Source organism: Hyalangium versicolor (assembly GCF_020103695.1).
GTDB lineage: Bacteria > Myxococcota > Myxococcia > Myxococcales > Myxococcaceae > Hyalangium > Hyalangium versicolor.
The window spans coordinates 1-230,686 of sequence record NZ_JAHXBF010000021.1 but is presented as its reverse complement, the minus strand read 5'-3'; the positions used below and the strand labels follow the sequence as shown (position 1 = coordinate 230,686).

Genomic DNA, 230,686 nt, shown 5'->3' with positions numbered 1-230,686 from the left:
ACGTCCGGGATGAACTCGAAGTCGGACGAGAGCTCTCCGCGTGCGGAGCGCTCCGCCTTGTCCGAGTAGAAGTGCGCCATCGTCGCGCCGATGAGCGGCATGTAGCGGTACGAGCCGGCCTCCGAACCGGTCAGCTCCTGCACCGGGCCGGGGATGGGCGTGGCCGCCACCCTGTTGCTGGCGCCCCTGCCGCGCTTGCCGCCACTGGGCTTGCTCACTGAAGGCCGCGCACCCGGCAGCGTCGCCGAGCGCAGCCCGAGTTGCTGAAGCGCTTCCGCCGCGCGCTCGGCGCCAACGAAGCGCAGCGCCGTGGAGCGCTGAAGCTGCCGCTCACCCCGCGTCGTCCCCCTCACCCCCACGCGCGCCTGGGTCTCGATGCTCTCCTTGGGAACCAAAAGATAGGACTTCATGGGAATTTCACTCCTTACTGGGGACTGCGACTGCACGGGACTGCTGACTGCGTGGGTACTGCCACGGGAGGGTCGGGGGAGGTCCCTCCCAGAAGTTTCATGGAAGCTCCAATCGGGCCCGGAGCCTCTCGGACACGAGTGGAGCAATCGAGGCTTGAGCAGCCTGCTGCACTCCGGCGGTGTGCGTGGCCCAGAGCAATTCAATCTGGTCCGCGTCCACCTGGGAACCGGAGGGGGCGACGGGAAGTCCGACACCGAGCAGCTTCAGCAGCGACCAGCTCACATCATCTCGAGGCTGGGGCTGCAGACCGCGAACGGGTTTGATGCGCAGGGTGGCCTCCACGTTCAGCCGACCGTCTCCGAAGTACTCGTTGTGCGTCCGAGACGGCTCTTCCGGTCGAGGATGATACGGGTAAGGTCCCACGTCGTCGGCGCCCTGCAACAGCGCGCGACGGCAGGCCTCCACCCGCTCGATGGGCGAGAAATCCTCGAGCGCCTGGCGATGAAATGACAGCCAGAGCGCGGCGGCCCCAGCCACCTGGGGCGTTGCGGTGGAAGTGCCTCGTCCCGGACGGTAGCCCTCCGGAGGCGAGGCCCACAGCACATCGGGCGTGGGCGCGCACAGATCCACCTCCGGCCCGTCGTTGCCCGACATGCGATCGTTGAAGCGGTAACGCTTCATGTCGTGGGTGATGCCCGACACGGCCAACACGCGGTGGAAGCGCGCCGGGTACACGACACTGGTAGGAGTGCGCAGCGAGCCGCGCAACGGAAAGTGGTTGCCGGCCGCCGCGCAGATCACCACGCCCCGCTCATAGGCGTGGTTCACCGCGTCCGCCCACAGCCGACTGGGCAACCCACCCATGCTGATGGTGATGACCTGCGCGCCCTCGCTGACGCAGTGGAGGATTCCCAGCGCCAGCGAGTGCGTAGCCACCTGCACCACCGAGGGCGAGACGCGCACCGGCAGCACCGAGGCGTACGAGGCGATGCCCTGGTACTCCTCGTGATTGGCCGCCAGCAGGCACAGCGTCGCCGTGCCGTGCCCGGGTGAGAGCCCCATGCCCGCCTCCAGCGGATCCCTCGCGTCCGGCCTGTCCCGGTCCCATAGGTCCACGCCGGGCAGGAGCCGATCGGGACCCGGCACCGCGGGGTGATTCGTCCAGCCCGTGTCCAGGTGGCCGATGAGGACACCCTCGCCGGGCAGACGCCCCGCCTTCTCGAGCAGCCGCCGCGCCTGCGACATGCGGATGGCCCGCAGGTGCCAGTCCTTCGGGAGGTTCTTCCCCTGGGGCTCCGGCAGCTCGACGATGGGGTGCACCATCACCGCGTCGGGCTCGGCGTACTCCACCTCGGGCTGCTCCATCAACGCGTGCACCGCGCTCCAGATGTCGTCCGCGGACGGACCCGAGGGCACCGCCGGAGCCGCGCCGCCGCGCATCGCCATGGCCACACCCTGAGGACCTCTCGGAGACTTCGCGCCCTTCGACTTCTTCGAGCCGCCGCCTCCGGGGAGCCGCACCGTGTGCCAGCGCGCCAGCTCTCCTCCCGGCTGCACGAGCGGCATGTCCGCCGAGAGCAGGGTTCCATGAGATGTGGGGGCAGGCAGGCCATCCACCACCAAGCCCACCGCGCGGACTCCCGCCGAGCGGGCAATGGCCGTGAGCGTGCGCCGCCTCGGAGCGCGCGCCATTGCCAGGCGCGCCACCGGGGCCGTCTCTCGCAGCTTCACATGGATCTCGCCGGTGAAATGCACACCCGGCGTCGTCACGGCCTTCATTTTTCATCCCCCACTTGGGACTTCAGCGGCCCACGGTGGAATCAGACCGAGGGCCCCTGACAAATAATTACGGATTTCCCTTAGTAGACGCCAATCCATGACGTACAGGTCCTTCGGCGCATTCCTGGAACGTCGGGAATTGGGAACCATTTCGCGGATGGTGCGCGAAAGTGACCGATCACGTACAGAAGCGGTGTCGGCCAAAGAACCCTGGTGTATGCAAGGCACTCCCCCCCCGGCCTGCCAGCAGCCCGGCGGTGGGGCTGGATGATTCGGCGCCACGATTTGTTCCTCTGGTTCGTGGCATCCGGGTAAGGGGAGATTCCCCGCCCGTTGGAGAGCTCTCTTGATTCCTTATGTCGACCCGCACTCGCTGAAGATCGGCCCCATCGAGCCCTTCGGCGTCTTCGTCGCGCTGGGCATCTTCCTAGCGGCGCGCATCGTGGTGAATCAGTCGGCCCGCCAGGGGCTCGATCCCAATCCGATCCATGACTACTCCCCGTGGGGAGTGGGCGCGGGCGTCGTCTCGGGACACCTCGTCCACCTGCTCTTCTACCACCCCGAGGAGCTCAACAAGAGCCCGTTCCAGATCCTCCGGGTGTGGGACGGCCTGTCATCCTTCGGAGGCCTGCTCGGCGGCATCATCGCCGCCGTCATCTACTTCCGACTCCGCAAGGTCAGCTTCTCCAAGTACGCGGATGCCTTCGCGCTCGGCGTGGCTCCCGGCTGGGGCGTGGCGCGCATCGGCTGCTTCGTCGCCCATGATCACCCCGGCCTGCGGACCGACTTCTTCCTCGCCGTGAACTACCCCGTCGTCCCCTACGGTGGCCCCCGGCACGACCTGGGCCTCTACGACGCCATCCTCCTGTTCGCCATCACCGGGCTCCTGTTCGCCCTGCGCAAGTCCGGCAAGCTCCAGAACCGCCTGCTGAACGTGCTCGCGATCATCTACGCCTTCGGCCGCTTCTTCTTCGACACCATGCGCGCGACCGACCTCAACTACGTCGACGCCCGCTACTTCGGCCTCACGCCCGCCCAGTACGGGTGCATCCTCCTGGTCGTCTATGGCATCTGGGGACTCGCGACCAAGCGCGCGACCCAGCCCGGTGCCACGGCTCCCTCCGGTGGATCAGTAGGCACCGCGCGGTAGCCGGGCGGTAACCGGTAAGGTCCTACCAGTAGGCAACGGACTTCAGGTCGAAGACGTCCGTGTAGCCGCTGCGCATCAACAGGCCCGCAGCCATCGCGCTGCGGCCTCCGCTGGCGCAGTACACCACCACCTTCGTTCCCGGCGGCCCCACCTCGGCCACCCGATATGGCAGCTCCTGCACGGGGATGTTGCGCGCGGGCTCGGGGTGCCCCTGATGGAACTCCTCCGGCGTGCGCACATCCAGCAGCACAGCACCCTCGGCGACGAGCTGCCGGGCCTTCTCTGAGAGTTCTTTCGGTGTCATGGCGCCGCCACTGTAGACCAGAACCCGCCGCGCTCCCGACCCGTTTGCAGGTCGACACTCCCGGCCGACGCGTGTAAGCCCGTCTGAGCCCGAGATGGTCTGATCTGCACATCGCCGCGCGGATCCGTGTTGGAGCTTCAACGATCGACCGTCGGGCAATAGCCCTGAGCGTCCCCGGCGCGCGTCAATTCGCCTGAATGGCACCCTTCTCCCATTCGGGCCCCGCCAGCGCGCCTGCCCCACCAACGCCGCTGGTCCTCACCTGGCCCGCGGCGCTCATCGGCCTCCTCTTCGGAGTGCTGATGACCTATGTGCCATACGAGTTCCGGGTCGCCTCCTTCCGCCCCCTGTACCCGTACGTCAGAGAGATGGGCATCACCTACCTCGCCAGCAGCCTGGCGATGCTGGGCTCCCTGCTCTACCCCCGCGCCCCTCGGTGGCTGGATGTGTTGGGACGCGTGGGCTTCATCATCACCACCACCGCGTACTGGTGGGTGCTCAATGTCCTCAGCGGCAGCTTCACCGGCACCATCCTCTATCCGTTGCTCTTCATCGGGCTCGCCCTGGAGGCCCTACCCTCCTTCCGCCGCCGGCCGCTGTTCCGCGGTTTCGTCGGCATCATCGGCCTGTGCTTCGGCCCGCCGATGATCGTCGCGCCCGAGCGCTTTCCTCCCGCCATCTACGCCTACCTGTCTCCCGTCATGGCCATGACGGGCGTGCTCTTCATGGCCGCGGGCCTGGCGCTCCTGCTGCCCCTCCGCCGGTGGCGCCCGTGGCTGCCTCGCGCGGTGATGGGAGCCATGGCCCTGCCCTATGGCCTGCTGTCCTGGGCGCTCGGCCGTGGCCAGTTCTGGATGGGCATGTCCGTGTACGTCATCATCACCCTGGGCTGCGTGGCCGAGGCGGTGGCCTGGCGTCCCCGCGCTCCGCGCACCGTCGGCTGGAAGTTGCTGCGCGGCCTGGCCTTCGCCGGGCTCGTGCCGCTGCTCGCCCTGGGGGCCGTCGCCTCGTTCCTCGCCCAACGCGCCATCGAAGAGCAGGTGCGCGAGGATACGGTGCGCACCGCCACGGGCGAGGCCGACTTCGTGCGGCGCTACATCGAGGAAGCTCGCGAGGACCTGCGGCTGCTGCTGGACACTCCCGGCTTCCGTGCGGCCTTCGCGGACGGAGATGCAAGCCGCCTCGAGCCCTATCTGCTCAACGTCGCCACGCGCCCGCGCCCCTTTGGGACCGTCATCGCCATGGACGCGAAGGGTGCGGTGCTCGCCTCCTCCGCGAACATCCAGGGGCTTGGCCCCCTGCCGACGTTCACCGAGATCGTCTCCGAGCCCTTCATCCATCGAGGCCCCCGTCCCTATGTGGCCCTGGCCCTGCCCTTCGAGGAGCGTGGACACCGCCGGGGCGCGCTGGTCGGACTGTTGTCGCTCAAGCAGCTCGCGGCGGCCTCCACCCCCGCCGCCCGGCGCTTCCACGTCCAGGTGCTGGACCGGAGCAGCCTCCAGGTGATTCGGGACACCGCTCCCAGCGCTCCCATGCTCAGCCCCGCCCGCCTGCCCGAGGCCCTCCGCAAGGCGGTGACGAGCTCGGGGCAGTTGGTCATCGAGACCTTCGACGCCGTGGACCGCCGCATCCTCGGAGCCCAGGCCGCCGTGCCCGGCACGCAGTGGAGCGTGGTGGTGACGCAGGAGTTGGGCGTGGCCTACGCGGCCATCACCCGGATGAGCGCGGCAGTGGTGGGAATGCTCGTGTTCGGCGTCCTGCTGGCGCTGGCGCTCTCCCAGTTCGTCGCCCGGGATGTCATCCGACGGCTGACGGCCCTGCGCGAGGCCACCGCCGCCCTGGCCGCGGGAGACCTGGACCGGCGCGTCGACGTGGAGGAGGACGACGAGCTGGGCGAGCTGGCTCGCGGCTTCAACGACATGGCCATCCGCACCGGCGCCACCCAGGTGGAGCTGCGCGACGCGGTGAAGGTTCGCGAGGAGTTCCTCAGCGTGGCCAGCCACGAGCTGCGCACCCCGCTCACTCCGCTCAAGGGCTTCGCCAGCCTCACCCTCCAGCGCCTGGAGCAGAGCCCGGAGAGCCCGGAGCGCGAGTGGCTCCTCAAGGCCCTGCGCTCCATGTCCCGGCAGACCGACCGGCTGGCGCGCCTCGTGGATGATCTGCTGGACACCGCTCGCATCCAGTCCGGACGCCTCGAGCTGATCTGCAAGCCGGTGGACCTGCTCCCCGTCGTGAACGAGGTGCTCGAGCGCTTCGAGCTGCGCGGCGCCGAGGGCCTGCACTTCGAGCTGGAGCCCCCTCCTGGTCCGCTCGAGGGCGTCTGGGACGCGACGCGGCTGGATCAGGTCATCACCAACCTGCTCAGCAACGCCGTGCGCTACTCGCCGCAGGGAGGAACGGTGCGCATCTCGTTCGGCGTGACGGCCTCGTACGTGGAGCTGCGGGTCCGGGACCAGGGCATCGGCATCCCTCCCGAGAGCCTGCAGCGCCTGTTCCAGCCGTTCTCTCGCGCCTCCAACGCCACCTCACGCCACTTCGGCGGGCTGGGCCTGGGCCTGTTCATCTGCCGAGAGATCGTCGAGCGCCACGGCGGCGTCATCTGGGCCGAGAGCGAGGGCTCTCAGCAGGGCAGCAGCTTCCACGTCCAACTGCCTCGGGCTCCCATCCAGGCCGTTCCCCAGCCAGACCCAGCTCCCATCGCGGGCAAGCCCTCCACGGGCCTCCCGGGTGAAGCGTCTCTCAGCCGATGGACGGGATGATGGGCAGCTGGCCGCGAGGGAGCTCCAGCGTGAACGTGGAGCCGTTGCCCGGGCTGCTCGTCACTCGCACCGTGCCGCCAAACGCCTCGACGATCTGCCGGGTGATGTAGAGCCCCAGCCCCAGACCGCCGTAGTGCCGATCGCTCACCGCGCGCTCGAAGCGCTCGAAGATGCGCCCCAGGTCCTCCTCCGCGATGCCGATGCCCTGGTCCTCCACCGTCAGCCGCGCCCGCTCGCCGTCCTCCTCCACCCGCACCACCACCGGCCGGCCCGCTCCATACTTCAGCGCGTTCGACAGCAGGTTCGTCACCACCTGCTCCACCCGCAGCCGATCCCACCGGCCGAACACCGGCTCCGGCGCGTGCAGCTCCAGTGCGCAGCCCAGCTTCTCCGCCGATGGCGCAAACCGCGAGAGCAGCTCCGCCGCCACCGACGAGAGGTCGACCTCCTCCAGCTCCAGCCGAAGCCGACCCGCGCTGATCCGCGACACGTCCAGCAGGTTGTCCACCAGGTCCGTCAGCTTGCGCACCTGCCTCAGCGCCACCTCCAGCGCGTCCGAGACCTTCTCGGGGGGCATCGGCGTGCCGCCCAGCATCGCCTCGCTGGCCTGACGCTGCATCGCCTGCAGCTTCAGCCGCAGCGGCGTCAGCGGCGTCTTCAGCTCGTGGCTCGCGATGCCCAGGAACTCGTCCCTCAGGCGCACCGCCTCCTGCGCCTCGTGGTAGAGCCGGGCGTTGTCCACCGCCGCCACCACCCGGCGGGACAGCTCCTCCACCATCTCCAGATCTTCCGGACCGTAGCGCCGGCCCGCATCACACGAGGCGAAGGTGAACAGCCCCACCGCCTGCCCTCGCGAGCGCATGGGGATCAGCATCATCGACAGCGCCCCCAGCCGCTCCAACTGCTGGAGCTCCTCCGGCGTGCGCGTCATCTGTTCCATGTGCTCCGGCAGGAAGTCCGGGTAGAGGCGGGATTCGCCTCGCGCCAGCGCCTGGAAAAGCGCACTGCCCGTCTCCTGGCTGGCCGAATACCTCGGCGCCTCGCGCAGCAGCACCTCGCGCGTCGGATCCCGGTGCGCCGCCGCCACCCGACGGAACGTCCCGTCCTCCTCCAGCATGTCCACCAGACACCACGAGGCCACCGAGCTCGCCGCCAGGTGCGCCACGCCCGCCAGGATGGCGTCCGGCTCGGCCCTCACCTCGGCCAGCTCCCGGCTGGCGTCCGAGAGGAACCGCAGCGCCTCCTCCGCCCGCCGACGCGGCGTCAGATCCTGCACCAGCACCAGCGTGCGCTCCGGCCCCTCCAACCCCAGCGCCGCCAACACCACCGGCACCCGCGTGCCGTCCGCCCGCACATACTCCGTCTCCAGCGGGCCCGCCGTCCCCAGCCGACGCAGCGCGTCCACCGCCTGCGCTCCCGCCGAGGGCGTCTCCGGCGCCGCCAGCGCGTCCCAACGCACCTGCCCCGCCTCCACCGCCTCGCGCGTCAGCCCCGTCAGCCTCAAGAAGGTGTCATTCGCATCCAGCAGCCGCCCCTCGGGATCGGTAATCAGCAGCGCCGGCAGCGGCACCCGCAACAGCCGCCGCATCAGGTTCCCGTCCTGCGTGCGGCTCCGCCTGGCGCGCGGTAAAGGCGCCTCTGGCTCGACTGCTGTCTCGGGCGCTTCGGCCTCTACCGCCGCGGCCAGCGGAGCTCGATCCAATGCCATTCCGATGATCCCCCCAAGGGGCACTCCATCTTGCTCGACCTGCCGGAGTTTCCGGAAGACACCCCCCGCGTGCCCGCCATGCAGGCCTGGCTCCTACCCGGGACGACATGGAAGAAAGAGCGCGACCGACTTCTCGTGGAGCAAGCTGACGGGTGCCTCGTGACCCAACTTGTCGTACATCGGATTTTCAGGGACCTTCATCCCCGTCGACCCCCGTCACCGTTCAACCACCGGCATCAGCCCCCGCAGCCGTGAGATACTGGGGGTCTGACCTCCGAGGCTTCTTGAGCCATGTCTCCGGCCCCCCTAGCTTCCAGCCCCAGCGAGCACCTCTACCGGCAGATCATCGACGGCCTCGAGGAAGTGGTGTTCCAGACGGATCCGAAAGGGCACTGGACCTTCCTCAACCCCGCCTGGACGGCGCTGACCGGCTTCACGCCCGAGGAGACCCTGGGCCGTGACGCGACGGAGTTCCTCCGACAGGAGGATCGGCCGCGCACCCAGGAGCTGTTCCAGTCGGTGCTCGCGCGGAAGGTGGAACACGCCCGCCACGAGGTGGCCTACCGCAAGCGTGACGGCAGCCTGGCCTGGGTCGAGGTGTTCGTCCGGCCCTTGCAAGGCGAGGACGGCACCGTGCAGGGCCTGTGCGGCACGCTCACCGATATCGGCGAGCGGCGGCGCACCCGTGACGCGCTGGTCCGGCGCGAGCGCTACCTGAACGCGCTGGTGGAGATGCAGCAGCGGCTGCTCGCCGCGCAGCAGGAGGGCAGCCCCAACAAGGAAGTGCTGGAGCCCATCGGCCGGGCCTCGGGCGCGGGCCGCGTCTACCTCTTCGAGGTGCTCCGCGGCGACACCGGGCAGCACATCATGCACCTGCGCGCCGAGTGGTGCGCGCCCGACGTCAAGCCGGTGGTCGGCGCCGAGTCGCCCCAGGGCGTGCCCATGGAGCGGGACTTCAAGCGCTGGGAGGAGCTGCTCTCGCGCGGCGACGTCGTCTCCGGCAAGGTGAAGGACTTCCCCGCCTCCGAGCGGGCCATCCTCGAGCCCCAGAGCATCCTGTCCCTGCTGATCCTTCCCCTGCGCGTCAACGGCACGTGGGCGGGTTTCATCGGCTTCGATAACTGTTCCGAGGCGCGCGAGTGGGACCGGCTGGAGGTGGATCTGCTGTCGGCCGCGGCCGGCGCCATCTCGCTGGAGTTGGAGCACCGGCAGTCCGAGAGCGCCCTGCGCGAGCGCGAGACGCGCTACCGGCAGCTGGCCGAGAACGCCTCGGACATCCAGTACCGCTACCAGCTGGAGCCCCCGCGCTCCTTCCTCTACGTGAGCCGCGTGGTGACGGACCGCCTGGGCTACAGCCCCGAGGAGCACTACGCGAACCCCGAGCTGTGGAAGCAGCTCGTGCACCCGGGAGACCTGCCCTCGCTCACCCAGCTGCTGGAGACGCCACAGCAGGTGGGCTCCAAGCCGATGGTGCTGCGCTTCACCGCGAAGAACGGGCGGACCCGGTGGCTGGAGCACACCGTGGCTCCCGTGATGGACGGCACCGGGCGCCCAGTGCTGGTGGAGGGCATCGCCCGCGACATCACCGATCGCCGCGAGGTGGAGGAGGCCCTCAAGCTCTCCGAGGCCAGCTTCCGCATCCTCCTCGAGGGCGTGCCGGACGCGGCGGCCATCCAGCGCGATGGGCGCATCGTCTACGCCAACATGGCGCTCGTGTCCGCGCTCGGGTTCGATCGGCCGGATCAGCTCGTCGGCCGCGTGCTGGCGCAGTTCGTCGAAGACGACGAGGAGCAGGTGCCCGGCCCGCCGCCCGACCCCAGCGGAATCAAGGGCATGGTCACCGGTGAGCGCCGGCTGGTGCGGCGTGACGGCAAGACGCGCGTGGCGGAGATCGTCTCGCTGCCCCTGCTCTTCGACGGAGCCCCCGCGGTGGTCTCCATCGCTCGCGACGTCACCGAGCAGCGCCACCTCCGGGACCGCCTGACGCTGGCGGACCGACTGGCCTCGGTGGGCACGCTGGCTGCGGGCATCGCGCACGAGATCAACAACCCGCTGGCCTTCGTCATCTCCAATCTGAGCTTCCTCTCCGAGGAGATGCGGCGCAGCCAGCTCTCGCTGGAGGCCAGTGGCGCCGGCAGCACGAACCACCCCACGGGCACTCCGCGGCTGCGCACCCGCGCGGAGATGGATCTGGTGGAGTGGCAGGAGGTGCTCGGCGAGGCGTACGAGGGCGCCGAGCGCGTGCGGCAGATCGTCCGCCAGCTCAAGACATTCTCGCGGCCGGACGAGGAGCGCCTATCCCCGGTGGACGTGCACCAGGTGCTGGACTCGGTGGTGATGATGGCGGCCAACGAGATCCGCCACCGCGCGCAGCTGCACAAGGACTTCGGTCCGGTGCCCAGCGTCATGGCCAACGAGAGCCGCCTGTCCCAGGTGTTCCTCAACCTGGTGGTGAACGCCGCGCAGGCCATCCCCGAGGGCCAGGCCCACCACAACGCCATCCGGCTCGTCACCCGGCGGTTGGACCCCGGCCGCGTGCTCATCGAGGTGCAGGACTCCGGCTCGGGAATCCCGCGCGAGGCGCTGGGCCGCATCTTCGATCCGTTCTTCACCACCAAGCCGGTGGGCGTGGGCACGGGCCTGGGCCTGTCCATCTGCCACGGCATCATCACCAACCTGGGCGGTGAGATTTCCGTCGAGAGCGAACTGGGCAAGGGCACCACCTTCCGCGTCATCCTGCCGTCCCTGGAGCCGCGCACGCGCTCGAGGCCCACCAACCAGCCGACGCCGGTGCACGTCCCCCAGCGCCGCGGGCGCGTGCTGGTGGTGGACGACGAGCCCGGCGTGGGCAAGGTGCTGCGGCGTATCCTCAAGGATCACGAGGTCGAAGTCGCCGCCGGTGGGCGCCAGGCCCTGGAGCGGCTGCAGCGCGAGCCGGACCACTTCGACGCGGTGCTGTGCGACGTGATGATGCCGGACCTCGGAGGCAAGGACCTCTACGAGGCGGTGCGCCGCTCGCACTCGGGGCTGGAGCGGCGCTTCATCTTCGTGTCGGGCGGTGCCTTCACCGCCAACGCGCGCGAGTTCCTGGAGGCCATTCCCAACCCGAAGCTGGAGAAGCCCTTCAACGAGCCCGCGCTGCGGCAGATCGTCCAGGAATTGGTGAGCCGAGGCCCCTCCTCCACGCGGTGAGCGTGGCGGCGGGGTGACAGCGCGGTCCTCCCGATGACCGATGCGGCAAGGTGGGTGGAACCGTCGCCCTCCTCCCGCTGTCCGATGGCGCGGGGCGGGAAAGCCCCTAACCTGCGCTCCACCCCGCCTTCCGAGGTGTGCCCCCATGAACCGCACCACCCTGCTGCTCTCCGCCACCGGACTGCTCGCGCTCGCCGCCCTGGCGCTGGGCCTGCCCAAGCCTCCGCCCGCCACCGACACCACCCACACGATGGCGCAGCCCGGCGAGCAGGAGCCCACGCTGACGCTTCCGTTGGTCACCTCGGGAGACGGCGCATTGACGCTGGAGGGCAAGCTCTCCGGAGCCTTCGTGCAGGCCGGGCCCAGCGAGGCCTTCGCCGTGCTGGAGGTGAAGGCCCACGCTCCGAAGGAGAACCACCGGGTGCCCGTCAGCCTGGCGCTCGTCATCGATCGCTCCGGCTCCATGCGCGGGCAGAAGCTGGATGACGCCAAGCGCGCGGCCCGTGAGTTCGTCCAGCGGCTGACGGAGGTGGATCGACTGGCGGTGGTGCACTACGGCTCGAACGTCACCACGTTCCCCAGCACGCTGGTGACGGAGGAGGCCCGGGCGCGGATGCTGAGCTTCGTGGACGCCATCGAGGATGACGGCTCCACCAACATGAGCGGCGGCCTGGAGGCGGCGGCCCAGGAGCTGCGTCCCTTCGTGAGCCAGTTCCGGGTGAGCCGCGCCATCCTCCTGAGCGACGGACAGCCCACCGCCGGCATCGTGCGCGAGGATGAGCTGAACGCCCTGGCCCGCCAGCTGCGCTCCATGGGTGTGGCGGTGAGCGCCCTGGGCGTGGGCGGGGACTTCAACGAGAACCTGATGCAGGGCATCGCCGAGCAGGGCGGCGGCTTCTCCGGCTTCCTCAACTCCAACCAGCTGGCCGAGGTCTTCTCCCGCGAGCTGGAGCAGGCCACCGGCACCGTCGCGCGCGGGGTGGAGCTGCGCCTGGAGCTGTCTGGCTCCGTGACGAGCGCGGAGGTGATGGGCTCGAATACCTTCATCGAGGGCCGCACCGTGCGCGTGCCGCTGTACGACATGGCGGGCGGCCAGTCCGCGCGGATGGTGGTGAAGCTGGCGCTCAACACCACTCCGTCCGAGCAGCCGCTCGAGCTGCTGTTCGCGAAGCTCTCCTATATGGATGTGGAGAGGGATGGGCCTGCCGAGGCCCGTGTGGCGCTGAGCGCTCGCTCCACCGAGGACGCCTCCGTGGTGCGCGCCAACCTGGACAAGGACGTGCGGGTGCACGCGGTGCGGGCGCTGGGCACGCAGCAGCTGCGCGCGGCGGCCGAGGAGATGAAGAAAGGCAACCGCACCTCCGCGCTGGGGCTGCTGGACAACGCGCGTCGCATGTTCGGCACTTCCGCCTCGGCGCTCTCGGGGGAGCTTGCGGATGTGGACCGGACCCGGGCAGCCTATGAGAGCGCTCAGGACGCGGAGAGCCAGCGGAATGAGGCGCGGCAGCTCCAGAAGAAGGCGATGAAGAACTTCGGCTACAACAACTCTTACTGACGTAGGACGTGAACGCCATGGCCTTCTCCCTGCAACTGCTCCACCGCGAGGACTTCGAGCGACGCACGCTGCGGGCGCTGGCGGGAGGAGGTGCCGTGGGAGTTCTGGCGGCCCTGGCCCAGCGCTTCCACATCCCCCTGGATCCCGGCTTCGCGGTGGTGGCGGCGGGGCTGGCCGGGGCGCAGCCGGTGCTGGGGTACACGGCGGCGCTGCGGCTGGCATTGGCGGTGCTGCCGGCGCTGCCCTACTTCTTCGAGGCCACGGATCCGGTGCCCCAAGCGTTCTCGGGAGCCATCGCCGCGGCGCTGGTGGCCTGGGCGGGCCAGGGCAACGAGCGGTTCGGCAAGCCCTCCGAGGTGGCGGCGGGCGCGGTGGCGGCGGGCGCGCTGGTGCCGCTGGGGATGTACGTGCAGCAGGTGCTCGATGCCCGCTTCTTCTCCCATGGCGGGCTGCTGGGAGCGCTGGTGGGCTTTGGCGCCGTGGCGCTCTTCTGGAGCGTGGGCACGCTGGCCTCGCATCTGACGGTGCACCTCGATCCGGTGGAGTCTCGCGGCCGGACGCTGGCGAGCACCCTGGCTGGCGAGGCGAAGAATCTGGTGGAGCGCACGGTGACGCTGTACCAGCAGTGCCGCGCGGTAGCGCTGAAGATGGCGGCCGGGCCGGGGCGCAACGAGCTGGTGGAGGTGCTGAGGAAGATGGCTCGCGAGGCCTTCACCCTGGCCGAGTCCCACGCCGGCCTGGAGGCGCAGCTGATGTCCGTGGCGCAGGGGGATGTGGATACGCAGGTGAAGGATCTGCGGGCTCGTGCGGCGGCCACGGAGGATGCGGTGGCGCGGCGGCAACTGGAGCTGGCGGCCTCCTCGCTCGGAGAAGAACTCAACCGGCTGGATACGCTGTCGCGGAAGCGGGACCGGCTGTTGGCGCAACTCCACGCGCAGGTGGCGCTGATGGAGCGCGCGCGCGTGTCGCTGGTGGGCGCGGCGGGCACCGAGGCCAGCGCGAAGGGAGCGCAGGCGGCCCAGTTGGCCCGGCGGCTCGCTTCTCTGGGCGAGGAGACGCCTCCCGCGCCCGAGGCGGATGGCGTGGCACCGCCTGCTCCGTCGCGCGTGTCGAGCTGAAGCGGGCTCGGGCTCGGCGGGAGGAGACAAGAGGGCCAGGTCCCTTCGGATTCCGCTGTGGAGGAGGAGCCTCCGGGCGCGACCGGCGCGAACCTGTATGCTTGTCGGACAGGTTCGGTCCTCTGATCCACCAGCTGAAGACAGCTGACATCGTGCGTGCTCAGTGCCGCGCCCTCCGTCAGAGCAGCTCGCGAGACAAACCAGGCCTGCCACAGCGAATCACCGCAGCCCCTTCATGACGATTCCCTGCATGTTCTCGCCTCCGACGCATTCGAGGATTCCTGACTCAAACTGAGCTCACGGAAATTCTCTGCGGCTCCGAGCTGGCATACCTGTCAGAGCGGAATGACGGCGACCTACTCATTGGGTAGTCTGCGCGCCCGGCGGAGTTGACCGCCCTGTGCACCGTGAGGCATGCGATGACGGACGCGCCAACCCCCGACTCGCTCAGACCTGGGAGCCTGGTCGGCCCGTGGCGGGTGGAGACCTATGCCGGCGGTGGCACCTACGGGGTCGTCTACCGGGCTCGGCGTGCGGGACACCCGGGCTCCGTGCCGGTGGCGCTGAAGGTGGCGCGCTTCCCCCATGATCCGCGCTTCTTTCGTGAGGTGGAGCTGCTCATGCGCTCGCGGCACCCGGGCATCCCGGAGCTGTTGGACCGGGGGTGGTGGCTTTCGAGTGAAGGCATCACCTACCCCTATCTGGTCATGGAGTGGATCCACGGGGCGCCTCTGTACGAGTGGGCGCGGGTGCACAAGCCCTCTTCGCGCAAAGTGCTCCAGGTGCTGGCGCAGGTGGCCTGGGGGCTGGAGGTCGTGCACCAGACTGGCGGCCTGCACCGGGACGTAAAGGGAGACAACATCCTGGTGGAGCCCGAGGGCCGGGCGTTCCTCACGGACTTCGGCTCGGGTACGTGGGCGGGCGCATCTCCGCTGACGGAGAGCCTCATGCCCCCGGGGACTCGCGAGTACCGCGGGCCTGAAGCGCTGCGCTACCAGTGGCACCACCTGCGTCAGCGCGGTGCGCACTACGCGGCGCGCTCCTATGACGATTTGTATGCGCTGGGAGTCACGGCCTACAGGTTGGTGACGGGGAGGTATCCACCGCCGGGGACGGATCCGGAGGCGAAGATGGATCCGATCCGGTCCCCACCTCCACCGCGCGAGCCGTCTCGGGCGCTCAACCCGAGGGTGATTCCGGAACTGTCGGAGCTGATTGAGCGGATGCTCTCGGCGGAGCCAGAAACGCGAGGACTGGCTCGAGAGATCGCCGAAGCCGCGGAGGCTGTGGCGGAACACGCAGGGCCCGAGGCGGATGTGCCACTCGAGGACTCAGTGCCAGCTCCAGCCAGCTCAGGGGCTCGGCTCGTGAGCGTGCGGTGGGAGCCAATGGTTCAGAAGGTTGTATCGGAGCAGGTACCTGCAGAGGAGATCAGGGTCCCAGTCATTGAGCCTACCAAGCCCCACGTAGAGACAAGACTTCAGCTGCGCGGACTCGTCTCGGTTGCCATGGTACTGCTGACGATGGCCTGCATCTTGTGGATGGGGCACGGTTCTCATCCGAGAATCATCGTCGACGCATCGGGTGAAGTACCGGACATCGAAGCGCTGAAAGACGATGACGCCGCGTCACTCGCCGATGCCTCGGTAACGACGCGCGTGACTTCTCAGAGCACGGCCGTGGCGTCAGCATCCATCTCGCTGGATATGCCCACGGATCCTCTTCCAGGCCAACTGCGTGCGCCCTGTCGCCGTCGCGGAGCTGTCGAGATCAATGGAGGGTGCTGGATACGGTGGGCCGATCTCTCGCCTCCCTGCGGTGAGGATGCCTACGAATGGAAGGGCATCTGCTACTGGCCCATCTACGATCGCACGCGGCCCCCCACTACCAAGAAGCCACACGAGCCCAAGGATCAGTGATGGACGCTGACCATCGAGTTCAGTTGAAGGCCTATGGCCGGACGGTGTGTAAAGCCGCAGTAGCTCCACGAGCACACCGTCCCTGAGCACCCTGCATCCGAGGTGACATCCTCTCGCTTGCAGGTCCACCCCTGTCTCCTGCAGCTTGGGTGTTGTAGGGTCAGGATCATGCACTCACGCAGGACATTCGCGCCGGTGGCTTTCCTCCGGCTGCGCCGCTGGACGGCAGCGAGCTGACCTTCGCCGGTCATCGCGTCGTCCTCCGGTGATGACGGCCCTCATGGGCCGTCTGGCTCGCTGCTACCCCCGTGCCCGCTTTCCGCGTCGCGGAAGGCCCGGGCGCGGGGTGTCATGCCCTCGTTCCTGAACCGAGTGCCGCCGCGAGCCGTGCGCCGCGCGTGACGTGTCCTTCGTTACGCCCGTTGCCTCACGTCCCGATGCAGGCCCCCGGCGTCACGTCGACGTCATGACGCCCTGCGCAGCCGACCTCTCCGCGACTCGTTCCCTGGCCACGTGCCGCCACGAGCTTCCGGAGACGTTCCCGCATGTCTGCGCAGACCCAACCCTCCTCGCATTACCTCTCGTCCGCCGTCCGATTCCTCTGCTGCCCCGTGTGCACTGCTGATCTGGAGCTACGGGCCACCACACTGCGCTGCTCTCGGGGCCATGCCTTCGACGTGGCTCGGCAAGGCTATGTGAACCTGTTTGTAGGCCGTGGGCATCCCGGACGTGGAGACACCGCCAGAATGGTCGAAGCGCGCGAGCGATTCCTTTCTTCCGGCCACTACGCGCCTCTGGCTCAACTCCTGGCGGAGCTCGCCGCAGCATCGGTGGGGCCCGCAGCGGAGGACTCCTGCATCCTGGAAGTCGGAGCGGGCACCGGGTACTACCTCGCTCGCGTGCTCGACCGGTGCCCGGGCGCACGGGGCCTGGCTGTCGACATCTCCAAGTTCGCTGCCCGGCGCGCTGCCCGAGCCCATGCCCGCATCGGCGCAATCGTGGCTGACGGAGAGAACTCGTTCCCGCTTCGTAGTGGCACCGTCACGTTGGCACTCAGCGTCTTCGCCCCTCGCAACGCGGACGAGCTTCACCGCGTCTTGAAGCCGCGAGGTGCATTGCTGGTCGCCACCCCGACCTCTCGACATCTTCAGGAGCTGACCGAGCCGCTCGGGCTGCTGCATGTGGATGAATGCAAGGCGGAGCGGCTGAGCTCACGGCTCGCGCCATACTTCCACCCAAGCGGCCAGCACGCGCTCGAATTGAAGCTGCTACTCAGCAGGATGGAGATCACCCTTCTCGTCTCCATGGGCCCAAACGCCTTTCACATCGACCCTGTGGAACTACAGCGCAGGATTGCTCACGTGGCTGAACCTATCGAAGTCACAGCCTCGTTCACCCTCTCCGTTCATCGACCCAAGTGAAACCGTACGAGTCGAACATCTGCGGCAGCCAACCGTTCGCTTCACAGTGGCTGTGCTGAGGACCCGGCTGCCGCTCGGATTCGTTCCGAACTGGTATGGCCAGCCTACCAGTTGGTACTGGTCTCGCCCGGCAGGGCTCCTCCTGGGCGAGAGTGAGTTCCACGAGCTGGCCCCTGACTCAGGCGCGCGCGGCCTGGTAACGCAAGGTGCCCAGGACTCGTGGACTCGCCTGGGTCCCCGAGCGCGGTTCTCGTGTCAGCGTCCCGATGATGTCCACGCGTTCCGTGACTTCCTCGGCCGGGTAGGTTCGGAACTCCACGCCCAATCCGAAGGTAGGCACCGGCAGCCCTCGCCAGCGCACGCGCCGCCCTCGGATGGAGACGCCTCCTCGATCGAGCGCTCGCACCTCCATCTCCACCTCCAGACCCTGCTCGACGAAGACCTCGTACAACGTCCCGCCCCTCACCACGAAGTCCGAGTCGAACACGCGCAGCGCCCCATCGCAGTACAGCTCCCGGACGAAATGCATCGAGCCATCCGCGCGGCGGAAGGTTCGGAAGCATGCAGGGAAGGCTCGCTCCCCGGATGCCGTCACCCCCTGCCCGAGCAGCCGCGTCGCCAGCCATGCAACCGCTCGCGCGCCCCAGTTGCGCAACTCCACCGAAGCTCGTACCGCGTAGGCTCCAGGGTTCGAATAGAAGCGCACCACTCGCGCGTCGACCTCGGCCACGCCCCCACCCAATGCCCCCGCCAGCAGCGGCCAGCTGTCCGTGGGTCCTGTCTGCTGCCCCCGGCGTAGGCTCCGAACCCCTCGCCGGTAGACTCGAGCTGCCGCCCATGCCGTCATGAAGCTCGACAGCAGCAGCAGCGCCACCCGCCGATCTCCGAGCAGGTCCCCGCGCCTCGTCCCTCTCGGGAACAGCAGCGCGCGAGCCGTGGCCAGCGCGTAGTGGCGCAGCAGACTCCACCCCGCGTGGAGCAGTCTCCCCACCGCGAGCGCCATCCCGTGCGCGATCGCCGCCTCCCCCGGAACCGCTCCTGCCAGCGCCGGCTGATCAAACAGCCTCGATCCCAACGTCATCTCCAGGTGCTGCACCAGCAAACGCCACAGAGGCTCCTCCGCATGCGCTCGCGCCTCGGCCAGAAAGGCGGCCTCCAGCCCTGCTTCGCGCGCCGCAGCCGCATCCTGCATGTGGGCGTCGATCCACCGCTCATCGCAGACCTCGATGGGGAGCCCCTCCTCACAGGCTCGCGCATAGGCCTCCCAGCTCCGCGTGCGCGGTCGGCCATGGATGTCTACGGGCATCACCGCCTCGCCCAGCCGGGCGAAGGGCGCGGACACTCCCCAGAAGCGCCCGAGCGTCACCGCACTCGCGACAAGCAGGTGCACTCGCGCCATGCGGCAAGGGTGAGCGCGATAGAAGGACTCCAGCTTTCCCAGCCACCGACGGCTGGCCCGGTGCCGACTCACGAACGCGACGAGCTCCTCTCGCGAGGCTCGCGGCAGATGGGCACGCGCCTCGGCAAGCTCCTCCGGTTCCACCTCCTCGTTCTCCTCGAGGGAGCTGAGACAACTCCATGCGTCCCGAGCGATCGCGCTCACGACGCCACCTCCACCAGAGAGCGTGCCTCGGACGGTGCCTGTGCCGATTCCCGGCCCGACCCCAGCCAGCTCCTCGCGGCTCCCGGCGCGGGCGCCCCTCCCAGCGTTCGGGCAATAAAGAAGAGCACGAACCGCCAGCGAGACCGGCGGCGCTCCACCGCGCCCTCGTCCCCCGCGCACCACTGCCGCAGCGTCTCGAAGCTCCACTCGGTGGCCAGCTGCATCATCGGCCGGAAGAGGTAGAAGTCCAGCAGCCCACCCGCCGCCCCGTGTCGCGTCTGGTAGTCGAACACCGTCTTGAAGAAGGTCCCCTCCGGCCGCCGCTCGTAGAGCCACACCCCTCGCCCGTGGGTGATGAGACTCTTCGGATCCTCCGAGCCAAATTCGAACGTGGAGCGCTCCAGCGGCGCGTTGCTCAGGTACCGGCCCCAGCCCGCCACCTCCAGCCCGAAGCCCAGCCGCGTCAGGTACTCCATGAGATGAAACCCTCGCGCGTCCTGCTCCGGCAGATAGCGGATGGAGGAGAAGCGCAGATCCCACCCCGTGTGCTGATCCGGCTCCTGCGAGCGCTCCCACACGCGCTCGACCGGCGCGGGAATCAGCGCCTCCACCACCACCCGGCGCGAGAGCACCTCCGGCGTCCCCACCTCCCCTGCCGCCCGCCGCGAGAACCACCGGTACAGGTCATGCGCAAACGCCCCGAGCGCCACCACCCCCATCACCGTCATCAACGCTCTCAACGCCACGGGCACCGCGGGCGGCGCCACCTGGATCGCCGTGGGAAGCAGCCGATCCGGCCACACCGCCTGGAACGTGCTCATCAGGTACAGCCCCACCAGCACGCTCAGCACCACGTGCATCAGGTACTCGCCCCGAGGCAGCCCTCCTTGAGAGGCGCGGCTCTCCTTCTCCTCCCAGACGTCCGCCCAGGCGATGAAGACATCCGCCGCGTACAGCACCCCGAGCCCCACCAGCGCCGCTCCATGGAAGCGCAGGTGCGCCACCCACAGGAACTGCAGCGCGTACACGAGGTGACGCGCCGTGTGCCACAGCACCTCCCGCCGGCACTCGGGCCTCAGGTGCAACTGGCACCGGTAGATGTGGAAGTAGATGACATCCCAGGCCCCAAGCAGGCCGATCGCGAGCAGCAGATAGAAGGAGGCACTCATGCACCGGCCCCACTGCAACCCCATGGCCAGCGCGCAAGTGCCTGATCTTCCTTCTCCGCTGCCCGGCTCAGGCCCCTCGGCTGTCAACGCCGTGGACAGCGCCGACAAGCCTCATCACCGCGCCGAACGTCCTACCCCGGCTCAGGCCTTCTCGCGGCGACGGCGCCCACCCCTGGCCGGCGCAGCCGCTTGCGGCGCGGGCTTGTTGTGCCACTGCGTCTCGATGCGCGCTTCGATCTCCGCGCGGATCCGCTGCCCATCCGCCAGCGCCGAGTCGATCTCCTCGCGCACCCGCGCGGCCTGCTCCTGCGCCGCCGCCGTGTACCCCGCCGTGTCCCGACGCACCTGGATGCGCCCCGTGCTCCGCTTCGAGCCTCGCGCCCCGCGCTTCCCCGCTGCCTGCTTCTCCGTCTTGTCGGTGGTCGTCTCCGCCATCGGCGCCTCCAGAGTCTGATGCTCTCCGGAAGGTGGATCACCCCTCCTCCCTCGGGAACCCCCACCTCGGGTACCAAGCCACCCGTGCCTGGTGGACAACCAGGCTCAAAGGCTCCCCTGCCCACCCGTCGATACACCTCGCCCCGCCCCATCTACGAAGACCTTCGTTGACATCTACGAACCCCTTCGTATATTCATCCGGGTAACGATGGACGCCGAGGGAGTCATGAGCGAATCGAAGCTACCGAGACCCACCGATGCGGAGCTGGCCATTCTCCGCGCGCTGTGGGAGCGCGGGCCGAGCACCGTGCGAGAAGTGCACGAGGCCCTCCAGGACGGAAGCGGCTACACCACCGTCCTCAAGCTGATGCAGATCATGACCGAGAAGGGACTCGTGGTGAGAGATGAGTCCCAGCGAGCCCACGTCTACAGCTCGCGCGTGACGCAGCAGAAGACGCAGCGCCAGCTCGTGGTGGATCTGGTGGACCGCGCCTTCGGCGGCTCGCCGGCCCAGCTCGCCATGCAGGCACTGTCCTCGAAGAAGACTTCCCCCGAGGAGCTGGCCGAATTGCGCCGCCTCCTCGATTCCCTGGAGCAGGAGGTGGAGCCATGAGCGGTTTCGTCCTGGAGTCCCTGGGCTGGGCGCTGCTGCATCTGCTGTGGCAGGGCACGCTCGTCGCGGCGGTGTTGGCGCTGGCGCTGCGCGTGCTCGGCCGCCGTGCCGCCACCGCCCGCTATGGTCTGGCTTGTGGCGCGCTGGTGATGATGCTCGCGCTCCCTGTCGCCACAGGCTGGCGCCACTACAGCACCGCGTCGGAGCGGACCGCGGCGCCCTCCTTCACTGCGGCCAGGATCGAAGTGTCGAACCCGGCCAGTCCCATGGCTCCGCGAGCCCTGGCGCCTCGCAAGTCCTCCTCAGTCACGGCGCCCGTGGTGGCATCCGCGTCCGAATCCGAGCCCCTGATGGAACGGGCCCTCTCACTCGTCGGACAGAACCTGCCCTGGCTCGTGCTCGCATGGGGCGTGGGCGTGGCCCTGTGCTCGCTGCGGCTGCTCGCGAGCTGGATGCGCCTGCGCCGGTTGGTTCACGCGTCGGCTCCCGCTCCCGTCGAGTGGCAGGAACGGCTGGAGGCGCTCTCCCACCGCCTGGGGCTGAAACGCGCGGTGCGCCTGCTCCAGTCCGCGACGCTGGAGGTGCCCTCGGCCGTGGGCTGGCTGCGCCCCGTGGTGCTGCTGCCCGCCTCCGCCCTCACCGGCCTGCCCGCGCGGCAGCTCGAGATGATCCTCGCCCACGAGCTGGCCCACATCCGCCGCTACGACTTCGCGGTGAACCTGGCGCAGACGCTCGTGGAGACGCTGCTCTTCTACCACCCGGCCGTCTGGTGGGTGTCCCACGTCATCCGCGTGGAGCGCGAGCACTGCTGCGATGACATCGCCGCCGGCGCCAGTGGCAACTCCCTCTCCTACGCCCGAGCCCTCACCGCGCTGGAGGGGCTTCGTGTGATGCCCTCCCTCGCACCGAGCCCCGCCATGTCCGCGCTGGGCGGCTCGCTGCCGGAGCGCGTGCGCCGGCTGGTGCTCTCTCCCGCCTCGCGATGCTCCTCGCGCTGGGTGGCGGGCGCCTCCGTCCTCACGCTGGTGAGCAGTCTGGCGGTGGCAGCTCCCGTCACCGTCCTGATGATCCCGGCCCGCGAGGCTGGCACCGTGCTCGCCGCGAGCCCGGCCTCCTCATCCTCATCCTCATCCTCAGCCTCGTCTCTCATCGAGAAGCTGACCGCTCCATCCGTCATCGCGCCCCTGGCCGATCCCGTCCCGGAGCCGGTGACAGTTCCCCCTGCCGCTGCGGCTCCCGCCCAGGTTCCCGTACGTGAGATGGCCGCGGCCCCACAGCCCCAGCTCAACCCGCAGGTCCATGTGAACCCGCAGGTCCATGTGAACCCGAACCCCAATCCCCAGCCGCACCCCGATTGGAAGGACGACGAGGACGACGTGGATGAGGAGACGATCGTGGGCAAGGGCCCGCTCTCGGTGAATCAGCTCGTCGCGCTGAAGGTGGCGGGCGTCTCTCCGGAGACTGTCGAGACGGTGAAGGGCATGGGCTATGAACCCACCGTGGGCAACCTGATGCAGTTCGGCCACGCGGGCATCACCCCCGAGTACGTGAAGGAGATGAACGCCCGCTTCGGCCAGAAGGTCCCCGCCGACGAGCTGGTGGCCATGAAGCACCTGAACGTCACCCCGGCCTGGATCGACCAGATGAAGGCCCTGGGCTTCACGAAGCTCGACGCGGACCAGCTCACCGCCGCTCGCGCCGTGGGCGTGGACGAGGCCTACCTGCGCGGGCTGAAGGCCGCCGGCTACACGGGCCTGGATCTGGAGCAGCTGACCCAGATGCGCGCCGTGGGCGTCAAGCCGGAGACCATCGCCGAGCTGTCCAAGGTGGGCTACTCGAAGCTCGACGCGGACACGCTCGTGCAGTTCCAGGCCGTGGGCGTCACCCCGAGCTACATCGGCATGCTGCGTGACGCCGGCCTGAAGGATGTCTCCGCCGAAGAGCTCGTCGAGCTGCGCGCCATCGGCGTGGACACGGGCTTCATCCAGCAGATGCGCGACGCCGGCCTGACGAACCTCTCCGTGGATGCGCTGGTCCGCCTGCGCACCAGCGGCATCGACGCGGACTTCATCCGCCGCATGCAGCAGAAGAAGTAGTCCCCCTCTCCCCTCCCACCCACGCCCGTGCCCACGGCCGCGCTCTCCCGAGCGCGCGCCGCAGGGCCGTGCCTTGCTCGAAGGAGCCCAAGTCATGAAATCGCAGCAGCCTTTCCTCCCCCTCCTCGCCGCGCTGCTCCTGGTGGCCGCGCCCGCGCTCGCCGCTCCCACGCACAACGGCACCTGGTCGGCCAGCGTGGAGGAGAACCAGCTCGAGCTCTCGCTCCGCACCACCCAGGGCGAGCACCGCGGACAGATGAGCACGCAGATCCCCCTCGCGGCCTTCCAGGGCCTGTCCACCAGCGAGGGCAGCACGGCCCCCTTCCAGCTGCGGCGCGAGGCGGGCACCTTCCAGTTCCAGGGCAGCTTCGCCAACGGACAGGGCGCGGGCCACTACCAGTTCGAGCCCAGCGAGTCCTACGCCAAGGCCATGGCCTCCCTGGGCTACCCGAAGCTCACCCCGGACGAGCACTACACGCTCGCCCTCTTCGACATCACCACCGCGCGGGTGAAGGAGCTGGCGGCGCTCGGGTACAAGGACATACCCCTCAAGGAGCTGATCGAGGTGGGCATCTTCAACGTGACGCCCGAGTTCATCCGGACACTCGGCTCGCTCGGCTACACGAAGCTGTCCCTCCAGCAGCTCGTCCAATGCCGCATCCACGGCGTGACGCCCGAGCGCATCCGCGAGCTGGCCGCCGAGGGCTACAAGAACCTGGACATCGAGGACCTGAAAGCCATGAGCATCCACGGCGTGACGCCCCAGTTCATCCGGGAGATGCGCGCGCTCGGGTTCAAGGATTTGTCGCCGGACGGCCTCACCGCCCTGCGCATCCACGGCGTGACACCCCAGTTCGTCCAGGAGATCCGTGGAATGGGCTTTTCCTCCATCTCCCAGGACGACCTGATGGCCTTCCGCATCCACGGCGTGACACCCCAGTTCATCCAGGAAATCCGCGGCATGGGTTATCCAGATGTCACATCGAAAGAGCTGATCAGCCTGCGTATTCACGGAATCGACTCGGAATTCATGCGCTCCCTGTCTGGCCGCAAGGGTGGGAGTGACACACGAAAGAAACCGTGAAATGGATGGTACTCTCGTACGTTCTGCGTGCCGCACCCGGGAAGCTCACGAGTCGTCACGGACCATCTGTGCGCGAGATCAGGGGGATTGACATGCTGCGCCAGGGGCTGGGGCTCGCGATGCTGCTGTCCGCCATGGCAGCCCACGCGGCGGTGGAAGGGCCCGGCCGCAATCAGTTCATCCCGTCGGCTCCCAAGCACGGCTCCATCCACATCGACGGGAAGCTGGACGAGGACTGCTGGGCGAACGCCCCCCTCTTCGATGCCTTCGTCCAGCGCTTCCCCACCGCCGGCGGCACTCCCAGCGAGCGCACCGAGCTGCGCATCCTCTACGACTCGGACTACGTCTACTTCGGTGTCATTGCCCGGGACTCGAAGCCGCAACTCATCGATAGGCGTTTGGGCCGGCGGGACACCACGCTCACCACGGACCAGGTGCAGCTCATCATCGACTCCACGCATGATCACCGCACCGCGTACGCCTTCACGTTGACGGCGGGCGGCGTGCACGGGGACGGGCTCTTCTTCGACGATCGCAATTACACCGCGGACTGGGACGGCGTGTGGGACGGCGCCACGAGCGCCCTGCCGGATGGGTGGGCCGCCGAGTTCGCCATCCCCCTGTCCGTGCTGCGCTTCCCCGATGCCGAGGTGCAGACGTGGGGCTTCTCCGTGCGCCGGCAGATCGCCCGGCTCAACGAGGAGATCGAATCCGTGGACAACCCGCGCACCAGCAATGCGAACGTGTCGCGGCTGGGGCACCTCACGGGCATGCAGGGCGTCAAGCCCCGGCGCGCGCTGGAGCTGGTGCCGTACCTGGCCACGCGCAGCGCCCTGAGGCCCCAGTTCTCGGACGAGTCCCTGCCCCACCCGCGCATGTGGGATCCGACGCTGGATGTGGGGTTGGACTTGAAGGCCTCACTCAGCAGCGACCTGGCGCTCAACGCCACCTTCAACCCGGACTTCGGGCAGGTGGAGGCCGATCAGCTCATCCTCAACCTGTCCACCTTCGAGGCCTTCTTCCCGGAGAAGCGCACCTTCTTCACGCAGGGCCTGGAGCTCTTCCAGGCCGTGGGCTACGAGACGGGCACCGTCTCCCAGTCCCTCTTCTACTCGCGGCGCATCGGCCTGGAGACGCCCATCCTCGGCGCGGCGAAGCTCACCGGCACCGTCACCCGAGGGGTGGAGATCGGCGTGCTGGATGCGCTCGTCACCGGCCCCTGGCGGGAGCAGGACGAGGATCACCCGGATCGGCGCTGGCGCCTGCACTCGGCCCGGCCGCTGCACATGGGCCCCGACAGCGCGCTGCCCACCAACCCGCTGCCTCCCACCAACTTCCTGGCTGCTGTGGCCCGAGGCGCGGTGGGGAGCAACTCGCGCATCGGCGGCACCTTCGCCTCGGCCACCCCGCTGGTCCGGGGCTGCACGGCCGAGGAGGCCGCGCTGGACGAGGAGGATCAACCCGCGGAGTGTCTGGCCCGCGGAGGCATTGCGGCCGCGGCGGACTTCGATGTGAAGACCGCCAACAGCGAGTACAGCGTGCTGGGACAGATGAGCGCCAGCCGCACGGTGGGCGGGCTGCCCGAGCGCCTCCTGCCGGACGGCACGGTGCTGCGTCCGGGCTCCGCGGGCTACGGCGGCTACCTGCGCGCGGGGAAGATGGGCGGCGAGGGCTTCCGCTGGGACGTGGGCTACGACTTCGCCACGCCCACGCTGGACTTGAACGCCACCGGCTACCAGCGGACCCAGAACCAGCACGCGCCCCGCTTCGGGCTGCGCTACCAGCGGCCCAACGGCATCGGCCCGCTCAAGGAGCTCTTCGTCAACCTCAATGGCGGCTCGGGCTGGACCACGGACGGGCGCGCCGTGAATCGGGGCAGCTGGGTGAACTTCAACTCCGGGATCATGCTGCCCAGCTTCGATCTGATCGGTGTGGAGTGCGGCGCGAACATGGGCGGCTACGACATCCGCGAGCTGGATGACACGGGCGTGCCGCTGCAACAGGAGCTCAGCACCTTCGCCGACATCTTCTGGGAGACCAATGGCAATCGGCCGCTCTCGGCCAACGGCTACGTCGTCGTGGGCCACCACGAGCGAGGCCCCTCCCCCGGCGCCTGGGGCTGGGGCGGAGAGCTGGCCCTCTCGATGCGGCCCCACCCGGCGCTGGAGACGCGCCTGGAGCTGGAGGTGGATCGCACCGAGTTCTCCCCCCGCTTCGTGGACCGGGTGGGGGAGTTCGGCTTCCTTCTGGGAGACCTCCAGTCCAACTTCCTCTCCGTCACCCTGCGCCAGCAGTGGGTGCTGAGCCCGAACCTCACGCTGCAGGGCTATGCCCAGCTCTTCAGCGACTATGGCGTGTACGGCCCCTTCTTCCAGGCCGAGTCCGACGCGAGCCGCCGCACCATCCGCTTCTCGGACATGAAGCCCACCGAGGGCCAGGCGGACAACTTCTATGACGTGGCGCTCAACCTCAACCTGGTGCTGCGCTGGGAGTACCGGCTGGGCTCCACCCTCTTCTTCGTCTACACGCGCTCGCAGCTGGGGCTGCCCACTCCCGACGGAGACGTGCCGCCCGCCACTCTGCGGCCCCGGCGCCTGTTCGCCGGCCCCGCTACGGATGCGGTGATGCTCAAGTGGAGCTACTACTGGACCGCCTGAGCGCCCGGCCCTTCAATGGATTCCAGCCCTGGCGAGCCCGCTCGCTGAGCATCCCTGCTACCCCTCCTTACCCCGAGAACCTTGAACTCTTTCGCATCCCCTCACGTCAGGGGCTGTAGGAGTTACCAAAGGTGGTTAGGTTCCGGCCCCGACAGGTCACCCGAGCCGCGCCGGAGGCTGCGGGTCTGGTTGTAGGAGGAGGTAGCAAGCGATGGAGGCTCAGAAGAAGAGGCGCTGGCCCTATGTGCTCGGGGGCATTGTCGTCGTGCTGGTGGCCGTGGTGGCCATCGTGCTGTGGCGGCTGGATGCCATCCTGCTGACGCAAGCGCGCGCGCAGGCGGCCACGCTCTCACAGCAGTTGGGGCGCCCGGTGGAGATTGGAGACATCTCCACGAAGCTATTCCCTCACGTGGGCGTGGACGTGGATGACGTCACCGTGGGCCCCGCCGAGGGCGAGGAGCTGCCGCTGACGCAGCTGAAGAACCTGGACGTGCGCGTGGCGGCCATGCCGCTGCTGCGCTCGAAGGGCAAGGACATCCAGGTGCTCAACGCCGAGGTGACAGGGCTCACCGTCAACGTCATTCGCCTGGCGGACGGCACCACCAACGTGCAGCGGCTGATGGACAAGCTGGCCCAGCAGCAGAAGCCGGAGGAGGAGAAGCCCGAGGAGGAGAAGCCGCCCACGGACCTGTCCGGCGTCCGCGTGGAGCGGGCCGCGCTCACCGACGGCACCATCCGCTTCGTGGATCGCTCCGGGAGCAAGGCGCAGGAGTTGGCCATCTCGGACCTGGACATCGAGGTGAAGGACCTGCGCGTGGGCGAGCCGCTGGAGGTGACGCTGGCGGCGGCGGTGCTGGCGCAGAAGCAGAATTTCTTCGTGACGCTGGGGGCCTCGCCGCTGCCTCCCACGCTGATTCCCACGCCGGAGCGCGTCACGCTGAAGGCCGAGAGCATCGACCTGGCGCCGCTCGGCCCGTACCTGCCGCCGAGCGTGGGCTTCCAAGCGGGTACGCTGACGGCGGATTGGAAGGCGGAGCTGGGCGGCGCGGTGCCCGGAGGCAAGGGCGCCACGCGGCTGGATGGCGTCATCAAGGCGCTGGGGCTGAAGTTCGCGGGCGCCGAGGGCGGCAAGGCGCTGGACGTGGTGTTGGACACGGATGTGAAGGCGGACCTGGCGGCTGGAGACCTGGCGCTGGATCGGTTCAAGCTGGACTTCGGGCCCGCGGGGATCAGCGGCAAGGGCAAGGTGAAGGGGATGCTGGGAGGCTCGCCCGCGGTAGAGGGCTTCGAGCTGACGAGCCATGACCTGGATCCGGCGGTGCTCACGGAGTACTACCCGCCGCTGAAGAAGCAGCTCAACGGGATGATCGCCGGGCCGGTGGGGCTCTCGGTGAAGGGCAGCGGCACGCAGGAGGCGCAGGCGCTGAACCTGGAGGTGGACCTGACGCCGGTGCGGCTGCGCGTGCCCGAGCAGCTCTCCAAGGAGGCGGGGGCGGCGATGCAGCTCACGGCGAGCATCGCCGGTGCGGCGGCCAGCGGCGGGGCGCTGCGCTTCAACGCGAAGGCGAACCTGGACGGCGCGGACCTGCGCCCGGGCCTGCTGCTGAACAAGGGGCCGGGGCAGCGGCTCGGCGTGACGGCGGCGGGTACGTACCAGCCCACGAAGGATGGGATGAAGGTGGACGTCAGCCAGCTCACGGCGAACGTGCTGGAGGACACGCTGAGCGGCACGGCCTCGGTGGCGCTGGCGGGCACGGGCAAGAAGCAGACGACGGGCTTCGCCCTGGACATGAAGGCGCAGCGGCTGAACGCGGACGCGCTGCTGATGAAGGACGAAGAGGTGATGGCGCGCAACAACGGCGTGCTGCCGGCGCCCTCGGCCGATGCGACGCGCTTCAACGGGTACCGCGGGGACATGAAGTTCCAGGTGGCCTCGCTGCGCTACAGCGAGATGGACATGTCCAACATGGTGGCCCACATCACCATGGTGGATGACCTGATCAAGATCGAGAAGTTCTCCACGGTGGCCTACGGCGGCACGGTGGTGGCGGACGGCACGCAGGTGAACCTGGGGCCTCTGCCAGAGAAGCGCCCGTTCACGGCGAAGGTGCAGATGCAGAAGGTGGACGTTGGCCAAGTGCTGGCCTCGCGCACGCCGAAGAAGGTGATGACGGGCAAGTTCAACGGGAACGTGGACCTGCAGGGTGTGGGCTACACGCCGGACAAGCTCAAGGAGACGCTGCTGGGCGCCATCAACGGCAACCTGGAGGACAGCTCGTTCCTGGGTGTGGACGTGCTCTCCAAGGTCTCCGAGCCCCTGGCCAAGGCGCTGCCCTTCACGGCCAAGGCGCTCCAGAGCGGGGACCTGACGTCACTGGGCGAGAACCTGCCATTCGGCGTGGAGATCAAGAACGGCGTGGCGCAGTTGGAGAAGCCCATCACCTGGACGCGGCCGGAGGCGGCCATGAAGTTCGAGGGCGGCATCCGGCTGGATGGCGTGCTGGATCTGAACGGCACGGTGGACCTGACGCCGCAGACCATCAACAAGCTCACGCTGGGGAAGGTGACTCCAGGCGAGGCCATCCCCGTGACGCTGAAGGTGACGGGTCCGGCGTGGAGCCCGGAGGTGACGGGGCTGGACGTGAAGCCGGCGGTGACGGCCATCGCGAAGCAGGCGGCGGCGGGGCTGGCCGGGCAGCTGCTGGGCGAGAAGGGCAAGCAGGTGCAGCAGGTCATCACCGGTGGAGAGCAGGCCGCGCGCGAGGAGGCTGAGAAGAAGAAGAAGGAGCTGGAGGCGAAGGCCGCCGAGGAGAAGGCGAAGCTGGAGGCGGCAGCCAAGGCCGAGCAGGAGAAGGCGAAGAAGAAGGCCGAGGAAGAGACCAAGAAGCGCCTGCGCGGCATCCTCGGGAAATGAGGGCTTCTGGCCTGCAACGGTCGGGAGCCGTCGAACCGAGAGAAAATCCCCTCGCCTCTTGGCGAGGGGTAAGGTGAGCACGATCGATGCCCACGCTGGACCAAATTGAAATCGAGGGCTTCAAGTCCATCCAGTGGATGAAGCTGGAGCTGGGACGCGTGAACGTGCTCATCGGCGCCAACGGGGCGGGGAAGAGCAACTTCATCTCCGTCTTTGCCCTTCTCCAGAGAATGATCGCGGGACAACTGCAGCGCCACGTGCTCGAAGCAGGCGGCGCTGATTCATTGCTGCACTTCGGTGCCAAACGAACAACCGCGTTATCGCTGCGTCTTCACTTCTCTCCTGGAGACTTCTCGTACAGGGCGGCACTGGCTCCATCAGCCAGCGATCTGCTGTTCTTCGCGGGAGAAGAATGGAGGCGCACCCCCAAGGACTGGAGTATCATGCTCCCCCCCTTCACGGGTGAGCCGCAGAAGGAATCCTCTCTCCTGGGAGATGTCCCAAGCTTCAACGCCGGTGCCAGCGAACCGGCAAGTGCTGACGAGTACTCCTTGAGGCGGGAGATCCTGGACCTGCTCCGGGGAGTGCGCGTGTATCACTTCCACGACACCAGTTCCGCCGCCAAGGTGAAGCTCACAGGCGACATCGGGGACAACGAAGCACTTCGCCCCGATGCCTCGAATCTCGCTGCATTCCTGTATCTGCTCAAGTCGAAGCATCCAGACAACTACCGGCGCATCGTTTCCACCGTGCGTCTGGCCGCGCCCTTCTTTGATGACTTCCGGCTAAGGCCCAGCCCGTTCAACGAGCAGAAGATTCAGCTCGAGTGGTCCGAGAAGAACTCCGACTCCTACTTCAACGCCCATGCGCTCTCTGACGGCACGCTGCGCTTCATCTGCCTGGCCACGCTGTTACTCCAACCTGATCTGCCGTCGCTCATCATCGTCGATGAACCCGAACTGGGCCTGCATCCATACGCCATCCAACTCCTCGCCGGACTTGTCCGCAGCGCGTCCCACGAAGCCCAGGTCATCCTCTCCACACAGTCCGTGACGCTCGTGAACCAGTTCACCCCAGAGCAACTCATCGTGGTGGACCGCAAGGATGGCGCCTCGGAGTTCCGGCGTCTCTCCTCTGAAGCGTTGGAGTCCTGGCTGGAGAGCTACAGCCTGGGCGAGCTCTGGGAGAAGAATGTTCTCGGCGGGAGACCTGGCTGAGCCATGAAGCGCATCCTCATCCTGGTAGAGGGACAGACAGAGGAAACCTTCGTCCGAGAAGTCCTAGCGCCCCATCTGGTTTCACTTGGGCTGGCGCTTCAACCCGTGATCGTCGTCACGAGCCGCCTGGAGACAGGCGAGAAGAACAAGGGCGGCATCATCCGCTTTGGGCCGGTGAAGCAGAATCTGCTGATGCTTCTGGGGGATAGCAACGCGGTGAAGGTGACCACGCTCTTCGACTTCTATGGCTTGCCGCGTGACTTCCCAGGAATGGCCCCCTCCTGGCGGGGAACTGCTACGAGCGCGTCGCTCATGCAGAGCGTGCTCTCGGCTCCGCAGTGAATCATCCTCGCTTCCTGCCGCATTTCATGCTGCACGAATTCGAGGCATTCATCTTCACGGATCCCACCCGGTGCACGTGGGTCTTCTCGGATGCGCCCGATGCGATCGCGGCACTTGAACAGCATCGGGCCGGTGTCAGCTCTCCCGAGGAGATCAACGAAGATCCCACGACAGCCCCCTCCAAGCGAATCCTCCAGGCCTACCCGCGCTATCAGAAGACTTTTCATGGCCCTCTCGCGGTCCTTGAGATCGGGCTCCCAGCCATTCGCGCGTCGTGCCCCCACTTCCATCAGTGGCTCAGCAATCTCGAAGCGCTGGCATAGAGAGCCTCTACTCCGTCAGGGAGCCTCCACTCCCGAGGCCTGGACCCGTTCGCGGACCTCCTGGGCCCGGGGATGATCCGGGCAGAGCGTGAGGAAGCTCATGTACGCCTGCGCCGCCTCGTCCTGCTTGTCCATCTGGGCATACGCCGAGCCCAACATGAGCCGAGCCATCGCGGATCTCGGCTCCTGCTCCAGCACGTGCCGGAAGGAGTCTGCCGCCCGAGCGTACTTGCCCGCATTCAACAACCGGACTCCCTCGTCGTAGGCACCGCGCACCTCCTGGGGGAGCTGGCTCTCGTCACACAGGGCCTCGCCCTCCTCCTCGGCGAACAGGCTCTGGGCGAGCTCGTCCACCTCGGACGCGGCGAAAGCCTGGGCCCCCTTCGTATGGTGGTACGCGTCGAGCAGCTTCCGGACCGTGGCCACCCTTGCGTGCTTGGGGCAGGCCTGGAGGAAGTCCTCGAATTGTCTCGCGGCATGCCCCACCTCCCCCACCCGGGCCAACGCCGCCGCCATCGCCAGGTGCAGCGCGCCCGCATCGGGCTGCAGCCTCAACGCGTCGCTGAGCAGCTTCATCGCCGGGAAGTAGCGCCGATTCTCGAGCGCCTCTCCCGCCTGGCTGGCCAGCTGTCCGGCCTTCCCGTTCGTCAGCGGCCGGCACCTGTCCACCGCATCAGTCTCCGGGGTGCGCTGCTGCGGAGGGGGAGCCGGCGGGCGCTCCCTGGCCGAGGCCTTGGCCTCCTTTCGCGCAGGAGCCGGAGGTTCCTGGGCCGGAGGCGCGGCGCCCTCCTTCACGGGCTTCTCCTTCTGCGGGCCCACGGAGAACTCTCCCTGTCCCCAGGCCGCCGGAGCGAGCCCCAGGATCAGGCCCCACGCCAGCAACCCTCCACGGTGTGACGAGCGCATGCGCAACCCCCTTCGTCGTGGGGGGGTAGTCTACACGCGGAACTCGGAGACGATCTTCCGCAACTGGGACACCGTGGCGTTGATCTGCCCCACGGCCTCCTCGGCCGTCGTCGTCGCCAGCACCACGTCGCCCATCATGCCCGACAGCTGCGTCATCACATCCGTCATCTGCGAGATGCCGGCGTTCTGCTGCGTCACCGAGGCGACGATCTGCCGCGCCGCGTTGCTGCTCTGCTGCATCACGCTGGTGATCTCCTTGAGCTGGTTGGCCGAGGAGAGCACCTGGTCGATGCCCGCTTCCATCTGCTTGCTGTCGTCCTCGGCGGAGGCGACCGCCTGCCGGATGGCCGTGTTGATGTCGAGGAGGATCCTCCCGATGCGCTCGGTGCGCTGCAGCGACTGGCCGCTCAGGGCCCGCATCTCGCGCGCCACCACCGAGAACCCGCGCCCGCCCTCGCCCGCGCGCGAGGCCTCGATGGCCGCGTTCAGCGCCAGCACGTTGCTCTGGTCCGCCAGGTCCTTCACGCTGCCAATGATTTCGCGCGCGTGCACGGCCTGCTCGGACAACTGGCCGATGCTGCCCACCATCGCGCTCACGCGTTGGCGGATCTGCTCCAGCCCTTGCGCGCTCAGTTCGATGGTCCGCTGGCTGGCGGCGGTGAAGCTGTCGGCCCGCTCGGCCTCGTTGAGCACCGTCTCCGCGCGGCTGGAGGCCATGCTGGACGTCTGGGCGATCTCCGCCATCGTCGTGCCGGCCTCGGACAGGCTGCGCGCCTGCTCGGTGAGGAAGTTGATCTGCTCCTGGCTCACCTTCGTCAGCCGCTCGGAGGCCATGGTCAGCTCGCCCACCAGCCCCTGCAGCGCCACCGGCACCGAGCGCAGCCGGTTCACCAACGCCTCCAGGCTCATGGCCAGACTGCCCACCTCGTCCCGGGCGTTCACGTCGATGTTGAGCGTCAGGTCCCCTTCGAAGGCAATGCGCGCGGCCGTCTTCGACAGCCGCTCCAGCGGCTCGGCCACCTCGCGCACCATCCACCATGCCGAGCCCGCCAGCAGCAGGATGCACAGCGCCACCAGCACGCCGATCAGGATCCGGCTCCGGTAGCCCGCCAGCCGCGCCCGGTAGAAGGCGTCCTCCAGCCCCCGGCGGTGCTCATCCACCATGAGCTGGAGCGCGCGCTGCAGGGACTCGAAGCGCGTGTTCACCCGCGTGAGCGAGGCCTCGGCCTGCGCATCCCCCCGGGCGTGCAGCTCCACCGCCTGCTCCAGCTCCTGCTGGTACAGCCCGAAGTCCTGCTGCAACACCGCGAGGTGCTGCGTGCTCAGCACCGGGTTGCGGTGCGCGCTCTCCAGGCTCGCGGCGAGCTTGCGCCCCAGGGCCCGCATCGGCTCGAGCCGGCGCGTCTCCTTCATCACCACCGCGTCTTGCAGCTCGTGGTGCAGCGTCTGCAGCTGCGCCATCATCTCCTGGCTCTGCGCGAGCGCTGGCGCATAGCCCTGCTCGATGCGCGCATGGGCCGCGGTCGTCTTGAAGCCGATCACGACGGAGATGACCAGGATGGCCAGCAGGAACACCGCCGCCAGGCCCGGAAGCAACATCATCTTTTGCTTGAACGTCAGCGTCATCGACTCTCACCCAGCGCCCGCCGCGGCTCACACAGCGCAGGGACACCCTACCCCGCAGGATAGCCGTCTGATCCCCCCACCACTCAAGGACTCCCCACCGCGCGTGCCCCGCATCCAACCTTCGACAACACATCTCCTTACAGCGGTCGGGGAAGGGAGCGGCAGCTCCAACCCCTCGGGTCGCCCGCACGGCCGAGGGGCAGCCGGGCGGCGCTTCACTCCAGAGTGTCCAGCCGCTGACATCCCGGGAGCGAGGTGACGAAGTCGGCTCCGAAGGCGCGGGCCGGGGTGAGCGCGCCTTGGGGCCTGCGGGCCAGCACCTCCTCCACCGCGCGCACCGAGGCCACGGCGGTGAAGGTGTAGCCGTCCGGGAGCACCAGCCAGGCCTGGGCCCTGCGGCCATCCGCGGCGCGGGCCTCGGCCCAGAGTTGGGCCTGGCCCTCGTTGCGCGCCGCCTCGTCCGGTCCATGCACCCGCGCTTCGATGAGGCGCTCGGCGCCGTGGCGGACGGCTCCCACGGAGAGGACTCGCTTGAGCAGCGGGTAGGTGAGGCGGATGGCGTGGACGGCACCGCGCGGCAGGGCCATGAAGGTGGTGATGTTGGGGATGCCCGTGGTGTGCCAGGCCGTGACGAGGTCTCCCCAGGGGATGGGAGCCACGGTGCGCTCGGCGTCGACGAAGCGCACGCGGCGCAGGCCCTTCCCCATCGGCCACGGTTGGAGGGCACCGCCGCGTCGGACCCGGCCGCCCGCGGGCAATTGCTCCAGCGCGGAGCGGGCGGTGCCGGCGCTCGTCTGGCCCGAGGTGGAGATGGCCAGGTCCAGCTCGTGCGCGCCGGGCACCTTCTCGGCCACGTAGCGCGCCAGGCAGTCGGTGGGCACCACATCGAAGCCCACGCCGGACATGAGGGTGATGCCGCGCGCGCGCGCCTCCGTGTCGTGCTGGAAGGTGCTCTCGAAGACAGGAATCTCCCCGGTGATGTCCAGGTAGTGCGCACCCGCGCTCAGGCAGGCCTGCACCATGGGCTGGCTGGTGCGGATGAAGGGGCCGGCCGCGTGGAGGACCAAGGGCAGGCCCTCCAGCGTGGACACCAGGGTGCGTACATCCTCCAGGCCCACGACGGCCACCTCGAGCCCCAGCTTCTCGGCCAGGGGGGCCAGCTTCTCCCGGGAGCGGCCGGCGAGCACGGGCATGTGGCCGCGGCGCACGGCCTCCTCGGCGATGAGCTGGCCGGTGTAGCCCGAGGCGCCATACAGCAGCCAACGAGGAGGAGAGGACGGAGGAGCGCTCACGTGGGGCAACGCTACCACCGCGCGTGGCTAAGGGCTGTCACACCGAAGTGGCGGAGCGGCTCAGGGCGTCGCGCCCTGGAGCGAGGGTGCCAGCTCCGTGCGGCACGCTTCGTCACACTGGGGGAAGGCCAGGAGGAACTCGGCGCGTTGGCGGCAGCGGCTGGCGGGCTCGGCGGGTCCTTCGCCTCCCGCGAGACAGTGCCTGCGCTGATCGGCCCACGCCTCCTTATAGAAGGCCTCGCGCTGGGCGGGGGACATGGCGCGGACGGCACCCTCGGTGGAGCTGTGCACCCAGACCCATATGATGAGGGAGCCCACCGCGACGACACCGAGCACGAGGGCACGGCGCCACCAGGGCGAGCGGGGCGGCTGAGCCTTGGCTCTCGAGAAGAGTCCCTCATCCGAGGTGTCCGTGCCGTCCGTCATTCCAGGCTCCCGCGCATGCTTCCTCATGCCGCAGGGAACCGGAGGTTGCCAGGACTCTCGCGACCGGATGCATGAATCCGAGCACCCCCTCCGCACCTCTGGACGAACCTCAGGCGGGCGTCCGCCCGTGCGCTCCGGCGGCGACGAACTCAGGTAAGTCCCCGTGAGAGAAGGGTTCACCCGTGGGGACCAGAAGGAGGCTCCCCTCCGGGCGCGCTCGGAGCCAACCTGTATGCTTGTCAGACAGGTTTGGCCGCACTCCGCCCCGAGGGGCTGCCGCTTCCGGAGGGGCTGTCCCTCCTGGGTGGGCATAGGATGGGCCCATGGAATCGCGGCCTGAATCCGAGCCCGTGGCCGCCAGCCCCATGCGGGTGCTGGTGGTGGACGACGAGCGCAACATCCGCAACACCCTGCGCATCTGCCTGGAGGGTTTCGGCTGCACGGTGCGCGAGGCCACCACGCCCGAGGCGGCGCTGGCGGCGCTTGCCCAGGGGCCGGTGGATCTGGCCTTCGTGGACCTGAGGCTGGGTACCGCGAGTGGACTGGAGCTGGTGCCTCGGCTGCTGGCCGAGTCTCCGAACCTGGACATCGTCCTCATCACCGCCTACGCGACGTTCGACACGGCGGTGGAGGCGGTGAAGCGCGGGGCGCGCGACTACCTGCCCAAGCCCTTCACTCCGGCGCAGATCCGCCACGTGGTGGACCGGGCGCGGGCGCACCGGGAGCTGAGCTCGCGGCTGGGAGACCTGGAGGGGCAGCTGGCGCAGACGGCGCCGGAGGCCACGCTGGAGACGGCCTCGCCAGCGATGCACGCGGCCATCGGGCTCATCGAGCGAGCAGCGGCCTCGGACGCGGCGGTGCTGCTGCGCGGCGAGAGCGGCACGGGCAAGGGAGTGCTGGCGCGGGCGCTGCACTCGATGAGCCCCCGGAAGCGGAGGCCGTTCGTCACGGTGAACTGCCCCACGCTGTCCGAGCAGCTGCTGGCCAGCGAGCTGTTCGGCCACGTGCGAGGCGCCTTCACGGGAGCGGTGAGAGACCAGCCCGGCCGGGTGGAGCAGGCGGAGGGAGGCACGCTCTTCCTGGACGAGGTGTCGGAGATGAGCACGGCGCTGCAGGCGCAGCTGCTGCGCTTCCTCCAGGAGAAGCAGTTCGAGCGGCTGGGCGAGGGGCGCACGAGGCGAGCGGACGTGCGGGTGGTAGCGGCGACCAACCGGAACCTGGAGAAGGAGGTGGCCGCGGGCCACTTCCGTGAGGATCTGCTCTACCGGCTGAACGTGGTGGAGGTGAAGCTGCCGGCGCTGCGGGAGCGGCGTGAGGACATCCTCCCGCTGGCGAGGCGATTCCTGGCCTTCTTCGCGCGAGCGGCGAAGCGGCCGGTGCCGGAGCTGTCCGCCGCCACGGAGCAGATGCTTCAGGCGTACGGGTGGCCGGGAAACGTGCGCGAGCTGCGCAACGCCATCGAACGGGCGCTCATCGTCTGGTCAGCGAACGTGCTGGAGCCGCAGGCCTTCCCGGAGCGCATCGCGGCGGCGACGGGCTCGGGGATGACGCTGGGCGGGCCGCACACCGTGGAGGAAATCGAGCGCGAGCACATCCTCCGGGTGCTGGCGAGCGCGCCGACGCTGGAGGAGGCAGCGCACATCCTGGGCATCGACGCCTCCACGCTGTGGCGCAAGCGGAAGAAGTACGAGTCCGCGCCGACGGAGTGAGCCTCCCGAGTCCTTCAGCCATGAGTCGGTTGACTCACTTCGGTCCCTGAGAGGACGAAGCCAGCCCGGCAAGAGTCCGGGCCCGAGTCAGGATGACATCGATCTGCATGCGTAGGAGCGCATCTGGGCTCAATCGTGGGACCTGAGATTCAGTCTGGGTGCGAGATTCGCTCAGCCAGCCAGGAGACGAAATCGGGAGCTACGGGTGAGGGTATTTGCTTCTCGCTGGCTGTGTGATCCCAGAACACGACCGTCGGCTCGCCTGTCGCCCTTGAGTCGAGGCAGTAGAGGTTGCCGCCACCATCGTTCATGAGCGGGATGAGGTGAGAGGCAAGCCCGGGGTGCATCTCCGTTCGTTCGCTCTCGGCCACCGTCGTGAGATCCAGGTAGGGAGGAACATCCGAACCCAGCCCAAAGAGTTCGAAGGATTCCACTCCTCCCCAACCAAAGCGCCGCAAGAAGCTGCGGTATCCGCCGGCCAGCCTAACGCCAAGTCGGTCACTGGCAGCATCGATGTCATCCTCGCTGGCTCCTTGGCCGAAGGACTTCGAGGAGAACAGCTCGAGCTTTTGAGCAAGTTCGTCGAACGTCATGGCAGGTTGGGATGGTTCTGCTTGTAGTTAGGGCCAAGACGATGATCCGTCCGGGTCTTGATAGCCAGATTGGCGAACGAGTTGGTTCCCCCCTCTGCGAGCGACACCTTGTGATGGAGCTCCATGGGGTAGCCATCCGGTCCGATCGGAGGTTTACCACTTCTCATCCTGGCGAGGTTCTCGGGTGAATACGCTCCAGGGTTGACTGCTGCTTCGTTCTTCCAGAACCGCGCCTTGACTGCCTCAAACTCGCGGCGAAGCTTCGCCAGTTCATCTCCAGAGACACGGGGTGAACGTGGGGATGCGCTCACGCTACCCGGCTCCTTGGCAGTCATGGCCACCGCCGTGGGTGCCAGCGAGATGGTGATGTGGCCATCCACAACGGCCACCGAGCTGACCTGCCCCACCTCCGCCAGAAGGATGCCCACCTGTCTGGCCCCCAAGGTTGCCGCCTCGGTAAAGCTGGGCAGCATCGACAGCCGCGAGGCCAGCCATGCGGTCCCCCCGGCCATGCCTTGGCTCACCGCCAACGTCACCGCGAGGACGAAGACGCGTGCTACCTCCGGTCCTACCCGGTTCGCGAAGCGCTGGCCTGCCTGCTGCAACTCTTCCCAGGTCGTGGCGCTATCTGTGGTCCGTTTCATCTCCCTGCTCGCATCCACCAACTCCAGGAACGTCTCCACGCCCAGGTAGATCAACATCACCGCTGAGACGATGGCCGCTGCCTTGGTGAACACCGGCTCGGGATTCGCGGCCAGAGCGGCCCAACCGACGAGGCCTGTGGCTATCACGGTGTAGAAGAGCTCGGGAGCCAGGGTGTTCTCCACCGCCTGGGAGATGCTCTTTCTCAAGGGGTCGAGTGACAAACCCAGGGCCACTCCCAGCTTGTCCCACTGGGTCAGGCCCGCCACATCGTCGAGCAGCGAGAGGCAGTTGGCCCTTCGTTGGCCCGGTTTGCACATGCCGCCGAAACTCCGGCTCATGAGTTGCTGCCAGCGGCTGTCCGAGTCGTTGCTTGGATAGGAAGCGCGTACCAACCAACCTTGCTGGGGAGGACGAAGGGTGAGGGGGGACTCCAGTACCAGCCGCGTCAGCGCTTGCTCGAACGAGTCCGTCTCCACTCGCACGGACTTGTTCCAGGTGGGAGGTGCATATTCCAAAGGCTGGTTCTGGCCCGTCTCCAGGTGCACGACGCGCGTGCTTGCGCACCCACTGCCCAGCAACATCCCAAGCGCCAACAGGATGGCCCAGCGCGACATTGTCGATATCCCTCCGCCCTGGCAGTCGCACCGCGATGGGTGCCAGTCCTGATGGTACCAGAGCAACCCGATAGAGTGCTGAGGACGAAGAGTGCGAGGAGCGGTGATGGCGTGAGGGCCTCAGGTGGTGCCGCACTTCTCATGGACAGGCCGTGAGGACCCAATCTCAAAAAGGATCAGCACCCGCAGAGAGGCGGGAAGTGGCCCCGGTTCTGCCGAGCGTGGAACCGCCTGGGTCAGGGAGTTGCGGGCAGGGCGCGGAACTCGGCGGCACAGTCCAGGAGCCGGTGGATGGCGGCCTCATGATCGCCGCTGGCGGCCTGGAGGAAGGCATCCTCCCAGGTGCGACCCGGGACGACGCGGCCGGTGTCCTGAAGCCAGCGCCCGAAGCGCAGGTACTCCTCGTCCTTCAGGCCGGCCAAGGAGAGGCACAACCGGTAGCCGTCGATGTACGCGGCCATGCGCTCCACGCGCGCCTCGCCAATGTACATGAGAATGCGGCCGACACGGCGCATCTCAAGGAGGACATCCAGGATCGCGCGGGAAGTCGCAGCGAGAGTTCGTGGGGCTGCCGGATCTGGAGGTGAGCCGCCGTACTGCCAGGTCAGCGAAGCAAGCGCAGCCGGGGAGAGCGAGCGGAACTCGGCGGCGATAGCTACGAATGCGCGCAAGACCTGCCGCTCATCCGAGTCGAACCTCTGAAGGAACGCGCTCCACCAACCCTGGCCGGGGAGCGTCTTCCCAGCCTCCTGCATCCAAGCGCCGAAGGCGTTGTACTCCCTGTCTCCTACCCCCAGGTCACCCGAACAATCCAGGTACCCTACGGTGACGCCCACCGTGCGGGAGACGCCAGGCTGCCCCTCGAAGAGTTCGAGATCCAGTTCGCGCCTCGATGTGTCAGCACGGGCCTGGAGCACAAGGTCCAGTAGCGGAGGAGGCACCTTCGTTGCTTTCGCTGGAGGCGACGGGCGGCTCATGGTGCGCTCACGACCTCATCCAAGATGGGAGTCCTTGCGCCCAGGCGGCTCATGTACTCCTGCCAGAAGAGCCCACCCGCACCCGTGAACGCGTCATAGATGCGGTCTTTCATCCGGAATCACGACGTGGAATCCCCTCTCTGTCACCCGCAAGTCCCGCCCGTCCACCATCTTGAACACCCTGTATCCAGCCCTCTTTCCAGTCTCGTCCGCCAAGGTCGTCAGCCGGACGTACTCGGGCTTGCCGCCGAGCTGGGTCAACACGGTGTGGATGCTGCGCGCTACACCCTGGCAAGTGCCTGCAACCCCAGGGCGCGGAGTCGGAAGCAAGTGAGCGGGGCGTGAACTCGCGCGCAACCAGGAGCGTGTCTCACCGCCTTCCCCCATCCGGGAGTTCTCCAACAGCGCCACCATCCTGGGTCGAAGGGCCGCCATCTGGAATAGAGGGACGTGGCCCCGCATCCTGCCACTCGAGCGGCAAGTAGGGAGAGAGACCATCGAAGTGCTCTTGAGAACCACCCACTTCAGAGGCCGGCACAGAGCTACCTCTCTCTGCCGAAGGTGCACCGAGAAGCTCACCCATCCGACTGCCAAAGAGGCGCCGGAGGATCCGACCATCCGTGCTGACGGCATAGGCGGCACCTGAATCCAATGACGGATACTGGCTGCCACACCGTGAAGGATCTTCTATGATCTCAATGAAGATGACATCACCCTGTCGAACGATGCGGTAGCGATAGGATTCCTTCCTCCGTTCGCAGGGGATTTCAGAATCCCCAGAAGGCAGGAAGTCGTTGACGGCGATGTCGATGGTTTTGAGAAGCACGCCATCGATCTCATACGGTTGTTGGCGCGCATCGACCTTCGTGGTGTTGAGCGCGCCGAGAGGAGGGAACCGGATGGATGGATCCTCTTCTTGAGGTGCGGGAGGTGACACGCTGTGAATACAACTCGCCCCAACAAGAACCAAAGTGAACAACAGCCCTCTCAGGCGTTCGTTAGTTCCAGTGGATTTCATATGTGTCATCGTTGATCCACTTGACGGAGCCGAGCTTTTCCTGGCGCCACTTCTCTCCTGCGCGAGTCCACTTCGCCAACGCTCCAGTGAAGGGGATGTATTCGAAGAACCCATCGCAGGAGGGAGACTCAAAAGCATCTGAGCGCGAGAAGAACGCGATGATGGCAAGGCGGGTCATCGTGGCTTGGGTCTTGAGCTCGAACCCATGAAGCTTCCCCATCTCGACGATGAACCGGATGTCCCGCTCAGAGAGAATGTCTTCGAAGGGGTGGTTGTGTATGGCGAGGATGTACTGAAGGCTATCTGCCGGATAGCGGGGGTCGTTCACGAAGGGAGGCAGTTTGCAGCTCTTCCACCTGTTTGCAGGATCCGGCACGGCCTGATCTGTCAGCATGCTCAGTTCGTACTGATGATCCGGCGTGTAGTAGACCCATCCGCAATACTCGTTCGAGAGACGCCACCGCAGTTCGAAGTTCTGTGCGCCCAGGCGGCCAGCAGTAGCATGAGGCTTGGAAAGGATGATGGGACAGGCCGCCAGCAGTGCTTCTGGGTAGGTGGCGTATGGCCCAAATCCAGGCATGGGGCCCGGAAGGCTCTTGAGGAAGGACTCCCCTGGGCCAGGACGCACGACTCCTGGAATAGGCTTGGGGGGCGAGCACCCCACAGCAGCCAGCAGCATGACCAGCAGGGCGTGATGCATTCGCCCCGCACTGCAGCCTACATGTGACCAGTCACAGAACTCCACACGCCTTATCTTAGCTTGATTGCCACCCGCAGCGGAGAAGGTATTGACCCTCCTTCTTCATGGGCAGGCCGTGGGGACCCACTTATCTCATGGTTCCGTCGACTCGGGCGGGAGCAGCCCCGCGGCGATGGCGAGTTCTCGCGTCTCATGGACCCGGTGCATGAGACGCGCCGACTCAGGAAACATCCTCCGCGCCTGTCGAGCGAGTGCCAGCGCCTCTGAGAGCTGACGTTCGAGAATAAATGAGGTGAGGAGTCCCGCCCAGGCATCCTCCAAGACTGCTAACGCACTGGCGGCCCCCTCTTCATAGAGCGGGCGAGCCGTCTTGAAGTCGTTGCGAACGGAGTCGTGAAAGTACGCCAACTCCACGAGTGCAGGAGCACTTCGATCCGAGACCTGGACAGCCTGCTCCAGTAAGCGCTGGATCTCGGCGAAGGCGTGGCCGTCTTCCGGGCCAGGCTCGCCGAGGAGCAGCGACCGCGCCAGGCGAAGGAGGTTGGGTGCGAAAGCAGGGCAGGCCTCGGCCAGTTCTCGATCGAGTTGGATCTGCAAAGGACTGCCCCGGGTCCCCTTCCCCGACTCACGAGCAACCTGGAATCTCGTCATCAACTCCTCGGGGGTGAGATGAGCCATGGCGTGCTCACTTCTCCATCAAGCGAGACTGCTGCTCGATAAGTTTTACGGCCAAGCGCAGCTGCGCTTGGGTCGCGAGGCTGTAATCCCCTGCTTTCAATGTGAAGTCCTTGAGCTGCGAAGGAAAGTCAGGCGCACGTTGGAGTCTCGCGGGTATTTCACCGAGCTTCGTATTCAGCACGGCAAGCTTCTCAAGCATCTTCTGCGCCGTGGCTGGCGTGATCAGCCCAGAGCAAGTGCTCTCGACAATCAGCACCTCCGCCTCGGCAAACTCGCCCTTCGCAATCAAGACCCAGATGCGAGCACTCGCGGAGCCTCCTTTGGTCCGAATACCTTCTTCGTGCGCGGTATCAGGGAGAGCGGCGGAGTCGCCATGGCTGCACCCATAAAGCCCTGGGGCGAGTAGCAGGACAAGCAGCGGGCACCAGTGCACGACCCCTCCTTGTGTCAGGCTCGCAAGCCGACATCCAGCATTCTCGGCGCTCAGAACCGACGCACCTATTCTGCCAACTTTCCAACCAGATCTAACAACGGAAAACCCGCGAGCTGGGGGGGCTCCACCCCTTCATGGGCAGGCCGTGAGGCCCCAGAAGAACCGCTAGGCTCCGGGAACTGCCGCAGGCAGGGCGCGGAACTCGGCGGCACAGTCCAGGAGCCGGTGGATGGCGGCCTCATGATCGCCGCTAGCGGCCTGGAGGAAGGCATCCTGCCAGGTGCGACCCGGGACGACGCGGCCGGTGTCCTGAAGCCAGCGCTCGAAGCGCACGTACTCCTCATCCTTCAGGCCTGCCAGGGAGAGACACAGCCGGTAGCCGTCAATGTACCCGGCCATGCGCTCCACACGCGCCTCGCCAATGTACATGAGGATGCGGCCCACTCGGCGCATCTCGAGGAGGACATCCAGGATCGCGCGGGAAGTCGCGGCGAGAGTTCGTGGGGCTGCCGGCTCTGGAGGTGAGCCGCCGTACCGCCAGGTCAGCGAAGCAAGCGCAGCCGGGGAGAGCGAACGGAACTCGGCGGCGATAGCTACGAATGCGCGCAAGACCTGCCGCTCATCCGAGTCGAACTTCTGGAGGAACGCGCTCCACCAGCCCTGGCCGGGAAGCGTCTTCCCAGCCTCTTGCATCCAACCTGCGAAGGCGCTGTGCTCTCTGTCTCCTACCCCCAGGTCTCCCGAACAATCCAGGTACCCATCGGTGAAGCCCACCGTGCGGGAGACGCCAGGCTGCCCCTCGAAGAGTTCGAGATCCAGCTCGCGCCTCAATGTGCCAAAGCGGGCCTGGAGCACCAAGTCCAGCAGCGGAGGAGGCACCTTCGATGCTTTCGCTGGAGGCGACGGGCGGCTCATGGTGCGCTCACGGCCTCATCCAGGATGGGAGTCCTTGCGCCCAGGCTGCTCATGTACTCCTGCCAGGAGAGCCCACCTGCGCCCGTGAACGCGTCATAGATGCGGTCTTTCATCCGGACCACGACGTGGAATCCCCTCTCTGTCACCCGCAGGTCCCGCCCGTCCGCCATCTTGAACATCATGTAACCAGCCCTCTTTCCGGTCTCGTCCGCCAAGGTCGTCAGCCGGACATACTCTGGCTGACCACCGAGCTGCGTGAAAGCGGCATGGACGCTCCGCGCCACACCCTGACACGCGCCTGGCACCTGTTTGCTCGCGTCGAACGCGGCCTTGAAGCCAGTGAGCCACAGCGGCGCCTTGAGTCCTGTGGCGACCTCGTAGGCCTGGACGGCCTTTGCCACGTCTCCCCGCGCCCAATGCGCAAGTACCTGCGCGCGCGCAGAGTCCGTGATGCCTTGCACCTGTGACGCAATGATGCCTAGCGATGATCCGTGGGCCCACTGCGGGACCACGCACAGCATCAGGAACCATCCCAGGAGGTGAACACGGAGCATACCTGCGGACGTTAGTACCCGAGCGCGCTGAGTCCCAAGGACATGCCACGTTGCATCAAAACCAGGAGACTTTATGCTCGGGCGAGCCCCACTCTTCATGGGCAGGCCGTGGGGACCCAAATAGCAAGTGGGGGCATGCACCCGCAGTAGACGGCGAGCACGGTCCGCCTTGCGGGCAAGGTGCCTGAAGAGGCTGCCTTGAGGCGGGTGGCAGCAGGATCGTAGCCTCCGGGAGTCCGCAAGAGCGACAGGGGCCTTCATGGATCGGCGAGACAGCGGCAGGTGGATGAGCTTGTTGGCGGGATGCGCCATGAGCGTGGCCATGCCACTGCCGGTTGCACGTGCGGATCCGCCCCTGACGAAGGCCCCTGGGTGTGTCAAGCGCGGATGGCCCGCGACCGTCACCTGCGGAAACACGGTGTGCTTCGTCTCGAGCTGCGGCGAAGGAAAGTGCCCCTACTGCTTCATTGAGGGCATGGAAAACCTCGTCTTCACAGGATGGGCTGTGTACGCGTGCATGAGCGGCGACACCGTGACGGGGAAGGCGCTGCTGTTCAACACGCTGCCCTTCAACGCTCGCCTGGGGCCCATCTGTGGCTGAGGATTCGTGGGAGCAGGAAGCGCCCCTGGTAGTCGAGGCTCTCAACCTCCTGACTGTCCTGGCAGCACCGCGGCTCTACGAGCGGTGGTGTACCCAAGCCTCGGCTGAGGAACTGCGTACTGTGCTCCAATCTCGCATGGCGGCGCTCTCGGTCTTCTGTGCGAAGGCGTGGGGGAGCCCAGATGCGGAGCGCTTCCGGTCAGCAGCCCCCAAGGTGCGGACTCTCGCTGATTCTCTGGCAGCCGCTCCCCCTGGTAACCCCATGGACCCCGGATGGAACGCTCAGGCCCGCGAGTGCTTGGACGCCCTGGGAGTCCCGGTGCCTCCAGGAGGATGGGAAGCCTTCGAGGGGTTGCGTGCCGGGTGAGTGAAAGGCGTATCGCTCTTCTTGAAGGTCGGGCGGCCAAAACGTCGGTGCCGAGAACATCCGAGGATCCTGTTCCTGCGAACTTGTATGACAGGCATACCCGTTGGCTCAGACCGCGCTCGGACCACCTGAAGGGGATGAATCAGTGGGCTGCGGCAGGGTGAACCAGAACGTACTGCCCTGCCCTGGCTCGCTCACCACGCCGATCTCTCCTCCGTGCGCCTGGACAATGTCTCGCGCGATGGACAGGCCCAGCCCTGCTCCTCCCGCTGGCGCTCCCGGCGCCCGGTAGAATTTCTCGAAGATGCGAGCCTGCTCCTCAGGCGGAATGCCCTCTCCCGTGTCCTTCACCTCGAAGCGCACCCAGCCTCCCTCTCGTCCCACCCGCACCGTCACCTGTCCCTCCGAGGGCGTGTGCCTCACCCCGTTGGCCACCAGGTTCGACAACACCAACTGTACCCGGTCGGGATCCACCTCTATCTCCTCCGCCTCAGGCGAGATTTCCTGATCTAGGCGCACGCCTCGGTCCTCCGCCGCTACACGGTGCGCGCTCAGTGCATGCTCCACCAGGAAACCGGTCGGGATCTTCTGAATGTTCAGCGTCAACCGCCCCGCCTGGATGCGCGACAGGTCCAACAAGTCATCCACGATGCCCTGAAGCCGCTCGCAGTCCTCGCGCGCCGCGAACAACAGATCCGCCTGCTTCTCCGTCACCGGCCCCACCACCCCCTCCGCACACAGGTGGATCGCCATGCGCAGCGACGTCAGCGGCGTGCGGAACTCGTGCGCCACCGTGGCCACCAGGTCGTTCTTCAGCTCGTCGAAGCGGCGCAGCCGCGTCACGTCCTGCAGGATGACCGTGGCGCCCACCACATCCCCCCGCTCCCCGTACACAGGACTCCCGCGCGGCAACAACCACCGGTCCCCCTCGGACGCCGTCACCCGCACCGCCTCTTCGTACCCGCGCGGTTGATAGGGACCCTTGCCTCCCAGCACATGCCCCCGCACCCGCTCGAGCACCTCGCGCACCTCCGGCTCGACACGGGCGAGCGCATCGCCCCCGGCCTCTAGCGAGAGCCGCAGTGCGTCCTCCGCCGCGCGGTTCACATTGAGCAACGCGCCCCCCGCTCCGAACACCCCCACCGGATCCGGCAGGCTGTCGATGGCCGCTTGCGAGGCCGCCTGAGCCTGGAGCAGCTCTCCCAAGCTGCTCTGCTGGTACTGCTCGAGCCGCTCCGTCATCGTGTTGAAGTCCTGGCTCAGCTGCGCAATCTCATCCTGCCCCTCTACCACCGCGCGCACCGCCAAGTCCCCCTGCCCCACCCGGCGCACCGCCTGCGAGAGCACTGACACCGGCCGCAGCGCCCGGTGCGTCAATGAGGCCGAAGCGAACAGTCCCACCACGAACGCCGCCAGCACCGCCGTCACCATCAGCGTGTTCACCCGCTGGCTCTGCTGGCGAAGGGCCTCGCTCTTGCGCACCATCGCGTCCTGGTTCAGGTCCAGGATGGAGGCCGCCGCGTCCTTCGTCTCCTGGAAGGCCGGGGCCAACGCCTGGAAGTAGTGCTCGCGCTCGGCTCCCGGCTCCCTCCGCGCAAGGAAGGTGTCGAAGGACTCCCGATAGCGCCCCCAGGCCTCATGCAATCGCCGCGTGGCCTCCGCCTCCCCAGGCTCGGTGATGTTCTTCTCCTGCGCCTGCAGCTCCGCCTCCAGCCTCGCGCGCTGCACGGCCTGCTGCACCTCGCCCCGCTGGCGCTCTCCCGCGACAATGAAGAGCGCCGCGCTGTCCATGCGCTCGAGCTGCTCGGTCATCCGCTGCATGGCCAGCACGCTGCGGTAGTTGTCCTGGAGGATCTCCTGCCCCGCGCGCCCCACCCGCCCCAAGGTGAGCACCGCCACCACGCCCAGCAACACGAGCGCCAGCGCCAGCGGCGCCTGGGCCAGCAACACTCGGCCTCGCAGCGTCATGGGCGGCGCTCCTCATGCGGCGAGTCGAAGGAAACGACGTGGATGTCGAAGCCCGCTCCCTCTCGCACCAGGCGCATGTCCGCGCTGCGCCCCAGCCACTGTTTCCACCTCGGCTGGTACGAACGGCCGATGATGATGTGGCCCACCCCATGCGAACGGGCGAAGTCCAGCAGGGCCTCCACCGGATCCCTCGAGCGCAACCGCACCACCTCCGCGCCCAGCTCCTTCGCCTTCTCGATGTTGCCCAGCAGGTGCCGCTGAGCCTCCGCGTCGATGAGGTGCGGCGCCTCGTTGGGGGTCTCCACGTAGACGACAAACCAGTCCGTGTTGAGCCGGCCCGCCATGCGCGAGCCCCGGCGCAGCAGCGCCGCCGCGCGCGGAGGGTTGCTCGACAGCGCCACCATCACCCGGCCCCATCCGCCTCCCTTCGCCTGCGGCTCCTCGCTGCCTCGCGCGTGCTGACCAGCGGTGGCGCGATCCAGGCTCTCGGCCACCTCGCGCAGCGCCAGCTCTCTCAAAGTCGACAGGTTCTCCTGCTTGAAGAAGCTCTCCAGCGCGTGCGTCACCTTCTCGGGCGCGTAGATCTTCCCCGCCTTGAGGCGCTCGTGCAGGTCCTCCACCGCCAGGTCCAGATTCACCACCTGGTCCGCGCTCTTGAGGAAGCTGTCGGGAATCGTCTCGCGGACCGTGACGCCCGTGGAGCGCTCGACCAGATCATTGAGGCTCTCCAGGTGCTGCACGTTGAAGGCGCCGATGACATTGATGCCCGCCGCGAGCAATTCCTGCACATCCTGGTAGCGCTTGTGGTTGCGGCACAGGGGCACGTTGGTGTGGGCCAGCTCGTCCACGATGGCCACCTGGGGCTTGCGCGCCAACACCGCGTCCAGATCCATCTCCTCCACGGTGACATCCCGGTAGGTGAACGCCTTGCGAGGCACCATCTCCAGGCCGGCCACCAGGGCGTGAGTGTCCTGGCGGCCGTGCGTCTCGACGAAGCCGAGCACCACGTCCACGCCGCGCTTCTTCAGGGCGTGGGCCTCCTCCAACATCCGGTACGTCTTGCCCACGCCCGCCGCGAAGCCGATGTAGAGCTTGAGCCGGCCGCGACGGCCTCGCTCGACCATCTCCAGGAAGTCTTCCGCGCGAGTGCGTCGCGTCCTCATGCTCATGCCCGCTGGCGCTCCTCTCCTCGGAGACCGGAGGTGAGGCTGCCCTGTTGCCAGGCGGAGCGCACGGGAAGAATGGACTCCCGTCGCTCCAGCGCCTGGCGTCCGACACGGGCCCGCCGCTGCCATGTCCCGCGTCCGCTCACGGAGCCCGGGCCCCAGAGGGAGCGAGGCCGCCCGGGCCTGCCGGGGGGACGCGGCCGAACTGCCGGTCCAGGGCGAGGTTGAGGGCCAGCACGTTCACGCGAGGTTCGCCCAGCACCCCCAGGGTCCGGCCTTCGACGAAGGTGTCCACCACGCTGAGCACGCGTTCGACGGCCACGCCGCGCGCCTTCGCCACACGGGCAGCCTGCCAGCGCACCGCCTCGGGGGACAGGTGCGGATCCAAGCCCGAGGCGGACGTGGTGACAAGCTCGGCGGGCACGGGCCCCTGGGCGTCCGGGTTCTCCTGGAGCAGGCGCTCGATGTCGGCGCGAACTCGGTCGCGCAGCTTCTGCGAGGTGGGGCCCAGATTGCTGCCTGAGGATGCGGCGGCGTCATACCCGCCGCCGGCCGCGGACGGTCGGGGCTGGAAATAGCCTGGCTGCGTAAAGCCCTGACCCATGAGGTGGCTGCCCACCACCTGGCCATGCTCGTCGGTGACGAGCGACCCATCGGCCTCATGGGAGAACAGCAGTTGCCCCAGGCCAGTCACCGCCAAAGGGTAGAGCACGCCGGTGAGGACAAGCGTGACGAGGCTGGCACGCAGAGCAACGACAAGTGCGGAGACCATGATGAAGTCCTTTCAGGCCAGCCCAGCGGCGGTGAGCAGCACGTCGATGACCTTGATGCCGAGGAAGGGAACGATGACGCCGCCCACTCCGTAGATGAGCAGGCTGCGCCGCAGCAGCGCCGCAGCGCCCAGCGGCCGGTAGCGCACTCCCCGCAGTGCCAGCGGAATGAGCGCGATGATGATGAGCGCGTTGAAGATGACCGCGGACAGAATCGCGGAATAGGGCGACGTGAGCCCCATCACGTTGAGCGGAGCGATCTGCGGGAAAACGCCCATGAACAGCGCCGGGAGGATGGCGAAGTACTTCGCCACGTCGTTGGCGATGGAGAACGTGGTGAGCGTGCCGCGCGTCATGAGCAACTGCTTGCCCACCTCCACCACCTCCAGCAACTTGGTGGGGTTGGAGTCCAGGTCCACCATGTTCCCAGCCTCCTTGGCGGCCTGGGTGCCCGTGTTCATCGCCACGCCCACGTCCGCCTGAGCCAGCGCGGGCGCGTCGTTGGTGCCATCGCCCGTCATGGCCACCAGCTTCCCCTTGGCCTGCTCGGCGCGGATGAGCTCCATCTTCGCTTCCGGAGTCGCCTCGGCCAGGAAGTCGTCCACACCAGCCTCCTTGGCGATCGCCGCCGCGGTGCGTGGGTTGTCTCCGGTGATCATCACCGTGCGGATGCCCATCGCGCGGAAGCGATCGAAGCGCTCCTTGATGCCGCCCTTCACCACGTCCTTCAGGTGGACGATGCCCAGCACCCGAGCACCATCGGCCACCGCCAGGGGCGTGCCTCCCGCGTCACCGATGCGCCCGGCCACCTGCGTCACATCCGCAGGCACCGTGCCGCCCTGCGCCTGCACGTACTTGACGATGGCATCCACCGCGCCCTTGCGGATGCTGCGCGGCTGCGGATCCACCAGGTCGCAGCCGCTCATCCGCGTCTGCGCCGTGAAGGGCACGAAGGTGGCGTGGTGCGCCTGCAGCTCGCGCGGGCGCATCCGGTAGGTGTCCTTCACCAGCGTGACGATGGAGCGTCCCTCGGGCGTCTCATCCGCCAGGCTCGCGAGCTGCGAGGCCTCGGCCAGCTCCTCCAGCCGCACGCCCGGCATGGGCAGCAGCTCCGTGGCCATGCGGTTGCCCAGGGTGATGGTGCCCGTCTTGTCCAGCAGCAGCGTGTCCACGTCTCCCGCCGCCTCCACCGCGCGGCCGCTCATGGCCAATACGTTCTTGCGCAGCAACCGGTCCATTCCCGCGATGCCGATGGCGCTCAGCAGCCCGCCAATCGTCGTGGGGATGAGGCACACGAGCAGCGCCACCACCGCCGTGCCCGACAGTTTCACGCCCGAGTAAAGCGCCATCGGCACCAGCGTCACGCACGCCAGCAGGAAGATGATCGTCAGCCCCACCAGCAGGATGTGGAGAGCAATCTCATTGGGCGTCTTCTGCCGCGCGGCTCCCTCCACCAGGCCGATCATCCGATCCAGGAAGGACTCGCCCGGGTTGACGGAGATGCGCACCACGATGCGATCCGAGAGCACCTTCGTGCCGCCCGTCACCGCGGACCTGTCACCTCCGGACTCGCGGATGACGGGCGCGGACTCACCGGTGATGGCGGACTCGTCCACGCTGGCGATTCCCTCCACCACCTCGCCATCGCCCGGGATGATGTCCCCCACCTCGCAGACGACAAGGTCATCCTTGCGCAGCTGCGGAGCGGGCACGCGCTCCTCGCGCCCGTCCACGAGCCGGCGCGCGAAGGTGTCCTTGCGCATCTTCCGCAGCGAGTTCGCCTGGGCCTTGCCGCGGCCCTCGGCGACGGCCTCAGCGAAGTTGGCGAAGAGGACGGTGAACCAGAGCCAGAGTGTCACCCCCACGGTGAACCACACCGGAGCCGCATCCGGCCTCGGCGAAACGATGTCCTGAACCAGCAACACCGTGGTGAGCAGACTGCCCGCCCACACCACGAACATGACCGGGTTGCGGGCCACGTCTCGCGGGTGCAGCTTGCGCAAGCTGTCCCGGACGGCCTGCTTGAGGAGCGCCGGCTCGAAGAGCGACGCCTGCTTCGAAGAGGCAGAGGAGGACATGTCAGTAGACCTTTCCGGCCCCGGCGAGGAAGTGCTCGACGATGGGACCGAGCGAGAGAGCAGGGAAGAACGTGAGCGCGCCGACGATGACGACGACGCTCACCAGCAGGCCGGTGAAGAGCGTGCTGTTGGTGGGGAAGGTGCCCGGGCCCGCCGGCACCACCTTCTTGCCCACCATGGAGCCCGCGATGCCCAGCGCGGGGATGATCATCAGGAAGCGGCCCGCCAGCATGGTGAGGCCCAGGCTGATGTTCCAGAAGGGCGTGTTGGCGTTGAGGCCCGCGAAGGCACTGCCGTTGTTCCCCGCGCCACTCGTGTACGCGTAGAGGATCTCCGACAGGCCATGCGGCCCCGCGTTGTTGAGCGAGGAGGTGCCCTGGGGAAGGACGACCGCCACCGCGCTCAGCCCGAGGATGACCAGCGGGAAGATGAGCACGTACAGCACGGCGAGCTTCATCTCCTTCGCTTCGATCTTCTTGCCGAGGTACTCGGGGGTACGGCCCACCATGAGGCCCGCGATGAAGACGGAGAGGACGACCATCACCAGGATGCCGTAGAGCCCCGCGCCCACACCGCCGAAGATGACCTCGCCCAGCTGGATGTTCACCAGCGGCACCAGGCCGCCCAACGCGTTGAAGCTGTCATGCATGGCGTTGACGGCGCCACACGAGGCATCCGTGGTGACGGTGGCGAACAGCGCCGATGCGGGCAGTCCGAAGCGCACCTCCTTGCCCTCCATGTTGCCCACCTGCGCCACCTGCGCCGAGGCCACGGCGGCGTTGTCCGCAGACTCCGCCGCGTAGGCCGCCGCCACTCCCACGAAGAACAGCAGGCTCATCGCCGCGAAGAGGGCCCAGCCCTGCTTCGTGTCCGACGCCATCCTCCCGTACGTGTACGTGAGCGCGGCGGGGATGGCGAAGATGGAGAGCATCTGCACCAGGTTGGTGAGCGGAGTGGGGTTCTCGAAGGGGTGGGCGCTGTTGGCGTTGAAGAAGCCACCGCCGTTGGTGCCCAGCATCTTGATGGCCTCCTGCGAGGCCACCGGTCCCATGGCGAGCGTCTGCTTCGCTCCCTCCAGCGTCGTCAGCTCGCGGTAGGGCGCGAAGTTCTGCAGCACGCCCTGCGACACGAGGAAGAGCGCGTAGACGACACAGAGCGGCAGCAGCACGTAGAGCAGCCCTCGGATGAGGTCCACCCAGAAGTTGCCCAACGTCTTCTGCCCCTCGGGCCCGGGGCGCCGGGTGAAGCCGCGCGCCAGCGCCAGCGCCACGCCGAGGCCCGCCGCTGCCGAGGTGAAGTTGTGCCACGCCAGCCCCACCATCTGGCTGAGGTAGCTCATCGTCGACTCGCCCGCGTAGGACTGCCAGTTGGTGTTCGTGGTGAAGCTGGCCGCGGTGTTGAACGCCAGCTCGGGCCCCACCGCGGGGAACGCCTGCGGGTTGAGCGGCAGCACGTGCTGGAGCCGCAGGATGACGTAGGTGATGAGCAGGCTCACCCCGCTGAAGGCCAGCAGCGCGACCGCGTACTGCCTCCACGTCTGCTCGCGCTTCGGATCCACGCCGCACAGGCGCAGCAGCACGCGCTCCACGGGCCCGAGCACGCGGGGCAGCGGCTGCGTGGGCCCCTCGAAGACATGGAAAAGGTAGGCGCCCAGCGGCTTCGTCAGCGCGAGCACGAGCGCGAAGAACAAGAGAATCTGCAACCAACCGATGAGAGTCATGGCGGGTCCCTAGAACCGCTCCGGGCGGAGCAGGGCGTAGACGAGGTAGGCGGTGAGCAGCACCGAGAGCACGGCGCCTGCGGCGTATTCGAAGGTCATGAGGGTCTCCTGATCAGAGGCGCTCACAGCCGTGGGTGTAGGCCCACGAGAGCGCGAAGAAGCCAACGGTCACCAACACGAGGACGAGATCCATGGAGGGCTCCTAGAAGTAGACGGTGGCTCCGGCCACCACGAGGGTCTGGGAAGGCTTGAGCTCAGGAGCGCCCTCATCCGTGGTGGCGCGGCCGGCGAAGACATCCTGGGTGGAGTGGTCCTGCCGCGCCTCCAACTTGAGGGTGAGGTGTTCAGCGGGCCTCACCTCGAGCGTGAGGGTGCCCTCGACCAGTGTCTGCGCGGCGCCGGAGATGAGCCCATCCCGGTCCTTATAGAGCTCACCGCGCGCGGCGACGGCCACCGTCCCGGACAGCTGCATCCGGGCGGTGAGGCCAGCGGCGTACCAGAGCGCAGCGTCCGAATCCGGACGCTGCTGCGTGCCCACGTCCGCGGTGGCACCCAGGCTGAACGCCTCCGTCACCTTGTAGGTAACCACCCCGTCGCCGAAGAGGCGCAGCCCGTCACTGTCCTCGCTGCCCTCCTCGCCGATGAAGGTGTTGAACGAAGCCGAGAGCCGCTCGCCCGAGTACGCCACCTGCGTGCCCAGCGCCTTGCCGTGGTTGTTCTCGCCAATGGTCTGCCAGCCGTTGATCAGGTGGAGCTGCACGCTCCACGCATCGCTGAACCGCCAGGTGCCCTTGAGGCCCGACTGGTAGTACGGCGACAGCTCACCCATCCACGAGCGCGTGTACGTCCAGTTGAGCTGGGACTGGAGGGACTCGAAGCCGATGTGGCTCGGGTAAACGCCGGCCTCCACGGTGAGCGGGCCATGCGCGAACGACAGTGAGGCCTGCTGCACGTAGCGCCACACGTCAGGGCCCACGGCGGTGCCCGCGGGCTCGGCCAGGTGCAGCACCTCCATCCCGGTGCCGTAACCGAGTAGGAGCCGGAAGCCCACGGGCACCGGATCCATGCTCACGCCCAACGTGGCGAGGTTCACGGAGAACTCGTTGTGGCGCTTGGCGGTGGTGCCGGTGCCGGGAATGAAGTTGGCCGAGTCCCGCGGCCGGTTGAAGTTGAAGCCGTAGTACGCGTCCACCCCGCCCTCGACCTTCAGGCGGGTGACGAGCCCCTCGGGGGCGCTCGGTGCGGCAGGCTCGGTCTGCGAGAGCAGCAGGCTGGCCAGCAGGGAAGAGAGTTCAGCGGCGGGCATGAGGCGAGAGAAGTCCTTTCGCCCTCTCTCAAAGCACCCGCCGTACCGGGGCCCGGCCCTCGCTGGCCCAACAGTTCCGACGGGTTGGAAGCCCACCTCCCCCCTCGGCATTGCAATCTGCACGAATGCGACAGGCCGGGTCGTGCGCCCTGAAAGGTACCTCGCGCGGACCGCCGGTCCGGGGCTCAGCGGCTCGGCCGGTAGAAGCCGTCGAGTTGCTGACGGCAGTCGGCCTGGCACTCCGGGAAGTCCGAGAGGAAGCGGGCCTGGTCCCGGCATCGGGAGGTCAGCGCTGAATCGACTCCTTCACGGCAGAGGAGCTGGAAGCTCTTCCATGTCTCCTGGAAGACGGCCGCTCGGGTCTGGGGGTTCATCTGCTCGACCGCCCGGCGCTCGGAGATGAGGCCCCAGGTGATGAGGGCGATCAGCAACAAGACCAGCAGGCCTCCGAGCAGGAGGATCGGCCGCGTCGGAAAGGGATCGGAGGGTGCTGGCGCCCCCTCGGTGCGTGAGTGGGACTGCGGAGCCTGGGTCGATGAGGTGGTCATGCGCATGAGCTTGGTGACTGCAAGTCACGCGCCCACTCCGCGAGCCCCTCTGCCCAACCCCCCTCGCCTGCTCAGGGCTCGGGCGCTCCGCCTCCCGCCTCGGGCGCCGGATCCCAGCCGTAGAAGCGCTTCATCTCCTCATAGAGGTCCGGTGTCTGCTCCTTCATCTGCCGGGGCTTCTCGAAGAAGGACTCGGTGGCCACGGCGAAGAACTCGGCCTCGTTCTGCGCGCCGTAGTCGTCCAGCACCTTGCGCTCCCGGGGCTGGCCCTGGCGGAGGGCCTGGAAGTGCTCGTCCATCACCGAGGCCCACGCCCGATAGTGTGAGTACTGCCTCAGCCGAGGCGTTCCATCGAAGGCTCCGTCGGCGCGGTCGAGCACGTGGGCGAACTCGTGCGCCGCCGTATCGTGACCGTCCTGGGGATTGTGGAGCCCCGTCAGCACCGCCTGCCACGAGAGGATGACCTGGCCCCAGTTCTTCGCCTCGCCGAGCACGATGCCCGTGCGCTCCGGCAGCTTGAAGGCTCCGGGGTAGACGATGATCTCGCGAAGCCTGTCGTAGTACGCGAGGTCCAGATACAGCACGAGTTGCACCGCCGTGGCGCTCACCACCACGCGAACCTCATCGGTGATGACGAACCCGTTGGCGCCGATGAACTCCTTCTCCCAGACGAAGACCTTGAGCAGCTCCAGGAAGCGCTCGCGAAGTTCGGGAGCCAACGTCCGATAGAAGGGCACGTGGGCCTCGAGGTGGCCGAGCCACTCGGGAGGGACCGGGAGGCGCATCAGCCGGCGGCGCCGAAGCCAACGGAGGGGACCAGCCATCGTCGCGTCAGCTTGCCACCCCCTGCTGGCTGTCACCAACGATGGCACCCAGGATGACCCATTGGGACGGGCTGACGTACACCTACCGATAGGGTAGGCTCGCCCCAGGCTCGACGTCGGGCCCTTCTCACCCTGAGGCATTCGATGGGGATTCTTCGCGTACCGGATCAACATCCCTCCGCTCTCCCTTCAGGCACGCTGGTCGGAAATTGGCGGTTGGTCGGCAGGCGAGGCCTGGGCGTCTACGGCGCCGTGTACTGCGCTGTGAAGCTGGGGCAGGAGCAGGCTGGGCTGGTGGCCGTGAAGCTCGCCGTGCATGAGGGCGATCTTCGCTTCCAACGCGAGGTGGAGTTGCTGTCTCGCGCACGCCATCCGAGCATCCCTCGGCTCTTGGACCACGGGGAGTGGAGATCCCCGGCAGGACGCGTCTACCCGTACATCGTGATGGAGTGGGTCGAGGGCCAGACGCTGTACGAGTGGTCCGCCGAGCACAACCCTTCCACGCGCCAGGTGGTCCGGGTGTTGGCGCAGGTGGCTCGGGCGCTCGAGGCCACCCATGCGGCAGGGGGCGTCCACCGCGACGTGAAGGGAGACAACGTCCGGGTCCGCGAGGGTGACGGGAAGGCGTTCCTGTTGGACTTCGGAGCGGGACGGCACATGGGGGCTTCGCAGCTCACGTGGGACACGCTGCCCCCAGGAACTCCCTCGTACCGTAGCCCCGAGGCGTGGCGTTCCATCTTGGACTCGGGCCAGCTGGCCAACGGGCACTACACGGCCCGATCGACGGATGATCTCTTCGCGCTCGGGGTGATGGCCTACCGGTTGGTGACAGAGGAGTATCCGCCGTCGCTGGAGCCTCGGGACGACGATGAGGGGCGTTGGTACGTCCCCGTCTTCAGTCCGCGACCGCCACGGGAGCGCAATGCGCGGGTGGATTCGCGGCTCAGCGCAATCATCCTGCGAATGCTCTCGGAGAACCCTGAGGCTCGTGGCAGCGCGCGAGAGCTGGCGGAAGCGCTGGAGCAACTGGCGGAGCAGGCAGGGCCGGAAGGGGAGGAACCTCTCTTCGAGTGGGAGACACGGGAGGCCAGCGAGCGCTCCACCGAGGACGCCTTCGAGGAGGCGCCGCTGGGCTACCCCCGGCGGCGCAGAGTCGTCGAGGTGGTGCGAGAGGCAGAGCAGCGCGACGCCAGGGCGAGAGCAGCGGCGACCCGTTTCGAGACGGAGAAGCAGTCCCGACAGCACTCCGTCACCCCACTCCTGTGGGTGGGCTTGGTGGGTCTGCTGATGTTGATGCTGGTCATCACCGCGCAACGCAAGGCCCCACGGGAGTTGAGGTACGTGCCCTCGGAGGCGAGCGTTGAAGCCAGCGATGGTGGTGCAGCCGATGCTGGTACGGCAGGAGTCGGTGAAACGGCTCTGACTTCCGTGGTCGCAATAATTCAGCCGATCCCGAGCGGAGGAGGGATCCGTCTGGAGATCCCCCCCCAGCCGCTCCCAGGGCAACGAATCGCCCCCTGCGGTAGAGGTGAGCGAGAGATCCAGGGAGGGTGTTGGGTCAAGCTGGATGCTCAGGCACCCGAGTGCGGGGACTACGCCTACGTCTGGAAGGGCGGCTGCTACATACCCACGTCAGCCCCCCAGCGTCCCTCCACCTCGGATGAGCGCTGACTGGTATGACCAGCATACCAGTTGGTTCGAACCGCTCCCGGAAGGGCCCTTCATCCCCATGCTCACGACCCTCGCCGTCACCCTCTCCGTGCTCCTCTCTGCGGACACGGCCAATGCTGATCCCTGCAACGGGCATGTCGAGGTACACCGGGCTTGGCGCTTCCACGGAGGCTCCACGATCGAGCCCTCACCCCAGGCCGAGCTGGTGGCCATCGACTTCACTCACCGAGACTTGTCGCGCATCTACGCCGATCTGCGGGACGACCAGGACAAGCCCCTGCGGACCGACTTCCATTGGGTGCGCCTCGACGCGAAAGGTGCTCCCCTCGACCGCTTCTTCGAGTCTTACGGAGATGAGACGCTCACGCGCCGGATGGCACTCGTGGCCGCCGTGCCGAAGGGAACCCAGAAGTTGACCCTCGTGATCCGTGACGTCTGCTCCGTGCCGGTGACCCTCCAGGACAAGGGTCCCGAATGGCCGCCGCTCCCCGAGCACTCTCTCCTCTGGTGGACGATTCAAGGCGATGACGCCATCGCACTGGTGCGCACACGCTGGGTGCTCGACGGTGAGGATCCGTCCTTCCGGGTACGCCGGGGGAACGGGTACCTCAACTCTGCCGGCTTCGTCGCCGTCGACTCCAAGGGCCAACGCCTCGCCCCCGGCTCGTCGAAGGAGCGCTTCTTCCTCATCCGCTACTCCCTCGTGGAGTGGAAACGGAAGGTGCCCGAGCCACCCGATGAATGGCCCTGCAATGAGAAGTGGTGCCCCCTCCCAGCCCCCGTGAAAAAGACCCTCTCGGAGGAGCTCATGCGAGCCCTCGTGCGCAGCGAGGGCGTGGCGATCGAGTCCGGCGACGACGCTCAGCGTGCCTTCGCCCTCCACCCCAAGCCATGATCGGGAGTCACGCAGGCTCGACGATGCCGCGCGCGCCGCTCAGGTTCCCGTGACGGTCGCACCCTGGGTGCCGCTCTGGCTCCCGTTCGACACGGAGAGCGTCACCGTTCCGACCTGCTGCACCTTGAAATAGAAGGCACTGGCCGCCTCGGCGGAGGACAGCTCTACCGCACCGATGGCCGAGTCTGTGCAATCTGCACGCGTGTGGAAGGTCAGCCCTGCCGCTGCTGCCCCCGTCGCCGTGAGCGCGAAGGTTGTCGCTGTAGGCCTGGACAGATTGCCCTTCGCGTCCTGGCTCTGCACCACCACCTGCCCCGAGCACACACCCACCGCTACCACGCGAGGCGGCGTCAGGAACCCGACCCGGGCCGGCGCCCCCGCCACCACGTCCACGTCGAACGTCGCCCCCGGCTGCGTCGCCGGGTTGTAGCCCGCTCCGGTGATCGTGTTGGAGTAGATGAGGTTGCCACCTCCGAGATCCGCGATGGCCGCCTGATACGGGTACCCGTTCGTCACCGCGTTGTTCCGCAGCGTGTTGCCGCTCACCCGGATGCCCGTGGACGTCGCGGGACCGCTCCCATCCGCCTCCGCCTGATCCAGGTAGATGCCCACGTCGTTCGCCGTCAGCTTGTTGCTCTCGACGACCGCACCCTGCACCAACGCGATGCCGAAGTACGGCCCTCCCGCCACCAGCAACCCCGCGGCCACATCGCTGCTCCCCGTATACGAGTGGCCGGAGATCTCGTTCTCCGTCACCTGCCCGGTCGCGCCATCGCTGAGCTGCACGCCATTCTGCGCGATGTGCCCCACCGGCCCCGCCCCCGTCACCGTGTTGCCATTCACCGTAGCGTTCACGCGCCCGGCCACCAGGATTCCTCCCTTCTGGTAGCCACTCACGAAGTTGCGGAGGAGTTGCACCTGAACCGGCCCCGATGCGCTGCGCACCTCGATGGCGTGTCCCTCCTGGCAGCCTCGCGGCGTACCCTCCGCATTGCCGTCCGCCGGCTGATTCCGATGGATGTTCAGCACCTCGCTGTCCTCCACGGACCCGGACGCCCCCTGCAGCAGGATGCCGCGCAGCCGATCATCTCCCCCGTCACACGGTCCGTCCTTCACCAACCCCTGCGCCCTCACCCGCAGGTTGCGCACATGCATCGTCGCGCCACGGTTGCGCACGATGGCGCCGACGAAGTGCCCTCCCGCCGGGTCCACAGCCGTGAGGGTGTGCGCCGTCCCATCGATCGTCAGCCCGTCCGGAATGAACACCGGCGTGTCCGTGGTGCAGTCCGCCTGCAATGTGAGCAACGGCTGTTCGAGCCGGGCGCTGCACGGCGTGTAGCCACACACAGGCCCGTTCCAGTTCACCGGCTGCAACACCCGGATGCTGAATCCCCGCGAGTTGGAGATCGTCGCCACGATCGTCGGCGTCACCCCAGCCGGCACACAGGACAGCGCCGTCCAAGGCACCTCGCTCGTGTTCCCCGTCTGCGCGGCGACACCCACGATGCCCGTGTTCGCCGTCCAGCTGAACGTCAGCGGACCTCCCTCGGGGTCCTCGGCCGACACACTCACCCGCAGCAATTCCCCGGGAATGGCGCTCAGCACCGTGGCTGCGGCACCTCGGACCCGAGGCGCCAGCTCGCTGCAGCTCTCCGGCCATGTGCAGGGGCGCATATCCACTTCCTCCTCGGGCAGATGCAGCTTCACGGGGAGGACCTCCTCTCCACAGCCCACCCCAGCCAGCACCCACAGCCCGACCCACAACGTCAGGCGCCTCGCGTGTCCCTGAATCATCTCTCGTGCCCTCCGGATCAGCTCCGGCCTGGAGCCACGGTATCGGCACGATGCTACGCGTCGAAAACCGCCTCCTTCCACCGTTGTCAGAGGTTTGACTTCCCCCTGCCCGGATGCCAGAGCCTCCTTCATGCGAGTTCTCGTCACCGGCAGCTCGGGTCAGCTCGGCGTGGAGGTGTGCAGACAACTCTCGGAGGCGCACACCGTGACGGGTCTCGACGTCGCCCCCGGCCCCTTCACCCAGGTGATCGGCCCCGTCGAGGACCGAACGCTCGTCTTCGAACAGGTCTCCCGCGTGGAGGCCGTCGTCCACGTCGCCTCGCTGCACGCGCCCCATCGGGACAGGCTCCCGAAGTCGCGCTTCGTCGACGTGAACGTGCAGGGCGCGCTCCACCTGCTCGAGGCCGCCGTCGCGCATGGGTGCCGGCGCTTCATCTACACCAGCACCACCTCCATCTATGGACAGGCCATGGAGCCGAGCAGTCCTTCCGCGGTCTGGGTGACGGAGGAGCTTACGCCCGAGCCTCGCGACATCTACGACGTCACCAAGCTCGCCGCCGAACAGCTCTGCCGCCTCATCCACCACGAGCACCAGCTGCCCGTCGTCATCCTGCGCACCTCGCGCTTCTACCCACAGTCCTCGGAGGAGCTCGCCATCCACCGGCTCCACCGCGGACTGGACGTGCGCGACTGCGCCTGGGCACACCGGCTGGCGCTCGAATCGCCCGTGCCCTTCGGGCTCTACAACATCTCCGCGCGCTCACCCTTCCAACGCGAGGACCTGGAGGAGTTGTGGAGCGACGCCGCCCGCGTCATCCGCCGCCGGGCGCCCGAGGTGGCCGAGCTGCTCGCCCGGCGCTCCATCCCACTGCCCTCGCGCCTGGACCGCGTCTACGTCATCTCTCGTGCGGAGGCGGAGCTGGGTTTCCACCCCCGCTTCAACGCGCTCGAGTTCCTCCGGGGCGAGTGAGCCCCGGATCAGCGAACCGCGGCCAGCTGGTGGCTGCTGCTGGGCCGCGAGACGAAGCTGCGCCGCTTCGCGTCCCGATCCGACAACAGCGCCATCAGCGCCTGCATCCGCGTCTCGTGCTGGTTCACGGGGTGGCCGTGGAGCACGCCGCTGGTGCTGAGGAACATCCGCGTCATCTCGTCGCCGCCGTAGCTGCACGCGCGCTGGGTGTAGCGCTCCAGCACCTCGCGCCGCGCCTGGCCGAACAGCCGGCCCGCGGTGAACGTCACCTCGAGCCCGTCCAGGTCGATCAGCAGATCCACCTTGCGGCCAAAGGGAGACAGCTTCTCCTCGATGTCCGCCTTCCACACCTGCACATCGTAGGCGCTCACCAGCAGGTAGCGGGTGAAGCGCAGGTGCACCACGTCGTTATGCGGGTCGTACTCAACAGCCATCCTCCCGGACATTGCTTTCTCCTCGATTCCTCAGCCCCAGAGAGGGACCAACCCGCACATCACTGAAAGACCGGTTTCCACAAGAGAGCCTGACATACTTGCTGTAACGGCAATTCCTGATTCGAAGGTTTAACTCGTTTTCGTGGTCCGATCAACAGGTACTGACGGCCCCCCCTCTGCTGAGCAGATCGGGGCATAGTGTGCGCCTCCATGTCCCCGCGTTGGGCGCTGCTCGTGCTGGTGGGGCTCTCGGGCTGCGCGGCACTGTCCCTGCCTCCGAACAAGCCGCTGGCGCGGCCCGTGCTCTTCCGGGGCGCCTATGAGGAGTTCCCGAGCGGGCTGCGCCTGGTGGTGCATGAGGATCCGCAGGCCTCACGGGTGACGGTGGAGGTCTCCTACCGCGCGGGCGCCACGGAGGAGCCGCCGGGCAAGGAAGGGCTGGCCCACCTGGTCGAGCACCTCACCTTCGTGGCCCGGCCGGGGGATTCACGGGCGCCTCGGCGCTCCAGTCAGCTGCTGGCCTCGGGGGCCGAGTCCAACGCCTTCACCTCCCATGATGGGACGGACTACTTCTCCGCCACACCGCCAGAGCAGCTCGCTCAACTGGTGGTGCTGGAAGCGGGGCGGCTGCGAGCGCCATTGGAGAACGTCTCCGAAGAGGACTTCCGGGTGGCGCGGGACGTGGTGGTGGCGGAGCTGCGCCAGCGCTACGAGACGGGGCCGGAGGGCGCGCAGCAGCGGTGGCTGCACGAGAAGCTGCTCACAGGCAGCGTGTACGGGCGCCCGTCGGGTGGAACGCCCGAGTCCCTCCAGCGCCTCACCCTGGAGGACGCGCGGGCCTTCGTGAAGGCGCACTACACGCCAGCCCACGTGGTGGTGGTGGTGTCCGGCCCGCTGTCCTCGGACGAGGTGCTGAGTACGGTGAGGGCGGGCTTCGCGGAGCTCACCGAGCCGGGGAAGACCGGGCCCACGCCTCCGGTGCAGCGCGTGCCTCCGCCCTTTCCGCCCGAGTCCCCGCCGCACGCGCCCATGGTGGTGCTGAACGGCCCGGTCGAGTACCCGTATCTGTGGTTGGCGTGGACGCTGCCAGGGCTGTACTCGGGCCAGCTTCCCCAGGCGCTTGCCGCACAGGGCCTGGCGCAGGGCCGGCTGAGCTCCCGGCTCGCCTGGGAGGACGAGGCGCACCAACTCTCCGTGTCCCTGGAGGTCATGGATGGCGTCGCGCTGCTCATCGTCCGCATCGAGTTCCTGAAGGCGGAGGACGCCGAGGAGGTGGCGCGCTTCGCGCGGGGGCAGCTCTCCGGGCTGATGGTGAACCCGCAAGCGATCGGCGGGCTCACGGCGAGCGCTCAAGCCATGCTGCTCACGCAGGCCTTCTCGAGCCTGGAACAGTTCCCCGTACGAGAGGCGACCCAATTCCTGCGCGCCACCGGGCAGGCGGACTACGTCACGGGCTGGCCGAAGCAGATCCGCGAGGCCCTCTCCACGGACATGGGCCACTACCTCCACCAGTACCTGCGGCGCGAGCGTGCGCGGATGCTGCTGGTGCTGCCAGAGCCGAGCGGCTCGAAGCGCACCGTCGTCGGAGAGCGCTTCGCACCGCTGGCCGGTTCGGAGGACTTCGGGGACACGGAGCAGCTCCTCTCGCCGGGAACACCCGGCGTCCTCCAGGTGGCGCGCCCTCCGGGCCTGGACAAGGCCGAGCGCTTCACCCTGGAGAACGGCCTGCAGGTGGTGGCCCTGCGGCGGGGCATCATGCCGCTGGTGGAGGCCCGCCTGTGGGTGCACGCGCAGACTCCTGGTACCGAGGGCAACACGCTGGCGCTCTCACGCATGGGGCTCCACGGCTCGTACGTGTCGGCGTCGAAGGCCTGGTTCCACGGTCCGAAGGTGGGCGCGCGCACCAGCCTCCAGCTCCGGGACGAGGGCCAGCCGGTGCTCTCCGTGGCGGCGCCCTCGGGCAACCTGATCCACGTGCTGATGGACATGCAGCAGTGGGTGGGCGACGCGGAGGTGGAGCGGCGCCCCTTCGACTACGTCCACGACTGGCAGGTGCGGCAGCTGGAGCAGGAGTCCTCGCGATCCGACACCCGCGCCGAGCAGGCGTTCCTCGCCCGGCTCTTCCCGGGGCACCCCTATGGCCTGGCCCCCAGCGTGGAAGAGGCTCGGACGATCATCACCTCGCAGGCGAACGCCTGGGTGAAGGCGCAACTGACCCCGAACCACACCACCCTCTTCCTCGTGGGAGACCTGCCTCCGACGCCGAAGCTGCGCTCGCAGATCGCCGAGATGCTGGGAGGCTGGGGCGGCAAGGGCCCGCCGCTGACGCCTCCGCCCACGCCCGCGCCTCCGAGGCAGCGCGCGGTGGTGCTGGTGGATCGCCCCGGAGCCTCGCAGGCGGAGCTGCAGGTGGGGCTGCGCTGGCCCGAGCTGTCGGAGCGCGAGGACGCCACGGCCAACACCCTGGAGTGGCTGCTGGAGCACCGCCTGGATCAGCAGCTCCGCGAGCGCCTGGGCATCACCTACGGCGTGCGTGTGACACACGAGGCCCGGTCGCGCGCCTCGGCCTTGCGGATCCGCGTGGCGGTGGAGCGGAGCGCAGCGGCGGGCGCGGTGGAGCAGCTCCTCGCGGAGCTGGGCACGCTCGAGGCGGAGCCGCTGCCCCGCGAGGTGGTGGAGCGCGCACGCTGGCAGGTGGCCCGCGGCTATGATTTGCGCTTCCAGACCTCGGCGCTGGTGGCGGAGCGCCTGCTGGAGCTGGAGCGCCTGGGCCGTCCACCCGACTACTGGGAGAAGTATCCGGAGGCCCTCGCGGCGGTGACTCCGGAGACGGTGCAGGCGTTGGTGAAGCGGCTCAGCCTGGGCGCGGAGGTGGTGGTCATCCTCGGGGACGCGGCGGCGCTGCGGCCCCAGCTCGAGGGCGCGGGCTTCCAAGTGCAGGTGCTGGACAGGCCGGCCCCCGTAGAACACTGAGCCAGGGCGCGCGACAGCGGCCTCACGAGACACGGTTGGGAGGACATGTGGAGGAGCAAGGCACGGGGAAGGGTTCCGCGAGCGGCGAGGGCCAACGGACGGTGGAGTGCGCCGATGCGCTGGAGTGGCTGTCCGCGCGCGAGACGCTGGCGGGCAGCTCCGTCATCACCTCGTTGCCGGACGTGTCCGAGTTCCCCGCGCTCTCGCTGGCCGAGTGGAAGCAGTGGTTCATCCGCGCGGCGGCGCGCGTCATGGCGAAGGTGCCCACCGAGGGCGTGGCCATCTTCTACCAGACGGACGTGAAGAAGACCGGAGCGTGGGTGGACAAGGGCTACCTGATCAGCCGCGCCGCGGAAGAGGCCGGCTGCGAGACGCTCTGGCACAAGGTGGTGTGCCGCACGGCGCCTGGGACGGTGACGTTCGGCCGGCCGGCGTACTCGCACCTGCTGTGCTTCTCACGAGGCGTGCGCGTGGAGCTGAGCCGGGCCACACCCGACGTGCTCCCTCACGCCGGAGAGGTGACGTGGACGCGAGGCATGGGCACGCAGGCCTGTCTCACCGCGTGCCGCTTCATCCTCGAGCACACCGCCACGCGCACGGTGGTGGATCCGTTCTGCGGCCACGGCACGGTGCTCGCGGTGGCCAATGCGCTCGGGCTGGACGCGGTGGGCGTGGAGCTCAGCCGCAAGCGCGCGAAGAAGGCACGTGCACTCCGGGTCGTATTTGACTCCGGTACACTCCGCCTCTCCTCCTCCACGGACCCGGAGTCCGCGGACGAGCCTTGAGGGCTCGCTCCAATTGTTGGCTCTCCTGCTTTGGGGAGGGGCAGTGCTGACCCGCGAGCGATTGGGTAGCCAGAGCTGCCCCCTGGACAACACTTCCAAGCCCCAGGTGGTTTGACGCCTGCTTGCAGTTTCATGTCTCATTCATGTGTCAGGGAGCCCTGTTTCAAAGGGTATGGAAGCGCGTGCGGTGCAACAGCTGGAGCCGGGGGGGCACCAGCATGAAACCTCGAGACATCGACATCTTTTCCGTCGGGCACCACGGTGACGTGGTGACTCGAGAGCATTGCCCTGTCGTTGCACTCCCTCTCATCCCTCCCATTGAAAACGAGGACACCCGGAATGAACGACGGCAGCGAGCAGCACGGCATCGTCCAGCTCTCCCTCTCCTCCGCGCTGGGGGAATACCTCGAGCGGGTTCGCCAGCTGGGCGCCGTGGAGGGAGTCGACGGTGCCATCGAGCTCAGTCCCAGCCTCCAGCCCGTCCTGGAGGCCATGCACCATGTCCTCGCCGGTGGAGAGGTAGAGGTACGTGTCGTCCGAGATGGACAGCAGGACATCTTCCAGGAGCTACAGCGGCGCGCGACCCACGCCACGGAGCAGACCAACGCGCTCAACCAGGGGCCGGGGAAGGTGGTCGTCACCGCGGTATGAGCCCGCTCTCCTCGCTGAGCGGCACCGTCCGCTCCTCCTTCCGCCGCTGGGTCAACGCCCAGAACGTCCCCGAGGTGCTGACCGCCAGCAGCGTGGGGCCGTGGCTGGCGCTCATCGTCCTGGTGCTGCTGGTGCTGGCGGCCGCCACGTGGGCGCCATATGCCCGGCAGTTCTTCGCCCTGCCCGTGGGCACCGCGCTGCTGTGCTTCCTGCCCGCCCTGGTGGACTTCGCCTTCGCGCTGCTGCACCACAAGCGCCAACACGTGGAGACGTGGGGCTGGTGGATGTCGCTCATCGGCACCACGGGCGTGCAGTTCTTCGTCGCCAGCCTCATGGCGCTCTCCGCGCCGCAGGGCGCGCCCGTGTTCGCCGGCTTCTTCCTCTTCACCGCCGGCTTCCACGGCCGGCTCTTCCGGGTGACGCCGCGCACGCCCTTCCTCGCGGTGGGCACCACGCTGGCGCTGGCGGCGGCCGCCCTGCTCTTCGCCCGCGCGGAGCACGCCGCCCTCTTCGCCATCACCGCGCCCACGGCCCTCATGGCCGAGCTCTACCTGGGCACCTTCGCCGTCCAGCACGACCGCACCGCCGCGGAGGCCGAGCGGCTGCGCGCCGCCATCCAGGCGCGGATGCTCGCCCAGCAGGAACGGGACGTGGGCCGCATGTCCCAGGCCCTCACGGACATCATCAGCCACACCGAGGACATGCGCGAGGCACTGCTGTCCGCCGGCACCATCGCGGATCTGCTCACCGCCCTGCTCGCCCGAGGCGGCGGCCCGGGCCGCGCGGAGCAGGAGAAGCTCGTGCGCAGGCTCCATCTGGACCTCTCGCACCTGCGCGACCGGGCGGGGGACATCCTCCAGAAGGGCCGCCGTCATATCGGCAGTGATCCGGAAGTGGTGGACCTGGTGCCCGTGCTGGACTCGGTGCGCGAGAGCGTGGGCCTGCGCTTCCCCGAGGTGGACATCGCTGTTCAGGTGAACCGGAGTGAGCCCCTTCGCGCATGGGTGCGCGGAGGTGTCACGACGCTGCGGCGAGTCATCGAGAACCTGGTGACCAATGCCTGTGAGGGTGACGGCTTGCGCGCGGCCGGAGCCGTGCGCATCTCGGCTCGCACCGAGCCGTTGAGTGGGAGGCTGGAGATGATCATCGCGGACGATGGTCCAGGTTTCTCCCCGGAGCGGCTGGCTTCGCCCATCCAGGAACTGTCCACCACCAAGCCCCAGAGCACGGGGCTGGGGCTGTACACCTGCGAATGTTTGATCCGCGCCAGCGGCGGCATCCTCGAGCGCCAGAACGCGAGCGAGGGGGGAGCCGTCCTGCGTGTCCTTCTTCCCCGGGAGCTGCACTCATGAGCGGTGGCGCCATCTATCAGGAAGCGCTGCGGGTGCTGCGGCGGCTGGGGCTGCCCGAAGCCGCGGAGCGGGATGTCGTGGCCGCCCTGGAGGCCGCCCAGCCAGGCCCCCTGGCCCTGCTGTACGAAGCCGGCATGGAGGCAGGGTTGGCACGCGAGACGCTGCTGATTCGCGGCGCGGGCATCTTCCTCAGCTTCGCGGCGGGCAACCTCGCGGACGATCTCAGCGACGGCGACTGCACCTACTACGCCCACCCGCTCCGGGTAGGGCCCTACGTGCAATTCCTCCTGCAGAACCTGGCCTGGTCCACGCTGGCCCGGGCGCAGGTGCCCGAGGAGGTGCTGGCGGAGGCGGCTCGGGGGCTGGCGGAGGCGGCGGGGCCCCAGGCCCTGGAAGTCAGGACGCAGGCGTGGACGGCGCCCCTCTTCCGGCGCGTGGCCGAAGGGTTGGCGGGGCAGCAATGGGCGTCGTACCTGCGCCTGCTGTGGGCGGGAACGCCGCTGGCGGATCGCTCGGTGGCGGGGCACGGGCTGGGCATCGCGGCCCACGTCGCCGAGGACATCCGCTCGAGGGATCCGCGGTTCTTCAGCATGCCGGAGGCGGACCAGCGCGAGGTGGTGCGCTGGGCTCGGGCGGGGATGGATGGCGTGCGGCGCCAGAGGCTTCGCTGCCTGGATGCGGCGCTCAGGCGCATTGATCCGATTCTTCCGGAGGTCGTGCCATGAGGATCGAGCCGTTGCGAGAGGCCACCCCACGCAATGAGGTGGCCGCGTACTACGATGCCAAGACGGAGGGCATCCTGCGCCGCTACGGCCCCGGCCCTCGCGTGCACTATCACACCGGCATGGTGGACGAGACGCCTCCGCCGGGCCTGGCCTCCGAGGCCCTGAAGGTCCTCATCCACGAGTCCCAGGAGGTGCTGCTGCGCGAGCTGGCGCAAGCGTTGGGCTCGCAGCTGCGGGGCCGCGAGGTGCTGGACGTGGGCTGCGGGCTCGGAGGCGGCTCGCTGTACTGGGCCTCCGTTCACGGGGCGCGCGTCACCGCCGTCACCATCTCTCCCGAGCACATCGCCCATGTCCGGCGCTTCGCCTCCATGGTGGGCGTGGGAGAGCGCGTCAATCCCCTGCTGTGCGACGCGCTGGACGTCCCAGACCAGGAGCGCTTCGAGCTCGTGGTGGCGGTGGAGAGCTCGTGCTACCTGCCGCGACGCGCGTGGTTCCGCAAGGTGCGCCACCTGCTGCGACCCGGTGGCGTCCTGGCCATCGCGGACTGCTTCCTCGGCCGGCCGGAGCTGGCGATGCCGTTCGATCGCTACTGGCGCACGCACATCGGCTCGGTGGAGGAGTACTTCCGCTCGGCGACCGCGGAGGGCCTGGAGCTGGAGCTGCACCAGGATCTCTCCGGGCGCGCGGTGAACTTCTGGACGTTGACGTTGGACTTGATGGCGCGGGAGCACGAGTCGGCGCTGCGCAGCGGCCAGCCCTCCATGGGCCGGAGCGAGTCCCAGCGCGAGCACCTGCGCCTCCAGCAGGCATTCCTCGATGGGGGCCTCCACTACGGGATGATGGTGCTGCGGCGCGCGGATTGAGCGCCCAGCACCAGGAGAATCAGCGCTCGCCTCCTCGCCTGCCCTCGGAGCATGGGGGAGTTCCAGTCGCCGTGGACGATGCCTTCCGGGCTGATCGACCCAAGCCTTGAAGCCACATCGAACCACGGAGATGGTCATGAACTTCAAGCGAATGATGGTGTTGGGCGCGATGGCTTCGGCGCTGGCGTTCACCGGTTGCCAGGACCGGCGCGCGGATGAAGTGAGGCCTGTGGACCAGACGCAGGGCACGGGTGGCTCCGGCAACGTGGACTCCACGATTCCGGGCAGCAGCAACACGATGGGCGGCGTGCGCCAGGACGAGCGCCCGGGAACGGAGCTGGGAGGATCGAGTGGAAGCTCGATCGATGACACCCGCGGCACCGGTGGCTCCGGCATGGTGAACGATCAGGCGGCTCCGGCTCCCCTCGATCAGAGCGGCACCCTGAATGATCAGAAGAGCCCGGACTCCCTGGACCAGAGCGGCACCGGTGGCTCCGGGATGATCGAGGACCAGGGCAGCACGCTGGACCAGAGCGGCGTGGGTGGCTCGGGCACGACCAAGTCCGGCAAGAAGGGGACCACGGGCGCCGGTGATGCGGGCACCCCCAGCGACGCGGGCATGTAGCACCCATTGAAGTGTGCAGTGTGCTCGGGGTCCAGGGACTGTCGCACGCCTGGGCCCCGAGCCTTCTTCTTTTCGAGCCCGTGCAGAGCAGGCAGCCGGCCTCCGCCGTGTTGTCCGGGCCTCATGGCATGCCGAGCTTGTGCGCGGGAAACGTGAGGCCTGGCTTCGGAGGAGCGGTATGGCTCAGCTGAGTGGGACGCGGAAGCGACGGAAGAAGAAGGCGACACGACAGGTGGGTTACGCGGTGGTGGGACTGGGCCACTTCGCCCAGGACGCCATCCTCCCGGCCTTCGAGCACGCTCAGGAGAACTCGCGGCTGGTGGCGCTGGTGAGCGGCGATCCAGAGAAGGCGCGCGAGTTGGGCGAGCGTCACGGGGTGCCGGTGTTCGGCTACGACAGGTTGGAGGAGTGCCTGGCGATGCCGGAGGTGGAGGCCGTCTACATCGCCGTGCCCAACACGCTGCACGCGGAGTACGCGGTGCGAGCGGCCAGGGCGGGCGTGCACGTGCTGTGCGAGAAGCCGCTGGCCATCACCGAGGAGCAGTGCCGGGAGATGATCCGGGCCTGCGAGGAGAACGACGTTCGGCTGATGACGGCGTACCGGCTCCACTTCGAGCAGGCGAACCTCACGGCGGTGGAGGCGGTGCGCGAGGGGAAGATCGGCGATCCGCGCCTGTTCACCTCGACGTTCACCTTCCAGATCAACGCGCCCAACATCCGCCTCGAGCGGGACAAGGGCGGCGGAGTGCTGTGGGACATCGGCGTGTACTGCGTGAACGCGGCGCGCTACCTGTTCCGCGCCGAGCCGGTGGAGGTGTTCGCCTTCTGCGACAAGAGCGAGGATCCCCGCTTCGCGGAGGTGGAGGAGGCGGCCTCGGTGGTGATGCGCTTCCCAGAGGGGAAGCTGGCGGCCTTCAACGTGAGCTTCGGCGCGGAGGCCGTGGCCACCTACCAGCTGGTGGGCACCCAGGGCACGCTGAAGCTGGACAACGCCTATGAGTACAAGGGCGATATCCGCTGGGAGCTGATGTCCGAGGGGAAGACCCGCAAGGGCAAGGTGACGCAGCGGGATCAGATCGCCCCGGAGCTCCTCACGTTCAGCGACTGCATCCTGGAGGGCCAGGAGCCCGAACCGAACGGCTGGGAGGGACTGGCGGACGTGCGCATCATCTCCGCGCTCTATGAGTCCTCGCGCACCGGCCAGCCGGTGAAGCTGGAGCCCTTCGAGAAGCCTCAGCGGCCGACGATGGAGCAGGAGGAGCGCCGCCCCGCGGCGGACACTCCCGAGATCATCAACGCGGAGGCTCCGTCCCAGTAGCTGGGTGAGGCGCTACGCGGGAGAGTCACACAGCGAGTGCTCGGTGCTGTACGCGCCTGTCAGGGGTGTGAGGTCCTCGCGCCCCTGGTACTCGTGCCACCAGCGCGCGGCCTGCCAGATGGCCTCGGGGCAGCTCGCGCTGCTGGCGATGCCGGGCGTCAGCTCGAAGCCGGCGGCGCCCACGACGAGCTCGGCCATGGCCGCCGAGGGCAGACCGAAGCCATCCAGCAGCGGGTTCGTGGTACGGCCCGCGCCCCACACGTACGGCAACCACCGAGTCAGCAGATCGACCGCGTCCATCGCGGTGCGCTGGCGCATGAAGGTCTGCAGCGCGTCGCGCACGGGCTCCGCCTCCACGGGTACGTTCAGCACGGCGATGTTGGGGAAGCGCCCGGCATCGTCGTAGCGGCGCAGGTCCGCGCGCTGCACTCCGTTCGTCTTCGGCGGGTAGCCGAAGCCTCCGGCGGGATCCAGGGAGATCTCCCAGGCCGTGGCGTCGGCGAGCGCTTTGTCCGTTGGCTCCACCAGCACCACGTGGCTCCAGTAGCTGGGCGTCAGGTCATGACGCGTCTGGGACTGCGCCACCCGCAGCCGGAAGGACATCGGATCCGTGCCGCCGAGCAGCACCAGCAGCGGAGAGCGGCTCGCCTTCTTCCCCTTGCCCACCGCGCGCTGGAGCCACGCGAGGTTCGTCTGGTTGCGCGCACGTGCCTGCTCGACAAGCTGGGGGTTGGGAGCGGAGGCGGGGGAGGAACGGATCTGGAGCATGGGTGGGCCTCGCTAGCGGTGGCGGAGGACAATGGGTTTGGCGACGACGGGCGGAGTGCCAGGGTCGAGCGGGAAGAAGCGCGGCGTCATCTCGAGGCTGTCGCCGGTGCGCCGGAAGGACAGCAGGCACACGTTGTTGCCGCGCTGGCGGAAGAGGGTGTACGCGAAGAAGGAGGACCGGGTGCCCGCCATCTCCAGGGTGCCCCCAATGAGCGTGGCATCCGAGTGCCGGGGCCAGCGCTCCTTCTTGCCGGACATGGCGGCCTTCATGTCGCTCATCTGATCCACGACAGGCGTCGTCACGAGCGAGGTGGGCGAGCAGATGACTTCGATCATCTGCATGCCGGTGGCCATCATGTCCTTGGGCACGAACTGGGCGATGCGGCTCCAGTGCATGTCTCCGGTGATGAGGAGCACATCTCCGCCCTGGCGCATGAGCCGATCCAGCTCCCCCATGAGGAAGGGGTAGTCGGCATAGTTGCTCATGGTGGAGTCGCCGAAGCGGCGATTGAGCCCGCCCGCCTTGGGCATGGGCAGGGACTGGCCGGTGGCGAAAACGCCCAGCTTGCGCTGTTGGATGCAGCGGTCCACCCAGGCGGTGAGCGCGCTGCGGGCCTCGTCCGTCATGGTGCGCTGGAAGTTCGCATCGCGGAAGGAGCGTGCATCCAGGAGGAAGAAGGAGAGCGGATCCACATCGAACTGGACGGGCGTGCCCACGGGTGTGGAGTCCACGTGCTGGAAGTGGCCGTACAACATGCGCGCCACGTCCCCCCACGCGGCACGCCCAGGCCCTGTCCAGGTGTTCTGGGACTGGACCGCGGGCATGGGGAAGTTGTTCCAGTAGTCGTGATCGTCCGGCACGCAGGCGAAGGGCGCGGCGTGAATCACCTTGGCGTAGGCGCTGTCCTCGAACCAGTTGCGGGAGTAGTCCACCTCGAACTTGCGAGCGAGCGCGGGGCGCGCATCGGGCAGGTTCTGGATGGGAGGGAGATCCAGATACACCTGGTCACCGGTGAGGAGCAGCAGGTCCGGCGTGAAGCCTCGTAGGAAGGAGTCCATGGAGGCGCCCGCGAGGCCGCCCTTGTCCTCCTCCCAGTAGAAGCAGGAGGCGAGCATGAGGTGGAAGCCTTGATCCAGCGCGGTGGGCACGGCGCCAGGGAGGGCTCGCAGGGACGTGAGGACAGGAGGGGCACCTTCGACGCTCACGCCCACGCGGAAGGCACGGCGCGCGTTGGCATCGACGGGGAACTCATAGAGGCCGGCGAAGATGCGGGGCGAGTCGCCACCGAGGAACGGGCCGGAGCGGACGCTCTGGATGGGGCGCAGGGTGGCGGGCTGTGCGGGCAAGCCGTCCAGGGTCCAGTTCAGGGCGGGCGCGGTGGTGCGCTCCCGGACTCCGAGCCATACGCGCAGGCGTCCAGCTCCAGCGGCACAGGCATGCAGGACGACGTTGGTGCTCATGCCCCCTCGCGGTGCGGGACGTACGGATCTGCCTCCATGAATTAACACAAGTGCGGTGCCAGCCGACCCTCAATTGAGGGCGCATGTCTGATGGCTCACCTACGCTGTGAACGCAGCCTGCGGCATGAGGCACTTTCGGAGGTGCGGATTGTTCGTTCGTGCATTCACGAAGAAGGGACAGGGGCTCTGTCGCGATGTCCTTGCGGTGGGCGTCCTCCTCTGGCTGACGGGGTGTGCGACGAGTGGAGGCCCCCGCAGATATGAAGGACTGCTGGAGGATGGAGGTGGCTTCGGCTTCTCCACAGATCAGCCGGATGACTTCCAGATTCTGCAACGATCGGCGGGGCTGGAGGAGAACTCCTGGCACGACGCAGGCCAAGATCTGGAGACGGGCGACGCACACGCGCTGTGGGAGGCGCTGGGTCGCACTCGAACAACTCTCCGGAACTTTGGACCGCGCCGCAGCCTGATCTTCCTGCTGGGCCGGGTACTCGCCGAGGACCAGGACGTTCCCTACGACGAGCTCCTACAACGCACCCGTCCCTTCCAGTCCCTGGTGGTGATGCGTCCAGATGGCTATCTCGCGAGCGCCCTCACGGGAAGCGCTCTCCAGCGAATGGGACGTCTCCAACTGCGCGACGGCAGGCTGATGGCTGGCGACTTCGAGGTCGGTGCCTTCTACCGGGACAAGGGCGGTGTCTTCTATGCCGTGGATGCTCTCCTGCAGTGGTCTCCCACAGAGCAGCGCGGAGAGCTCGGCCTCGAACGTGACTGGCTCAATGCCGCGTTGGATGGGGCCCAAGATGCCTTGGGCGAAATGGTGCTGGCACTGGGCCAGTTCGTCACGGCTCCAATTCGAAGCATTGATGGCCTCAAGCAACTCCCAACCGCAGTAGCGGCGCTCATCGCTTCCTCGCCTGACTACTTTGCTCGCTACTCCGCTCTGCCCTTGCAGGAGCAGATTCGCGAAGCCGCTCGGTTGTCTACGCATCTCCTCGCTCTGTATGGCAGTGCAGCTGGCACTGCGGCCCGTATCAGCGCGGCAGGAGCGAGGCTGCCAGTGCTCTCCCTCTCCGCTAAAGGAGCCTTGATGGTGGAGAGGGCAGCTGTACCCGTAGGTACAACAGCCGCCACGCTGGGAACCGGCATGGGTGCCGTCTACGTCCTCATGACCGCCGAGAAGACTCCGGAGGGCCATCACAAGCCCACAGCAGAACCGGGCCCCGGTGAGTGGAAGAACAAGAAGTTCTCGGGGTCCGAGCGCTCCAGGCGCTACCAGGAGCAGATCTCCGGCCGTTCCGCGGATGAGGCCTACTCCATCGGTGATGTCGAGTACGACGGCTTCAACTCGGGAGTTCTGAAAGAGGCCAAGGGGCCCGGTTACCGGGAGTTCTTCGACAAGAGCGGCCAGCCCAAGCCCTGGTACAAGAACTCAGGGAAGTTCCAGGAGTTGATCGACCAGGCCAGGAATCAATCAAGGGCTGCCCGTGGCATGCCCGTACAGTGGCACATCGCTGAGCGCGAGATGGTCGACATCCTCCACCGATACTTCAGCCTCGAAGGTATTGAGGGCATCGATCTCATCTACACCCCATGGGTCCCCTGAGAAGCGGTGAGCGCTTCCGTGCTTAAGTTGAAGGCATGGGTGACTGGTACCAGATCATCGTTGATCGTGATGTCTCCGAGACGGATGCACCCTCTCAGGCAGAGCGGATGCGAAAGTGGCTCATCGAGCGCGGTTTCATCGAACCCCACCTGACGAACAGCGTCCTCGGCAAACCCGGGCATGCGCCAGGACCTGCCTACGGAGAGACGCTGCAAGACTCCAGCGCGGCCGATCGGAACCGCGGCCGTGCGGGTCTCCAATTCAATGTGGGCCACAGAATCGTCTTCCATGCCCTCAATGGAGAGGTGACCTGCCGGTCCTGCCAGGCACACGTGGATCTCGATGAACATGGCAGTGCATGGATGGAGGCAGTGGATGCCTGGTACGAGGGAGACAACTCGGTCACCTTCACCTGCCCCGCCTGTGGCCGCCCCGAACAGCTGACCGCGTGGGACGGGCCAGTGCCCTGGGGTTTCGGAAACCTGGGGCTGGAGTTCTGGAACTGGACGCCCCTGTCCGAGCGCTTTGTGCGCGAGGTCTCGGAGAAGCTGGGACATCGGACGGTCCTCGTGCGCAGCAAGCTGTGATTCGCCTGCCGTGGAGGTGCCGGACTATCCTCTGCCCCGCAGTCTCACTGAGTCCCCCAGAGGAAGCGCTATGGCCGTGAAGAAGCGTGCAGCGAGCGGTAGCAAGGTCTCCACCCGGAACGAAGCGGTCCCCACGCCGGCCTCGGCCGCCCTCGTCAACCACATCGCCTTCGTGGTCGACCGCAGCGGCTCCATGAGCAGCATCAAGAACCAGGTGGTGCGCGTCTTCAACAACCAGCTCGGCACCGTCCAGAAGAACGCCAAATCCGCTGGGCAGAAGACCTTCCTCAGCACCTTCATGTTCCACACCACCGTGGACAAGCCTCGTCACTTCGCCACTCCCGTCGAGAGCGTCCCCAAGCTCGCTACCAAGGACTTCCGCCTCGGCGGCACCACCGCCCTCCTCGATGCCGTGGGCACCGCCATCACCCGCCTCCAGAAGGCCAAGGGCGCCACGAACAAGGACACCAGCTTCCTCATCGTCGTCATCACCGACGGTCACGAGAACGCCTCGCGCACCTACAAGAGGAGCCTCAAGGGCCTCATCGCCAAAGTCCAGAAGACCGGCCGCTGGAGCCTCGCCTTCCTCGTCCCCAGTGGCAGCGAGAACACCCTCACCCGCTTCGGCATCCCCAAGGGCAACGTCACCCGCTGGGACGCCACCGCCAAGGGCACCAAGGTCATGGACGAGAAGCTCTCGGCCGGCCTCAAGACCTTCTACGCGGCGCGCGCCAGCGGCCAGAAGTCCGTCACCGCCTTCTTCACCACCGACATGACCAAGGTCGATGTGAAGAGCCTCTCCGCCCTCAAGGATCTCTCCAAGGGCTTCGCCCGCTGGACCGTGGACAAGGAGCGCTCCATCCGCGACTTCGTCAACACCAAGCTCCAGGCCAGCCCCGCCCTGCGCAAGAAGCTCGGCGACGACTACGAGCCCGGCCGCGGTTTCTATGAGCTGACCAAGCCCGAGACCGTGCAGCCCCGCAAGAACATCGCCATCCTCGACAAGAAGACGAAGGCCATCTTCGGCGGAGACCAGGCGCGCAAGGTGCTCGGCATGCCCGGCGGCTCCAATGTGAAGGTGAAGCCGGGCAACCACCTCGAGTACTCCATCTTCGTGGAGAGCACCTCCAACAACCGCAAGCTCGTGCGCGGCACCACCCTGCTCTATCGGCAGTGAGCCAGGGGGCGCGCCAGTCAGCCGCGCGCCCCCCTTCGTCACAAGGCCCTGCTACCGCCAGCGGGGCAGCGGCACGCGCGTGGGGCGCAGGTGCAGCGGGGAGATACCGCTGCCCACCTGCCCCGTGACGTTGAGGCCCCAGCTCACCGCGGTGCCGTCCGCGCGGATGGCCAGGACCCGGCCCAGCGCGCCCGACAGGGACACGACACCCGTCGCCCACGGCACGCGCACCCAGTCATCGGTCTTCACCAGGCCCGGGATGCCCAGCTGTCCCGCGATGTTCGTGCCCAGGACCCAGACCGTGCCATCCGCGCGCAAGGCCACATAGGAGGAGTCGTTCCGCGCGACGGCCACCACACCGAGCAGGGGCTTCACCGGGTTCGGCGGCAGGCCAAGCCCATCCTCACGCCACTCCCAGATCGTCCCGTCCGCGCGCAGAGCGAGGAAAGAGGTGCCCCCCGCCGCCAAGGCGACGACGCTGTTCAACCCCTCCACCGGCTGAGGCACCGGGTTGGCGAAGTAGCCACCCCAACGCCACACCGTCCCGTCGCTGCGCAACGCCACCGAGCTGTCGATGGAAGCCAGGATGGACACCACCTGATCCACGCCCTGCACCTGGACTGGCGTCGGGTGGTTCTCGAAGCTCGGATCCCCGAGCTGCCCGGAGTAGTTCGCGCCCCAGCCCCACACCGTGCCGTCCTGCTTCAGCGCCAGCGAGGAGACGCTCCCCGCGGCCACGGCCACCACGTCCGTCAGCCCCACCACCTGCACCGGCGTGTCGCTCAGCACGGAGCCGGAGTCATCGCCGAGCTGCCCCATCCCGTTGTCCCCCCAGCTCCACACGGTGCCGTCCTGCTTCAGCGCCAGCGTATGGGCATCACCCACTGCGGCCTTCACCACCTGGGTGAGGCCTGGCACCGGAGAGGGCGAGACCGGCGCAGGCAGGGAATGCGTGCCCTGGTAGGCATCTCCCCAGATCCACACGGAGCCATCGGTCCGCACGGCCACGGAGTACCCAAGGCTCGCGGCCCCTTCACGCGCGTGGGTCAGCCCCACCACCTTCGTGGGCCAGAGCTGGCGATCCGTGCCCGTGCCGAGCGCCCCTCGGGAGTTGTTCCCCCAGGCCCACAGCGTTCCATCCCGCCCGAGCGCCAGTGAGTGCGCGCCAAAGCCCGTGGCCACCCGGACCACGCCGCGCAGGCCCGCCACAGGGTGCGGAGGCGCGCTCTGCGACTGGGTTCCGTCACCGAGCTGTCCGTGCGTGTTGCTCCCCCAAGCCCAGACCGTCCCGTCCCGCTTCAGCACCAGCGCGTGGTAGTCGCCCGCGGAGACGGCTTCCACACGCTCCAGCCCCAGCACGGGCGCCGCGAGGACTCGATTCGGAACACCGCCTCCGAGCATGTCGTACGCATTGCTTCCCCACCCCCACACGGTGCCGTCCTCTCGCACGGCCAGCGTGTACGAACCCGCGCCAGCCAGGGAGACCACCTTCGTCAGCCCCGCCACCTGCACGGGCGTGGTGCGCCGCTGCGTCGTTCCGTCTCCAAGCTGGCCAGCACTGTTGGAGCCCCAGGCCCACACCGTGCCGTCCGCCCGCAGCGCCACCGAGTGGTTGAACCCTCCGGCCACGGCCACCACGTCCGTCAGCCCCACCACCTGCACCGGCGTGGTGCGCTGCTGCGTCGTTCCGTCTCCGAGCTGGCCGGAGCTGTTCCGGCCCCAGGCCCACACCGTGCCGTCCGCCCGCACCGCCAGGCCATGGTTTCCCTGGGCCGAGAGGGACACGGCGTCCGTGAGCCCCTGCACCTGCACCCGCGCCAGGGAGGGATTCGTCGAGCCGGTGCCGAGCTGTCCCGAGGCGTTGCTTCCCCAAGCCTGCACGGTGCCGTTGGCCAGCAGCGCCAGGGAGAAGTCATTGCCGATGGAGACCGAGACTGCTCCCACCATCCCCGGCATCCGCACGGGTGTGCCCGAGGCCACCTCGAGCTGCGGCCAGGTCCCCACAGAGGCTCCCTCGAGCCCTCCCCACACCCAGATGGAGCCTCCGTCGCCAATCAACAGGGAGTGCTGGAACCCCGTGGCGAGCTCACTCCGGGCGAATGGCCTCTTCTTCAGAGGTACCTCCGCCTGAACGTCGTTTCCCAGGAAGCAGACGGTGAGCAGCGCGGTGATGCTGATCAGCTTCAACATGTCTCTGCGCGTTCGATGCATCGAGCCCTCGTTGTGTATGGGAATAGGGGGGACGCTCACGGCGCACGTCCCCCGCTGCTTCAAAGTGGGTGCCCAGATCAGGGCAACGGCGTGCTCCGCGATTCAGCCTGGAGCACGCCGTGAGCCGGACTCACTCTGTGAGGCGAGGCGCTGCTACCACCAGCGAGACAGCGGCACGCGCGTGGGACGCAGGTGCAGCGGGGAGACGCCGCTGCCAACCTGCCCGTACAGGTTGAAGCCCCAGGTCAGCGCGGTCCCGTTCGCACGCAGGGCGTGCACCCGGCCGTGCGCACCAGCCACGGACACCACGCCCGTCACCCCGGGCACTCGCACCCAGTTCTCGGTGCTCTCCAGCCACGGGATGCCCAGCTCTCCTCCCCAATTGCGGCCCACGGTCCACACCGTGCCATCCGTCCGCAGCGCCACATAGGAGTTCGTGTTCTTCACCAGGCCCACCACTCCGGACAGGGGCGGCAGGGCATGGAGCGCCGCGGGGATATAGGGCCCCTGCTCCGTCCACTCCCAGATCGTCCCGTCCGAGCCCACCGCCAGGTACGCGTCGAGGGTCCCCGTATCCGTCTCGATGGCCACGATGTGGTCCAAGCCCTCCACCTGATACGGCTCCCCGGTGCCGTACATGCCTCCCCAGAGCCACACCGTTCCATCACTGCGCAGCGCGATCGAGGTGTCCCAGGAGGCGCGGATGGACACCACCTGATCGAGGCCGGGCACCTGGACCGGTGTGTACTGGTCCATGTACGTCCCATCCCCCACCTGTCCCGAGTAGTTGGTTCCCCAGCCCCACACCGTGCCATCCTGCTTCAGCGCCAGCGAGTGCTGGTTTCCCGCGGCCACGGCCACCACATCCGTCAGCCCCTGTGCTCTCAGGGGAGTGAGGCTGAAATCGATGGGCTCGCCATTCCCCAGCTGCCCCATGTAGCCATACCCCCAGGCCCACACGGTGCCGTCCTTCTTCAGCGCCAGCGTGTGGCTCTCACCGATGGCGACCTTTGCCACGCCCTGGATGTCCGTCTTCGGGGCCGGCGTGGCCTGCTCGGGCACGGCATCGAAGCCCCATTGCGAGCTGCCCCACGTCCACACGGAGCCATCGGTCCGCACGGCCACGGAGTGCCCATAGCCCGCGTCCACGTCACTCGCCCGCGTCAGCCCCGCGATCTGGGTAGGCAAGCGCTGGCGATCCGAGCCCGTGCCGAGCGCTCCCGTGAAGTTGAGGCCCCAGCCCCACAGCGTCCCATCCCGCTCGAGCGCCAGCGAACCTCCGCCCAGGCTCACCGCCACCGCCTTCACGTCACGCAGCCCGGGGACCTGGCTCGGAGGCGTGATCAGGCCCTGGGTCCCATTACCCCGCAGGCCCTGAGTGTTGTCACCCCAGGACCAGACCGTCCCGTCGTGCTTGAGCGCCAGCACGTGGATGCCATCCACGGCGACGGTCTTCACGCCCTCCACCCCCACCACCCGGGTGGCGAGCAGCTGATTCACGCTATTGTCTCCAAGGATGTTGCTCTGGTTGGCGCCCCACCCCCACACGGTGCCGTCCGCCCGAACCGCCATCGAGGACAGTCCCCCTCCCGCGATCGCGACGACGTCCGTCAGTCCCGCCACCTGCACGGGCGTGGTGCGCTGCTGCGTCGTCCCATCTCCCAACGCGCCCCACTGGTTGTTTCCCCAGGCCCACACCGTGCCGTCCGCCTTCAGCGCCAGCGAGTGCGCATTGCCTGCCGACACGGCCACCACATCCGTCAGCCCCACCACCTGCACCGGCGCGAGGCTCTGCTGCGTCGTCCCATCTCCGAGCTGCCCGGAGGAGTTGAGGCCCCAGGCGAACACGGTGCCGTCCTTGCGCACCGCCAGCGAGTAGCCGCTCGACGCCGCGATGGACACCACGTCCGTCAGCCTCGCCACCTGCACCCGCTCCTTCGGGGAGTCCGTCGAGCCGGTGCCGAAGCATCCATAGAAGTTGGCGCCCCAGGCCTGCACGGTGCCGTTGGCCAGCAGCGCCAGCGAGTGGAATTGCCCGATGGAGACGGAGACCGCGCCCGTCATCTCCGGCATCCGCGTCGGAGTGCCCGGCGCCACGTCGTACTGCGGCCAGAGGCCCGCTTGATACCCCTCCAGGCCTCCCAACACCCAGATGGAGCCCCCCTCACCAATCCTCAGGGAGAACTGATCTCCCGTGGCGAGCTCCGTCCGAGCAGGCCGTCGTTTCAGGGGGGATTCCGCCTGGGCTCCCGCTCCCAGGAAGGAGACGGTGAGAAGTGCGGTGAAGCTGATCAGCTTCAACATGACTCTGCGCGTTCGATGCATCGAACCCTCGTTTCGTGCGTGTGGGGTGCTCACGGCACACGTCCCCCGCCGCTCCAGGCGATGAGTCCGCCGGGCGTCACTGCTGCGTGCGCATGTGCCGTATGCCTCGGGCCAAAGCAGTGTCTGTGCCACCCGGGGTTCGGGGCTAAGTCCCTGGATTCTGGACTCCTCGAACAGCGCCACCCGTATGGGCGGACAAATTGCGTCATGTGGGTGCCGCAGACAACGGCAGCGGTCTCGGAACCAGGGGTTGTGCTAAACCCGCCCACCTATGGCTCCGAGCGAAGAGCTGAAGACCGAAGACCTCCAACGGCTGGCCCGCGCCGAGGCGCCGGATCTGGCCGAGACCGTCACCGCCTTCCTGGTTCAGCCGGAGAAGCCTCCCGAGAAGCCGTTGCCCGAGGGAGCCATCGACTTCCAGGGGCTCAAGTCCCTGCTGTGGCAGGCGCAGACGCGGCGCGACGCCGAGGGCCGCCGATCCGGCTCTCACGAGGCCTGGCAGCGCTTCCTCTCGCAGAAGGACGTGCCGCTGCCTGCGCGCTTCGGGCTGGCGGACCTGCTCGTGTCGCTCTACGAGCGCAACACCGATGCCAGCCGCGCAGCGCTCTTCCAACTGGTGCGCAGCGCGGATCTCCAGTTCGGCCTGTGGGGCGGGCTCAAGCGCATCTACAAGCTGGCCGAGCAGCGCCACGACGCGGAGATGTTCGGCGTGCTCGCGTGGCGCTTCGACGTGGAGAGCCACACGCACTCCACGCGCGAGGTGTCGCTGGGCACCATCACCTACCTGCGGCGCCGCGCGTGGCGGTACCTGCGGCAACTGGGAGCGGCGGTGCCGGAGCTCTACCCCCAGTTCGCCGTCGAAGTGCTGCGGCACTACAGCTCCGAGACGCGCTGGCGGCAGAGCTGGGTGGCCATGCACATCTGGGCCCACGACTCGGAGAAGTACAACGCGTACTCGTTCACCATCGACGTGCCCTCGGACATGGTGAAGCACCGCGCGTTCCAGGACGCGTGGAAGCGCTCGCCGGACGCGCTGATGCGCCTGCTGGACACCTGCCAGTCGGATCCGGCCGCGCGCTTCGCCATCCAGGGCCTGCGCAAGGACTTCCCCGAGACGCTGCGCCAGGTGACGCCCGCGTGGTTGGACAGGCTCGCGCGGCGGCCGCTGGCCAGCGCCCATGAGTTCCTCGTGGAGACGCTGCAGGGCTCACCCGAGTTCCACCAGGGCAAGCTGCGCGCGTTGGGGCTGCACGAGGCAGTGCTGGCGCTGCTGGTGTCGCCGAGCCCCAAGGCTCGCACCTACGCCATCGAGTACGCGCGGGCGCACGCGCAGGACCTGCCGGCTGAGCGGCTGGCGGAGCTGATCGGCTCGGGGCTGGCGGACACGATGGGCTTCGCCGCCGCCGTGCTGGAGAAGCGCAACCCGCGCGAGCTGGGCGCGGACTTCCTGGGGCGGCTGCTGAGCTTCAAGTCCACGAAGGGCTTCGCCGCCAAGGCGCTGGAGCAGGCGTTCGATCGGGCGGAGCTGAACCACCGCTTCCTCACCGACATGTTCTACGGGAGCAACGAGCAGCTCTCGTGGGTGAAGGGCTACATCGACTCGAAGTACACGGCCGCGGAGCTGCCCGCATCCTTTTATAAGGAGCTGCTCGCGGACGCTCGGCACGCGAAGTTCCCCACGTACTACGCCAGCCCCGTGGAGCAGTTCGCCCTCAAGGCGTTGGGGGCGTATGCGCCAGGGGCCATCGGCGCGGACTGGCTGCTGGACAACGCCATCCACCCGCAGCTGGGCGACACGGTGCAGAAGTGGCTCCTGCGCGCGGACGCGCTGCCGGGCCTGGACGTGGAGCGGGTGAAGGGGCTGGTGTTCAACGCGAAGTACCGCGAGGTGGCGCTGGCGCTGCTGGGCAACCGGAAGCTCTTCAGCGCTCGGCAGCTCACCGTGCCCTGGCTGCTGGCCCTGGCGCGGCGGGCGGATCCCGCGCTGCACGAGTTCGCCCACCGCTACCTGCTGGAGAACCTGTCTCCGGGAGACTTCAGCGAGTCCGGGGATGCGGCCGCGGGCCTGGAGCGGCTCTTCGAGCTGGCGCTGGGGGCGAAGCAGCCGGTGCCGGTGCGGCAGTTCGCGCAGACGTACCTGCGGGTGCACCACCCGGTCATCGGCCCGGAGCAGCCCGAGTCCAAGTCCTACCAGCTCAAGCCCAAGGCCCCGCGCAAGGCGTACACGGCCGAGCGGCTGTGGCCGGCCCTGTTCGACGCGAGGGATGACGTGCGCCGGTTCGCGCTGGCCATCACCCGGGCGGAGCTGCGCTCGTGGGGCTACCACCCGCGGGTGTACGAGCTGGCGGAGGCGGAGGCCAAGGAGGTGCGCAACCTGGCCTACGACGCGCTGCTGCAGGCCGGCGAGGCGGGAGCGGACGAGCGCTGCACGCTCAAGCCGGAGGAGCTGGACGCGGTGAAGGTGTTCACCCTCACCGAGAGCACCAAGCGCAACACGCGCGAGGTGGCGGTGGAGCTCATCCGGCGGCACTACGCGCGGCTGGGCGGGGCGGAGCGGCTGGCGTGGTTGATGGAGAGCGCGGATCGCGAGGTGGGCCTGTTCGCGGTGCGCCTGCTCTGGGAGAAGCACCGCCCCACGCACCTGCCCGAGGGGTGGAAGCCCTCGGGGGCCACGGAGGCTCCGGCCCTCAGCGGCACGGAGCGCTTCGCGAACGTGGAGGCGCTGCGCACCTTCGTTCGGAGGATGCTCTTCGGCCTGCCGCCCGGGCGCTCGAAGGAGGGACGCGAGGGCATGGTGCAGCGGCGGCTGTCGGCGAGCACCGCCAAGCGGCGCATCATCGAGCTGGTGCGCGATTTGGGGCTGGAGGATCAGGCGTTTGCCCGCGTGGTGGCGCCGGTGCTGAACGAGTTCACCGGCTCGCTGGCCAAGGGAGAGTGGCAGAGCTGCCTGGCCTCCCTGGTGCAGCTGCGAGCCGCACACCCGGGCGTCTCCTTATAAGGAGCGTCTATACTCCGCGTCCGCCATGACGAAGGACTCGTTGAAGCAACAGCTCCGGCGCACGATGCGGCGCGATCTATGGATTGCGCTGGGGCCCGCGCTGCTGGTCATCGCGGCCGCGTTCGCCGCGACTTTCTTTTTCATCAAGCCGGCGCCACCGAAGAAGCTCGTCATGGCGGTGGCGGCGGACGAGGGCGGGTTCCGGTACTTCGCTCGGAAGTACCAGGATGCCCTCACGCGCAACGGCATCACGCTGGAGCAGCGGCCGACGAAGGGCTCGGTCACCAACGTGGAGCTGCTCTCCGATGAGAATGCGGAGGTGGACGTCGCCTTCGTGCAGAGCGGCACGGTGAACGGAGAGAAGGCTCCGGGCATCGTGTCCCTCGGGAGCCTGTCCTACATCCCGCTGTGGGTCTTCTATCGGGGCGAGCCCATTGAGGATCTGGTGGGGCTGAAGGGCAAGCGCATCGCGGTGGGGCCGGCCGAGAGTGGGACGCGAGCGCTGGCCGTCACGCTGCTGCAGGCCAACGGGGCGGACAAGGAGCCCACGGAGCTGCTGCCGCTCGAGCGCGAGGCGGCCATCGAGCAGCTCAAGCAGGGGCAGATTGACGCGGTGTTCCTGGTGTCTCCCGCGGAGTCTCCGGTGCTGAAGAAGCTCGCGGCGGCTCCGGGGGTGCGGCTGCTGAGCTTCGTGCGGGGCGAGGCCTACGTGCGGCGGTTCCCGTACCTGTCGAAGCTGGTGCTGCCGCGCGGGGTGTTCGACCTGGGCGCGGACATCCCGGCGCAGGACGTGGTGCTGCTGGCGCCGACCGCGAACCTGATTGCGAAAGACACGCTGCACCCAGCGCTGGCGTATCTGTTGATGCGCACGGCGAGCGAGGTCCACGGCACGGCGGGGTTGTTGGATCGCTCGGGCGAGTTCCCGGCGCCGCTGGAGACGGGCTTTCCGCTGAGCAGCGAGGCGAAGCGGTACTACGAGGCGGGAGTGCCATTCCTACAGCGCTACCTGCCGTTCTGGGCGGCGAACCTGGTGGATCGGCTGTGGGTGATGCTGGTGCCGATCATCGCCGTGGTGGTGCCGCTGGTGCGCGCCGTTCCGGCGGTATTCCTGTGGCGGGTGCGGCGGCGCATCTTCCGTTGGTACGCGCTGCTGAAGGAGCTCGAGATCCAGCTCGAGGAGCACCCGGGGCAGGAGATGCTCCAGGACATGTTGAAGCGGCTCGAGGAGGCGGAGCACGAGGTGAACCACATCCCGGTGCCGCTGTCGTACGCGGAGAACCTCTACTTCTTCCGAGAGCACATCGACGTGGTGCGCCGGCGGCTGCTGCGGCAGCTCTCGGGCGCGCCCGACCGGGCGGAGGTTCCGCCGGTACAGCAGGCCGGGTGAGCGCGGCGGCTCCGCGGGCCTGACCAGCGGACTTCACGCACGGAGCACGGTCACCTTGCGGCCCGAGGGCGTCTGCGCCTGCTCGAAGCGTGTCCGGGACTCGGTGTCCCCAGCTTCCTTGCGGCGATCGAAGAGGACGAGCACTCCTTCATCCAGGCCCAGGCGCTCGAGGTACTCATCGAGCTGGGCGAGCCCTTTGGGCAGGGGATTCTTCTCCCCTTCGCGCCACACCTTCAGCTCCAGCGCGTGGCGCTGCCAGTGCCGCTGGCCCCCTTCCATATAGGGCCAGCGCACCAAAAGGTCGATGCGGCCTCGGCCCACGCCGTACTCGCGTGCCACGAAGCCTCCGCCGTTGATAACGCGCTGGAGGAAGGCCATGAGCACCAACTGCGGCGCCACCTCGTGGTAGCTGACTCCGGCGGCCAGCACCTCGCCGTGCTCCCGCCAGAACTCGGCGAACTCCTTCATCATCCGGTCGAAGTCCAACCGGCCATCGGGCAGGACAAAGCTCCTGGGTTCGGCCAGAACCTTGGACTCGGGCCCCGACGCCAGCACCCGTGCGATCACCTCGTGGTAGATGGGATTGGCGATGCGCACCGGGTTGTTCGGAGCACACAGGCCCAGGTCCCTCACGTACTGGAGGTCATCGAGGTAGGTGTCTCCGTCCGTGCCGAGCGTCCCGGCCAGTACAGGCTCCAGCACCCGGCGCACGCGGGGCTCGTGCAGCTTCGCCACCAGCGAGTCCAGGTGGGTGGCCCTGGCCAGGATGAGCCGCTCCTTGGCTGTCTCCACATGTTCCACGGTGATGGGCTCGCTTACAGGCACCTTCATTTCTTCGAGCATCTCTCGGGCGAGGGCGTTGACAAGCCAAGGCTGCCCTTGGGTCAACGCGAAGACACGGGTGAGTGCCTCATCAAGGAAAAGCTGCCCCGTCTCTTCCGTATGCTGCATGTAGAGCTCACGTACCTCCTCCTGGGAGAAGTCCCCCAGGCGCAGGGATTTGAGCTTGACGTTGAACGGACTAGCGGTTCCCAACCGCTCTGGATCGCCACCACTGGCGGCCTTGTAGTCACGCACGTCGCGCAGCCCGCACAGGATGATGGAGCCCGGAAACAAAGCAGGGCGATGAGGAAAACCGGAACGCAGTTGGCGCAGCACGCTGATCAGGCTCTGGCCGCGCAAGGCATCGATCTCATCGAAGAAGAGCACCAGGGGCCGCGGGCAGACGCGTGCCCAGGCGGTCAGAGCGCTGCCCAGGAGCGCACTGTCTGGCGCTTCGGAGAACGGAGGCGGACGCAGTTCCGCAGGCAGGTAGAATTCCGAGTACTGGCGGAGCTGCGAGAGAATGGCGCGCTGAGCTTCCGCGAAGTCATCCCCTGCGGCCTCTCCAATCTCACAGGAGATATGAAGCGCGGCGAAATGGCCCGAAGCCGTGAGTCGCTCTGCCAGGGCTTGGAGCGCCGTCGTCTTCCCGGTCTGCCTGGGGGCATGAACGACGAAATAGGCGCCCTGCTCCACCAGGGCGGGGGCCTCGGGAAGCCGCCGCTCGGCGGGAATCATGTAGTGCAGGTCTGGACGGCAGGGACCCGCAGTGTTGAAGCGGCGCGGCATGGGCACAACCTGTACCTGCTGGAGGGCTCGGCGCAAGAGCCTTCACTGGCCGGTTTCCGCTCACGGGTTCGCGCGAAGACAGGTCATTGCTGGCATGCTCTCCTTCAGCCATGGCTCGCCGCTCTTTCCGCTTCCTCGCCCTGCTCCTGTTCGCGTCCAGTGCAGTGCTCGCCAAGGGCAACCCTGCGCTCAAGTCCAGCGTCTCCCCGGACGCGCCCGCGGATCTCCAGCTCATCGGCTGGTCGAAGGATGAAAAGCGCTTCGCCGTCCGCATCTACAGCCTGACCGACAATGAGAGCGACGATTTGAACGAGCCTCCCCCGTACTGTCCCGGGTACATGGACCACCGGGGCAAGAAGTTCCGCGGAGGGCTCCGCTTCCAGCTCTACGACGGCGCAAAGCCCGTCGGAGACTGGCCCATCCAGGACCTGGAGAAGTGCACGCCTCCAGAGACGGCACGCGACCGGCTCTCCCAGGCGAATACGGCCCTGGCGCAGCAGGAGGTCGATCTGCGGAACCTCGGCACGCTGGTGGTGCCGCGAAAGCCCGCAAGGCCCCTCCCGCGAGGCAAGGGCAAGACGCTCATCTCCACAGCCACCACACCCCTGGTGCTGCCCTCGGGCCCCTGGGCCCGGCAGACCGTCACTGTCTCCTGCCGCGTCGAGACGACTGCGCTCGGCACGTCCGAGAATGCCCCGGCAGGCACGTACTCCTCGCGCGCAACCTTCACGGTGCGCCTCCGCTCCAGCAAGAAGCCCGCCCCGCTGGCCGAGTTCACCCTGGGCCCCTTCGAGGGCTCCGCCACGCAGGCCGGGAATTGGACGCCCACGGTCGATCGTCTCGTCCTGTCTCCCAGCGGCAGGCGATTCGTGCTGCTCGGACGCGTGGACGAGGGCCCCCAGCACGGCGGCTCCGCCTTGAGCGTGGTCCTCGGACTCGTGGAGCTCCCCGAGCCTCCCGCCCCCAAGCCCGGCTTCTGATAACTCACAGTCCCGTGACGTGGCTGCCGCCTCGCGCACTTGCCCACCGGACACCGGTGTGCGCTATTCCGCGAGCCTCATCCGCCATGCGCAAGACCCACCGCCCGCTCACCACTGTTGCTCTCGCCCTCGGCCTCTTCATGGCGGCGCTGGAGATGACTGTCGTCTCCACTGCGATGCCCACCGTCGTCAGTGACCTCGGAGGCATCGAGCACTACGCCTGGGTCTTCACCGCGTACATGCTGGCCTCCACCGTCACCGTCCCCATCTTCGGGAAGATGGCGGACCTCTACGGACGCAAGCCCGTCATCCTCTTCGGCATCACCCTGTTCCTCATCGGCTCGGTGGCCAGCGGCCTGTCTCCGTCGATGGAGTGGCTCATCGTCTTCCGCACGCTCCAGGGCCTGGGCGCGGGCGCCATCCAGCCCATCACGCTGACGGTGATTGGAGACATCTACAGCCTGGAGGAGCGCGGCCGCGTGCAGGGCGTCTTCAGCGCCGTGTGGGGCATCTCGGGCCTCGTGGGCCCGCTGGCCGGCGGACTCATCGTCCGGTGGCTGTCGTGGCACTGGATCTTCTACATCAACGTGCCCGTGGGCCTGGGCACGATGGTGCTGCTCCTGGCCTTCTTCCACGAGAACATCCAGAAGCAGCCACACTCCCTGGACATCGGCGGCGCCCTGCTGCTCGGCCTGGGAGTGGGGGCGCTCCTGCTGGGAGTCCAGGGCACGGGGAGCCGCCTGGTGCCGCTCGTGCTGGCGGCGGTGCTGCTCACGGCCTTCGTCCTCGTCGAGCGGAAGGTGAAGGAGCCCATCATGCCTCCGGCCATCTTCGTGCGACCGACGATCGCCATCGCATCCATCACCTCGGCGCTGTTCTCCGCGGCGATGTTCGGCGCCACCACCTACGTCCCGCTCTTCGTCCAGGGCGTGCTGGGCGGTACGGCCACGCAAGCCGGCGCGATGATCACCCCCATGCTGGTGGCATGGCCGGTGTGTGCGCTCATCAGCGGGAGGCTGATGGTGAGAGTCGGGTTCCGGCCTCTCATCATGGGCGGCCTGGGCCTTGCGGGAGGCTCCACGGTCATCATGGCGCTGGTGCTCCAGCCCGGCGCTCCGCTGCTGCTCCCCGAGGTGGCCATGGGGCTGTTCGGCGCGGGCCTGGGCTTCGCGGCCACAGCGGTGCTCATCGCTGTGCAGACGAGCGTCGGCTGGGAGGTGCGCGGGGTCGCCACCGCCAGCAATATGTTCTTCCGCACCATTGGAGGTGCGCTCGGCGTGGGCATCATGGGCGGAGTGCTCGTCCAGCGGCTCACCGCGGACCCGAGCATCCCAGTGCACGCGGCCAACGAGTTGCTCGGGCCCGAGCACGGGCGGGGACTGGGTGACGACGTGCTGCGCCAACTGAGCGGCTCTCTGGCGGATGGACTGGCCACCAACTTCTGGCTCATGGCCGCTGCCGCACTGCTCGCCTTCGCCTTCAGCTTCTTCTTCCCGCGCATGAAGCCTGCCGCGAAGCCCGAGGCGAGCGAAGCCGCCATGCACTGAGCGCTTCTCCCCGGAACCTACGTGGTTCCACTCAGGGTGTCTTTTTCCAGCAACTCTGGCTGTGATGGCCCGACAACCCTGGAACTCGCGGTAAATCCAGGCAGGGTCATCCCATGATTCACAGGCTGCTCAGGTCGCTGTGTGTGTCGTTCCTCTGTGCCGGGCTCGCGGCATGCGGCGTGGAAGCGCCGGCCGAGGCCCCTGCTCCCGAGAACTCCCCGCCCTCCGCTCCCGCGGAGATGACTCCGCACTCGGAGCGCGCGGGCATCGGCATGGAGCCCGAGTTCAATGAGCGCACGCTCTCGCAGCTCGCGGGCGTCATCGATCCGCGCAAGACGCTGGCCGTGACGGACCAGACCATCCTCATCAACTTCCCGCTCCAATCCGTGTTCAACCAGCTGGCCACGCAGAACGGCGCCACCGGCTTCACCGCGCTCCAGCTCTTCCGCCAGCTCTGGGACACCCAGAACCCCGCCCCCGGCCAGGCCGATTTGCACGCGGTGACGAACTACGCCCACTGCACGGACAACAGCAACACCCTCAACGGCTTCCCCTACGCCTGCCGCACCGCGGAGGGTGCGGATGCCCTGGACACCACGTCCGCCTCGATGAACGCCTACAAGGCGGTGGGCCTCTACAACCGGTTCGACCTGGCCCCCAGCACCGGCGCCAACTGCGGCGAGTACCGCATCGTCTACGCCCGGAGCACGGGCGGCCGCAACTTCATCATCTTCGAGGCCGTGCTGCCCAACCCGCAGCCTGCGCTCGGCATCGAGGGCTGCCGGCCCATCGCGAACTTCTGGCGCAACCTGTCGGATGACACCAGCGCGGCGTCGCGCGCCACCAAGCTCTTCAAGTTCTACTTCCAGGGCCTGGATGCCACCACCAACCAGGTCATCTCCATGCCGGTGGTCCACCTGGACAACTATGGCAACCGCACGGGCAACACCGGCCAGGTGCGCACCAACCAGTTCCGCGGCGGCCCGTGGATGCTGCACGAGTTCCAGACGCAGCGCACCTGCGCCACCTCCAGCTCCTGCATCCTGAAGTTCGTCCCGGTGACGGTGAAGACCAACCCGTTCGGCGGCCTGTTCAACCCGGCCTCCACGGATCCTCGCGCCGCCTCGTTCCAGAGCCACTTCCTCACGCAGGTGGCCAGCCTGGCGGTGAACGACATCAACACCTTCGGCTACGAGGTGCCGAACACCTTCAACGGCGGCCAGAGCGACGCTCAGAGCGACGGCGGCCCGGACAACTACCGGGCCCAGTTCGGCACCGGGGCGAGCACCTTCCGCACCAACATCCAGACCCAGCTCACGGCCATCGGCAGCACACTGACGCCGGACCAGATCGTCTCGCGCGCCCAGTCGCAATCGTGCGGCGGGTGCCACCAGCGCAGCAACAATGCGCCCCTGGGCGGCGGCCTGACGTTCCCGCTCTCCTCCGGCTTCGTCCACAGCACCGAGTTCACCGAGACGGGCCCGGATGGCACCCGCTTCGTGATTTCTCCCGCGCTCACCGGCACCTTCCTGCCGCACCGCCAGCAGGTGCTGGCCAACTTCCTCGACACGCCGGTGCGCAACGCCACCTTCGTCAGCCAGTCCGTACCCACCACCGTGACGGCCGGGCAGGCCTTCACCGTGTCCATCACGATGAAGAACACGGGCACCCAAGCGTGGACCGCGGGCCAGGCCTTCCGACTGGGCTCCCAGAATCCCCAGGACAATGGGACCTGGGGCCAGACGCGGGTGTTCCTGGGCCCCGTCGACACCATCCACCTGGGCCAGCAGAAGACGTTCACCTTCACGGCCTTCGCGCCTTCGACGCCGGGCTTCTACGCCTTCCAGTGGCGGATGCTTCAGGAGTCCGTGGTGTGGTTCGGGGACTTCACCCCCTCCGTCAACATCCTCGTCACCAGCAACTGCTCCTGCCCCGCGGGACAGACCTGCCCGGATGTGGTCTGCCCCGAGCCCCAGTAGCCTCGCGATGAATCGCTTGCCCGGGCAGGGCTTGTGCTAAACCCGGCGGTGGGCAGTCGGCAGCCGCCGGGGAGACTCCCATAGCGCTCCCCTCGGATCCGACTCGGAGGGATCAAGAGCGTCATGGCCAACCTTGCCATCGGCAACATCGAGAAGGTCCGCGCTCTCGCGGCCAACGGCCGCGTGCTCCTGGTGGGCGGCGCCCGTGCAGCCCCCGCCAGTCGGCTCACCGCGTACGACTTCACCGCCACCAAGGTGCTGTGGAGCGTGGAGCTGCCCTCCGCCGTGCAAGCCCTGGCGCTCGCCGGGGAGCAGTGGGTGGCGGCCGGTGCGGATGGCGCCGTGCGCGTGGGCTCGCTGGGTGAGGGCAAGGTGGAGCGAGAGCTCTCCGGCGCACACCCCGGCGGTTGCACGGGCGTGGCGCTCAGCCCGGACTCCAAGCACTTCTATACGGTCGGCGCGGATGGGTTCCTGCGCGGATGGGTGCTGGACTCGGGCAAGAAGGTGCACGAGTGGCAGGCCTCTCCGCAGCCGCTGCGCGCCGTGGCCGTGGACCCCGGCCACATCTTCGTCGCGTGCGCGGGCGATGATGGCGTGGTGCGCTCCTTCACCGTGGCCTCGGGCGCTCGCCGGGACATGGCGGGCCACGAGGGCACCGTGCGCGCCCTGGCCTTCACCCCGCGAGATGGGCGCCTGGCCTCCGCGGGAGATGATGGCCGCATCCGCCTCTGGTACCTCGTCGGCGCCGTCGAATCCGAGGTGCGCGGCGACAAGGACTCCAGCCACGCCGGGCCGGTGCTCGCGCTCCTCTTCCCGCCCACTCCCGCCGCCGAGGCCGGAGAGGAGCCGAGCGATCGGTTCTGGACCGCGGGCGCCGATGGCAAGGTGAAGGTGTGGCGCTTGGACGAGCGCCGCAAGCCGCGCACGGTCGACTGCGGCAGCAAGCCGGTGAACGCGCTCGCCTTCGCGCCTCCGCCCAACGCGCGGCAGGCCAAGAACATGCTGGGCTTCGTCTTCACCGGTGGGGACGAGCGCCGCGTGTACCGCGTCAACGTCCTGCTGGATGGCAAGCCCGGCGACGAGCAGGTCGACTATGCCCACGGCTTCGACGCGCTCACCGAGTCCCTGAGCGGAGGCCGGCCCAAGCGCGAGGCCGCCGTGCGCGAGGCCGCGGCGCTGGAGGAGCCCGAGGCGCTCGACTTCGTCCTCAAGGTGCTCTCCACGGACAAGGAGGCCGAGGTCCGCAAGCTGGCCGCCTCCGAGCTGGCTGCCCGTGGCCGCACCGCCGCCCGCCCCAAGCTCCGCGAGCGCCTGGATGATGATCATCCCGCCGTCCGCGCCGCCGCGCTCGACGCCCTGGCCACCCTGGAGGAGTCTCCGCTGGGAGCCCCGCGCGCCGCGCTCGACTCGCGCTTCGCGGACATCCGCATCCTGGGCCTGCGCAGGCTGGCGAAGCTCGCGGGCACCTCGCCGCTGGTGCCGGGTCTCATCTCTGGAAAGTTCACGGACAGCGACGCCAACGTGGGGCTGGCCGCGCTGGATGCCCTCACCGAGGTGTCCCCCGCCGGCAGCACCGAGCCGCTGAAGACGGCCTTCGAGCGCGGCCCCGCGCATATCAAGGTCGAGGTGCTCATCCGCGCCGCCAGCGCGGGACAGCTCGGCGCCGCGCAGTTGCAGCCGCTGGTGGCTCGCGCGCTGGATGACGCGGACGCGGATGTGCGCCGCGTGGCCTTCACCGTGCGCGTGCTGGAGCACCCGTCCCTGGCCCAGGTTCAGGAGCAGAAGGACGAGGACTTCCGCCTCGCCGTGCGCGATGTGGCCCGCCGCTCGGTGCTCTCGGCCAAGCGTCTGTCCCCCGAGGGTCAGACGGCGAAGTTCTCCACCGAGGCCGAGGTGACGGCCGCCCGCGACAAGCACCTCGAGAAGCTCCTCGGCTCGGGCAAGCCCGGCGCGGCGCTCGCAGAGGCGGATCTGGAGCCGCTGCTCGCCGCCATGGCCTGCCGCACTCCGGATACGGCGGTGCGCGGGGCTCGCGGGCTGGCACAGCTCGGCGATGCCAGGGCGCTGGGTGCGCTGCTCCAGCTCTCGCGCGAGTCGGAGTCCTCCATCCGCCAGCAGGCGGCCACGGCACTCCGGGCGCTGCAGGATCCGCGAGCCCGTGAGCGGCTGGTGTGGATGCTGGATGATGCGAACGCGGACGTGCGCTCCTCTGCGCTCGATGCCGTGGTGGCGCTGGATACGGAGGCGCCGCTCTCCAGCGCCGAGGCCGCGCTGCGCTCGGGTTTCGAGGACGTGCGCGTCCGCGGTCTGGACCGGCTGGTGAAGCTGGGTGCTCAGGGCCAGCGTCCCGAGGGTGCCGAGCCCCTCCTGGGCAACGCGCTGGAGGACGAGGCCGCCAAGGTGCGAGGCGAGGCCTTCCGCACCCTCTGGGCCTGGAACGAGAAGGAGCCGCAGAAGGCGCTGGACCGTGCCCTGGCCGGCCGCTTCCCGGATCTGCGCCTGCGCGCCGTGGAGGAGCTGGCCTCGCGCGCCTCCAAGGAGGATTGGGCGCTCGAGCGGCTGAAGAAGACGGTGCAGGACCGGGACTCGGCCGTGGCCACCGCCGCGTACGAGGCGTGGGTGAAGATCGCTGGCAAGGAGAAGCCCGAGCCCCACCTCGCGGCCGTGGAGACGGCGCACGCCCCGCTGAGGACGCTGGCGGCGAAGAACGCGGTCCACGCTCCGGCGGATGCGGTGCGCTCGCCGCTGCTCAAGCTCATCCAGGACGAGGAGCCCAGCGTCCACCTCCAGGCGCTGGAGTCCCTGGACAAGCTCGTCCCGAAAGAGAACGGGCCGCTGCTCGCGGGCCTGCTCTCCGCCGCCCTGCCGTTGAAGGTGCGCGCCGCGGAGCTGCTCGCCGCTCGGGGAGCCGAGGACATCATCGAGCCGATGCGCGTGCTCATCACCGACAAGGAGCTGGAGCACCGCTACCCGCCGCCGTTCCTCAACCCGCTCCGGGCCCGGGCGGCGAGCGCGCTGGCCACCCTGGGCTCGCGCCGGCTGCTCTCCTTCTATTCCACCACGCTGCTCAAGCATGAGCTGGGCGAGGTGCGCGAGCAGGGCGGCCGAGGCCTGGCCACCGCCTGCCGCCGTGGCGACGAGGGTTACCTGTTGGATGCGCTCGGGCATGCGGATGTGGCGGTGCGCTCCTGGGTGGCGGATGGCCTCTCGCGCCTGGGCGACGCGCGCGCCCTGCCCGTGCTCACCGGCACGCTGCGGCATGACCATCTGCCCATCCGCCTGGGCGCCATCCTCTCCTTCGCGGCGCTCGGCTCCGAGGGCGAGGGTGGCATGCTCCACGGCCTGGAGGATCGCGCCCGTGAAGTGCAGGAGATGGTGTTCGCCATCATCCTCGCGAGGGATCTGCGCGCCTCGCGCCGGGGTGGGCCGCCGGACCTGCTCACCAGCGCGCTCTCCAGTGCCCGTCCCGAGGTGCGCTACGCCGCCGCTCGCTCGCTGGAGCTGCGAGCCGATCCCGAGGCCTATCAGGCCCACTTGATCGAAGCGCTGCTGCCGCCCAAGCCGGAGAAGGCGGGCGACATGAAGGAGTGGCCCGCCGAGGATGAGCGAGGCCGCCGCATGGTGGGGCTGGCCGAGGCGCTCGCGAGCGAAGTCTCCGAGCAGCGCTACGCCGCCGCCCAGGTGCTCAACCTGCGCCAGAAGCCGCTGGACTACTTCCGCGAGGCCCAGAAGGTGGCCCGCCCGCGCTCGCTGGAGCAGCCGTGGAAGCCGGAGACGGCTCCGAAGCCCCGGCCCGAGCAGGACAAGCCCGCGAAGAGCTGGCTGCGGCGCCTGTTCTCCTCCGGCTCCAGCAAGGAGGCCACGCCCTCGGCCGATGCACTCGCCTCCGCCGAGCGCCAGCACCTGCGCCGGTTGGCCTTCGGCGCCTACGTCGGTCTGCTGCGCCAGGTGTCCGCCGGAGACGACGAGGGACACCGCGTCCGCCGCGATGCCGTGGATCGCGTGGTGAAGCTCACTCAAGAGGGCTTCGCCGGACAGCCCGCCGCCGTGGCCGCGCTCCTGCGCGCGCTGGAGGATCCGCACCAACTGGTGCGCAAGGCGGCCCTGGCGGGCCTCAAGGAGCTGTACCCCGCCGGCTCGGATGAGCCGCTGTCGCTGGCCCTGGCCTCGCTCTCGCAGGACGTGGCCCGTGCGGCCCTGGACGAGCTGGCCACGCGGGGAGATGCGGCCCGGCCTCGCATCACCGCCGCGCTCAACTCGCCGCTGCCGGAGGTGCGCAAGTACGCCTTCGAGCTGCTGGAGAAGCTCAGCCCCGCTGGCAGCCTCGAGCCGCTGCTGGCCGCGCTCTCCAGCGAGCACTCGGACCTGCGCATCGGCGTCATCGAGCGACTGTCCGGAGCCAACGATTCGCGCGTCACCGAGGCGCTCGGCCGCGCCATGGCCAGCGAGCATGAGGACCTGAGGCTGCGCGCCTCGGAGCTGCTCGCGTGGCGCAAGGATGACCGGGCCGTGGAGGTGCTGGGCGCCTTCCTGCGCTCGGAGAACGCCGCCACCGCGAAGCGCTCCATGGAAGCCCTGGCCCGGCTGGCTTCTCCCGCCGCCGTGGCCGCGCTGGCCGGCAGGCTGCGCACCTCGACGAGCCTCGATGAGCGCAACAACCTCGTGAACGCGCTGGGCCGCACGCTGAACCCGGATGCGGTGGACGTGCTGGCCCGGCAGGTGCTGGAGGATGAGGCTCCCAGCGTGAGACTGGCCTGCGTCTCTGCGGCCATGACGGTGGCGGACCGGAACGTGAAGCCACTGCCCGATGGCACCCGCGACATGAAGCTGCGGGACGCTGCGCTCTCGGTGCGCTTCCTGCGCTCAGCGGCACGCTCCTCGGATGTGGCGGTGCGGCAGGCCATCCCGCGCGAGCTGGAGCACGGCGCCGACCAGGGCCAGGACGCGCTGCTGCTGAGCCTCTTCACGGACCGGGATGTGACGGTGCGCCGCGAGGCGGTGGCACGTTATGCCCAGCGCGTGGTGCATCAGGGTGCGAAGGTGGAGCCCATCGAAGAGGTGCTCCGCGCCGGGGCTCGCGAGCTGATGCTGCCCGCCGCGGAGGCTGCTGCCTTCAAGAAGCTCCCGAGCTCCCTGCGTCCCCTGCTGCTCTACGTGCGTGCCGGTGAGCCGGGAGAACGTGAGCGGGCGCTGCTGGCGCTCGGCACGCTGGGAGACGCGCGCGCCCTGACCGAGCTGGAGACGGTGGCCGCGGGCGGCACTCCCGAGGCTCCCGCCGAGCCAAGCATGGTGGTCGCCGCCATCGAGGGCCTGGGCCGCCTGGCCGCGAAGCTCCCCGAGGGCGAGGATCGCAGGCGCGTCGAGGAGAAGGTGGAGTCCGAGGCCATGGAGGCAGACTCCTCCGAGCAGCAGCAGGCGGGTGTCCGGGGCCTTCGGTACATCGGCGGCGAGCGAGCCCGCGTGAAGATCGAGGCACTGCTCACGGACGACAGCACCTCCAGCCCGGTGCGCATCACCGCCGCGGCGGAGCTGGGCAAGCTGGGGGACACCGCCGCCGAGCCGGCGCTGGCATCGGTGTTCGACTCGAATGACTTCACGCTGCGCAAGGAGGCGCGCAAGGCGCTCGACGTGCTCTTCCCGAAGGACCGGGTGCGCGTGGAGTTCCTCGCCGTGGCGAGCCGCTATTCGGACATCTCCGAGCCCGCCGCCACGTACCTCGCCGAAGAAGCCGAGCCCGCGCTGCTCGTTCCCCGGCTGGGGACGTTGAAGAACGAGCCCTTGCGGAAGCGGCTCCGCCGGGGGCTCGCGCGCCGGGGGGCCCTGCCCGTACCGGAGCTGGTCGCGCTGCTCTCGCATGAGCAGCCGCAAGCCCGCGAGGAAGCGGCCCGCGTCATCGGCACCTGGACGGGCGAGCCGCGCACTCCGCCGCCCGCCTCGGACATGGCCACGCTCTCCACGGCCGTGGTGAAGGCCGAGCGGCACGCCGCCTCCGAATGGGCCTCGGCCCCTGGCCCGAAGCGGCCACCGCTGGCCCAGGCCTGGGAGCGGCTGCTCTGGGCGGGCTCACGCCTGGGCATCTCCGAGCTGGCCACCGGGGCTCGCGCCATCCTCCAGAACGGAGAGACCGGAGCCCCTGGCGAGGTGCGTCAGGAAGCGGCACGCACGCTGGGCCACCTGGGCACGGCGGCCGCCGGAGCCAAACCCGCCCTCTCTGCTCCCAAGGAGCTCACCGCCGCGACCGAGGCCCTGCGCGCCGCCCTCGCGGATCCGGATGCGAGGGTGCGCGAGGCCGCGGCCACGTCCCTGGCCCGGCTGGCTCCGGACCGCGCGGAGTGGGCGCTCACGGTGAAGCCCTTCGACCCGGTGGCCGTGGGGCCCATGGGCGCGGGGCTGAAAGACTCCAAATCGCTCGCCACCTCCGAGGGCCGCCGGGTAGCCTTGCCCGTGGTGATTGCCACGCATCAGCTCGACCCCCTGCGCCCGCTGGCGACCGGAGCCTCGACCGAGGTGAAGCAGGACGCGTGGGCCGCGCTGGGCCGCATGGGCGGAGATGACGCCGCGGAGCTGCTGCGGGGCCAGGCCTTCGACAAGGGCCAGTCGGTGGAGCTGCGCAAGGCGGCCTACCGCGCCCACAAACGTGCACGCCGGGCCGCCGAGCGCGCCCGCAAGGGAGGAAGCCCGTCGTGACGACCGCCACCCGCCACCCCGTCGAGCTGCGCTACGCCACCGCGAGCGACGTGGAGGCCCGTCCGGACACCTCTCGTGTGCTGCTGGCGCTGGAGGGCTCTCGCGGCACCGTGGGCCTTCGCGGCCGGGTGCGCGAGCCCGCCCTCTTCCGAGACGCGCTGGCCGCCGCGCTCGGCGTGCTGTCGAGTGACTTGCGCTACCGCGGCAGGGATCGCACCGCGTACCTCGCCTACCTCATGAAGCAGGGCAAGCGTGCCACCGCGCAGATCTGGGAGGCGCAGAAGGCGTTCCTGGATGCCTCGCTTCAGACGGAGGAACAGAAGGACACGGTGTTGGATCCGGTGCTCACGGTGGATCCGGATCAGGTGTCCCTGGAGGTCTTCTCCCGGGACGAGAGCGCCTATGCGCGGCTGGCCTTCGACAACACGCTCTTCGACGGGCGCGAGGCTGCGCACGGCTCCACCTTCCTGGACGTGCCGTCCGAGCTGATGAACAAGGTGGATCGGCTGCGCACCTACGTGCCGCTGTCGCTCGAAGCGCACGTGGCGCTGCCGTCGCGAGAGACTCGGGCGCCGCGCAACGTGGAGGTACCTCACGCGTGGCTGCGCGGCTTCCTCCAGGTGCAATCGGCGGCCACGCTCCCGGCGAGCACGTGCACGCTGGCGCCCATTGACTTGTACAACCTGCTGTTCGCCCTGCGCACCCAGAAGGCGAAGAAGGCGCCGCGCGCGCTGCGCTTCGAGCTGGTGCCGGGCGCCCCGCCACGGCTGGTGCTGGAGCCGTGGGAGCTGGTGCTGGAGTGCCACGCCTCGGCGTACACGGGCTCGGCGCCGGCGGTGGTGCGGACCTTCGGAAGGCAGCGCCTGACGGCCCTGGCGCGGCTGCTGCCCCACGCGCAGAGCATCCGGGTGCAACTGCTCGGCCCGGGCCTGCCGGTGTTCTGGGTGGTGGACATGGGTCCGGCCACGCTGACGCTGGGGCTCACGGGCTGGACGGAGAGCGGCTGGTCCAGCGCCGCGGCCTTCGATGTGCTCATGCCGCGCGCGGTGCCGGAAGGGCTCTCGGAGAAGCTGCGCCAGCGGCTGCGCTCGGAGGGTCCGCTCTCCTTCGAGAAGTTGGTGGCGGGCGCGGGAGCCCCCAAGGACGCGGTGCGCGCGGCGTTGCAGCTCGAGTGCCTGCGCGGGCGCATCCTCTATGACGTCGCCCAGGGCACCTACCGCCCGCGCGAGCTGATGGCCACGCCGGTGGACGAGGCGGCCATCCGCTTCGGCAGCGAGCGCGAGGCGCGGGCCCACCGGCTGCTGGGCGACGGCGGGCCGGGCGCGGGAGAAGCCAAGGTCACCAAGGTCCACGAGGTGGTGGGCGAGGGCACCCGCATCCACGGCGAGGTGGTGGATCGCGAGGCCGTGCGCAGCTTCTTCCCTGTCTTCACGTTGGATCTCGAGGGCCGGGTGAAGGGAGCCAGCTGCGGCTGTCCGCACTTCCGTCGCTCGGGGCTGCGCGAGGGCCCGTGCGAGCACATGATGGCGCTGCGGCTGGCGTACGCCCGGCAGCGCGCGGCCGAGGAGGCGCTGCGGCAGACTCCCGAGGGCCGCAAGCTCATCCGCGCGGAGACGCGCTCGTACGTGCGGCGCGAGGCCTCCGGACAGGAGCAGGTGTACCGCGTCTCGCTGGACGGCAAGGTGGTGGCGGTGGAGTGGGGCCCGCGTCTGGGCGAGCCGCGCCGGCAGAAGCTGTGGTTCGATACGGATGCCGAGGCTCGCACGGCCTACTTCGCCCGCCTGGAGTCGCTGGCGTCCGAGGGTTACATCGATGCGGCCTCGACGGTGATGTAAAGACACGCCCAACGCACGAAAGGAAGGTGGGACGAGACACGAGACTCTTCAGCGCGAGCACCCGGGAGAGGTCCCAAAGTCATCAGCCTCAGCGCCTCGAGCGCGGGAGCGGCGTTGCGCCGCTCTGGAAGCAATGCTGGACACTCTCCGCAAGGTAGCCTGTTCTTGGCTCTCTTCCTAGCGCAGTACCTCTACCGCGCAAGGGAGCTGAGCCTACGACGCAACCGTCGTTTTCCTTGCGCGGTAGAGGTACTGCGCTAGGGAGAGCCGGTGAGGCTACCGTGCCCCAGGTGAGCAGGTGGTGCCTTGGGGGCCTCCCTCGAGTGCTTGCGTTACATCGACGTGGCTGCACGGCTGGTGTAGAAGAGTCCTCACACGACGCGAACGATTGAGAGAGGTCCCAAAGCCATCAGCCTCAGCGCCTCGAGCGCGGGAGCGGCGCTGCGCCGCTCTGGAAGCAATGCTGGACACTCTCCGCAAGGTAGCCTGTTCTTGGCTCTCTTCCCTCCGAGCACCACTGGCCGGGACGGAGAGCTGAGCCCACGACGCAACCGCCGTTTCTCCATCCCGGCCAGTGGTGCTCGGAGGGGAGAGCCGGTGAGGCTACCGTGCCCCAGGTGAGCAGGTGGTGCCTTGGGGGCCTCTCTCGATCGCTCGCGTCCGTCGCGCCCGCCCGCCGCCGCCCCGCAGTCAGGAGCTGCCCATGACGTCCAAGCTGGAGTCTCACGTCCCCGCCGCGCCGCCGCAGGCCTCCACCGCTCCCCAGCCCACGCCGCCTTCTCCGGCCGTGCTCGCCCAGCGCGAGGCCCGCCGCCAGCAGCACGAAGCCCTGCTGTCACGGTGGAAGGCCATCGAGGAGGCGGGAGGCACGGACGAGTGGGTGCGCGCCCAGTTGGTGGCGAAGGGTGTGGCCGCGGAGGAGGTGGACTTCGAGGATCTCTCCGAGAAGCAGAAATCCGCCTGGAAGGAGAAGAAGAAGGCGGAGGCCGTCGAGCGCCGCGCGCTGAAGCGTCAGGTGTTCGAGGCGTGGAAGGCCACGCACATCAACCACCTGGGCACGGGGGTGCACTGGAACGAGCAGGGCGGCCCGGACAAGTTCGACGTGGCGGACCGGGAGGAGCGGGCGAAGGCGAACGGGATGCCAGAGCTGGACTCGGTCGAGTCCCTGGCGAAGGCGCTGGGCGTCTCGGTGTCGCGGCTGCGCGGGTTCGCCTACCACCGCGAGGTGGACACGGGCACGCACTACCAGAGCTGGCAGATTCCGAAGCGGGACGGCGGGCAGCGAACGATTACGGCGCCGAAGAAGGAGCTGAAGGCGGCGCAGCGCTGGGTGCTGTCCAACGTGGTGGAGCGGCTGCCGGTGCACGGGGCGGCGCACGGCTTCGTGGCGGGGCGCTCCATCCTCACCAACGCGCTGGCGCACCGGGGCGCGGAGGTGGTGGTGAAGGTGGACGTGAAGGACTTCTTCCCCTCGGTGACGTGGAGGCGGGTGAAGGGGCTGTTGCGCAAGGGCGGGCTGGCGGAGGGTTCGGCGACGCTGTTGTCGCTGCTGGCCACCGAGGCCCCGCGCGAGGTGATGCAGTTCCGAGGCAAGACGCTGTACGTGGCCAAGGGGCCGCGAGCGCTGCCGCAGGGAGCGCCCACCTCTCCGGGGCTGACGAACGCGCTGTGCCTGAAGCTGGACAAGCGGGTGTCGGCGATGGCGAAGCGGCTGGGCTTCATCTACACGCGCTACGCGGATGACCTGACGTTCTCGTGGCGGCGGGCAAAGGGAGCGAAGGGGAAGGCGCAGGCGGACGCGCCGGTGGCGGTGTTGCTGGCGCGGGTGCAGAGCATCCTGGAGGCCGAGGGCTTCACGATGCACCCGGACAAGACGCGGGTGCTGCGCAAGGGCTCGCAGCAGCGGGTGACGGGGCTGGTGGTGAACGAGGCGCCGGAGGGAGTGCCGGCGGCGCGAGTGCCTCGGGACGTGGTGCGGCAGTTGCGCGCGGCGATCCACAACCGGAGCAAGGGCAAACCGGGCAAGGAGGGCGAGACGCTGGAGCAGCTCAAGGGGATGGCGGCCTTCATCCACATGACGGATCCAGCGAAGGGCCGTGCCTTCCTGGAGCAGCTCGAGGCGCTGGAGAAGAATGAGCAGCGTTGACACGGCACGGCTGCACGCTCTGCTCGAAGAGCTGCTGCCCATCCAATCCGACTTCTTCGGGCTGCACTGGGTGCCGGACGCGACGGACCGCCCCAACGACGCCGCGGAGGGTGACCTCTGCGCGGTGTTCCGGCTGGTCTGCTGGGACATGGGCGGTGCCGACCCGTACATTCACTATGTGTTTGAGCAGGCGGTGCTGCTGGTTCCTGCCGCCCATCGCGAGGACCCTCGCATCGAGGCCTGGCTGCGAGGCTGGAGCGAGGCGCTCACCTCCGCCATGCAGAGCCAGGATTGGACCGTCGGCCGCAACGACGAGGAGGCCCGGCATGCCGACAATGCCATGGCCAAACAGATACCTTCGAGGCTGGTGCACCCCGACGTCCTGAAGCTCTCCCGGCCCCAGACAGCCGAGGACTTCACCCGGGCCCTGCTCGACTCCAAGAGCCGCCTGGGTGGCCTGGTGTTCCCGCCGCCGAAACCCTGAGAAGGCCCGTACCCCACCCTTGCTCCACCCATGAGCGAAATCATGGGCGGGGCGTGGGGTGAAGCGGTTGCGGCAATCGAGCCAGGGCTGCATTCTGAAGGGATGAGCGACAGGCCACCGCGACGAGCGGCCACCTTTGAGGACCTGGAGGGCGTGCCGCCTCACCGGGTGGGTGAGATCGTCGATGGGGAGCTGTACGTCAGCCCGCGTCCGGCGCCGAGACATGCCCGGGCCACGGTCCGGCTCGTTCAGACGCTGAGCCCCTTCGACAGGCCTCCAGGATCCGAAGGGCTCGGCGGATGGGTGTTGCTCTTCGAACCGGAACTGCACCTGGGGAGGGACGCGCTCGTGCCGGACGTGGCGGGATGGAGGCGAGAGAGGCTGCCGGAGATTCCGGAGGAAGCTGCGATGACGCTCGCGCCGGATTGGGTCTGCGAGGTGCTGTCCCCCTCCACGGAAGCGCTGGACCGCGCGCGGAAGATGACGGCCTACGCGCGCGAGGGTGTGAAGCACCTGTGGCTCGTGGATCCACGCCCTCGCATGCTGGAGGTGTACCGGCTGGCAGAGGGCCGCTGGCTCCGGCTCGGAGCGTATGAGGGCAACGCCACTGTGAGGGCCGAGCCCTTCGAGGCCATCGAGCTGAAACTGGACTTGCTCTGGGAGCACTGACCCGTTCCGGCCGGGTCATCCCTTCCCCCGGGCTTCGCTCCGTCTACACTGCGAGGCCGTGAATCTCTCCCGCGGAGCGCGCTCGCTGGCGCAGTGGCTGTTGCTCGGAGGCCTTGTCGGCGTCGTGTGTGGCGGGGCCTCGGCGCTCTTCCTGCACCTGCTGGAGCAGGCCACCGCCTTCCGCGAGGCCCACCCCGTCATCATCTACACCCTGCCCCTGGCCGGGCTCGTCATCGGTGCGCTGTACGCGAAGTGGGGCAAACCCATCCGAGGCGGCAACAACCTGATCATCGACACGGTGCACGAAGGCGATCAGCAGATCCCCCTGCGCATGGCACCCATGGTGCTGTTGGGCACTGTGCTCACCCACCTCTTCGGAGGCAGCGCGGGCCGCGAGGGCACCGCCGTGCAGATGGGCGGCAGCCTGGCCGATGCCCTCTCCCACCGTCTGCGCGTCTCCGCGGACACGCGCCGCGAGCTGCTCGCCGCGGGCATCGCCGGAGGGTTCGGCTCCGTATTCGGCACGCCCATCGCCGGTGCGGTGTTCGGGCTGGAAGTCGTCGTCGTGGGGCGCCTGGGCTACGAGGCGCTACTGCCCGCCCTGGTGGCCTCGGTCGTGGGAGACCTCGTCACGCGCTCGCTGGGCATCGTCCACACCGTGTACCCGACACCGGCGGCCCTAGCGCTCTCGGTGTGGGTGCTGGCGAAGTGGCTGGCGTTCGCCGTGGCCGTGGCGGGGGTGGCCATCCTCTTCGTGGAGGCAACCCACAGGCTGAAGAAGCTGCTGGAGGGGCGCGTGCCCTGGTTACCGGTGCGCATGGCCATCGGCGGGCTCGCGGTGGTGGGGCTGTGGAAGCTGGTGGGGACGAACGCGTACCTGGGCCTGGGCGTGCCCACCATCGTCCGATCCTTTATAGACCCCGAGCTGCCAGAGGCGGCGTTCGCGTGGAAGCTGCTCTTCACGGCGGTGACGCTGGGCTCGGGCTTCCTGGGAGGCGAGGTGACGCCGCTGTTCTTCATCGGCGCGGCGCTGGGCAACGTGCTCGCGCGGCTGCTCGGGCTGCCGGTGGATCTCGGAGCGGCGGTGGGGATGGCGGCCCTCTTCGCCGCCGCGGCCAACACCCCCCTATCCCTCTCCATCATGGCGGTGGAGTTGGTGGGCGCGAGCGTCCTGCCGCACGTGGCCATCGTCTCCACGGTGGCGTACCTGCTCACGGGCCACCGAGGCATCTACCCCTCTCAGCGCATCGCCCGGCTGAAACACGGTGGGCCGCTGCTGTCCCGGCTCGTACCGTTGCGAGAGCTGCCGGGCGAATCCTCCAAGCCACCGCCTCAGCCCACGCCACCCGAGTCCTCACAGCCCTGAGAGCCTCAGAGGCCTGTCACTGAGCCGCGCCCCCTGGAGGTGCCGTGACCACCACGCTCTCCGTGGGCTCCACCCTCTGGCGCAGCTGCGGCGAAGCCACCTCGAATCCCTCGGGCAGCATCTTCAGGATGCGCTCGCGCCGGAACTTCTGCGTCGCCAGCCGCTGCTCCAACACGGCCCGCTCCTTCTTCGCCTCGACCTTCGCCTTGCGCTCCGTCGGCTCGGGCCGCGCGTCCAGCAGCGACATCCGCTCGACGATGGCCTCCACCTCGCGGTCGATGAGCACCGGCTGGATGTTGCGCGCCTCCTTGCGCTTGCGCGTGGTCGCGTTGTTCTCGATCCACACCGGCAGCGCCGACACCTCGTCCAGCTCCACCGCCCCGCCCTCCTCGCGCCGGATGAAGGACACGCGCAACAGCATCGAGTCCCGCGTGTCGCCCTGCTTGTCCGACTTGCCCGGCTTGTAGGCGTAGAACCGAGACTGGTTCGCCACCAGGTTTCCCAGCGAGTACGCGATGAGGCCCTTGCGCCCATCCGCCGTCGTGTACGACTCCACGGGCTGCAGCACGTGAGGATGATGGCCAATCACCGCTCCCGCTCCCGCATCGATGAGCGCCCGAGCCAGCTTCTTCTCCGTGGGATTCGGCTGCCCGGCGTACTCCGCACCCCAGTGCACCAGGACGATGAGCACGTCACACCGGGCTGCGGCCATGCGCGCGCGCTCCACCACATACTCCGTGCTCACGCCGCGGTTCTTCACATGCTCGGGATAGGGCACGTAGGCCACATGCGCCTCGGAGGGATCCTTCGGGTTGCTGAACCCATTCAGCCACCGGGTGAAGGACAGGAAGCCCAGCCGCACGCCCTTCACCTCCATCACCACGGGCTCCCAGGCCGCCTCCTGCGAGGCCCCCGTGCCCACGTGGTACAGCCCCGTGGCGTCCAGGTGCCGCAGCGTCTCGAGGATGCCCTCCAGGTGCTGATCCCTCGCGTGGTTGTTGCCGTTGGAGACGAGCTTCACGCCCGCCGCCGAGAGCGCTCGCACCATGGACGAGGGCGCGTTGAAGAGCAGCGGGCGCGTCACCGCCTTGGGGTTGTCGGTGACGGGCGTCTCCAGATTCACCACGCCCACGTCCGCCGTGCGCAGAACATCCGCGATGGGCCCGAAGACATGATCCCACCCGTCGTTGTTGAGCGAGCGAGGCAGCTCGCCCTCCTTCTCGGGAGGCGCCGTGCGCTCGTGCTCCTTGGCCACCCGCTGCACCTCGCCATGGGGAATGACATCTCCACCGAAGACGAGCTCGACACGTGTCGGAGCCGCGGGAGCCGCAGCGCACAGCAGGGGAGCAACCAGGAAGACAGGAGCGAACACGCTCCCCAGCTTAATCCACCCTCCGACACCGCCGGGAAGGGGGGAGGCCCCCGCTCAGGGCCTCCTGCTGATCAGCTCACCGCTCAGCTCATCCAGGAGCCGTCGGTGCGCGCCGTCCACTTGCGCGTGACCTTCTTCAGGTAGCTCCAGAACTCGACGCCGGCCTGGCCGGTGATGTCCCCGTGACCGAAGCGCGAGTCGTTGATGCCACCGAAGGAGAACGGCTCCCGGGGAACGGGCACACCCACGTTGACGCCGACCATGCCGGCGCGAGCGGTGTCCACGACATGCTGCGCCACGGCACCGTTGGTGGTGAAAACAGAAGCCGCGTTGCCATACGGCGAAGCGTGCTGGAGCTCCAGGGCCGCCGTGAGGGTGGGCACGCGGACGATGGAGATGATGGGACCGAACAGCTCCTTCTGAGCGGCCTCCATCTCCGGGCGGACGTGGTCGAGGATGGTGGGGCCCAGCCAGTTGCCGCCGGCCCACTGCGCGCCCGCGGGCTTCTTGCCGCGCCCGTCGACCAGCACCTTGGCGCCCTCGGCCTCAGCCCTGGCGATGGCGGCCTCGAGGCGCTCCTGCGAGGCGCGGTCGATGAGGGCGCCCATGCCCGGTCCGACTTCGAGCGCGGCGGCGCGGCGGGCGATGTCATCGATGAGGTTCTGCACGTCTCCCACGGCCACCATCACGCTGGCGGCCATGCAGCGCTGGCCGGCGCACCCGGTGAACGAGTCCAGCACCGCCTGGGGCGTGAAGACCGGATCCGCATCCGGCACGACGATGAGGTGGTTCTTGGCGCCGCCCAGGGCGAGCACGCGCTTACCGCGCGCGGTGCCCTCGGTGTACACGCGCTTGGCGATGGCCGTGGAGCCCACGAAGGCCACGGCCTGGATGTCCGGGTGCGCGAGGATGCCGTCCACGGCCTCCTTGCCGCCGTGGACGATGGAGAAGACGCCAGGAGGAACACCGGCCTCGAGCAGCAACTCGCCGAGCAGGAGCGAGGTGAGCGGGACTTTCTCGGAGGGCTTGAGGATGAAGGCGTTGCCCACGGTGAGGGCGTTGGGGATCATCCACATCGGCACCATGGCCGGGAAGTTGAACGGGGTGATGCCGGCGACGACACCGAGCGGCTCGCGCTTGAACTCGCAACTGACGCCGCGGCTGACCTCGAGGGCGCCACCGGTGTCGAGGTTCTGGATGGAGAGGGCGAAGTCACACACCTCGATGCCCTTGAGGACGCCGGCGCGGGCCTCGCCGATCGTCTTGCCTGCCTCGCGGGCGGCGGAGTTGGCGAGCTTGTCGAGGTTCTGCTCCAGGAGCATGCGGAAGCGGAGCATCTTCGCGGTCCTGTCGCGGAGGCCCAGGGCGCGCCAGCCCTCGGCGGCCTTCTTGGCGGCCTCGACGACGGGGGCCACATCCGCGGCGGTGGAGGCGGGGACACGGCCGATGACGCCACCGGTGTAGGGGCTGCGCACATCGATCATGGCGGCGCCCTTGGGGGTGACCCACTCCCCGCCTACGAGGTTGCGGCCAATGATGGGACTGTCAGGAAGCTGGACGAAGGACACGGGGACCCTCCCGGGGCGTCACGGAGAATCCATGGATCCTAACAGGGGCCCACGGCTGATCCGCAACCGCTCCAAGGGAGGGGCCCCACGGGGGCATGTCCGCCACCCAACCCGGCGCTCCACCGTGGGTTCGCACCTGACACACCGCGTCACAAACTGGGAAACGCAGCCTGGGTGTCACGGTGCAGGGAGCGAGGTAGCCCGCATCTCGGAGATCCATCATTCGCAAGAGGGCCCGTTCGAGCTGCTGCCTGCCTCTCCTCCTGTGCTCCACAATTTCTCGGAGCAAACCCCTGCGCTCTTTGGATTCGACAGGGCGTCTCTTGCCTGGCCTTGCTGATGCCCGCTTTTGCGGCGGCACGTCGCAGGATGCGCATTCGGACCTTCCGGAGCCCTTGGCTACGTCGCACGTGGGACTGGCAGAACCTGGCAGAGCCCATGTCCCGTCCATCCCGGATCCCTGCTTGTGAGGTTCTTCTGCCGACCCAGGGACAATGACAGGCTCCGCGCCATGCCACGCCTATGCTCTTGGGTGCTCCTGGCGCTGCTGGCCTTCACGCAGTTGGGCGGCTCGTGCTCCGAACTCAGTTGGAGAACACCCTCCGCACCACCGGACAGGAGTTGGCCCGCAAATCCCTGGGCATTGCCTGCGGCTCCATGCCCGCCTGCGTGGTGCAGTGGCACAAGCTGGACGAGTTCATGCCCTCGCGTGGCGAAGGGGGCATGCACCTGCGCCAGGTCATGGCCGCCAGCTTCTCCCAAGAGGCCAGGCTCCAGCATGTGAGGAACGGAAGCTTTCATCTTGGCCTCTTTTCCCCCGTCCGCCCTCTGGACCAAGGCGTTGAGGCGCTGGAGCCCCTGCTTGATGTGATCGAGTCGCTCGGCGACGATCTGCGCCCGGATCGGATCCTCCAAACCCGGCGCGAGCTGAAGTACACCCGCCAGACCCTGCGCAAGCGACTTCACGAGGCATCCTTCGGCACCAACACCGTCGTCCGGCTGGTGCGCTCCCAGCCTCCTGAAGTCATGATCTCGCTCTGTGGCTGGGAGCACGATGACCAGCCCATCTCCTCCGTGGAGATCTCGATACAACCTTTCGCGTTCCTCCGCGAGCCAGGCCAAGCCGAGAGGCGCGCAGGGCAACTTGTCTCCTTCGTGCGGGCTATCGCCTCCCGTTTACCCCTCTCCTTCGGCCTGGGCCACAGCTTCACGGATCTCTGCCTGAGCACAGATCCTCAGAACAAGGACCTGAGCACGCCCCGGCCTATCTACGAGACGTTCTGGCTCAACGTGTACGGGCCGGCCATGGTGCAGACCATCGGCCGCCAGCGCCTGCTGTCCACCCCGGCCGCTCTCATGGAGGAGCTGCCCGGCGGTGCCATCCTCTGGCTCACACGCCCCACTCCCGCGGACTTCGACTCCGAGGAGGCTCGCCTCGCCCAAGCCCGTGCCCTCGTCTACCTGCGCCCCGAGCTGTCCTTGGACTCCACCCTGGCCACCCTGCACCAGCGCTCGCTCGAGTTCTCTCCCCTGCCCATGGAGTTCGATCCCGACGTCGCTGACATTCTTCGCATGGAAGCTGACTTCCATGGAGTGGCGGGCGGCAAGCGCTCCCTCGTCGAGCGCTTCAACCACTACCATCCTCCTCCCGTCTCGGAGTGGTTGCCCGCGTCTCAGGCCCCAGCGCCGGATGTGGACAACGTCCAGGCCGCCATCGACACCTACGAGGGCTTCTACGCCGAGCAGCTCATCGCCCTGTTCCACTCGGACGTGCCCCAAGTCATGGAAGGTACCCTGGAGGCCCTGCCTCACCTCGACTGGCACCTTTGGCACATGGGGTGGGGCAAGAGCCTGTCCCGCGAGCAGCACGAGACCCTTGTCCCTGCCCTGGGTGCCTTCCTCGGCCGCTATTTGGTGGATGTGCTCGGCGGCCGCTGGCTGCCGCGCAAGAAGTTGGAAGAGGCCGCGGTCATCATCGGCGACAGGGCCTGGCTGCCCTTCCTCCGGGCCCGCCATGCCCTCCAGAACCAGGAGGCTCCTCTGGACTACTCCTGCTCTCAGCTCTTCCGCACCGCTCAGCGCCTGGCTTGATACGAACCGATTCCCAAGCGGGCCCAAAGGAGAGGGGTAGAGTGACAGAGAGGATCTTCCCCTGTCTATTCAGGCGCTTGCGCGACCATCAATTCGCTGATGTAGCCAGTCTGTAGCTTGGGGTGGAGGCAGAGCCGCCTTCCATGAAGCGAAGCGCAGTCCAGGGTGTCACGGTGCAGGGAGCGGTTCATCCAGGCCCGCCAGGTTCTCCTCGGCGGCCTGGCGATACACGGGCACCACCTCCACGGCCAGCAGGTCGCGCATCTGCTGGCGTGCCCCTTCGATGTCGCCTGCATCTCGAAGGGCCACCATTCGGATGAGGGCACGTATCAGTCGCTTCGTTCCTTTTCTCCTGCGCTCCACGATCCTCCGGAGCAAGCCCTCTGCGCTTTCTGGATTCGACAGGGCCTCTTTGGCTTCGGCCTTGCTGATGCCCGCTTCTGCGGCGACACGTCGCAAGAAGGTGCCCATCCCCCGAGTGAGTTCCAGGGACTTTCCACGCTGAACGCGGTGGAGAAGGACCTCCGCCTGCAAGACGTCGGGCAGTTTCGGATCCAGCTGTCCACTCTCCGCAACAGCCTGGAGTCTGTCGATGTGGCTGAGCGAGTTGGCGGCGAGTTCGCGGTAGAACGGCACGACCTCGACCGCGATCATGGCCTCCATGACCTTGCGTGCTCCCTTCAGGTCTCCGGCATCTCGCTGGCTCTGGCTCTGGCTCAGGGCGCAATCAAGCCGGCGCGAACCGGCACGGATGCACTGCCGGATTCTTCGGAGCAGAACCGTGGCCGTGCGCGAATTCCGAAAGGCCTGCTTTACATCCTCGGTTGGAATGACCACTTGCCGAGCAGAGCGCTGCAACAGGGCTCGTACCTCATTGGTGAGTCCCAGGGGCTCGCCCCCTTCCAATACGCGTTGAGCCAGAGAGCCAATGAGGTCCCAATCAGCCTTGGTGCTCATGAGACAATCTCCCCTCCGGGCGCGGTCTGAACCGACTGGTATTCCTGTCATACCAGTTGGCTTCAGGGTCGCCACCCGGGAGCTACCCTTCAGGCGGGGCTTCGCCGCTCGGGGAGGTCCATTGCCACAGGCCTGAATACACCGTCATAGGTTGTACGCCAGCAACCCGCCCTGTTAAGTTGGAGGGCTTATGCGCGTCCTTCTTCCCTTGTGGACTTCCCTGCTGGCCGTTTTCGTGTCCGCAGTGGCCTTGGCCCGGGGCCCTTATGACAAGGGGGTCATCCGGACCGAGAAGATTTCGGACCACCCCGCCCACCCGACGAGCACCGTCTACGTTTCCGGGCAGGTGGCGACCGTCCTCCGCTTCGAGAGGGACATCGCTCCGGCGAAGACGCAGCTCCTGGGGTGGGAGGGGCGATTCGAGCCCCTCCTGGTGGGGAGCAAGATGGTGGTCATCATGCCAATCCGGGATCTCAGCCGCGATGAGGCGGTGCCCTTACTCGTCACGCTCGTCGACGGAACCGAGATCCCGTTCATCGTCAAGCCACAGAGCTTTGAGGAGTGGGGATGGACCGACCATCAGGTCAACGTCTTCATGGATCATGAGAGCTACAACGCGGTTCTCTCCGAGCTTTACGACACCCTGAAAAAGGAGCGGGCGCTCAAAGAGGAGAACCAGCGGTTCAAGAAGGAAGAGAACTCCATCGATCACGCCTACGCGACGCTCCTCGCAAACGGCCAAGCAAAGAAGACTCCGTTCCGCCGAGAGAAGTCCTGGCGCTCGAAAAACGAGGACATGGACATCTTGGTCGAGATCTTCTCGGGCCCTGAAAAGGCGGCGGTCCTGGTTCACCTGTCGAACACCTACTACGGCGACTCCGGCGAGCCGTGGAAGTTTGACGGTGCCTACGTGACCCGTGACTACACCAGTTTCACGACTCGCCCCTTCGCGCTTCGCTTGGAACGCTCGACCATTGCCCCCGGGCAGTCTGGAAAGATCGCGGTCGTCGTGGACAAGAGCGCCTTCGAGACGAAGGACGGAGACATGACCGACCTCGCCCTCCAGATCTTCCGTGGGGATGGCCTGTTACAGGTGGCCGTGACACTGGAAGCCTCGCTCATTCGCCATTAGAACCGCCCCTCATGTCCACCATCAAAGCCTTCTTGCTCGGCTCGGGCATCCTCCTCACTACATCTTCCGGCTGCGCCACAACCAGCGGAGTGTCGCTGCGTCCGGATGGCACTCCCGGTCCACAGGAATGCTCGGAGGAAGCAAAGAAGGCGATGCGCTACATGAAGATGCGCGTGGGGGATGCCGCTTGGGTAGAACTCGACGCCAACCAGATCAGCTCGCGGCGCATCACCCTTTACGATGGGCCCATCGAGAGCATTCTCAAGGACGATCTCGGCACGCTCGAAACCACCACCCGCTTGTACGGACAAGTCTGGACAGCTGGCCCGCAGGTCGTCATCCGGTGGTACGAAGCCCACCCGCCGGACAGTGAGAAGGTGCCCATCTGCGCGGTGGCCCGGCTCAGCTACGACCAGATGCGCAAGCTGCCCGAGTCCAAGCCCGGGATGGCCATCCTCGATGGGTCCACCTCTGCAGCCTACGTTGTTGACGCCTTCCGCTGAGCCAAGCCCCCTCCGACCAGCCGGCCGCGACGCACCGCAGCATACTCCTTTCGGTTCCTTGGTATTGTCAGCCTCCGGGCTAACGTACTGGCCCTCGATTCCCAAGCGGGCCCAAAGGAGAGGGCATGAGCCAGAGCGTCAGTCCAGAAGGAGCGCGGGTGCGTTGGTTGGTCGCGGGGGCATTCACCCCCTCACCCTCGGGCCGCAGGTTCCTTCTCACGAGTGACTCCTTCGCCGCGGAGCTGGCCAAGGCCGCCGCTGGCCTTCGCGCCACCGTGCCGGATCGCCTCGGCGGCGCCGAGCACCGCACCTTCGAATTGTCCTTCGACAAGCTGCGCGCCTTCCAGGTGATGGACCTCATCGCCGCCATCCCCGAGCTCAAGAAGCTCCAGGCCCTCACCGAGGGCTTCATGAAGGCCGACCCCTCCCGCCCCCTCACTCCAGAGGAAGGCGCCGCGCGCATCTCCGAAGTCGTGGGCGCCGGCAAGCTGTCCACCGCCGTCTCCGAGGCCCTCGGTGGCAAGCCCGCTCCCGCTGCTCCCGCCCCCACCCCAGCCCCAGCCGCCAGCGGCGGAGACGATCTCGTGGGCGAGTTGCTCGCCTCGGCCGAGTCCTCCTCCCCCACCGCTACGGCCAAGGCCGGCGTGGATGCCTTCTTGAAGGCCGTGGCCCCCAAGGCCGCGGGCCCCGCTCGTATGAGCCCCGACGCCCGCCGCGCGGTCCGTGACGCCATCGAGCTGGCACTGATCAACACCACGAAGGACCTCCTCGCCGCCGAGCCCGTCGCACAGCTCGAGGCCAACTGGCGCGGACTCAAGTTCCTCCTGGAGCAGTGCCCCACCGCATCCGGTATCGCCCTCGAAGTGGTGGACGTGGAGCCCGCGAAGGTGTCCGACGCCCTGGAGCAGGCCGTGAACGCCGAGCCCTTCGAGCGCCCCGACGTGTGCTTCGTCGTCGACGCCACGGACGATGTGGCCCAACTGCGCAAGCTGGCCTCGATCGGCGAGGAGGCCCAGGTCCCCGTGGTGGTGGCGGTGACGCCCGCGCTGCTGGGCACCACGCTGGCCAACCTCTCCACCTCGCTGGATGACGCCACCACCGGCACCCAGGGTGACTGGGCCGAGTTGCGCAAGGACGACTCCACCCGCTGGCTCTGCCCCGTGCTCAATCGCACGGTGGTTGCCAGCGAGAAGCGCGGCGTGCTCAACCGCGCCAGCTTCGCCAGCCCCACCTTCGCCGTCGCGGCCATGCTCTCGGCCAGCTTCCAGGGTACCAGTGGCTTCGCCCGCATCACCGGCCAGACGGGCGGCCTGCGCGCCCCCGGAACGTGGGAGCCCTCGGCCGGCAAGGACGCGGGCTCGGCCTACCCCACCGAGTCCTTCATCTCCATCCGCGTGCAGACGCGCCTGTCCGAGCTCGGCATCCTCGGCGTGGGCAGCGGCCGCAACACGGACATGCTGCTGCTCTCCGTGGCGCCCATGGCCTGCAGCAACCCCCACGTCATGCCGCTGCCGGCGCAGATCCTCACCGGCCGCATCGTCCGCTTCGCGGTCTGGGTGCGCGATCAGCTCCCGGCCGGCTCCAGCGCCCAGGAGATGTCGGCCCTCTTCTCCCAGGCCGCCGAGGTGTTCCTCTTCGGAGGCTCGCCCGAGCTGGGCAAGCTGGAGGCACAGCTCGTCCCAGGCGAGGGAGGCCGCCAGCTCATCAAAGTGGCCGCCGCCGTGAAGCCGGAGCAGGCCGGCACCCGCTTCCAGCTCGAGTTCTCCCTGCCCACGCGTCAGTAGGGCGGCCCCCGGCGCGGGTCAGGCGTCGCCCGAACCCGAGGGCGTCCCCTGGCCCGCCGCCAGCAGCTTCTGGTGGCGCTCGGACAGCAACGTGGGCTCCACCTTCTGGCGCAGCGCGGAGAACACCTGCCCATCCTCTCCCTCGAGCTTCGCGCCCATCTCCCGGGCCTCGAGGAAGAGCTCCAGCGCCAGCCCCGCCCGCACCGAGGCTCTCGCAGACTCTCCCTTCAGCTCGAAGAGCTCGGCCTCCTCGGCTACCAGCCGCGCCAGCACTGTCACCCGAATGGAGTTCCCGAGCAGCCGCGCCGTCGACTGCGCATCCGCCATCGTCAGCGCGCCGTACTCCATGCCCAGCAGCGACAGCGCCGTGTCGCGGACGAGCTGCTGGGCCTCCTCCGTCTTCCGCTCGCGCCGCAGCTTGAGCAGGGCGGAGACCGCGGCGGCGAACTGCTCGATGAGGCGCTCGATGTAGTCCTTGCGGATCATGCTCCCTCGGAAGCCGAGGCTTCGTCAGTCCCGCCACGAGAGGCGGTAGGTGGTGCCCTTCTCATCCGTGTGGACGATCTCCACATCCGAGCCCGGCGCCCCGCTGGCGTACATGGCCGCGAGGAACACGCCCTGGACGAAGTAGACCATCAGGTCCGTGTCGTTCATCCACATCTCCAGCTCGGTGGGACCCAAGTCCCGAACCTGGATCTCCGAGTAGTTGTTGCCCGAGCGGAAGCTCTTCTGCGCGCGCATGAGCATCCGCCGAGGCCCCAACGCCTTGAGCACCGCGAACATGGCGTTGCCCAGCACCGTCTCCTGGTAGCCCTCCACGAGCCGTTCGCCCAGAAGCCGCCAGCCCTCGGCCTCGGTCCGGTCCGGGTACAGCTCGCGCGCCGCCACGCCGATGCACTCCACCCAGGTCGGGAACGGGTAGGCGGGCATCAGCCGATGGTCGAGGTCCAACCCCGCCTGCCGCAGCCTCTCCTTCAGCCGCGGGGTCATCTGCCGCCCCAGTCCTCGCACGAAGAGTCCCTCGATCGTGTGATCGAAGACGAGCCTGTTCTCCATGAGGACAGCGTCAGCGGCAGGGGCCTCCCGGGTCAAGCCGCAAGAAGGAGCAGGTGCCGGTGTTGGCCATTTGCGCGGGGCCAGGACCTGGGTTCTTCTGCGACCCGCGTCAACGCGGAGGGTCCTGTGTCGGCATTGGGTTTCGTCTTCCTGGTGGCAGGTGTGGGGCTGGTGGTGGGTGGCTTCATCGCGATGGGCCGCACCAAGCGCTTCCTGGCCAGCGCACGCGAGGCCCAGGCCGAAGTCGTGGCCGTGCAGGAGCGCAAGGGCTCCGAGAACCAGCGGGTGTACTACCCCGTGTTCCGTTTCCGGACAGAGTCGGGAGCCACCCAGGAGGTCGTCTCCTCCGATGGATCCAACCCGGCGCGTTACAAAGAGGGCGACCGGGTGGCCATCCTCTACGATCCGGCGGCACCCGCGAACGTACGCATCCAGGGAGTCGCCCAGGTGTGGGCCATTCCCATCATCCTGGGAGTCGCCGGCGTCATCATGCTCCTCGTGGGAGCCATCTCCCTGGCCGTCTGAAGCCCGGGCCGCGAGCGACTCAGGGCTTCAGCCGCAGAACAAAGGCCTCGAGATAGACCTGGGGTAGGAGATCCAGATCCCCCTCGGGAGTCCGGACGTAGCCGCGCCGCTGGTACATCTCCGCGACGCCCCGAACGCCCCGGCGCACGTGCAGCGCCACGGCATCCACTCCCCACTGGCGAGCCAGCGCCTCCACCGCATCGAGCAGCGGCCGAGCCAGCCCCGTGCCGTGGTAACGCACCGCGGTGGCCAGGTGCCGAAGATCCGCAGTGTTCGGCGTCCAGGCCTCGGAGCCAGGGGCTCCGGGCGGGAAGAGGGCAACAGTGCCAGCCACCGCACCGTCCACTTCGGCCACCAACACTGTGGCCACCGCGCGCTTGCTGGCCACGTCGCGCAGCGCGCGCTTGCGCTCGTCGGTGTAGACCACCTCCGGCAGCTTCTTGGCGTACTGCGTGACGTAGGCCTCGACGAGCAGCTCGCCAATGGCGAAGTCATCCTCCGGCCGCGCCTCGCGGATGAGTGCTCGGTTCACGACGCTCGTGTCGCTCATGGGGCGCGGTCTATCACGTCCTCCGGCACGTGCGACGTCGAAGGGCGTACGGCCCTCCGCCCTCACAAGTACCGGCCGATGAGCCCGGGGAACTGTTCGGCGAGCTTCCGGATGAGGCCTCGCTGCCGCCACCCGCGCGCGTGGATCTGCCGCGAGTGGACCAGGTCCTCCTCGAAGCTCGCCGCCACGGCCGCCGCCAGCTCCGCGTCCTGCACCACCAACGAGCCCTCCTCCACGGTGCCCAACGAGAGCGGATCCATGTTCGTCGAGCCGATGACGCTCACCTCGTCATCCACGAGGATGACCTTGGAGTGCATCATCGACAGCTCGTACTCCCAGATGCGCACCCCACCCTCCAGCAGCTTCGCGTACGAGGCCCGCTGTCCCGCATGCACCGGAGACACATCATGGTGCCGCCCGGGCACCAGCACCCGCACGTCCACGCCCTCCTTCGCCTTCAGGATGAGCATGTCGCGGATGTCATCCGTCGGGATGAAGTAGGAGTTGGCGATCCACAGCCGGTGCCGGGCCGCGGCAATCGCCACCATCGTCATCCTCCGCCCGTCCGAGAGATAGGTCTCCCCCGTACTGCCGATGAAGCCCGCCCGCGCCTCGCCCACCGAGGCGAGCTGCGGGAAGCACTCGGGCGGCAGGAAGTCTCCGCCCGCCTCCTGCCAGTTCTCCGCGAAGGCCTGCTGCATCTCGCGCACCACCGGGCCCCACACCCGCACGTTGGTGTCCCGCCACTCCTCCGCGTTGCGCGCATCCCCCATCCAGCTCTTCCAGATGCCCCACCCGCCGGTGATGCCCACCTCTCCATCTCGCACCACGAGCTTGCGGTGCATCCGCGCCAGCATGCGCTGCAAGTCCAACGACGCGATGGCTCCTTGGATGGGGCGGAAGAGGCGCGTCTCGCAGCCCACGGCCTCCAGCCGCGGAGCCACGGACTGGAAGTTCACGCTCCCCAGCGGATCCACGAGCACCCGGCAGGCCACTCCCGGCTGCCGCTCGCTCAGCGCGCGGATCAGCCGATCCGAAGGCTCCCCCGGCCGCCAGATGTAGCTGAGCAGGTGGATGCTCGAACGGGCCGCGCGGATCTCCTCCTCGATGGCGTCGAAGATGCGCCCGTTCTTCACCAGCTCCACGCGATTCCCGGGATCCAGCGCCACCCCCGTGGACTGGAAGAAGGCCTGGGAGACCCCCTCCGGCCCCTCGGGGACGTGCCGGATGCGGAGATCATGGCGGTGGTTGGGATAGGCGCAGCTGACGCATACCGAGAGAAGCAAGATCACGGGCCCGCAACGAATCACCCCCGGAAGCTAGGTCCCGGATCCTGACAGTGCGCCTGCCACAGCCCACTCACCTTCCAGCTTCGAAGGACAGATGACACTCCAGGAAGTACGGCAGGCGACGGCGCACACCGCGGTGTGTCCGCTGGTCGTCCTCCGACACCTCGGCACCTTGGAACCCGGGTGGCGCCTGACGCATACGGTGCCCACCTGTCTGGTTACCGTGGACGCCCTACTCATGGGGGCGTGCGCTGCTGAGGCATATGAACATCTCTCTGGTCGCAGTCGCCCGTGGTGTCGTCCTTCTCTGGCTGCTGATCTGCGCCTCGACGTCCTTCGCGCAGCCCGCGAAGCACAGCCCCACCGACGCACCGCTCTCCGCCGGAGCCTGGTGGGCTCACGGAGCGCTGACCCTGGCGCCAGTGGCGGGCCTGTATGCCGCCAGCCGTGTCCAGGACGATCGACTCTGGGCCACGGGAGCCGAGGCGGGTGCCGGCATCGTGGCCGCGTGGCTGCCGTCGCGGCTGCTCTTCCACCACGCCCAGGACGCGGGCCCACGTTGGGAGGAGTGGTCCGTCTCGCTCTTCGGCACCGGGCTGGTGCTGACGCCGCCGATGGCCGGCCTGGGCACCTGGGCCATGGGTGAGTGGGCCTTCCACGGCAGCCAGGACCGAGGGACCGCGCTGCTCGGCGCCATGGGAGGCGCGCTGGTGGGCACGCTGCTCGGCGCCGCGGTGAATGGACTGCTGGAACAGCTCGTGGCACCGGGCTCGGGACTGAGGGCTTGGCGCCAGGCGATCGCCCTGGGGATGATCGGTGCAGGCGCCACCGCCGGCTACCAGTGGGCAGGCCGAGGGCCCAGGCCCCGCTAGCCCCCCAGCCTCAGCGCAGCAACTTCAAGGTGGACAGCGAGCGCTCCACCCGCCCCGAGCGAGGCCCATAGTCACTCTCGGGGGCGGTGAAGGAGATGAGCAGGAAGCGGTCCGGACGGGGCAGGAAGTAGACAAACGTACGCGCGTTGCCCTGCTGGAACTCATAGCGAGCCACGGGCCCCGCCGGGAGCGTGCCCTGCGAGGTGTTCATCACCCGGCCGGGCACGGGTACGCCCGCCGCGCCCAGCACCGCCTCGGGCCCTGCCTCCAACGCGGGAGGCGTTCCCGGCACCGAGCGCATTTCCAACCCTCCCTCGAAGCGGGCCACCGCGGGAGGCCCCACCTCCTCCGAATCCAGCTTCACCCCCGAGGGCGGCTCGTACTCCAGCCCCAGGGCCTGCGAGGAAACGGGGCGCGAGCACCCCACGGCGAGCAGCAGCACCAGCAATGCAAGACAGGAGCGCGTCATGAAGGAGCACTCTGCCACGCTCCCGTCACGAGGAAACCCTGGCACACGCGCGAACCGCCCTTCAGCGCCGCACGGCCCAGTACAGCAACATGTTCCGGTTCTCCACCGCGAGCTTCTCGAAGGCCCGCTGCAGGTGCTTCTTCACCGTCGCCTCCGAGCACCCCAACCTCTGGCCAATGTCCTGATTGTCCAGGTAGCAGAGCGCTCCCTCCACCACCTCCGCCTCGCGAGGGGTGAGCCGCTTGCGCCACGCCGAGGGCATGGGTACTCCGTTCTGCACCTCTTCGAGCAGCAACACCCACAATGTCTGCCCATCCCGGGCTGGCAGGGGAACGAACGTCACCTTCAGGCTCGTGTCGCCGCCTGCCTTCTTCCAGGTGCGCTGCTCATGCGAACCACCGCCATCCATGGAGTCCAGCAATGCCAGACGCTCCATCAGCTCTGGAGGCAAGCCCTGGGGCCCTCGCTCCTGCGGGGTGAACCATTGTTCCAGCAGCGCCGTGGCGCGCTCGGAGCGCGTCTGCTCTCCGGAGGGTAACTTCACCATGATGCTCCCAATGGTCTGGTGATGAGAGAGAGCCTCCATGAGCTGGTGGTCGCGAGCCACCTTCTCCTTCAACTCAACGGACTGGCACAGCGCACTGGCCAGGACGGGCGTGAGCAGGGACAGCATCTCTGGATTCCAATCCGAGGGGGAGTAGGATCCTTCCGGGCTGGAGGTGAAGCGCCGCGGGCAGGCAACCCTGGCGGCCCATTGGGCGGCAAGAGCCGGGTCCTGCTGCATGCCCCAATCGCCAACGTCATGCGGGCCCCCCGGATCACCCACGCGTCTTGGCTCCCGGCCGCTCGGTGGCATGCCTGGGTAAACGCCCAATCTATAACGGGTGAAGCCTGTCATGGCCTCCTCCTGAAGAGCGAAGAGCTCCCCCGGGACCCGGGTGATCCGCCGTCTGGCTTCCCCACTCGACAATAGGGACGGGTCCGCACCACCCCATGGGTCCGGTGCGGGTGGGCCATCCATTGGCTTTTCCGAAAGATGCAACGTGCGGTTCAGCGTGCTCACCAAGGTGAAGATGAGCTCCAACAGATTGTCCATGGCCTCGTCCGAGCCTGAACCCATGCAATGGGAGCCTGTCCCCAAGCGTGTCATGCACGACTCTGTTGAAGGATCCGCGCTGGACCGTACATACCCCTGGAGTGGTACGGACCTGGCCCTTCCCCGCGAGTACCTTGAGCCGCAGCCCCGATGTCTGGGGTTGATCGCACCGCATACACATCCGGGTCGCGGGCCGGGCTTGGGGAGCCCGGCCCGCTGATCCTCATGGCGCGTGTCTGGTTAGGAATTGCCCGTGACGCGGGGGCGAGAGACGGCGACGCGGCTACCCGTCCCCTTGGCTCTTTCTCTACTATCCGGGCGCCCTCTCACCGAGTCCCGCCCATGACACCCGGTCACGCGCTCCGTCCGCTCTCCCCTTCCCAGTCCCCGGCTGTCGCCGTGCTGATCGGCGCCTGCTCGGTGGGTGAGGCTGGCGTCTACACTGCCTCCATGACTGCGGACACGTGTCCGGGCCCCCCCCCCAAAGCCACGGCTCAGATGAAGTGAGTCCACGGGCACCCAGTACGCGGGGAGCGCGGAGTTCCGTGGGCCTCGTCCTGTTCATCCACCTCGCGCTCTCGCCCCTCGTCTTCTCGCCCGGAGCCCGAGCCCACGGGATGACTCGGCTCCCGTTCGTTTCGGATACGCTTCAGGTGACAATGGAGGATCTGGAGAATGAGCCTGCTCAGGCCGCGCACGCTGCTGTTGGTGGTGTTCACCTGGGGATGGGGCGTCCTGGCGGCGGAGCCACCTGCTCCCGCGAAGCCCTCTCCCGCCCCCTCCGCGATCGATGATGCCGTCGCGAAGCTCCGCAAGGCAGGCAAGGCGACCACCGCGAGCCGGTTGATCACCGCCGTGGACGCGGCGAAGGCGGAGCGGCAGAAGCAGGGCCGAGGCCATGTCCTGGTGGGTCGAGTCACCCTCAAGAGCGGCCCGGGCCGTCTGGCCCAGCTCAACAGCCAGGTCTCGCTCGTGGAGGATGGCTGGTTCGTGACGCTGGCGGAGGATCTGCGGCGCCCCATCCCCTTGCGCCTGCATGGGTATGAGGCGGTGGACATCCCCCTCACGGGTCTGCCGGACCAGGAGGTGCTCGTGCTGAATGAGGTGAGCATGAGCCCGCTACCCGAGGCAAAGCTCGGCTCGGCGCGAGGCCGGGTGTCATCCGTGGATCCGAAGGCCCGCCCCCAGGTGTATGCCTCCATCAACCCGGGCGACGTGAACACACCGGGGAGCAAGGTGAGTGGAGAGAATCCCGCCGCGCGGCTGGAGGTGAAGCTCGAGAAGGATGGGAGCTTCCAGCTCGCGGGGCTCACGCCCAAACCGGCCCGCTACGAGTTCTGGTTCAAGGCCCCGGGGCTCGCCACGCAGAACCGGCTCATCAGTGTGGAGCCGGGCCAGCAGGGGAACCTGGGGGAAGTCCGACTGGAGAAGCTGAACCGGATGCGCGTGCGGTACATGGTGTCTCCCACGCCTCCGCCCTTCCAGAACGCCAAGGTCCAGGAGGCCATCGTGGAAGGGGGACAGTCCTTCAAGGCCACCCCAGCGCAGCAGGGCGTCACCTTCACCTATGTGCAGGGCCCTCACGGAGGGAGGCTGCGCTTCCCCGTGCAGCCGGCCCGGCTGGTGGCGCTCGGAAAGGGCAGGCTGGAGGACTACAGCTCCGTGGATCCGACCAAGCTCACCCTCCCCTCCCTCTTCGAGACGGGCTTCGAGTCAGGCCAGCTCTATCTTCTGGATCACCGCGGCACCAACCAGTGGGTGCTCTTCGTGCTCGAGCCCGACGTCAGCAAGGAGAAGTGAATCAGCTCAGCGCGGCGTCTCCCTTGGCAGCGCGCCACGCCCGAGCCAGCGACGAGGCTGCCACGTCCACATCCTCGGCCGTGGTGCCGTGGCCCAGCGTGAGCCGCACCGCACCCAGCGCATCCTCGGGTGGCAACCCCATGGCGAGCAGGACGGAGGAAGCTGTCTCTCCTCCTTCGTGGCACGCCGATCCCGTGGAGGCCGCTACCTCTGGGGCTCCCGCCAGCACCGCGCTGCCCCGGACTCCTGGGAAGCGGACATTGAGCGTGTTGGGCAGCCGCTCCGTCGGGTGCCCGGTGAGCCGCATGCCGGGAACCTCCGCCTGCAGCCGCCACCAGAGCCGCTCGCGCAGCTCCGCCAGTGCCGCCGTCCCCTGCGCCATCCGTCCTCGCGCCAGCTCACACGCGGCGCCCAGGCCGACGATGTACGGCACATTCTCCGTGCCCGGCCGCAGCCCGTGCTCCTGCCCGCCTCCGAGCGCGAATGGCTGGAGCGGCGTACCTTGCCGGACATAGAGCGCACCCACGCCCTTGGGCGCGTACAGCTTGTGCCCCACCACCGTGAGCAGATCCACGCCGAGCCGCTCCACATCCACCGGCACCTTGCCCACCGACTGCGCAGCGTCCGTGTGCACCAGCGCGCCCTGCGCATGCGCCAGCGCCGCCAGCTCTCGGACGGGCTGCAGCACCCCTGTCTCGTTGTTGGCGTGGATGAGCGTCACCAGCGCCGTGTCCTTCCGGAGCGCGGCGGCGGCCTCGTCCACGCGCAGCCGCCCCTCGGCGTCCACGCCCGCCCGAGACACCGTCCAGCCCTGGCGCTCCAGGTGGAGGCATGGCCGCTCCGTGGCGGGGTGCTCGATGGTGGAGGTGAGCAGGTGCCGCCGCTCGGGCCGGGCCTGTGCCACGCCGCGGATGGCCAGGTTGTTGGCCTCGGTGCCTCCGGAGGTGAAGAAGATCTCCTCCGCCCGCGCGTGCAGGAGCTCCGCCACCTGCGCCCGCGCTCGTTCCACCGCCTCCTTCGCGCGGCGCCCGTAGGGGTGGGTGCTCGAGGGGTTGCCGAACTCGTCGCGCAGGTACGGCAGCATCGCCTCCAACACCTCGGGTGCTACGGGCGTAGTGGCGTTGAAGTCGAGGTAGATGGGTCGCTCGGGGCGGGACATGGGTGACGCTCCAGCTTCACGGCGCCTGCATCAGGACTGCGAGGAGCCGATCTCCTCGAAGAGGATCTTCTTTCCGTCGGGCCGGACGAAGTACTTGTGGACGACGAGGCCGGGGTGCGCCTTGCGCAGCTCCTCGGCGGCGGCCTCCAGGTCCTTGAGCTGCTGCTCTGCGATGAACTCCGCGCCCAGCGCGCCGTGGCGAGACTGGTAGTAGCCGCAGCCGGCATGGGCCAGCAGCAGCACCTCTTGGATGTGGTGGCCCCGGATGAGGAAGTTCGCCGCGCGGGTCACCATGTCGCTCTCCATGTAGTCCGCGGACCAGCGATTGAGCAGGCCAGGACCTCCCGGGAGGGTGAGCGTGTCGATGCGCCCATGTCCCAGGTGCCGCGCCAGTTCCTCCACCGGCTCCGTGAAGCGGCCGTCCGAGCAGTACACAGCGAGGACATCGGGGTGGGCGGCCTCGTAAGGCATCTTGGCAACGAAGGGCTTGGGCATGGGGCGAGCCTAGGCGCGAGTCATGCTTCGCCCCAAGAGGAGCAACCGCTCAGTGTGTCGCGGGCTTCACGGCGCCAGGGGCCGGTGCGGGCGGCGTGCCCTGCGAGGGCGGGGCGACCAACGAGGGGGCCGTGGGCGGAGCCGTGGGGCGTGCCAGGGTGGTGGGCATGTCCGCGAAGGCGTAGGCCGTCCAGGCCACCGCGGCGGTGCTCTTCGCGAGGGCCTCGGGATCCACCTTGTCCAGCGTGTCGGCGTGGGTGTGGTGCACGTCGAAGTAGCGGCTGCTGTCCACCCTCACGACGAAGAAGGGGACCTGCGCGGACACCATGGGGGACAGGTCTGCGCCCCCAGCCTCTCCCGACATGAGCTTGCCCGCACCCAACGCGGCCAGCGGGCTCAGCCAGGGCTGCACCAGCTCGGAGGCGCCCTCACCGGCTCGGAGCGCCACGCCCAGCGGGCGGCCTCCGCCTGCATCCATCTCCATCGCGGCGACGTGGCGCGGCAGTTCGGCGGCGTGCGCCTCGGCGTAGGCCCTGGCGCCGCGCAGTCCGTTCTCCTCGTTCATGAAGAGCACCACGCGCACGGTGCGGCGCGGTGCGGGCTTCTGCCGAGCGATGAGCCGCGCGGCCTCCATCACCATCACGACGCCGGCGCCATCATCGTGCGCGCCCGAGCCCACGTCCCACGAGTCCAGGTGCGCGCCGAGCAGGACGATCTCCTCGGGCTTCGCGCTGCCTTTGACTTCGGCCACGACGTTGAAGGAGTCCGCATCCGGGAGGTTCTTGCAGCCGAGCACCACGTGCACCCGGGCGGAGCCACCGTTGGCCAGGACGCGGTGCAGCAACTCGGCACCCTCCACGGTGACGGAGGCTGCGGGGATGGGAGCGACTCCATCATCGAAGCGGGTGGAGCCGGTGTGCGGGGTGCTGAGGGAAGCAGTGGCCAGCGAGCGAACCAGGGTGGCCACGGCTCCAGCCTTGGCGGCCACGGAGGGCCCATGGCCGCGCAGGCCGGCGAAGCGGCCGTAGTCTTCTGCCTCCTTCATGGTGTGGTTGAAGAAGACGATGCGGCCCTTCACGCGATCCCCGAGCGCCGTGAGTTCTTCGATCGAGGAGACCTCCACGACGTCGGCGGTGATGCCCTCGGGAGGAGTCTCCACACTCCCGCCCAGGGCCATCACCTGAAGCGAGTGCCCGCGGAAGCGATCCGAGGGGAGCAGCTCCGCGCGCTCCTCGCCGCGGATCCAGTGGGGGACCTTCACAGGCTCGGTCCACGCTTTCACGCCATCGGCCTTGAAGGAGCGCAGGGCCCACTGCACGGAGGCCTCAGAGGCCTCGGAGCCAGCGAGGCGCGCGCCGACGCCATCGGTGAGCTCAGTGAGGCGCGAGTACGCATGGCCGTCGGTGAGGGCGGGGCCCACGAGCCGCTCGGCGACCTGGAGCTGAGCGGTAGTGGGGCCGACGGCCTTCGTGGCCGCGGGAGGCGGGTTGCTCGCTGTACCCGCCTTGGGGGCGGCAGGCGCGGCGAGGAGACTGATCATCAACGCGGGAGAAAGAACAAGGGTAGTCGCGGGCACGATGACGCTCCGAAAGAGGCACCGCACTCTCCGGCGTCACCTGCGTCCTCGCAAGCGTTTCCCACCAGGAGCCGCTCGCTTCCCTGAGTGCCCCTCTCTCCGGCTTACGCCTACGATAGGTGCCATGAGAGACGCAAAGAGGGCGCTAGCTCTCTGCCTGGCCGTCATGCTCGGGTGGCTCGCCTCCGGGTGCGCGGCGGCAGTGCCGTGCCTGCCGGGTGAACCCTCGGTGAACTGCTGCATCAAAAAGTTCCCACTCACCCCCGAGGAGAGCTGCGGCGTGCCCGCCGACGAGGCTCTCCGGCTGCTGGAGGCCATGGCGGCAGCGGGCCAGCTGTTGGCGGACGATGCTTCAGCGGGAGAAGAGGAATCCTCAGAGGAGGCCGAAGAAACCGAGGCCGAGGCCGCCTCCGCCTCGCCCGAGCCTCCGCAGTGCACGGGCCAGAAGCACCACGTCATCTCCCGGCCCATTGCCAAGGCACTGGCAAGACACGAGACACTGCGCGGATTGTACAAGCCTCGGGATCCACGTTTCGTGACTCAGGCCCGGAGCAAGAGAGCGCATTGCGGCTATCAGTACTGGCACCGCGATGTGGACCGGGAGGTCATTGAGTGGCTCAGGACGCACAAGGAAGCTTCTGCGGAGGAATTCGAGGCGTTCCTGCGCGAACTCTACAGCCGCTCAGCCTTGCGATGGAGGTTTCCCCATGGCTTCTGACGTGCAGCCTGAGCCGCGTTTCTTCGTGCTCAAGGACGACATGCACGGTCGCTACGACACCCAGGCTCTCGATGCCGATTCTTCCCATTCTGGAGACGCCCCCCGATGCCCCCAATGCGGCAGCATCATCGGCATGAGGACGTGGCTCCCTCCCTACCGCGTCGAGTTGGAGCTGTATGGAGAGGAGTTCGGCGACTTCGTGGAGAGCACTGGATATGACTTCCTCATCTCCGAACGCTTCGCGCAATCCTTCAAGGCCGAGAGCCTGACAGGTCTGCTCGGCTTCCACCCCGTCGAGGTGGAGCGCGTGCGCAAGAAGCGCAAGAAGTCCAAGGACACCCTCATGCCTCGTTACTTCGCCGTTACCGCTTGCTTCGGTCGCGGCGCCCTGGACGAGGCTCGCAGTCGCATCCGCCGCAACAAACCCGTCACCTGCCAGGAGTGCCGCTCCACTGGAGTGGACGCCATCCACGGCTTCGCCCTGGAGCCGGGCACCTGGCAAGGCGAGGACATCTTCCGCCCCCGAGGTGAGCAGGGCAGCATCTTCGTCTCCGAGCGCTTCGCTCAGTTCATCCAGCGCCATGCGCTCACGAACATGAAGCTCACGCCCATCGAGGACTACGTCTGGGACCCGCTGGAGCGAGGGCCACCGTAACTCCCGGTGACCCTCCACTGCTCCAGAGTTCCCCCGCTCAGTCCTGCTCGGTCGTGAGCGACAACCCGGGCGCCCAGGCCTCGCCGCCCTCTTGCTCGAAGAAGAACCTCGCGCGCTGACGAGGCGTATTGCCCATCTCGTTCATCGTCGCCGCGTCGAACAGCCGCCCGTTCACCATCGTGTAGCGCACGGACTCCGTATTGCGCAGGTTCTCCAGCGGGTTCTTGTCCAGGACGATCAGGTCCGCCAGCTTGCCCTGCTCCAACGAGCCGATGTCCTTGTCCAACCCCAGGTAGTGCGCACCCGACAGCGTCGCGGCCCGCAGCACCTGCAGCGGCTTCATCCCTCCCTGGCCGAGCATCCACATCTCCCAGTGAGCCCCCAGTCCCTCGCGCTGGCCGTGCGCGCCGAGCTGCACGCTCACCCCCACGTCATTCAACTCCCGCGCCACCCGCGCCGCGTTGAAGTGGTTGAACTCGCCCTCTGGCGCCACCATCCGCCGCCGGCTACGCGAGTCCACCACGCGCCTGGGCACCAGGGACATCAACCGCGAGTCCTCCCAGACGTTCGTCGTCGCGTACCAGTACTCCTCGCCCATCAGTCCGCCGTACGCGACGATCAGCGTCGGCGTGTAGCCCGTCTTGCTCTGGCTCCACAGCTGCTTCACGTCCGCATACACGCTCGCCACCGGCACCGCGTGCTCTACGCCCGTGTGCCCATCCACCACCATCCCCATGTTGTGGTGGTAGAGCGAGCCGCCCTCGGGCACCACCATCATCTGCAGCTCGCGCGCCGCCTGGAGCACCTTCTGCTTCTGGTCCCGCCTCGGCTGGTTGTAGCTCTTCACGCTGAAGGCCCCCACCGCCTTGAGCCTCCGCAGGTGCGAGCGCGCATCGTCCAGCGTCTCGATGGGCGCCTTGTACCCCACGCCCTGCGCTCCATAGAGGATGGTGCCCGTGGAGTAGATGCGCGGCGCGACGATGCGCCCCGCCTTCCCCAGCTCGCTCGCGGCGAATATCTCGGACGTCGAGTTCGATGGGTCATGCAGCGTCGTCACCCCGAACCCTAGGGACGCGTAGTTCACCCAGCTCTGCTCCGGGATGATGCCATCCGAGCCCATGGGTCCGTGCCAGTGCACGTCCACCAGCCCCGGCATGATCGTCTTCCCGCGCACGTCGATGACCTTGGCGCCCCCGGGCACCTTCACCTCCCCTTGCTTGCCCACCGCCACGATCCGGTTGTCACGCACCACCACCACGCCGTCCTCGATGACTTCATCCCCGCGCATGGTGATGACGCGCCCGCCCACCAGCGCCACCGCGCCCTTGGGCACATCCGTCTGCATCTCGAAGCCGATGTTCACCCCCTTGGCCGGGGCGTCGGGCAGCTTCTCCGGCGCGCCCTCCACGAAGCGGAAGGCCTCGCGCAGCTCGCGCGTGAACAGCTCGGGCCCCAGCGACCAGTGCAGCCGCTTCGAGTCCCCGGACCAGTGCATGTAATCGCCCGCGTCCCGGGACACCTTCGCCACGGGCAGTGCCTTGCCATCCTTGCTCACCGCAGCGGCCTTCCCGCCGTGCGGCAGGGGCATGACGTACGCGTTGAAGCTCTCTCGGAACGCCACCCACCGCTCATCCGGCGAGACGCGGAAGCCCTCCACCTCGGAGCTGGTGAGGTGCGTGCGCGGCTCGCTCGCATCCAGGCCGATGCTGCGCAGCTCGCGTTTGTCTTCCTTCTCAGCCTCTTCCACCGAAAGGTAGAACACCCGGTCAGAGCCTGCCCCGAAGTGCGGCTGCTCGCCCTCCTTCACCAGCCGCCGCGGCTTGCCTCCGTTGCGACCGATGACGTACAGCCCCTGCTCGTGGCTCCACTGGCCGGGCAGCAGGTACCCGCCTCCACCCGCGCGGTAGACGATGAAGCGCCCATCCGGGGAGAACGCGGGCTCGCGGTAGAAGCCCGGCTGCGCGCTCACCACCTGGCCCTCTCCGCCCGAGGCCGGCGCCACACGGATGCTCCCGTACTTCTCGTCATCCCACGTCGTGTAGACGATGGAGCGGCCGTCTCGAGAGAAGGAGGGGAACATCTCGAAATGGTCCGTCTGCTTCGTGAGCCGGCGAGGCGTGCCGTTGGGCAGCTCGCGCACATAGAGGTTGCCGAGCGCCTGGTACACCACGCGGTCTCCCTGGGGAGACACCTGCACCCAGCGCAGCATCTTCACGGGGAAGCGATCCGGGGCCACGTTCTGCGTGAAGCGCAGGGCTTCGGCGATGGTGCGGGTGTCCTTCACATGGAAGGGAATGGGCGTAACGCGCCGGGAGGCCACGTCGATGCGGCTCAGCTTGCCGCCAGCCCAGAAGACGAGGGACTTGCTGTCCGGCGTCCAGGCCATCGTCGGGTACACGCCGTGAATAGCCCATGCCTCCTGCATGTCGCGATCGAGCCCATCGAAGAGGGCCCGCTCCGCCCCCGAGGCCATGTCCGCCGAGTACAGCGTCGTCTTCCCACGCACGCGCCGGATGAAGGCCAGCTGCTTGCCATCGGGTGAAGGAGTGGGGCGCACCGAGCCGCCCGGCCCGGAGATGAACGGATCGATCTCCCGCGTCTCCATATCCAACCGTTGGATGACGTAGATCTGCCCGTTGGGATCCTTGTTGTACTCGAAGGTCCTGCCCGGGGTGACGTCCTGGCTGAAGTAGATGTAGCGACCGTCGGGAGAGAACACGGGCTCGCCGACGTCCTTCTGCTCATTGGGACGCTCGGTGAGCTGGACGCCCTCGCCGCCGGAGCGGTGGTAGAGCCAGATCTCTCCGGCGCCCAGCGAGCGCTTGGAGGTGAAGTGCTTGCGTCCGACGAGGTACTGCCCATCCGGCGACCAAGCGGGGCTGTTGAGGAGCCGGAACTTCTCCTGCGTCACCGGCTGCGGATCCGAGCCGTCGCGCTTCATGATCCAGAGGTTGTCGCCTCCGCCGCGATCGCTCGTGAAGGCGATGGACTTGCCGTCGGGGCTGTAGCGAGGCTGGAAGTCCCAGGCCACGCCGTGGGTGAGGGGCTTGGCCTCACCGCCGTTGATGGGCAGGGTGTAGATGTCGCCGAGCAGGTCGAAGGCGATCTCGTCTCCGCGAGGGCTCACGTCCACGCTCATCCAGGTGCCCTCGGTGACATCGAGGGTTGCCTCGGTGGACGGCGCATTGGGAGCGTTGACGTTCCACTCGGCGCCACCGTCCGGAGTGCCGGGGGGCAGAGGTACGCCCGCGTCGACCTGGGTGGCCTCGGCAGCGATGCGAGCGGGATCCTTCTTCGGTGGAGGCTGAGGGTCGGGCCGGACGGAAGGCGGAGTCTGAGCGCCGGCGGAGAGCACCAGGCCGGACACGAGGAAGACGCAGCACAGTAACGGCAACAGTCGATTCACGGGGGGTCCTGGAAGTTCGAGGCGCGCGGATACTAGCCAAACAGAACGAGCCGCGGCGCATGCCATTCCCAAGAACCTGGACAGAGCGATCGCCCCCTGGAGCATCCGAGGAGGTTCGACTATCACGGTGCCACCCATGCCCTCTGAAACTCCGTCTCCGCCACCGTCCCAGAGTGCGGCCTGGGTGCTGCCCGTGCTCGCCGTGGGCACCACCGTCCTCCACCTGCTCTTCGCCGGGCGCTATGGCTACTTCCGCGACGAGCTTTACTTCATCGCCTGCGGCCAGCACCTCGCATGGGGCTACGTGGACCAGCCGCCGCTCATCGCCGTGCTGGCCCGGCTCACCACCTCTGTCTTCAGTGAATCCCTCGTGGGCCTGCGCGTGCTGCCCGCGCTCGCCGCGGGAGGGCTCGTGGCGCTCACCGGGTGGCTTGCACGTCGGCTGGGCGGAGGTTCCTATGCCGTCGCACTCGCGGGCGTGGCCACGGCGCTGGCTCCCATCTTCCTTGCCTTCGGACACATGCTCACGATGAATGCCTTCGAGCCCCTCTTCTGGATGGGCTGCGCGGCGCTCCTCGTCGAGATGATTCGCACTGAAGAGCGGAAACTGTGGCTCGGCGTGGGAGCGCTCGTCGGTATCGGCGTGCTCAACAAGCACTCCATGGGCTTCTTCTCCCTCTGTCTGGCCCTGGGGCTCCTGCTCACGCCTCAGCGACGGCTCATGCGCAGCCGATGGCTCGTGCTTGGCGGAGTGCTCGCTGTCGCGCTCGTGCTGCCTCACTTCCTTTGGCAGCTTGGCCACGGCTGGCCCATGTTCGAGCTGCTCCGCAATGGGCAGCTGTACAAGAACGCACCGTTCGCCCTCGGCGAGTTCTTCTCCGGGCAGCTGCTCCTCCTCCATCCGCTCTTCGCTCCGCTGTGGCTCTCCGGGCTGGGCTTCCTGCTCTTCGCTCGTTCGGCGCGCCCCTACCGTGCGCTGGCGTTCGGCTTCCTGCTACTGCTCGGGCTCTACATCGCCCTGAAGGCCAAGGCCTATTACATGGCCCCCGCCTACCCCATGCTGTTCGCCGCTGGCGCGGGGTTCGTCGAGACAGCCGTGCGCCGGATGCTCCCGAGGGCCGTGGTCCTCATAGTGGTTGCGGCGGGCGGACTGGTGCTCGCGCCCTTGTCCCTGCCGGTGCTCTCGGAGGAGCAGTTCATCTCCTACCAGCGCGCACTCGGCCTCGATCCCCCACGCACCGAGCGCCATCGCATGGGCGCTCTGCCCCAGCACTATGCGGATCAGCACGGCTGGCGGGAGCTCGTCTCGGCGGTGGCGGAGGTCTACCGGCGGCTGTCTCCCGAAGAACAGGCGCGGACGATGATCTTCGCGCAGAACTACGGCCAGGCGGGCGCCATCGACTGGCTCGGCCGCGCGTACGGACTGCCCCCCGCTCGTTCCGGGCACAACAACTACTTCCTGTGGGGCCCCGGAGACATCGAGCCCACGGTGGTCCTCATCCTGGGCGGAGACGCCGAGGACCATGCCGAGGAGTGCTCACAGGTGGAGTTGGCCGCGCGTCTCCCGCCCAACCCCTACGTCATGCCGTACGAGGACCAGCTGCCGCTCTACCTCTGCCGAGGCCTCAAGCAGCCCGTGGCCCGCCTCTGGCCGAACGAGAAGCACTACCAGTGAGCGACCGGTCCGCCGTGTCCCGCGGGGCCTCGATCGGCATCACTTGACGACGATGCGGTACTCCTTGCGCCCGCTCGCGGTCCACACGAGGAGCGTCGTCTCTCCAGCCTTCAGGCCGTCGATGCGAACGTCTCCGCCACCCACGACCGAGGCGTCGGCGACGTCGGGATTCCCCAGCGCCAGGCGCGTCAGGCCGACAAGCTCGAGGGTCTTCGAGCTCCCCGCGCGCACGGTAAGGGTCTCCGGCGCGGCCTTGGGGGCGGGCTGAGGGTCCGCCTCGGCGAACACGGGAACGGAGAACAGCGACACGGCCACCAGGATGCTGCGAACGAAGCGCCTCATGGCTCTTCCTCCCTTTCGCCCAGATGACACTGGGAGTCGGAGACATTGCACGCGGGCGCAGAGGAATCCCACGACGCACCGCACCACCCCGCTCCTGGCCCATCCGAATCCGGCCTCCGCGGCCCTTTCCTTGTTACAGCTCCCGATCGGACGCTTCTACAGGGTGAAGCGCAGCTTCTCCGAGGATCACCCGCAGAGGCCCACATGTGGCGGAGGCCTCAAGCCGATCGCTGGTAGACACCCGCAGCCTCGGTTGAGGCCCGCTCCGCCCACCATTCAACCCTTCGTGATCGGCTGCGTTCTCGGCACATCGAATGCTTCCAGTGTCGAGGCGCGCATCCACGGAGGAGCGCGGGGGAAGGGCGTCATGGGGCTGAGGGAGCTGAAAGAGGCGGCGCACCAGCAGTTCGTGCGAGGCAAGTTTGCTCAGTGTGCGCAGACGTATCAGCAGGTCCTCCGTCTGGCGCCGAGGGATCCGAACATGCACGTGCGGCACGCCGAGGCGTGTCGGCGCGCGGGAGATCGGCTGCAGGCCATCGCCTCGTACCGGGCCGCGGCGCAGTTGCTGCTGGAGCTGGGCTGTGAGTCTCGCGCGCGCGGGGCGCTGAAGGTCGCGCTCGAGCTGGATCCGAGGGATCCGATCCTTCAGGCGGAGATCGCTCGCCTGGATCCGCATGCCCAGGAGACCTTCTCTCCCCCTTCGCCGGAGGCGCTGCCACTGCTGCCGCCCCTGGAGCCTGGCTGGGATACCCTTCCTCCGCCTGCTCCAGCGGCGCGCCCGCTGAGGGCCTCGCGCCCCGAGGAGCTGCTGCGGCAGACCGCGCTGCCAAAGATCCACCGGGCATTGCCCTCCGCGCCTTCGGTGCCGCCGCTCACTCCTCCCGTGATCTTGCCTGCCCCACGAGTTCCCTCCGCGGCCTCGGGCGCGGCACAACGCCCGGCGGCAGCGGGACCGCAGGTTCAGGTGACCCGGCCGGTAGTGCCTCCTGTGGCCGCACCTGCTTCGGCAACTGCGGCTCCAGAGCCCTCGAAGGACGCTGCTCCGCGCCTGGAGATCCGCCGCTTGTCTGCGACGACCCTCGCGTTCCGCAGCTCGCCCAACGACAGCTGGGCCGTCATCCGCTCACAAGCGCCGCTCGAGATGCATGTGGTGGAGAACCTGGATCAGCTTCCACCCATGGTGCGTGACTTCACGGTCGACATCAGCGTGGAGTCCGCGGCCGACACGGCCTCCAGCGCGGTGCACTGACGCGCTTCGCGGCGTCCAGGTGAACCGGCGGAGCGGGGAACCGCTCCTGAGCCGAAGCTCACCGCCATCTTGGCATTGCCAGGCAGGGGCAAGGCGCACCCGTCCCAGTGAGAGCTTGCTGGCTGGACGCTTGCTCGAATGCTCACCCAGGAACCGGGGAGCAAGGCTGCGGCTCAGCCTGCTCGCTCTGGCTACGACCGGGATTCACTTCGAAAAACAGGAGGTCCACTCGATGCGGCGGCGGCTCAGCCCTCCCTCGTGAGGAAGGCTGCCAGCCAGCGCGGGAGAACCGGCACTGCGGTGACTACATGGAGACGGGCTCGTTCTCCTTCTTCTCGGGAGCCGTCGCGTTCACGGGCGCTTCGCAGTGGTCGCTCTTGCGGTTGGGGTGGCAGTGCCGGATGCCGTACACGTGGTGGCAGCCGCAGGCATCCACCCGCTTCTTCGCGCACACCGACGGGTTGAAGGACTGGCCCGAGAGCTGGACCGGAGGAGCCGCATGCAACGCCACAGACAGAATCAGACCACCCAGAGTCACCATCGCCCTACCCCCTGTTGCTATGCGAGATGAATGGGGACGCCGCGCAACTGCGGCAAGCCCTCGGTCCTACCCAGCGGATCCAGATGTGCGGGACCGAAACATCGCTCGCAAGGCAACCTGTCCCTCCCTCGAGGACAAGGCGGCTACGAGGGAAGTGATGTCCGGTGGCTCACGAGGCTGGCGCAGGCACGAGATAGGCAGTGAGGAACTGCACGATGGCGCTCGCAAAAGGGGTGTGCTGCCCCGCCGCATCTCGATCATCGATGACGGCGATGAACCGGCGGATCTCCTCGTCGCTGGCGCCTTCCTGCAAGAGAGCCATCGCCCCTTCAATGGCCGCACGTCTCATCGCCATGAGCTTCGGGATCCCCAAGCCCAGCGTTGCGATGGCATGCTGAGCACTGGCAGCCCTGGCGGGATCAGGACTCGATCGGATTCCTCCCGCGCTGTCGAAGATGAAGTACTCCCGACACTCGGGTAGCAGAGGGTGAACACCGAGAGGCTCGTGGCCCTTCAGGTGACCACAGTGCGCGGGCTCCCTGGGGAGTTCGCCCTGACAGGAGGCCAGGAGGTTGGAGAACTCCAAGGCCCGATGCGGAGCGGCATGGCGTGATTCCAGATGCTCGATATGAGAGCCACGCATGTCCACCCGCTGCTCGCAGTAGGAGCAGACGAAACCCTGATCCCTCAGCAGTGCCGTGAGGACCTCGGGCTTCTCGGGCTTCTGGAAATTGTCCCAACTCGGCTGCCAGTCTGGCGAGGCCAGCGCCTTCCAGGCGGTGAAGGCAGCGGGTTCAGCGCTGCGGACGATGGGGCGCACCGGTCAGCATCTCCTTGCGTCGGATCAGGACATCTCCCTTTGCGAAGCTCGGCTCGTCGGAGCCAATCTCCTCCTCCAGTTGGCGTCGAAGCGCCTTGGCCTCGTCGAGCTTGCCATCGTCGATCAAGCGGAAGAACTGGATCAGTTGCTCCTTGATGCGCCGGGGCCGCTCGTCCACGCCCATCAGGTCCTCGAGGATCCGGTTGCTATCGAGACCGAAAGAGGACTCTGGGCGCCGTGCGACGGTCTCACCGTCCTTGCGCTCCAGCAGATAGATGCACTCCGGCTTCACTTCGCTGATGACCTGCGGCGAGTGCGTGGTGACGATGAACTGGCAGTGGGGGAACGTCCGCTCCAGGGCGGGAAGGAGCATCCGCTGCCAGCGTGGATGGAGGTGCAGGTCCACCTCGTCGATGAGCACAACACCCTCACTCAGTCGCGGATCCGCTGCTATTGGGTTCAGGATGGAGAGCCGCCTCGCGAGATCACTCACCAGCGTCAGGAGGGCCTTTTCTCCGGAGGAAAGCTGAGTGACATCGAGGATCTCCTCATTCTTTTGCACCGTCATGCGCTTCCGCTTCCGCTCAATCCGAAGATGAGAGAAGCCCTGAAGCAGGGCGGCTACAGCGGTACGAACGGCTTCGAGCTGTGGATCCAGGAACGCACGATTGTCCTTTGCGCGCTCTTCGTTTTCGATGTCTTCGCGCTCTCGAAACCACGCGTAGAACGCGTCGAAGGTCTTCCTTCCCGCGGGATAGGCATCACGGAAGGCGTCGGCTGGCTCGCTGACTCTCGAATTGTCCAGATGCGAGGTCTCCGACCACTGACCCCGGCTCGTCGCGTACTGCACCACCAAGGGGAAGAGTTGCTTCTTCCTCAGATGCCCGACCAGGGCTTCAAGGTCGGAATGTTCCCAGTCGAATTCCCAACGCCGACCCGACGTTGTCCTCCTCCATGAGAACTTGTCGCCCCCCTCCGAAGCCTGGATGGAGAGCGTCAAGGAGTCTGCTCCCACTCGAATGTCATGATCGGCGGACGGCCCCAACCCGCCAGTGGTCATGAGGAAGGGGCCTGGAGAACGAACCAGCTCGGTGGAGAGCACTTGGAGCAATACCGCCAATGCGTCGAGGATGGCCGACTTGCCCACGCCATTGATGCCCACCAGGACCGTGGTCTGCGTGGGGAACTCCAGCTCGAGGTGGCGGATGCCCCGGAAGTTGGTCAGCTCCAGTCGCTCGACGCGCATTCCCCTGCTCCTTCGTGGCCCATGGCCCACAACGTTCCTTACGCCAGAAGCGCCCGCTCGGCACGAAACCGCTTGCCCCCTGGCCCGCCTACCTCACAGCGTATCCTGGGTTATCACGCCTGCGAGTCAGCCTCCTCCGGAGGGTACCGTCGCTGCCGCGTGTTGAATGACCCCGGGAGGGCTGCACCATGGGTTGGATTCAAAGGTTGGAGAAGGTCTCGGAAGGCCACTACGTGCTGCCGAAGACCAAGACGATGCGGGTCCATGCCGACCTGTTCCTCTCGGACAAGCTCCTCTACGGCGACGGCGCCGAAACCCCCGGCCTGGAGGAGGCTGTCTTCGATCAAGTCGTCAACGCCGCCTCCTTCCCCGGCGTCACCCGCGTCGCCGTCACTCCGGACTGTCACGTGGGCTACGGCGTGCCCATCGGCACCGTGGTGGAAACCGACGGCATCCTCCTCCCCACCGCCGCCGGCTACGACATCGGCTGCGGCATGGTGCAGCTCAAGACGACCCTCACCGCCGAGGACGTGGCCGACAAGGAGAAGCGCCGGCGGTGGATCGACGAAGTCACCCAGCGCATCGCCGTGGGCGTCGGCGCCAGCCGGGTGCAGAAGCAGCGCCGCGTCTCCCCCAGCACCTTCGCCGAAGTCGTCCGCCACGGCGCCAAGGCCCTCGGCCGCAACGCCTCCACCACCGAGCGCGACTTCATCCCCGTCGAGGATGACCGGGTGGACATCCCCGAGAAGGCCCACGACAAGCGGGACCAGCTCGGCAGCCTCGGCGGCGGCAACCACTTCACCGAGATGCAGGTGGATCAGGACGGCCGCGTGTGGGTGATGCTGCACACCGGCAGCCGCGGCTTCGGGTGGAACATCGCCAAGCACTTCTTCGTCGAGGGCGCGCACGCCCTGGGCCTCAAGAGCCGCAGCGAGGACTTCGTCTGGCTGGATGCCGAGTCCAAGCTCGGCCGCGAGTACTGGAACCTCCACAACATGGCGGCCAACTTCGCGGTGGCCAATCGGCTCATCATCGGCGAGGCCGTGTGCGCCGCGCTCGAAGAGGTGTTCGGCGGCACCGCGGACATCTATTACGAGATCTCCCACAACCTCATCCAGAAGGAGGCCGGTAAGTTCGTGGCCCGCAAGGGCGCCACCCGCGCCTTCCCCAAGGGCCACCCCGCCCTGAAGAAGACGGCGTGGGAGCACACCGGCCACCCCATCCTCATCCCCGGCTCCATGGAGACGGGCAGCGCCATCCTTTTCGCCGAGGAGGGTGCCGCCAAGTCCATCTACTCGGTGAACCACGGCTCGGGCCGGCGGCTGTCTCGCGGCGAGGCCCGGCGCGTGCTCCAGCAGGAGGAGACGGACAAGCGCATGGCCCAGGCTGGCATTCTCCTCAATACCCGCCAGACGCCGCTGGACGAGTCGGGGCCCTGCTACAAGAACCTCGACGACGTGCTGGACACGGTGGAGATGGCGGGGCTGGCCAAGGTGGAACGCCGCCTCAAGCCGGTGGCCTGCATCAAGGGCGCGGACTGAGGCCGGGCCGCCCCTGGCACCCTCCTCTCTAGAGGGTGCTTGCCTGCCTGCCTACCGGATTCACCCCGGGTGGGACTTCAGGGGGCTCGTGGGCGGGACGCAGGGGCGCTAGAGTGGACTCCCTCCGGAGCCCGCCGAGATGAGCCCGCCGTCCCACACCCAACGTCCCAATGCCCGCGAGTCCGAGCTGGCTCGCGAAGAGTCCGAGCTGGGCTCCCAGGAGTCCCGGCTCGCGGATCAGGTCTCCCGCGCTACCCAGGAGGCCCAGTCCCTCGCTTCTCGGCTGACCCAGGTCCGCACCGAGCTGGGCCGGGCCCAGTCCGAGCACTCCGAGGACATTTCGCTCCCGGAGATCGGCGCGAGGCTCCAGGCCGCCGCCATCCCCGAGCTGGCCGTGGAGGCAGCCCGCGAGAAGGCGCTCTCCGCCCGCGAGAAGGCTCTGGAGGCCCGCCGCCAGGCCACGCAGGAGATGACGATCGCCCTGCACGCCTTCCAGCAGCAGACCACCGCGCTGACGAAGGAGCTGGCCGAGGCCGAGGCACGGCTCAAGGAACTCGCCGAGGCCGCCGCTCGGGCTCGCCGCGAGCAGGAGGCCGCCCGCGCCCGCGAGGCCCAGAAGGCTCGCACCGGGTCCAGGCCCCAGTTCTCCCCGGGTGCCGCGACCGCCGCTGCCGCTGCCGCCTCCACCGTTCGGAGCGTGCCGAAGCGCGAGCACGCGCGGGTCCGCCTGCAGACAAACATCCACCTGGGCAGCGACTCGAACTTCTTCACGGGCTTCTCCACGGACGTCAGCTCGGGCGGCGTCTTCATCGCCACGGTGGAGACGGTGCCGCGAGGCACCCAGGTGGACCTGGACCTCGTGCTGCCCGGCGGCCGGCCGCTGAAGACCCATGGGGTGGTGCGCTGGCTGCGCGAGCCGAACTCTCACACGCCGGACCTGATGCCAGGCGTGGGGGTCCAGTTCCAAGACCTGCAGCCTGAGCTGGCCTCGCTCATCAACGACTTCGTGCGCAAGCGCGAGCCGCTCTTCTACCCGGACTGAGCAGCCTCTCCAGAGGTCCCCTCCGGGCGCGGTTCGAGCCAACTGCTCGGCGTTCGGCGTCAGCCCGCCACGCCGAGGGTGAACATGAGCTCGTACAGCCAGCCCTGCACGTAGCCGATGGGCCCCGAGATGATCCCCCGCCCGAAGAACACGAGGCCGATGAGCAGGAACGGGCTGAACTGCACCACGCGATCCCACAGGCCGCGCAGCCGGTAGGGCAGCACGCCCTCCACCACCCGGCTGCCATCGAGCGGCGGCACGGGCAGCATGTTGAAGATGGCCAGGGCCACGTTCATCGCCACGGCGATCACCACGAAGCGGTGCAGGCCCGGATTGGCATCTATCGTGCCAGGTGCGAAGCGCAGGGTGAGCCCGTAGAACACGGCACTGGCGATGGCCAGCAGCAGATTGGACAGCGGGCCGGCCACGGCGGTGAGCATCATCCCCGTCGTCATGTTCACGCCTCGCCGGAAGCGCGCCGGATTGACGGGCACCGGCTTGGCCCAGCCGAAGGGGATGCCCAACAGCGGCAGCAGCAACGTGCCGATCGGGTCGATGTGCGCCACCGGGTTGAGCGTCAATCGCCCCTGGAGGGCCGCGGTGTCGTCCCCCAGTTTCCACGCGCTCCAGGCGTGGGCGAACTCGTGCACTGTCAGGGACAGGACGAGCGGGATGAGCAGCATCACCCGATCCATGATGATTTGGGGGTCCATGGGCCTCTTCTTTAGAGCGGAGGCCTGGGTCAGCGCCAGTCATCCGTGAGGAGGGGTACGGAGAACCTCCGGAGGCATTGCTGGGCACGGCTCCGCTCACCAGCGAACACAAGCGGCTGGCTGCCTGCCCGGGGGTGCTTAGGTTGCCAGCAGCATCTTCGCCAGACGGGGCCCAGCGCCCCATCGAGGGGGGCCAGTCATGAGGAGCGATATCGAAGCACCGCCCACCCACGGAGTCGGCGCGGCGGCACGAGGCCGCCATGGCTGGCGCCCGCGGTGGGACTCGCGCCGCTCGACCCCGCCCGAGACACCGGCTAGAGAGGCCTCAGGCTCGACGTCGACCCCGGAGGCCGCGGTGGAGAAGGTCAACCTGGAGGAGAAGTTCTCGCGGTTCTCCGAGCACTGGCAGCCCAAGGTGGTCGGCGAGCTGAACGGGCAGCAGGTGAAGCTGGCCAAGGTGCTGGGCGCGTTCGACTGGCACCAGCACGACAACGAGGACGAGCTCTTCCTGGTGGTGAAGGGCCGGCTGCGCCTGGAGATGCGGGACCGGACGGTGGTGCTGGACCCCGGAGAGTTCTTCATCGTCCCCCGAGGCGTGGAGCACCGGCCCGTGGCGGAGGAGGAGGTCCACATGCTCATGTTCGAGCCCGCCTCCACGCTGAACACCGGCAACCTGCGAAACGAGCGGACGGTCGAGAGCCCGGAGCGGCTCTAGCTCCCCCCTCGCCTCCCGGGCGGCCAGGCCTCGGGCGGTTGCCTTCGCCGGGGGCGTTGGATTCCTCTCAGCGGGACGGCGGCACACCTTTGCTCCGGACCGGGCCATCCAGGCCCCGAGCCCAGGAGCCCCACCATGCCGCTGCGCATCCATCACCTCAACTGCACGACGATGTGCCCTCCCGGCCGGCGGCTGATGGACGGAAGGAAGGGGGTGTCCGGGCCCGCGGCGCTGGTGTGCCACTGCCTGCTGGTGGAGACGGACCGCAGCCTGGTGCTCGTGGACACGGGCTTCGGGTTGAACGACGTGAGGGATCCGCGGCCCCGGCTGAGCCCGCTATTCCTGAACGCGCTGTGCCGGCCGCGGCTCCACGAGGGGATGACGGCCATCCGGCAGATCGAGCGGCTGGGCTTCAAGGCCTCGGACGTGACGGACATCCTGCTGACGCACCTGGACTTCGACCATGCGGGTGGGCTGGATGACTTCCCGGGAGCGAGGGTGCACCTGCTGGACGCGGAGTACCAGGCGGCGGTGGCGCAGACGACGGCGCTGGATCGGCGGCGGTTCCGGCCTCAGCAGTGGATGCATCAGACGAACTGGGTGACGTACCCCACGCCCAAGGGGGGCGAGCGCTGGTACGGCTTCGAGTGCGTGCGCGAGCTGTCAGGGTTGCCGCCGGAGTTGCTGTTCGTGCCGCTGCTGGGCCACACGCTGGGGCACGCGGGCATCGCGCTCAACGTAGGCGGGCGCTGGCTGCTGCACGCGGGCGATGCGTACTTCCACCATGGGGAGATGGATCCAGCGCGGCGGCGCTGCCCGCCGGGCCTGCGCTTCTACCAGACGCTGATGCAGAAGGACGCGCGCCTGAGGCACTACAACCAGGAGCGGCTGCGCGGGCTGGCGATGCGTCACCGTTCCGAGGTGACGATCTTCTGCGCCCATGACGCCATGGAGTTCGAGCAGATGGAGGAGCAGGAGAAGGTGCCCGCCGACTCGGCGCTGCGGATGATGCCCATCGTGCAGCCCGAGTCCACGCTGCGCATCTGAGCCTCCGTCCCGCTCAGTGGGGTACCGAGGTCGACCTTGGCTCGGCCTCGATGCCCGTCGGCGGCACCTGGGGCAGGTCCACTGTGAAGGTCGCTCCCTGATCCGGGATGCTCTCCACCCCAATGGTCCCCCCGTGCGCCTCCACCAATTGCCGGACGATGTAGAGCCCCAACCCGAACCCCGCATGCCTGCCCGCGGACTGCGCCCGCTCGAAGCGCTCGAAGATGCGCCGCTGCGCCTCCTGCGGGATGCCCACCCCGTAGTCCCTCACCGTCAGCCGCGCCCTGCCGTCCTTCTGCGCCAGGCTCACCTCCACAGGCTTGCCTCGCCCGAACTTCAACGCGTTCGACAGCAGGTTCGTCACCACCCGCTCCAACCGGAGCCGATCCCACACCCCTTCGATGTGCGGCTCCGCCTCGAAGGAGATGGAACACCCCGCCTCGGCCGCCTGCTCGCCATGGCGATCCACCACCTCGCGCACCACCTCCGTCAGGTCCACCCGCGATATCTCCAATGCCAGCTGCCCCGATGACAGCCGCGACAGATCCAACAGGTTGTGCAGCAACTGCCCCAGCCGCTGCGCATGCCGCAACGCCGCTCCCAGGCCTTCCCTCAGCCGCTGAGGCTCTTCCTTCGGCTCCATCCGCCGCAGCCGGCTCAGCAACAACTGCAGCGCGTTGAGCGGGTTGGCCAGGTCATGCGAGGCCACGCCGATCAGCTCCAGCGCCCGCTGCGCCTCCTGGAAGAGCCTCGCGTTGTCCAGCGCCAGCGCCGCCCGCCCCGCCAACTCCTCCATGAAGATCTGATCCGTCATCGTGAAGGGCCGCTCCCGCTGGCTGCACAGCAACATCAGCGCCCCGGACGTCTGCCCCCTCACGCACAGCGGCACCACCAGCGTCGACGTCAGCTCCATGCGCCGCAGCAGCCGCAGGTGCTCCTCATCCCGAGCCATGAGCTCCAACACCTCGTCCGTCACCTGCTCGACCCGCTCCGAGTGCCCCGTGCGCACCACCCGCGCGACACCCGTAGGCCCATCCAGCGCCGGGGTGTAGCGCTGGATCAGCTCCCACATCAGCCGCTCCTTCTCCCCCGAGGCGTGTGTCACCGCCTGCGGCAGCAGCCGCTCCCCCGAGGCCCTCATGAAGAGGACACAGCCGTCCGCCACCTCGGGCACCATCAGCCGCGCCAGCTCCGACACCGTCAGCTCCGGCTCCAGCAACAGGTTGAAGATGCGGCCCGCCTCCGCGAACAGCCGCTGGGTCCGCTCGGCACGCCGGCGCTCGGTGACGTCCCTCATCACCTTCGCGAAGCCCTTGAGCCGCCCGTTCTCGTCTCGCAGCGCCGTGTAGATGGCCTCGGCCCAGAAGCGGGTGCCGTCCTTGCGCACCCGCAGGCCCTCGGTGCGCAGCCTCCCGTTCCGCTCGGCGCGTGCCAGCTCCCGCTGAGGCTCTCCCTCCGCCACGGCCTCCGCTGTGTAGAAAATGGATTGGGGACGCCCCACCACCTCCTCCGCCTTCCAGCCCTTGATGCGCTCGGCTCCCGGGTTCCAACTCACCACCCGCCCCTGCGCATCCAGGAGATACACCGCGTAGTCCTGCACCCCCTCCACCAACAGTTGGAAGCGCTGCTCGACGTCCTTCGCCTTGCGTTGCAGCGGGCGAAGCTTGCGCACGAGCACCCACGCCAGGCTCATCATCCCCAGCAGCCCCAGCACGGACGTGATGAAGATGAGGAACAGCGCCTGCCGATCCTCGAGCACCTCTTCCTGAATGGTGCGCATCAGGCGCTCGTCGCTGAAGGCGGCCAGCTCATCGATCGCCCCGTCCACCTCCTCTTGCGCATGCCCCGCCTGGGCGCGCAGCTGTGCGTCCACCGCCTGACGGTTGGGGGAGCGCTGCGGAGCCCACAGCAACCGCCGCACGGTCTCCTCGTGCTCACGCTCGGCCAGCAGGAGCCGTTCCACCAGCAGCTCCCCACCCGCGCTCGTCACCCTCAGGCGCAGCCGCTCGGCGGTGGCCAGGAAGCGCTCACGGTCCGCCTCCATCTGTTCCTCGAACAACGGCTCGCGCGAGAGGGCATAACCCCGCTCACTGGCCACCTTGTCGATGAAGGCCCTGCGCAGCCTGTCCACCTCGATCAACTCCACCGCCAGCTCCCGGTGGTCTTTCTCATTGCCCAGGTGCACCGACCGCACGGCGAGCAGCGAGGTGACGAGGATGGCGATGGCCACTGCCCAGGAGGCCACCAGTCCCGCCCCGACGCGGCGTGCGAAGGTCCACGAACGCCCCATCCTCCCCCCTCGGCCCTTCCGCCCAGGGCAAGGGGGCCTCGGCTCAAGGTGCGACCACACGGCAGATGACAGAAGCTGAGCGCAAGGGCGGCAGGGTGTTCGAAACCAGTCCCTGTGAACCCAGAGGCCCTTCCCCGCGCCCGAGGACAATCCCAGCTTACCCCCGGGGAAGGTGACGGGCGCATGCGGCGAGGGGCAGCACTCGGCTGGGGACTGTGTGTCGTGGGCCTGTGGCTGGCCTCCTGCAACACCACCTTCACTTCCGGTGAGGAAATCCTGGGAGGGCTCCGCTCCTGGTGTCAGCCGATGACGTGCGCGTCGCAGGAGATGAACTGCGGCGTCGCCATCGACGGCTGCGGAGGCACGCTGCATTGCGGCGACTGCCCCGAGGGCGAGACGTGCGGAGGTGGAGGCACGCCCAACGTCTGCGCGGTGCCCGTGTGCCAGCCCGGCACCTGTGCCTCGCTGGGGAAGAACTGTGGCGCGGTCTCGGACGGATGCGACGGCATGCTCCAGTGCGGCTCCTGCACGGCCCCGGAGACTTGCGGCGGCGGAGGCATCCACAACGTGTGCGGACAACCCGTGTGCACGCCCACCACCTGTGCGGCGCTCGGGAAGAACTGCGGCACCGTGCAGGACGGGTGCGGCGGAACGCTGGAGTGTGGCGCCTGTCCCCAGGGTGAGTCCTGCGGAGGAGGCGGAGCTCCCAACATCTGCGGAACGGCGTTCTGCCAGCCGGCCACGTGTGCCTCGCTGGGGAAGAACTGCGGCATCGTCTCGGATGGGTGTGGCGGCACGCTCGAATGCGGGGACTGTCCGGAGGGACAGTCTTGCGGTGGAGGCGCGGTTCCCAATGTCTGTGGAGGGCTCGCGTGCACGCCGGGCACGTGTGCTTCGCTGGGGAAGAACTGCGGCATCATTTCGGATGGATGCGGCGGCACGCTCCAGTGCGGCGGGTGTCCGCAGGGAGAGTCCTGCGGCGGCGGTGGCACCGCGAACGTCTGCGGCGCGCGCACATGCCGCCCCTACAGTTGCGGACTGCTGGGGAAGAACTGCGGCGCCGTCTCGGACGGATGCGGGGGCACGATGGAGTGTGGCTCCTGCACAGCTCCGGAGACGTGCGGCGCCAGCGGCGTGTCCGGTGTCTGCTACACGGCCCAGCCCGTGTGTGTGGATCAACATCTGGGCAGCGAGCTGCCGGTGACGGTGAAGGGCACCACCGCGTTCGCCAACAATGATCACCAGGCCTCGTGTGGCGGAGACACCGCGCCGGACCGGGGCTTCCTGTGGACGGCGCCAAAGAGCGGCACGTTCACCTTCGACACGGCCCGCTCGGCCCTGCGCTCGCTGGTGGCGGTGCGGCGCGGCGGGTGTGGCGGAGAGGAGCTGGCATGCGCCTCCGAGGGAATCAGCTACGGAGGCGGAGCACGGGTCACGGTCTCGCTGCTGGCGGGGCAGACGGTGCTGGTGGTGGTGGACTCGACGAGCGAGGGCGACTTCGGCGCGGGCTACTTCGAGCTGCACATCGACGAGAAGCGCGAGAGCGAGGCCGGTGCGTGCTTCGACGGGCGAGACAATGACGGGGATCGCTGGGTGGACTGCGCGGATCCGGATTGCCAGGCCGAGCCCGGCTGTGGCGGGAGCGGATGCGGGAACCAGGATCTGGGCAGCGCGTTGCCCGTCACCGTCTTCGGAGAGACGGTGGACACGGGAGATGGCTTCCAGGGCACGTGTGGCATGCAGCTGCAGCAGGACCGCGCGCACCTGTGGACGGCGCCAAAGAGCGGCACGTTCGTCTTCGACACGGCGGGGAGCGGCTGGGGCAACGCGCTCTATGTCCTCACGGGGTGCCGCGGGACGGAGCTGGCCTGCGCGGTGGGCGAGGCGGGGGACCGGCAGGCCGCGGTGAAGCTGACGCTCTCGCAGGGACAGTCGGTGCTGGTGGTGGTGGACGGCATGTCCAACGACGACTCGGAGGACCCCATCCGCTACACGCTCCACATCAACGAATACGTCCCGAATGAGTCAGGCCGCTGCCAGGATGGAGCGGACAACGACGCGGATGGCCGGGCGGATCAACAGGACTCCGACTGCCGCTGAGCGACAGCGCTCCTGGAATCACGGCACTCTCACCCGCCGTCGCGTCCCAGCGAATCCAGCACCGTGCGAGCTTCGGCGTCCTCCCGCTTGTGCTCCTCCACCCGCGGCACCTCCTCCCAGCGCAACCACCCCTGTGCCGCCGCATGCCGGGCCGCCGTCACCGTGTCGTCCACCGCTACCAGCTCACTGCCCGCGGCTCGCACGTCCGCCGCGATGCGCACCAGCTCCTCCGCCCGCCGCGCCCGTGAAGCCACGTTGCGGATGTACACACACTGGATCCGCCCCGGGTACTCGCGGACGATCGTCCGGTAGTGCTCCGCGTCCTCCTGCCCACTGTCCCCAATCAGGATGAACGGCAGGTGCTCGAACGTCTCCAGCACTCCGCGGATCTTCTCCAGCTTGTGGCTGTGCCCACCCCCCGGCGCGAACCCCTGCCGCGACAGCCCCCAGTCCCTCAGCAGCAATGGCCCCGCCGGAATCCGGTGTAGCGCCAGGAACTCGTCCAGGTGCTCGTACAGGTTCCACGGGCTGCTCGAGACGTAGAAGATCGGATTGTCCGCCTGCCCGCTCCGCCCATCCCTCAGCGCCGCGTAGAACGCATCCACGCCCTCGAACGGCAGCCGCGTGCGGTGCTCCGTCAGGAACAGCGCCCACGCCCGCTTCAGCGGGTTCGTCACCCCCGTGGCGATCACCGTGTCGTCAATGTCGCTGATGACCCCCAGCTCCACGCCCGGACCCGCCAGCAGCACCGGCGCCGAGACGATGGCCACCCCCTCGGGCTCGGGCTCCAGCAACTCCAGCTCCACCATGTTCCACCCCGGCACCACCCCCGGCGGAGGCTCCACCCACAACACCAGGAAGCCCTCCTCGTCCGTCGTGCCCTCCCACCGCTTGTCGCCCCAGTGCACCGCCACCTTCGCGCCCGGAATCTCCCGCGTCGCGTAGCGCTTGTACGAGGCAATCGCACTACCCACCAACGTGTGCCGCTGGTGCGAGGGCTTCACCTGCATGTCCTCCAGCACCCGCGCCTGCACCAGCGCCCGCTCCGGCGTCCCGTAACCCCGGTACGGCAGGATGCGCATCGGCCGCGCCATTCCCAGCCGCCGCCTCACCCGGCGGCTCCACCGGTCCCAGGCCGCATCGGCCTTCACGGCGATCTCGAAGAACTCAGACTTCAGCGCGGGCATGGGCGGACACGGCCTCCAGGAAGCCCTCCTTTATACAGGTCCAGGCCTTCCCACTCCGGATCACTTGTACCGGCAGAAGCCCACCGCACTTCCCGGGGAACCGCACTCCCAGTCGTCCAGCACTGCTTCCTTTAGTGTCAAGTTTTTCATAAACTGAACGGTTGTGGATACCGTGAACCGGCAACGCGCGACCCCCCCCGCGCACCCCAGCCCCCCTCTCTCCGCGGATCCCTGGACGAGCCCTCCCCGGGAATCGCCCTCGGCTCGCGCGGAGGTACAAGGTCCTACCCTGGCCTGGAATGAAAAGGAGCGGTTGGAAGCACTGCGCAGCTATGCGGTGCTCGACACTCCCCCCGAGCCCTCCTTCGACGACATCACCCAACTGGCAGCGCAGCTGTGCGGCACCCCCATCGCCCTCATCTCCCTCGTGGACGAGACGCGCGTGTGGTTCAAGTCCCGCACCGGTCTGGACGCCCAGGAGTCGCCTCGAGACGGCTTCTTCTGCGGACGCGCCATCCACCGGCCCGAGCTGTACATCGTCCCCGACACGCTGCTCGACGACGCGCTCGCCCGCCACCCGTTCGTCACCCGCGCTCCCTACATCCGCTTCTACGCGGGCGCGCCCCTCGTGGCCCCCAATGGCATCGTGCTCGGCATGGTGTGCGTGGCTGACCACGTGCCCCGCCAGCTGTCCATCCAGCAGGCCCGCGGCCTGGAGGCCCTCGCCCGGCAGGTGGTGGGCCAGCTCGAATTGCGGCGGATGAACCTGGAGCAGACGCGCCTCATCGAGGAGCTGCGCTCCAGCGCCGAGCGCTTCTCCGTCATCCAGCACGCCACCAATGACATCGTCTGGGACTGGGACCTGGTGGCCGGCCGCGTCACCTGGAACGAGCGCGTCCAGGACGTGCTCGGCTATCCCCAGCCCGAGGTGCGCGAGGACTCCTCGTGGTGGTACTCGCTGGTGCACCCGGATGACGGCGAGCGCGTAGCCCAGGGCTTCCGCCTCGCCGTCCACGGGGGCAAGTCGCACTGGTCGGACGAGTACCGCCTGCGCCGCGCCAACGGCACCTACGCGCGCGTGCTGGATCGCGGCTCCATCCTCCGCAACGCCGCCGGGGCGCCGGTGCGCATCCTCGGCACGGTAATGGACATGAGCGAGCGCGAGGAGATGCGCTCGCGGCTGGCCCAGGCCGACCGCATGGCCTCGGTGGGCACGCTGGCGGCCGGCGTGGCCCATGAAATCAACAACCCGCTGGCCTATGTCATCGCCAACGTGGACTTCGCGCGCCAGGAGCTCGAAGCGGCCACGGCGGCGGGCAAGTCTCCGGAGGCCACGGAGCTGCCACGCGCGCTCCGCGAGGCCCGCGAGGGCGCCGAGCGGGTGCGGCTCATCGTCCGCGATCTGAAGACGTTCTCACGCCCGGACGACGCGCGCATGGACCGGGTGGATGTGCGGCTGGCCATCGACTCGGCGGTGACGCTGGCGTGGAATGAGATTCGCCACCGGGCCCGCCTGGTGAAGGCGTACCAGGCCGTGCCCAAGGTGTGGGCCAACGAGGCGCGCCTGGGGCAGGTGTTCCTCAACCTCCTCATCAACGCGGCGCACGCCATCCCCGAGGGCGCCGCGGACCGGAACGAGATCCGCGTCAGCACGCGGGTGAACGAGCAGGGCCGCGTGGTCATCGAGGTGCAGGACACGGGCGCCGGCATCCCCGAGGAGATCCGCGCGCGCGTGTTCGAGCCCTTCTTCACCACCAAGCCCATGGGCGAGGGCACGGGGCTGGGGCTGTCCATCTGCCACGGCATCGTCACCAGCCTGGGTGGAGAGCTGCAGTTCGACACCGAGGTCGCCCGGGGCACGACGTTCCGCGTGGTGCTTGCGCCGCACGTGGCCGAGGGCGAGACGGCTCGCGGCTCGCGCGTGGTGGAGACGGGCAAGCGCCGGGGCCGCGTCCTCGCGGTGGACGACGAGCAGTTGGTGCTCAACGCGATGAAGCGCACGCTGAGCTCGGAGCACGACGTCACCGTCTTCACCCGTCCCCAGGCGGCGCTCGAGTGGCTCGCGCAGGGCCACACCTGCGACGTCATCCTGTGCGACTTGATGATGCCAGAGATGACGGGCATGGAGTTCCACACCGAGCTGAGCCGCCGCAGCCCCGAGCAGGCCTCGCGCATCATCTTCGTCACCGGTGGAGCGTTCACCCCCGGAGCGCGCGAGTTCCTGAGCCGGATCGGCAACCTCCGGGTGGAGAAGCCCTTCGAGGCCAAGGCGCTGCGCCAGTTGGTGAACGCGCAGCTCCAGGGCCGGTGAAGGCGGGCGCGGGGCTCACTCCCTGCGCCCCAGCGTCCGGTCCAGGTTGTACGCGGCGCTGATCAGCGACAGGTGCGTGAGCGCCTGTGGGAAGTTGCCCAGCGCTTCGCCGGACATGCCCGTCTGCTCCGCGTACAGCCCCACATGGTTGGCGTAGCCCAGCATCCGCTCGAAGGTGAGCCGCGCCTCCTCCAGGTACCGTGGCGCCGCCACGCTGGCGCGCGTCATCGCCTCCACCAGCCAGAAGCTGCAGAGGTTGAACGTCCCCTCCTTCCCGGAGATGCCATCCAGCGTCGCGTCCGCGTCGTAGCGGAACACCAGCCCGTCCGACACCAGCCCGCCCTTGCCTGGCGGCTGGCGCATCGCCTCCAGCGTGGACAGCATCCGCGGATCCACCGGTGAGAGGAAGAAGACCAGCGGCATCAGCAGGTTGGCCGCATCCAGCGACTCGTGGCCGTAGGCCTGGATGAACGCCTTGCGCTCCCCGCTCCAGCCCTTCTGCATGATGTCCTCGAAGATGGCGTCGCGCACCGCCAACCACCGCGCCCGGTCCGCCGGGAAGCTGCGCTTGTCCGCCAGCCGGATGGCCCGGTCCACCGCCACCCAGCACATCAGTTTCGAGTACACGAAGTGCCGCCGTCCCCCGCGCACCTCCCAGATGCCCTCGTCCCGCTCCTTCCAGTGGTCGCACACCCAGTCCACCAACCGCCGCAGGTGCCTCCAGAAGTCGTAGCTGATGGGCGCGCCGTACTTGTTGTACAGGTACACCGAGTCCATCAGCTCTCCATAGATGTCCAGCTGGAGCTGATCCGCCGCCGCGTTGCCGACGCGCACCGGCTGCGCGCCTCCGTAGCCGCTCAGGTGCTTCAACTCCTCCTCGGGCGGCACGCGGCGGCCGTCGATGGAGTACATGAGTGACAGCGGCGCGTCCTCCGGCAGCTCCGCGCAGCGCGCCTCCAACCACCGCATGAAGGCGCCCGCCTCCTCCTTGAAGCCGATGCGCAGGAACGCGTACACGGTGAAGGCCGCGTCTCGCAGCCACACGTAGCGGTAGTCCCAGTTGCGCACGCCTCCGGGGGACTCGGGCAGGCTGCACGTGGGCGCCGCGACGATGGCCCCCGTGGGCTTGAAGGTCAGCAGCTTCAGCGCCAGCGCCGAGCGCTGCACCATCTCCCGCCACCGCCCCGTGTACGTGCACTTCGACAGCCAGCGGCGCCAGTAGTTCACCGTCTCCCGGAAGAGCACCTCGGAGGACTCGTGGCTGTGCACCGTGTCCGAGCACGTCTCCGGCGCGCCCTCGCGCACCGCGAACACCGCCGACTGGCCCTCGTTCAGCTCGAAGCGCGCCCTCACGCCCCGAGCCTCCTCCCCCAGCTTCACCTTCGTGGACAGCGTCAGGCTCAGTTGCTCCGAGCGGAAGCTCGCCCCACCCGGGATCAGCTTCGTGGTGTGAGTGTCTCGCCCGTAGTTGAACGCCGGGAAGCACTCCATCCGGAACGCCATCGTCCCGCGCACCACCCGCACCCGGCGCAGCACCTCACGTGCATGCTCGTGCCCGTGCTCGTGCTCGCCGCGCAGGGGCATGAAGTCGATCACCTCGCCCACGCCGTCCGGCGTGTAGAAGCGCGTCACCAGCACGTTCGTGTCCGGCCAGTAGAACTGCTTGCGCACCACCCCGTCCGGCTCGGGAGCGATGCGGAAGTGTCCTCCCTTCTCGGGATCCAACAGCGCAGCGAAGACACTCGGGCTGTCGAAGTGCGGGAAGCACAGCCAGTCCATCGTCCCGTCCGAGCCCACCAGCGCCACCGTGCGCAAGTCCCCGATGACGCCGTGCTCCTCAATGGGGACCGAGCCTCCCGAGGGCCAGCCATCCCTCTGGCCCGACCCTCCCGCTGGTGTCCCGACGAGGCTGTCTCCCGGTTCGTTGTTCCCTCCACTCACGATACGAGCTCCCTCACCCGAAGGTGATGACGTGCTTGATGCCACCCAGCTTGCCAGACACCACCTGCTGGAACTCCTCGGGCGAATGGCGCGCGGTGATGATGCGCTCCAGCCGGCCCGGCCAGCGCGTGCGGAAGCGCTCCAAGTCCTCCAGCGCCGCGTCGAAGTCCATGTCCGCCGCGTTCACCGTGCCCAGCACCACCTGGTTCTGCAACACCATCTGCTTGAGCAGCGCAGCGCCGTCCAGCTCCAGCGGCTCCTTGCGCCCCGGTACTCCGGTGAAGACGAACATCCCGTTGGGGCCCAGCACCCGCAGCACATCGAACGCGGCCTTGGACGCCCCCGCCGCCTCGTACACCACGTCCACCGGGCCCGCGCGCTTGCCCAACTCTTCCACCGATACCTCCTTCGAGGACAGGTACGGAGCCCCGAGCGCCTCGGCCACCTCCGCCTTCGGGTTGGGCTTGGGCGAGCGCGAGTACACCGTCGTGCCATACCCCGCGCGCAGCAGCACCATGGCCCCCAGCAACCCCACCGGCCCCGAGCCCAGCACCACCGCCTTGCCCGGCTTCTGCTCCCACGGCAGCCGCTCCTTCAGGTGCTCCACCTCGCGCAGCGCCTTCTCCGCGATGGTGAGCGGCTCGGTGAGCACCGCCACCTGCCTCAGCGCGGAGGGAACCTTGTGCAGGTACGTCACCTCCTCCACGAAGAACTGCGCGCAGAAACCGTGCGCCTTCACGATGCCGCGCTCCGTGTAGTCACCCGTGATGCAGAAGTCCGGATAGCCATGCCGACAAGCCGGACACCGCTCGTGCGGGCACGGCCGCCGCACCCGAGGCACCACCAGGTCTCCCGGCTTCAGCCCCTGCACCTGCGCACCCACCTCCACCACCTCGCCCAGCGCCTCGTGGCCGACGATGAGGTAGTCCTCGCCCTCCGGCGGCGTGCCATAGCGGAAGTCGACGATCTCCTTGTCCGTACCGCACACGCCCACCTCCAGCGTGCGCACGCGCACCTGCGTGGGCGAGCGCAGCTTGGGCTCGGGGGCATCCTCCAGGACTCGCACCTCACGGGACTTCGGGAAGACGGCGACTGCCTTCATTCGGACCTCCGGTGCGGTGCTGCCCCGCGAGCGGCCGGGCGCTACGGGCCTCTGGCCTAGATGCCCTGTGAGCCCGAGGGATGCAGCGCCTGGCTGCCGCAAGGGCCCATGGGTGAACACTCAGGCGCGGCCGGGTGCCTGGCGGTGCCCACTTGCGGATTCCTGGTGCCGCCGTGAGCCCTCGGGTCTATGACTGGGCCGTGACCGCACCCGCTCCCCAGGAGCCCCTCTCGAACGAGGAAGCCCCTCCCTCTCGTGGACGGGCGTCCACCATCGGCGCCGTGGCCTTCGTGCTGCTGGCCGCCCCGTTCCTCGTCTTCAGCCTGATGATGTTCAACCTCAAGGCCCGCGTGGAGCTGCAGTGCGCGCCGCTTGGCCCGTGCAAGCTCGTCCACATCAGCTGGCTGGGCCGCGAACAGGTGGACTCCTTCACGGTGCCGGAGATCCAGGGCGTCACCATCGAGCACAACCGCAGCAGCAAGTCGGACGACGCCACGCTCTACAAGCCCGTGCTCAAGACGACGCGCGGCGACTTCCCCCTCAGCACCCACTGGCTGAATGAGGAGGCCGATGCCCAGCGCACCGCGCAGACGGTGAACCGCTTCCGCGCCAATCCGCTCATCACCCGGGGCCGGAGCTTCATGCTCTTCCACGATCACCGCCGGGGGCCGCTCATCGTGGGCAGCTCCTTCGGGGCGGTGGGAGTCATCCTGCTCGGGTTTAGCGCGTGGCTCGCCTTCAAGGCCCGGCGCCACTTCCGCGCCGAGCGCGTGGCCCGAGCCGCTCCTCCCACGGCCTGAGCGGCTCACCGGTCCGAGTCCGCGCCGCACCCGGACCGGTGCTCCTCACAGCGGGTGATCAGTGCCCGCCGATCCCCCCGAGGGGCGTGGCCACCTTGCCCAGGTTGATCGCCGTCCTCCAGGAGATCTCCAGGAAGGCAATGATCCAGTCCTCTCCGCCAGGTTTGACGTCTCCCGGAGGATCATCACCGATGTCCACGCGGCAGTTCTCCGTCGTCTTGCTGCAGTCGACGGTCCCCCCGTCCGTGCCACCGTCCGCCCGGGGGGGAACCCCCGCGTCCTCGCCGTCGAACTGCACCGGGGACGCGCCGAAGGTGGACGGAGGCAGCAGGTTCACCGTGGGCGGTGGCACCCCGTAGCACGTGATGTCCAGGGGCGCGGTGTACACGGTGACCGGGGTGCCAGTGGAGACGAGCCGGATGAGCGTTGAGTCCAGCGTGGCCGTGTACCCCGTCCACAGGAACGTGAAGCTCTGACGGGGGACGTCCACTCCCGCCACGGCGTAGCCCCCCGCGCGGGGGTAGACCACCACGACGATGTGCGTCGAAGGCGAGAAGGTCGGCAGATCACCCGTGGACGGAATGTACTGCAGCGTGGGAGCAGCGGGCGTCCGCGGGTACTCCGTGGAGCACGTCTCCGTCGTCAGCACAGGGGTGTACCGCTCGGACGCCATCGCCTTGTATCCCGCCAACGCCAGCCCCATCAGTGCGGGGAAGAGCAACGCCAGTCTCATGATGTCCCTCCTTAAGATGTGAACTTCCGGTGCAGTGACAGCCTCACTCGAACACGAGCACGGAACGCACCCAGCTCCCGGGCTCCCGGCCCAACCACTCCATGCGCACGTCCCGGAGCGCCACCGCGGCGCTCTGCCCGCCGCGAATGCGCTCCTGGACCGCGAGAAAGAAAGGCCCCGCCTCCGCGTCGGGGATGTCCACCGTGGCCGCCAGCACCGTGCGCGCTCCGGCCTCGATGAAGGCCGTGGGCAGGCTGAAGGGCTCGTGGACCTGGATGCCCGTGTGCGCGGCCCGGCACGCCGCGAGCGTGACGAGCGGGCGCCCCTCCAGCCGGTGCGCGCGGACCTCGCCCGCCGTGAGCGCGTACCGGCCGCTCGCGTCCGGAGACAGCACCAGCAGTGAGGCATCCGAGAGCGTCGGGTTGATCAGCCCATGGGCGTGAATTTCGATCTCCGTCGCCCGGCTCATCGCCTCGAGCACCCGGCTCGGAGTGGCGGACGCACCGGAGAGGAGCGTGGCCCTCGTGCCCGCCGGCTCCCAGGCGCCCAGGCGCGGCAGCTCCAGCGAGGAGGGTGGTTCCACGTCCTTCACCACCAGGTGCAGGGGCGGCATCGCGGCAGCGGGGGTTTGTGCACCGGGCAGGACGAGGTAGCGCCAGGCAATGTCATCCGGCAGCAGCTCTGCTCGCCCGTGGAGCGGAGGACGCGCCAACACGCTCACCTGCTCACAGGCGCGCAGCGGCGCCGCGAGCGCCTCGGGGATGACACTCCGCGCATCACTCCCCAACGGCTCGTGGCGGCCCGCGTCGTAGTGCGCCTCCATGCGCCCGTCCGGACCGAGCGCGAGGGCCAGCGTGCGCTCACGATCCAGCGCCACCGCCAGCAAGCAGCGCGTGGGCAGTTCGCTCCCCACTTCCTCGCCAAAGAGCGCCAGGGCCTTGGACCATTCGCCGGCCTTGCCTGCCGCGAACAGGAGTGAGGCGTAGCTGTAGGCCCGGGCCTCGCGCCCATCGACATTGGCGCGCGGCAGCCGATCCGCCTCGGCGATGGCACGCCGGAGCAGCTCCTCGCCTCGGGACCGATCCTGCTCGATGAGGTAGCGGCCCTCCACGTGGGACAGGAGTGCGAGCTGCCCTGGTTCGAGCCGGCTCGCGCGGCGATAGCCCTGCAACCGTTCCTGCACCTGGCGATCCTGCGTGGGCTCGGGACGCAGGCGCGCGAGCTCCGCTAGCGTCATCGCCTCCGAGAGCAACGGGAGCCTGTCGCACGTGAGCGCATCGCGAATGGCACTGCGCGCCTCATCCAGCCGCAGCTCCTCCAGGAGGGACAGGGCCTCATTGGCTCGGACGAACTGGCGCACGGCACAGACCTTCGGGTTGCGCGCGAGCGCCTCGCCGAGCATCGCCCGCGCCAGCGCGCCCTGTCCCTGGAGGCGGGCGAGCTGTCCCAGGTGCTGGAAGGTGTCCGACACCCAGAAGCCGCCTCGGCGGTACAAGGTACGAAGCTCCTTCGCGCTGCGGACGGCCTCGGGCAGCAGCCAGAGCCGCCGGTAGAGCGTGCTCAGCCGCTCCATCAACACGCCGCAGCGGTAGGCCAGGGTGCTGCCCGTGCACTGGCTCGTGGCGGCCAGGAGGATCTGCTCGGCCTGGAACAGCTCCCCGCGCCCGATGGCCTCCTTGGCCCGCTCGTTCGCGGCGATGAGCTGGAACCAGGGATCCTTCGTCTGCTCGGCCAGGCGCGCGTAGCCCTCCACGTCCTTGGCCACTTCTGGGGTGAGCAAGAGCGTGCCCATGAGGATGTCGAGCTCTCCCGCGGCCCGCAGCTGCTGGAGGTACGCGGCCAGTCCCCCGGGGACATCCTTGCCCTGGAAGACATACAAGTAGAGCGCGGCCAGCGGAGCCCGGCGCTGGAAGTCCCGTGCCTCGGCCCAGCGGAGCGCATCCCTCAGCGCGCTGCCTCCGAAGTGCGCATCGAGCGTCTCGGCCACCGGCCACAGCGCCTTGAGCCGCTGTCCGTCCGGCGCGGCGCGGATCGCATCGTAGAGGTAGAGACGGTAGAGATCAGGCCGCTCCCGGAGCTGCTCTGCGGAGACGGTGCCCTGGCCTTTCACCAGCGCTTCCCCGGCCGCTTTCGCAGCCTCCCAGCCCTGCTGTTCACCCTGGAGGTACGCTCTCTGGGCCTGGGCTCGGGTGCGAGCCTCGTCCGACCAGCCCGGCTCGGCCTGCGCCACCACCGCCTCGAAGGACTCGGCCGCCAGCGCGCTCAACCCCAGCTCGTGCAACGCCAGCCCCCGGTTCCACAGTGCCTGAGAGGAACCCGGCCGCTGCTGGAAAGCCTTATCCAACAGCTCCAGCGCCCGGGCCGCGTCTCCCTTCGCGAGGGCCAGCACGGCTCGATCGTTGAGCACCTCGGGCGAATCCCCCGCGCGCTCCAGATAGGAGGCCGCGAGCTCCGGCGCGCCCCTCATCAGATACGCACTGGCCACTCCGCGCAGATCTCCCTGGGCCTCCAGACGCGCCAGCACCTCCAGCGACGGAGCCGCGGCAGACGTCGCCTCGCCTCGCGCCACGGCGTGGTAGGGACGATAGCGATCCGCCCCCGGGTGACTTAGCCGAGCTTCGAGGGTGCGCGTGGGCCCCGCGGAGAGAAACGAGGCCTCATCCGCACTCGAGGCCTGCCGCCTGTTCCGCACCGCGAAGAAGGCCGCTCCACTCAGGCCCACTGTCAGCAGTCCCACAGCCAGAAGCCGCACGCTTCCGTCAGTCCGCATGGCCTTCAACTCAGGCTCCCCCGACGTTTGCCCGGCGCTCCCATGTCCTCTCAACGGAAGCGAGCCGGAATCTTCCCGGCCTCACGCTACCCTGGATGAGCGAGCAGGCAGGCGAGCCCCCTCAGCAGGCAAGCAATCGAGCAGTGCGTGGGGAGACTGCCTACCTTTGCGCCAATGTTCCGAGCCTTGCTGGCCCGATGGAAGAGTTCCCTGCGCCTGTTCCAACCGGCGCAAGTCAATGCGCAGCGCGCGAAGATCTCCGTGGCGGAGCTGGGGCACAGCTACGCCAACAAGGTGGTGGCGCTGAAGAACGTGAACCTCAACATCCGCTCGGGCGAGTTCGTCTGCCTGCTCGGGCCGTCGGGGTGTGGCAAGTCCACGTTGCTGTATGCGCTGGCGGGCCATGTGACGCCGACGGGCGGCACGGTGGCCATCGACGGCAAGTCCATTCGCGGGCCAGGGCCGGATCGGCTTCTCATGTTCCAAGAAGCCGCGCTCTTCCCGTGGATGACGGTGCTGGGCAACCTCAAGTTCGCCCTGGCCGCCCGAGGCGTTCCCCGCGCCGACCGTGAGCCGCGCGCCCGCGAGTTCATCCGCCGCGTGCACCTGTCCGGCTTCGAGAACTCGCTGCCCCACCAGCTGTCCGGTGGAATGAAGATGCGCGCGAGCCTGGCGCGGGCGTTGGCGGTGGACTCGGCGGTGCTGCTCATGGACGAGCCCTTCGGCTCGCTGGACTCACAGACGCGCGTGCACATGCAGGAGCTGTTGCAGTCCATCTGGCTGCGCACCTCGAAGACGGTGGTGTTCGTCACCCACGACGTGCACGAGGCGTTGATGCTGGGCACCCGCGTGGTGGTGATGGCGCCCCGGCCTGGCCGCATCGTGAAGGACCTGGAGATCCACCTTCCCATGCCGCGCTCGGCGGAGGACGCGCGGCTGGACGAGATGGCGCGCTACCTGCGGATGCTGATGCGGCGGGTGGAGGGCCCCGAGGGCACGCTGCCGCCTCCTCGTTCGAGCTCCCAGGAAGAAGCGGACCTGCGTCACTGAAAGAGGTGCGGAGATGAAGAGGTGGGCGCAGAAGCTGGGCGTGATGGTGCTGCTCCTGGCGACGTGGGAGCTGGTGGCGCGGAGTGGCCTCTGGTCTCCGCACCTGTTCCCCGGGCCGAGCACGGTGGCCAAGAGCCTCTATGCCATGATGGCCGACGGGCGGCTGGGCTCGGCGGCGCTGCGCTCGCTGGGGCGGCTGGGGCGCGCGTACCTCATCTCGGTGGGCATCGGCGTGCCGCTGGGGCTGGCCAACGCGCGGCTCTCCTTCTTCCGCAACGCGGTGAAGCCGGTGGTGATGGGACTGCAGGCGCTGCCCTCCATCTGCTGGCTGCCGCTGGCGCTGCTGTGGTTCGGCCTGACGGACACCGCCATCCTCTTCGTGGTGGTGATGGGCAGCGTGCTCTCCATCGCGATTGCCACCGAGGACGGCGTGAATGGAATTGATCCGCAGCTCATCCGCGTGGCCCACACGCTGGGGGTGCGCGGGCCGCGCTTCTCGTTCGGAGTGCTCATCCCCGCGGCGCTGCCGGGCATCGTCACCGGTCTGAAGCTGGGCTGGAGCTTCGCGTGGCGCGCGTTGCTGGCCGGAGAGCTGCTCTTCGTGTCCGGGGGCCTCGGCCAGCTGCTCACCCTGGGTCGCGAGCTGATGGACGTGCCGCAGGTGATGGCGGTGATGGTGGCCATCATCGTCATCGGCATCCTCGTGGACCGCGTCTTCTTCCAGACGGTGGAGACGCGGGTGCGGCGGCGCTGGGGCCTGCTGCCCTCCATGTAAGGTGGAGGACGTCCCGTCCGCCGAGCGTGTGCTGGCGGACGGCCCACTCCGGCGCGCGTTGCCGTTCGAGCCGAGCCTCCCCATTACCGCGCGATGGACACGCTTCGCTCTTGGTCTTTCCTCGGGCTCTTCCTGGGGCTCGCCGTCACCATCACCGGTTGCAAGAAGTCGGGAGGCGACGCGGATCCCAACGCTCCACTCCGCCTGGGCTTCTTCCCCAACATCACCCACGCGCAGGCCCTCGTAGGCCACGTCGAGGGCGCCTTCGCCGCGGAGCCGGGCCTCGGCAAGCTGGAGGTGAAGCAGTTCAACGCCGGCCCCGCCGCCATGGAGGCGCTCGTCGGAGGCTCGCTGGACGTCTCCTATGTGGGCACGGGGCCCGCCATCAACACGTACCTCAAGGCCGGCCGGGAATTGCGCATCATCGCCGGAGCGGTGAACGGCGGCGCGGTGCTGGTGACGCGCACGGCGAAGTCCGCCGCCGAGCTGAAGGGGAAGAAGGTCGCCAGCCCTCAAATCGGCAATACGCAGGACATCGCCCTGCGGCACTGGCTCAAGCAGCAGGGCCTCACCGCGGCCAGCGAGCCCGGCAGCGAGGTGCAGGTGGTTCCCATGAGCAACCCGGACATCCTCGGCCAGTACCTGCAGGGCGCCATCGAGGGCGCCTGGGTCCCCGAGCCGTGGGGAGCCCGCATGGTGGCCGAGGGGGGCGGCCAGGTGCTGGTGGACGAGAGAGACCTCTGGCCGCAGCGCCGCTTCCCCACCACTGTCATCGTCACGACGAAGAAGGCCCTGGAGACGCGCCGGCCGCAGCTGGCCGCGCTACTGCGCGTACACGTGCGGCTGACCGAGCGCTGGCACTCGGATCCGGGCGGCTTCGCCACCACCGTGAACAACGCCTTCGGCAAGCTCACCAGCAAGCCGCTGGCGGCTCCCGTGCTCAAGGAAGCCTTCTCCCGCCTCGAGCCGAGCCTCGATCCGGAGTCGGCCGCGCTGACCCAGGCAGCCCAGCACGCCAAGGAGCTGGGCTACCTTTCCTCGGATGACATCTCGGGGCTGGTGGACCTGAGCCTGCTCAACGAGGTGCGCGCGACCGCGCGGTGAAGCGAGCCCAGGCAGGCCCGCTCACTGGGACTCGGCCACCTCCCCTGCCAGGGACAGGGCGACGTTGCGCGTCTCATCCACCGTGTACGAGGCGATGACGTCCTGGCCGGGCTTGGGCTGCTTGTTGATGCGCAGCTCGCTCAGGTCCAACGGCACCACCACGCCCTCGCGCTCCACGAAGAGCGTGCGGCCCTTCACCTCGAGGACACGGCCCGAGAGCAGTTGGGCATTACCCTCGCTCCGCCGCTCCATCCGCTGCTTGTGGGCGTCCATTCCCAGAGGGCCGTAGTTGACCTCATCGATGGCGCCTCCTCGGCCTCCGACGTCGGCTGGCCCATCGGAATCCATCTTGCCATCTCGGGACCTGGCATCCGCGGCCAGGGGGGCGAGCATCAACCCGAGGGCAGGCAGCCAGAGGACTGCGCGACGCACTGGATTGGGGATGATGAGCTTCATGGGGTGGACTCCGGCGTTGAGGGTGCGATGACCCGTCCACCATTCAAGCTAGGGATAGGCCCGATCCCCTTGGTGCCCCCCTGTGCTCCCCGCAGGCTGGAGGAGCCGCCAGACTAGCCGTCGCTGCGCGGCGTGGTCGACTCGCACAGGTGCTCGAGGAACTCGGGCAGCAGCGTGGAGGAGATGATCCAGATGAGCCCCTCGCCCAGGTCCGCCAGCACGGCGCGCTCGGCGTACATGACGCTCTTGGTCTCCACGTAGTGCACGAAGACGCGGCGGTTGCGCTCGCGGTACCAATCCGCCGCGCGAGTGAGCAGCGCCAGCATGCCGTCCTGCACGTCGGCCTGGGCGTCGTCCTCCACCAGCGGGACGATGCGGATGCCGTCCAACACGTGGAACAGGTTGAGGCCGGGGTTGGCCGTCTCGACGATGCCGATGGCCACCGGCTTGCCGTGGACGCGGGCGACGAAGGCCTCGCGCTCGCGAGACAGCTTTGCCCGGTCCCACATCGCCTTGGTGGCGGTGAGCGTGAAGCGCTCGGGCACCAGGTCCAACGCCTCGCGGTACGCCACGGGCTTGGTCGCCTCGAGCCGCTTGAAGAGCAGGCCCAGCTCCTCGGCGGTGGGCTCGGCCACCTCGACGCCCTCGGGCAGGGGCGCCCACTCGCGATCCGTCTCGCCCTCCATGAGCTGGAAGGGGATGAGCGCCGACTGGCCGGTGTGCTCGTACCACTGCGCGAAGTCGAACTTCGTGAAGCGCGTCCAGCGCACGTGCGCCTCGGCGTACGCGAAGAACCACTTCACCTCGGGATCCAACTGCGTGGGCTCGTAGGCGCGCAGGTAGATGTCGCGCAGGGCCTCGCGGGCCGAGGCGCGCTTGTTATTGACCCCAGGAGGCTGCTGCCGTGCCAACTGGTGCGCCAGCCAGCTGCCCGCGTACGGCTTCACCACGGAGAGCGTGGCCTCCACGCCACCCTCCATGGGCCGCACCACGCGCAGGCCCAGGCGCTGCTGGCCCTGGAGCTTGTTCTGCGTCTCGTGGAACTCGCGCTTGAAGGCCTCGAACTTCGTCGGATCCTTGCCGGACAACCGGAAGTAGCCCGACTTCTCGAACAGGTCCCACACCCCGCCGTTCCAGTCACCGGCCACGCGGGTGCGCGGGTGCATCTGCTCCTCCACCAGCGCGCGCCAGGCCAGCCCCTCTTCGGCGTTCAGCGGGCTGAGCCACATGCCGCAGCGGTGGCCCTTGGAGGTGCTGGAGACGTTGCGAACCTCGCCGAACAGCTTCACCGGCGCGCGGCCCGGCATCTCCACCTCGAGCACCGGCACCCGCATGCCCGGGTAGAGCAGGTCGTCGCCCAACTCCGTGGTGAAGGACAGGCCCTCGTAGGACACGTCCAGCATCTTCCGGTGCACGCGGACCTGCGGCCACAGCGGATGATCGAAGGAGATCTCGCACTCGGTGGTGGTGGGAGCGCGCCGCAGCCAGCGGTGGCGGAAGCGCGTCATCTCCTGCGGCAGCGGCATCATCCACAGGCCGCCGTCGTACCAGGTCTTGTCCCCACGGAAGTACAGCACCGAGCTGTAGCCGAAGGCCTCCATGGAGAAGGGCATCAGCGGCAGCTCGCTCTCGGCCTTCCAGCCGATCACGCCCTCATACTTGTCGAAGTGCGCCGCGCGCACCTCCACGCGAGTGCCGTCCTCCGCGCGGGCCACGCCGCGGGTGGTGCGGGCCGCCAGCGCCTCGCAGATGCGCAGGATGCGATCCTGGCTGCGGATGGTCTCCTTCCACACCGGGCGCCCCTCGGGCGTCACCAGGTGGCCGCTCTCGCGCAGGGCCTCCAGCGCGGAGACAATCTTGCGGCCCGCCTCCAGCGGCGGAGCCACGAAGCGCAGGCGCAGCTCCGGCGGCATTTGCGGGCCACCCGCGGAGATCTCCGCCACCTCGGCCTGCAGCGACGTCATCCACCGCTCGCCCAGACCCAGCACGACGTTGGCGGGCTGACCGGGGCGCAATTCCGCGCACGAAGCCAGGTGGAGCGTGAGGTGCTCGAGCGACAGTTGCACCAGCCGGCCCTGCGAGTCGTGCGCGTCGCCGAAGGACGCCACCGCGGACAGGTCCGTTCCCATCCGGTAGCCCAGGATCGCCTCGCGGGTCGACATCCGGTTATCCGACTGCATGGGCGCTCCGTGGCACAAAAACTGCTTTACGTGAATAGCAGAACAATTTCATACCACGGTCCTGCTGGACTTCCCCAAGGGAAATTTCCTGCTCAGAGGGTGAACAGCACTTCCCTGGGGCGCATCTGTCCTCCGCAGGAGGCATGGATACAGAGCATTCTGCGGTGTGTCATTCTGGAAAGACAGCCGGTGCCACGAGGCGATAGGCGTGCTTGTAGAGTCCACAATCGATCTTCCTCGCTTCCGGCCTGCGACTCGGAAACCCCGGCATTCCGAGCAAGCTGAATCTTCCCGGAATTCTGGTTCACTTCCAGGGAAAAAGCCATGCCCTTGGGTCTACGGGTTTCCCGTAGAAACAGACATTTTCGATCAGAGGCAGCGTAGCTCGAGGACGAGGGTGGAGTCTTCGAGGCCTCCATCGGCGCCGGAGCCTCCTACCAGGTAGGTCTCAGTGCCCGTTCCACCCACGAGGGTATGACCGTGCCGTGGGGGGAGCGGGGTGGCAGGGGTGAAGTGCTCGGCGGCGGGATCAAACCAGGCGGAGGGGACGCCGGTGGAGTCCTCGACGTAGACCCAGCCGTTGCCGAGGCGGGCGGCCCGAGGCGAGGGACGGGGCGTGTCCATGGGAAGCAATTCGCGCGCGCGGACGACGCCTCCGGATTGTTCGAGGAGGAAGACGCGGGCGGAGGGCACGAGCGCGGCGCCCACCTGCTCGCGGCCGCCGATCACCAGCGCGCGGTTTCCGGACAGGGAGACCACGGCGGGGCCTTCGAGGGCGGTGGGGAGGCCGGGCCCGACGCCGAGGGTGCCGGTGGGGCCGATCAGGTCCGTGCGGGAGGTGGAGCCGGATCCGGGGCAGCCACCGGCCAGGAGGAAGGAGTTCCCGAGGGGTGCGCCGCCCGCGGGGCATGCCAGGGACAGGCGGCCGAGCACCTCCTGGTCGCCGGTGGCGGGACGGACACGGACGGCGAGGTTTCGCTGCTCGGTGGTCCCTTCTTGGGAAGCGATCATCCTTCCGCCGGCCAGGAGCGCGTCCGAGCCGAGTCGGCCTGTGGCGACGGCTCGGGCGGTGAGTGCGGGCGAGAAGGGGGTCTGGGAGGTTCCTCCATCCAGGGTGAGCCACTCGAGGCTGGGCTCGGGCACATCGTTCAGACGCACGCCGCCCAGCAGCGCCACGCCTCCGTCCTCGAGGGCCACGGCACTGGCCTCGGCGCGCCCCACGGTGAGGGCCTTGGAGGAGATGCGGGTGGATTCGGGGAAGTAGATATCAAGCGCCGCGCTGGGGCGTCCCTGGGAGTCCCGGCCGCCAGCGATGATGAGCGTGTCAGCCAGAGGACCGGAGCTGGGAACGAGTGCGGCGGGCTGGGATCGCCGCGAGAAGCCTTGGCGCACCACGGGAACGCCAACCATGCGGCCTGGACAGGAGCAGACGCCACTGGCGCAGGTGAGGCCTCCGGACAGGCAGCTCCGGGTCTCACAGTCGGGGTCCGCGCAGTCGCGCAGGCCGTCACCATCGTCATCCAGGCCGTTGTCACAGACTTCCATGGCCGTGCCGGCATCCGGAGGCGGCGGGATGGGAGGCAGCGTCAGGGTGAGGTTCGCGCCGCTCTTCTCGGTGAGGGTGGCTTCGCCGGAGGCGGTGGAGCGCACCACACCCGCGAGCTCGGCGGTAGCGCGGACGGTGAGGCGGGTGCCAGCGGGAGTGGCGGGGCCGGACTCGAAGTTGAAGGTGGCGGGCAGGTGCAGGTCCGCGCCTTCGAGCGTGGCGAGGCCCAGCGGCGTGGTGGAGCCTGCCTGGAGCGCGACGACGGAGAGCCGATCAAAATCCGAGCCCGGCACCAGGGTTCCCTCGACGACGACATGGACGCCGCCGGGAGTGGACTGACAGGCGAGCAGGGACCAGAGGGCGAGGAGCAGCGGGAGCAGGCGCGAGGGAGTGCTCACGGGCGCGCGATCAGGCCATTCGGGATTCACCCGGGAGACTCTACCTCCCGAGTGACGGCTCCCGTCCATCCGGGGGCAGGGGCTCAGCGGACTGAGCGGCGAGCGTGGCGGAAGAGCTGGGTGAGGGAGAAGTCGAGCACGGCCTGCCGGCTCTGCACCAGGTGGCGGGCGCGCAGGAAGGGCAGCCATGCCTTGTCGCCCACGATGACGGCGGCCTCGGCCTGCTTGCGGCGAGGCACCCAGGTGCCGCCCAGCGTGTGCACCATCACCATGCCCAGATAGGCGCCCAGAGAATCAATGAGCAGTTCCCTCTCGGCCTCGGGCAACTGGTGGCCCCAACCTCGCCACCACAGGAAGTAGTCAATCTGTGGCAAGGATTCGGGAGAGCCCTTCATCACTGAGGGCACCTCCGTGTGCAGCAGGGCAGCCAACTGTTCGGCGTACTGGTGCTCGTAGAGGCGGATAGCCTCGGGCACATCCGGCACATCGGTCTTCGGTGCCTGGTGGGCCGGGAGCCATTCGGAGGGCTGTGGCGGGTGATACTGGTTGAGCCGCTCGACGTCCCAATGCTTCTTGTGCAGACCCGAGCGCTGCAAGGTGAGGGTGAGCAAGTCGGCGATGTCGGAGTCGAAGCGCGGCTCGACGGGGACGAAGGCCAGGCTGCGGTGGCGCAGGGTGGCTAGGGTGTCTTCCAGCTTCAGCTCGGGGCGCAGGTGGACCAGGGCACGAGCCTGAGCGAGGCGAGCCTCCTCCGAGGCGAAGTCGACGGGAGTGGGGCGGGTGAGCCAGAGCACTGCGCCACCGGGCAGTTCCTCCAGGAGAAAGGCGGGCGTGGAGAGCATTCGCTCGCGACCGATGCTCTCCACCATGCGCGGCCCGTACAGGTTGAGCCAGTGCACACGGTCGATTTCCTGGGGGAGCAGTTCGCGCATCTGCTCGTCAGTCATGTCCATCACGGCATCCGTGATGCTGTGGGCGAAGCCGTAGGTCACCGGGAAGCGAGAGGCGAAGACGCGGGCGAGATTCAACAGGTGCTGAGCGCGTTCCTCTCCCTTGTCCGGCTCGCTGAAGACCATGAAGGGATTGACCCGGAGAATGACAGAAGAGCGGACATTCTCATGGCCTTCGAAGAAGCCAAGTGAGTACCAAGTCTCAGAGAAGCGATCGCACAGCAGATGAATCGAGGTGCTCTTCTGAAAGGTGGCCTCGTGGAGGCGCTCACGCAACTTCTGGCGCGAGTACTTCAGTTTCCGCCGGTTGAGGGACATCCTCCTGGGCCGGAAATCTTCCCCCGTGGCCTCGATGATCTCGAGCATCTCCTCCAGCCCCTCGAAGCCCCGGTCCATGGCATTGCATGGGAAGTCGATCTCGAACTTGAGGGCATCCTCTCTGTTCCACTCGTCAGGGTGCATGGTGGAAATGGATCTCAACCCCCTTTTCCTTCGCGGCTTGGAGCATCGAGTCCCTGAGGTTCTTTACGTCTGGGACAAGTGATTCATCATACACAAGGTGCACGCGCGAGACGCTGACACGGCGCTCGAAGAGGGGATGTCCTGGCCGACGCACCTCCACCTCTCCACCGTACTTCGCCAGCGCCTCCCGCGCATCGGTCCCCACCTGTTCTCCAGCCTCACCCTCACTCATCCTCCTGAAGTCCCGCTGCTTGGTACTGACAGTCTCCACGCGAGGCGCTTTGCCCTCCAGCGTCGTCCCGTCCACCGCCAGGTCGTCGGCGTAGGTCACCGAGGCTTGGCCCTTGTGTTTCAACCCCACGTTCGATTCGGTGAGCGGTTGCTTCATCCCCCTCAGCACTCGCCTTTCCGCTGGTGGCAGCCTCACTTCCGCTCTCAGCAGCGCGGACACCTTGGCCTGGAACTCCATCGCCCGCCGGAACCGCGCCCGAAACACCCGGTAGCTCGGCCAGCTCAGCGGCGGCTTCACTCCCGCCTCCACACCGGCCGGGGACGTCAGCTCCGCGTAGCGCAGCTCCCAATACGACACGTACTCGCGCCACAGCCCCTCCTCCACCTCCGCTCCCGCCAGCGGACGCTCCAACGAGGGCCTCAACTTCTCCAGCTCCTTCACCGCCGCAGGCTGCCGCGCGCCCACCTCTTGCGCCTCGGCCTCCACCAGCCGCGCCTCCATCGCGGATACTTCCCCCTTCAGCCCCAGCCTTCCTGACTCCAACGCGAGCCGCTGCGCTCCCACCCCCGCTGCTCGCACCTCTCCCGCTCCCAACTCCCGGGCCTGAACGGTGGGCGTCTCCACAAGCACCCGAGGCCCTCCCGCAGCTGCTCGCCCCTCCGCCGTGGCCGCCTTACCCACCGCTGACTGCAACATCCCCTCGGCCAGCATCACGTTGACCACCGCCATCACCACCGTGGTCTCCAGCCCCTTGCTGCGCGCCCTCTTCTCGAAGGCCTCGGCCAGCACCTGCCTCAACCTCCGGTTACCCGGCCCTTCCGCGGGGCCCAGCAACTCGTCGATGAAGCGCCACTTCGGCACGCAATCCGGCAGCTCCACCGCCGCGCACCTCAGCGAGTACACCTGCTCGGCCACATGCTCTCCCGTGGCCTGCGCCTGCCTCTCCAGGTTGCCGAACAGCTCCTTCGCCTCTTCGTGCCCCGGCACACCCTCCCGGAGTGACAGCTCGTACACGTGCTCCAGATGCTCCGGGCGGCGCACCAGCAACACATCCGTTCCGGGCAGGAATCCACCCTTCTTTGCCAGGTACTGGGAGAACTCGAACGCTGGGGGATGGGCTTCCCTCGGCGGCAGCGGGGCTTCCTCATCGCAAGTGCCCGCAAGGCAGGCCAACGCCAGGATCAGCAATGGAGCGCGCAGGTTCATGCGCCCTCCATGCTGCGCTCAGCCCCCTCCTCACGGAAGGATGCCCCAGGGAGGGGTCGACCCCAGGCTGTGGACGTCAAGGGCTGCGACGCGGGATGAAGATCCGGAACTTGTCCACTGCACTCCCCTCAAATGGAGCGTCGGGCGTGGCGGAAGAGTTGGGTGAGGGAGAAGTCGAGCACGGCCTGCCGGCTCTGCACCAGGTGGCGGGCGCGCACGAAGGGCAGCCACGCCTTGTCTCCCACGATGACGGCGGCCTCGGCTAGCTGGCGACGGGGCACCCAGGTGCCGCCCAGCGTGTGCACCATCACCATGCCCAGATAGGCGCCCAGAGAATCAACGAGCAGCTCCCTCTCGGCCTCGGGCAACTGGTGACCCCAGCCCCGCCACCACAGGAAGTAGTCAATCTGCGGCAGCGACTCGGGCGAGCCCTTCATCACCGAGGGCACCTCCGTGTGCAGCAGGGCGGCCAACTGTTCGGCGTACTGGTGCTCGTAGAGCCGGATGGCCTCGGGCACATCCGGCACATCCGGCTTGGGCGCCTGGTGGGCCGCGAGCCACTCGGAGGGCTGTGGCGGGTGGTACTGGTTGAGCCGCTCGACGTCCCAATGCTTCTTGTCCAGCCCCGAGCGCTGCAACGTGAGGGTGAGCAAGTCAGCAATGTCGGTGTCGAAGCGCGGCTCGACGGGGACGAAGGCCAGGCTGCGGTGGCGCAGGGTGGCCAGGGTGTCTTCCAGCTTCAGCTCGGGGCGCAGGTGGACCAGGGCACGTGCTTGAGCGAGGCGAGCCTCCTCCGAGGCGAAGTCGGCGGGTGTCGGGCGCGTCAGCCAGAGCACCGCTCCACCGGGCAGTTCCTCCAGGAGAAAGGCGGGCGTGGAGAGCATGCGCTCGCGGCCAATCTTCTCCACCATGTGCGGTCCGTACAGGTTGAGCCAGTGTACCCGGTCGATGCTCTGGGGGACCCGAGCACGCATCTGCTCGTCATCCATGTCCAGGAGCGCATCCGTACCGCTGTGAGCGAAACCCCAGGTGACAGGGAATTGGGATCCTAAAGCCCGCACGAGGTTCACGAGGTGAAGTGCTCGTTCTTCTCCCTTCCCCGGTTCGCCGAAGACGGAGAAGGGATGGACCCTGAGGACGATAGAGGAGCGAACATCCTCACGACCTTCGTGGAAGTCCAGCGCATACCAGTTCTCCTCGAACTGATCGCATAGGAGATGGAAAGAGGTGTGGTTCTGAAACGTGGCTTCATGAAGGCGTTCGCGCAGTTTCTCGCGCGAGTACTTCAACTTCCGCCGTTTGAGCGACATTCTCTTGGGACGAAATTCCTCCCCCGTGGACTCGAGGATCCCCAGCACCTCACCCAGGCCTTCGAAGCCCCGGTCCATGGCACTGGAGGGAAAACGGATCTTGAGAGTCAGGCCATCTTCTTGATTCCAATGGTCACGGAGCATGACGAAAGTGGAGTTCAACCCCCGCTGTGTCCGCAGCGCCTACCATCGCGTCTCTGAACTCCGGGAATTGGGGGATGAGTGCCTCATCATATACGAGATGCACACGAGAGACTCTGATTCGGCGCTCGAAGAGAGGGTGTCCTGGTCGGCGCACCTCTACTTCGCCCCCATACTTCGCCAGGGCTTCCTTTCCGTCAGCCTTCACCTGCTCTGCGGCATCGTCTCTGCTCATCCTCATGAAGTCCCGCTGCTTGGTGCTGATGGACTCCACGTGCGGCGTACCGTTCTTCAACGTGGCCTCGTCCACCGCCAGATCGTCAACGTAGTTCACCGAGGCCTGGCCCTTGTGCTTCAACCCCACGTTCGATTCGGTGAGTGGTTGCTTCATCCCTCTCAGCACCTGACGCTCCGCTGGTGGCAGCCTCACTTCCCCTCTCAGCAGCGCGGATACCTTGGCCTGAAACTCCATTGCCCGCCGGAAACGCGCTCGAAACACCCGGTAGCCAGGCCAGCTCAGCGGCGGCTTCACTCCCGCCTCCACACCGACCGGGGACGTCAACTCCGCGTAGCGCAGCTCCCAATACGATACGTACTCGCGCCACAGCCCTTCCTCCACCTCAGCTCCCGCAAGCGGACGCTCCAGCGAGGGCCTCAGCTTCTCCAACTCCTTCACCGCCGCCGGCTGCCTCGTGCCCACCTCCTGCGCCTCGGCCTCCACCAGCCGCGCCTCCATCGCGGATACTTCCCCCTTCAGCCCCAGCCTTCCTGACTCCAACGCGAGCCGCTGCGCTCCCACCCCCGCTGCTCGCACCTCTCCCGCTCCCAACTCCCGGGCCTGAACGGTGGGCGTCTCCACAAGCACCCGAGGCCCTCCCGCAGCTGCTCGCCCCTCCGCCGTGGCCGCCTTACCCACCGCTGACTGCAACATCCCCTCGGCCAGCATCACGTTGACCACCGCCATCACCACCGTGGTCTCCAGCCCCTTGCTGCGCGCCCTCTTCTCGAAGGCCTCGGCCAGCACCTGCCTCAACCTCCGGTTACCCGGCCCTTCCGCGGGGCCCAGCAACTCGTCGATGAAGCGCCACTTCGGCACGCAATCCGGCAGCTCCACCGCCGCGCACCTCAGCGAGTACACCTGCTCGGCCACATGCTCTCCCGTGGCCTGCGCCTGCCTCTCCAGGTTGCCGAACAGCTCCTTCGCCTCTTCGTGCCCCGGCACACCCTCCCGGAGTGACAGCTCGTACACGTGCTCCAGATGCTCCGGGCGGCGCACCAGCAACACATCCGTTCCGGGCAGGAATCCACCCTTCTTTGCCAGGTACTGGGAGAACTCGAACGCTGGGGGATGGGCTTCCCTCGGCGGCAGCGGGGCTTCCTCATCGCAAGTGCCCGCAAGGCAGGCCAACGCCAGGATCAGCAATGGAGCGCGCAGGTTCATGCGCCCTCCATGCTGCGCTCAGCCCCCTCCTCACGGAAGGATGCCCCAGGGAGGGGGGCCCACCACTGCCGTCCCCTCAAAGGAATCCGCACCATCCTGAGCGAGTCCCCCTTCCGTCCCAGGCCTCCCGAGGCCAGGTTCCGCTGCTTGTAAAATTCTCGCGCCACCCTTTCGGTCACGGGCGTTTGGCGGTGTAGACTCGATTTTCTCAAATGGGTGGTTCCACGCTGCCGCTCGCCCCGGACGCCTTCAGCGGCCGGAAGCTGGGCAAATACGAGGTGCTCTGCCGCCTGTCCACGGGCGGGATGGCGGAGATCTTCCTCGCGTCGCAGCGTGGTCTCGCCGGCTTCCGCAAGCTGGTGGTGCTCAAGCAGATCCTCCCCGACATCGCCGGCGAGGAGGAGTTCGTCCAGATGTTCCTGGACGAAGCCCGCGTCACCGCCGCCTTCAACCACCCCCACATCGCCCAGGTGTTCGACCTGGACGTGGCCAATGGCGAGCTCTTCCTCGCCATGGAGTTCGTCCCCGGCGCCACGCTGGTGGAGGTCGCCAAGGCCTGCCGCGCCGCCAACGAGCCCATCCCCGTGGGCTTCAGCCTCGAGGCCGTGCGCGACACCGCCCTCGCCCTGCACTACGCGCACACCTTCACGGATCCGCTCGGCCGGCCCTCACCCGTCATCCACCGCGACGTGGCCGAGAAGAACGTCATGGTGACGTACGAAGGCGTCACCAAGCTGTTGGACTTCGGCATCGCCAAGAACCTCGCGCGCAAGAGCCGCACGCAGATCGGCATGGTGAAGGGCACCAGCGGCTATATGTCTCCGGAGCAGATCCTCGGCGAGCCCCTGGATGCTCGCAGCGATCTGTTCAGCCTGGGCGTGGTGCTGCACGAGTGCCTCACCGGCCTGCGCCTGTTCCATGCCAAGACCCCCGAGGCCGGTGCCGGCGCCGTGCTGCACGGCCAGGTGCCCCCTCCCTCGCGCACGAACAAGGCCATCCCGCCGGAGCTCGACGCCATCGTGCTCAAGGCGCTGTCCCGCAAGCGCGAGGACCGATACTCGACGACGCTGGAGTTCGCTCGCGCCCTGGAGCGCGCCGTGGGGCCCCTCATCTGGCACCCGGAGCAGAGCGGAGAGCTGATCAGCCGCCTCTTCTCGGATCGCCGCGCGCAGACCCGCCAGCTGCTCATGGCCGGGCGCGCGCTGAGCGGCGACACCACCGGAGAGGTCAACCTGGCGCACATCCTCTCCCCGCCCGCAGCCGCGGAGCCCGCACCTCCTCCCGCCGAGATCACGAGCCCACCCAGCCTGCCGCAAATTACTCCCACGCTGCAGGCCCCTCCACGGGCGGCCTCGTTGACCGGGCTGCCCACGGTGAAGCCTCCCGCGCCGCCTCCGCAGGATCCGCCTCCGGCAAAGCCCGCACGAGAGGGCCCTCCGCGGCGGCCCACCTCCGGGCTCCATACGCTGTCGTCCCCCGAGGCCGCCGCCCGTCGTCCCGTGTTCGAGCCCCTGCCCCAGAAGCGCACGAGCACCGCGGGTGAGTTCGCCATGCCTCCGCCTCCTCCAGCGTCGGAGACCACCGGGCGCACGCAGCCAGACGCGGAGGCACTTCCTGAACCCTCTCCCTCCGAGACGCGGATCATCTCCACCCGCGCGGCGTCCATCGATCTGCCGCCACTGATGGATCCCAACGCGGAGGACGACTCGAACCCCGCGCTGCGCACCATGCTCGAGCGAGCGGAGCTCACCGAGGGAACCGTCCCCTTCATGGACAATCCCCTCGCCAAGGGTCCCTCGGCTCCCGCGAAGCAGGACGATGCGCCGATGCCCCCGGTGAGGGTCTCCACCGGCCGCGTGCGCCCGTCCAGCGATCGTCTCCCCGCAGCTGGTGCTCCCGGAGCCCGCCCTCCCCGGCGCCGCGCCCCCACGCCTCCGCCCGAGGAGGATCCTGAAGTCACCACCCGGCCCGTCCGCGCGGTGAGGATGGAGGAAGAACCCACCGCGGACACCAACGAGACGCTCGTCCCCGACAACGAGGAAGGGCCCACCCTCCTCACCTCGCCCACCATCACCGCCTTGTCTCCGGACAGGAAGCCAGGCCGGAGCTGGGTGTGGGTGCTCGTCGTGGGCGTGCTGGTGCTCGGTGCGCTGGGCGCGACCGTGGCCCTCGGGTTGGATGGCGGCCGCGTGAGCGGAATGCTCGGCATGGGAGCGCCTCCTCCCACTCCGGTGAAAGCCTCGCCGGAGCCCGTGAGTCCTCCTCCCAAGCAGGAGCCTCCGGCCATTGTACAGGCTCCCCCGTCTCCGCCTGCTCCGGAGCCTGCCCCTCCGTCCGCGGAGGCAACTCCCGCTGCCGCTGAGACGCTCGCTGCCGGAAACCCCAAGCCCCCCACCCCCACCGAGCCCGTTGCGCAGCCCACCTCGCCCACCGAGGCCACCCCTGCGGACACCGTGGCGTCCGTGACGCCCGCCGAAGCCGCTCCAGCCACAGGAGATGTCCCCAAGAGCGCGGAGGCCGACTCGGACTCGACGAAGAAGCAGTCCCGCCCCCAGACGAAGCGCGCACGCCAGAACGCCAAGGCCGCGCCCAGCGAGGGCGAGGAAGCCTCCACCGATGACGAGCCTTCCGCGGCCTCCTCGCCGGCCGGGGGCGGTCTGCTCACGCTCGTCACCACGCCCTACGCGAAGGTGTACCTGGGGCGGCGCTACCTGGGAGACACACCGCTCTTCAAGCTCAGCCTCCCGTCAGGCAAGCACTCCCTCAAGCTCGTCAGCGCGGAGGGCAAGAGCCTGCGCTTGCCGGTGGACATCAAACCCGGCGAGACGACGGCCCTGCGGCTCTCCCTGGATCAGCTCGACCCGAACTAGCCTGCCTGCTCTCGAGGGCTGCAATGGGTCCGGGGGCTCGTGCGTACAGCACAATGCCCCGAGGCTTCGAGCCTCCATTCTTCCCTTGGAGAGAGCCACCATGCAGAACCTCCGCGCCGCCCTGGTCGTCCCGACGCTCCTGCTGTCCTTCTGCGCCTTCGCCGAGGGCTCCACCCGTGAGGAGACCCGTGACGTCTCCGACTTCCACGGCGTCGAGGTGGGCGGCGGCATCAAGGCCCAGGTGACGATCGGCCCCAAGTCCGTGCGCGTCTCCGGAGACGACAAGCAGGTGAGCTTGCTCCGCACCGAAGTCGAGGACGGCAAGCTGGTCGTGAACATGGACAAGAAGTCGTGGGGGGAGAACATCTCCAGCAAGGGCGTGCGCGTCGTCATCTCCACCCCCAAGCTCACCCATGTGGGGGCCAGCGGCGGCGCCGAGGTAGAGGCCGAGGCCACGTCCGCCGAGTCCTTCTCTGTCGACTCCAGCGGCGGCAGCGAGCTCACCGTGCGCAAGCTGGACACGAAGCGCCTCGAGGTGGAGGTCAGCGGCGGCGGTGAGGTGACGCTGAAGGGCCGTGCCGACTCGGCCGAGGTGGAGGCCAGCGGCGGCGCCGAGGTGCACGCCAAGGAGCTCAGCCTCAAGTCGCTCGAGGTGGAGGGCAGCGGCGGTGTCAGCGTGGACGCCAACCCCTCCGAGAGCATCAAGGCTGAGCTGTCCGGTGGCAGCTCCGTTCATGCGGACAGCGCGCCCGCGCGCCGCAAGGTCTCCGCTTCGGGCGGCTCGCAGGTCGTCTTCGGCAAGGAGTAGCGCGGCCCGGCTGCCTCACCCGTCCAGGTTCAGGGAAGCCTCCTCGAGGCGCTGGCCCTTGCGATCGAAGACCTCCACGCGCAGCACGGGGGCCTTCCAGCTCAGCCGGGTGAAGTTGCTCACGTCCGTGTATCCCCCGTGCCGGGTGATGACGTAGTCCGCCTGCCCGTCGAGCACCCCGCGCGTCTCGAAGATGAACTCCGGAGGAGTGAAGGCCGGAGTGTTGAACGCCGAGGAGATGATGGAGTGCACGCGGAAGTCCGGCCGCGAGGTGCTCTTCAGCTCCGCCCAGAGCGACACGTGCACGTCGCCCGAGAGGAACACCGTGCGGTGCACACCCTGGTCCCGCATGAAGTCCAGCAGGCCCTGACGCTGGTGCTGGAAGCCGGCCCACTTGTCGTTGCGCTCGGACAGTGCCCAGCCGCCCAGCTTCACGTCCGGGAAGAAGGGCACCGCGGACACCACGAACTTCAGCCCGCCCGGATCCGCCTTCAGCCAGTCCTTCAGCGCCTGCATCTGGGTGGTGCTGATGATCTCCGGAGGCTGGGCGGACTTGTAGCGCTCGGTGCGCACGTCCAGCACGAAGAAGCGCGCGGGGCCCGACTGGAAGGTGTACCAGTACCGGGTGATGGCGTTGGTGAGCCCCTGCTCGTTCTTGCGCTCCAGCGCCGGCCCGTGCACCACCTGGTAGCAGCGGTACGCCTGGATCGCCGCCAGGAAGCGCGCCTTGTTGGCCGAGAGCTGCTCGGGCGAGAGCTTCGGATCCTGCAGCCGATCCATGGACCAGTTGTCTGCCAGCTCGTGGTCATCCAGCGTCATGTACGTGGGCACCCGCGACATGAGCTTGCGCAGGTTCGGCTGGGAGAAGGAGCGCTGGTAGTTGGCGCAGTACTGGGCGAACGTCTTGTTCGACGCCGCCACGTCCGCGTAGATCTGATCGCCCACCATCAGCATCAGGTCCGTGGGCCGCCCGCCTTCCACCTGCTCGAGGATCGTCCGGAAGACGCGATCGCCCCGGTCCGGCAGCCCGATGTTGAGCAGGTCCTCCAGGCCCGGCACCGGGTGGCGGCAGGAGCCGAACACCAGCGAGAGCTCCGGACTGCCCGGCGCACGAGCCGTGCGGAAGACACCCGCACTGGCCCCCTGCAGCTCCAACCCCACCGCCGGCACCAGCAGTTGCTGCTCCACGTCCGAATAGAAGAACCCCATCCGGTACGCGTAGGCCTTGCCCGACTCCAGCCCCGGGAAGTCCACGCTACCAGTGAAGTCGTCCTCGGGCAGCAGCTTGAAGTAACGCGCCTGGGCGGGCGTGGTGGAACCGCCCTCGAGCAAATGCGCCACGCCGTAGCACCGCACCCCTCCGCCCACCGGAGGAGGCTGGCCCCGGCCCCACAACCGCACCGTGGTGTCCGTCGTGTGTCCCACGATGGGACCCACCGTCACCGGCTTCACTGGAAACACGAGCGCCATCCGTTTCCCCTCCTGGGTGATGTCTACCTACTTGAGCGGTCAAGGTAGGAGACCTGATGGACTCCAAGCGGAGAAAGCGCCGACCTCCGTTGAAAAGCCCACGGGGATCTCATGGATAATGGACCGCGCTGGTCCTTCTTGTTTACAGATGTGCAGCACTTTTGTTTCCCCGCCCGATTTGACTGGAGTACCTGATGACCGCCCTCGCCTCGAAGCCCAACCCCATCTGGCATCAGAAGCCCCGGCCCCAGGTGACGACTCAGCGAGTCACGGCCCAGCTGGATGCGGTCATCGACCGGGTCCCTCAAGCCACCCCCGCGCTGCTGGCACCGCTGGCGGCCCAGAGCGCCGCGCGCGCCGCCGAGTTCCTCGCCACCGAGAGCCTCACGGGCGCCAAGGGCTATGACGTGACGCTGGTGGAGCACGGCACGAACCGCGCGGTGGCTTTCGCCACCGTATTGCAGGCCGAGGGCAGCGACTTCCAGAGCCGCACCCGCCTGGACCCCTCCGTGCTGGAGAAGTCGGCCTTCCTCACGCGCGTGCACGTGGCCCCGGACGCACCCAAGGGCACCTCGGCGGTGCTGCTCTACGCGGCCCTGCGCCAGGCGCGCAGCTGGGACCGCAAGATGGCCAGCTTCCTCATGGTGGATGACGCCACGCCGCTGGCGCGCCAGTACAACCTCGTCTCGCTCGGGGGCGTGCCGCGCATCGACGGGCCCGGCGGCCATGCCTACCGCGCCAAGTCCCAGCGCCTGGACATCGTGCTCCACCGCGCCTTCGAGGAGGCCCGCGAGGCCGGTCAGCCCGTGGTGCCGTCCTTCCTGGTGGCCGAGATTCTCGACACCATCAACAACCTGTTCCTCGACAAGGTGGGCCAGGCCAGCTTCTTCCAGGCGGTGGAGGCCGGCACCCTCACGCGCGAGCAGTACGTGTACTCGCTCACGCAGATGCACCAGTTCGTCCGCTACACCACGCGCCTTCTGGGCCGCTGCGTGGGGACCTCGCCCACCACGGAGCTGCGCACGCACTTCATTGCCCACCTGCGCGGGGAGATCAACCACGAGATCATCATCGAGAAGGACCTGGCGCACCTGGGCGAGGACGTGCAGTACGTGAAGGAGCTGGCCCAGGCCAACCTGCCCACGCGCGAGTTCATGTGCACGCAGGAGGCCGCCATCGGCTTCTACGAGGACCCCATCCTCATGCTCGCCGCGCCCCTGGCCGCCGAGGGCGTCAGCGGCCACCTGGGCAACCTCTTCATGGAGAAGCTCAACGGGTGCGTGGCCTCGTGGGGCGTGAAGGAGCCGCAGAAGGCCACCCATTTCCTGGGCTCGCACATCGAGTTCGACGGCGGCGATGACGGCCACTGGCAGGGCAACCTGGACCTGCTGGCCCAGCACCTGAAGACGGAGCAGGAGATGCGCCGCTTCCTGTCCATGCTCCGGGTGAGTGTGGATGCCACCCTGAAGCAGTGGGACAGCTACGTGAGCGACGTGGACCTGTTCAGCGCCCTGCCCCAGCCGTAGGTGGGATGGATTCCTTTCCAGGCCTTCCCTGTTGATGCAGGATGCAGTGGGTCAAGAGCCCCCCGCCAGGGCCTGGAGCGCGGCGTCGGGCTCCTCGCCTTCCTCGAGGAGTGAAGTCGTGTTGAACACGGCATTCAAGGTGGACATCATCGACCGGGTCATCTTCTCCCGGTGGCTGCGCCCGCCCTCCAAGCAGGACATTGAGGCCATGGAAGCCCACATGGCCATGGCCCACAAACGCTTGGGCCAGTCGCTGCTGTACGTGGGCTCCCTCGACTCGAAGGTGAAGGTCCCCAACGCCGAGGAACGCAACAACCTCAACGCGCTGATGAACGCCGCCCGCAACTACTGCGAGGTGGCCCACCTCATCATCGAGGGCTCGGACCTGCAGAACAGCCTGCAGCGCGTCATCATCTCCGGCATGCTCATCATCACCCGCACCTACGACAACTTCCTGTCGGTGCATAAGAGCGTGGAGACCACCGCCGACGACTTGTCCAAGCGCCTGAACAAGGACGCGGGGCCGGTGATCCGCGCGGCCAGGGATCGAGGCCTGGTGGTGTAACGGCGACCCCCCTGCCATGACGCAGGGCGTGCTCGCCCAGTCGCCGTGCAAGCGCTCCCTCCCGCTGCGGCTTCCTCTATCCTTCCTGTGAACGGGTGCCCCGGAAGTGACAAAAACCTCATGATGAGCCGCTTCCGCTAGACTGCGGAGCGTTGCACTGCCGATGAGTCGGGCTCCTGTTCCACGAGAACCCATGATGTCTTCTGAGATTGTTGACGCCGTCGTCGTGGGATGTGGCCCCGTGGGTGCGATCACGGCCAACTACCTGGGGTTGCATGGACTGCGGACGCTCATCATCGAGCGTGAGCTCCAAGAGAACCAACAGCCCCGAGCCTTCTCGTGCGACGACGAGACCCAGCGCAACTTCCAGGCCGCGGGCCTGGTAGGCGAGCTGGCCGTGGCGCTCTTTCCCTGCCAGTCCATGGACTACATCGATGGGCAGAAGCAGGTGCTGGGCACGGCGGCCTTCAGCGAGCTGAACTTCGGATATGGGCACCCGGCCCTGTCCTTCTTCAGCCAGCCGCAGCTCGAAGGCGTGCTGCGCCAGGGGCTCGGGCGCTTCCCCCACGTGGAGCTGAGGCTGGGCCACGAGGTGGAGTCCTTCACCCAGGATGCCGAGTGCGTCACCGTCCACGTGAAGGACCGGCGCACCGGCCGCGTCTCGCCCGTGCGCACGCGCTACCTGCTGGGCTGCGACGGCGGCCACAGCGACGTGCGGCAGAGGATGGGCGTGGACATGGAGGGCATCTCCTACGGCGAGCCGTGGATCACCCTGGCCTGCACCACCGAGACGCCCGAGCCCGTCTTCAGCTACTACGTCTGCGATCCGGAGCGCCCCGGCTTCGCCACGCGCGGCCCGCTCAATGAGATTCGCATGGACTTCCTGGTGCGAGAGAACGAGCGCTCGGACATCATCGACACGAAGGAGTTCGTCGACAAGCTGCTGGGGCAGTTCGTCGATCCGAAGCAGGTGAAGGTGACGCGCGCGGCGGTGTTCACCTTCCACAGCAAGGTGGCGGCGCGCTGGAGGGACGGGCGCGTGTTCCTGCTGGGAGACGCGGCGCACCTCATGCCGCCCTTCATGGGCCAGGGGTTGTGCTCAGGCATCCGCGACGCCATGAACCTCACTTGGAAGCTGGCGCAGGTGCGCCGGGGCGCGGCGGGCGATGCGCTGCTGGACACCTACGAGCGCGAGCGGCGGCCGCACGTGGTGAACATGATCAAGGCCACGCTGATGATGGGCCGGGTGTTCCTGTCCCGCTCGAAGTTCGTCGCGTCGCTCCGCAACGCGCTGCTCCGGTGGAGCTACAAGAACGTCGCGGGGGCGCGCAACTTCATCCGCGAGTTCAAGGCCAAGCCGAAGATGTTCATCCCGCAGGGCTTCATCGCCAGCGGCCGGTACAAGGACAATGCTCCGGAGGGTCAGTACTTTCTCCAGCCGAAGGTGGGGCTGGCCGGAGGCCGCACGGTGCCGCTGGACGATGTCATGGGCAACCGCTTCGCGGTGCTCAGCCTGGCGGATGTCACGGAGCCGGTGCGGCAGTCCGCCGAGGCGCTCGCCCGGGAGTTGGGAGGCGTTCCGCTGCGCGTGCTCCCCGCCGAGCGGGCCGCCGAGGCCGGGCCTGGAGACGTCGTGGATGTGGAGGGCAAGCTCGCGGCGTGGCTCTCCCGGTTCCACGCCGATACCGTGCTGTTGCGCCCGGATCGCTATGTCTATGGTGTTTCGCGGGGCTCGGCCATCGAGAAGCTCCGCGAGCAGGTACGCCCATTCATCCATCGCTCCGAGGCCGAGCCGGTGGAGGAGAGGCCGACACATGTTTCACTCACGTCGAATGCATGAAACCGAAGTGTCTCATGCAGGAGTCATGCGAGCCATGACCGCGACCAGCCAATTTGCTTTTCACTCTCAGAGGCATCGTGCAGGATGCGGCCCGTCTCGGAGAGCCTGTAGCCTGGTGCCTGGCGTGAGCGGAGCCGGGCTCGTCGCCTTCCTCGAAGGAGTGAAGTCGTGTTGAACACGGCATTCAAGGTGGACATCATCGACCGGGTCATCTTCTCCCGGTGGCTGCGCCCACCCTCCAAGCAGGACATCGAGGCCATGGAGGCTCACATGGCCGCCGCTCACAAGCGCCTGGGGCAGAAGCTGCTGTACGTGGGCTCCATCGACTCGAAGGTGAAGGTCCCCAACGCCGAGGAGCGCAACAACCTCAACACGCTGCTGAACGCCGCCCGCAACTACTGCGAGGTGGCCCACGTCATCATCGAGGGCTCGGACCTGCAGAACAGCCTTCAGCGCGTCATCATCTCCGGCATGCTCATCGTCACGCGCACCTATGACAACTACATGTCGGTGCACAAGACGATCGACGGCGCGGTGCCGGATCTGGCCAAGCGGTTGAACAAGGACGTGTCCTCGCTGGTTCGCGTGGCGAGGGATCGCGGCCTGGTGCAGTAGCGAGCCAGGTGCCTACTTCTTCTTCTCGAAGGTGAGCGCGCCCGAGTTCATGCAGTAGCGCTGGCCCGTGGGCTCGGGGCCATCCGGGAAGACGTGGCCCAGGTGGCCGCCGCAGCGCGAGCACACCACCTCCGTGCGCGTCATGAAGTAGCTGTTGTCCTCATGCAGCTCCACCGCGGCGGGGGACAGGGGCTGCCAGAAGCTGGGCCAGCCGGTGCCGGACTCGAACTTGGTATCGGAGGTGAAGAGCGGCTGGCCGCACGCAGCGCAGCGGTAGGTGCCCGCTTCGTGGTTGTTCCAGTACTTGCCGGTGAAGGCGCGCTCGGTGCCCTTCTCGCGCAGGATGCGGAACTGCTCGGAGGTGAGCTGCTTGCGCCACTCCTCCTCCGTTTTGACGACCTTGTCTGGAGTGCTGGGAGCCTGAGAGGCCTTCTCGGCTGGCTTGGGAGTGCTCGCGGGCTTGTCTCCCGCACCCGCGGCGATGGCTACGAGGGGAACTGCCAGCAGGCCTGCCCACCACCACATGCGTCGTCGGTTCATGCTTCTGGTACGCATGAGTGGCGGGAAGGTTACTGCTGGCCCTCTGAGCGGAGGTACTACTGGGGTTTGGGGATGCGGTCCTCGTTCTGCCGGTTCACCATCCAGCCCGGGTACTCGGGGGGCAGAGCGGAGGCGGTGTTGAGGGCGGTGAGCTGCTCGGGGGTGAGCTTGAGCGCGGTGGCCTGGAGGTTGTCCTCGAGCTGCTCGGGCGTCTTCGCGCCGATGACGATCGTCGTCACGTGGGGCTGGTGGAGCAGCCAGGCCAGGGCCACGCGCGCCACGGAGGCGTTGTGCTCCTTGGCGATGCCGTCCATCACATCGATGACGTTGTAGGCGCGCTCCTTGTCCACGGGCGGGAAGTCGAACGAGGCGCGCCGGGCTCCATCGGGCCCCTGGCTGCTTCGGCGGAACTTGCCGCTCAGGAAGCCGCCGGCCAGGGGGCTCCACACCATGAGGCCCACCTGTTGGTCCTTCATCAGCGGGACGAGCTCGCGCTCGAGATCCCTTCCGGCGATGGAGTAGTAGGCCTGGAGGGACTCGAAGCGGGCGAGTTGGCGATGCTCGCTGATGCCCAACGCCTTCATGAGCTGCCAGGCCGCGAGGTTGGAGGCGCCCAGGTAGCGCACCTTGCCCTGGCGGACCAGATCATCCAGCGCGCGCAGCGTCTCATCCAGCGGCGTGACGATGTCGAAGCCGTGGATCTGGTACAGATCGATGTAGTCGGTGCCCAGGCGCCGCAGGCTGTTGTGCACCGAGTCCATGATGTGGACGCGGGACAGGCCCACGTCGTTGACCCCAGGGCCAGTGCGGCCGCGGACCTTGGTGGCCAGGACGATGTCCTTGCGCCGCGCGGCCAGGGCCTTGCCGAGCAACTGCTCGGAGAGCCCGTGGGAGTAGACGTCCGCGGTGTCGAAGAAGTTGATGCCCGCGTCCAGGCTGCGGCCCACGAGCTTGTCGGCCTCGGACTGGCCCTGGGTGCCGATCACCTTCCAGATGCCCTCGCCCCCAAACGTCATCGCTCCGAAACACAGCTCCGATACGTACAGGCCCGTGCGGCCCAGCATCCGATAGTTCATGTGTATGATTCCTCCTGGAAGACAGGCGGCGGAGGATTAACGCGCTCGGTGGCTCGCCGCAGGGGACTCGTGTCTCGGGGAGTCTGGGAGTGTGCGTTTCGGGGGGTGGGACCTGAGCGATGCGTTCTCGCGTCGACCGCGCCCCATGCTGGACGTGGACACAGCCCTGAAGGCTCAGTCCGAGTGCACGGGGCGGGGTGAGGCCTCTACGCGCTGGAGTTCGGCGCTCAGCCAGTCCCGGTACGGGTAGGTGCTCGTCATGGCCTCTCCCTGCCCGAGGTTCCGAGCGGAGATTCCCACGAGCACGGTCCCCTCGAGGCCTTCGCGCAGGCACGGTCCTCCGCTGTCACCGCGGTAGTGGTGGCCTCCGGGCTGCTCGATGCGGACCCTGCCGCCTGTGGAGTCCTGCATATCGATGACCCTGTTTCGGCTGGAGTGCCGCTCTCCATCGTAGACGCGAGCCAGCTCGTCATAGCCGGAGCCCACGATGACGACGGACTCGTTGGGTTGGAGGTCCTTGTCGGCAAGGGACAGCGGTAGGAACTCCTTGTCGAGAGGCTGTTCCAGGACGATGAGCGCCAGATCCGCGGTGCTGGACACCACCTCTTCCTGCGCATTCAGGAGCACGCGCAGCTCCGGGTGAGGGAGCACGGCGCCCGAGTGGGATTCCCTGTACGAGTACATGTCATTGCCCAGGGCCGAGCGCGGCTTGTAGACGGACGTCGTCGCCTGGGCCGTCTTCGCGCAGCCCGAGCCGTCGATGACGAACTGGACTCCACCCGCCTGGGGAGAGACCCGGCGCAGCGGACACACGCAGTGGCCCGCGGTCACCACGAGCCTGCGGCCGATGACGACTCCACTGCACACGCCTCCCTGCTCCTCGTCGAGCCCCGTGGTGACGAGGACTGAGGAGGGGTAGCGATTGATCACATCCACCTTGCCGGCCAGGGAGATCAGCCGGGTGTCTTCGGGCGAGTCGCGCAGCACTCCTGCAGTCGCGAGCCGCTCACGAGGCTGTGGCCGTGCCTGCTTCACGGCGGTGCCCGCTGAGGGCTTCCGAGTGGGGACACGCTCTCCTCCCGAGTCACCACCCAGGGTCAGCGCCAGGATCAGCGAGGCGCGGACGATCTGGACGAACAGGGAATCGGAATGTCCCGGTGGCCGCCAGGAGGGGCGACGGTGTGCAGTCCTCGCGCGGGGATGCACGAAAGGGGGTTCTTGCCATGGGACACGCGACATGACCTGCAGAGTAGGGCAGGAAGGACGTGTCCCGCAACGTTGTGCGGAAGGCAGTCTGGAGACAGGTCACCGCTTGGACCGGAACCTGGGAGCTTTCACACTCCGGACGCGCTTACTTCCCTTACGAGCCGAGGGTTTGTCTTCGAAGAGGTCTTGCACGGACTCGGTTGTCACCGCCTTGCGCAGCCAGACCTTGAGCTGCAAGAGGTCCTTGCAAGCCAGGATTTGCTGGCGGGCGGCGTCATCTACCTCGAGGCCCCGAGCATCGAGCACTTCGAACAGAGCAGCCCGCTCGCCTTCATGGAGGCCTTCCTGGAGTCCTTCTTTAAGGCCTTCCTGGCGCCCTTCTTGGCGCCCCTCCTGCCGTCCCTTCTGGAGGCCTTCCTGGAGCCCTTCCTGGAGCCCCTTCTCATGCCCTTGAGCCATCCACCGGCGGAACAGTTCGGTCTGCACTTCGTAAGTGCCACGCTGCATCAGCGCCTCCAAGGCTCCGCGGGCCGCCTCGCTCAGCGAGGACATTGCCAGGTCAACGTAAAGGCGGAACCGCTCCTTATCAAGGCCGCCCGCCGTACTCAGTACTGCCTGGATGATGGCCGGGCCCACCGCTTCGTGCCCGTGCGCCATCGCTGACAACACCGCCAACTCTGGATCCCGCGCGGCTGCCTGCTCATCCACAAGGATCGGAATGGCCTCGGGGCCTACCACCAGTGGCTGGAGCACGAATCCAGGATGTCCCAGCTCGATGGGTCGAGCACACCAGCGCGCCACTGCTTCGTCCGGCGCGACCACCAACAAGGCCGTGGGACAGTCCACCCGTGCGCGCAGGTTCGTCAAATACGACGGCCACGTCTTGCGCTTGTCTTCATCCCGCGACAGCTGCACCTCCACCACGATGGCGAAGATGGGCTTGCCGTCCAACAACAGCACCACCAGGTCCGCTCGGTACTCGGTAGGTACCACCTCGGTCAGCTCGGCCGACTCCACCCGAGCCTCCGAGTAGGCCGGCACCTCGAGGCCCAGCGCATCGTGCAGAAGCTCGGGCGCCAGCGTCGGACGGTTACGGAACAGGAGCACCAGCCCCTCATGCTGCATCGATACCATGGCTCAGCACCCTACAGGAGGGGTCTGACCTGGCAGGTAGTCCCGCGAGCACGCGGCCTCTCAGGGTGGGTTCCCTGTCCGTGGTCAGGGCGAACCGCGCACCGGCAACTCGTGGTGTCCGTGTCCCGGGCCTCCGAAAGTGCCGGGCCATGGTGCCTCCGCAGGCTGCAATCCCTTGAGCGGGAAACGCTGGAAACGCGAGCGGCTGTACGCGAACGGCGGATCACACTCGCCACATGTGCTCGCTCCATCCATGAGCACCAAGCTCTCCGGCCCAAGCTCGAACAGCTGCGGCAACGAGCGAGGCGTATAGGACAGCGCGCAGCGGAACGCCTCTGAACCATCCTTCGTCCTTACTCCCAGCAGCGTCGGCGTCTCCCCATCCGCCACGAAGCCCAGCACCATCGTGTCCACGCCCTCACTCCGGCCCGGTAGGGTCTCCGCCAACCGCAGCTCCTTCGACGCGAAGCTCTGCCCCTCCTCCAACCGGTACGTCCACGCCGGCGCCATTCCCGGCACCGTGTACCCGCTCAGCTCCGGAGACACGACGGCGCTTCCGCCCGGGTTCACCGTGGTCCCCGCGGGGCTCGGCACCAACACCTCCCGTGTCGCCACCGCTCGCCCCAACATCGGCAACGAGCCCACCTCCGTCCCATCCTCTATCCGCAGCGCCGTGGTGGAGCGCTCGGGCAGCAACAGCCCACGCACCATCCCCAGCTCTCCTCCACCCATGGGCAACGTCCGCCGCCACCGCTCCACGCCATCCGACGAGTACGCCATCACCAGTGTCGGCGCGCCCGGCTGCAGCGGCGCTCCCGAGTTCACCGTCGGCGAGAACGTCACGTACAGGTCCCCCGTCACATCCGACACCAACCCAAATGGGTGCGGGTGGTTGCACACCGACAGCAGCGGATCCGTGAGCAGCGTCGCCGAGACCAATCCCCCCTTCGCATCCAGCACCAGCAGGAAATACACGCGGCACAGCGTGCTCGCTTCCTCGCCCGCAGGATATGCCTCGAAGAGCGCCGCCAGCCGATCCGGCGCCATCACCGCCAGCCGCGCCATGAAGATCGTGTTGTTCGTCTTTGCCGCCAGGTCCGGCCGCGCCGAGGCCAGCTCGAAGCTCCACCTCGGTTGTCCCGTCCCCCGCTCCAGCAGCGACACCAACCCCTGCTGCGGATAGTCCATGCACAGCAGCCGTCCGTTCCACAGCATGCAGCGCCGCCCCGTGTCCCGGGCCAACAGTGGCGCGGGGCTCGTGGCATCGAGCATCGGATTGGCGAAGAAGCCCGACAGCGTCACGTTCCCATCGGGCCAGACCATCATGTCGTGCAGGTCGTGCTCGTAGACCTGCGCATCCAGGCTCCAGTCCGGCTCCAGCACCGTGGGAGGCGGGCGCGCGCACGCCGAGCCGTCACACCGGCCCTCGCCCTGGCACGGCGTCGAGGGCGCGCACACGAAGCCATCCGGCAGATCCCTCACCACGCACGCCCCATCCACGCACACGTCCGCGACGTCGCACCCACGCCGCGCTCCACAGAAGGAGCCGTCCGGCGCCTTCGCCAACCCGCATCCCTTCGCTGGATCGCACACCCCCACCTGGCACACCCCATCCCCCGGGCACGGTGGGGCCGGCACCGTCTGACACCCATCCAGCGGGTTGCACACGTCCGTTGTGCATGCATTGCCGTCGTCACACACCCGCGCGCGGCCCTTGCAGTGCCCCGCCTGGCAGGTGGCCTCCACCAGGCACGCGTTCCCCGGATCGCATGTCGCGCCATCCGGCAATTGCGTCTCCACGCACTTCTCCGTCGCCAGGTCGAAGGTGGAGCTGTGACACGCCGCCGGGACGGGACAGGCGGGGATGGCCAGGCCCTGGCCCGTCAGCGTCAGCGTCACCGTGCCGCCTCCCGAGGCCGTGCCCGTCAACGTCGCCGAGTACGGCCCTGGAGCCGCCGGAGCAAAGCGCACCCGCACCTCCACCTCCGTCGTGCCTACCTGATCCGGCAGCCCCTCCACCGTGAAGGGCGGATCCACCTGCGTCCAGGTGACTCGCAGCCCCGAGCGTCCCGCATTCAGCACCCGCACCGTCTGCTCGCGAGTCTTTCCCACATAGGTGCCCGGGAACGTCAGCTGCTCGGCCGACAGGCGCAGCCGGCCCTGGGCTCCCACCAGCGGCGGATCGTCATGGCAGCCCGCGCCGAGCATCGCCGCCGCGAGTCCCACCAGGAGGGGAACCCACACCGCCCCAGCCGCTGTCTTCGAGCATCCCATCCGTGAACCTCGTCCCAGGCGTATAGTCTCCAGAGCCGCCGCGCGCGAGGGCCTCAGCCCCCCTCACTCTCGCATGCCTGTTGGCCAGCCACTTCTCGTGGCACGAGGATTCAACATGGATCACTCCCCCTGTCCTGGAATCGCCATGCCCCTGCCTCGCCTGCTCCTCGTGCTCGCTGTGGCCAGCCTCGTCCTGCTCCCCCACGCGGCTCGTGCGGCCAGCCTGTCCCGGCAGATGACCTTTCAGGGACGCCTGATCCGAGCAGACAGCTCGCCGGAGACAGCTCCCCAGGATCTCCACTTCGCCCTCTATGCCACCGCCACGGGCGGCTCCCCGCTCTGGGAGGAGAGCCACCCGGCGACTCCCGTCACCAACGGCTACTACGCGGTGGTGCTCGGCGCCTCGACTCCCCTGCCCGCGAGCGTCCTCAATGGGCAGCAGCTCTACCTGGGCGTCTCCATCGTCGGCCAGTCCGAACTCACTCCGCGCCTGCCCGTCGCCTCCGTGCCTTACGCCCTGCGCAGCGAGGACAGCAACCTGCTCGAGGGCCGTGCCGCAGCCTCCTTCGCCAGCTCCAGCCACATCCACCCCGTGGCCTCCACCACAGTCGATGGATTCATGGACTCCGCGGACAAGGTGAAGCTCAACAACGCGCCCACCACCTATGGCAACGGCCTCAGCCTTGCCACCGGCACCCTCTCTGTCGCCTTCCCCACCAGCGGCGGCAACAACGGCACGGCCAACACCGCCGCGCGCTCCAATCACACCCACGCGCTGACGTGCACCTACCGCACCGCCACTGGCAACACCTCCGCGACAGTCTCCACCGCGTACTGCGCCACCACTGAAGTCCTCACCGGTGGAGGGTGCACCGACCTGGAGGCCAGCGCTGCCGGCGCGGGCATCACCTTCGGGCCCACCGGCGTCACCTCCACCCCCGGAACCACTCCCGGCGGACCCGGTTATGTCTGCCGCACGCACACCACCGTCTCTCCCACCGCCTACGCCATCTGCTGCCGCAACGTGCCCTGATCTCTTCCCTCGTGTCGGGTGCAGGTCTTTCGTTTCTTCAGCCCGAGGCGAGAGCACTGCGGACAAGTCCCCGGAATCGTTGATCCCTCTCCGGGTACACTTCTGGCATGGCTGGCAGATCATGGATCACGTCAATGTCACGGATTTCGCGGAAGCAGCCCCGAGGCCTCGAGCCTTCACCGTGCTCATTCCCCGAGCCCTGCAGCCGATCGTGAACGCCCTGCCCACGGAAGTGCGCCAGCAGGTGTTGTCCGAGCTGTTCCGCGTGGCGGCGCTCACCACCCAACAGCGTGCGGGCAACGTTCGCGGGTACACGTACGCCCTGCGCATGGAGGTGGCGGGCTGCGCGGTGTGCGTGGAGATGGATGACGCTCGCTCCCGGCTGATGCTCACGGGACTTCTCTTCAAGCGCCAGGACGCCTGAGCAGCAGGCTGTCCGGGAGGTGTCGGGGTTCCCTTTATGCAGCGCACCATGGGCTACAACGAGTCCCGGCAGCTCACGCTCCTCATCGAGCAGCTTCGAGAGAGCATTGGCGCCACGCCCTCACCCAATCCGCGGCTGGATCACGAGTTGGAAGAAGTCCTCGCACGGCTCCTGATACGCAACCAGCGGCTGCGCGTGCTGCACCGCCTGACACGCCGGGGCGGCTCCAACGACCACATCGAGGCCATGCGCCACGCGCTGGAGCAACTCGATGAACAACTGCTCCAGGAGCTGCCGATGCTGCTGGAACGCCTGCAAGCGCGGCACTGAGAGCAACAGCTCCTCTCTGGGGAGCGCCCTCCGCGCGGGCTCGGACCCAACCTGTAGGACAAGTGGACAGGTTGGCGCGAAGTGCGCCCGACGGGGGCTCTCGCTCAGAACACTCCGGGCTGAAGCGTGTGGGTGGCGCCCTTGAGCGTGGCACCGCCCACACCTCCGATGCTCCCCGGGCCCTTGTTCCCGAGCATACCGCCCGCGGGCGTGAGCCCCTGAGCCTCGCTTCGCAGCGGTCCCTCGCACCAGCCCGCCCTGCAGCCCTCGAGCCCCTGACACGCCCTGCCGGCTCCGCAGGCCTGCTCCACGCACGCGCCCTCCCGGCACACCTGCCCCGAGGGGCACGCTGTCACCGCCGCACAGGGATCCGTATTCACCAGGCACGTGCCGAAGCGGCAGAGCTCGCCCGAAGCACAGTCGGTGTCCGCCACACAGGCCAGGGCCTGGCATGCCCCCTCGCGGCAGACCTGTTGCGCCGGACAACGCACCGCCGTGCAACCAGAGGTGGGGACGCAGTGCCCGTCCGATCCACACCGCTCGGCCTGGTCACAGCTGTAGTCCCCCGTGCACGCCACACTCCGGCACGTGCCGTCCGCTCGGCAGACCGTCCCCTGAGGACACCGGACGCCCACGCAGTTGTCGAACACGCAGGCCGAGTCCGCGCAGCGCTCCGTCGGGTAGCACGCCGTCGAGCCCTGGGAGCAGGCCACCCGAGCGCAGGTGCCTCCCCGGCAGCGCTGTCCATCCGGACAGGAGACTCCCAGGCATGTCACCTCCACGCAGGACTCGCGCTCACAAACCTGGCTCGGGCCACAGACCGTACCTCGGCAGGTGGTGGCCAGACACCGACCCTCCACACAGGTCTGCGCCGTGGGACACACCACACTGGAGCAGAGATCCGGTGGCACCAGGGGCTCGGTCTTCTCGCACGCGGCCAGCACGAGCACCGCTCCCAATCCCAGCGCGAGACGGGCCAGCGTCATGGCAGCCGCTCCGTGCGATCCGCTGGCGGCAGCTTCAGCTCCGGCGGCTTCGAGAGCATGATGCCCGCCACCACGCCCGCGGCCACTGCCACTCCGACACCGCCCACCACGAACGGCCACACGGGCCGGTGATGCTCCTCGAGTTCTGGCTCCTCGCGCACGGGCTCCCGAGCTGCCGCCACTGCTGGCGGGGGTTCCTCCGTCGCATCGAAGCGAAGCGGGGCCGAGGCGCTGCCCTGCTCGAAGAGCACCCCCTGCGCCGAGTCGAGGGCCACCGCATAGGCCTCCACGGCTCGCACCGCGGAAGCCTTGGCCACCACCGGGCCCGGCGAGTCACTCTCCGTTGCCTGGAAAGAGGACTCCCCCGGTTGCCGGACGTAGACGGCCACCTTCGCCACCTTCTCCAGCGGGTTCTCCAGCACGGCCTCCACCTGGCCGTCCTGGCGGCGCACCACCTTGAGAACAGCCCGCGGCGTACCTCGCACCTTCTTGCGTGCCGCCTCGAAGGGCTTGCGAATCTTCGGCCCAAGCGAGCGGCTCACCTCCACATCGGGGTCCAGGGCCAGCAGTTCCTCGAAGTCGGCCTGGGCCTGCCGAGCCTGCCCCATGAAGGCCTTCGACAGCGCCAGACCCTTCCACGCCCGCAGGCGCTCGTCCCGGGAGCCAGGCTCACGCAGGGCGGCCTCGAAGTCCGCGGCGGCTGAGTCGAACTCCAGCGCCTCGAAGAGCCGCTCTGCCCGCACGATCGCCCGCTCCTCACCCGAGGGCGAGGCCGCACCGAGACAGAGCAGGAGGACCAGGGAGGCAGGCACCGAGCCCCCACTCTACCTTCGGCAAGCCCCGAGGCACCCTTTCCGGATCCGCTTCCGGCCCACCCCCCTTGCGCCGCCCCGTCCCTGTGCACACCTTCCCTCCCCAGGTGCCGACTTCCACTGCTATAGGTCTTAGAGAGTAGAGATCTAGTAGTAGTGATAGACGGTGGCGCGGACTTGGGGAAAAGTCAGCAAGCGCCCGCAATCACTCAAGAAACCCTGGATTTTCGCTTGTGGAGAAGTTGGCGTTTTTCCCCAGCGCCCCACAATGCCCCCGGCTCGTGACGATTTCTCCACAGGGGTCCGATTGTCGTCCACAGGACTCCCACAGGAAGGCCCTGCCTACACGGCGGCACCCCTCCTTCAGGTCAGGGAAGTGACTGTCCCCCGGCGGGTCCGGGCTATCCTCCGCGCCCATGGTCGCACCGGGAAAAGGGGCGCCGGTCGGGTCGTCGGATGACTTTTACCGGGGCGAGCAGATCGGCAAATACCAGGTCATCACCCAGCTCTCCGTGGGAGGCATGGCCGAACTCTTCCTGGGCTTCACCGCGGGCCCGGGAGGCTTCCGCAAGTACGTGGCCCTCAAGCGCATCCTGCCGGATGTGCGCAGCAACGAGACCTTCAAGCGCATGTTCCTGGACGAGGCGCGCATCACCGCCGCCTTCAACCACCCGAACATCGCCCAGGTGTACGAGTTGGGGCAGGAGGAGGACGGGCTCTACCTGGCCATGGAGTTCATCGCCGGGCAGAACCTGGATCAGCTCACTGCCGCCTACCGCCGCCGGCAGGAGCCCATCCCGCTGGGACTGAGCCTGGCGATGGTCCGGGACGTGTGCCTGGCGCTGCACTACGCGCACACCTTCACGGACCCCTCCGGCCGGCCCAGCCCCATCGTTCACCGGGACGTCGCCCAGAAGAACATCATGGTGACGTACGACGGAGTGGTGAAGCTGCTGGACTTCGGCATCGCCAAGGCGCGCAACAGCCTGGAGCGCACTCGCGCCGGCACGGTGAAGGGCACTGCCGGGTACATGTCTCCGGAGCAGGTGCGAGGCGAGCCGCTCGATGGCCGCAGCGATGTGTTCTCCGTGGGCGTGGTGTTGTGGGAGCTCGTCACGGGGGAGCGGCTTTTCGCGGGGAAGACGGAACGCGACGAGATGGTGAGCATCCTTCGCTCGCCCATCTCTTCTCCGAGCCACCCCTTGGAGCCCGTATCCGACAGCCTCGCTGCGGTCATCCTCCAGTCACTGGAGCGCGATGTGAAGAAGCGCTTCCAGAGCGCCAAGGAACTGGCGCGCGCGCTGGAGCAGGTCGCGGGCACCGAGATGTTCGACACGGATCGCCGCGCCGCGGTGATGCGCGAACTCTTCGAGAAGAAGATGATGGCCACGCGCTCGCTGCTCGAGAGCGCAGATGCGGCGGCGAGCACCCAACTGGAGGAGGAGGCGGTGGAGGTGAAGGAGCCTCCCAGGAAGAAGGCCCCTGCTCCTGCTCCACCCCCCCCGGCACAGCCCGAGGTGGAGGAGAAAGTCTCGAACGTGCAGGTGGACACGGGGCTGAGCGAGGAGGTCCGCATCCCGAGCACCCGCGTCCTCCCGAAGACATCCCAGGACGAGGAGCCAGGCTCCAGCGGTGGCAAGACGCTGAACACCGTGCTGTGGGTCGCCGTGTTGGTGAGCGTGGTGCTGGGAGGTGGCTACCTGGTGCTGACGCTGACGCACAAGCTGAACGAGGATGTACAGCCCCTGCCCACCGTGCCGGCCTACTCCGACCCTCGGCTCAAGGCCTTCCCCGAGCCCGACCAGCCCACGCCTCCAACGGCCGCGGCGAGCGACGCGGGAACGGCTCCGAGCAGCTCGGCGGTGGCGGACGCCAAGGGAACGCAGGACGCCAAGGACGCCAAGGACGGCGAGGACAAGCCGTCGAAGTCCAAGCGGGTGGCACAGGGGAAGATGACGCTGATCATCAACCCGGAGGCCCAGGTGTTCCTCGGCAAGAAGTCGCTGGGGAAGACGCCGCTGTTCAACACCCCACTGCCGGTGGGGACCAACCTGCTGCGCATCGTGGGTCCGGACAAGAAGCCGCGCGTGCTGTCCGTGCCCATCGAGGCGGGGAAGACGACGATGCACCGATTCTCTCTCACCGACATTCCCGAGGCCCACTGAGATGGCACCCCTGACGCTCGGTTTCCTGATGGACCCGCTCGAGCTGGTGCGAGTGGATCACGACTCCACATTCGCGATGATGCTCGAGGCCCAGCGGCGCGGGCACACCGTGCGCTACTTCGAGCAGGGCTGGTTGGGCTTCGGAGGCACCTGCGCCGAGGCCCGGATGCGCACCGTCACCGTGCAGCGGGAGGTGGGCCGTCACTTCCAGGTGGTGGAGGAGTCGGTCCGGCCGATCTCCAGCCTGGACGTGCTCTTCATGCGCAAGGATCCGCCGGTGGACGTGGACTTTCTCCACGCGACCCAATTGGTGGAGCTGTGTTCCGGCAAGCCTCCGGTCTACATCAACAGTCCGCAGGGCATCCGGGACGCCAATGAGAAGCTCTTCGCGCTGAACTTCCCGGACCTGATGCCTGAGACGTGCGTGTCTCGGGACAAGTCCGTGCTGACGGACTTCATCCTCCGGCACCCCGCGGGCACCATCCTCAAGCCCATCGACGGCTTTGGGGGCAAGGGCATCCTCTTCGCCGCTCCGGGCGATCGCAACGCGCGCTCCATCCTGGAGATGGTCACCAACCAGGGCCGCGAGGCCGTCATCGCCCAGGCGTACGTGCCGCAGAGCCGCCAGGGAGACAAGCGCATCATCCTGGTGGACGGAGAGCCCGTGGGCGCGGTGCTGCGCGTGCCCTCGGAGGACGATCACCGGGGCAACATGGCCGCCGGCGGCAAGCCCGTGAAGACAACGCTCACCCCGCGGGAGAAGGAGATCTGCGCCAAGCTGAAGCCGAAGCTCCTCGAGCGAGGACTGCTTCTGGTGGGCATCGACGTGCTCGGCGACTACCTCACCGAGGTGAACGTCACGAGCCCCACGGGCCTGGTGGAGATCGACGCGCTGGATGCAACCAACGTCGAGGCGCACGTCATCACCCTGGCAGAGCGGTTGGCCGCGAAGCATCGGTGAGTGATTCGCGCGAAGAGCCCGGCTCCGACGAGACGCTCGACTCCATCGGCACGGCCGGCGTGCGCGTGCTCCAGCGCCGGGGCGGTTATCGCTTCAACCTGGATGCCGTGCTGCTGGCCGCCTTCGCCGCCTCGGAAGGCGCTCCGGAAGGAAGCGTCCTGGAACTCGGCGCGGGCAGTGGCGTGGTGTCCTTCCTTCTCACCCGGCAGTTCGGCCGCTCCCCCGTGGATGCGCTGGAGCTGCAGCCCGCTGTTCATGGCCGGCTGGTCCGAGGCGTGGCCCTCAATCGCCTGGAAGGCCAGGTCCGTCCGCTGCTCGGCGATCTCCGCGAGGCCAAGGCCCTGCTCCCAGCCGGTGCCTATACCCTCGTCGTGTCCAATCCTCCCTTCCGTCCCCGAGGCGCCGGCATGCTCAGCCCCGACGAGGAGCGCGCCCTGTCCAAGCAGGAGTTGGCGTGCGATGCCGCCTCGGTCGTGGCAGCGGCTCGCCACGCACTGGCTCCCGGGGGTGGCGTCAGCCTGATCTACCCGGTTGACCGGCTGACCGAGGTCCTCGGCCTGCTCACCGCCACTCACCTCTTCCCGCGCGTGCTGCGCTTCCTTCACGCGAGGGTGGGCGCTCCCGCCACCCGCTTCCTCGCTCATGCCTTGAGAAACAGTGATCGCGGACTCACCGTGCGTCCCCCGCTCATCGTCCACGGCGAGGGCCCTGGCGGCTATGCCCCCGAGGTAGCGGCCTTGATGGATCCGCCCCGGGTCGAACGCGATACCCCGGAGGGGTGATGCAGACCCAGCGCGTTCCCCCGAGATGAATCCGAAGGGCGTCTGGTGTTACGTCTACCGTGCCGTTACAATTTTACCGCCGGCCCGCCAGGAGAATTGATGAAACCCCATCCAGAACAGGCATTCTCGTCTGAGAAGGATGGACCTCGGGGTGAGCTGGCTGGGTTCTCCGCGCTGGAGGTGGTGGAGTCCCTCGAAGAGGCTTTCCTCGCGGTGGACGAGGCGCTGCGCATCCAGGCCGTGAACACGCCGGCCGAGAAGCTGCTGGGAATGCCGCGCTCGGCACTGGTGGGGGCCTCGCTGGACTCCATCTTGGATGGGCAGGCCCTGTCGCCCGCGGTGCTCGAGGGCTGCCAGCGTGCCTTCCTCGAGCCCGAGCCGCTGCGGCTCATCGGCCATCGCGCCTCGGTGGATCAGTGGCTGGAGATCCGCCTACGTCCCCAGCGCGGGCAGGTGTGGCTCTTCCTGAGGGATGTCACCCAGGAGCACAAGACCGAGGAGCGGCTCCGGGACTTCGAGCAGCAGCAGTCGGTGCTCCGCTATGTCATCGCCCACGTGCCTCACGCCATCTTCTGGAAGGACCGGCAGGGGCGGCTGCTGGGCGGCAACCAGAACTTCATGAAGGACGTGGGGGTGGACTCGCTGGAGGTGCTCGTCGGCAAGACGGACTACGAGCTGTGCTGCACGGCCGAGGAGGCCCATGCCATCTCGCGCATCGACAACCAGGTCATGGAGAGTGGCACGCCCATCCTCAACCTGGAGGAGCCCGTCCACCTCGCCTCGGGCGAGCAGCGCACCCTGCTGACCAGCAAGGTGCCGCTCCGGGATGACCGAGGCGATGTCGTCGGCATGGTGGGCATCTACGCGGACATCACCGAGCGCAAGCGGATGGAGGTGGAGCTCCAGAAGGCCAAGGAGGTCGCCGAGACCGCTGCCCGCACCAAGGACGAGTTCCTCACGGTGATGAGCCACGAGCTGCGCACGCCGCTCACGTTGATCCTGGGTCCGCTGGGGATGCTGCTCTCCGTGCGCTCCAGTGAGCTGTCGGAGCGCGCCCGCGTCGATCTGGAGCGCATCCACCGCAACGCCGAGCGGTTGTTCCGGCTCGTGGACGACATCCTGGACCACCAGAAGGTGGAAGCGGGCCAGATGAAGGTGAACTGGGAGCCCACGGAGGTGACTCCCCTCACCGCGGCCATTATCGAGGATGCCCGTTCGGCGGCCGCCTCGCGCGACATCGAGGTGCGCTTCGAGGCGGAGGCGAACCTGGGCGCTTCCCCTCTGGACCGGCGCAAGTTCGAGAAGATCGTCCTCAACCTCCTGGGCAATGCCCTCAAGTTCACCCCCGAGGGAGGCTCCATCTCCGTGGCCCTGCGAGCCCTGGGGCCGCGGCTCGAGCTCTCGGTGAAGGACACGGGCCCTGGTATCCCCAGCTCCAAGCAGGGGCTGCTGTTCCAGCGCTTCCAGCAGATCGACAGCTCCGCCACGCGCAAGTACGAGGGCACCGGCATGGGGCTGGCGATCGTGAAGGAGTTCGCCGAGCTCATGGGCGGTCAGGTCGCCGTGGAGAGCGAGCTCGGCGTGGGTTCGCGCTTCATCGTCTCCCTGCCGAGGAACGCGGATCAGCTCGTGCCTCGGAGCCTGGAGATCATGCCCCCGGCACGCACGAGCCATGGCTATCGCGCGCACCTGACCCCCGCGCCGATCCCCATCCACCCCGCGCCTCGAAGGACCGTGGGCTCGGTGCCGCGCCTGCTCATCGCCGAGGACAACGCCGACATGCGGGCCTACCTCGCCAATCTGCTGGCCGAGGGTTACGACATCGAACTGGCGGAGAACGGCAGGCAGGCCTGGGAGGCCGTGCAGCGGCAGCGGCCGCACGTGATCATCTCGGACGTGATGATGCCCGAGATGGATGGCACCGAGCTGGTGTCCCGGCTCAAGGCGAGCGAGCAATTCCGGGACATCCCCGTCCTCATGCTGACGGCGAAGGCCAGCCGCGAGGAGGTGGTCGGCGGCCTGGAGGCAGGAGCGGATGACTACCTGGGCAAGCCCTTCGGTCCCGCGGAGCTCAAGGCCCGCGTGCGCGCGGCCGTGCGGCTGCACGACTTCTACCTGCAACTGCACAAGCGCACGGGCGAGCTGGAGACCGCGCTGCGCCAGCTCCGCGAGACGCAGGAGCAGTTGGTGATCAAGGCCAAGATGGCGGCGGTGGGGACCCTCGTGTCGGGGCTCTGCCACGAACTCAACAACCCGATGGCCGCCATCCGGATGAGCATGGAGATGATCTCGCGCTATCCGCTCGATGGGGAGGCACGGAGGCAGGCGCTCGACGTCATCGACCGCCAGTCACGGCGCTGCGCGAGCCTGCTGAAGGCGCTCATCGAGTTCTCCAGCCGTCCCGCCGTCATCCACCTGTCCTGCGAGGTCCAGTCCGTGGTGGAGCGCGTCATCGAGCTGGCGCGGCCCGAGCTGTCCCGGAGAGGCCTGCGCCTGGAGCAGCGGCTGTCCGGCGCCGAGCCTCCCTGGGTCCACGTGCACGCGGTGGAGATGGAGAACGCCCTGCTGTGCGTGGTGAGGAACGCCTTGGAGGCCAGTTCGCCCGAGGCCACCGTGACGATCGAGGCCCGGGCCCTGGCGAGAGAAGGAAACCCGGGGGTGGAGGTGACGGTGAGAGACACCGGGCCGGGGATCCCCGACGAGCTGCTCTCCCGCGTCGTCGAGCCGTTCTTCACCACCAAGCCGCCCGGAGAGGGCATCGGATTGGGCCTCTCGCTGGCCCATCGTTTCATCGAGTCTCACGGAGGGAGTTTGAACATCGAGAGCCAGGTCGGTCACGGGACGGCGGTGCGCATGTGGCTGCCCGCTGCTCCTGTCAGTCAGCCGTCCCATGTGTTGGGCACGGAGGTTCGGGTGCTATGAACGTCGTGAATTTCTGGGACGAAGAGACCACGATGACGCGCAAGCATGGCGAGCGCATCCTCGTGGTGGATGACGAGTTCGACGTGCGCGAGGGACTGGCCAAGCTCCTCGCCATGGAAGGGTACGACGTCGCCACGGCGGAGAACGGGACCCGGGCGCTCGAGCGGGCCCGAGCCGCGGAGTTCGACCTGGTCCTCACGGACCTGCGGATGCCGGGGATGAGCGGTGTCGAGACGCTCGTGGAGCTGAAGAAGCTCCAGCCGGACGTGATGGTGATCGTCGTCACGGGCTTTGCCTCCGATGCCACCGCCGCCAACTGTGTGCGCGAAGGGGCATATGACGTCGTCCACAAGCCGTTCGATCTGAACCAGCTGTTGAGCCTCATCGAGAAGGCGCTCGATACGGGCAAGGGCGCTCGTCCGCTCCCCACTTGAGCGTCCGTTCGACTCGGCTGGCAGGTTTCTCTCGGGAACGAGGGCATCTCCGTAATATGCGCGCGACATGCCTTCGCCCGTCCTTCTGCTGTTGATGCTCGCCGCCGTCCCGGATCCTGTTTCCCCGCGCGAGGCCCCCGCGCCTGCCGCCGCGGACTCCCAACCTGCTCCCCCCGCGGACCCCGCTGCCACGGGAGCGGATGCTCAATTCGCCAAGGGCGTCGAGGCCCTCAAGGCCCAGGATGCCGAGGCCGCCATCGCCGCGCTCTCCGCCTGCGTCGAGGCCGCGCCTACTCGCGTGGACTGCCGTTGGGAGCTGGGCTGGGCGTACTCGCTGCGGCACCAGTGGGCGGAGGCGCTCGCGCAGTGGAAGGAGGTCCAGAAGCTGAAGCCGGACCATCCGGATCTGGAGAACGCGCTCTCGCAGGCCTCGGCGCAGGCCGCGCTTCAGGAGAAGCTGGCGAAGCCTCCCGAGCCCGAGAAGCGTCCGGCACCGCCTGCCGAGGCTCGGGTGCGCATCCGCGCCACGGGAGATGTGATGCTCGGCACCACGGTGCCCGAGGGGCATCTGCCTCCCGAGGGCCCGGATGGAGTCATCACCGGTGTGCGCTCGTTGCTGGAGGACGCGGACCTCACCTTCGTGAACCTCGAGGGCCCGCTGTGCGATGGAGGTACCACCAACAAGTGCCGCTCACCCAAGGGCTGCTATGCGTTCCGCTCGCCTACGGCCTACGGGCAGGCGCTGAAGGATGCGGGCGTGGACGTGGTGTCCACGGCGAACAACCACTCGGGTGACTTCGGCGAGGAGTGCCGGCGCGAGACGGAGGGCACCCTGGACAGGTTGGGCATCGCCTGGAGCGGCCCGCCGGGCAGTGTCGCCACGCTGGAGCGCAATGGCCTGCGCATCGGCCTGGTGGCATTCCACACGTCCGCCTCGTGCAACCACCTCAACAACCTGCCGGTGGCGAAGGAGTTGGTGCGCGCGGTGGCGGCCACGCATGATCTGGTCATCGTGTCCTTCCACGGTGGCGCCGAGGGCGCCAAAGCGGTGCACGTGCCGCCCGGCAAGGAGAAGTTCATGGGCGAGGACCGGGGAGATCTGCGCGCCTTTACTCACGCGGTGGTGGATGCGGGGGCGCACCTGGTGCTGGGCCACGGTCCGCACGTGGCGCGCGCCATGGAGTTCTACAAGGGTCGGCTCATCGCCTACTCGATGGGCAACTTCGCCACCTACGGGCGCTTCACCCTGACAGGCGCGCAGGGGCTGGGCATGGTGCTCGAGGTAGAGCTGGACCGGGCTGGGCGCTTCCTCTCGGGCCGCATCCTCCCCACGCGGCAGCAGGGCGAGGGCCTCCCCGTGCCGGATCCGAAGAACGGCGTCATCTCGCTGGTCCGCAAGCTGACGTCCCAGGATTTCCCACAGACGGGTGCGCAGATCAGTGAAGACGGCACACTCGCTCCGCGTGGGAAGGCGGCCGTGACCTCTCAGTAAGGCGCGCCGTAGTGCCTGCCTGCTCGGCACACTGCTGAGAACAGAATCGTGAAGTCCAACTGCTTCACGAGAGCGCCCTGAATGATTGGGGCCCCAAGAGTGGGAACGGGGCCCACCGCGCGCATGTCCGAGGCTTGGGTTACAAGGGATATCGCCGTGCCCGCACTTCGCCTCTCGCGCTTCTCCTCGCTCCGGGCCTTCGAGCATCCCGGATATCTCCCGGTCTGGACCGGGTCGTTGGTCTCCAACATCGGTACCTGGATGGAGACCGTGGCGCTGGGCGTGTACGTCACCCAGGTGACGGGCCGCGCCGAGTGGACGGGCGGTGTGGCGGCGCTCTCGTACCTGCCGGGGCTGGTGCTGTCGCCGGTGGGTGGCGCGCTGGCGGATCGCTTCGACAGGCGGGCCTACGTGGCGGTGGGAGCGGTGGGGCAGATGGTGCTGGCCGCGCTCATCACGGTGCTGGCCTTCACGCATCACCTCAGCGTTCCGCTGGTGGCGGTGGCCGCGTTCCTCAACGGCTGCATCAACATGCTGACGGGCCCGGCCTACTCGGTGCTGCTGGCCGAGCTCGTGCCGCCCGAGGATCTGCACAGCGCGCTGAGCCTCAACTCCGCGCAGTTCAACCTGGGGCGCGTGGTGGGCCCGCTGCTCGCTACGTTGGTGCTCGCCATCGGTGGCATCGAGTGGGCACTGCTCATCAACACGCTCTCCTTCGTGGGGGTGCTGGCGGCGCTGTCGAGGCTGCGTGCGCCGACGAACACGAGCACGTTCGTGCTCAAGGGCCTGTGGAAATCCCTGTGGACGGACATTGCCCGGGGCGTGGATGTGGCTCGGAAGGATGCGGGCATCTCGCTGGTGCTGGCGAGCACGCTCATCGTGGCCCTGTTCGTGGCGCCCTTCATTGGCTTGGTGCCGGTGTTCGCCATCCGGGTGTTCCACCAGGGCGCATCGGCGGCTTCGTTGCTCGTCACGTGCCAGGGGTTGGGAGCGGTGGTGGCGGCGGTGGGGGGTGGCGTGTTAATCGATGCCTTCGGGCGCAAGCGCGTGCTGGAAGGGGTGACACTGGCCCTGGGTCCGATCGCCGCGCTGTACTGGCTGTCGCCGACGCTGGTGTTGGCGGCAGTGAGCATCTTCCTGCTGGGTGCGGCCTACATGACGTGCCTGACGGGCATCCACACCGTCTGCCAGGCCCGAGCGCCTCGGGAGCTGCGGGCGCGCATGAGCAGCCTGTACGGCATGGTGCTCAACGCTGGGTACGCGCTGGGCGTGTGGCTGCAGGGTGCGCTGGCGGACCGGGTGGGTGTGCGCTTCATCACCGTGTCCTCCGCGGTGTTCTTCCTGGCGCTGATGGTCACGCTGAAGCTCCTGCGGCCGCGCAGCTTCGACGCCACCGAGGCGTGAGACGCTGGGCCAGGCTGGAGGGGTTGCCGGGTGTTGAGAGGCTGGCACGGGCCCTGAGAGAAGCAGTAAGAGGGTTCACCCCTTCCTCAGGCGCATATGCCCAAGAGCCTCCCAAAAGAAACGGTGCCCCGACTGCACCTGAGCAGCGTCAAGGTGGAGCGCTTCAAAGCCGCGTTCAAGCCCGAACCCGTGCCGTTGCGTCCCTTCAATCTCGTTCTCGGGCGTAACGGTTCTGGCAAGAGTACCCTCCTCGAGGCGCTCCAGTGGGTGGATGGGACGCTCAGGCATGATGCTGGCACTGCGCTCGGGAGGTACTTCGGCATTGCTCCCGTCGTGAACGTCCGCTCTCAACAGGCGTTCTTTCAGTTGGGCTTGACGTGGAAGGTCGAGAAAGAAGGCGACCTGGCGTACCGGGTCAAGGTGGTCCAGCGCCGTGATGGAGTCACTCCGCTCATCTCCAGCGAGTCGCTGGAACTTCAAGCCGGCAGAAGGAAACGCCCCCTCATCACCACGGTCTCGGAAGCCAATGTCCGTAAGGACCGACCCGGTGTCCGGCTCGTCTATCCCAAGGAGCCCCGCTTCACGCGTGAAGTGAGCGACCCGGATCGGCTCGCCCTGGGCCAGGCAGCCAATGTGGGTGTCTTGAATCCAGGTCTCGATGACCGCCTCATCATTCCGCGGTCAATGCTTTCTGGGAGAACGCGGTCTTCCTCCGATTGAGTACGAGTCGGCTCGCGGCAGGATCGCTCGCGAAGCGGAAGTCCTTCGAGCCGCTCCTCGACGAGGAAGGCACCAATCTGCCTGCGCTTCTGAATGAGCTGAACAGGGACCAGCTCGCGGACCTGGTCGAACGCTTGAAGAAAGTGTTGAGTGGCATCGAGCAGGTCAAGGTCTCCAAGCCGAGGGCGGGTCAGCAGGAGAACGTCAATTACGCATTGAAGGAACGGATGCCCTACCAAGGGCGAAACGGTTCATCCCTGTTCGACATCCCTTCATGGATGCTCTCCGAAGGGACACGGCGCATTACAGCCATTTTCGCGTTGCTCGCTCACGATCCACCGCCCTCACTGCTGTGCATCGAAGAGGTGGAGAACGGGCTGGATCCCTGGACGATCGTCACAGTGCTCCAGGCGCTGAGGTCGGCCGTCGATGCTGGGACTCAGGTCATCATCACGTCCCACTCACCCTGGTTGATTGATCAGGTCGACCTGCAGGACATCCTCCTCGTCGAGCGGGTGAAGGGGACGACGCAGTATCGGAGGTTCGCGGACAAGGAGGAGGCGAAGCAGTTCGCCAGCGACGTTCCACCCGGGGCACGGTATGTCAACCTCGAGTAAGGGCCGGGACTTGCGCCTCGTGCTCTTCGTCGAGGGGACCACGGGCTCGGCCCTGCAGGCACTCTGGGGGGAAGAGATTCCGAAGCAGCTGGGCTTGTTGCCATTCGACCGGGTCGTAGGCTTCACCAAGGGCCACCTGGTGGCGATGAGCAACGAGAACATGAAGTTGAAGCACCGGACGAGCACGATCCTCGTCGGCTTCGACCAGCTTCTCGCTCGTGAGCTAGACAAGAAGACGTTCGATTGTGCCGTCGTGGCTTGGGATCTCGTCCCCGCTTGGGACAGCGGCTCCGATGCCAGCGCATGCCGCTGGAAGGAGACGCTGCTTCTTTACGAGGGACTGGCTCGAAGCAAGGTGGTGCCGGAGGTGTGGAGTGACCGAGCACGCGACCGGCTCGAGGAGTTGCGCTCACGGGCAGAGCCCTCTCACCGTTCCAGGCTTCCTCAGCCAGCGCCTCAGACCGTGCTGGGCGTCTGCATGGACCCTGAGTTCGAAGGATGGCTGCTGAGCGAAGCGGGCGTGAAGTCGGCACTGGGACTGAATCCTCTCAAAAAGTGAGGCTGCCTCTCGGGCGGGCGAGCAGGAGCCCGTCTGTCCCCGGGAAGCTTGGTGCGTGGCGCGGCCGCTCCGAGATTGAGCCTCGGAAGCGCGGGTCCTCCGCGCTCGGATCGAGGAGACCCACCATGAGCAGCCGGAAGTATGACCCCCTCAAGGGCGGCAAGGAGGCCTCCCACAAGCCCCCGTTCGCCAAGGACCGTGTCGAGCGCGGGCTCGAGGCCGATGACACCAAGCCCCTCTACGCCGACGAGTCCAAGCACGACACCCGTGAACTGAAGTTCGCCTTCGACAGCGACGCTCCGGCAGGCGGCGACGTGCCGGACATCCGCAGCCCCATCGACGAGGCCGATGAAATCGAACGCGAAGAGCGAGGCCGTCAGAAGGCCGAGGAACGCGAGAGTTAGCTGACCGGAAAGCAAGCGGCCCAAAAAGCGAAGCGCCGGAGCCCCGAGGGGAACTCCGGCGCTCGAATACAACCAGGGTCTGCGCCGCTACTTCTTGTCAGCCTTGGCCGGAGCCGGGGCCGGAATGCCCGCGCCCGCCACATCCACCGGCACGATCTTGCCCAGGTTCAGCGGAGCCGCCTGCTTCTGGAGCACGTCCGGATCTCCAACAAGGATGATCTGCATGGTCGACGGGTTCAGGTACGCCTCGGCCACGCGCTGCACCTCGGCCGGGGTGGCCTTCTCCAGCCCGGCGATCTGCCGGGAGAACTCATCCATCGGCAGCCGCTTGAAGAAGAGCGAGGCGGCGTTGGCACCCACCCACTCCACCGTCTCGAAGACACCAGGGAAGGAGCGGATCAATCCTTCGCGGGCGGACTCCAGCTCCTTCGAGGTGATCGGCCGGGTCTTCACATCATTCAGCTCGCGGACGAACTCCGTGATGGAGGGTCCCGTCACGTTGGCGCGCACCGCGGAGTAGGCAGTGAGCGGACCCACGCCCAGGCGCGCGTCGGAGTTGGCACCCGCTCCGTAGGTATAGCCCTTGGCCTCGCGCAGGTTCATGTTGAGCCGGCTGCCAAAGAAGCCGCCGAACACGGTGGTGGCCAGATCCAGCGCATACTCATCCGAGTGGCCCGCGGCCACGCCAGGACGGCCCACCATGATGAAGGTCTGCTCCAGGCCGGGCTTGTATACGACGTGCAGCGCCTCGCGAGGAGGAGCCGGAGGCGTGGGGGGAGCCGCAGGCAGCACGGCCTCTCCCTTCCAGTCTCCGAAGTACTTCTTCGCCCACGCCAGGGCCTGCTCCTGGGTGACGTCGCCCACCACCACGAGGGCCGCGGCCTTGGGGCCCACGCTCTTCTGGTAGAAGCGCTTCACATCCTGCAGGGAGACCTTGTCCACGGTGGCGGGGACGCCCGACACAGGGTGGCCGTACGGATGGTCCGCGCCGAACACGGTCTGCGTATAGGCCTGGCTGGCCAGGAACATGGGCGAGCCCATCCGCCGCACCAGATCCGCGAGCTGCTGCTTCTTGCGCCGGTCGAAGTCCTTCTGCGCGAAGGTGGGCCGGCGCGCCACGTCCGAGAGCAGCGCCAACGCCTTGTCCGCCTGGCGCGTCAGCAGGTGCACGCCGACAAGGGCGCCATCCTGGTTGACGGACACAGCGGGCGACACGCCCAGGTCCGCGAAGGCGTTGTCCAGGGTGATGGTGTCTTTTCCCCCAGCACCCTCGAGCAACATTTTATAGGTGAGGTCCGCGGTGCCGCCGAGGCCCACGGGATCCTGCGCACTGCCGGCGGCGAAGGCCACGCCCAGGAACACGAGCGGGAGCTCATGGCGCGTGCTGACGATGACCGTGAGGCCGTTGTCCAGCTTCGACTGGGAGAAGACGGGCAGCACCAGGTCAGGCGCCTTGCCGGGGCCCGGCATCTTCGCGCGGAAGGCCTCCGAGTCCTCCGCCTTGGGAGCCTCGGCCTGGGGCGCGGGCGGGGTGGAGGCTTCGGGCTTTGCCTCGGACTGCGAGGTGGTGGCGCACGAGGCCAGCGCGAGGAGGGACAGAGCGAGGAAGAGGCGGCGCATCACTTGTTCTCCTTCGGGGCGGAGGGGGACTGCGGCGGCGGCACGGCGTGCAGCACCACGCGCGCATCCGGGCGCAGCATGTCATTGGCGTAGCGCTTCACGTCGTCCAGCGTCACGGCCTGGTAGCGAGCCAGGTCCTGCGCCAGGTAGCTCGGCTCGCCGACGAACTGGTTGTAGTTCTGGAGCACGTCCGCCTTGCCGCCAAAGCCGCCCACGGACTGGAGTCCGGAGAGCATCCGCGTGTCATAGCGGGTCCGCGCGCGGTTGAGCTCCTCCTGGGTGATGCCGTTCTTGCGGATCTCGTCCAGGACAGCATCCACCTCCTTCTTCAGCGTGTCGGTGGAGACGCCGGGCCGCGCCACCACCTCGATGGAGAACACGGACTGGGCGGCCATGCTCTGCTGGCTGGCCTCCACGCTCTGGGCGATCTGCTTCTCCAGCACCAGACGCTTGTAGAGCCGGCTCGCCTTGCCGGTGGCCAGCGCATTGGCCAGCACGTCCGCGGTGGCATCTCCCTCGGTGAGGTAGGGCGGGCTGAGCCAGGAAATGGTGAGCATGGGCAGGGTGGCCACCGTCTCGTCATGGCGGATCACCGTCTCGCCCGTGAGCTTCACCGGCGCCACCTGGGGCTTCTCCGGCTTGGGGGTGCTGGGCAGGCTGCCGAAGTACTTCTCCACCAGGGCCTTCGTCTTCGCCACGTCGAAGTCTCCGACGATGGTGAGCGTGGCGTTGGTGGGCGAGTACCACTTGCGGAAGAAGCCCTTCACATCCTCCACCGTGGCGGCGTCCAGGTCCTCCATCGAGCCGATGACTTCCCCGTGGTACGGGTGCGGCAGGGGGAACAGGGCGTGCCACAGCTTCTCGTTGGCGATGCCATAGGGGGCGGCCTCGGTGCCCTGGCGGCGCTCGTTCTTCACCACCTCCTTCTGCGTCTCCAGCTTCTCCGGGGTGAGCGCGTCCAGCAGGTAGCCCATGCGGTCGCTCTCGAGCCAGAGCGCCGTCTCCAGGTGGTTGCTCGGCACGGTCTCGAAGTAGTTGGTGCGATCGAAGCTGGTGGTGCCGTTGAGGTCCGTGGCGCCAATCTGCTCCAGCAGCGAGATGTGCACGTCATCCGCCACGTTCTTCGAGCCCTGGAACATCATGTGCTCGAAGAGGTGGGCGAAGCCGGTGCGGCCGGGGGACTCGTGGTAGGCGCCCACGTGGTACCAGATGTTGACGGCGACGATGGGCAGCTTGCGGTCCACCGAGAGAATGACTTCCAGACCGTTCTTGAGCTTGTACTTCTCGTAGGGAATGGAGAGCGACTCGCGGCCGGGCTCCAGCGGCTTCGCCTCCTGGGCGAGCGCGGGCAGACCGAGCGCAAGGATGACGGCGGCGACGAGAGCTTTCATGCGCGGCGTGAGCCTCCTTGACTCGAGGCGAGCGCTTAGCACGTGCCATCCCCAGGGTGGGGAAGGATTCCCTGGGAGCGTGAGGGTGTGAGCAGGAATTCGCCGGTATCAAGGATGCGGGAGTTGAGCGCTCGCGTGCCCGCCTGGGCAGTTGTCAGGCGAGGAAGGCGGGAGTGTTGGGGAAGGAACAAGGTTGGCGCCGCAAGGTTCGTGGGCGTCGATGAACTATTCCCACTTTCGACGTGTCCCTTCCCCCTGCGGTTCTCGTCCCTCCTTCTGCTGGCTGCCGGTCGTGGGTCTGTGGGTTGCTCTCTCTGGAGCAGTGGCTCACGCCTCGGATGACGGCATCGGCGCGCAGAATCGGCCGAACCTGGCCTTCGCCGAACTCGCCCCCACACGCATCTTCCATGTGGCCGTGACGGGCAGTGATGGAAATGCAGGGACGGCCGCCAGCCCCTGGCGAACAATCAACTACGCGGCCACTCGCCTGCGTGCCGGAGAGGCAGCCTACGTGCATGCCGGTACCTACTCCGAGCGAGTGGTGATCAGCTCGAACGATGGCACGGCCAGCGCGCCCATCCAGTTGCTGGGAGCGCCCAACGAGTCGCGGCCCGTGATTCGCGGCGGAGACTCGAAGAGCGGCGCGATGATCCGCATCACGCGCAGCTACTGGGTCATCTCTGGCTTCGACATCCAGACGGCGGGCTCGCAGACGTACGGAGTGCGCTTCGACGGAGCGCACTCCGTGGTAGTCCGCGGTACGGAGGTTTCAGGCGGCACGGGCCCGGCGGCGGTGGTGTTCCACAACGGCGCCACGGACATCGGCTTCCTGCAGAACAAGGTGCACGACTACACCTTTGGCTCGAATGACAGCCACGGTTTGCTGGTGCTGCCGGACACCGCACGCATCCTGATCCAGGGCAATGAGTCCTGGGGCAACGGCGGAGACGCATTCCAGTGCCAGGGGACGGACACGGCCTCGGGCACGGCGCTGCCCATCGACGTCACCGTGGAGAACAACCGCTTCCACGAGGACCATGAGAACGCGGTGGACATCAAGACGTGCGATCGAGTCACGGTGCGGGGCAACAAGTTCTACGGCTACCGGCCCGTGCCCACGGCGCCGCAGGGGGACGCGATGGTCGTCCACTGCTCGGCGCGCCGCATCCTCGTGGAGGGCAACCGCCTGTGGAACAACGGCCGCGGGCTGGCCATCGGCGGGACTCAAATCCTGAGCGAGCCGGTGACGGACGTGATCATCCGCCGCAATCTGTTCTTCGACAACACCACCTCCGGTGGTGGCAAGGGCGAGGGCCTGAACGTGGGCACCAGCCGTCGCGTGCGCGTGCACCACAACACGTTCTTCAACATCCCCGTGAGCGCCATCCGGGTGGCGGAAGGCGAGAACGGCCCGCCCGAGAACACCGAGCTCTACAACAACGTCATCTCCACCTCGCCGCGCGCCATCGACGTGGCCCTCGCCACCACGGTGGGCTTCAAGTCGAACCGCAACCTGGCCTACCAGTCGGGCACGGACCAGGTCTTCCGCGTGGATGGGCGCTCGACGAACCTGAGCGGGTGGCGCTCGGCGACGCAGCAGGACGGCTCGAGCATCGTGGCGGATCCGCTCTTCGTCAGCGACCCGCGGAACAATGACTTCTACACGCAGCCTGGTTCGCCGGCGCGGGACGTGGCCCTGCCGCTGACCATTCCGTCGCCGCCGCTGCTGTCGGGCCAGACGTGCGGCACGGGGTTGGACCTGGGGTTCCTGGAATCCTGTAGCTGAAAAAGTCAGCAGCCGTGATGCTCTTCGGGGGCCGAAAAAGCATCACGGCTGCTTTGAGACCACGGGAAGTCCAGGCATCGGTGTCGGGGAATCCGATGCCTGGGTTGCGACCCACCGTGGGTTGCTGCTTTTCACTTTCACGGGCGAATTCCTCTCGGAGTGCCCGTTCTGAAAAAAAAGACCTCGGCATTTTCCGATCGGCCACAACTCGCGAGGTAGGAGCGGAGCGCAGGACAGAAGTCGGGGTGGGTTCGCCCTGAATCCGCAGGGTTCCGAGGGAAACATCTCCCAAGCCCGAAGGGCTGGGGTGAGCGGATGCGAGGCAGGGGGTGCCGTTATCCTTGGGGCTTCCATCCCAGGAGGAACCCATGAGCGTTGTCCGAGTCGTCCTCGTTGCGGGGGTGCTGTGGTCTACGTGGGCGCTGGCGGAGGCGCCTCGTGCCGAGTCCAAGCGCATCACGATGGATGTGGTCCGCGCGGACATCCATGACGTGTTGAGGATGCTGGCGGACAAGGGTGGGTTGAACCTGGTGGTGTCGGACGAGGTGCAGGGCAAGGTGACGTTGCGGCTGAGGGATGTGCCGTGGCGGCAGGCGCTCGACACGGTGCTCTCCTCGCAGGGGTTGGGGCAGGAGTTGAAGGGCAACGTGCTGCGGGTGGCGTCGATGAAGCAGCTGACCGAGGAGGCGGAGGCTCGGGCGAAGCTGAAGGCGGCGCGCGAGGTGGCAGCTCCCCTGCAGACGTACTTCATCCCGGTGAGTTACGCGCGGGCGGCGGATCTGCTGCCGCAGGTGCAGGCGCAGCTTTCGCCGCGAGGTACGGCGAGCGTGGATGCGCGGACGAATACGTTGATCGTCACGGACATCGCGCCTGTGGCACTGCCTTAGGGGCGCGCGAGCGCTCTGTGGTTCGTCACGTCTTTCGGAAGGCTCCAGAGCCCTCTGTCCTTGCTTGGGTGCCTCCAGGGGTGGCGGTGGCCACGTCAAAGGAGGGAACTCACAGGAGGACGATCATGGCGACACAGCGAGAGGAGAACACCCAGGCTGGCGGTGTGGAGGCACGTAGCCCGCGTCGCATCATCACGCCGGAGATCCGAGCGCAGCGCAGCGAGTCGAGGGCGGCGCAGACCTATGCCTTCTTCCTGAGGGACTTGGAGGCGAAAGGGTTGGAGCGGAAGCTGGCGGAGCAGGCGATCCAGTCGGTGCTGTGCGTGATGGAGCAGCGGTTGATGAGCGACGAGGCGCGGCACATGGAGGCGCAGCTGCCGAGGAAGGTGGTGGCGTTGCTGGAGCGCTGCGAGCGGCACCAGGGCCATCCATACCGGAAGTTCGGGAAGGCGGAGCTGCTCGGGATGGTGTCCGAGGATCTCGGCGTTGACGTGAACGAGGCAGAGCGCATCACCTGCGCGGTGCTGGCGACGGTGCGCGAGCACATCACGGAGGGCGAGGCCCTGGACGTGTTGGGCCAGCTGCCGAAGGATTTGCGGACACTCTGGGAGACACCGGAGGCCTTCTCCACAGCGGACACAGAGCGATGGCTGACAGGTCGGCACGTCGACGAGGTGATGACGCGGGAGGTGGAGGTGGTGCACCCCGACGACACGCTGAGGGACGTGGCGGAGAAGATGCGCACGTTGAACGTGGGGCCGCTCCCGGTATGCGATGGGGAGCGGTTGCAGGGGATCATCACGGACCGGGACATCGTGGTGCGAGCAGTGTCACAGGGGATGGACCCGAACACCACGCCCGTGTCGCGAGTGATGACGGACGAGGTGGAGTGGATCTACGCGGATGAGGACGTGAGGGCGGCGGCGGAGCGGATGCGCGAGGAGCAGATCCGCCGGTTGCTGGTGGTGGACCGGAACAAGCAACTGGTGGGCATCCTGTCGCTGGGAGACATCTCCACGGCGGCGAGCGAGCACGAGGCCGGCCGCACACTGGAGGCCATCTCCGAGCCCTCGCAGCCGATGACTCACTGAGGCGATGAATTGAAGCGAGGACTTCGGGCTGGGCGGATCACCCGCCGCCCAGCTTCTCCTCGAGCTCATCGAGCTCGCGTTTCACGGTGGGGTCCGTCTCACGGGATCCCTCCACCTTGCGCACCGAAGAGATGACCGTCGAGTGGTCCTTGTTGAACCGCGAGGCGATCTCCGGGAACGAGCTCTTCGTCAGCTTGCGGCACAGGTACATGGCCACCTGGCGCGCATGGGCCAACGCCTTGTGGCGACGGTCCTCCTTCAGCGCCTCGACCGTCACCTTGTAGTACCGCGCCACCTCGCGCTGAATCACTTCCACATCCACCACGCGGTTGGCCGGGAGGATGTCCTTCAACACTTGCGAAGCGAACTCCACCGTCACCGGCTGCCGGGACAGGCTGTGGATCGCCGACAACTTCACCAGCGCTCCTTCCAACTCGCGAACGTTCTTCTGGATGTGCTTCGCGATGAAGTGCGCCACGTCATCCGGCAACGTGAGCCGCTCGGCCTCCGCCTTCTTCTGCAGAATGGCCACGCGCGTCTCGTAGTTCGGCTCGCGGATGTCCGTGATGAGCCCCATCGTGAACCGGCTGCGCAGCCGCTCCTCCAACCCTGGTATCTCCGAGGGCAGCGTGTCGCTGGTGAGCACGATGGCCTTGTTCAACTCGTACAGCGTGTTGAACGTGTAGAAGAACTCCTTCTGAGTCTCCTCGCGCTTGCCCAGGAACTGGATGTCGTCGATGAGCAGCACGTCGCACTCCTCGCGGAACTTCCGCCGGAAGTCCGCCATGCGGTGCTCGCGCACGCTCTCCACATATTCGTTGGTGAACTGCTCGCTCGACAGGTACACCACGCGCTGCGACGGGTCCTTCTCCCAGATGTGGTTGCCCACCGCGTGCAACAGGTGCGTCTTGCCCAGCCCCGTGCCTCCATAGATATAGAGGGGGTTGTAGTTGTGGCCCGGCTTGTCGGCCACCGCGGAGGCCGCCGCCGCCGGCAACTGGTTCGAATCCGACACCACGAACGTCGCAAACGTGAACCGCACGTTCAGCCGGGGCGGACGGGCCACGTTCACCTTGACTGTCGGTGTGGGCTGTAGGTTCACCGCAGCCGCGCTCTCCTCCACCACCTCGTAAGCGACTTTGGCCAACCCGTCCCCTACCCGGGCGAGCGTGCTCTCCAACAACGAGCGGTAGTGGTCATCCACCCAATCCCGGAAGAAGCGATCGGGAACGCCCAGCACCAGCGCACCCTCGCGCACCTCCAGGGCCCGCATCCGCTCCAGCCACGTCAGCGCATACGTCTTTCCCTCCTGGCGGATGGTATCCAGCGTCCGGGCCCAGATAATTCCAGCACTTGGCGGTGTACTCAGAGCTTCTGCGAGGGCACTCACACGTGTCTCGGGTATGCAAAATCGGCCAGGGCCGAGGGGCCGACCGTGCTAACAAACGCACAGTGTACGATCAAGGTCCCGCGTCAAAGCACCGGAAGTCCGATGGTTTCTTGTGACGATCCTGATCGGCAACGGCCATGCCGTCGTGACAGGATTGTGGTGGCAGACCCCCGACCCCCCAGGTCTTGGGGGCGCCTACCCCTTATTCACTGAGGGTGTGGGAGGTGCAAAAAAGGCCGGGGCTGATCGGGCGGGCAGGCGGAAATGCTGGTGAACGTTGACTTGGGTGGGAGAACGGGTTACGAGCGCCGCCTTTTCACTGGGCCGCGCCGGATCAGGGGCGTCGCCGGAGTTTCAGGAGTCCAGCCATGGCCAAGGCCAAGCGCACGTATCAGCCGTCGAAGGTGAAGCGCAATCGCACGCACGGGTTCCGCAAGCGCAACAGCACGCGCGCGGGCCGTGAGGTTCTCAAGCGTCGTCGGGCCAAGGGCCGCAAGAGGCTCGTGGTGTCCGCTCCCAAGAAGTAGGTCGAGGGCCAACGCGTGCGGGGCGCGGGGGCGGCCGTCCAGGGTGAAGCCTTTCCCAAGGCCCTGCGCCTGTTGCGCCGTCACGAGTTCCTCCAGGTCCAGGAGGGTGGGCAGAAGTTGCCCTCCGACTGCCTGCTCGCTTTGGTGAAGCGCAACGGCCGGTCGTACACCCGGCTGGGCCTCACCGTGTCCAGCAAGGTGGGCAACGCGGTGGTGCGGGTACGCCTGCGGCGCCTGCTGCGTGAGCTGTTCCGCAAGCGGCGCGGGCAATGGCCCGCCGGCCTGGACGTGGTGTTGGTGGTGCGCTCCTCGGCGAAGGAAGTGTCCTTCGCCGAAATGGCGCGGGCCTTTGATGGTGTTACCCGCAAGCTGCAACGCCTGCCTCCCGCGGCACCCGGAGGGGCTTCTTCATGAGTCCGCTCGCCTTCCTCCTTGCTCTGCCCATCCGCTTCTACCGGCGGTTCATCGGGCCGCTGCTACCGAAGGTGTGCCGGTTCCATCCCTCGTGCTCCACGTATGCGCTGCAGGCGCTGGAGAAGCACGGCGGCCTCAAGGGCGCCTGGCTCACCGTGCGGCGCCTGTCGCGGTGTCACCCCTTCCACCCCGGCGGCCTCGATCCGGTGCCTTGAGCGCCCAGGCCGCCCTGTCCAGCCCTCTCCCGCGCGAGAGGGGACTCTATGAACCTTCCTGACGATCCTCTTGGACCCGACTCGAACGACTCGCAGAAGCGCCTGCTCATGGCGCTGGGCCTGTCGTTCGCGGCAGTCACCTTCTACATGCTCGTGCTGGCCCCGGCTCAGCAGCCGCCCGCCACGGCGAGTGCGGATGCGGGCGTCAGCGTGGACGCGGGCACGGTGGCCACGGCGCCGCCGCCTCCTCAGCCGGGCAGCACGCCCGAGGTGACGGCTCCCGGCACGCCGCCGCCGGAGCAGCAGGAGCAATCGGTGCGCACGGTGGAGCGCAAGCGCGCCGAGGCCTCGTACACCTTCTCCAGCGAGGGCGCGGGCTTCACCTCGGCGCAGCTGCAGGGCCCGAAGATGCGCGAGCAGCAGACGCTCACCATCCTGGAGGGCTACAAGAAGCTGTTCGGCGCGGAGCTGCCGCCGCCGCCGCAGATGAACCTGGTGCGGCCGGTGCCGGGCCAGCCGCTGCCGCTGTCATTGTCCATCGAGGGCGCCACGCCGCTGCCGGCCAACACGCGCTGGGCGGTGGCCGAGACGGACGAGAACAGCGTCGCCTTCACCGCGCGCCGCGGGCCGTGGGAGGTGACGAAGACGCTGCAGTGGCCGCAGTCGGGCTTCGAGCTCGCGTACACGGTGCAGGTGAAGAACACGTCCTCGCAGGCCATCTCGGGCGAGCTGCAGCTGCACCACAACCGGGCCATCGATCCCAACTTCGAGCACGCGCCGTCCTTCTTCGGCGGCGTGGGCAACCAGAGCCGCGCGGCGTGCCACGTGGGCGAGGACCTGCACAAGCTGGTGCCCAACGAGGATCCGCCTCAGGACACACAGGGGCCGGTGCACTTCTTCGGCATCGACCAGCAGTACTTCCTGTCCATGCTGTACCCGCTGGAGGGGCCTCGGCAGGGCCACTGCGTGCTGACGGCCACGCCCACGGTGCGCCAGGTGACGGCGGGCTTCCCGCTCAGCGTGGGCCCGGGCGAGACGGTGACGCTGCGCTTCGGCGGCTGGTTCGGCCCGAAGGATCCGGATCTGCTCAAACCGTTGCCGGGCTCGGACGTGCTGCGCGGCGCGGGCGTGGCGGCGGCGACGTGGCACCCCACGCTGGAGAAGACGGTGGACTTCGGCATGTGGGAGCTCATCTGCAAGGTGCTCCTGTTCTTCATGAAGAAGTTCCACGCCATCACCGGCAACTGGGGCGTGGCCATCATCCTGCTCACGGTGCTGGTGAAGCTCGTGCTGCTGCCGCTCACCTACAAGTCCATGGTCGGCATGGAGGCCGTGAAGGAACTCCAGCCGAAGATGGAGGAGCTCAAGAAGAAGTACGCGGATGACCGCGAGAAGATGAACATGGAGGTGATGAAGCTGTACCAGCAGGCCAAGGTGAATCCGCTCGGCGGATGCCTGCCCATGCTGGTGCAGATGCCGGTGTGGATCGCCCTGTTCACCTCGCTGCGCAACAGCTTCGATATCTACTGGGAGCCCTTCCTCGGCCCGGTGTGGAGGGACCTGACGTACAAGGATCCCACCTACCTGCTGCCCCTGGCCCTGGGCGTGTCCATGGTCATCACCCAGAAGATGCAGCCGCAGATGATGGATGCGGCCCAGGCGCGCATCATGATCTGGGTCATGCCCATCATCTTCACGCTCACCTTGCTCAATTATCCAGCGGGCCTGTCGCTCTACATCTTCACCAACAACCTTCTGTCGATCGCCCAGCAGTACGGGTTGAGGAAGTGGCTGGATCGGCAGAAGCTGAAGCGCGGGGTCGCGGTGCAGGAAGCCGTGGGAGGCAAGCGCAAGTGACCGAGCAGGCCCTACAGCAGCAGCAGTCGCTGACGAACTCGAACTCGGCAGGCACGACGCGGGCCCGGGTCGAGCGGCTCCTCACCGACATCCTCGGGCTGATGGGCTACCCGGCGCGGCTGGAGTTCCAGGATGCCTCGGATGGCAGCCTCGCCGTGGCGCTCCACTTCGAGGCGGGCCTGCCGCCGGGAGTGGAGAACGGCAAGCGCAGCCAGGTGGTGGATTCGCTCCAGTTCCTCCTGAACAAGATGCTGCACCGGCCCGGTGTGGAGCGGCGGTGGGTGCTGCTGGGAGCGGGCGTGTTCCCCGAGCCCCGGCCGCGCAAGGAGCCCCAGGCCCCCGTGCCTGCTCCGGCGGGTGCGAATGGGTCCGCTGCCGCCGCGCCTGCTCCGCGCCCGCCTGCGCCTCCGAAGGTCCAGGCCCCTGCTCCCGCGCCTGCCCCCGCGCCCGTGAAGGCTGTTCGGTCTGCGCCTGCTCCCGCGGCCGCACCGCCGGCCCGCCGCACGGAGGCCGATGAGCGCTCCGTGGAGGTGAGCGAGGATCCGGTGCTGAAGGAGGCAGCTCGCCAGCTTGCCAGCAAGGCAGCCACGCTGGGTCGCTTCTACGCGATCGCCGCCATGAAGGTTGAAGATCGGGCGCGCGTCCTGAAAGCAGTGGAGGGAGTGGCGGGTGTGACGGTGGCGGGCGAGGGCGAGGGCCGGTGCCGACGGGTGGTGTTCACCCCGGAGAAGCCGGCGCCGCTGCCTCGGAAGCTCCTGTTGCCGGAAGATGACGAGGACGACTTCGAGGGCTGAGCCAGCATCGCTCGGCCCTCAGGAGAGGATATGGGCAAGGCGAAGTCTCTCAAGGACAAGCTGTTCGGCGCGGCGGTGCTGAAGATGAGTTTCCGACTGCGCGGCGACGAGGACTCTCCGGCCTTCCGCTTCGTGTACCCGGGCGTGCTCCGAGACCTCGAGCTGGAGGACGCCGCGGTGGAGAAGTACATCGAGGAGAACCGTGAGGCCGTGGAGAAGGCGGCTCGCGGCTCCAGTCCGGCTCCTGGCGCCCGGTGAGCCACGCCACCATCGTGGCCCTGGCCACGGCGCCTGCCGCGGGCGCTGTGGGAATCCTTCGGCTGTCGGGCCCCGCGGCTCTCGAGGTGGGCCGCAAGCTGGCTCCGAGCGTTCCGGCCGAGCCCACGCCCCGCCATGCGTACCTCGCCGGGTTCGTAGATGCCGCGGGCCGGACACTCGATGAGGGTCTCTTCCTCTACTTTCGCGCGCCCGCCTCCTTCACGGGCGAGGACGTGGTGGAGCTCCAGGCGCACGGGAGCCCTCGGTTGTTGCGGTTGCTGCTCGGGCGCGTGCTGGAGGACGAGCGTGTGCGCCCGGCCGGGCCCGGAGAGTTCACCCGCCGCGCCTTCCTGAACGGACGCGTCGATCTGACCCGCGCTGAGGCCGTGGCGGATCTGGTGGCGGCGGACTCGGAGGCGGCGGTGCGGGCAGCAGCAGCAGGGCTGTCCGGCGCCCTATCCCAGCGCGTGCGAGCGTTGGAGGACCCGCTGCGCGCGCTCCATGCGGACCTGGAGGGCGTGCTCAACTTTCCGGATGAGGCAGAGGGCGCCGATGCGGACATGGGCGCCCGGGTGGCGGCGTTGCGAGTCCAGGGCCAGGAGCTCCTGGATGAGGCAGGGCGAGGGCGGCTCGTGCGCCGGGGCGCGCGGGTGGTGCTCTACGGGCCGGTGAACGCGGGCAAGTCCACCTTGTTCAACAAGCTGGTGGGCGAGGCACGGGCCCTCGTGGACGACGAGCCCGGCACCACGCGCGATGTGCTGGAGGCACGCGTCGAGTGGGAGGGCCTGTCCCTCACGCTGCTGGACACCGCGGGCCTGCGAGAGGCGGCCGGACGTGTCGAGGCGCTCGGCATTGCCCGGACGCGTGAGGCGCTCGTCGGCGCGGACTTGGCCGTGCTCGTGCTCCCTCCCGAGGCCACTGGCGCGATGGCCGAGGCCTGGACTCGCGAGGCCGGTGCGACGCGACTGGTGCGCGTGGCTGGCAAGAGCGATCTGGGCGCCGCGGCTCTCGGTGATGATCCGGAGCAGCTCCGGGTGAGCGGGCTCACGGGAGAGGGAATCGAGGCACTGCGCAGGGCGATCCTCTCGCTCCTGTGGGGCGGAGGAACACCCTCGGCCGTGGCCCTCGTGTCGGAGCGCCACGCCGACGCGCTGCGCCGTACCTGTGAGGCCCTGGCGCGTGCCGAAGCGGCCAGCCACGTTTCCACCCTGGAGGTTGTCTCAGGAGAGGTTGGCCTGGCGCTCGAGGCGCTCGGAGAGATGTCCGGCACCCACGTTTCCGAGGCCCTCCTGGACGCCATCTTCCAGCGCTTCTGCATCGGCAAATAGCCCACTTCCCAGGGCCCGCCGGGCAATGTCAGACCGGTCCTTAACATGCGTTCTCGTTCAGCCGCCGCACGGGAGAGAACGGTGACGCAGACCCGCATTGATCAGGCGACGTACTCGGTCCTCAACGCGCTACCCCTCGGGTGGGTGGGCGAGATCGTCGAAGATGAACTCGTCGCCTCTCCTCGCCCCCTCGCCTCGCAGACTCGCGCCGCCTTCATGCTGGGCGTGGAACTCCGGGAGCAACTCGAACAGCGCCGCAGCAACCAGGGCCGCTGGTGCTTCCTGCGTGCGCCGGAGCTGCACCTGGGCCGGGATGTGATGGTGCCGGAGTTGGCCGGTTGGCGCCGCGAGCGCGTGGAGGTTCCGCCCGATCCGAGCGCCCCCTTCCTCACGCTCACGCCCGATTGGGTGTGCGAGGTCGTCTCGCCGGCGACCATTGCCCTGGATCGCACGCGCAAGCTGCCGCTGTATGCCCAGCACGGCGTGTCCCACGCGTGGTTCATTGATCCGGAGGCGCGCACCCTCGAGGTGTTCCAGCGCCTCAAGCGCGGCTGGCTGTTCGCCGCCTCCTACGAGGGAGATGCCCTGGTTCGCGCCGAGCCGTTCCCGCAAGTCACCGTGAACCTCGGCTCGCTCTGGCTGCCCCTGGAGGCGACGGAATCGCCACGGGCTCTCGCGGTGGCGCGGTAGGCCTCAGGCCTCAGTTGCGCAGGTACGGCTCGCTGCCCAGCCGCAGCAGCCGGCGCACCGCGCGCACCAGCAGCTCCGGATCTACCGGCGCCGCCAGGAAACCCAGCGCTCCCACGGCCTGCGAGCGCTTCAGCTCCTGCTCCGGCGCCTTGCCTGCCACCAGCAGCCTTGCATCCACGCGGTGACCGAGTGCCTCCACGGACGGCAGCGGTGACACCACGATGGTGTCGCCGCCCGCCGCGCTAACCTCGGCGGCGCTCACCACCAGAGCGGCGATCCCTGCCGCGTTCAGCACTCGCACCAGGCCCGCGCTGGCCTCCGAGCCCCAGCCATAGACGAGGACGCGAGCCACCCGGAGCGCCGGGGCCACCGGCATGAGCCGCGCCGGAGGCGAATCCACCTCCAGGGGCGAGAGCAGGGGCAGTCCACCCTGCTCGAACGTGGGCGGCCGGGTCGCCGCGTCGTCCTCGAGCAACTCGTGCTCGATGACCACGTCCTCGATCATGCAGTTGTTCATGAAGCACATCACTTCATCGGCATCGGGCAGCGAGAGGGCCGGGGCCGCCTGGGGCCTGCGCACCTCGTGCACCTCTCCGCGGTACAGCCGGCCAATCGCCCGGCGGAGCGCCGCATCCGTGGCGAGCCGCGCAATCACCCTGCCCTTGCCCGACACGCTCTTCACCACGTCCAGCGCATCCATTCTCGCCGGCGCGGCGATGGCCACCACGAGCACCGAGTCTCGCGGGCCCTCCAGCCGCAGCGGCACCACCCGGTAGGACTCCGCGACTTTCAGGGGCACCAGCCTCGCCAGCCGCGGATCCACCGTGTGCGAGTCCAAATCCACGGCGGGGATGCCCGTCTGCTCCTCCAGCGCGGAGAACACCTGCTCGACCCCCGCGAAGCCCTGGTCCACCACCACCTGGCCCAGCGGCAGGCCCCACTGGCGCTGGAACGCCAGCGCTGATTGGAGCTGCAAGGAGTCAACCACTCCGCGCGCCAGAAGGATGTCGCCCAGTCGCTTCTTCATGGTCCGTACCTCGCTGCCGCCCCCCAGAGGCGGTCCACGGTGGGGAACCTGGCTGCTCAGTGAGCAACCGAGGTTGAGAGTCGCTCATGCTCTTACAGGGCCCCCATCCGCCGATCTTCTTCCCGGACGCCAGAGTGTTCAGTTCGTGCGCCACAACCCTTCGAATTTCCTGGTTTTTCCGGCCAGCTGTCTGAGTAGGCAGGCTGTCCGGGGTTTGGGAGGCCACGTAGGTGGTGGTGTGAGCACCTCGTGCCCATCTTCCCGGCGTGTACGAGGCATCTCTGGAAGAGGTGCTCCGGTGCCTTCGAGACGAAGTGCACGGAGCTTGTGGCGCGATGAAGGTGGGGCGGCGGCTGGAAGGCGTTCGCGTCCGTCCCGAGTCCCTGGGGCCCTTCCTGCACTTCAAGCGGGGGCGGTACACGCGAAACCTGGTCTACCGGGACCCTCGCTTCGAGGTGGTGCTCAACTGCTGGGACGCCGGGGTGTCCTCACCCATCCACGATCACTCCGAGCAGGAGTGCTGGTTCAGCATCCAGGCGGGGACCTTCATGCTCGAGGACTACCCGCTGCTGGCGGGCGGCCATCGGCCCGGGTACGCGCTGCTGGGTGCGCCTCGCATCTCCGAGCCCGTGCGCCCTGGGCATGTGGACTACCGTGGGCCGCTGGACTCCATCCACCGCGTCTCCGCGCTCGAGGGCCCCGCGGTCACTCTCCACGTCTATGCCTCGCCCGTGGAGCAGTGCCTGGTGTTCGATGTGCGCCGTCAGCGCTGTGCCACACGTCGGCTCACCTACCACTCCGTGTTTGGGCGCCCCGTGGGCGAGTCCTTGCGGAACGAACTACCTCATCCGGCGTAGGGGTCTGGGCAGGCGCCCCAGGTACTGTCACCATCCCCGAGTAACGTGACGCGTCATCCGCTCCCGGGAGTCCAGTCCTCCCGGGCCGCCGGCCAGCTCATGGGGGGTTGGGCCGAACGGCGCGCGCGGACTCCGGAGGGTGTCATGAGAATGCAGGGTTGGATGCCGGGCCTGGGCCTGGCGGTGGCAGTGTGGCTGAGCGCCACACCGGCCCGCGCCGAGGATCGCCGTCGCGAGCCTCAGCGGTGCGAGGATCGCTGTGACGACGAGTCCCGGCGCTGCCGGGAGATCTGCAAGAAGTACGCGGGCAACGACAACGACACGTGCTTCAAGGCGTGCAGCGAGGAGGAGAAGCGCTGCACCCAACAGTGCAAGGATTCCTCGCGGCGGTGAGGCCGCGAGCCAGGCCTACCACTGGGCCTCGGGCAGCGGGGCGCGCAGCGCCTCGGTCTGGGTGCGGATGACGCCCAGCCGCATGCCGAGCCGGTACAGCGCCTGGGTCTGCTCCACCACCGGAGCCCACGGAGCGAGGGCGCGCACCGAGGCATTGGCCTCGTCCTCGCTGTTGTCCCCGGCGCCACCACCCAACATCTCGGCGATGACCTCCGAGGGCTGCTTCTTGCGAGGGAACACCTGGACGTGCACCGCGGCGTCCTTGGGCAGCTTCGCCGCCTCCTTGGCCAGCTCCAGCGCCTTGGGGAAGCCGCCCAGCTCATCCACCAGCTTGTTCGCCTTGGCGTCCTCGCCCGTCCACACGCGGCCGCGGGCCAGGGACTGGAGCTGCTCCAGCGGCATGTTGCGGCCCTTGGCGGCGCGGCCGGTGAAGTCCACGTAGACGCGGTCCAGGAAGGCCTCGTTCTTGGCCCACTGCTCCGGGGTGAAGTCCGCGTCCGTGCTGTACATGCTGGCGTCCTTGCCCAGCGCGAGCGTCTCCCAGTTCACTCCCAGCTTGGACCAGAGGTCCGCCGTCACCATCTTCCCGCCGAACACGCCGATGCTGCCTGTGAGGGTGCCCGGCTGGGCGACGATCTTGTCCGCGTCCATGGAGACGAAGTAGCCGCCGCTGGCCGCGTAGGTGGCCATGGAGACGATGACGGGCTTGCCCTTCTCGCGGGCGCGCTGCACCTCGCGGCGCACGGTGTCGCTGGCCACGTAGCTGCCTCCCGGGCTGTCCACGCGGAAGACGATGGCCTTTACCTTCGGATCCTCCGAGGCCTTGCGCAGCGCCAGCGCCACGCTGTCTCCGCCCATGCTCTGGTCGCCGCTCAGCGGATTGGAGTCACTCTTGCCGCGCGACACGCCGCCCACGCCGTACACCAGCGCGATCTTCGAGTCCCCCGAGGCGTTGGGCCGGCCGACGCGATCCAGGTACTTGTTCAGGAAGAGCAGCTTGCTGTCCTCGCCACCGAGCTTCTTCACCTGCTCGAGTACCTCGTCCCGATAGAGCAGCCCGTCCACCAGCTTGGCCTCCAGCGCGGCCTGACCCATGAGCGGCGCCTTGTCGATGAGGGACTTCACCTCGTCCTCGCTCAGCTTGCGGTCCTCGGCGATGCCCCGGACGATCTGCCCGTAGAAGCTGCTGAGCAGCTTCTCCATGGCCTCGCGGTGCGGGGCCGTGAAGGTCTGCTCCGTATAGGTGTTGACGGCGTTCTTGTACTCGTAGCGCTGGCCGATGCGCGGCTGCACTCCGAGCTTGGCGAAGGCCTCCTTGGCGAAGGGCGTCTCCAGCGCCACGCCGGTGAGGTTCACGTCGCCCGAGGGCTGGATGTAGATTTCATCGAACGCGGTGGCCAGGTAGTAGGCGCCGGTGGCTCCGCCGCCCTCGCCGAAGGTGTCCGCGTAGACGATGGCCTTCTTGCCACTGGCCCGGAAGGTCTTCACCGCGTCTCGCAGCTCCTGCACCTCGGCGAGGCTGCCAGGCTGACCCATGCGCACCAGCAGCGCCTTCACCCGATCGTCCTTGGCCGCCTTCTCCAGCGCGTCCAGCACGTCGTGCACGGTGGTGTCCTTCTTCCCGAAGGCCCCGGCCAGCGAATCCTCCGCCACCAGCTCGGGCAGGGGTTTCTCCAGATCCAACTCGAGTACGACCGAGCCCGGCACGGAGGGCTTGCTGGAGGCGGCAATTCCAATCAGTAGGATGAAGCCCAGGAAGCCGAGGATCGACAGCGCCCCGATGGCGGCCAGCGCTCCGACGATGAAGCGTTTCATGTCAGGCAGACTCCTCGGGCCGGAAGATGGTCGGCCCAGAACCGGTGCTTACTACTAACGAGCTCTCTGTACGATGTTCCAGCCGATGCATTTCGGGAGGCGGGCGTTCGAGCGGCCGTTGCTTTCTCGGGATGACGTGTAAGGTTCGCGCGGTTGGTAGGCCCGTGCACTCCCCGATGACTCGCGAGAACCGCATGCGTCGTGTTCCCCTTTCTCTCTTCGCAGCCCTGCTGCTCACCGCTGCCCCGGCGTTGGCCCAGGCGCCCGCCCCCTCCCCGAAGGCTGCTCCGGCCGCCAAGGCCAAGGCCGGTACGCTCGCTCCCGTGGCGAGCGTGGAGGGTATCAACGAGTACCGCCTGCCCAACGGGCTGCGCGTCGTGCTCTTCCCGGATCCGACCAAGCCTACCGTCACCGTGAACGTGACGTACTTCGTTGGCAGCAAGCACGAGGGCTATGGCGAGGCCGGCATGGCCCACCTGCTCGAGCACTTGATGTTCAAGGGCACGCCGAAGACGACCAACGTGCCCCAGGCGCTCACCGAGCGCGGTGCCCGGCCCAACGGCACCACGTGGCTGGACCGCACCAACTACTTCGAGACGCTGCCGGCCTCGGACGCGAACCTGAACTGGGCGCTGTCCTTCGAGGCGGACCGCATGGTCAACAGCTTCATCGCCAAGAAGGACCTGGACAGCGAGATGACGGTGGTCCGCAACGAGCTGGAGCGCGGGGAGAATGATCCGCACTCGGTGCTCGAGCGGCGGGTGATGAGCGCGGCCTACCTGTTCCACAACTACGGTAAGCCCACCATCGGCACGAAGGCGGACCTGGAGAACGTGCCCATCGAGCGGCTCCAGGCCTTCTACCGGAAGTACTACCGCCCGGATAACGCGATGCTCGTGGTGGCCGGCCGCTTCGAGGAGGCCCGGGCGCTTCAGCTCATCCAGGACACGTTCGGCAAGCTGAAGCCGCCCGCCCAGCCCGTGCCGCGCACGTACACCGAAGAGCCCACCCAGGACGGTGAGCGCCAGGTGACGCTGCGCCGCGTGGGAGAGACGGGTGCGCTCGTTGCCGTGTACCACGTGCCCGAGGGTGCCCACCCGGACTTCGCCGCCATCGACGTGCTCACCGAGGCGCTCGGCGACAACCCGTCCGGCCGGCTCTACAAGGCGCTGGTCGAGACCAAGAAGGCCGCCCGCGCCTCCGCCTCCAACATGCAGCTCCAGGATCCGGGCGTGCTGACGTTCAACGCGCAGATCCGCGAGGGCCAGTCCGTGGGCGCCGCGCGCGCTGTGCTCATCAAGACCGTGGAGGAGGCTGCCCGTACGCCCTTCACCGCGGAAGAGGTGAACCGCGCGAAGACGAGCCTGCTCAAGCAGCTCGAGCTCATCCTCAATGACTCGGAGCGCTCCGCCATCATCCTGTCGGAGTGGGGAGCCCTCGGCGACTGGCGCCTGATGTTCCTGCACCGCGACCGCATCGAGGCGGTGACGCCCGAGGACGTGACGCGCGTGGCCGCGACGTACCTGAAGACGTCCAACCGGACGCTGGGAGAGTTCATCCCCACGGCGAAGCCGGACCGCGCGGAGCTGCCGCCGCGGGTGGACATCGCCGCGATGCTCCAGGGCTACAAGGGCCGAGCGGCCGTGGCCCAGGGCGAGGCGTTTGACCCTTCTCCCGCCAACATCGAGGCGCGGGTGCAGCGCTCGCAGCTCCCCGGCGGGATGAAGCTGGCGCTGCTGTCCAAGAAGACGCGCGGAGAGATGGTGAGCGTGGCCCTCAACCTGCGCTGGGGCACCGAGCAGACGCTGATGGGCAAGACAGACGCGGCGAGGACGGCCGCCTCCATGCTCATGCGCGGCACGAAGACCAAGACGCGCGAGCAGATTCGCGACCTGCTGGACAAGCTGAAGGCGCGCGTGGGGGTGGACGGTGGGCCCACGGGAACCTCCATCTCCATCGAGACCACGCGGCAGAACCTGCCCGAGGTGCTGAAGCTCGTGGCCGAGGTGCTGCGCGAGCCCGCCTTCGATCCGAAGGAGTTCTCGCTGCTGCAGCAGGAGCGGTTGGCCTCGCTGGAGAAGGCTCGCAGCGAGCCGGACACGCTGGGCAGCTATGCCTTCCGCCGGGCGATGGGCAGCCAGTACCCCAAGGGCCACCCCTACTACGCGCCCACGGTGGAGGAGGACATGGAGTCCTTGAAGACCGTCACGCTGGAGCAGGCGCGTGCCTTCCACCAGGGCTTCTACGGTGCGTCACAGGGCGAGCTGGCGGCGGTGGGCGATTTCGATCCGAAGCAGCTCGCGACGCAGGTGGGCGAGCTGTTCGGCGGGTGGAAGAGCCCGGCCCCGTACGCGCGCGTGCCGCAGACCTTCAACGACGTAGGTGCCCAGGCCAAGGCGCTGGAGACTCCGGACAAGGCCAACGCCTTCTTCCTGGCGGGGCAGAACCTGCAGCTGAAGGATGACAACCCGGACTGGCCGGCGCTGATGCTGAGCAACTTCATGTTCGGCGGTGGCTTCCTCAACTCGCGGCTGGCCACGCGCATCCGCCAGAAGGACGGCCTGTCCTATGGCGTGGGCAGCGGCCTCAACGCGAGCGCGATGGACCCGGTGGGCTCGTTCATGGCCTACGCCATCTACGCTCCGCAGAACGCCACGAAGCTCGAGGCCGCTCTGCGCGAGGAGCTGAACCGGGCGGTGGAGAAGGGCTTCACCCCCGAGGAGCTGGAGAAGGCTCGCGCGGGCCTGTTGGAGTACCGGCAGACGGGTCGCGCGCAGGATGGCGGACTGGCTCGGACGCTGGCCAGCTACCTGTTCTACGGGCGGACGCTCGACTTCGACGCCGCGCTCGAGCAGCGCATGGCGAAGCTGACGAACGAGGATGTGCGCCAGGCGCTCGCGCGGTACGTGGATGCGAAGAAGCTCACCGTGGTGAAGGCGGGAGACTTCGCCGGGGCGGCCAAGAAGGAGAAGGCCCCAGTTCCGGCGAACCCCTCTCCGTAAGGATGGCCTCGGCGTGGGAGGAGGCTCGGAGCTGCCGGGCCTCCCCTACTCCTCGAGGTTGATCTTGATGACCTTGGTCTCGCCGGCCTTGAGCTCGAAGGCCTGGGTGACCTTCTTCTTCAGGTCATCATTGATGAACTGCACGGTGTACTTGCCCGCGGGAGTCTCCACGGGATCGAACGGCGTCTGGCCCAGGTTGCGCCCGCTGAGGATGACGGTGGCGTAGGGCCGGACGCGGAACACGACGGTACCCTTGCCCACGGCTGTTGAAGCGCTGGCCGCAGGCCGCGTGGGGCGGGTGGTGGGCCGCGTAGTGGGGCGCTTCTGCGACGTGGAATTGGCGGGCTTGGACGGCTCTGGGTTCTCAGCCGGGTTGTTCGCCGGTTCGACCTTCGCTACCTCGACGGGCTTCGTGTTCCCGTCGGGGGGGGTGGTGCCGGATGGCGGGTTGTTGGGAGACGTCTCCGGGGCGGTGTTCTGGGCGGAGCCGGGCTGATCAGGGGTGGGCGGGGTGCCCGTCCCGGAGGGGTCCTTCGCCACGATGGGCTCGGGAGGCTTGTTCGTGCTGGGAGGCGGAGTCGTCGTCCCATTTTGGAGGGGGCGCACGGCCTCCTGCGGAGGAGTCACCGGCTCGGGCAGAGTCTTCATCCGCCAGAATACGAAGCCACCTCCGGCCGCGAGCAGGACGGCGCCCATTGCCGCGGGCAGCCACCGCTTCCAGGAGGGCAGCGCGGCAGGGGATTCCTGCGGCTGTGTCTTGGTCTGCAGCTCCCCGGTGGGGAGGGGCATCGTCTTCGCGGAGAGTTCCTCGGGGGCGGGCTCCAGGGGCTCGGAGGGCTCCAGGGGCACCGAGGGATTCATGGCGACCGCGGGATCCACTGGCGCGGCCATGCTTCCGACCCGGGATCCCGGGGCCGGGCGCGTGCCACTGCGAGGCCCGGTGCCCACGCCGGAATGCCCCGGTGCGGGTGTATGGGAGGGCGTGGCCGAGGGGCGTGGGCCACTGCCACCGCGAGCCGAGCCCGTTTGCGGCGTGGGCACGGGAGCGTCGGTGCTGGGCGCCACCTGGGCGATGAGCTGGACGATCTGATGGGTGGTGACGGGCTTGCCGACGGAGAGGATGAACTCCTCGAGATCGGTTTCGAGCGCGAGGCAATCCGGGTAGCGCTGCTCGGGATCCTTGTGGATGGCGCGCTCGAGGATCTGCTGGAGGGACTCGGGGAGATCCGGGCGGTGCTGGACGGCGGGGGTATGCGCCTCGAAGAGGATGGCCTGCATGAGGCTGGCATCCGTGGTGGCGTCGTAGGGCTTGCGGCGGGTGAGCAGCTCGTAGAGGACGACGCCGAGCGCATAGACATCCACGCGGCGGTCGAGAGGCTTGGCGCGGACCTGCTCGGGAGGCATGTACGCCAGCTTGCCCTTGATGACACCGCTCTGGGTTTTGTGGCTCTGACCGGCGGCCTTGGCGATGCCGAAGTCGACGACCTTCACCGCGCCCTGGCGGGACACGAGGATGTTGTCGGGGCTGATGTCGCGGTGGATGAGGCCGAGGGGCTCACCGGTGGTGGGGTCCTGGAAGTCGTGAGCGAAGGCGAGGCCCTCGCAGGCGGCGGCGACGAGGCGTGCGCAGAGGGCGGGAGGGAGAGCGAGCCCGGCGGCATTGGCGCGTTTGAGGAGGACGCGGAGGTTGGGTCCGTCGATGAACTCCATGGCGAGGAAGTAGTCGCCATCGGCCTCACCGAAGTCGAAGATCTGGACGATGTTGGGGTGATTGAGTTGAGCGGCGAGCTTGGCTTCGGCGAGGAACATCTCGACGAACTGGGGGTCTTCGGCGAGGTGGGGGAGGATGCGCTTGAGCACCAGGGTCTTCTCGAAGCCCATGGGGCCGGCGGCCTTGGCGAGGTAGACCTCGGCCATGCCGCCGGTGGCGAGCTTGCGGATCAGCTGGTACTTGCCGAGTTGCTGCATCACGAGGCGGATCCTCCTCGAGGGGTGTGGACCCTCCAGGGCGAGGGCGGATACAGACCGCCGCGCAGGCAGACGGTGTCACAGAGTCGGGTCGGAGGGGAATGCGGTATGTGAGGAAGCGGTGACCCGGAAGCCTGCCCGCCTGTGCGTCTAGCGGGTCCTGAACGGTCTGGCCAGTTCGCGGACGGACCGGGTGTGGACGGGACCGGGTAGGACGGGGCGGCCGCGGGATGTCCATACGTTGTGCGGGGTATGGCCGTGCGAGCGGTGGCTCCTAGCATTGGGCGGCATGCGCGATGGAATGATCCGCAGGGCCTGGATGCCGCTTGCCTGCCTGGTGGCGGTGTGGGCAGTGCCACGAAGCGCGTGGGCGGCGGGGGACTTCGAGGGCTCACTTCGAGCGGCGGTTCGCCTCTACGAGAGCCTGGAGTACGAGAAGGCGCTGGAGGAGTTGCAGAAGGCGCGGCGGCAGGCACGTGGGAGCGAGCAGGAGGTGAGCGTCTCGCTTCATGAGGGCATCTTCCTAGGAGACATGGGGCAGCGGGACGAGGCACGCGCTGCGTTCAGGAAGGGGTTGCTGCTGGATCCGGGGGCGCAACTGCCGCTGAAGGCCTCTCCGAAGCTGGAGCGAGACTTCGAGGCGGTTCGGGACGAAGTCATCGAGGATCTGGAGCGCGAGGCCCAGGAACGCGCGGAGAGGGAACGCCAGGGCCTGCCGCCAGTGAGGGCTACTGAGGACCGACCTGAGCGATCTGCTTCGCCGGATTTGAATCCTTCGCAGACGAAGTGGCCGGTGAAGGTGTGGTCGCCTGGGCCCGTAGAGGAAGTGCCGGGACATTCCCATGTGAGAACAGTTGTTCCGCTGGTGCTCACGGGAGCGGGAGTGGTGTCGGCGGGAGCGGGAATCGTGTTCGGGTTGGTGTCGCGCTCCAACGTGTCGAAGCTCAGGCACGTCTACGCAGATGGACGGCTTCCGGCATCGACGGAGCTGGCGAGTCTGGATGATCTACACAACGACGCGCGTGGGCAGGCTCGAATGGCCAACGTGCTGTTTGGCGCCGCAGTCGTCACGGTGGGAGGCGCCGTCGCGATCTGGTTGCTCGGCTCGGATGACAAAGATGTGGAGCCGAGGGGGGAGCGCTGATGCGGTCCGTGATTGGATGGATGGGGGCGTTGTGGCTGCTGGCTAGGTGCACCGTGCCTGGCGATGTGGCGAGGGTGTGTAGTGTGGACAGTGACTGCGGCGAGAACGGAGCCTGCAACACAGCGCTAATGCTCTGCTACGCGGCGGATACGGAACCAGAGATGCCCGAGATGGTGTGCATGCCTGCTTGTGCGGAGTACGAGGCCTGCACGAAGAATGGATGCCGGGCCCGATTCACGGGAGTGGCCTTCCAAACGCCTAGTTCTGGTGCTCTGATCGATGCAGGGCTGGTGCAGGTTGTGGCAAGGGTGGAGGTCAACGAGACCTACCGGGCCACGACCCGGTTCCCTGGAACACTCGAGTTCAGTGCGGAGTTGAGTGGCGGCGGTTTGGGGGGGAGCTTCGCGAACTTCAGCCACGATGATGCTGGTACCTATAGCGCGGTGTGGACGCCGCCGTCCTTAGAGGCCCAAGTCACGCTGAGGGCGGTTCACCCGGTACCTGATGCCGGTGTGTCGGGTTCCATCATCGTGCAAGTGGATGCGGTACCGCCCACGCTCACAGTGAATGTGCCTGCGCCCAATTTTCCTATCTCTGATGGGGGCATGGTCTATGCGGATCCCGATGCCGGTGGATTGACCAACCTCTGGAGGAGAGACCATCAAGTACCGGTCGAGATTCGCTCGGACGAGCCGAACCTGGATGTGAGTTCGATGAGAGTGGCGCTGAGAGGAACGGATGGAGTCGCCAGTGCTTCCGTAGCCGTCATCCCGTTGACAACGGGTTGCAATGTTCGCTTCTGCGGTGTGGCCCTGCTGAATCTGTGGGAGCCGACTTTCGATGCCTTCCGTGGTTCCATGACGCTGGAAGTCCAGGGCAGAGATCTGGCTGGCAATGTAGGCACGACATCTCCAGCCATACCCCAAGTCAATGTGACGCGATGGAAGTGGGCTTTCAGCCCGGGCACTGGAGCCATCAGCTCCAGCCCTGCCATTGGCGAGAAGGGGACTGTCTACATTGGTACCACCGACGGCAGGGTGATAGCAGTCAATCCAGATGGCACTGAGGCGTGGGAGGCCACTCTAGGGGGAACCGTGAGAAGTTTGGCAGTGGGGGCTCACGATGGTGGGGTCGAGTTCATTTATGTTGCGGCCAACAGCAGCAACAACAAGGCTGTGCTTTACGTCCTCTCCAGCGAAGATGGGGGGACCAAGGTGCGTTGTCCAGGTTTCGGTGAACACGTCGGCCCGGTTCTAGGCGCTATTGCCATCTCAACTTTCGGAACAGCGCCCAACCGATTCGAATCGGGTATAGCAGTCGTAAACAATGGCTCGGTTTCTGAGCTTTGGGTCGTCCGACCTAGCGCAGCGACTGCAACGACTCAGTGTGTGCTCTCCAGTTCTACCTTCGGTCTTCCCGAAGCAACACAAGACATTTCGCGTTCGTTGGTTGCGACTGGAGACACTTTCCTCTACCCGACGAGTGATTCCACCATAGTCAGCTATAGCTTTGGTGGTAATGCTTTGAATTGGCAGACACAGCCGACCGGTGAGCCTGTCGTAGGTCTAGCCCTCACAGGTGGGAATGTCGTGGGCGGTGGAGTTGGCTCCACGGCGACTCAGGGAGGCCTCTACTCCGTACCGTTGACTGGCAGCGCGAATGCGACATTGTTGGCGGGTACGAGTGGTGGTCGGGTGCGGAATGCCATCATCGGACCAGGAGGTACAATCGCCCTTTATGGCCAGGACACCAGCAACTTCCAGGGCACTCTCAAGAGGTATGACCTGCCAAGTCAGAGGTTGACCAGTCCGAGTCCCAATGTGGGAATGTTGAAGCATGCCCCGGCACTGGGGGCTGATGGAGTGCTGTATACGGCATCGAGCACTCTTGATCTTGTAGCAGCATGGTCCGTGAGTGATCTTAGCTCACGTTGGTCGGAACCATTAGGAGCAGCCACCGCCTCGGTGGGACTGGACTGCGCGAGAGACTCTTCCAACTCTCCTATCCCAGGCATGCCTGCTGGGACGCTCTACGTGCCTACCATGCGAACCATCAAAGCTATCCTCAACGCTGTTATCGTGGACAGCCAAGGCCTCAGCCGGGATATGGCTGCTTGGCCCAAATACCAGCACGATGCGCGCAACACCGGCAATCCGGCCACCCCCATTACCAACTGCCAGTGAGCCTTGGGGACGCGTTGGAGTAGTGTGAAGCGATGATGCCGAAGGGCTGGACGCGGTGCGGATTCGTGACCGTAGTTGCTGTGATGCTCGTGGCCTGCTCCTCGAGCCGGACCGAGGCCATGAAGTCCGAGCCTCCGGCCTCCTCCGCGCAGCCCGCACCGGTGCAGTCGGGGGCTCCTGTGGATCCTCGTCCCGAATCTCCCGCTCCTGTGGAGCCATCCACCAACGCGGATGCTGGCGTTTCCGGCTGTGCCTCCTGTGGCCCCGATGATCACTGCCTGAACGGGCGCTGCGTGTGCCAGCCGCGCACCTGTCTGTCTCTCCGTCAACGCTGCGGCCGCTTCGATGATGGGTGCGGCCACGTCCTGGACTGTGGGCCCTGCTCCCGCTGCCCCCCTGATCAGATGGACTGCTGCGGCATCTGCATACCCAAGGCCGAGAAACGCTGCCCCGATAACGTCCACTGCCCTACGACTGCCCCCGAGATGTGACGCACAGCGGCTATCCCACCACTTCCCGTGTCAGACCTAAGGGTTACTCCTTTCGTCCAGTACGACGAAGGAGCGCCGGTGTCTTTCTCCGATGATGGGGTTTTCGCTCTCGCGATGTGGCCCGCACATGCGTGCCCCGCTGGCTCCATGGCGCCCTCCACCTGGCCGCATCCGGTGACTCCCATGTCTCAGTCCTCTCCCGAGAGGCCCGAGCCCCGCTGCTTTCGCTCCCCCAAACCTCAGCCCCCTGCCCTCCCCGTCTCCCGCCTCCCTCCGCCTGCCGAGCGCCAGCCCTCCCCTCCTCGCAAGCAGGAGGACTCCCGCGAGACTCGCAGCTTCGTCGATGTGCTCGGCTGTCTGATGTAGGGCAGTCCCGCTCTCAGCCGACGTTCACCACTCGCACCTGCACCGCGTTGTTCCCGTAGCCGAGCCGGTTCCACGGCGCGGCCTCTGGTTGGGTCTCGCCCGCCTCGTCCGTGGCTCGCGCTCGCAGCGTGTGCCGGCCCGCGACCGCGTCCTCCCAGGTGAAGGCCCAGCGCACCCAGGCCGAAGGCCTCGGCGTCTCCAGCAGTGTGGCCGGCTTCCAGCTCTCTCCGCCGTCCACCGCCACCTCCACCTGCACCACCCGGCGCTCCCCGCTCCAGGCCATGCCTTGCACTACGACCCGGCCCGGCGCCACTCGCGCCCCTTCCTCCGGCGAGGTGATCAGCGACTTCACCCGCATCCGCGTCACCGGCTCGGGGGCTCGGCCGTTGACCTCGTCGTAGATGTATTTCTCCTTCTGGTAGTGGCCCTCGAAGGGGCGCGTGAGGGCCTCGATGCGGTTCACCCATTTCACGCTCGCCATCCCGTACCAGCCCGGCACCAGCAGTCGCACCGGCGCTCCGTGGGCCCGCGTCAGTGGGGCTCCGTTCATCTCCAGTGCCAGCAGCGTGTCCGGGTGCAGCGCCTTGCTGAGGGGGAGCGAGCGGGCGAAGCGCTTGCTCCCCTGCCCGTCTGCTCCCTCCACCAGGATCTCCACCGTGTCCGAGCGCACTCGGGCCCGCTCGAGCACCTCGGCCAGTGGGACTCCCTTCCACACCGCCGTGCCCAACGCTCCCTGCGTCCAGGGCTCTCCCTCGGGAAGCGGCGCCATTGTCGTGCGCCCGTTGCCGGCACACTCCAGCGTCACCACCAGCGAGCGCAGGGTGCCTCGCGACAGCTCCGCCATCCCTAGCGTGAAGGGAGACTCCACTGCGCCCCCGACCGCGATGCGGTGCGTGGCGGCGGGCAGCTCCGGCTCCGGGTGGTTGCTGCGCACATAGAAGGAAGCGGTCGGCGTTTGCGGCCGGGCCAGCGCCTGCTGCGGAGTCTCCGCGTTGAAGGGCATGGGCTTCACCACCACAAGCCCTGCTCGCTCCTCGTCCCTGCGGTCCTCTCGCGACGGCTCCGCCGTGTCGATCCCCGTCTCCATCCGCCCCTCCCCGTTCTTCCGCCCCTGGGGGAGATGGGGCGCCCTTCCGCTCGGGACAAGGCCCTTTGTTTGGTGGAGAGCACCCAGGCCTCCGGTGACTCCAGGTGAACAGGGGGAGTCTCCGTCTGCCGCAGTTCGTGGCAACTGGTACGACAGGTGGACCGGTTCGGCTGGAGCGCGCCGCCCAGGCCCCCCGGGCGCGTCACGCCCACGGGTATGACAGGTGGACCGGTTCGGTTGGAGTGCGCTGCCCAGGCGCTTGGCGGTGCCTGGCAACTGGTACGACAGGTGGACCGGTTCGGCGCGAGTGCGCCGCTCAGGCTCCTGGCGGTTCGTGGCAACTGGTACGGCAAGTAGACCACCTGGGCCGAAGTGCGCCGCCCGGGCTCACTCGGAGCGAGTCATTTGCGGAGAGCGTTTCGCAGGGATCATGGGGGATCTAGCACTACTGCGTTAGGGGCAGGATTACCAAGGGAGCAAGCAGCCGTGGGTTGCGCGCTTTGGTACCTGTTGCATCCGTGCTGAGAGGCCCTACCTATGAGGTATGGAGCCGTTCATGAATGC

At 67.9% G+C, this 230,686-nt stretch carries 182 protein-coding genes (1 of these 182 cut by a window edge); 99 read left to right on the top strand and 83 right to left on the bottom strand.

What is annotated here, in order from left to right; all coding sequences use genetic code 11:
- Together popC and KY501_RS37315 are read right to left on the bottom strand one after the other, a co-directional pair.
- Positions 1 to 410, bottom strand: the start of a protein-coding gene (gene popC, locus KY501_RS37320; RefSeq protein ID WP_224368646.1) for a subtilisin-like protease PopC. 985 nt of this gene lie to the left of the window's left edge; only the first 410 of its 1,395 coding nucleotides appear in the window; the start codon lies at positions 408 to 410; the stop codon falls past the left edge of the window.
- Positions 411 to 507: 97 nt separating this feature from the next.
- Positions 508 to 2,190: a S8 family peptidase gene (locus tag KY501_RS37315; RefSeq protein WP_224368645.1), complete on the bottom strand. Its 1,683-nt coding sequence runs from the start codon at positions 2,188 to 2,190 to the stop codon at positions 508 to 510.
- 346 nt (positions 2,191 to 2,536) lie between these two features.
- On the opposite strand from KY501_RS37315, the gene KY501_RS37310 reads away from it, so the two are divergent.
- The gene (locus tag KY501_RS37310) at positions 2,537 to 3,340 is read left to right on the top strand and encodes a prolipoprotein diacylglyceryl transferase (protein ID WP_224368644.1); all 804 of its coding nucleotides are present in this window, start codon (positions 2,537 to 2,539) and stop codon (positions 3,338 to 3,340) included.
- A 22-nt stretch (positions 3,341 to 3,362) separates the two neighbouring features.
- Here the strand turns inward: KY501_RS37310 and KY501_RS37305 are convergent, their stop codons facing one another.
- Positions 3,363 to 3,644: a rhodanese-like domain-containing protein gene (locus KY501_RS37305; protein ID WP_224368643.1), complete on the bottom strand. Its 282-nt coding sequence runs from the start codon at positions 3,642 to 3,644 to the stop codon at positions 3,363 to 3,365.
- Between the two features lie 197 nt (positions 3,645 to 3,841).
- Here KY501_RS37305 and KY501_RS37300 point away from each other — a divergent pair, with 197 nt between their 5' ends.
- Positions 3,842 to 6,403, top strand: coding sequence for a sensor histidine kinase (locus KY501_RS37300; RefSeq protein ID WP_224368642.1), 2,562 nt, complete (start codon positions 3,842 to 3,844; stop codon positions 6,401 to 6,403).
- Here the strand turns inward: KY501_RS37300 and KY501_RS37295 are convergent.
- Entirely contained in the window at positions 6,384 to 8,111 is a 1,728-nt protein-coding gene (locus tag KY501_RS37295; protein WP_304608688.1) for a sensor histidine kinase, read from the bottom strand. The genes KY501_RS37300 and KY501_RS37295 overlap by 20 nt on opposite strands.
- A 291-nt stretch (positions 8,112 to 8,402) precedes the next feature.
- Here KY501_RS37295 and KY501_RS37285 point away from each other — a divergent pair, with 291 nt between their 5' ends.
- From KY501_RS37285 to KY501_RS37265, 5 genes are all read left to right on the top strand, one after another.
- Positions 8,403 to 11,303: a PAS domain S-box protein gene (locus KY501_RS37285; RefSeq protein WP_224368641.1), complete on the top strand. Its 2,901-nt coding sequence runs from the start codon at positions 8,403 to 8,405 to the stop codon at positions 11,301 to 11,303.
- 145 nt (positions 11,304 to 11,448) lie between these two features.
- A complete protein-coding gene (locus KY501_RS37280) occupies positions 11,449 to 12,858 on the top strand; it encodes a vWA domain-containing protein (protein WP_224368640.1) in 1,410 nt (469 codons plus the stop codon).
- A 17-nt stretch (positions 12,859 to 12,875) separates the two neighbouring features.
- Positions 12,876 to 13,976, top strand: coding sequence for a hypothetical protein (locus tag KY501_RS37275; RefSeq protein WP_224368639.1), 1,101 nt, complete (start codon positions 12,876 to 12,878; stop codon positions 13,974 to 13,976).
- 419 nt (positions 13,977 to 14,395) lie between these two features.
- Positions 14,396 to 15,895, top strand: coding sequence for a serine/threonine-protein kinase (locus tag KY501_RS37270; RefSeq protein WP_224368638.1), 1,500 nt, complete (start codon positions 14,396 to 14,398; stop codon positions 15,893 to 15,895).
- Between the two features lie 545 nt (positions 15,896 to 16,440).
- Positions 16,441 to 17,316, top strand: coding sequence for a putative RNA methyltransferase (locus KY501_RS37265; RefSeq protein ID WP_373691685.1), 876 nt, complete (start codon positions 16,441 to 16,443; stop codon positions 17,314 to 17,316).
- A gap of 178 nt (positions 17,317 to 17,494) precedes the next feature.
- On the opposite strand, the gene KY501_RS54060 is transcribed toward KY501_RS37265, so the two are convergent.
- From KY501_RS54060 to KY501_RS37250, 3 genes are all read right to left on the bottom strand, one after another.
- Positions 17,495 to 18,919 carry a DUF4166 domain-containing protein gene (locus tag KY501_RS54060; RefSeq protein WP_224368636.1) on the bottom strand — a complete coding sequence of 475 codons (1,425 nt, stop codon included), beginning with the start codon at positions 18,917 to 18,919 and terminating at the stop codon, positions 17,495 to 17,497.
- Positions 18,916 to 20,088 (bottom strand): SRPBCC family protein, encoded by a 1,173-nt coding sequence (locus KY501_RS37255; RefSeq protein ID WP_224368635.1) that lies wholly within the window; start codon positions 20,086 to 20,088, stop codon positions 18,916 to 18,918. Before KY501_RS37255 ends, KY501_RS54060 begins: the two co-directional genes overlap by 4 nt.
- Before the next feature lie 141 nt (positions 20,089 to 20,229).
- Positions 20,230 to 20,523, bottom strand: coding sequence for a hypothetical protein (locus tag KY501_RS37250; protein ID WP_224368634.1), 294 nt, complete (start codon positions 20,521 to 20,523; stop codon positions 20,230 to 20,232).
- A gap of 226 nt (positions 20,524 to 20,749) precedes the next feature.
- Here KY501_RS37250 and KY501_RS37245 point away from each other — a divergent pair, with 226 nt between their 5' ends.
- The 8 genes from KY501_RS37245 (at position 20,750) to KY501_RS53370 (ending at position 31,769) form a co-directional block, all read left to right on the top strand.
- On the top strand, positions 20,750 to 21,136 hold the full coding sequence (locus KY501_RS37245) for a BlaI/MecI/CopY family transcriptional regulator (RefSeq protein ID WP_224368633.1): 387 nt from the start codon (positions 20,750 to 20,752) through the stop codon (positions 21,134 to 21,136).
- Positions 21,133 to 23,232 (top strand): M56 family metallopeptidase, encoded by a 2,100-nt coding sequence (locus tag KY501_RS37240; protein ID WP_224368632.1) that lies wholly within the window; start codon positions 21,133 to 21,135, stop codon positions 23,230 to 23,232. Before KY501_RS37245 ends, KY501_RS37240 begins: the two co-directional genes overlap by 4 nt.
- Before the next feature lie 94 nt (positions 23,233 to 23,326).
- Complete coding sequence (locus KY501_RS37235; RefSeq protein ID WP_224368631.1) at positions 23,327 to 24,316, top strand: 4-hydroxy-3-methylbut-2-enyl diphosphate reductase; 990 nt, start codon at positions 23,327 to 23,329, stop codon at positions 24,314 to 24,316.
- Between the two features lie 92 nt (positions 24,317 to 24,408).
- Entirely contained in the window at positions 24,409 to 26,973 is a 2,565-nt protein-coding gene (locus tag KY501_RS37230) for a DUF5916 domain-containing protein (protein ID WP_224368630.1), read from the top strand.
- 211 nt (positions 26,974 to 27,184) lie between these two features.
- The gene (locus KY501_RS37225; protein WP_224368629.1) at positions 27,185 to 29,887 is read left to right on the top strand and encodes a DUF748 domain-containing protein; all 2,703 of its coding nucleotides are present in this window, start codon (positions 27,185 to 27,187) and stop codon (positions 29,885 to 29,887) included.
- A gap of 86 nt (positions 29,888 to 29,973) precedes the next feature.
- Positions 29,974 to 31,104, top strand: a complete 1,131-nt coding sequence (locus KY501_RS37220; RefSeq protein ID WP_224368628.1) for an AAA family ATPase — start codon at positions 29,974 to 29,976, stop codon at positions 31,102 to 31,104.
- A gap of 3 nt (positions 31,105 to 31,107) precedes the next feature.
- A complete protein-coding gene (locus KY501_RS53375; protein ID WP_255637136.1) occupies positions 31,108 to 31,446 on the top strand; it encodes a DUF4276 family protein in 339 nt (112 codons plus the stop codon).
- The gene (locus KY501_RS53370; protein WP_309243030.1) at positions 31,443 to 31,769 is read left to right on the top strand and encodes a DUF4276 family protein; all 327 of its coding nucleotides are present in this window, start codon (positions 31,443 to 31,445) and stop codon (positions 31,767 to 31,769) included. Before KY501_RS53375 ends, KY501_RS53370 begins: the two co-directional genes overlap by 4 nt.
- A gap of 15 nt (positions 31,770 to 31,784) precedes the next feature.
- Here the strand turns inward: KY501_RS53370 and KY501_RS37210 are convergent, their stop codons facing one another.
- From KY501_RS37210 to KY501_RS37195, 4 genes are all read right to left on the bottom strand, one after another.
- Positions 31,785 to 32,675 (bottom strand): tetratricopeptide repeat protein, encoded by an 891-nt coding sequence (locus KY501_RS37210; RefSeq protein WP_224368627.1) that lies wholly within the window; start codon positions 32,673 to 32,675, stop codon positions 31,785 to 31,787.
- Positions 32,676 to 32,705: 30 nt separating this feature from the next.
- Positions 32,706 to 34,301, bottom strand: a complete 1,596-nt coding sequence (locus KY501_RS37205) for a methyl-accepting chemotaxis protein (RefSeq protein WP_224368626.1) — start codon at positions 34,299 to 34,301, stop codon at positions 32,706 to 32,708.
- A gap of 215 nt (positions 34,302 to 34,516) precedes the next feature.
- Positions 34,517 to 35,593: a saccharopine dehydrogenase family protein gene (locus KY501_RS37200; RefSeq protein WP_224368625.1), complete on the bottom strand. Its 1,077-nt coding sequence runs from the start codon at positions 35,591 to 35,593 to the stop codon at positions 34,517 to 34,519.
- A gap of 60 nt (positions 35,594 to 35,653) precedes the next feature.
- Positions 35,654 to 36,019 carry a hypothetical protein gene (locus KY501_RS37195; protein WP_224368624.1) on the bottom strand — a complete coding sequence of 122 codons (366 nt, stop codon included), beginning with the start codon at positions 36,017 to 36,019 and terminating at the stop codon, positions 35,654 to 35,656.
- 365 nt (positions 36,020 to 36,384) lie between these two features.
- Between KY501_RS37195 and KY501_RS37190 the strand changes: the two genes are divergently transcribed.
- Positions 36,385 to 37,728 (top strand): sigma-54-dependent transcriptional regulator, encoded by a 1,344-nt coding sequence (locus KY501_RS37190; RefSeq protein WP_373691687.1) that lies wholly within the window; start codon positions 36,385 to 36,387, stop codon positions 37,726 to 37,728.
- A 149-nt stretch (positions 37,729 to 37,877) separates the two neighbouring features.
- On the opposite strand, the gene KY501_RS37185 is transcribed toward KY501_RS37190, so the two are convergent.
- The 10 genes from KY501_RS37185 to KY501_RS37140 form a co-directional block, all read right to left on the bottom strand.
- Positions 37,878 to 38,321: an SMI1/KNR4 family protein gene (locus KY501_RS37185; RefSeq protein WP_224368622.1), complete on the bottom strand. Its 444-nt coding sequence runs from the start codon at positions 38,319 to 38,321 to the stop codon at positions 37,878 to 37,880.
- On the bottom strand, positions 38,318 to 39,580 hold the full coding sequence (gene sitA5, locus KY501_RS37180) for a SitA5 family polymorphic toxin (RefSeq protein ID WP_224368621.1): 1,263 nt from the start codon (positions 39,578 to 39,580) through the stop codon (positions 38,318 to 38,320). Before sitA5 ends, KY501_RS37185 begins: the two co-directional genes overlap by 4 nt.
- A 236-nt stretch (positions 39,581 to 39,816) precedes the next feature.
- Positions 39,817 to 40,557, bottom strand: a complete 741-nt coding sequence (locus tag KY501_RS37175; protein ID WP_224368620.1) for a hypothetical protein — start codon at positions 40,555 to 40,557, stop codon at positions 39,817 to 39,819.
- Between the two features lie 93 nt (positions 40,558 to 40,650).
- Positions 40,651 to 40,821: a hypothetical protein gene (locus tag KY501_RS37170; RefSeq protein WP_224368619.1), complete on the bottom strand. Its 171-nt coding sequence runs from the start codon at positions 40,819 to 40,821 to the stop codon at positions 40,651 to 40,653.
- A 106-nt stretch (positions 40,822 to 40,927) separates the two neighbouring features.
- On the bottom strand, positions 40,928 to 41,575 hold the full coding sequence (locus KY501_RS37165; RefSeq protein ID WP_224368618.1) for a hypothetical protein: 648 nt from the start codon (positions 41,573 to 41,575) through the stop codon (positions 40,928 to 40,930).
- A complete protein-coding gene (locus tag KY501_RS37160; RefSeq protein ID WP_224368617.1) occupies positions 41,556 to 42,155 on the bottom strand; it encodes a hypothetical protein in 600 nt (199 codons plus the stop codon). Before KY501_RS37160 ends, KY501_RS37165 begins: the two co-directional genes overlap by 20 nt.
- Positions 42,156 to 42,407: 252 nt before the next feature.
- A complete protein-coding gene (locus tag KY501_RS37155; RefSeq protein WP_224368616.1) occupies positions 42,408 to 42,953 on the bottom strand; it encodes a tetratricopeptide repeat protein in 546 nt (181 codons plus the stop codon).
- Positions 42,954 to 42,960: 7 nt separating this feature from the next.
- Positions 42,961 to 43,386: a hypothetical protein gene (locus KY501_RS37150; RefSeq protein WP_224368615.1), complete on the bottom strand. Its 426-nt coding sequence runs from the start codon at positions 43,384 to 43,386 to the stop codon at positions 42,961 to 42,963.
- 165 nt (positions 43,387 to 43,551) lie between these two features.
- A complete protein-coding gene (locus tag KY501_RS37145; RefSeq protein WP_224368614.1) occupies positions 43,552 to 44,301 on the bottom strand; it encodes a hypothetical protein in 750 nt (249 codons plus the stop codon).
- Complete coding sequence (locus KY501_RS37140) at positions 44,298 to 44,702, bottom strand: hypothetical protein (RefSeq protein ID WP_224368613.1); 405 nt, start codon at positions 44,700 to 44,702, stop codon at positions 44,298 to 44,300. Before KY501_RS37140 ends, KY501_RS37145 begins: the two co-directional genes overlap by 4 nt.
- A gap of 475 nt (positions 44,703 to 45,177) precedes the next feature.
- On the opposite strand from KY501_RS37140, the gene KY501_RS37135 reads away from it, so the two are divergent.
- Positions 45,178 to 45,456 (top strand): hypothetical protein, encoded by a 279-nt coding sequence (locus KY501_RS37135; protein ID WP_224368612.1) that lies wholly within the window; start codon positions 45,178 to 45,180, stop codon positions 45,454 to 45,456.
- A gap of 475 nt (positions 45,457 to 45,931) precedes the next feature.
- Here the strand turns inward: KY501_RS37135 and KY501_RS37130 are convergent, their stop codons facing one another.
- From KY501_RS37130 to KY501_RS37090, 9 genes are all read right to left on the bottom strand, one after another.
- Complete coding sequence (locus tag KY501_RS37130; RefSeq protein WP_224368611.1) at positions 45,932 to 47,791, bottom strand: HAMP domain-containing sensor histidine kinase; 1,860 nt, start codon at positions 47,789 to 47,791, stop codon at positions 45,932 to 45,934.
- Complete coding sequence (locus KY501_RS37125; protein WP_224368610.1) at positions 47,788 to 48,960, bottom strand: sensor protein KdpD; 1,173 nt, start codon at positions 48,958 to 48,960, stop codon at positions 47,788 to 47,790. The genes KY501_RS37130 and KY501_RS37125 overlap by 4 nt, the downstream gene beginning before the upstream one ends.
- A gap of 139 nt (positions 48,961 to 49,099) precedes the next feature.
- Positions 49,100 to 49,729, bottom strand: a complete 630-nt coding sequence (gene kdpC / locus KY501_RS37120) for a potassium-transporting ATPase subunit KdpC (protein ID WP_224368609.1) — start codon at positions 49,727 to 49,729, stop codon at positions 49,100 to 49,102.
- Between the two features lie 12 nt (positions 49,730 to 49,741).
- Positions 49,742 to 51,805, bottom strand: a complete 2,064-nt coding sequence (gene kdpB / locus KY501_RS37115; protein WP_224368608.1) for a potassium-transporting ATPase subunit KdpB — start codon at positions 51,803 to 51,805, stop codon at positions 49,742 to 49,744.
- Position 51,806: 1 nt separating this feature from the next.
- Complete coding sequence (kdpA, locus tag KY501_RS37110; RefSeq protein ID WP_224368607.1) at positions 51,807 to 53,525, bottom strand: potassium-transporting ATPase subunit KdpA; 1,719 nt, start codon at positions 53,523 to 53,525, stop codon at positions 51,807 to 51,809.
- A 9-nt stretch (positions 53,526 to 53,534) separates the two neighbouring features.
- A complete protein-coding gene (gene kdpF, locus KY501_RS37105; RefSeq protein ID WP_044189148.1) occupies positions 53,535 to 53,624 on the bottom strand; it encodes a K(+)-transporting ATPase subunit F in 90 nt (29 codons plus the stop codon).
- 103 nt (positions 53,625 to 53,727) lie between these two features.
- Positions 53,728 to 54,831 carry a porin gene (locus KY501_RS37100; protein ID WP_224368606.1) on the bottom strand — a complete coding sequence of 368 codons (1,104 nt, stop codon included), beginning with the start codon at positions 54,829 to 54,831 and terminating at the stop codon, positions 53,728 to 53,730.
- Positions 54,832 to 55,016: 185 nt separating this feature from the next.
- A complete protein-coding gene (locus KY501_RS37095; protein ID WP_224368605.1) occupies positions 55,017 to 55,379 on the bottom strand; it encodes a hypothetical protein in 363 nt (120 codons plus the stop codon).
- Between the two features lie 71 nt (positions 55,380 to 55,450).
- Positions 55,451 to 56,203, bottom strand: coding sequence for a M90 family metallopeptidase (locus tag KY501_RS37090; protein ID WP_224368604.1), 753 nt, complete (start codon positions 56,201 to 56,203; stop codon positions 55,451 to 55,453).
- Between the two features lie 216 nt (positions 56,204 to 56,419).
- Between KY501_RS37090 and KY501_RS37085 the strand changes: the two genes are divergently transcribed.
- Both KY501_RS37085 and KY501_RS37080 read left to right on the top strand, forming a co-directional pair.
- The gene (locus KY501_RS37085; RefSeq protein ID WP_224368603.1) at positions 56,420 to 57,874 is read left to right on the top strand and encodes a serine/threonine-protein kinase; all 1,455 of its coding nucleotides are present in this window, start codon (positions 56,420 to 56,422) and stop codon (positions 57,872 to 57,874) included.
- A 58-nt stretch (positions 57,875 to 57,932) separates the two neighbouring features.
- Positions 57,933 to 58,769 (top strand): hypothetical protein, encoded by an 837-nt coding sequence (locus KY501_RS37080; RefSeq protein WP_224368602.1) that lies wholly within the window; start codon positions 57,933 to 57,935, stop codon positions 58,767 to 58,769.
- A gap of 39 nt (positions 58,770 to 58,808) precedes the next feature.
- On the opposite strand, the gene KY501_RS37075 is transcribed toward KY501_RS37080, so the two are convergent.
- The gene (locus tag KY501_RS37075) at positions 58,809 to 60,563 is read right to left on the bottom strand and encodes a right-handed parallel beta-helix repeat-containing protein (RefSeq protein WP_224368601.1); all 1,755 of its coding nucleotides are present in this window, start codon (positions 60,561 to 60,563) and stop codon (positions 58,809 to 58,811) included.
- Between the two features lie 130 nt (positions 60,564 to 60,693).
- Between KY501_RS37075 and KY501_RS37070 the strand changes: the two genes are divergently transcribed.
- On the top strand, positions 60,694 to 61,533 hold the full coding sequence (locus tag KY501_RS37070) for an NAD-dependent epimerase/dehydratase family protein (RefSeq protein ID WP_224368600.1): 840 nt from the start codon (positions 60,694 to 60,696) through the stop codon (positions 61,531 to 61,533).
- A gap of 8 nt (positions 61,534 to 61,541) precedes the next feature.
- Here the strand turns inward: KY501_RS37070 and KY501_RS37065 are convergent, their stop codons facing one another.
- The gene (locus tag KY501_RS37065) at positions 61,542 to 61,979 is read right to left on the bottom strand and encodes a hypothetical protein (protein ID WP_224368599.1); all 438 of its coding nucleotides are present in this window, start codon (positions 61,977 to 61,979) and stop codon (positions 61,542 to 61,544) included.
- 198 nt (positions 61,980 to 62,177) lie between these two features.
- On the opposite strand from KY501_RS37065, the gene KY501_RS53755 reads away from it, so the two are divergent.
- The 8 genes from KY501_RS53755 to KY501_RS37020 all read left to right on the top strand — a co-directional run bounded on the left by KY501_RS53755 (position 62,178) and on the right by KY501_RS37020 (position 71,259).
- Positions 62,178 to 64,940 carry a M16 family metallopeptidase gene (locus tag KY501_RS53755; protein WP_304608685.1) on the top strand — a complete coding sequence of 921 codons (2,763 nt, stop codon included), beginning with the start codon at positions 62,178 to 62,180 and terminating at the stop codon, positions 64,938 to 64,940.
- A 47-nt stretch (positions 64,941 to 64,987) separates the two neighbouring features.
- Positions 64,988 to 65,725, top strand: coding sequence for a DNA methyltransferase (locus tag KY501_RS37050; protein WP_224368598.1), 738 nt, complete (start codon positions 64,988 to 64,990; stop codon positions 65,723 to 65,725).
- Positions 65,726 to 66,064: 339 nt separating this feature from the next.
- Positions 66,065 to 66,376, top strand: a complete 312-nt coding sequence (locus tag KY501_RS37045; protein WP_224368597.1) for a hypothetical protein — start codon at positions 66,065 to 66,067, stop codon at positions 66,374 to 66,376.
- Entirely contained in the window at positions 66,373 to 67,728 is a 1,356-nt protein-coding gene (locus KY501_RS37040) for a sensor histidine kinase (RefSeq protein WP_224368596.1), read from the top strand. Before KY501_RS37045 ends, KY501_RS37040 begins: the two co-directional genes overlap by 4 nt.
- Positions 67,725 to 68,453, top strand: coding sequence for a hypothetical protein (locus tag KY501_RS37035; protein ID WP_224368595.1), 729 nt, complete (start codon positions 67,725 to 67,727; stop codon positions 68,451 to 68,453). Before KY501_RS37040 ends, KY501_RS37035 begins: the two co-directional genes overlap by 4 nt.
- Positions 68,450 to 69,316, top strand: a complete 867-nt coding sequence (locus KY501_RS37030; protein ID WP_224368594.1) for an SAM-dependent methyltransferase — start codon at positions 68,450 to 68,452, stop codon at positions 69,314 to 69,316. Before KY501_RS37035 ends, KY501_RS37030 begins: the two co-directional genes overlap by 4 nt.
- A gap of 136 nt (positions 69,317 to 69,452) precedes the next feature.
- Positions 69,453 to 69,941, top strand: coding sequence for a hypothetical protein (locus KY501_RS37025; protein WP_224368593.1), 489 nt, complete (start codon positions 69,453 to 69,455; stop codon positions 69,939 to 69,941).
- Positions 69,942 to 70,119: 178 nt separating this feature from the next.
- A complete protein-coding gene (locus KY501_RS37020) occupies positions 70,120 to 71,259 on the top strand; it encodes a Gfo/Idh/MocA family protein (RefSeq protein WP_224368592.1) in 1,140 nt (379 codons plus the stop codon).
- A 12-nt stretch (positions 71,260 to 71,271) separates the two neighbouring features.
- Here KY501_RS37020 and KY501_RS37015 read toward each other — a convergent pair whose 3' ends face one another.
- Together KY501_RS37015 and KY501_RS37010 are read right to left on the bottom strand one after the other, a co-directional pair.
- Positions 71,272 to 72,027: a hypothetical protein gene (locus KY501_RS37015; RefSeq protein WP_224368591.1), complete on the bottom strand. Its 756-nt coding sequence runs from the start codon at positions 72,025 to 72,027 to the stop codon at positions 71,272 to 71,274.
- A gap of 12 nt (positions 72,028 to 72,039) precedes the next feature.
- Positions 72,040 to 73,488 (bottom strand): metallophosphoesterase family protein, encoded by a 1,449-nt coding sequence (locus KY501_RS37010; RefSeq protein WP_224368590.1) that lies wholly within the window; start codon positions 73,486 to 73,488, stop codon positions 72,040 to 72,042.
- Between the two features lie 148 nt (positions 73,489 to 73,636).
- Between KY501_RS37010 and KY501_RS37005 the strand changes: the two genes are divergently transcribed.
- The 3 genes from KY501_RS37005 to KY501_RS36995 all read left to right on the top strand — a co-directional run bounded on the left by KY501_RS37005 (position 73,637) and on the right by KY501_RS36995 (position 76,858).
- On the top strand, positions 73,637 to 75,094 hold the full coding sequence (locus tag KY501_RS37005; protein ID WP_224368589.1) for a Tox-REase-5 domain-containing protein: 1,458 nt from the start codon (positions 73,637 to 73,639) through the stop codon (positions 75,092 to 75,094).
- A 35-nt stretch (positions 75,095 to 75,129) separates the two neighbouring features.
- Positions 75,130 to 75,681 carry a hypothetical protein gene (locus KY501_RS37000; protein WP_224368588.1) on the top strand — a complete coding sequence of 184 codons (552 nt, stop codon included), beginning with the start codon at positions 75,130 to 75,132 and terminating at the stop codon, positions 75,679 to 75,681.
- 76 nt (positions 75,682 to 75,757) lie between these two features.
- On the top strand, positions 75,758 to 76,858 hold the full coding sequence (locus KY501_RS36995; protein WP_224368587.1) for a VWA domain-containing protein: 1,101 nt from the start codon (positions 75,758 to 75,760) through the stop codon (positions 76,856 to 76,858).
- Between the two features lie 51 nt (positions 76,859 to 76,909).
- Here KY501_RS36995 and KY501_RS36990 read toward each other — a convergent pair whose 3' ends face one another.
- Entirely contained in the window at positions 76,910 to 79,048 is a 2,139-nt protein-coding gene (locus KY501_RS36990) for an RCC1 domain-containing protein (protein WP_224368586.1), read from the bottom strand.
- Positions 79,049 to 79,222: 174 nt separating this feature from the next.
- Positions 79,223 to 81,373 carry an RCC1 domain-containing protein gene (locus KY501_RS36985; protein WP_224368585.1) on the bottom strand — a complete coding sequence of 717 codons (2,151 nt, stop codon included), beginning with the start codon at positions 81,371 to 81,373 and terminating at the stop codon, positions 79,223 to 79,225.
- A 292-nt stretch (positions 81,374 to 81,665) separates the two neighbouring features.
- Here KY501_RS36985 and KY501_RS36980 point away from each other — a divergent pair, with 292 nt between their 5' ends.
- On the top strand, positions 81,666 to 84,392 hold the full coding sequence (locus KY501_RS36980) for a hypothetical protein (RefSeq protein WP_224368584.1): 2,727 nt from the start codon (positions 81,666 to 81,668) through the stop codon (positions 84,390 to 84,392).
- 25 nt (positions 84,393 to 84,417) lie between these two features.
- A complete protein-coding gene (locus KY501_RS36975; RefSeq protein ID WP_224368583.1) occupies positions 84,418 to 85,779 on the top strand; it encodes a TAXI family TRAP transporter solute-binding subunit in 1,362 nt (453 codons plus the stop codon).
- 33 nt (positions 85,780 to 85,812) lie between these two features.
- Here KY501_RS36975 and KY501_RS36970 read toward each other — a convergent pair whose 3' ends face one another.
- A complete protein-coding gene (locus tag KY501_RS36970) occupies positions 85,813 to 87,390 on the bottom strand; it encodes an AAA family ATPase (protein ID WP_224368582.1) in 1,578 nt (525 codons plus the stop codon).
- Positions 87,391 to 87,500: 110 nt separating this feature from the next.
- Between KY501_RS36970 and KY501_RS36965 the strand changes: the two genes are divergently transcribed.
- The 9 genes from KY501_RS36965 (at position 87,501) to KY501_RS36925 (ending at position 105,083) form a co-directional block, all read left to right on the top strand.
- Positions 87,501 to 88,370 (top strand): hypothetical protein, encoded by an 870-nt coding sequence (locus tag KY501_RS36965; RefSeq protein ID WP_224368581.1) that lies wholly within the window; start codon positions 87,501 to 87,503, stop codon positions 88,368 to 88,370.
- Between the two features lie 86 nt (positions 88,371 to 88,456).
- The gene (locus tag KY501_RS36960) at positions 88,457 to 89,917 is read left to right on the top strand and encodes an MDR family MFS transporter (protein ID WP_224368580.1); all 1,461 of its coding nucleotides are present in this window, start codon (positions 88,457 to 88,459) and stop codon (positions 89,915 to 89,917) included.
- A 113-nt stretch (positions 89,918 to 90,030) separates the two neighbouring features.
- Positions 90,031 to 91,896, top strand: coding sequence for an NBR1-Ig-like domain-containing protein (locus KY501_RS36955; protein WP_224368579.1), 1,866 nt, complete (start codon positions 90,031 to 90,033; stop codon positions 91,894 to 91,896).
- Between the two features lie 123 nt (positions 91,897 to 92,019).
- Positions 92,020 to 98,583: a HEAT repeat domain-containing protein gene (locus KY501_RS36950; RefSeq protein WP_224368578.1), complete on the top strand. Its 6,564-nt coding sequence runs from the start codon at positions 92,020 to 92,022 to the stop codon at positions 98,581 to 98,583.
- Positions 98,580 to 100,418, top strand: coding sequence for an SWIM zinc finger family protein (locus KY501_RS36945; RefSeq protein WP_224368577.1), 1,839 nt, complete (start codon positions 98,580 to 98,582; stop codon positions 100,416 to 100,418). Before KY501_RS36950 ends, KY501_RS36945 begins: the two co-directional genes overlap by 4 nt.
- Before the next feature lie 703 nt (positions 100,419 to 101,121).
- Positions 101,122 to 102,564: a reverse transcriptase family protein gene (locus KY501_RS36940; protein WP_224368576.1), complete on the top strand. Its 1,443-nt coding sequence runs from the start codon at positions 101,122 to 101,124 to the stop codon at positions 102,562 to 102,564.
- On the top strand, positions 102,551 to 103,048 hold the full coding sequence (locus KY501_RS36935; RefSeq protein WP_224368575.1) for a hypothetical protein: 498 nt from the start codon (positions 102,551 to 102,553) through the stop codon (positions 103,046 to 103,048). Before KY501_RS36940 ends, KY501_RS36935 begins: the two co-directional genes overlap by 14 nt.
- A 102-nt stretch (positions 103,049 to 103,150) precedes the next feature.
- Positions 103,151 to 103,717 (top strand): Uma2 family endonuclease, encoded by a 567-nt coding sequence (locus KY501_RS36930; RefSeq protein WP_224368574.1) that lies wholly within the window; start codon positions 103,151 to 103,153, stop codon positions 103,715 to 103,717.
- A 58-nt stretch (positions 103,718 to 103,775) separates the two neighbouring features.
- Positions 103,776 to 105,083 (top strand): chloride channel protein, encoded by a 1,308-nt coding sequence (locus tag KY501_RS36925; protein WP_224368573.1) that lies wholly within the window; start codon positions 103,776 to 103,778, stop codon positions 105,081 to 105,083.
- 16 nt (positions 105,084 to 105,099) lie between these two features.
- On the opposite strand, the gene KY501_RS36920 is transcribed toward KY501_RS36925, so the two are convergent.
- On the bottom strand, positions 105,100 to 106,455 hold the full coding sequence (locus KY501_RS36920; RefSeq protein WP_224368572.1) for a CapA family protein: 1,356 nt from the start codon (positions 106,453 to 106,455) through the stop codon (positions 105,100 to 105,102).
- An 83-nt stretch (positions 106,456 to 106,538) separates the two neighbouring features.
- Complete coding sequence (gene mmsA / locus KY501_RS36915) at positions 106,539 to 108,023, bottom strand: CoA-acylating methylmalonate-semialdehyde dehydrogenase (protein ID WP_224368571.1); 1,485 nt, start codon at positions 108,021 to 108,023, stop codon at positions 106,539 to 106,541.
- A 573-nt stretch (positions 108,024 to 108,596) separates the two neighbouring features.
- Here mmsA and KY501_RS36910 point away from each other — a divergent pair.
- On the top strand, positions 108,597 to 110,114 hold the full coding sequence (locus tag KY501_RS36910; protein WP_224368570.1) for a hypothetical protein: 1,518 nt from the start codon (positions 108,597 to 108,599) through the stop codon (positions 110,112 to 110,114).
- A 168-nt stretch (positions 110,115 to 110,282) separates the two neighbouring features.
- On the opposite strand, the gene KY501_RS36905 is transcribed toward KY501_RS36910, so the two are convergent.
- Positions 110,283 to 111,071: a DUSAM domain-containing protein gene (locus KY501_RS36905; RefSeq protein ID WP_224368684.1), complete on the bottom strand. Its 789-nt coding sequence runs from the start codon at positions 111,069 to 111,071 to the stop codon at positions 110,283 to 110,285.
- A 190-nt stretch (positions 111,072 to 111,261) separates the two neighbouring features.
- Here KY501_RS36905 and KY501_RS36900 point away from each other — a divergent pair, with 190 nt between their 5' ends.
- The 3 genes from KY501_RS36900 (at position 111,262) to KY501_RS36890 (ending at position 114,490) form a co-directional block, all read left to right on the top strand.
- Complete coding sequence (locus KY501_RS36900; RefSeq protein WP_224368569.1) at positions 111,262 to 112,203, top strand: DUF2381 family protein; 942 nt, start codon at positions 111,262 to 111,264, stop codon at positions 112,201 to 112,203.
- An 11-nt stretch (positions 112,204 to 112,214) separates the two neighbouring features.
- Complete coding sequence (locus tag KY501_RS36895) at positions 112,215 to 112,706, top strand: serine/threonine protein kinase (RefSeq protein WP_224368568.1); 492 nt, start codon at positions 112,215 to 112,217, stop codon at positions 112,704 to 112,706.
- 125 nt (positions 112,707 to 112,831) lie between these two features.
- Complete coding sequence (locus KY501_RS36890) at positions 112,832 to 114,490, top strand: type VI secretion system contractile sheath domain-containing protein (RefSeq protein ID WP_304608684.1); 1,659 nt, start codon at positions 112,832 to 112,834, stop codon at positions 114,488 to 114,490.
- A gap of 18 nt (positions 114,491 to 114,508) precedes the next feature.
- On the opposite strand, the gene KY501_RS36885 is transcribed toward KY501_RS36890, so the two are convergent.
- Complete coding sequence (locus tag KY501_RS36885) at positions 114,509 to 114,976, bottom strand: hypothetical protein (protein ID WP_224368567.1); 468 nt, start codon at positions 114,974 to 114,976, stop codon at positions 114,509 to 114,511.
- A gap of 24 nt (positions 114,977 to 115,000) precedes the next feature.
- Complete coding sequence (locus KY501_RS36880; protein ID WP_224368566.1) at positions 115,001 to 115,546, bottom strand: DUF2378 family protein; 546 nt, start codon at positions 115,544 to 115,546, stop codon at positions 115,001 to 115,003.
- Positions 115,547 to 115,672: 126 nt separating this feature from the next.
- Between KY501_RS36880 and KY501_RS36875 the strand changes: the two genes are divergently transcribed.
- Positions 115,673 to 116,071: a DUF3592 domain-containing protein gene (locus tag KY501_RS36875; RefSeq protein ID WP_224368565.1), complete on the top strand. Its 399-nt coding sequence runs from the start codon at positions 115,673 to 115,675 to the stop codon at positions 116,069 to 116,071.
- Between the two features lie 19 nt (positions 116,072 to 116,090).
- Here KY501_RS36875 and KY501_RS36870 read toward each other — a convergent pair whose 3' ends face one another.
- Positions 116,091 to 116,621, bottom strand: coding sequence for a GNAT family N-acetyltransferase (locus tag KY501_RS36870; RefSeq protein WP_224368564.1), 531 nt, complete (start codon positions 116,619 to 116,621; stop codon positions 116,091 to 116,093).
- Between the two features lie 62 nt (positions 116,622 to 116,683).
- Positions 116,684 to 117,913 (bottom strand): phospholipase D-like domain-containing protein, encoded by a 1,230-nt coding sequence (locus KY501_RS36865; RefSeq protein WP_224368563.1) that lies wholly within the window; start codon positions 117,911 to 117,913, stop codon positions 116,684 to 116,686.
- 260 nt (positions 117,914 to 118,173) lie between these two features.
- Between KY501_RS36865 and KY501_RS36860 the strand changes: the two genes are divergently transcribed.
- Positions 118,174 to 118,782 (top strand): hypothetical protein, encoded by a 609-nt coding sequence (locus KY501_RS36860; protein ID WP_224368562.1) that lies wholly within the window; start codon positions 118,174 to 118,176, stop codon positions 118,780 to 118,782.
- Positions 118,783 to 118,792: 10 nt separating this feature from the next.
- Here KY501_RS36860 and KY501_RS36855 read toward each other — a convergent pair whose 3' ends face one another.
- On the bottom strand, positions 118,793 to 119,251 hold the full coding sequence (locus KY501_RS36855; RefSeq protein ID WP_224368561.1) for a hypothetical protein: 459 nt from the start codon (positions 119,249 to 119,251) through the stop codon (positions 118,793 to 118,795).
- A gap of 61 nt (positions 119,252 to 119,312) precedes the next feature.
- Positions 119,313 to 119,924: a helix-turn-helix transcriptional regulator gene (locus KY501_RS36850; RefSeq protein ID WP_224368560.1), complete on the bottom strand. Its 612-nt coding sequence runs from the start codon at positions 119,922 to 119,924 to the stop codon at positions 119,313 to 119,315.
- Between the two features lie 1,098 nt (positions 119,925 to 121,022).
- On the opposite strand from KY501_RS36850, the gene KY501_RS36845 reads away from it, so the two are divergent.
- On the top strand, positions 121,023 to 122,147 hold the full coding sequence (locus KY501_RS36845; RefSeq protein WP_224368559.1) for a hypothetical protein: 1,125 nt from the start codon (positions 121,023 to 121,025) through the stop codon (positions 122,145 to 122,147).
- 1 nt (position 122,148) lies between these two features.
- On the opposite strand, the gene KY501_RS36840 is transcribed toward KY501_RS36845, so the two are convergent.
- Genes KY501_RS36840 through KY501_RS36830 form a run of 3 tightly spaced genes read right to left on the bottom strand, consistent with a single transcriptional unit; the run spans position 122,149 to position 125,377 of the window.
- Positions 122,149 to 123,306 (bottom strand): cysteine desulfurase family protein, encoded by a 1,158-nt coding sequence (locus KY501_RS36840; protein WP_224368558.1) that lies wholly within the window; start codon positions 123,304 to 123,306, stop codon positions 122,149 to 122,151.
- A gap of 30 nt (positions 123,307 to 123,336) precedes the next feature.
- The gene (locus KY501_RS36835; RefSeq protein WP_224368557.1) at positions 123,337 to 123,801 is read right to left on the bottom strand and encodes a carbonic anhydrase; all 465 of its coding nucleotides are present in this window, start codon (positions 123,799 to 123,801) and stop codon (positions 123,337 to 123,339) included.
- A 49-nt stretch (positions 123,802 to 123,850) separates the two neighbouring features.
- Entirely contained in the window at positions 123,851 to 125,377 is a 1,527-nt protein-coding gene (locus KY501_RS36830; RefSeq protein WP_224368556.1) for a M20/M25/M40 family metallo-hydrolase, read from the bottom strand.
- Between the two features lie 124 nt (positions 125,378 to 125,501).
- Here KY501_RS36830 and KY501_RS36825 point away from each other — a divergent pair, with 124 nt between their 5' ends.
- Both KY501_RS36825 and KY501_RS36820 read left to right on the top strand, forming a co-directional pair.
- On the top strand, positions 125,502 to 126,095 hold the full coding sequence (locus KY501_RS36825) for a Wall-associated protein precursor (RefSeq protein ID WP_224368555.1): 594 nt from the start codon (positions 125,502 to 125,504) through the stop codon (positions 126,093 to 126,095).
- Positions 126,085 to 126,750 carry an imm11 family protein gene (locus KY501_RS36820; protein WP_224368554.1) on the top strand — a complete coding sequence of 222 codons (666 nt, stop codon included), beginning with the start codon at positions 126,085 to 126,087 and terminating at the stop codon, positions 126,748 to 126,750. Before KY501_RS36825 ends, KY501_RS36820 begins: the two co-directional genes overlap by 11 nt.
- Positions 126,751 to 126,787: 37 nt before the next feature.
- Here KY501_RS36820 and KY501_RS36815 read toward each other — a convergent pair whose 3' ends face one another.
- On the bottom strand, positions 126,788 to 130,156 hold the full coding sequence (locus KY501_RS36815; RefSeq protein ID WP_224368553.1) for an amidohydrolase family protein: 3,369 nt from the start codon (positions 130,154 to 130,156) through the stop codon (positions 126,788 to 126,790).
- 136 nt (positions 130,157 to 130,292) lie between these two features.
- Here KY501_RS36815 and KY501_RS36810 point away from each other — a divergent pair, with 136 nt between their 5' ends.
- Entirely contained in the window at positions 130,293 to 131,831 is a 1,539-nt protein-coding gene (locus KY501_RS36810; protein ID WP_224368552.1) for an ArnT family glycosyltransferase, read from the top strand.
- Positions 131,832 to 131,870: 39 nt separating this feature from the next.
- On the opposite strand, the gene KY501_RS36805 is transcribed toward KY501_RS36810, so the two are convergent.
- Positions 131,871 to 132,173: a pilus assembly protein N-terminal domain-containing protein gene (locus KY501_RS36805; RefSeq protein ID WP_224368551.1), complete on the bottom strand. Its 303-nt coding sequence runs from the start codon at positions 132,171 to 132,173 to the stop codon at positions 131,871 to 131,873.
- A 367-nt stretch (positions 132,174 to 132,540) separates the two neighbouring features.
- Here KY501_RS36805 and KY501_RS36800 point away from each other — a divergent pair, with 367 nt between their 5' ends.
- Complete coding sequence (locus tag KY501_RS36800; RefSeq protein WP_224368550.1) at positions 132,541 to 133,422, top strand: hypothetical protein; 882 nt, start codon at positions 132,541 to 132,543, stop codon at positions 133,420 to 133,422.
- A gap of 304 nt (positions 133,423 to 133,726) precedes the next feature.
- On the opposite strand, the gene KY501_RS36795 is transcribed toward KY501_RS36800, so the two are convergent.
- From KY501_RS36795 to KY501_RS36785, 3 genes are all read right to left on the bottom strand, one after another.
- Positions 133,727 to 133,963: a hypothetical protein gene (locus KY501_RS36795; protein ID WP_224368549.1), complete on the bottom strand. Its 237-nt coding sequence runs from the start codon at positions 133,961 to 133,963 to the stop codon at positions 133,727 to 133,729.
- Between the two features lie 169 nt (positions 133,964 to 134,132).
- Positions 134,133 to 134,783: a retron system putative HNH endonuclease gene (locus KY501_RS36790; protein WP_224368548.1), complete on the bottom strand. Its 651-nt coding sequence runs from the start codon at positions 134,781 to 134,783 to the stop codon at positions 134,133 to 134,135.
- Positions 134,758 to 136,029: an AAA family ATPase gene (locus KY501_RS36785; RefSeq protein ID WP_224368547.1), complete on the bottom strand. Its 1,272-nt coding sequence runs from the start codon at positions 136,027 to 136,029 to the stop codon at positions 134,758 to 134,760. Before KY501_RS36785 ends, KY501_RS36790 begins: the two co-directional genes overlap by 26 nt.
- 188 nt (positions 136,030 to 136,217) lie before the next feature.
- Here KY501_RS36785 and KY501_RS36780 point away from each other — a divergent pair, with 188 nt between their 5' ends.
- Positions 136,218 to 137,570: an RtcB family protein gene (locus KY501_RS36780; protein ID WP_224368546.1), complete on the top strand. Its 1,353-nt coding sequence runs from the start codon at positions 136,218 to 136,220 to the stop codon at positions 137,568 to 137,570.
- 139 nt (positions 137,571 to 137,709) lie between these two features.
- Positions 137,710 to 138,612 carry a TIGR02266 family protein gene (locus KY501_RS36775; protein ID WP_224368545.1) on the top strand — a complete coding sequence of 301 codons (903 nt, stop codon included), beginning with the start codon at positions 137,710 to 137,712 and terminating at the stop codon, positions 138,610 to 138,612.
- A 59-nt stretch (positions 138,613 to 138,671) separates the two neighbouring features.
- On the opposite strand, the gene KY501_RS36770 is transcribed toward KY501_RS36775, so the two are convergent.
- Positions 138,672 to 139,325, bottom strand: a complete 654-nt coding sequence (locus tag KY501_RS36770; protein ID WP_224368544.1) for a site-2 protease family protein — start codon at positions 139,323 to 139,325, stop codon at positions 138,672 to 138,674.
- A gap of 199 nt (positions 139,326 to 139,524) precedes the next feature.
- Here KY501_RS36770 and KY501_RS36765 point away from each other — a divergent pair, with 199 nt between their 5' ends.
- Complete coding sequence (locus KY501_RS36765) at positions 139,525 to 140,040, top strand: cupin domain-containing protein (RefSeq protein WP_224368543.1); 516 nt, start codon at positions 139,525 to 139,527, stop codon at positions 140,038 to 140,040.
- A gap of 141 nt (positions 140,041 to 140,181) precedes the next feature.
- Positions 140,182 to 141,087: an MBL fold metallo-hydrolase gene (locus KY501_RS36760; protein ID WP_444881615.1), complete on the top strand. Its 906-nt coding sequence runs from the start codon at positions 140,182 to 140,184 to the stop codon at positions 141,085 to 141,087.
- Positions 141,088 to 141,100: 13 nt separating this feature from the next.
- Here the strand turns inward: KY501_RS36760 and KY501_RS36755 are convergent, their stop codons facing one another.
- On the bottom strand, positions 141,101 to 143,377 hold the full coding sequence (locus KY501_RS36755) for a sensor histidine kinase (protein ID WP_224368541.1): 2,277 nt from the start codon (positions 143,375 to 143,377) through the stop codon (positions 141,101 to 141,103).
- A gap of 183 nt (positions 143,378 to 143,560) precedes the next feature.
- Here KY501_RS36755 and KY501_RS36750 point away from each other — a divergent pair, with 183 nt between their 5' ends.
- Positions 143,561 to 145,477 (top strand): tryptophan synthase alpha chain, encoded by a 1,917-nt coding sequence (locus tag KY501_RS36750; RefSeq protein WP_224368540.1) that lies wholly within the window; start codon positions 143,561 to 143,563, stop codon positions 145,475 to 145,477.
- A 29-nt stretch (positions 145,478 to 145,506) separates the two neighbouring features.
- On the opposite strand, the gene KY501_RS36745 is transcribed toward KY501_RS36750, so the two are convergent.
- Positions 145,507 to 146,664, bottom strand: a complete 1,158-nt coding sequence (locus tag KY501_RS36745; protein WP_224368539.1) for an App1 family protein phosphatidate phosphatase — start codon at positions 146,662 to 146,664, stop codon at positions 145,507 to 145,509.
- A gap of 313 nt (positions 146,665 to 146,977) precedes the next feature.
- On the opposite strand from KY501_RS36745, the gene KY501_RS36740 reads away from it, so the two are divergent.
- The gene (locus KY501_RS36740) at positions 146,978 to 148,975 is read left to right on the top strand and encodes an ATP-binding protein (protein WP_224368538.1); all 1,998 of its coding nucleotides are present in this window, start codon (positions 146,978 to 146,980) and stop codon (positions 148,973 to 148,975) included.
- 15 nt (positions 148,976 to 148,990) lie between these two features.
- Here the strand turns inward: KY501_RS36740 and KY501_RS36735 are convergent, their stop codons facing one another.
- Both KY501_RS36735 and KY501_RS36730 read right to left on the bottom strand, forming a co-directional pair.
- Positions 148,991 to 150,916 (bottom strand): glycoside hydrolase family 15 protein, encoded by a 1,926-nt coding sequence (locus tag KY501_RS36735; protein ID WP_224368537.1) that lies wholly within the window; start codon positions 150,914 to 150,916, stop codon positions 148,991 to 148,993.
- Positions 150,917 to 150,929: 13 nt separating this feature from the next.
- Positions 150,930 to 152,018 carry a glucose 1-dehydrogenase gene (locus KY501_RS36730; RefSeq protein ID WP_224368536.1) on the bottom strand — a complete coding sequence of 363 codons (1,089 nt, stop codon included), beginning with the start codon at positions 152,016 to 152,018 and terminating at the stop codon, positions 150,930 to 150,932.
- Between the two features lie 173 nt (positions 152,019 to 152,191).
- On the opposite strand from KY501_RS36730, the gene KY501_RS36725 reads away from it, so the two are divergent.
- On the top strand, positions 152,192 to 152,818 hold the full coding sequence (locus KY501_RS36725) for a hypothetical protein (protein ID WP_224368535.1): 627 nt from the start codon (positions 152,192 to 152,194) through the stop codon (positions 152,816 to 152,818).
- Positions 152,819 to 152,876: 58 nt separating this feature from the next.
- Here KY501_RS36725 and KY501_RS36720 read toward each other — a convergent pair whose 3' ends face one another.
- Positions 152,877 to 153,551 carry a hypothetical protein gene (locus tag KY501_RS36720; RefSeq protein WP_224368534.1) on the bottom strand — a complete coding sequence of 225 codons (675 nt, stop codon included), beginning with the start codon at positions 153,549 to 153,551 and terminating at the stop codon, positions 152,877 to 152,879.
- A 43-nt stretch (positions 153,552 to 153,594) separates the two neighbouring features.
- Positions 153,595 to 156,321: a CHAT domain-containing protein gene (locus KY501_RS36715; RefSeq protein WP_224368533.1), complete on the bottom strand. Its 2,727-nt coding sequence runs from the start codon at positions 156,319 to 156,321 to the stop codon at positions 153,595 to 153,597.
- 174 nt (positions 156,322 to 156,495) lie between these two features.
- Between KY501_RS36715 and KY501_RS36710 the strand changes: the two genes are divergently transcribed.
- The 3 genes from KY501_RS36710 (at position 156,496) to KY501_RS36700 (ending at position 159,250) form a co-directional block, all read left to right on the top strand.
- The gene (locus KY501_RS36710) at positions 156,496 to 157,371 is read left to right on the top strand and encodes an ABC transporter ATP-binding protein (protein WP_309243029.1); all 876 of its coding nucleotides are present in this window, start codon (positions 156,496 to 156,498) and stop codon (positions 157,369 to 157,371) included.
- 13 nt (positions 157,372 to 157,384) lie between these two features.
- Entirely contained in the window at positions 157,385 to 158,146 is a 762-nt protein-coding gene (locus tag KY501_RS36705) for an ABC transporter permease (protein ID WP_224368531.1), read from the top strand.
- Between the two features lie 93 nt (positions 158,147 to 158,239).
- Positions 158,240 to 159,250, top strand: a complete 1,011-nt coding sequence (locus KY501_RS36700; RefSeq protein ID WP_224368530.1) for an ABC transporter substrate-binding protein — start codon at positions 158,240 to 158,242, stop codon at positions 159,248 to 159,250.
- A 21-nt stretch (positions 159,251 to 159,271) separates the two neighbouring features.
- Here KY501_RS36700 and KY501_RS36695 read toward each other — a convergent pair whose 3' ends face one another.
- The 7 genes from KY501_RS36695 to KY501_RS36665 all read right to left on the bottom strand — a co-directional run bounded on the left by KY501_RS36695 (position 159,272) and on the right by KY501_RS36665 (position 169,572).
- The gene (locus KY501_RS36695; protein WP_224368529.1) at positions 159,272 to 159,706 is read right to left on the bottom strand and encodes a hypothetical protein; all 435 of its coding nucleotides are present in this window, start codon (positions 159,704 to 159,706) and stop codon (positions 159,272 to 159,274) included.
- Positions 159,707 to 159,819: 113 nt separating this feature from the next.
- A complete protein-coding gene (locus tag KY501_RS36690) occupies positions 159,820 to 161,868 on the bottom strand; it encodes a PilZ domain-containing protein (protein ID WP_224368528.1) in 2,049 nt (682 codons plus the stop codon).
- Between the two features lie 387 nt (positions 161,869 to 162,255).
- Entirely contained in the window at positions 162,256 to 163,860 is a 1,605-nt protein-coding gene (locus KY501_RS36685) for a Kelch repeat-containing protein (protein ID WP_224368527.1), read from the bottom strand.
- 53 nt (positions 163,861 to 163,913) lie between these two features.
- Positions 163,914 to 165,242: a hypothetical protein gene (locus KY501_RS36680; RefSeq protein WP_224368526.1), complete on the bottom strand. Its 1,329-nt coding sequence runs from the start codon at positions 165,240 to 165,242 to the stop codon at positions 163,914 to 163,916.
- Entirely contained in the window at positions 165,232 to 166,680 is a 1,449-nt protein-coding gene (locus KY501_RS36675; RefSeq protein ID WP_224368525.1) for a hypothetical protein, read from the bottom strand. The genes KY501_RS36680 and KY501_RS36675 overlap by 11 nt, the downstream gene beginning before the upstream one ends.
- A 128-nt stretch (positions 166,681 to 166,808) precedes the next feature.
- Positions 166,809 to 167,669 (bottom strand): hypothetical protein, encoded by an 861-nt coding sequence (locus tag KY501_RS36670; protein ID WP_224368524.1) that lies wholly within the window; start codon positions 167,667 to 167,669, stop codon positions 166,809 to 166,811.
- A 454-nt stretch (positions 167,670 to 168,123) separates the two neighbouring features.
- Entirely contained in the window at positions 168,124 to 169,572 is a 1,449-nt protein-coding gene (locus KY501_RS36665; protein WP_224368523.1) for a hypothetical protein, read from the bottom strand.
- Between the two features lie 212 nt (positions 169,573 to 169,784).
- Here KY501_RS36665 and KY501_RS36660 point away from each other — a divergent pair, with 212 nt between their 5' ends.
- Both KY501_RS36660 and KY501_RS36655 read left to right on the top strand, forming a co-directional pair.
- On the top strand, positions 169,785 to 172,442 hold the full coding sequence (locus KY501_RS36660; protein ID WP_224368522.1) for a serine/threonine-protein kinase: 2,658 nt from the start codon (positions 169,785 to 169,787) through the stop codon (positions 172,440 to 172,442).
- Positions 172,443 to 172,542: 100 nt separating this feature from the next.
- A complete protein-coding gene (locus KY501_RS36655; RefSeq protein ID WP_224368521.1) occupies positions 172,543 to 173,250 on the top strand; it encodes a head GIN domain-containing protein in 708 nt (235 codons plus the stop codon).
- 15 nt (positions 173,251 to 173,265) lie between these two features.
- On the opposite strand, the gene KY501_RS36650 is transcribed toward KY501_RS36655, so the two are convergent.
- Positions 173,266 to 174,720 (bottom strand): alkaline phosphatase D family protein, encoded by a 1,455-nt coding sequence (locus KY501_RS36650; RefSeq protein WP_224368520.1) that lies wholly within the window; start codon positions 174,718 to 174,720, stop codon positions 173,266 to 173,268.
- Between the two features lie 194 nt (positions 174,721 to 174,914).
- Here KY501_RS36650 and KY501_RS36645 point away from each other — a divergent pair, with 194 nt between their 5' ends.
- From KY501_RS36645 to KY501_RS36630, 4 genes are all read left to right on the top strand, one after another.
- A complete protein-coding gene (locus KY501_RS36645) occupies positions 174,915 to 176,246 on the top strand; it encodes a TenA family protein (protein ID WP_224368519.1) in 1,332 nt (443 codons plus the stop codon).
- Positions 176,247 to 176,364: 118 nt separating this feature from the next.
- Positions 176,365 to 176,811, top strand: coding sequence for a DofB protein (locus KY501_RS36640; RefSeq protein WP_309243028.1), 447 nt, complete (start codon positions 176,365 to 176,367; stop codon positions 176,809 to 176,811).
- Positions 176,812 to 177,004: 193 nt separating this feature from the next.
- Complete coding sequence (gene mhpA / locus KY501_RS36635; RefSeq protein ID WP_224368518.1) at positions 177,005 to 178,651, top strand: bifunctional 3-(3-hydroxy-phenyl)propionate/3-hydroxycinnamic acid hydroxylase MhpA; 1,647 nt, start codon at positions 177,005 to 177,007, stop codon at positions 178,649 to 178,651.
- A gap of 168 nt (positions 178,652 to 178,819) precedes the next feature.
- Positions 178,820 to 179,266, top strand: coding sequence for a DofB protein (locus KY501_RS36630; RefSeq protein ID WP_309243027.1), 447 nt, complete (start codon positions 178,820 to 178,822; stop codon positions 179,264 to 179,266).
- A gap of 12 nt (positions 179,267 to 179,278) precedes the next feature.
- Here KY501_RS36630 and msrB read toward each other — a convergent pair whose 3' ends face one another.
- From msrB to KY501_RS36605, 5 genes are all read right to left on the bottom strand, one after another.
- On the bottom strand, positions 179,279 to 179,806 hold the full coding sequence (gene msrB / locus KY501_RS36625; RefSeq protein ID WP_309243026.1) for a peptide-methionine (R)-S-oxide reductase MsrB: 528 nt from the start codon (positions 179,804 to 179,806) through the stop codon (positions 179,279 to 179,281).
- Positions 179,807 to 179,862: 56 nt separating this feature from the next.
- The gene (locus KY501_RS36620; protein WP_224368517.1) at positions 179,863 to 180,882 is read right to left on the bottom strand and encodes an aldo/keto reductase; all 1,020 of its coding nucleotides are present in this window, start codon (positions 180,880 to 180,882) and stop codon (positions 179,863 to 179,865) included.
- A gap of 174 nt (positions 180,883 to 181,056) precedes the next feature.
- Positions 181,057 to 182,088 carry a trypsin-like serine protease gene (locus KY501_RS36615; protein WP_224368516.1) on the bottom strand — a complete coding sequence of 344 codons (1,032 nt, stop codon included), beginning with the start codon at positions 182,086 to 182,088 and terminating at the stop codon, positions 181,057 to 181,059.
- Positions 182,089 to 182,187: 99 nt separating this feature from the next.
- Positions 182,188 to 183,222, bottom strand: coding sequence for a FliH/SctL family protein (locus KY501_RS36610; protein ID WP_224368515.1), 1,035 nt, complete (start codon positions 183,220 to 183,222; stop codon positions 182,188 to 182,190).
- Between the two features lie 84 nt (positions 183,223 to 183,306).
- On the bottom strand, positions 183,307 to 185,496 hold the full coding sequence (locus KY501_RS36605) for a tenascin-X (protein WP_224368514.1): 2,190 nt from the start codon (positions 185,494 to 185,496) through the stop codon (positions 183,307 to 183,309).
- Positions 185,497 to 185,611: 115 nt separating this feature from the next.
- On the opposite strand from KY501_RS36605, the gene KY501_RS36600 reads away from it, so the two are divergent.
- From KY501_RS36600 to KY501_RS36590, 3 genes are all read left to right on the top strand, one after another.
- Positions 185,612 to 186,529, top strand: coding sequence for a DUF8740 domain-containing protein (locus KY501_RS36600; RefSeq protein WP_224368513.1), 918 nt, complete (start codon positions 185,612 to 185,614; stop codon positions 186,527 to 186,529).
- A gap of 121 nt (positions 186,530 to 186,650) precedes the next feature.
- Positions 186,651 to 186,953, top strand: a complete 303-nt coding sequence (locus KY501_RS36595) for a hypothetical protein (RefSeq protein ID WP_224368512.1) — start codon at positions 186,651 to 186,653, stop codon at positions 186,951 to 186,953.
- 36 nt (positions 186,954 to 186,989) lie between these two features.
- Positions 186,990 to 187,283: a glycosyltransferase family protein gene (locus tag KY501_RS36590; RefSeq protein ID WP_224368511.1), complete on the top strand. Its 294-nt coding sequence runs from the start codon at positions 186,990 to 186,992 to the stop codon at positions 187,281 to 187,283.
- Positions 187,284 to 187,387: 104 nt separating this feature from the next.
- Here the strand turns inward: KY501_RS36590 and KY501_RS36585 are convergent, their stop codons facing one another.
- Positions 187,388 to 188,269: a hypothetical protein gene (locus tag KY501_RS36585; RefSeq protein ID WP_224368510.1), complete on the bottom strand. Its 882-nt coding sequence runs from the start codon at positions 188,267 to 188,269 to the stop codon at positions 187,388 to 187,390.
- Entirely contained in the window at positions 188,266 to 189,081 is an 816-nt protein-coding gene (locus tag KY501_RS53750; protein WP_304608682.1) for a tetratricopeptide repeat protein, read from the bottom strand. Before KY501_RS53750 ends, KY501_RS36585 begins: the two co-directional genes overlap by 4 nt.
- Before the next feature lie 416 nt (positions 189,082 to 189,497).
- Here KY501_RS53750 and KY501_RS36575 point away from each other — a divergent pair, with 416 nt between their 5' ends.
- From KY501_RS36575 to KY501_RS36525, 11 genes are all read left to right on the top strand, one after another.
- Positions 189,498 to 191,246: a serine/threonine-protein kinase gene (locus tag KY501_RS36575; protein ID WP_224368509.1), complete on the top strand. Its 1,749-nt coding sequence runs from the start codon at positions 189,498 to 189,500 to the stop codon at positions 191,244 to 191,246.
- A gap of 1 nt (position 191,247) precedes the next feature.
- Entirely contained in the window at positions 191,248 to 192,207 is a 960-nt protein-coding gene (gene gshB, locus KY501_RS36570) for a glutathione synthase (RefSeq protein WP_224368508.1), read from the top strand.
- Entirely contained in the window at positions 192,204 to 192,989 is a 786-nt protein-coding gene (locus KY501_RS36565; protein ID WP_224368507.1) for a tRNA1(Val) (adenine(37)-N6)-methyltransferase, read from the top strand. The genes gshB and KY501_RS36565 overlap by 4 nt, the downstream gene beginning before the upstream one ends.
- 99 nt (positions 192,990 to 193,088) lie before the next feature.
- Complete coding sequence (locus KY501_RS36560; protein WP_224368506.1) at positions 193,089 to 195,911, top strand: ATP-binding protein; 2,823 nt, start codon at positions 193,089 to 193,091, stop codon at positions 195,909 to 195,911.
- A complete protein-coding gene (locus tag KY501_RS36555) occupies positions 195,908 to 196,345 on the top strand; it encodes a response regulator (RefSeq protein ID WP_224368505.1) in 438 nt (145 codons plus the stop codon). The genes KY501_RS36560 and KY501_RS36555 overlap by 4 nt, the downstream gene beginning before the upstream one ends.
- A gap of 67 nt (positions 196,346 to 196,412) precedes the next feature.
- Positions 196,413 to 197,837 carry a CapA family protein gene (locus KY501_RS36550; protein ID WP_224368504.1) on the top strand — a complete coding sequence of 475 codons (1,425 nt, stop codon included), beginning with the start codon at positions 196,413 to 196,415 and terminating at the stop codon, positions 197,835 to 197,837.
- 156 nt (positions 197,838 to 197,993) lie between these two features.
- Positions 197,994 to 199,241 carry an MFS transporter gene (locus KY501_RS36545; RefSeq protein ID WP_224368503.1) on the top strand — a complete coding sequence of 416 codons (1,248 nt, stop codon included), beginning with the start codon at positions 197,994 to 197,996 and terminating at the stop codon, positions 199,239 to 199,241.
- A 123-nt stretch (positions 199,242 to 199,364) separates the two neighbouring features.
- Positions 199,365 to 199,961: an AAA family ATPase gene (locus KY501_RS36540; protein ID WP_224368502.1), complete on the top strand. Its 597-nt coding sequence runs from the start codon at positions 199,365 to 199,367 to the stop codon at positions 199,959 to 199,961.
- Positions 199,958 to 200,578 (top strand): AAA family ATPase, encoded by a 621-nt coding sequence (locus KY501_RS36535; RefSeq protein WP_224368501.1) that lies wholly within the window; start codon positions 199,958 to 199,960, stop codon positions 200,576 to 200,578. The genes KY501_RS36540 and KY501_RS36535 overlap by 4 nt, the downstream gene beginning before the upstream one ends.
- Positions 200,562 to 201,137 carry a hypothetical protein gene (locus KY501_RS36530; protein WP_224368500.1) on the top strand — a complete coding sequence of 192 codons (576 nt, stop codon included), beginning with the start codon at positions 200,562 to 200,564 and terminating at the stop codon, positions 201,135 to 201,137. The genes KY501_RS36535 and KY501_RS36530 overlap by 17 nt, the downstream gene beginning before the upstream one ends.
- A 125-nt stretch (positions 201,138 to 201,262) precedes the next feature.
- Positions 201,263 to 201,541, top strand: a complete 279-nt coding sequence (locus KY501_RS36525) for a hypothetical protein (protein ID WP_224368499.1) — start codon at positions 201,263 to 201,265, stop codon at positions 201,539 to 201,541.
- An 87-nt stretch (positions 201,542 to 201,628) separates the two neighbouring features.
- Here KY501_RS36525 and KY501_RS36520 read toward each other — a convergent pair whose 3' ends face one another.
- Entirely contained in the window at positions 201,629 to 203,161 is a 1,533-nt protein-coding gene (locus KY501_RS36520) for a M16 family metallopeptidase (protein ID WP_224368498.1), read from the bottom strand.
- The gene (locus KY501_RS36515) at positions 203,161 to 204,552 is read right to left on the bottom strand and encodes a M16 family metallopeptidase (protein ID WP_224368497.1); all 1,392 of its coding nucleotides are present in this window, start codon (positions 204,550 to 204,552) and stop codon (positions 203,161 to 203,163) included. The genes KY501_RS36520 and KY501_RS36515 overlap by 1 nt, the downstream gene beginning before the upstream one ends.
- 322 nt (positions 204,553 to 204,874) lie before the next feature.
- Here KY501_RS36515 and KY501_RS36510 point away from each other — a divergent pair, with 322 nt between their 5' ends.
- From KY501_RS36510 to KY501_RS36500, 3 genes are all read left to right on the top strand, one after another.
- On the top strand, positions 204,875 to 206,338 hold the full coding sequence (locus KY501_RS36510) for a right-handed parallel beta-helix repeat-containing protein (RefSeq protein ID WP_224368496.1): 1,464 nt from the start codon (positions 204,875 to 204,877) through the stop codon (positions 206,336 to 206,338).
- A 368-nt stretch (positions 206,339 to 206,706) separates the two neighbouring features.
- A complete protein-coding gene (locus KY501_RS36505; RefSeq protein ID WP_224368495.1) occupies positions 206,707 to 207,225 on the top strand; it encodes a secretin and TonB N-terminal domain-containing protein in 519 nt (172 codons plus the stop codon).
- A gap of 125 nt (positions 207,226 to 207,350) precedes the next feature.
- On the top strand, positions 207,351 to 208,316 hold the full coding sequence (locus KY501_RS36500) for a CBS domain-containing protein (RefSeq protein WP_224368494.1): 966 nt from the start codon (positions 207,351 to 207,353) through the stop codon (positions 208,314 to 208,316).
- 37 nt (positions 208,317 to 208,353) lie between these two features.
- Here KY501_RS36500 and dnaA read toward each other — a convergent pair whose 3' ends face one another.
- Entirely contained in the window at positions 208,354 to 209,706 is a 1,353-nt protein-coding gene (dnaA, locus tag KY501_RS36495; protein WP_224368493.1) for a chromosomal replication initiator protein DnaA, read from the bottom strand.
- A 368-nt stretch (positions 209,707 to 210,074) separates the two neighbouring features.
- On the opposite strand from dnaA, the gene rpmH reads away from it, so the two are divergent.
- The 8 genes from rpmH (at position 210,075) to KY501_RS36455 (ending at position 215,789) form a co-directional block, all read left to right on the top strand.
- Positions 210,075 to 210,233: a 50S ribosomal protein L34 gene (rpmH, locus tag KY501_RS36490; RefSeq protein WP_044189417.1), complete on the top strand. Its 159-nt coding sequence runs from the start codon at positions 210,075 to 210,077 to the stop codon at positions 210,231 to 210,233.
- A 15-nt stretch (positions 210,234 to 210,248) separates the two neighbouring features.
- Entirely contained in the window at positions 210,249 to 210,647 is a 399-nt protein-coding gene (gene rnpA / locus KY501_RS36485) for a ribonuclease P protein component (RefSeq protein WP_224368492.1), read from the top strand.
- Positions 210,644 to 210,862 carry a membrane protein insertion efficiency factor YidD gene (gene yidD, locus KY501_RS36480; RefSeq protein WP_224368491.1) on the top strand — a complete coding sequence of 73 codons (219 nt, stop codon included), beginning with the start codon at positions 210,644 to 210,646 and terminating at the stop codon, positions 210,860 to 210,862. The genes rnpA and yidD overlap by 4 nt, the downstream gene beginning before the upstream one ends.
- A 48-nt stretch (positions 210,863 to 210,910) precedes the next feature.
- Positions 210,911 to 212,719 carry a membrane protein insertase YidC gene (yidC, locus tag KY501_RS36475; RefSeq protein WP_224368490.1) on the top strand — a complete coding sequence of 603 codons (1,809 nt, stop codon included), beginning with the start codon at positions 210,911 to 210,913 and terminating at the stop codon, positions 212,717 to 212,719.
- Complete coding sequence (locus tag KY501_RS36470) at positions 212,716 to 213,513, top strand: KH domain-containing protein (RefSeq protein ID WP_224368489.1); 798 nt, start codon at positions 212,716 to 212,718, stop codon at positions 213,511 to 213,513. Before yidC ends, KY501_RS36470 begins: the two co-directional genes overlap by 4 nt.
- Positions 213,514 to 213,543: 30 nt before the next feature.
- Positions 213,544 to 213,771 carry a hypothetical protein gene (locus tag KY501_RS36465; protein ID WP_224368488.1) on the top strand — a complete coding sequence of 76 codons (228 nt, stop codon included), beginning with the start codon at positions 213,544 to 213,546 and terminating at the stop codon, positions 213,769 to 213,771.
- On the top strand, positions 213,768 to 215,099 hold the full coding sequence (gene mnmE, locus KY501_RS36460) for a tRNA uridine-5-carboxymethylaminomethyl(34) synthesis GTPase MnmE (RefSeq protein WP_224368487.1): 1,332 nt from the start codon (positions 213,768 to 213,770) through the stop codon (positions 215,097 to 215,099). Before KY501_RS36465 ends, mnmE begins: the two co-directional genes overlap by 4 nt.
- A gap of 81 nt (positions 215,100 to 215,180) precedes the next feature.
- A complete protein-coding gene (locus KY501_RS36455; protein ID WP_224368486.1) occupies positions 215,181 to 215,789 on the top strand; it encodes a Uma2 family endonuclease in 609 nt (202 codons plus the stop codon).
- A gap of 10 nt (positions 215,790 to 215,799) precedes the next feature.
- Here the strand turns inward: KY501_RS36455 and KY501_RS36450 are convergent, their stop codons facing one another.
- Complete coding sequence (locus tag KY501_RS36450) at positions 215,800 to 216,816, bottom strand: GspE/PulE/PilB domain-containing protein (protein WP_224368485.1); 1,017 nt, start codon at positions 216,814 to 216,816, stop codon at positions 215,800 to 215,802.
- Between the two features lie 335 nt (positions 216,817 to 217,151).
- Here KY501_RS36450 and KY501_RS36445 point away from each other — a divergent pair, with 335 nt between their 5' ends.
- A complete protein-coding gene (locus KY501_RS36445; RefSeq protein WP_224368484.1) occupies positions 217,152 to 217,673 on the top strand; it encodes a cysteine dioxygenase in 522 nt (173 codons plus the stop codon).
- Positions 217,674 to 217,817: 144 nt separating this feature from the next.
- Complete coding sequence (locus tag KY501_RS36440; RefSeq protein ID WP_224368483.1) at positions 217,818 to 218,066, top strand: hypothetical protein; 249 nt, start codon at positions 217,818 to 217,820, stop codon at positions 218,064 to 218,066.
- A 15-nt stretch (positions 218,067 to 218,081) separates the two neighbouring features.
- On the opposite strand, the gene sppA is transcribed toward KY501_RS36440, so the two are convergent.
- Positions 218,082 to 219,881: a signal peptide peptidase SppA gene (gene sppA, locus KY501_RS36435; RefSeq protein WP_224368482.1), complete on the bottom strand. Its 1,800-nt coding sequence runs from the start codon at positions 219,879 to 219,881 to the stop codon at positions 218,082 to 218,084.
- A 194-nt stretch (positions 219,882 to 220,075) separates the two neighbouring features.
- Between sppA and KY501_RS36430 the strand changes: the two genes are divergently transcribed.
- On the top strand, positions 220,076 to 222,883 hold the full coding sequence (locus KY501_RS36430) for a M16 family metallopeptidase (protein WP_373691682.1): 2,808 nt from the start codon (positions 220,076 to 220,078) through the stop codon (positions 222,881 to 222,883).
- Positions 222,884 to 222,928: 45 nt separating this feature from the next.
- On the opposite strand, the gene KY501_RS36425 is transcribed toward KY501_RS36430, so the two are convergent.
- Complete coding sequence (locus KY501_RS36425) at positions 222,929 to 224,851, bottom strand: serine/threonine protein kinase (RefSeq protein WP_224368679.1); 1,923 nt, start codon at positions 224,849 to 224,851, stop codon at positions 222,929 to 222,931.
- A gap of 289 nt (positions 224,852 to 225,140) precedes the next feature.
- Here KY501_RS36425 and KY501_RS36420 point away from each other — a divergent pair, with 289 nt between their 5' ends.
- On the top strand, positions 225,141 to 225,995 hold the full coding sequence (locus KY501_RS36420) for a hypothetical protein (protein ID WP_224368481.1): 855 nt from the start codon (positions 225,141 to 225,143) through the stop codon (positions 225,993 to 225,995).
- 161 nt (positions 225,996 to 226,156) lie between these two features.
- Entirely contained in the window at positions 226,157 to 228,178 is a 2,022-nt protein-coding gene (locus tag KY501_RS36415) for a PQQ-binding-like beta-propeller repeat protein (RefSeq protein ID WP_224368480.1), read from the top strand.
- 870 nt (positions 228,179 to 229,048) lie between these two features.
- On the opposite strand, the gene KY501_RS36410 is transcribed toward KY501_RS36415, so the two are convergent.
- Positions 229,049 to 230,122 (bottom strand): sulfite oxidase, encoded by a 1,074-nt coding sequence (locus KY501_RS36410; protein ID WP_224368479.1) that lies wholly within the window; start codon positions 230,120 to 230,122, stop codon positions 229,049 to 229,051.
- Positions 230,123 to 230,686 lie beyond the last annotated feature (564 nt).

Excerpts from the sequence above, each read along its gene's own strand:
- KY501_RS37315 (WP_224368645.1), bottom strand. The coding sequence starts at position 2,190 with ATGAAGGCCGTGACGACGCCGGGTGTGCATTTCACCGGCGAGATCCAT.
- KY501_RS37305 (WP_224368643.1), bottom strand. The coding sequence starts at position 3,644 with ATGACACCGAAAGAACTCTCAGAGAAGGCCCGGCAGCTCGTCGCCGAG.
- KY501_RS37300 (WP_224368642.1), top strand. The coding sequence starts at position 3,842 with ATGGCACCCTTCTCCCATTCGGGCCCCGCCAGCGCGCCTGCCCCACCA.
- KY501_RS37295 (WP_304608688.1), bottom strand. The coding sequence starts at position 8,111 with ATGGCATTGGATCGAGCTCCGCTGGCCGCGGCGGTAGAGGCCGAAGCG.
- KY501_RS37285 (WP_224368641.1), top strand. The coding sequence starts at position 8,403 with ATGTCTCCGGCCCCCCTAGCTTCCAGCCCCAGCGAGCACCTCTACCGG.
- KY501_RS37280 (WP_224368640.1), top strand. The coding sequence starts at position 11,449 with ATGAACCGCACCACCCTGCTGCTCTCCGCCACCGGACTGCTCGCGCTC.
- KY501_RS37275 (WP_224368639.1), top strand. The coding sequence starts at position 12,876 with ATGGCCTTCTCCCTGCAACTGCTCCACCGCGAGGACTTCGAGCGACGC.
- KY501_RS37270 (WP_224368638.1), top strand. The coding sequence starts at position 14,396 with ATGACGGACGCGCCAACCCCCGACTCGCTCAGACCTGGGAGCCTGGTC.
- KY501_RS37265 (WP_373691685.1), top strand. The coding sequence starts at position 16,441 with ATGTCTGCGCAGACCCAACCCTCCTCGCATTACCTCTCGTCCGCCGTC.
- KY501_RS37255 (WP_224368635.1), bottom strand. The coding sequence starts at position 20,088 with ATGAGTGCCTCCTTCTATCTGCTGCTCGCGATCGGCCTGCTTGGGGCC.
- KY501_RS37250 (WP_224368634.1), bottom strand. The coding sequence starts at position 20,523 with ATGGCGGAGACGACCACCGACAAGACGGAGAAGCAGGCAGCGGGGAAG.
- KY501_RS37245 (WP_224368633.1), top strand. The coding sequence starts at position 20,750 with ATGAGCGAATCGAAGCTACCGAGACCCACCGATGCGGAGCTGGCCATT.
- KY501_RS37240 (WP_224368632.1), top strand. The coding sequence starts at position 21,133 with ATGAGCGGTTTCGTCCTGGAGTCCCTGGGCTGGGCGCTGCTGCATCTG.
- KY501_RS37235 (WP_224368631.1), top strand. The coding sequence starts at position 23,327 with ATGAAATCGCAGCAGCCTTTCCTCCCCCTCCTCGCCGCGCTGCTCCTG.
- KY501_RS37230 (WP_224368630.1), top strand. The coding sequence starts at position 24,409 with ATGCTGCGCCAGGGGCTGGGGCTCGCGATGCTGCTGTCCGCCATGGCA.
- KY501_RS37225 (WP_224368629.1), top strand. The coding sequence starts at position 27,185 with ATGGAGGCTCAGAAGAAGAGGCGCTGGCCCTATGTGCTCGGGGGCATT.
- KY501_RS37220 (WP_224368628.1), top strand. The coding sequence starts at position 29,974 with ATGCCCACGCTGGACCAAATTGAAATCGAGGGCTTCAAGTCCATCCAG.
- KY501_RS53375 (WP_255637136.1), top strand. The coding sequence starts at position 31,108 with ATGAAGCGCATCCTCATCCTGGTAGAGGGACAGACAGAGGAAACCTTC.
- KY501_RS37210 (WP_224368627.1), bottom strand. The coding sequence starts at position 32,675 with ATGCGCTCGTCACACCGTGGAGGGTTGCTGGCGTGGGGCCTGATCCTG.
- KY501_RS37205 (WP_224368626.1), bottom strand. The coding sequence starts at position 34,301 with ATGACGCTGACGTTCAAGCAAAAGATGATGTTGCTTCCGGGCCTGGCG.
- KY501_RS37195 (WP_224368624.1), bottom strand. The coding sequence starts at position 36,019 with ATGACGGACGGCACGGACACCTCGGATGAGGGACTCTTCTCGAGAGCC.
- KY501_RS37190 (WP_373691687.1), top strand. The coding sequence starts at position 36,385 with ATGCGGGTGCTGGTGGTGGACGACGAGCGCAACATCCGCAACACCCTG.
- KY501_RS37185 (WP_224368622.1), bottom strand. The coding sequence starts at position 38,321 with ATGACGTTCGACGAACTTGCTCAAAAGCTCGAGCTGTTCTCCTCGAAG.
- sitA5 (WP_224368621.1), bottom strand. The coding sequence starts at position 39,580 with ATGTCGCGCTGGGCCATCCTGTTGGCGCTTGGGATGTTGCTGGGCAGT.
- KY501_RS37175 (WP_224368620.1), bottom strand. The coding sequence starts at position 40,557 with ATGAGCCGCCCGTCGCCTCCAGCGAAAGCAACGAAGGTGCCTCCTCCG.
- KY501_RS37165 (WP_224368618.1), bottom strand. The coding sequence starts at position 41,575 with ATGAAATCCACTGGAACTAACGAACGCCTGAGAGGGCTGTTGTTCACT.
- KY501_RS37160 (WP_224368617.1), bottom strand. The coding sequence starts at position 42,155 with ATGCCTGGATTTGGGCCATACGCCACCTACCCAGAAGCACTGCTGGCG.
- KY501_RS37155 (WP_224368616.1), bottom strand. The coding sequence starts at position 42,953 with ATGGCTCATCTCACCCCCGAGGAGTTGATGACGAGATTCCAGGTTGCT.
- KY501_RS37145 (WP_224368614.1), bottom strand. The coding sequence starts at position 44,301 with ATGAGCCGCCCGTCGCCTCCAGCGAAAGCATCGAAGGTGCCTCCTCCG.
- KY501_RS37135 (WP_224368612.1), top strand. The coding sequence starts at position 45,178 with ATGCCACTGCCGGTTGCACGTGCGGATCCGCCCCTGACGAAGGCCCCT.
- KY501_RS37130 (WP_224368611.1), bottom strand. The coding sequence starts at position 47,791 with ATGACGCTGCGAGGCCGAGTGTTGCTGGCCCAGGCGCCGCTGGCGCTG.
- KY501_RS37125 (WP_224368610.1), bottom strand. The coding sequence starts at position 48,960 with ATGAGCATGAGGACGCGACGCACTCGCGCGGAAGACTTCCTGGAGATG.
- kdpC (WP_224368609.1), bottom strand. The coding sequence starts at position 49,729 with ATGGTCTCCGCACTTGTCGTTGCTCTGCGTGCCAGCCTCGTCACGCTT.
- kdpB (WP_224368608.1), bottom strand. The coding sequence starts at position 51,805 with ATGTCCTCCTCTGCCTCTTCGAAGCAGGCGTCGCTCTTCGAGCCGGCG.
- kdpA (WP_224368607.1), bottom strand. The coding sequence starts at position 53,525 with ATGACTCTCATCGGTTGGTTGCAGATTCTCTTGTTCTTCGCGCTCGTG.
- kdpF (WP_044189148.1), bottom strand. The coding sequence starts at position 53,624 with ATGACCTTCGAATACGCCGCAGGCGCCGTGCTCTCGGTGCTGCTCACC.
- KY501_RS37100 (WP_224368606.1), bottom strand. The coding sequence starts at position 54,831 with ATGCCCGCCGCTGAACTCTCTTCCCTGCTGGCCAGCCTGCTGCTCTCG.
- KY501_RS37095 (WP_224368605.1), bottom strand. The coding sequence starts at position 55,379 with ATGACCACCTCATCGACCCAGGCTCCGCAGTCCCACTCACGCACCGAG.
- KY501_RS37090 (WP_224368604.1), bottom strand. The coding sequence starts at position 56,203 with ATGGCTGGTCCCCTCCGTTGGCTTCGGCGCCGCCGGCTGATGCGCCTC.
- KY501_RS37080 (WP_224368602.1), top strand. The coding sequence starts at position 57,933 with ATGCTCACGACCCTCGCCGTCACCCTCTCCGTGCTCCTCTCTGCGGAC.
- KY501_RS37075 (WP_224368601.1), bottom strand. The coding sequence starts at position 60,563 with ATGATTCAGGGACACGCGAGGCGCCTGACGTTGTGGGTCGGGCTGTGG.
- KY501_RS37070 (WP_224368600.1), top strand. The coding sequence starts at position 60,694 with ATGCGAGTTCTCGTCACCGGCAGCTCGGGTCAGCTCGGCGTGGAGGTG.
- KY501_RS37065 (WP_224368599.1), bottom strand. The coding sequence starts at position 61,979 with ATGTCCGGGAGGATGGCTGTTGAGTACGACCCGCATAACGACGTGGTG.
- KY501_RS53755 (WP_304608685.1), top strand. The coding sequence starts at position 62,178 with ATGTCCCCGCGTTGGGCGCTGCTCGTGCTGGTGGGGCTCTCGGGCTGC.
- KY501_RS37045 (WP_224368597.1), top strand. The coding sequence starts at position 66,065 with ATGAACGACGGCAGCGAGCAGCACGGCATCGTCCAGCTCTCCCTCTCC.
- KY501_RS37040 (WP_224368596.1), top strand. The coding sequence starts at position 66,373 with ATGAGCCCGCTCTCCTCGCTGAGCGGCACCGTCCGCTCCTCCTTCCGC.
- KY501_RS37035 (WP_224368595.1), top strand. The coding sequence starts at position 67,725 with ATGAGCGGTGGCGCCATCTATCAGGAAGCGCTGCGGGTGCTGCGGCGG.
- KY501_RS37030 (WP_224368594.1), top strand. The coding sequence starts at position 68,450 with ATGAGGATCGAGCCGTTGCGAGAGGCCACCCCACGCAATGAGGTGGCC.
- KY501_RS37025 (WP_224368593.1), top strand. The coding sequence starts at position 69,453 with ATGAACTTCAAGCGAATGATGGTGTTGGGCGCGATGGCTTCGGCGCTG.
- KY501_RS37020 (WP_224368592.1), top strand. The coding sequence starts at position 70,120 with ATGGCTCAGCTGAGTGGGACGCGGAAGCGACGGAAGAAGAAGGCGACA.
- KY501_RS37015 (WP_224368591.1), bottom strand. The coding sequence starts at position 72,027 with ATGCTCCAGATCCGTTCCTCCCCCGCCTCCGCTCCCAACCCCCAGCTT.
- KY501_RS37010 (WP_224368590.1), bottom strand. The coding sequence starts at position 73,488 with ATGAGCACCAACGTCGTCCTGCATGCCTGTGCCGCTGGAGCTGGACGC.
- KY501_RS37000 (WP_224368588.1), top strand. The coding sequence starts at position 75,130 with ATGGGTGACTGGTACCAGATCATCGTTGATCGTGATGTCTCCGAGACG.
- KY501_RS36990 (WP_224368586.1), bottom strand. The coding sequence starts at position 79,048 with ATGTTGAAGCTGATCAGCATCACCGCGCTGCTCACCGTCTGCTTCCTG.
- KY501_RS36985 (WP_224368585.1), bottom strand. The coding sequence starts at position 81,373 with ATGTTGAAGCTGATCAGCTTCACCGCACTTCTCACCGTCTCCTTCCTG.
- KY501_RS36980 (WP_224368584.1), top strand. The coding sequence starts at position 81,666 with ATGGCTCCGAGCGAAGAGCTGAAGACCGAAGACCTCCAACGGCTGGCC.
- KY501_RS36975 (WP_224368583.1), top strand. The coding sequence starts at position 84,418 with ATGACGAAGGACTCGTTGAAGCAACAGCTCCGGCGCACGATGCGGCGC.
- KY501_RS36970 (WP_224368582.1), bottom strand. The coding sequence starts at position 87,390 with ATGCCGCGCCGCTTCAACACTGCGGGTCCCTGCCGTCCAGACCTGCAC.
- KY501_RS36965 (WP_224368581.1), top strand. The coding sequence starts at position 87,501 with ATGGCTCGCCGCTCTTTCCGCTTCCTCGCCCTGCTCCTGTTCGCGTCC.
- KY501_RS36960 (WP_224368580.1), top strand. The coding sequence starts at position 88,457 with ATGCGCAAGACCCACCGCCCGCTCACCACTGTTGCTCTCGCCCTCGGC.
- KY501_RS36955 (WP_224368579.1), top strand. The coding sequence starts at position 90,031 with ATGATTCACAGGCTGCTCAGGTCGCTGTGTGTGTCGTTCCTCTGTGCC.
- KY501_RS36950 (WP_224368578.1), top strand. The coding sequence starts at position 92,020 with ATGGCCAACCTTGCCATCGGCAACATCGAGAAGGTCCGCGCTCTCGCG.
- KY501_RS36940 (WP_224368576.1), top strand. The coding sequence starts at position 101,122 with ATGACGTCCAAGCTGGAGTCTCACGTCCCCGCCGCGCCGCCGCAGGCC.
- KY501_RS36935 (WP_224368575.1), top strand. The coding sequence starts at position 102,551 with ATGAGCAGCGTTGACACGGCACGGCTGCACGCTCTGCTCGAAGAGCTG.
- KY501_RS36930 (WP_224368574.1), top strand. The coding sequence starts at position 103,151 with ATGAGCGACAGGCCACCGCGACGAGCGGCCACCTTTGAGGACCTGGAG.
- KY501_RS36905 (WP_224368684.1), bottom strand. The coding sequence starts at position 111,071 with ATGAGCACCAAGGCTGATTGGGACCTCATTGGCTCTCTGGCTCAACGC.
- KY501_RS36900 (WP_224368569.1), top strand. The coding sequence starts at position 111,262 with ATGCGCGTCCTTCTTCCCTTGTGGACTTCCCTGCTGGCCGTTTTCGTG.
- KY501_RS36895 (WP_224368568.1), top strand. The coding sequence starts at position 112,215 with ATGTCCACCATCAAAGCCTTCTTGCTCGGCTCGGGCATCCTCCTCACT.
- KY501_RS36890 (WP_304608684.1), top strand. The coding sequence starts at position 112,832 with ATGAGCCAGAGCGTCAGTCCAGAAGGAGCGCGGGTGCGTTGGTTGGTC.
- KY501_RS36885 (WP_224368567.1), bottom strand. The coding sequence starts at position 114,976 with ATGATCCGCAAGGACTACATCGAGCGCCTCATCGAGCAGTTCGCCGCC.
- KY501_RS36880 (WP_224368566.1), bottom strand. The coding sequence starts at position 115,546 with ATGGAGAACAGGCTCGTCTTCGATCACACGATCGAGGGACTCTTCGTG.
- KY501_RS36870 (WP_224368564.1), bottom strand. The coding sequence starts at position 116,621 with ATGAGCGACACGAGCGTCGTGAACCGAGCACTCATCCGCGAGGCGCGG.
- KY501_RS36860 (WP_224368562.1), top strand. The coding sequence starts at position 118,174 with ATGAACATCTCTCTGGTCGCAGTCGCCCGTGGTGTCGTCCTTCTCTGG.
- KY501_RS36855 (WP_224368561.1), bottom strand. The coding sequence starts at position 119,251 with ATGACGCGCTCCTGTCTTGCATTGCTGGTGCTGCTGCTCGCCGTGGGG.
- KY501_RS36850 (WP_224368560.1), bottom strand. The coding sequence starts at position 119,924 with ATGCTGTCCCTGCTCACGCCCGTCCTGGCCAGTGCGCTGTGCCAGTCC.
- KY501_RS36845 (WP_224368559.1), top strand. The coding sequence starts at position 121,023 with ATGAGCCTGCTCAGGCCGCGCACGCTGCTGTTGGTGGTGTTCACCTGG.
- KY501_RS36840 (WP_224368558.1), bottom strand. The coding sequence starts at position 123,306 with ATGTCCCGCCCCGAGCGACCCATCTACCTCGACTTCAACGCCACTACG.
- KY501_RS36835 (WP_224368557.1), bottom strand. The coding sequence starts at position 123,801 with ATGCCCAAGCCCTTCGTTGCCAAGATGCCTTACGAGGCCGCCCACCCC.
- KY501_RS36825 (WP_224368555.1), top strand. The coding sequence starts at position 125,502 with ATGAGAGACGCAAAGAGGGCGCTAGCTCTCTGCCTGGCCGTCATGCTC.
- KY501_RS36820 (WP_224368554.1), top strand. The coding sequence starts at position 126,085 with ATGGCTTCTGACGTGCAGCCTGAGCCGCGTTTCTTCGTGCTCAAGGAC.
- KY501_RS36810 (WP_224368552.1), top strand. The coding sequence starts at position 130,293 with ATGCCCTCTGAAACTCCGTCTCCGCCACCGTCCCAGAGTGCGGCCTGG.
- KY501_RS36805 (WP_224368551.1), bottom strand. The coding sequence starts at position 132,173 with ATGAGGCGCTTCGTTCGCAGCATCCTGGTGGCCGTGTCGCTGTTCTCC.
- KY501_RS36800 (WP_224368550.1), top strand. The coding sequence starts at position 132,541 with ATGGGGCTGAGGGAGCTGAAAGAGGCGGCGCACCAGCAGTTCGTGCGA.
- KY501_RS36795 (WP_224368549.1), bottom strand. The coding sequence starts at position 133,963 with ATGGTGACTCTGGGTGGTCTGATTCTGTCTGTGGCGTTGCATGCGGCT.
- KY501_RS36785 (WP_224368547.1), bottom strand. The coding sequence starts at position 136,029 with ATGCGCGTCGAGCGACTGGAGCTGACCAACTTCCGGGGCATCCGCCAC.
- KY501_RS36780 (WP_224368546.1), top strand. The coding sequence starts at position 136,218 with ATGGGTTGGATTCAAAGGTTGGAGAAGGTCTCGGAAGGCCACTACGTG.
- KY501_RS36775 (WP_224368545.1), top strand. The coding sequence starts at position 137,710 with ATGAGCCCGCCGTCCCACACCCAACGTCCCAATGCCCGCGAGTCCGAG.
- KY501_RS36770 (WP_224368544.1), bottom strand. The coding sequence starts at position 139,325 with ATGGACCCCCAAATCATCATGGATCGGGTGATGCTGCTCATCCCGCTC.
- KY501_RS36765 (WP_224368543.1), top strand. The coding sequence starts at position 139,525 with ATGAGGAGCGATATCGAAGCACCGCCCACCCACGGAGTCGGCGCGGCG.
- KY501_RS36755 (WP_224368541.1), bottom strand. The coding sequence starts at position 143,377 with ATGGGGCGTTCGTGGACCTTCGCACGCCGCGTCGGGGCGGGACTGGTG.
- KY501_RS36750 (WP_224368540.1), top strand. The coding sequence starts at position 143,561 with ATGCGGCGAGGGGCAGCACTCGGCTGGGGACTGTGTGTCGTGGGCCTG.
- KY501_RS36745 (WP_224368539.1), bottom strand. The coding sequence starts at position 146,664 with ATGCCCGCGCTGAAGTCTGAGTTCTTCGAGATCGCCGTGAAGGCCGAT.
- KY501_RS36730 (WP_224368536.1), bottom strand. The coding sequence starts at position 152,018 with ATGAAGGCAGTCGCCGTCTTCCCGAAGTCCCGTGAGGTGCGAGTCCTG.
- KY501_RS36720 (WP_224368534.1), bottom strand. The coding sequence starts at position 153,551 with ATGAGACTGGCGTTGCTCTTCCCCGCACTGATGGGGCTGGCGTTGGCG.
- KY501_RS36715 (WP_224368533.1), bottom strand. The coding sequence starts at position 156,321 with ATGCGGACTGACGGAAGCGTGCGGCTTCTGGCTGTGGGACTGCTGACA.
- KY501_RS36710 (WP_309243029.1), top strand. The coding sequence starts at position 156,496 with ATGTTCCGAGCCTTGCTGGCCCGATGGAAGAGTTCCCTGCGCCTGTTC.
- KY501_RS36705 (WP_224368531.1), top strand. The coding sequence starts at position 157,385 with ATGAAGAGGTGGGCGCAGAAGCTGGGCGTGATGGTGCTGCTCCTGGCG.
- KY501_RS36700 (WP_224368530.1), top strand. The coding sequence starts at position 158,240 with ATGGACACGCTTCGCTCTTGGTCTTTCCTCGGGCTCTTCCTGGGGCTC.
- KY501_RS36695 (WP_224368529.1), bottom strand. The coding sequence starts at position 159,706 with ATGAAGCTCATCATCCCCAATCCAGTGCGTCGCGCAGTCCTCTGGCTG.
- KY501_RS36690 (WP_224368528.1), bottom strand. The coding sequence starts at position 161,868 with ATGTCGACCCGCGAGGCGATCCTGGGCTACCGGATGGGAACGGACCTG.
- KY501_RS36680 (WP_224368526.1), bottom strand. The coding sequence starts at position 165,242 with ATGCACCCTGACGAGTGGAACAGAGAGGATGCCCTCAAGTTCGAGATC.
- KY501_RS36675 (WP_224368525.1), bottom strand. The coding sequence starts at position 166,680 with ATGAACCTGCGCGCTCCATTGCTGATCCTGGCGTTGGCCTGCCTTGCG.
- KY501_RS36670 (WP_224368524.1), bottom strand. The coding sequence starts at position 167,669 with ATGGATGACGAGCAGATGCGTGCTCGGGTCCCCCAGAGCATCGACCGG.
- KY501_RS36665 (WP_224368523.1), bottom strand. The coding sequence starts at position 169,572 with ATGAACCTGCGCGCTCCATTGCTGATCCTGGCGTTGGCCTGCCTTGCG.
- KY501_RS36660 (WP_224368522.1), top strand. The coding sequence starts at position 169,785 with ATGGGTGGTTCCACGCTGCCGCTCGCCCCGGACGCCTTCAGCGGCCGG.
- KY501_RS36655 (WP_224368521.1), top strand. The coding sequence starts at position 172,543 with ATGCAGAACCTCCGCGCCGCCCTGGTCGTCCCGACGCTCCTGCTGTCC.
- KY501_RS36650 (WP_224368520.1), bottom strand. The coding sequence starts at position 174,720 with ATGGCGCTCGTGTTTCCAGTGAAGCCGGTGACGGTGGGTCCCATCGTG.
- KY501_RS36645 (WP_224368519.1), top strand. The coding sequence starts at position 174,915 with ATGACCGCCCTCGCCTCGAAGCCCAACCCCATCTGGCATCAGAAGCCC.
- mhpA (WP_224368518.1), top strand. The coding sequence starts at position 177,005 with ATGATGTCTTCTGAGATTGTTGACGCCGTCGTCGTGGGATGTGGCCCC.
- msrB (WP_309243026.1), bottom strand. The coding sequence starts at position 179,806 with ATGAACCGACGACGCATGTGGTGGTGGGCAGGCCTGCTGGCAGTTCCC.
- KY501_RS36620 (WP_224368517.1), bottom strand. The coding sequence starts at position 180,882 with ATGAACTATCGGATGCTGGGCCGCACGGGCCTGTACGTATCGGAGCTG.
- KY501_RS36610 (WP_224368515.1), bottom strand. The coding sequence starts at position 183,222 with ATGGTATCGATGCAGCATGAGGGGCTGGTGCTCCTGTTCCGTAACCGT.
- KY501_RS36605 (WP_224368514.1), bottom strand. The coding sequence starts at position 185,496 with ATGGGATGCTCGAAGACAGCGGCTGGGGCGGTGTGGGTTCCCCTCCTG.
- KY501_RS36600 (WP_224368513.1), top strand. The coding sequence starts at position 185,612 with ATGGATCACTCCCCCTGTCCTGGAATCGCCATGCCCCTGCCTCGCCTG.
- KY501_RS36595 (WP_224368512.1), top strand. The coding sequence starts at position 186,651 with ATGGATCACGTCAATGTCACGGATTTCGCGGAAGCAGCCCCGAGGCCT.
- KY501_RS36590 (WP_224368511.1), top strand. The coding sequence starts at position 186,990 with ATGCAGCGCACCATGGGCTACAACGAGTCCCGGCAGCTCACGCTCCTC.
- KY501_RS36585 (WP_224368510.1), bottom strand. The coding sequence starts at position 188,269 with ATGACGCTGGCCCGTCTCGCGCTGGGATTGGGAGCGGTGCTCGTGCTG.
- KY501_RS36575 (WP_224368509.1), top strand. The coding sequence starts at position 189,498 with ATGGTCGCACCGGGAAAAGGGGCGCCGGTCGGGTCGTCGGATGACTTT.
- gshB (WP_224368508.1), top strand. The coding sequence starts at position 191,248 with ATGGCACCCCTGACGCTCGGTTTCCTGATGGACCCGCTCGAGCTGGTG.
- KY501_RS36560 (WP_224368506.1), top strand. The coding sequence starts at position 193,089 with ATGAAACCCCATCCAGAACAGGCATTCTCGTCTGAGAAGGATGGACCT.
- KY501_RS36555 (WP_224368505.1), top strand. The coding sequence starts at position 195,908 with ATGAACGTCGTGAATTTCTGGGACGAAGAGACCACGATGACGCGCAAG.
- KY501_RS36550 (WP_224368504.1), top strand. The coding sequence starts at position 196,413 with ATGCCTTCGCCCGTCCTTCTGCTGTTGATGCTCGCCGCCGTCCCGGAT.
- KY501_RS36530 (WP_224368500.1), top strand. The coding sequence starts at position 200,562 with ATGTCAACCTCGAGTAAGGGCCGGGACTTGCGCCTCGTGCTCTTCGTC.
- KY501_RS36525 (WP_224368499.1), top strand. The coding sequence starts at position 201,263 with ATGAGCAGCCGGAAGTATGACCCCCTCAAGGGCGGCAAGGAGGCCTCC.
- KY501_RS36520 (WP_224368498.1), bottom strand. The coding sequence starts at position 203,161 with ATGCGCCGCCTCTTCCTCGCTCTGTCCCTCCTCGCGCTGGCCTCGTGC.
- KY501_RS36515 (WP_224368497.1), bottom strand. The coding sequence starts at position 204,552 with ATGAAAGCTCTCGTCGCCGCCGTCATCCTTGCGCTCGGTCTGCCCGCG.
- KY501_RS36505 (WP_224368495.1), top strand. The coding sequence starts at position 206,707 with ATGAGCGTTGTCCGAGTCGTCCTCGTTGCGGGGGTGCTGTGGTCTACG.
- KY501_RS36500 (WP_224368494.1), top strand. The coding sequence starts at position 207,351 with ATGGCGACACAGCGAGAGGAGAACACCCAGGCTGGCGGTGTGGAGGCA.
- rpmH (WP_044189417.1), top strand. The coding sequence starts at position 210,075 with ATGGCCAAGGCCAAGCGCACGTATCAGCCGTCGAAGGTGAAGCGCAAT.
- yidD (WP_224368491.1), top strand. The coding sequence starts at position 210,644 with ATGAGTCCGCTCGCCTTCCTCCTTGCTCTGCCCATCCGCTTCTACCGG.
- yidC (WP_224368490.1), top strand. The coding sequence starts at position 210,911 with ATGAACCTTCCTGACGATCCTCTTGGACCCGACTCGAACGACTCGCAG.
- KY501_RS36465 (WP_224368488.1), top strand. The coding sequence starts at position 213,544 with ATGGGCAAGGCGAAGTCTCTCAAGGACAAGCTGTTCGGCGCGGCGGTG.
- KY501_RS36450 (WP_224368485.1), bottom strand. The coding sequence starts at position 216,816 with ATGAAGAAGCGACTGGGCGACATCCTTCTGGCGCGCGGAGTGGTTGAC.
- KY501_RS36445 (WP_224368484.1), top strand. The coding sequence starts at position 217,152 with ATGAAGGTGGGGCGGCGGCTGGAAGGCGTTCGCGTCCGTCCCGAGTCC.
- KY501_RS36440 (WP_224368483.1), top strand. The coding sequence starts at position 217,818 with ATGAGAATGCAGGGTTGGATGCCGGGCCTGGGCCTGGCGGTGGCAGTG.
- sppA (WP_224368482.1), bottom strand. The coding sequence starts at position 219,881 with ATGAAACGCTTCATCGTCGGAGCGCTGGCCGCCATCGGGGCGCTGTCG.
- KY501_RS36430 (WP_373691682.1), top strand. The coding sequence starts at position 220,076 with ATGCGTCGTGTTCCCCTTTCTCTCTTCGCAGCCCTGCTGCTCACCGCT.
- KY501_RS36425 (WP_224368679.1), bottom strand. The coding sequence starts at position 224,851 with ATGCAGCAACTCGGCAAGTACCAGCTGATCCGCAAGCTCGCCACCGGC.
- KY501_RS36420 (WP_224368481.1), top strand. The coding sequence starts at position 225,141 with ATGCGCGATGGAATGATCCGCAGGGCCTGGATGCCGCTTGCCTGCCTG.
- KY501_RS36415 (WP_224368480.1), top strand. The coding sequence starts at position 226,157 with ATGCCCGAGATGGTGTGCATGCCTGCTTGTGCGGAGTACGAGGCCTGC.
- KY501_RS36410 (WP_224368479.1), bottom strand. The coding sequence starts at position 230,122 with ATGGAGACGGGGATCGACACGGCGGAGCCGTCGCGAGAGGACCGCAGG.